Annotated in this window: 202 protein-coding genes, 3 tRNA genes, 3 pseudogenes and 2 riboswitches (1 of these 210 cut by a window edge); of the genes and pseudogenes, 91 read left to right on the plus strand and 117 right to left on the minus strand. The window is 60.5% G+C overall.

Annotated elements, in window-relative coordinates:
• Positions 1 to 116: 116 nt before the first annotated feature.
• The 4 genes and pseudogenes from ABF859_RS04910 to sucB all read right to left on the minus strand — a co-directional run bounded on the left by ABF859_RS04910 (position 117) and on the right by sucB (position 3,610).
• On the minus strand, positions 117 to 623 hold the full coding sequence (locus ABF859_RS04910) for a hypothetical protein (RefSeq protein WP_415526900.1): 507 nt from the start codon (positions 621 to 623) through the stop codon (positions 117 to 119).
• Between the two features lie 240 nt (positions 624 to 863).
• A pseudogene (locus tag ABF859_RS04915) lies at positions 864 to 1,328 on the minus strand (histidine-type phosphatase); the annotation flags it as partial.
• A gap of 48 nt (positions 1,329 to 1,376) precedes the next feature.
• Entirely contained in the window at positions 1,377 to 2,387 is a 1,011-nt protein-coding gene (locus ABF859_RS04920) for a L,D-transpeptidase (protein ID WP_415526679.1), read from the minus strand.
• Between the two features lie 116 nt (positions 2,388 to 2,503).
• Positions 2,504 to 3,610, minus strand: coding sequence for a dihydrolipoyllysine-residue succinyltransferase (gene sucB, locus ABF859_RS04925; RefSeq protein WP_415526680.1), 1,107 nt, complete (start codon positions 3,608 to 3,610; stop codon positions 2,504 to 2,506).
• A gap of 167 nt (positions 3,611 to 3,777) precedes the next feature.
• On the opposite strand from sucB, the gene ABF859_RS04930 reads away from it, so the two are divergent.
• From ABF859_RS04930 to rho, 3 genes are all read left to right on the plus strand, one after another.
• A complete protein-coding gene (locus ABF859_RS04930; protein ID WP_415526681.1) occupies positions 3,778 to 4,425 on the plus strand; it encodes a gluconate 2-dehydrogenase subunit 3 family protein in 648 nt (215 codons plus the stop codon).
• 14 nt (positions 4,426 to 4,439) lie between these two features.
• On the plus strand, positions 4,440 to 5,969 hold the full coding sequence (locus ABF859_RS04935; protein ID WP_415526682.1) for a GMC family oxidoreductase: 1,530 nt from the start codon (positions 4,440 to 4,442) through the stop codon (positions 5,967 to 5,969).
• Positions 5,970 to 6,255: 286 nt separating this feature from the next.
• On the plus strand, positions 6,256 to 7,557 hold the full coding sequence (gene rho, locus ABF859_RS04940) for a transcription termination factor Rho (protein WP_415526683.1): 1,302 nt from the start codon (positions 6,256 to 6,258) through the stop codon (positions 7,555 to 7,557).
• Positions 7,558 to 7,651: 94 nt separating this feature from the next.
• On the opposite strand, the gene ABF859_RS04945 is transcribed toward rho, so the two are convergent.
• Positions 7,652 to 8,098: a methylated-DNA--[protein]-cysteine S-methyltransferase gene (locus ABF859_RS04945; RefSeq protein WP_415526884.1), complete on the minus strand. Its 447-nt coding sequence runs from the start codon at positions 8,096 to 8,098 to the stop codon at positions 7,652 to 7,654.
• Positions 8,099 to 8,561: 463 nt separating this feature from the next.
• Between ABF859_RS04945 and ABF859_RS04950 the strand changes: the two genes are divergently transcribed.
• The 8 genes from ABF859_RS04950 (at position 8,562) to ABF859_RS04985 (ending at position 18,038) form a co-directional block, all read left to right on the plus strand.
• Entirely contained in the window at positions 8,562 to 10,835 is a 2,274-nt protein-coding gene (locus tag ABF859_RS04950) for a PQQ-dependent dehydrogenase, methanol/ethanol family (protein ID WP_415526684.1), read from the plus strand.
• Between the two features lie 29 nt (positions 10,836 to 10,864).
• Positions 10,865 to 12,301, plus strand: coding sequence for a c-type cytochrome (locus tag ABF859_RS04955; RefSeq protein ID WP_415526685.1), 1,437 nt, complete (start codon positions 10,865 to 10,867; stop codon positions 12,299 to 12,301).
• 116 nt (positions 12,302 to 12,417) lie between these two features.
• Positions 12,418 to 13,731: a tRNA uridine-5-carboxymethylaminomethyl(34) synthesis GTPase MnmE gene (gene mnmE, locus ABF859_RS04960; RefSeq protein ID WP_415526686.1), complete on the plus strand. Its 1,314-nt coding sequence runs from the start codon at positions 12,418 to 12,420 to the stop codon at positions 13,729 to 13,731.
• Positions 13,732 to 13,734: 3 nt separating this feature from the next.
• Positions 13,735 to 15,591: a tRNA uridine-5-carboxymethylaminomethyl(34) synthesis enzyme MnmG gene (gene mnmG / locus ABF859_RS04965; protein WP_415526687.1), complete on the plus strand. Its 1,857-nt coding sequence runs from the start codon at positions 13,735 to 13,737 to the stop codon at positions 15,589 to 15,591.
• Positions 15,588 to 16,169 carry a 16S rRNA (guanine(527)-N(7))-methyltransferase RsmG gene (gene rsmG, locus ABF859_RS04970; RefSeq protein WP_415526688.1) on the plus strand — a complete coding sequence of 194 codons (582 nt, stop codon included), beginning with the start codon at positions 15,588 to 15,590 and terminating at the stop codon, positions 16,167 to 16,169. Before mnmG ends, rsmG begins: the two co-directional genes overlap by 4 nt.
• Positions 16,159 to 16,962, plus strand: a complete 804-nt coding sequence (locus ABF859_RS04975) for a ParA family protein (protein ID WP_415526689.1) — start codon at positions 16,159 to 16,161, stop codon at positions 16,960 to 16,962. The genes rsmG and ABF859_RS04975 overlap by 11 nt, the downstream gene beginning before the upstream one ends.
• A gap of 6 nt (positions 16,963 to 16,968) precedes the next feature.
• Positions 16,969 to 17,844, plus strand: a complete 876-nt coding sequence (locus tag ABF859_RS04980; protein WP_415526690.1) for a ParB/RepB/Spo0J family partition protein — start codon at positions 16,969 to 16,971, stop codon at positions 17,842 to 17,844.
• Positions 17,845 to 17,962: 118 nt separating this feature from the next.
• Positions 17,963 to 18,038 (plus strand) — tRNA-Lys (locus ABF859_RS04985).
• 696 nt (positions 18,039 to 18,734) lie between these two features.
• Here the strand turns inward: ABF859_RS04985 and ABF859_RS04990 are convergent.
• The 10 genes from ABF859_RS04990 to ABF859_RS05035 form a co-directional block, all read right to left on the minus strand.
• Positions 18,735 to 19,283, minus strand: a complete 549-nt coding sequence (locus ABF859_RS04990) for a recombinase family protein (RefSeq protein ID WP_048842843.1) — start codon at positions 19,281 to 19,283, stop codon at positions 18,735 to 18,737.
• 185 nt (positions 19,284 to 19,468) lie between these two features.
• Positions 19,469 to 21,382 carry a DUF927 domain-containing protein gene (locus ABF859_RS04995; protein ID WP_415526691.1) on the minus strand — a complete coding sequence of 638 codons (1,914 nt, stop codon included), beginning with the start codon at positions 21,380 to 21,382 and terminating at the stop codon, positions 19,469 to 19,471.
• Positions 21,333 to 22,406 (minus strand): toprim domain-containing protein, encoded by a 1,074-nt coding sequence (locus ABF859_RS05000; RefSeq protein WP_415526692.1) that lies wholly within the window; start codon positions 22,404 to 22,406, stop codon positions 21,333 to 21,335. Before ABF859_RS05000 ends, ABF859_RS04995 begins: the two co-directional genes overlap by 50 nt.
• Positions 22,403 to 22,966 (minus strand): hypothetical protein, encoded by a 564-nt coding sequence (locus tag ABF859_RS05005; protein ID WP_415526693.1) that lies wholly within the window; start codon positions 22,964 to 22,966, stop codon positions 22,403 to 22,405. Before ABF859_RS05005 ends, ABF859_RS05000 begins: the two co-directional genes overlap by 4 nt.
• Positions 22,963 to 23,727 carry a phage antirepressor gene (locus ABF859_RS05010; RefSeq protein ID WP_415526694.1) on the minus strand — a complete coding sequence of 255 codons (765 nt, stop codon included), beginning with the start codon at positions 23,725 to 23,727 and terminating at the stop codon, positions 22,963 to 22,965. The genes ABF859_RS05005 and ABF859_RS05010 overlap by 4 nt, the downstream gene beginning before the upstream one ends.
• Positions 23,724 to 24,290, minus strand: a complete 567-nt coding sequence (locus ABF859_RS05015; protein ID WP_415526695.1) for a hypothetical protein — start codon at positions 24,288 to 24,290, stop codon at positions 23,724 to 23,726. The genes ABF859_RS05010 and ABF859_RS05015 overlap by 4 nt, the downstream gene beginning before the upstream one ends.
• A gap of 391 nt (positions 24,291 to 24,681) precedes the next feature.
• A complete protein-coding gene (locus ABF859_RS05020) occupies positions 24,682 to 25,743 on the minus strand; it encodes a hypothetical protein (RefSeq protein ID WP_415526696.1) in 1,062 nt (353 codons plus the stop codon).
• Complete coding sequence (locus tag ABF859_RS05025; protein WP_415526885.1) at positions 25,740 to 26,591, minus strand: hypothetical protein; 852 nt, start codon at positions 26,589 to 26,591, stop codon at positions 25,740 to 25,742. Before ABF859_RS05025 ends, ABF859_RS05020 begins: the two co-directional genes overlap by 4 nt.
• Positions 26,591 to 27,007, minus strand: coding sequence for a hypothetical protein (locus ABF859_RS05030; protein ID WP_415526697.1), 417 nt, complete (start codon positions 27,005 to 27,007; stop codon positions 26,591 to 26,593). The genes ABF859_RS05025 and ABF859_RS05030 overlap by 1 nt, the downstream gene beginning before the upstream one ends.
• Positions 27,004 to 27,231 carry a hypothetical protein gene (locus ABF859_RS05035; RefSeq protein ID WP_415526698.1) on the minus strand — a complete coding sequence of 76 codons (228 nt, stop codon included), beginning with the start codon at positions 27,229 to 27,231 and terminating at the stop codon, positions 27,004 to 27,006. The genes ABF859_RS05030 and ABF859_RS05035 overlap by 4 nt, the downstream gene beginning before the upstream one ends.
• A gap of 139 nt (positions 27,232 to 27,370) precedes the next feature.
• On the opposite strand from ABF859_RS05035, the gene ABF859_RS05040 reads away from it, so the two are divergent.
• The 3 genes from ABF859_RS05040 to ABF859_RS05050 all read left to right on the plus strand — a co-directional run bounded on the left by ABF859_RS05040 (position 27,371) and on the right by ABF859_RS05050 (position 30,026).
• Entirely contained in the window at positions 27,371 to 27,616 is a 246-nt protein-coding gene (locus ABF859_RS05040) for a helix-turn-helix domain-containing protein (protein WP_415526699.1), read from the plus strand.
• Positions 27,613 to 28,644 carry a virulence RhuM family protein gene (locus ABF859_RS05045; RefSeq protein ID WP_015072884.1) on the plus strand — a complete coding sequence of 344 codons (1,032 nt, stop codon included), beginning with the start codon at positions 27,613 to 27,615 and terminating at the stop codon, positions 28,642 to 28,644. Before ABF859_RS05040 ends, ABF859_RS05045 begins: the two co-directional genes overlap by 4 nt.
• Positions 28,645 to 28,706: 62 nt before the next feature.
• Positions 28,707 to 30,026 carry a restriction endonuclease gene (locus tag ABF859_RS05050; protein ID WP_415526700.1) on the plus strand — a complete coding sequence of 440 codons (1,320 nt, stop codon included), beginning with the start codon at positions 28,707 to 28,709 and terminating at the stop codon, positions 30,024 to 30,026.
• 45 nt (positions 30,027 to 30,071) lie between these two features.
• On the opposite strand, the gene ABF859_RS05055 is transcribed toward ABF859_RS05050, so the two are convergent.
• The 5 genes from ABF859_RS05055 to ABF859_RS05075 form a co-directional block, all read right to left on the minus strand.
• Positions 30,072 to 30,491 carry a DUF5615 family PIN-like protein gene (locus tag ABF859_RS05055; protein WP_061510184.1) on the minus strand — a complete coding sequence of 140 codons (420 nt, stop codon included), beginning with the start codon at positions 30,489 to 30,491 and terminating at the stop codon, positions 30,072 to 30,074.
• Positions 30,488 to 31,171, minus strand: a complete 684-nt coding sequence (locus ABF859_RS05060; protein WP_415526701.1) for a MerR family transcriptional regulator — start codon at positions 31,169 to 31,171, stop codon at positions 30,488 to 30,490. The genes ABF859_RS05055 and ABF859_RS05060 overlap by 4 nt, the downstream gene beginning before the upstream one ends.
• Positions 31,172 to 31,308: 137 nt before the next feature.
• The gene (locus ABF859_RS05065) at positions 31,309 to 32,625 is read right to left on the minus strand and encodes a tyrosine-type recombinase/integrase (RefSeq protein ID WP_415526702.1); all 1,317 of its coding nucleotides are present in this window, start codon (positions 32,623 to 32,625) and stop codon (positions 31,309 to 31,311) included.
• Positions 32,626 to 33,123: 498 nt separating this feature from the next.
• On the minus strand, positions 33,124 to 33,810 hold the full coding sequence (locus ABF859_RS05070) for a histidine phosphatase family protein (protein ID WP_415526703.1): 687 nt from the start codon (positions 33,808 to 33,810) through the stop codon (positions 33,124 to 33,126).
• Positions 33,807 to 35,855 carry a hypothetical protein gene (locus ABF859_RS05075; RefSeq protein ID WP_415526704.1) on the minus strand — a complete coding sequence of 683 codons (2,049 nt, stop codon included), beginning with the start codon at positions 35,853 to 35,855 and terminating at the stop codon, positions 33,807 to 33,809. The genes ABF859_RS05070 and ABF859_RS05075 overlap by 4 nt, the downstream gene beginning before the upstream one ends.
• 197 nt (positions 35,856 to 36,052) lie before the next feature.
• On the opposite strand from ABF859_RS05075, the gene rfbB reads away from it, so the two are divergent.
• The 5 genes from rfbB to ABF859_RS05100 all read left to right on the plus strand — a co-directional run bounded on the left by rfbB (position 36,053) and on the right by ABF859_RS05100 (position 40,610).
• Positions 36,053 to 37,108 carry a dTDP-glucose 4,6-dehydratase gene (rfbB, locus tag ABF859_RS05080; protein ID WP_415526705.1) on the plus strand — a complete coding sequence of 352 codons (1,056 nt, stop codon included), beginning with the start codon at positions 36,053 to 36,055 and terminating at the stop codon, positions 37,106 to 37,108.
• A 20-nt stretch (positions 37,109 to 37,128) separates the two neighbouring features.
• Positions 37,129 to 37,995, plus strand: a complete 867-nt coding sequence (gene rfbA / locus ABF859_RS05085) for a glucose-1-phosphate thymidylyltransferase RfbA (RefSeq protein WP_415526886.1) — start codon at positions 37,129 to 37,131, stop codon at positions 37,993 to 37,995.
• Positions 37,996 to 38,082: 87 nt separating this feature from the next.
• Entirely contained in the window at positions 38,083 to 38,646 is a 564-nt protein-coding gene (rfbC, locus tag ABF859_RS05090) for a dTDP-4-dehydrorhamnose 3,5-epimerase (protein ID WP_194259402.1), read from the plus strand.
• A 2-nt stretch (positions 38,647 to 38,648) separates the two neighbouring features.
• Positions 38,649 to 39,560, plus strand: a complete 912-nt coding sequence (gene rfbD, locus ABF859_RS05095; protein WP_415526706.1) for a dTDP-4-dehydrorhamnose reductase — start codon at positions 38,649 to 38,651, stop codon at positions 39,558 to 39,560.
• A gap of 111 nt (positions 39,561 to 39,671) precedes the next feature.
• Positions 39,672 to 40,610, plus strand: coding sequence for a glycosyltransferase (locus ABF859_RS05100; RefSeq protein ID WP_415526707.1), 939 nt, complete (start codon positions 39,672 to 39,674; stop codon positions 40,608 to 40,610).
• On the opposite strand, the gene ABF859_RS05105 is transcribed toward ABF859_RS05100, so the two are convergent.
• Together ABF859_RS05105 and ABF859_RS05110 are read right to left on the minus strand one after the other, a co-directional pair.
• Complete coding sequence (locus tag ABF859_RS05105) at positions 40,602 to 41,042, minus strand: HIT family protein (protein WP_415526708.1); 441 nt, start codon at positions 41,040 to 41,042, stop codon at positions 40,602 to 40,604. The genes ABF859_RS05100 and ABF859_RS05105 overlap by 9 nt on opposite strands.
• A 35-nt stretch (positions 41,043 to 41,077) precedes the next feature.
• Positions 41,078 to 42,562 carry a sugar porter family MFS transporter gene (locus tag ABF859_RS05110; RefSeq protein WP_415526709.1) on the minus strand — a complete coding sequence of 495 codons (1,485 nt, stop codon included), beginning with the start codon at positions 42,560 to 42,562 and terminating at the stop codon, positions 41,078 to 41,080.
• 120 nt (positions 42,563 to 42,682) lie between these two features.
• Between ABF859_RS05110 and ABF859_RS05115 the strand changes: the two genes are divergently transcribed.
• Positions 42,683 to 42,811 carry a hypothetical protein gene (locus ABF859_RS05115; protein ID WP_415526710.1) on the plus strand — a complete coding sequence of 43 codons (129 nt, stop codon included), beginning with the start codon at positions 42,683 to 42,685 and terminating at the stop codon, positions 42,809 to 42,811.
• Here the strand turns inward: ABF859_RS05115 and ABF859_RS05120 are convergent.
• From ABF859_RS05120 to ABF859_RS05135, 4 genes are all read right to left on the minus strand, one after another.
• On the minus strand, positions 42,798 to 43,604 hold the full coding sequence (locus tag ABF859_RS05120) for a metal ABC transporter permease (RefSeq protein WP_415526711.1): 807 nt from the start codon (positions 43,602 to 43,604) through the stop codon (positions 42,798 to 42,800). The genes ABF859_RS05115 and ABF859_RS05120 overlap by 14 nt on opposite strands.
• Complete coding sequence (locus tag ABF859_RS05125; protein ID WP_415526712.1) at positions 43,591 to 44,280, minus strand: ATP-binding cassette domain-containing protein; 690 nt, start codon at positions 44,278 to 44,280, stop codon at positions 43,591 to 43,593. Before ABF859_RS05125 ends, ABF859_RS05120 begins: the two co-directional genes overlap by 14 nt.
• A complete protein-coding gene (locus ABF859_RS05130; RefSeq protein ID WP_415526713.1) occupies positions 44,267 to 45,139 on the minus strand; it encodes a metal ABC transporter solute-binding protein, Zn/Mn family in 873 nt (290 codons plus the stop codon). Before ABF859_RS05130 ends, ABF859_RS05125 begins: the two co-directional genes overlap by 14 nt.
• An 87-nt stretch (positions 45,140 to 45,226) precedes the next feature.
• Positions 45,227 to 45,634 carry a lytic transglycosylase domain-containing protein gene (locus ABF859_RS05135; protein ID WP_415526714.1) on the minus strand — a complete coding sequence of 136 codons (408 nt, stop codon included), beginning with the start codon at positions 45,632 to 45,634 and terminating at the stop codon, positions 45,227 to 45,229.
• Positions 45,635 to 45,714: 80 nt separating this feature from the next.
• Here ABF859_RS05135 and ABF859_RS05140 point away from each other — a divergent pair, with 80 nt between their 5' ends.
• Complete coding sequence (locus tag ABF859_RS05140) at positions 45,715 to 46,218, plus strand: aminoacyl-tRNA deacylase (protein WP_415526887.1); 504 nt, start codon at positions 45,715 to 45,717, stop codon at positions 46,216 to 46,218.
• On the opposite strand, the gene galE is transcribed toward ABF859_RS05140, so the two are convergent.
• The 5 genes from galE to ABF859_RS05165 form a co-directional block, all read right to left on the minus strand.
• Positions 46,215 to 47,204: a UDP-glucose 4-epimerase GalE gene (galE, locus tag ABF859_RS05145; RefSeq protein ID WP_415526715.1), complete on the minus strand. Its 990-nt coding sequence runs from the start codon at positions 47,202 to 47,204 to the stop codon at positions 46,215 to 46,217. The genes ABF859_RS05140 and galE overlap by 4 nt on opposite strands.
• Before the next feature lie 78 nt (positions 47,205 to 47,282).
• Entirely contained in the window at positions 47,283 to 47,720 is a 438-nt protein-coding gene (locus tag ABF859_RS05150) for a DUF2501 domain-containing protein (protein WP_415526716.1), read from the minus strand.
• A 108-nt stretch (positions 47,721 to 47,828) separates the two neighbouring features.
• Positions 47,829 to 48,983, minus strand: coding sequence for an AGE family epimerase/isomerase (locus ABF859_RS05155; RefSeq protein WP_415526717.1), 1,155 nt, complete (start codon positions 48,981 to 48,983; stop codon positions 47,829 to 47,831).
• A gap of 99 nt (positions 48,984 to 49,082) precedes the next feature.
• A tRNA-Ala gene (locus ABF859_RS05160) sits at positions 49,083 to 49,158 on the minus strand.
• 105 nt (positions 49,159 to 49,263) lie between these two features.
• Positions 49,264 to 49,875 carry a Maf family protein gene (locus ABF859_RS05165; RefSeq protein ID WP_415526718.1) on the minus strand — a complete coding sequence of 204 codons (612 nt, stop codon included), beginning with the start codon at positions 49,873 to 49,875 and terminating at the stop codon, positions 49,264 to 49,266.
• A 353-nt stretch (positions 49,876 to 50,228) separates the two neighbouring features.
• Between ABF859_RS05165 and hemE the strand changes: the two genes are divergently transcribed.
• Genes hemE through hemJ form a run of 3 tightly spaced genes read left to right on the plus strand, consistent with a single transcriptional unit; the run spans position 50,229 to position 52,446 of the window.
• The gene (gene hemE, locus ABF859_RS05170) at positions 50,229 to 51,290 is read left to right on the plus strand and encodes a uroporphyrinogen decarboxylase (protein ID WP_415526719.1); all 1,062 of its coding nucleotides are present in this window, start codon (positions 50,229 to 50,231) and stop codon (positions 51,288 to 51,290) included.
• An 8-nt stretch (positions 51,291 to 51,298) separates the two neighbouring features.
• On the plus strand, positions 51,299 to 52,003 hold the full coding sequence (locus ABF859_RS05175) for an HAD family hydrolase (protein ID WP_415526720.1): 705 nt from the start codon (positions 51,299 to 51,301) through the stop codon (positions 52,001 to 52,003).
• Positions 52,000 to 52,446, plus strand: coding sequence for a protoporphyrinogen oxidase HemJ (gene hemJ / locus ABF859_RS05180; protein ID WP_415526721.1), 447 nt, complete (start codon positions 52,000 to 52,002; stop codon positions 52,444 to 52,446). The genes ABF859_RS05175 and hemJ overlap by 4 nt, the downstream gene beginning before the upstream one ends.
• A 101-nt stretch (positions 52,447 to 52,547) precedes the next feature.
• Here the strand turns inward: hemJ and ABF859_RS05185 are convergent, their stop codons facing one another.
• Together ABF859_RS05185 and ABF859_RS05190 are read right to left on the minus strand one after the other, a co-directional pair.
• Entirely contained in the window at positions 52,548 to 53,519 is a 972-nt protein-coding gene (locus tag ABF859_RS05185; RefSeq protein ID WP_415526722.1) for an SDR family oxidoreductase, read from the minus strand.
• Between the two features lie 23 nt (positions 53,520 to 53,542).
• Entirely contained in the window at positions 53,543 to 54,142 is a 600-nt protein-coding gene (locus ABF859_RS05190) for a DedA family protein (protein ID WP_415526888.1), read from the minus strand.
• 150 nt (positions 54,143 to 54,292) lie between these two features.
• Between ABF859_RS05190 and ABF859_RS05195 the strand changes: the two genes are divergently transcribed.
• Positions 54,293 to 56,215 (plus strand): S9 family peptidase, encoded by a 1,923-nt coding sequence (locus ABF859_RS05195; RefSeq protein ID WP_415526723.1) that lies wholly within the window; start codon positions 54,293 to 54,295, stop codon positions 56,213 to 56,215.
• 58 nt (positions 56,216 to 56,273) lie between these two features.
• Here ABF859_RS05195 and ABF859_RS05200 read toward each other — a convergent pair whose 3' ends face one another.
• Positions 56,274 to 56,621: a hypothetical protein gene (locus tag ABF859_RS05200; RefSeq protein ID WP_415526724.1), complete on the minus strand. Its 348-nt coding sequence runs from the start codon at positions 56,619 to 56,621 to the stop codon at positions 56,274 to 56,276.
• A gap of 394 nt (positions 56,622 to 57,015) precedes the next feature.
• Between ABF859_RS05200 and ABF859_RS05205 the strand changes: the two genes are divergently transcribed.
• On the plus strand, positions 57,016 to 57,981 hold the full coding sequence (locus tag ABF859_RS05205) for a DMT family transporter (protein WP_415526725.1): 966 nt from the start codon (positions 57,016 to 57,018) through the stop codon (positions 57,979 to 57,981).
• Between the two features lie 89 nt (positions 57,982 to 58,070).
• On the opposite strand, the gene ABF859_RS05210 is transcribed toward ABF859_RS05205, so the two are convergent.
• The gene (locus ABF859_RS05210; protein WP_415526726.1) at positions 58,071 to 58,265 is read right to left on the minus strand and encodes a hypothetical protein; all 195 of its coding nucleotides are present in this window, start codon (positions 58,263 to 58,265) and stop codon (positions 58,071 to 58,073) included.
• A gap of 387 nt (positions 58,266 to 58,652) precedes the next feature.
• On the opposite strand from ABF859_RS05210, the gene rfaD reads away from it, so the two are divergent.
• The 4 genes from rfaD (at position 58,653) to ABF859_RS05230 (ending at position 63,092) form a co-directional block, all read left to right on the plus strand.
• The gene (gene rfaD / locus ABF859_RS05215; RefSeq protein WP_415526727.1) at positions 58,653 to 59,636 is read left to right on the plus strand and encodes an ADP-glyceromanno-heptose 6-epimerase; all 984 of its coding nucleotides are present in this window, start codon (positions 58,653 to 58,655) and stop codon (positions 59,634 to 59,636) included.
• A gap of 54 nt (positions 59,637 to 59,690) precedes the next feature.
• Positions 59,691 to 60,911: a glycosyltransferase family 9 protein gene (locus ABF859_RS05220; protein WP_415526728.1), complete on the plus strand. Its 1,221-nt coding sequence runs from the start codon at positions 59,691 to 59,693 to the stop codon at positions 60,909 to 60,911.
• Positions 60,912 to 61,178: 267 nt separating this feature from the next.
• Positions 61,179 to 62,123, plus strand: a complete 945-nt coding sequence (locus ABF859_RS05225; RefSeq protein WP_415526729.1) for an FkbM family methyltransferase — start codon at positions 61,179 to 61,181, stop codon at positions 62,121 to 62,123.
• A gap of 15 nt (positions 62,124 to 62,138) precedes the next feature.
• The gene (locus ABF859_RS05230) at positions 62,139 to 63,092 is read left to right on the plus strand and encodes a WcbI family polysaccharide biosynthesis putative acetyltransferase (protein ID WP_415526730.1); all 954 of its coding nucleotides are present in this window, start codon (positions 62,139 to 62,141) and stop codon (positions 63,090 to 63,092) included.
• A gap of 111 nt (positions 63,093 to 63,203) precedes the next feature.
• Here the strand turns inward: ABF859_RS05230 and ABF859_RS05235 are convergent, their stop codons facing one another.
• Genes ABF859_RS05235 through ABF859_RS05245 form a run of 3 tightly spaced genes read right to left on the minus strand, consistent with a single transcriptional unit; the run spans position 63,204 to position 66,412 of the window.
• Positions 63,204 to 64,352 carry an AGE family epimerase/isomerase gene (locus ABF859_RS05235; protein ID WP_415526731.1) on the minus strand — a complete coding sequence of 383 codons (1,149 nt, stop codon included), beginning with the start codon at positions 64,350 to 64,352 and terminating at the stop codon, positions 63,204 to 63,206.
• Positions 64,353 to 64,370: 18 nt separating this feature from the next.
• Positions 64,371 to 65,831, minus strand: coding sequence for a D-glycero-beta-D-manno-heptose-7-phosphate kinase (rfaE1, locus tag ABF859_RS05240; RefSeq protein WP_415526732.1), 1,461 nt, complete (start codon positions 65,829 to 65,831; stop codon positions 64,371 to 64,373).
• Positions 65,828 to 66,412 carry a D-glycero-alpha-D-manno-heptose-1,7-bisphosphate 7-phosphatase gene (locus ABF859_RS05245; protein WP_415526733.1) on the minus strand — a complete coding sequence of 195 codons (585 nt, stop codon included), beginning with the start codon at positions 66,410 to 66,412 and terminating at the stop codon, positions 65,828 to 65,830. Before ABF859_RS05245 ends, rfaE1 (ABF859_RS05240) begins: the two co-directional genes overlap by 4 nt.
• A 300-nt stretch (positions 66,413 to 66,712) precedes the next feature.
• Between ABF859_RS05245 and ABF859_RS05250 the strand changes: the two are divergent.
• Positions 66,713 to 67,264 (plus strand): annotated as a pseudogene (locus ABF859_RS05250) (hypothetical protein); the annotation flags it as partial.
• A 99-nt stretch (positions 67,265 to 67,363) separates the two neighbouring features.
• Here ABF859_RS05250 and ABF859_RS05255 read toward each other — a convergent pair.
• The gene (locus ABF859_RS05255; RefSeq protein WP_415526734.1) at positions 67,364 to 68,539 is read right to left on the minus strand and encodes a hypothetical protein; all 1,176 of its coding nucleotides are present in this window, start codon (positions 68,537 to 68,539) and stop codon (positions 67,364 to 67,366) included.
• Positions 68,540 to 68,855: 316 nt separating this feature from the next.
• On the minus strand, positions 68,856 to 70,154 hold the full coding sequence (locus ABF859_RS05260) for an MATE family efflux transporter (protein WP_415526889.1): 1,299 nt from the start codon (positions 70,152 to 70,154) through the stop codon (positions 68,856 to 68,858).
• A 253-nt stretch (positions 70,155 to 70,407) separates the two neighbouring features.
• Between ABF859_RS05260 and flgE the strand changes: the two genes are divergently transcribed.
• The 5 genes from flgE (at position 70,408) to rfaE1 (ABF859_RS05285) (ending at position 77,859) form a co-directional block, all read left to right on the plus strand.
• A complete protein-coding gene (gene flgE / locus ABF859_RS05265) occupies positions 70,408 to 71,718 on the plus strand; it encodes a flagellar hook protein FlgE (RefSeq protein WP_415526735.1) in 1,311 nt (436 codons plus the stop codon).
• A 25-nt stretch (positions 71,719 to 71,743) separates the two neighbouring features.
• Positions 71,744 to 73,273, plus strand: coding sequence for a flagellar hook-associated protein FlgK (gene flgK / locus ABF859_RS05270; protein WP_415526736.1), 1,530 nt, complete (start codon positions 71,744 to 71,746; stop codon positions 73,271 to 73,273).
• 2 nt (positions 73,274 to 73,275) lie between these two features.
• The gene (locus tag ABF859_RS05275; protein WP_415526737.1) at positions 73,276 to 74,337 is read left to right on the plus strand and encodes a flagellin; all 1,062 of its coding nucleotides are present in this window, start codon (positions 73,276 to 73,278) and stop codon (positions 74,335 to 74,337) included.
• 78 nt (positions 74,338 to 74,415) lie between these two features.
• A complete protein-coding gene (htpG, locus tag ABF859_RS05280) occupies positions 74,416 to 76,287 on the plus strand; it encodes a molecular chaperone HtpG (protein WP_415526738.1) in 1,872 nt (623 codons plus the stop codon).
• Between the two features lie 132 nt (positions 76,288 to 76,419).
• The gene (gene rfaE1, locus ABF859_RS05285) at positions 76,420 to 77,859 is read left to right on the plus strand and encodes a D-glycero-beta-D-manno-heptose-7-phosphate kinase (protein WP_415526739.1); all 1,440 of its coding nucleotides are present in this window, start codon (positions 76,420 to 76,422) and stop codon (positions 77,857 to 77,859) included.
• On the opposite strand, the gene ABF859_RS05290 is transcribed toward rfaE1 (ABF859_RS05285), so the two are convergent.
• The 6 genes from ABF859_RS05290 to ABF859_RS05315 all read right to left on the minus strand — a co-directional run bounded on the left by ABF859_RS05290 (position 77,845) and on the right by ABF859_RS05315 (position 87,908).
• Entirely contained in the window at positions 77,845 to 78,714 is an 870-nt protein-coding gene (locus ABF859_RS05290; RefSeq protein WP_415526740.1) for a helix-turn-helix domain-containing protein, read from the minus strand. The two genes, rfaE1 (ABF859_RS05285) and ABF859_RS05290, sit on opposite strands and share 15 nt — an antisense overlap.
• A 211-nt stretch (positions 78,715 to 78,925) precedes the next feature.
• Positions 78,926 to 82,336, minus strand: coding sequence for an AAA family ATPase (locus ABF859_RS05295; RefSeq protein ID WP_415526741.1), 3,411 nt, complete (start codon positions 82,334 to 82,336; stop codon positions 78,926 to 78,928).
• A complete protein-coding gene (locus ABF859_RS05300) occupies positions 82,336 to 83,586 on the minus strand; it encodes a metallophosphoesterase family protein (protein WP_415526742.1) in 1,251 nt (416 codons plus the stop codon). The genes ABF859_RS05295 and ABF859_RS05300 overlap by 1 nt, the downstream gene beginning before the upstream one ends.
• A 48-nt stretch (positions 83,587 to 83,634) precedes the next feature.
• Complete coding sequence (locus ABF859_RS05305) at positions 83,635 to 84,138, minus strand: DUF892 family protein (protein ID WP_415526743.1); 504 nt, start codon at positions 84,136 to 84,138, stop codon at positions 83,635 to 83,637.
• 155 nt (positions 84,139 to 84,293) lie between these two features.
• Positions 84,294 to 86,792 (minus strand): TonB-dependent receptor, encoded by a 2,499-nt coding sequence (locus ABF859_RS05310; protein WP_415526744.1) that lies wholly within the window; start codon positions 86,790 to 86,792, stop codon positions 84,294 to 84,296.
• A gap of 225 nt (positions 86,793 to 87,017) precedes the next feature.
• Entirely contained in the window at positions 87,018 to 87,908 is an 891-nt protein-coding gene (locus tag ABF859_RS05315) for a hypothetical protein (RefSeq protein WP_415526745.1), read from the minus strand.
• Between the two features lie 36 nt (positions 87,909 to 87,944).
• Positions 87,945 to 88,152, plus strand: a riboswitch (cobalamin riboswitch).
• Between the two features lie 106 nt (positions 88,153 to 88,258).
• On the opposite strand from ABF859_RS05315, the gene ABF859_RS05320 reads away from it, so the two are divergent.
• The 4 genes from ABF859_RS05320 to ABF859_RS05335 are packed head-to-tail and all read left to right on the plus strand — an operon-like array spanning position 88,259 to position 92,894.
• On the plus strand, positions 88,259 to 90,268 hold the full coding sequence (locus tag ABF859_RS05320) for a TonB-dependent receptor domain-containing protein (RefSeq protein ID WP_415526746.1): 2,010 nt from the start codon (positions 88,259 to 88,261) through the stop codon (positions 90,266 to 90,268).
• A 28-nt stretch (positions 90,269 to 90,296) separates the two neighbouring features.
• Positions 90,297 to 91,130: an ABC transporter substrate-binding protein gene (locus tag ABF859_RS05325; RefSeq protein ID WP_415526747.1), complete on the plus strand. Its 834-nt coding sequence runs from the start codon at positions 90,297 to 90,299 to the stop codon at positions 91,128 to 91,130.
• Entirely contained in the window at positions 91,127 to 92,113 is a 987-nt protein-coding gene (locus tag ABF859_RS05330) for a FecCD family ABC transporter permease (RefSeq protein WP_415526748.1), read from the plus strand. The genes ABF859_RS05325 and ABF859_RS05330 overlap by 4 nt, the downstream gene beginning before the upstream one ends.
• A gap of 10 nt (positions 92,114 to 92,123) precedes the next feature.
• Positions 92,124 to 92,894 (plus strand): ABC transporter ATP-binding protein, encoded by a 771-nt coding sequence (locus tag ABF859_RS05335; RefSeq protein ID WP_415526749.1) that lies wholly within the window; start codon positions 92,124 to 92,126, stop codon positions 92,892 to 92,894.
• On the opposite strand, the gene ABF859_RS05340 is transcribed toward ABF859_RS05335, so the two are convergent.
• Positions 92,819 to 93,841 (minus strand): bile acid:sodium symporter family protein, encoded by a 1,023-nt coding sequence (locus tag ABF859_RS05340; RefSeq protein WP_415526750.1) that lies wholly within the window; start codon positions 93,839 to 93,841, stop codon positions 92,819 to 92,821. The genes ABF859_RS05335 and ABF859_RS05340 overlap by 76 nt on opposite strands.
• A gap of 88 nt (positions 93,842 to 93,929) precedes the next feature.
• Between ABF859_RS05340 and ABF859_RS05345 the strand changes: the two genes are divergently transcribed.
• Positions 93,930 to 95,858 carry a glycoside hydrolase family 32 protein gene (locus ABF859_RS05345; RefSeq protein WP_415526751.1) on the plus strand — a complete coding sequence of 643 codons (1,929 nt, stop codon included), beginning with the start codon at positions 93,930 to 93,932 and terminating at the stop codon, positions 95,856 to 95,858.
• A 57-nt stretch (positions 95,859 to 95,915) separates the two neighbouring features.
• Here ABF859_RS05345 and ABF859_RS05350 read toward each other — a convergent pair whose 3' ends face one another.
• The 5 genes from ABF859_RS05350 to ABF859_RS05370 form a co-directional block, all read right to left on the minus strand.
• Positions 95,916 to 96,926, minus strand: coding sequence for a DUF6624 domain-containing protein (locus tag ABF859_RS05350; protein WP_415526752.1), 1,011 nt, complete (start codon positions 96,924 to 96,926; stop codon positions 95,916 to 95,918).
• Between the two features lie 72 nt (positions 96,927 to 96,998).
• Complete coding sequence (locus tag ABF859_RS05355; protein ID WP_415526753.1) at positions 96,999 to 97,628, minus strand: DUF1269 domain-containing protein; 630 nt, start codon at positions 97,626 to 97,628, stop codon at positions 96,999 to 97,001.
• 116 nt (positions 97,629 to 97,744) lie between these two features.
• Entirely contained in the window at positions 97,745 to 98,206 is a 462-nt protein-coding gene (locus ABF859_RS05360) for a hypothetical protein (protein ID WP_415526890.1), read from the minus strand.
• Between the two features lie 126 nt (positions 98,207 to 98,332).
• Entirely contained in the window at positions 98,333 to 98,629 is a 297-nt protein-coding gene (locus ABF859_RS05365; protein WP_415526891.1) for an energy transducer TonB, read from the minus strand.
• Positions 98,550 to 98,861, minus strand: coding sequence for a hypothetical protein (locus tag ABF859_RS05370; protein ID WP_415526754.1), 312 nt, complete (start codon positions 98,859 to 98,861; stop codon positions 98,550 to 98,552). The genes ABF859_RS05365 and ABF859_RS05370 overlap by 80 nt, the downstream gene beginning before the upstream one ends.
• Positions 98,862 to 99,167: 306 nt before the next feature.
• Between ABF859_RS05370 and ABF859_RS05375 the strand changes: the two genes are divergently transcribed.
• The 9 genes and pseudogenes from ABF859_RS05375 to ABF859_RS05415 all read left to right on the plus strand — a co-directional run.
• Positions 99,168 to 101,324: a phage/plasmid primase, P4 family gene (locus ABF859_RS05375; protein ID WP_415526755.1), complete on the plus strand. Its 2,157-nt coding sequence runs from the start codon at positions 99,168 to 99,170 to the stop codon at positions 101,322 to 101,324.
• A 2-nt stretch (positions 101,325 to 101,326) separates the two neighbouring features.
• Positions 101,327 to 101,662: a hypothetical protein gene (locus tag ABF859_RS05380; protein ID WP_415526756.1), complete on the plus strand. Its 336-nt coding sequence runs from the start codon at positions 101,327 to 101,329 to the stop codon at positions 101,660 to 101,662.
• Positions 101,663 to 102,157: 495 nt separating this feature from the next.
• Entirely contained in the window at positions 102,158 to 102,595 is a 438-nt protein-coding gene (locus ABF859_RS05385; protein ID WP_415526757.1) for a hypothetical protein, read from the plus strand.
• Positions 102,596 to 102,673: 78 nt separating this feature from the next.
• Positions 102,674 to 103,207 (plus strand): hypothetical protein, encoded by a 534-nt coding sequence (locus ABF859_RS05390; RefSeq protein WP_415526758.1) that lies wholly within the window; start codon positions 102,674 to 102,676, stop codon positions 103,205 to 103,207.
• A gap of 1 nt (position 103,208) precedes the next feature.
• Complete coding sequence (locus tag ABF859_RS05395; protein WP_415526759.1) at positions 103,209 to 104,453, plus strand: phage major capsid protein; 1,245 nt, start codon at positions 103,209 to 103,211, stop codon at positions 104,451 to 104,453.
• A 3-nt stretch (positions 104,454 to 104,456) separates the two neighbouring features.
• A complete protein-coding gene (locus ABF859_RS05400) occupies positions 104,457 to 104,999 on the plus strand; it encodes an HK97 family phage prohead protease (protein ID WP_415526760.1) in 543 nt (180 codons plus the stop codon).
• 59 nt (positions 105,000 to 105,058) lie between these two features.
• The gene (locus tag ABF859_RS05405; protein ID WP_415526892.1) at positions 105,059 to 106,327 is read left to right on the plus strand and encodes a phage portal protein; all 1,269 of its coding nucleotides are present in this window, start codon (positions 105,059 to 105,061) and stop codon (positions 106,325 to 106,327) included.
• Positions 106,324 to 106,596 carry a helix-turn-helix transcriptional regulator gene (locus ABF859_RS05410; RefSeq protein ID WP_415526761.1) on the plus strand — a complete coding sequence of 91 codons (273 nt, stop codon included), beginning with the start codon at positions 106,324 to 106,326 and terminating at the stop codon, positions 106,594 to 106,596. Before ABF859_RS05405 ends, ABF859_RS05410 begins: the two co-directional genes overlap by 4 nt.
• Before the next feature lie 446 nt (positions 106,597 to 107,042).
• Positions 107,043 to 107,582: pseudogene (locus ABF859_RS05415) on the plus strand (tyrosine-type recombinase/integrase); the annotation flags it as partial.
• A 139-nt stretch (positions 107,583 to 107,721) separates the two neighbouring features.
• On the opposite strand, the gene ABF859_RS05420 reads toward ABF859_RS05415, so the two are convergent.
• The 9 genes from ABF859_RS05420 to hisG all read right to left on the minus strand — a co-directional run bounded on the left by ABF859_RS05420 (position 107,722) and on the right by hisG (position 114,101).
• A tRNA-Phe gene (locus ABF859_RS05420) sits at positions 107,722 to 107,797 on the minus strand.
• Positions 107,798 to 107,857: 60 nt separating this feature from the next.
• Positions 107,858 to 108,037, minus strand: coding sequence for a DNA gyrase inhibitor YacG (locus ABF859_RS05425; protein ID WP_225198185.1), 180 nt, complete (start codon positions 108,035 to 108,037; stop codon positions 107,858 to 107,860).
• Positions 108,034 to 109,077 carry a ribonuclease E/G gene (locus ABF859_RS05430; protein WP_415526762.1) on the minus strand — a complete coding sequence of 348 codons (1,044 nt, stop codon included), beginning with the start codon at positions 109,075 to 109,077 and terminating at the stop codon, positions 108,034 to 108,036. Before ABF859_RS05430 ends, ABF859_RS05425 begins: the two co-directional genes overlap by 4 nt.
• Complete coding sequence (locus ABF859_RS05435) at positions 109,074 to 109,730, minus strand: Maf family protein (protein WP_415526763.1); 657 nt, start codon at positions 109,728 to 109,730, stop codon at positions 109,074 to 109,076. Before ABF859_RS05435 ends, ABF859_RS05430 begins: the two co-directional genes overlap by 4 nt.
• Before the next feature lie 13 nt (positions 109,731 to 109,743).
• On the minus strand, positions 109,744 to 109,962 hold the full coding sequence (infA, locus tag ABF859_RS05440) for a translation initiation factor IF-1 (RefSeq protein WP_007282896.1): 219 nt from the start codon (positions 109,960 to 109,962) through the stop codon (positions 109,744 to 109,746).
• Between the two features lie 196 nt (positions 109,963 to 110,158).
• Entirely contained in the window at positions 110,159 to 111,445 is a 1,287-nt protein-coding gene (locus tag ABF859_RS05445; RefSeq protein ID WP_415526764.1) for a DEAD/DEAH box helicase, read from the minus strand.
• A 127-nt stretch (positions 111,446 to 111,572) separates the two neighbouring features.
• Positions 111,573 to 112,013: a hypothetical protein gene (locus ABF859_RS05450; RefSeq protein ID WP_415526765.1), complete on the minus strand. Its 441-nt coding sequence runs from the start codon at positions 112,011 to 112,013 to the stop codon at positions 111,573 to 111,575.
• 70 nt (positions 112,014 to 112,083) lie between these two features.
• A complete protein-coding gene (gene hisD, locus ABF859_RS05455) occupies positions 112,084 to 113,376 on the minus strand; it encodes a histidinol dehydrogenase (protein ID WP_415526766.1) in 1,293 nt (430 codons plus the stop codon).
• Positions 113,376 to 114,101: an ATP phosphoribosyltransferase gene (gene hisG / locus ABF859_RS05460; protein WP_415526767.1), complete on the minus strand. Its 726-nt coding sequence runs from the start codon at positions 114,099 to 114,101 to the stop codon at positions 113,376 to 113,378. Before hisG ends, hisD begins: the two co-directional genes overlap by 1 nt.
• A 160-nt stretch (positions 114,102 to 114,261) precedes the next feature.
• On the opposite strand from hisG, the gene ABF859_RS05465 reads away from it, so the two are divergent.
• Positions 114,262 to 114,669 (plus strand): GntR family transcriptional regulator, encoded by a 408-nt coding sequence (locus ABF859_RS05465; protein ID WP_415526768.1) that lies wholly within the window; start codon positions 114,262 to 114,264, stop codon positions 114,667 to 114,669.
• Positions 114,670 to 114,703: 34 nt separating this feature from the next.
• Entirely contained in the window at positions 114,704 to 115,648 is a 945-nt protein-coding gene (locus tag ABF859_RS05470) for a slipin family protein (protein ID WP_415526769.1), read from the plus strand.
• Here the strand turns inward: ABF859_RS05470 and gmk are convergent.
• Positions 115,638 to 116,264 (minus strand): guanylate kinase, encoded by a 627-nt coding sequence (gene gmk / locus ABF859_RS05475; RefSeq protein WP_415526770.1) that lies wholly within the window; start codon positions 116,262 to 116,264, stop codon positions 115,638 to 115,640. The two genes, ABF859_RS05470 and gmk, sit on opposite strands and share 11 nt — an antisense overlap.
• Positions 116,265 to 116,470: 206 nt before the next feature.
• On the minus strand, positions 116,471 to 117,730 hold the full coding sequence (locus tag ABF859_RS05480) for an AI-2E family transporter (protein WP_415526771.1): 1,260 nt from the start codon (positions 117,728 to 117,730) through the stop codon (positions 116,471 to 116,473).
• A gap of 185 nt (positions 117,731 to 117,915) precedes the next feature.
• Between ABF859_RS05480 and pqqA the strand changes: the two genes are divergently transcribed.
• From pqqA to pqqE, 5 genes are all read left to right on the plus strand, one after another.
• Positions 117,916 to 117,996 (plus strand): pyrroloquinoline quinone precursor peptide PqqA, encoded by an 81-nt coding sequence (pqqA, locus tag ABF859_RS05485; RefSeq protein WP_415526893.1) that lies wholly within the window; start codon positions 117,916 to 117,918, stop codon positions 117,994 to 117,996.
• 116 nt (positions 117,997 to 118,112) lie between these two features.
• A complete protein-coding gene (pqqB, locus tag ABF859_RS05490; RefSeq protein ID WP_415526772.1) occupies positions 118,113 to 119,027 on the plus strand; it encodes a pyrroloquinoline quinone biosynthesis protein PqqB in 915 nt (304 codons plus the stop codon).
• On the plus strand, positions 119,024 to 119,743 hold the full coding sequence (gene pqqC, locus ABF859_RS05495; protein ID WP_415526773.1) for a pyrroloquinoline-quinone synthase PqqC: 720 nt from the start codon (positions 119,024 to 119,026) through the stop codon (positions 119,741 to 119,743). Before pqqB ends, pqqC begins: the two co-directional genes overlap by 4 nt.
• Complete coding sequence (gene pqqD, locus ABF859_RS05500; RefSeq protein WP_415526774.1) at positions 119,740 to 120,030, plus strand: pyrroloquinoline quinone biosynthesis peptide chaperone PqqD; 291 nt, start codon at positions 119,740 to 119,742, stop codon at positions 120,028 to 120,030. Before pqqC ends, pqqD begins: the two co-directional genes overlap by 4 nt.
• The gene (gene pqqE, locus ABF859_RS05505) at positions 120,027 to 121,097 is read left to right on the plus strand and encodes a pyrroloquinoline quinone biosynthesis protein PqqE (protein ID WP_415526775.1); all 1,071 of its coding nucleotides are present in this window, start codon (positions 120,027 to 120,029) and stop codon (positions 121,095 to 121,097) included. Before pqqD ends, pqqE begins: the two co-directional genes overlap by 4 nt.
• Positions 121,098 to 121,109: 12 nt before the next feature.
• Here pqqE and ABF859_RS05510 read toward each other — a convergent pair whose 3' ends face one another.
• From ABF859_RS05510 to ABF859_RS05535, 6 genes are all read right to left on the minus strand, one after another.
• Entirely contained in the window at positions 121,110 to 123,230 is a 2,121-nt protein-coding gene (locus tag ABF859_RS05510) for a hypothetical protein (RefSeq protein WP_415526776.1), read from the minus strand.
• Positions 123,231 to 123,495: 265 nt separating this feature from the next.
• Positions 123,496 to 123,975 (minus strand): 6,7-dimethyl-8-ribityllumazine synthase, encoded by a 480-nt coding sequence (gene ribH, locus ABF859_RS05515; protein ID WP_415526777.1) that lies wholly within the window; start codon positions 123,973 to 123,975, stop codon positions 123,496 to 123,498.
• A complete protein-coding gene (gene ribB / locus ABF859_RS05520; protein ID WP_415526778.1) occupies positions 123,972 to 125,225 on the minus strand; it encodes a 3,4-dihydroxy-2-butanone-4-phosphate synthase in 1,254 nt (417 codons plus the stop codon). Before ribB ends, ribH begins: the two co-directional genes overlap by 4 nt.
• A complete protein-coding gene (locus ABF859_RS05525) occupies positions 125,222 to 125,860 on the minus strand; it encodes a riboflavin synthase (RefSeq protein WP_415526779.1) in 639 nt (212 codons plus the stop codon). Before ABF859_RS05525 ends, ribB begins: the two co-directional genes overlap by 4 nt.
• On the minus strand, positions 125,842 to 126,891 hold the full coding sequence (gene ribD / locus ABF859_RS05530) for a bifunctional diaminohydroxyphosphoribosylaminopyrimidine deaminase/5-amino-6-(5-phosphoribosylamino)uracil reductase RibD (RefSeq protein WP_415526780.1): 1,050 nt from the start codon (positions 126,889 to 126,891) through the stop codon (positions 125,842 to 125,844). The genes ABF859_RS05525 and ribD overlap by 19 nt, the downstream gene beginning before the upstream one ends.
• 117 nt (positions 126,892 to 127,008) lie before the next feature.
• Positions 127,009 to 127,166: riboswitch (FMN riboswitch) on the minus strand.
• A 169-nt stretch (positions 127,167 to 127,335) separates the two neighbouring features.
• On the minus strand, positions 127,336 to 127,527 hold the full coding sequence (locus tag ABF859_RS05535; protein ID WP_415526781.1) for an entericidin A/B family lipoprotein: 192 nt from the start codon (positions 127,525 to 127,527) through the stop codon (positions 127,336 to 127,338).
• 200 nt (positions 127,528 to 127,727) lie between these two features.
• On the opposite strand from ABF859_RS05535, the gene ABF859_RS05540 reads away from it, so the two are divergent.
• The gene (locus ABF859_RS05540) at positions 127,728 to 129,167 is read left to right on the plus strand and encodes a cryptochrome/photolyase family protein (RefSeq protein WP_415526782.1); all 1,440 of its coding nucleotides are present in this window, start codon (positions 127,728 to 127,730) and stop codon (positions 129,165 to 129,167) included.
• 48 nt (positions 129,168 to 129,215) lie between these two features.
• Here the strand turns inward: ABF859_RS05540 and ABF859_RS05545 are convergent, their stop codons facing one another.
• Complete coding sequence (locus tag ABF859_RS05545; RefSeq protein ID WP_415526783.1) at positions 129,216 to 129,671, minus strand: hypothetical protein; 456 nt, start codon at positions 129,669 to 129,671, stop codon at positions 129,216 to 129,218.
• Positions 129,672 to 129,744: 73 nt separating this feature from the next.
• Complete coding sequence (locus ABF859_RS05550; protein WP_415526894.1) at positions 129,745 to 130,341, minus strand: Crp/Fnr family transcriptional regulator; 597 nt, start codon at positions 130,339 to 130,341, stop codon at positions 129,745 to 129,747.
• 271 nt (positions 130,342 to 130,612) lie between these two features.
• On the opposite strand from ABF859_RS05550, the gene ABF859_RS05555 reads away from it, so the two are divergent.
• The 4 genes from ABF859_RS05555 (at position 130,613) to ABF859_RS05570 (ending at position 137,478) form a co-directional block, all read left to right on the plus strand.
• A complete protein-coding gene (locus ABF859_RS05555; protein ID WP_415526784.1) occupies positions 130,613 to 131,419 on the plus strand; it encodes an OmpW/AlkL family protein in 807 nt (268 codons plus the stop codon).
• A gap of 276 nt (positions 131,420 to 131,695) precedes the next feature.
• Positions 131,696 to 132,832 (plus strand): efflux RND transporter periplasmic adaptor subunit, encoded by a 1,137-nt coding sequence (locus ABF859_RS05560; protein ID WP_415526785.1) that lies wholly within the window; start codon positions 131,696 to 131,698, stop codon positions 132,830 to 132,832.
• A gap of 18 nt (positions 132,833 to 132,850) precedes the next feature.
• A complete protein-coding gene (locus tag ABF859_RS05565; protein WP_415526786.1) occupies positions 132,851 to 135,961 on the plus strand; it encodes an efflux RND transporter permease subunit in 3,111 nt (1,036 codons plus the stop codon).
• Positions 135,958 to 137,478: an efflux transporter outer membrane subunit gene (locus tag ABF859_RS05570; RefSeq protein ID WP_415526787.1), complete on the plus strand. Its 1,521-nt coding sequence runs from the start codon at positions 135,958 to 135,960 to the stop codon at positions 137,476 to 137,478. Before ABF859_RS05565 ends, ABF859_RS05570 begins: the two co-directional genes overlap by 4 nt.
• Positions 137,479 to 137,607: 129 nt before the next feature.
• On the opposite strand, the gene ABF859_RS05575 is transcribed toward ABF859_RS05570, so the two are convergent.
• The 8 genes from ABF859_RS05575 to ABF859_RS05610 form a co-directional block, all read right to left on the minus strand.
• Positions 137,608 to 139,548, minus strand: coding sequence for a M61 family metallopeptidase (locus tag ABF859_RS05575; RefSeq protein ID WP_415526788.1), 1,941 nt, complete (start codon positions 139,546 to 139,548; stop codon positions 137,608 to 137,610).
• 120 nt (positions 139,549 to 139,668) lie between these two features.
• Positions 139,669 to 141,090 carry a glycosyltransferase family 2 protein gene (locus ABF859_RS05580; protein WP_415526789.1) on the minus strand — a complete coding sequence of 474 codons (1,422 nt, stop codon included), beginning with the start codon at positions 141,088 to 141,090 and terminating at the stop codon, positions 139,669 to 139,671.
• A gap of 59 nt (positions 141,091 to 141,149) precedes the next feature.
• The gene (locus ABF859_RS05585) at positions 141,150 to 143,042 is read right to left on the minus strand and encodes a glycosyltransferase family 2 protein (protein WP_415526790.1); all 1,893 of its coding nucleotides are present in this window, start codon (positions 143,040 to 143,042) and stop codon (positions 141,150 to 141,152) included.
• A 35-nt stretch (positions 143,043 to 143,077) separates the two neighbouring features.
• Positions 143,078 to 143,695, minus strand: a complete 618-nt coding sequence (locus ABF859_RS05590) for a histidine phosphatase family protein (protein WP_415526791.1) — start codon at positions 143,693 to 143,695, stop codon at positions 143,078 to 143,080.
• 52 nt (positions 143,696 to 143,747) lie between these two features.
• Complete coding sequence (locus tag ABF859_RS05595) at positions 143,748 to 144,680, minus strand: ribose-phosphate pyrophosphokinase (protein ID WP_062510885.1); 933 nt, start codon at positions 144,678 to 144,680, stop codon at positions 143,748 to 143,750.
• A gap of 150 nt (positions 144,681 to 144,830) precedes the next feature.
• Positions 144,831 to 145,721: a hypothetical protein gene (locus ABF859_RS05600; RefSeq protein ID WP_415526792.1), complete on the minus strand. Its 891-nt coding sequence runs from the start codon at positions 145,719 to 145,721 to the stop codon at positions 144,831 to 144,833.
• 100 nt (positions 145,722 to 145,821) lie between these two features.
• Positions 145,822 to 146,757, minus strand: a complete 936-nt coding sequence (locus ABF859_RS05605) for a hypothetical protein (RefSeq protein WP_415526793.1) — start codon at positions 146,755 to 146,757, stop codon at positions 145,822 to 145,824.
• 77 nt (positions 146,758 to 146,834) lie between these two features.
• Entirely contained in the window at positions 146,835 to 147,953 is a 1,119-nt protein-coding gene (locus ABF859_RS05610) for a TonB family protein (RefSeq protein ID WP_415526794.1), read from the minus strand.
• A gap of 237 nt (positions 147,954 to 148,190) precedes the next feature.
• Here ABF859_RS05610 and ABF859_RS05615 point away from each other — a divergent pair, with 237 nt between their 5' ends.
• Entirely contained in the window at positions 148,191 to 148,838 is a 648-nt protein-coding gene (locus ABF859_RS05615) for a DNA-3-methyladenine glycosylase family protein (RefSeq protein ID WP_415526795.1), read from the plus strand.
• A gap of 15 nt (positions 148,839 to 148,853) precedes the next feature.
• Here the strand turns inward: ABF859_RS05615 and ABF859_RS05620 are convergent, their stop codons facing one another.
• From ABF859_RS05620 to ABF859_RS05630, 3 genes are all read right to left on the minus strand, one after another.
• On the minus strand, positions 148,854 to 151,229 hold the full coding sequence (locus tag ABF859_RS05620; RefSeq protein WP_415526796.1) for a putative bifunctional diguanylate cyclase/phosphodiesterase: 2,376 nt from the start codon (positions 151,227 to 151,229) through the stop codon (positions 148,854 to 148,856).
• 197 nt (positions 151,230 to 151,426) lie between these two features.
• Complete coding sequence (locus ABF859_RS05625) at positions 151,427 to 152,110, minus strand: hypothetical protein (protein WP_415526797.1); 684 nt, start codon at positions 152,108 to 152,110, stop codon at positions 151,427 to 151,429.
• A gap of 267 nt (positions 152,111 to 152,377) precedes the next feature.
• A complete protein-coding gene (locus ABF859_RS05630) occupies positions 152,378 to 153,145 on the minus strand; it encodes an alpha/beta fold hydrolase (protein ID WP_415526798.1) in 768 nt (255 codons plus the stop codon).
• A gap of 167 nt (positions 153,146 to 153,312) precedes the next feature.
• Between ABF859_RS05630 and ABF859_RS05635 the strand changes: the two genes are divergently transcribed.
• The 6 genes from ABF859_RS05635 (at position 153,313) to flgA (ending at position 159,504) form a co-directional block, all read left to right on the plus strand.
• Entirely contained in the window at positions 153,313 to 155,091 is a 1,779-nt protein-coding gene (locus tag ABF859_RS05635) for a chloride channel protein (RefSeq protein WP_415526895.1), read from the plus strand.
• Between the two features lie 96 nt (positions 155,092 to 155,187).
• A complete protein-coding gene (locus ABF859_RS05640) occupies positions 155,188 to 155,655 on the plus strand; it encodes a RidA family protein (protein WP_415526799.1) in 468 nt (155 codons plus the stop codon).
• 23 nt (positions 155,656 to 155,678) lie between these two features.
• Positions 155,679 to 156,860 carry a GNAT family N-acetyltransferase gene (locus ABF859_RS05645; RefSeq protein WP_415526800.1) on the plus strand — a complete coding sequence of 394 codons (1,182 nt, stop codon included), beginning with the start codon at positions 155,679 to 155,681 and terminating at the stop codon, positions 156,858 to 156,860.
• Positions 156,861 to 156,942: 82 nt separating this feature from the next.
• Positions 156,943 to 157,683 (plus strand): flagellar basal-body rod protein FlgF, encoded by a 741-nt coding sequence (gene flgF / locus ABF859_RS05650; RefSeq protein WP_415526801.1) that lies wholly within the window; start codon positions 156,943 to 156,945, stop codon positions 157,681 to 157,683.
• A 34-nt stretch (positions 157,684 to 157,717) separates the two neighbouring features.
• Entirely contained in the window at positions 157,718 to 158,509 is a 792-nt protein-coding gene (flgG, locus tag ABF859_RS05655; protein ID WP_415526802.1) for a flagellar basal-body rod protein FlgG, read from the plus strand.
• Between the two features lie 2 nt (positions 158,510 to 158,511).
• Entirely contained in the window at positions 158,512 to 159,504 is a 993-nt protein-coding gene (flgA, locus tag ABF859_RS05660; protein ID WP_415526803.1) for a flagellar basal body P-ring formation chaperone FlgA, read from the plus strand.
• Between the two features lie 38 nt (positions 159,505 to 159,542).
• Here flgA and ABF859_RS05665 read toward each other — a convergent pair whose 3' ends face one another.
• The 4 genes from ABF859_RS05665 to ABF859_RS05680 all read right to left on the minus strand — a co-directional run bounded on the left by ABF859_RS05665 (position 159,543) and on the right by ABF859_RS05680 (position 166,964).
• Positions 159,543 to 161,468, minus strand: a complete 1,926-nt coding sequence (locus ABF859_RS05665; protein WP_415526804.1) for an alpha/beta hydrolase family protein — start codon at positions 161,466 to 161,468, stop codon at positions 159,543 to 159,545.
• A gap of 20 nt (positions 161,469 to 161,488) precedes the next feature.
• Positions 161,489 to 164,794, minus strand: coding sequence for an efflux RND transporter permease subunit (locus ABF859_RS05670; protein WP_415526805.1), 3,306 nt, complete (start codon positions 164,792 to 164,794; stop codon positions 161,489 to 161,491).
• Positions 164,795 to 164,874: 80 nt separating this feature from the next.
• The gene (locus ABF859_RS05675) at positions 164,875 to 165,678 is read right to left on the minus strand and encodes an SDR family NAD(P)-dependent oxidoreductase (RefSeq protein WP_415526806.1); all 804 of its coding nucleotides are present in this window, start codon (positions 165,676 to 165,678) and stop codon (positions 164,875 to 164,877) included.
• Positions 165,679 to 165,749: 71 nt separating this feature from the next.
• A complete protein-coding gene (locus ABF859_RS05680) occupies positions 165,750 to 166,964 on the minus strand; it encodes a lipase family protein (protein ID WP_415526807.1) in 1,215 nt (404 codons plus the stop codon).
• A 192-nt stretch (positions 166,965 to 167,156) separates the two neighbouring features.
• On the opposite strand from ABF859_RS05680, the gene ABF859_RS05685 reads away from it, so the two are divergent.
• The 3 genes from ABF859_RS05685 to ABF859_RS05695 are packed head-to-tail and all read left to right on the plus strand — an operon-like array spanning position 167,157 to position 169,647.
• Positions 167,157 to 167,408 (plus strand): DUF3297 family protein, encoded by a 252-nt coding sequence (locus tag ABF859_RS05685; RefSeq protein ID WP_211560740.1) that lies wholly within the window; start codon positions 167,157 to 167,159, stop codon positions 167,406 to 167,408.
• The gene (locus tag ABF859_RS05690) at positions 167,405 to 168,373 is read left to right on the plus strand and encodes a nucleoside hydrolase (protein ID WP_415526808.1); all 969 of its coding nucleotides are present in this window, start codon (positions 167,405 to 167,407) and stop codon (positions 168,371 to 168,373) included. The genes ABF859_RS05685 and ABF859_RS05690 overlap by 4 nt, the downstream gene beginning before the upstream one ends.
• Before the next feature lie 38 nt (positions 168,374 to 168,411).
• A complete protein-coding gene (locus tag ABF859_RS05695; protein WP_415526809.1) occupies positions 168,412 to 169,647 on the plus strand; it encodes an FAD/NAD(P)-binding oxidoreductase in 1,236 nt (411 codons plus the stop codon).
• Positions 169,648 to 169,781: 134 nt separating this feature from the next.
• On the opposite strand, the gene ABF859_RS05700 is transcribed toward ABF859_RS05695, so the two are convergent.
• The 4 genes from ABF859_RS05700 to ABF859_RS05715 form a co-directional block, all read right to left on the minus strand.
• Positions 169,782 to 172,982 (minus strand): TonB-dependent receptor domain-containing protein, encoded by a 3,201-nt coding sequence (locus ABF859_RS05700; RefSeq protein WP_415526810.1) that lies wholly within the window; start codon positions 172,980 to 172,982, stop codon positions 169,782 to 169,784.
• 743 nt (positions 172,983 to 173,725) lie between these two features.
• Positions 173,726 to 174,241, minus strand: coding sequence for a cupin domain-containing protein (locus ABF859_RS05705; protein ID WP_415526811.1), 516 nt, complete (start codon positions 174,239 to 174,241; stop codon positions 173,726 to 173,728).
• Positions 174,238 to 174,801, minus strand: a complete 564-nt coding sequence (locus tag ABF859_RS05710; protein WP_415526812.1) for a VOC family protein — start codon at positions 174,799 to 174,801, stop codon at positions 174,238 to 174,240. The genes ABF859_RS05705 and ABF859_RS05710 overlap by 4 nt, the downstream gene beginning before the upstream one ends.
• Before the next feature lie 92 nt (positions 174,802 to 174,893).
• A complete protein-coding gene (locus tag ABF859_RS05715; protein ID WP_415526813.1) occupies positions 174,894 to 177,482 on the minus strand; it encodes an MMPL family transporter in 2,589 nt (862 codons plus the stop codon).
• Between the two features lie 80 nt (positions 177,483 to 177,562).
• Between ABF859_RS05715 and ABF859_RS05720 the strand changes: the two genes are divergently transcribed.
• Positions 177,563 to 178,150 (plus strand): IMPACT family protein, encoded by a 588-nt coding sequence (locus ABF859_RS05720; protein WP_415526814.1) that lies wholly within the window; start codon positions 177,563 to 177,565, stop codon positions 178,148 to 178,150.
• Positions 178,151 to 178,249: 99 nt separating this feature from the next.
• Positions 178,250 to 179,926, plus strand: a complete 1,677-nt coding sequence (locus ABF859_RS05725) for an alginate export family protein (protein ID WP_415526815.1) — start codon at positions 178,250 to 178,252, stop codon at positions 179,924 to 179,926.
• A gap of 7 nt (positions 179,927 to 179,933) precedes the next feature.
• On the opposite strand, the gene ABF859_RS05730 is transcribed toward ABF859_RS05725, so the two are convergent.
• The 10 genes from ABF859_RS05730 to pspA form a co-directional block, all read right to left on the minus strand.
• Positions 179,934 to 181,895, minus strand: a complete 1,962-nt coding sequence (locus ABF859_RS05730) for a glycosyltransferase family 4 protein (protein ID WP_415526816.1) — start codon at positions 181,893 to 181,895, stop codon at positions 179,934 to 179,936.
• A gap of 20 nt (positions 181,896 to 181,915) precedes the next feature.
• Positions 181,916 to 183,514, minus strand: a complete 1,599-nt coding sequence (locus tag ABF859_RS05735; protein WP_415526817.1) for a Hint domain-containing protein — start codon at positions 183,512 to 183,514, stop codon at positions 181,916 to 181,918.
• A 200-nt stretch (positions 183,515 to 183,714) separates the two neighbouring features.
• Positions 183,715 to 185,118: a DNA repair protein RadA gene (gene radA, locus ABF859_RS05740; RefSeq protein ID WP_415526818.1), complete on the minus strand. Its 1,404-nt coding sequence runs from the start codon at positions 185,116 to 185,118 to the stop codon at positions 183,715 to 183,717.
• Positions 185,119 to 185,287: 169 nt separating this feature from the next.
• A complete protein-coding gene (locus ABF859_RS05745; protein ID WP_415526819.1) occupies positions 185,288 to 185,494 on the minus strand; it encodes a hypothetical protein in 207 nt (68 codons plus the stop codon).
• Positions 185,491 to 186,291, minus strand: coding sequence for an ABC transporter ATP-binding protein (locus tag ABF859_RS05750; RefSeq protein WP_415526820.1), 801 nt, complete (start codon positions 186,289 to 186,291; stop codon positions 185,491 to 185,493). Before ABF859_RS05750 ends, ABF859_RS05745 begins: the two co-directional genes overlap by 4 nt.
• Positions 186,288 to 187,073 carry an MlaE family ABC transporter permease gene (locus ABF859_RS05755; RefSeq protein WP_011252502.1) on the minus strand — a complete coding sequence of 262 codons (786 nt, stop codon included), beginning with the start codon at positions 187,071 to 187,073 and terminating at the stop codon, positions 186,288 to 186,290. Before ABF859_RS05755 ends, ABF859_RS05750 begins: the two co-directional genes overlap by 4 nt.
• A gap of 71 nt (positions 187,074 to 187,144) precedes the next feature.
• Positions 187,145 to 188,533, minus strand: a complete 1,389-nt coding sequence (locus tag ABF859_RS05760) for a GIN domain-containing protein (protein ID WP_415526821.1) — start codon at positions 188,531 to 188,533, stop codon at positions 187,145 to 187,147.
• A 3-nt stretch (positions 188,534 to 188,536) separates the two neighbouring features.
• Complete coding sequence (locus ABF859_RS05765) at positions 188,537 to 189,844, minus strand: hypothetical protein (protein WP_415526822.1); 1,308 nt, start codon at positions 189,842 to 189,844, stop codon at positions 188,537 to 188,539.
• Positions 189,841 to 190,077: an envelope stress response membrane protein PspB gene (pspB, locus tag ABF859_RS05770; RefSeq protein ID WP_041111464.1), complete on the minus strand. Its 237-nt coding sequence runs from the start codon at positions 190,075 to 190,077 to the stop codon at positions 189,841 to 189,843. Before pspB ends, ABF859_RS05765 begins: the two co-directional genes overlap by 4 nt.
• Before the next feature lie 27 nt (positions 190,078 to 190,104).
• Complete coding sequence (gene pspA, locus ABF859_RS05775; protein WP_415526823.1) at positions 190,105 to 190,788, minus strand: phage shock protein PspA; 684 nt, start codon at positions 190,786 to 190,788, stop codon at positions 190,105 to 190,107.
• Positions 190,789 to 190,902: 114 nt separating this feature from the next.
• On the opposite strand from pspA, the gene pspF reads away from it, so the two are divergent.
• The 5 genes from pspF to ABF859_RS05800 all read left to right on the plus strand — a co-directional run bounded on the left by pspF (position 190,903) and on the right by ABF859_RS05800 (position 197,420).
• A complete protein-coding gene (gene pspF, locus ABF859_RS05780; protein ID WP_415526824.1) occupies positions 190,903 to 191,955 on the plus strand; it encodes a phage shock protein operon transcriptional activator in 1,053 nt (350 codons plus the stop codon).
• A 403-nt stretch (positions 191,956 to 192,358) separates the two neighbouring features.
• Entirely contained in the window at positions 192,359 to 193,039 is a 681-nt protein-coding gene (locus ABF859_RS05785) for a phosphoadenylyl-sulfate reductase (RefSeq protein WP_415526825.1), read from the plus strand.
• A gap of 89 nt (positions 193,040 to 193,128) precedes the next feature.
• Positions 193,129 to 193,923 carry a sulfate adenylyltransferase subunit CysD gene (gene cysD / locus ABF859_RS05790; RefSeq protein ID WP_415526896.1) on the plus strand — a complete coding sequence of 265 codons (795 nt, stop codon included), beginning with the start codon at positions 193,129 to 193,131 and terminating at the stop codon, positions 193,921 to 193,923.
• Between the two features lie 2 nt (positions 193,924 to 193,925).
• The gene (gene cysC / locus ABF859_RS05795) at positions 193,926 to 195,806 is read left to right on the plus strand and encodes an adenylyl-sulfate kinase (RefSeq protein WP_415526826.1); all 1,881 of its coding nucleotides are present in this window, start codon (positions 193,926 to 193,928) and stop codon (positions 195,804 to 195,806) included.
• Between the two features lie 207 nt (positions 195,807 to 196,013).
• Complete coding sequence (locus ABF859_RS05800) at positions 196,014 to 197,420, plus strand: sugar porter family MFS transporter (RefSeq protein ID WP_415526827.1); 1,407 nt, start codon at positions 196,014 to 196,016, stop codon at positions 197,418 to 197,420.
• A 21-nt stretch (positions 197,421 to 197,441) separates the two neighbouring features.
• On the opposite strand, the gene ABF859_RS05805 is transcribed toward ABF859_RS05800, so the two are convergent.
• From ABF859_RS05805 to ABF859_RS05820, 4 genes are all read right to left on the minus strand, one after another.
• Positions 197,442 to 198,767, minus strand: a complete 1,326-nt coding sequence (locus tag ABF859_RS05805; protein WP_415526897.1) for a UDP-glucose dehydrogenase family protein — start codon at positions 198,765 to 198,767, stop codon at positions 197,442 to 197,444.
• 64 nt (positions 198,768 to 198,831) lie between these two features.
• Complete coding sequence (locus ABF859_RS05810; protein WP_415526828.1) at positions 198,832 to 200,799, minus strand: AsmA-like C-terminal region-containing protein; 1,968 nt, start codon at positions 200,797 to 200,799, stop codon at positions 198,832 to 198,834.
• 113 nt (positions 200,800 to 200,912) lie between these two features.
• A complete protein-coding gene (locus ABF859_RS05815) occupies positions 200,913 to 201,452 on the minus strand; it encodes a GlcG/HbpS family heme-binding protein (RefSeq protein WP_415526829.1) in 540 nt (179 codons plus the stop codon).
• A gap of 139 nt (positions 201,453 to 201,591) precedes the next feature.
• Complete coding sequence (locus tag ABF859_RS05820) at positions 201,592 to 203,283, minus strand: porin (protein ID WP_415526830.1); 1,692 nt, start codon at positions 203,281 to 203,283, stop codon at positions 201,592 to 201,594.
• Positions 203,284 to 203,613: 330 nt separating this feature from the next.
• On the opposite strand from ABF859_RS05820, the gene pstS reads away from it, so the two are divergent.
• Positions 203,614 to 204,645, plus strand: coding sequence for a phosphate ABC transporter substrate-binding protein PstS (gene pstS / locus ABF859_RS05825; protein ID WP_415526831.1), 1,032 nt, complete (start codon positions 203,614 to 203,616; stop codon positions 204,643 to 204,645).
• Between the two features lie 146 nt (positions 204,646 to 204,791).
• A complete protein-coding gene (locus ABF859_RS05830; protein ID WP_415526832.1) occupies positions 204,792 to 206,039 on the plus strand; it encodes a multidrug effflux MFS transporter in 1,248 nt (415 codons plus the stop codon).
• 81 nt (positions 206,040 to 206,120) lie between these two features.
• Here ABF859_RS05830 and ABF859_RS05835 read toward each other — a convergent pair whose 3' ends face one another.
• Entirely contained in the window at positions 206,121 to 206,258 is a 138-nt protein-coding gene (locus ABF859_RS05835; protein ID WP_153429664.1) for a hypothetical protein, read from the minus strand.
• Positions 206,259 to 206,541: 283 nt separating this feature from the next.
• A complete protein-coding gene (locus ABF859_RS05840; protein WP_415526833.1) occupies positions 206,542 to 207,039 on the minus strand; it encodes a DUF2721 domain-containing protein in 498 nt (165 codons plus the stop codon).
• Positions 207,040 to 207,161: 122 nt separating this feature from the next.
• On the opposite strand from ABF859_RS05840, the gene ABF859_RS05845 reads away from it, so the two are divergent.
• Both ABF859_RS05845 and ABF859_RS05850 read left to right on the plus strand, forming a co-directional pair.
• Positions 207,162 to 208,019 (plus strand): creatininase family protein, encoded by an 858-nt coding sequence (locus tag ABF859_RS05845; RefSeq protein WP_415526834.1) that lies wholly within the window; start codon positions 207,162 to 207,164, stop codon positions 208,017 to 208,019.
• Entirely contained in the window at positions 208,016 to 209,236 is a 1,221-nt protein-coding gene (locus ABF859_RS05850; RefSeq protein ID WP_415526835.1) for a hypothetical protein, read from the plus strand. The genes ABF859_RS05845 and ABF859_RS05850 overlap by 4 nt, the downstream gene beginning before the upstream one ends.
• A 69-nt stretch (positions 209,237 to 209,305) precedes the next feature.
• On the opposite strand, the gene ABF859_RS05855 is transcribed toward ABF859_RS05850, so the two are convergent.
• The 5 genes from ABF859_RS05855 to ABF859_RS05875 form a co-directional block, all read right to left on the minus strand.
• Positions 209,306 to 209,857, minus strand: coding sequence for a hypothetical protein (locus ABF859_RS05855; RefSeq protein WP_415526836.1), 552 nt, complete (start codon positions 209,855 to 209,857; stop codon positions 209,306 to 209,308).
• 77 nt (positions 209,858 to 209,934) lie between these two features.
• Positions 209,935 to 210,168 carry a hypothetical protein gene (locus tag ABF859_RS05860; protein ID WP_415526837.1) on the minus strand — a complete coding sequence of 78 codons (234 nt, stop codon included), beginning with the start codon at positions 210,166 to 210,168 and terminating at the stop codon, positions 209,935 to 209,937.
• Positions 210,169 to 210,182: 14 nt separating this feature from the next.
• Positions 210,183 to 210,497 (minus strand): hypothetical protein, encoded by a 315-nt coding sequence (locus ABF859_RS05865; protein WP_415526838.1) that lies wholly within the window; start codon positions 210,495 to 210,497, stop codon positions 210,183 to 210,185.
• Between the two features lie 224 nt (positions 210,498 to 210,721).
• On the minus strand, positions 210,722 to 213,202 hold the full coding sequence (locus ABF859_RS05870; protein ID WP_415526839.1) for a mechanosensitive ion channel family protein: 2,481 nt from the start codon (positions 213,200 to 213,202) through the stop codon (positions 210,722 to 210,724).
• Positions 213,203 to 213,339: 137 nt separating this feature from the next.
• Entirely contained in the window at positions 213,340 to 213,729 is a 390-nt protein-coding gene (locus ABF859_RS05875; protein ID WP_415526840.1) for a winged helix-turn-helix transcriptional regulator, read from the minus strand.
• Positions 213,730 to 213,838: 109 nt separating this feature from the next.
• On the opposite strand from ABF859_RS05875, the gene ABF859_RS05880 reads away from it, so the two are divergent.
• Entirely contained in the window at positions 213,839 to 214,927 is a 1,089-nt protein-coding gene (locus tag ABF859_RS05880; protein WP_415526841.1) for an SDR family oxidoreductase, read from the plus strand.
• Between the two features lie 126 nt (positions 214,928 to 215,053).
• Positions 215,054 to 217,150 carry a protein-disulfide reductase DsbD family protein gene (locus tag ABF859_RS05885; RefSeq protein ID WP_415526842.1) on the plus strand — a complete coding sequence of 699 codons (2,097 nt, stop codon included), beginning with the start codon at positions 215,054 to 215,056 and terminating at the stop codon, positions 217,148 to 217,150.
• A 74-nt stretch (positions 217,151 to 217,224) separates the two neighbouring features.
• Here the strand turns inward: ABF859_RS05885 and ABF859_RS05890 are convergent, their stop codons facing one another.
• From ABF859_RS05890 to ABF859_RS05900, 3 genes are all read right to left on the minus strand, one after another.
• Positions 217,225 to 217,755, minus strand: coding sequence for a cupin domain-containing protein (locus ABF859_RS05890; protein WP_415526843.1), 531 nt, complete (start codon positions 217,753 to 217,755; stop codon positions 217,225 to 217,227).
• Between the two features lie 107 nt (positions 217,756 to 217,862).
• On the minus strand, positions 217,863 to 220,190 hold the full coding sequence (locus tag ABF859_RS05895) for a TonB-dependent receptor (protein WP_415526844.1): 2,328 nt from the start codon (positions 220,188 to 220,190) through the stop codon (positions 217,863 to 217,865).
• A 179-nt stretch (positions 220,191 to 220,369) separates the two neighbouring features.
• Positions 220,370 to 221,293 carry a LysR family transcriptional regulator gene (locus ABF859_RS05900; protein ID WP_415526845.1) on the minus strand — a complete coding sequence of 308 codons (924 nt, stop codon included), beginning with the start codon at positions 221,291 to 221,293 and terminating at the stop codon, positions 220,370 to 220,372.
• Positions 221,294 to 221,467: 174 nt separating this feature from the next.
• Between ABF859_RS05900 and ABF859_RS05905 the strand changes: the two genes are divergently transcribed.
• The 5 genes from ABF859_RS05905 to ABF859_RS05925 are packed head-to-tail and all read left to right on the plus strand — an operon-like array spanning position 221,468 to position 226,090.
• Positions 221,468 to 222,913 (plus strand): SidA/IucD/PvdA family monooxygenase, encoded by a 1,446-nt coding sequence (locus ABF859_RS05905; protein WP_415526846.1) that lies wholly within the window; start codon positions 221,468 to 221,470, stop codon positions 222,911 to 222,913.
• Between the two features lie 14 nt (positions 222,914 to 222,927).
• The gene (gene puuE, locus ABF859_RS05910) at positions 222,928 to 223,827 is read left to right on the plus strand and encodes an allantoinase PuuE (protein ID WP_415526847.1); all 900 of its coding nucleotides are present in this window, start codon (positions 222,928 to 222,930) and stop codon (positions 223,825 to 223,827) included.
• Positions 223,824 to 224,348, plus strand: a complete 525-nt coding sequence (gene uraD, locus ABF859_RS05915) for a 2-oxo-4-hydroxy-4-carboxy-5-ureidoimidazoline decarboxylase (RefSeq protein ID WP_415526848.1) — start codon at positions 223,824 to 223,826, stop codon at positions 224,346 to 224,348. The genes puuE and uraD overlap by 4 nt, the downstream gene beginning before the upstream one ends.
• Positions 224,345 to 224,677 carry a hydroxyisourate hydrolase gene (gene uraH / locus ABF859_RS05920; protein WP_086649290.1) on the plus strand — a complete coding sequence of 111 codons (333 nt, stop codon included), beginning with the start codon at positions 224,345 to 224,347 and terminating at the stop codon, positions 224,675 to 224,677. The genes uraD and uraH overlap by 4 nt, the downstream gene beginning before the upstream one ends.
• 9 nt (positions 224,678 to 224,686) lie before the next feature.
• A complete protein-coding gene (locus ABF859_RS05925; protein ID WP_415526849.1) occupies positions 224,687 to 226,090 on the plus strand; it encodes a nucleobase:cation symporter-2 family protein in 1,404 nt (467 codons plus the stop codon).
• A gap of 118 nt (positions 226,091 to 226,208) precedes the next feature.
• Here the strand turns inward: ABF859_RS05925 and ABF859_RS05930 are convergent, their stop codons facing one another.
• Positions 226,209 to 227,186: a DUF3034 family protein gene (locus ABF859_RS05930; protein WP_415526850.1), complete on the minus strand. Its 978-nt coding sequence runs from the start codon at positions 227,184 to 227,186 to the stop codon at positions 226,209 to 226,211.
• Between the two features lie 177 nt (positions 227,187 to 227,363).
• Complete coding sequence (gene guaD / locus ABF859_RS05935; protein WP_415526851.1) at positions 227,364 to 228,680, minus strand: guanine deaminase; 1,317 nt, start codon at positions 228,678 to 228,680, stop codon at positions 227,364 to 227,366.
• A gap of 237 nt (positions 228,681 to 228,917) precedes the next feature.
• Here guaD and ABF859_RS05940 point away from each other — a divergent pair, with 237 nt between their 5' ends.
• On the plus strand, positions 228,918 to 230,270 hold the full coding sequence (locus ABF859_RS05940) for an autotransporter strand-loop-strand O-heptosyltransferase (RefSeq protein WP_415526898.1): 1,353 nt from the start codon (positions 228,918 to 228,920) through the stop codon (positions 230,268 to 230,270).
• On the opposite strand, the gene ABF859_RS05945 is transcribed toward ABF859_RS05940, so the two are convergent.
• Positions 230,206 to 230,686 carry the 3' end of a hypothetical protein gene (locus ABF859_RS05945; protein ID WP_415526852.1) on the minus strand. 797 nt of this gene lie beyond the right edge of the window, so 481 of the gene's 1,278 nt are visible here — the last part of the coding sequence; its start codon lies off the right edge, out of view; the stop codon is at positions 230,206 to 230,208. The genes ABF859_RS05940 and ABF859_RS05945 overlap by 65 nt on opposite strands.

Below are 230,686 nucleotides of genomic sequence, written 5' to 3' on the forward strand. Positions count from 1 at the left end.
CAAGAATGGCGGCAAGGTTCCGGCTGACTGGACGCACTGATCCGCGCCCCGTCCGTACGGACAATATAAAAAAGCCCGGCTGGAAACAGCCGGGCTTTTTTTATGAAATGCTGACCTCAGGGAAGGATCGCATTACGAGGCTCCAGCGTCTGCATCGAACGCTCCACATCAGAAGCCTGCCCTGTCCGCAGTTCCTCCAGCGACTGATGAAAAATCCGGACTTTAACCTCTACATGCCGGTCCGGATAACGCCACCGCTCGAACGCCAGAACCGTATCTGGCGCCGTACTGTCCGGCTGATCGGGGAACGTCCATGACAGCCCGAAAATCACTGCCATGGCGTCCAGATTCGTATCATGCCCCGCCAGCACCAGCAGGCGCGTGGATGCCGTAACACCGGGAATATCCACGACCGGCCGATCCGCCAGAAACGCGCGAATACTCTGCGCCATCACACCATTACGGGCCTGCGCCACCACCGGCAGACGCCGCAGCATCCGGCCTTCCGCCTCATGAACCGGCATGACAGCCCGCAGCAATCCCGGAACATCGGCTTTTGCTTCTCCGAAAACCTCCGTCGGAAATCCCTCGGAATAAAGCAGCAGCAGACCCTCAGCCGCCATCCCTCCCGTTGCCATTCCCCCGGAAAGATGAGGCGTACCATTTTTCCAATATATTTTCGTATCATTGTTAAAATGTATCGGTTGATTTCCGTATTGATTGTACCCACCTGGAGCCATCAGCTTCTGCAAAGCCTGCAATCCACGCGTAACATCCGCAGCACGGGACACAGGAAGTGCCGACGCAAACGCCTGCTCCGTTTCCGGTTTTGACAGTACCGTACGACCGGACGAAAGAGCGTCGAACACGGGATCCGATCCCTGCGCCTGCCACTGCGCCGCAACATAGCAGTCCGGGACAAGATCCCGCGCCCAGATCTGCCCGCTCTGCCGCGTTCTGTGATCTGCCCCATCAGCCCAAACAAGTATGTTAACGGAACATTCCCTTAACGGCTCAAAACGTAATCGAACATAACTTTCCCGAACCTTTTCCACCATTCCGGAAAGAGAATGGATGCCATGAGGCGTCATCTCGCCGGGCCCCACAGACCATACAGGCCAGTCAAACCCGGTTTTTTCGTGCAGAGCCGTAATGGACGCTGTCGGACTCCTGATTCCATGACGGGCCAGCAGCACGACTTTTTCCAGCACCGGACCAGAAGACGGCAGATTTCCCGACGCACATCCCGTCAGGAAAAATACCAGCAGAAAGGCGCAGCCTGTCTTTTTCACGGAACCATCGCCCTCATCCCGTATGTCCAGCAGCACTCCGCCAGGACGGCATCAGGGCAGAAAAACGTCCTTATCGTTCCACCCTCACGGCAAAGGTCTTTTGTCCGCGATCGGATCAATCTTCGGCTCCGTCAGCGGACCTGAATCAATCACGACGACCAGATCCCCCGCAATCTGCGTCGGCTGCCGATCTTTCGGAAGCAGCGCCTGAAAACGCGGATCATAACTCGCGGCCTGTTCGTACAGCGCATCGATCAGCCCGTAATGATCCATGAATTTATTCATGGTCGCCGGAATCCGGATGCACCCTTCCGATGCAGGATGCCCCAGACGCCACTCAAGAAACTGCGGATCCGTCGCATGGATTTCCAGCCGGATCTGCCCGGTTTCATGCCGCGGCAGCCAGCCCTTCATCGCCGTCTGCCACCCCATGTCCCACACGCGCGATCCCTTGGCGCCGATCCCGCGGATGCCGTACTTGTTCTTCGTGCCTTCCGCCCGATACCCCAGACGATCCGCCGTGTTCTGAAAAACCCCGGTCGGTGTGATGTAGTAATATTTACGCCCCGTCGTCCCGGTCGAAACTGGTGTACCCCCAAGGGACTCCCACGGCGCATCCGGCAACGCCAGCACATAATCCAGATGCTGGATATGCTCGTTGCGATCCACAACCATGATGAGCTGGGGCCTGGAAACCGGCATGCCTGCCTGCGTCACCTCGTCCTTCGCAAACGTCAGGAAGGCCTTGCGTCGCTCCGGCGTATAAGTGCTGAACCCCTTGACGTTATGCTTCATCAACATCGCCAGACGGGAGGCCTCCTCCCGCGCCGCTTCATCCGACACGACCGGCAGATCTGGAATATCCAGCGGCGGAGGCACAAGATCAGGCTGCGGCGGCGTATCTGTCGGCGGATTGCTGGCGGGCGGTGGCACGGAAGCGCCCAGCGATGGCGTCGTATCAGGCTGATGCGTCGACAGTTCCGGCCCGGCGCTATCCGGCCGTGCACAGGCCGCCAGCGGGACCATCCCCAGAACCATCGTCGTGGACGCACATAACAGAGCAGCAAACCGCGTCAGTCTGGAAACATCACGCATCTTCAGGACACCATCCTCGGGTTCAGAACAACAGACAGAACGCGAGGCAACAGAGACCTGTCCGGCGTTCGGCGCAGCAGAGACGTCCCTTCAACGCCCCAGCCCCGCAAAAGGCATCACAGATCCAGAAGCAGACGCCGCGGATCTTCAACAAGCTGCTTGATCCGGACGAGGAAACTCACCGCTTCCCGCCCGTCCACAATCCGATGATCGTAGGACAGCGCCACATACATCATCGGCCGGATCACGATCTGCCCGTCCCGCACGACCGGACGATCCTGAATGGCATGCATCCCCAGAATCCCCGATTGCGGCGTGTTCAGGATCGGTGTGGACAGCAGCGATCCGAAAATCCCGCCATTCGTGATGGAGAACGTCCCGTGCGACAGTTCCTCCAGCTTCAGCCCACCTGTCCGCGCCCGCTTGCCATAATCGGCGATGCGACGCTCCAGCTCGGCAAAGCTCATCTGGTCGGCATCATGCAGCACCGGCACAACCAGTCCGCGCTCCGTCCCGACCGCAATGCCCAGATTGACGAAATCGCGGTAGACAATCTCGTCCCCTTCGATCTGCGCATTGATCGCCGGATAATCCTTCAGCGCCCCAACCACAGCACGCGCGAAGAAGGACATGAAGCCCAGCCGGGCCCCGTCATGCTTCTTCTCGAACTCTTCCTTGTATTCCGCCCGCAGCGCCTTGGCAGCGGACATATCGATCTCGTTGAACGTCGTGAGAATGGCGGCTGTATTCTGCGCCGCCTTCAGATTCCGCGCGATCGTCTGACGCAGACGGCTCATCGGCACGCGCCGCTCACGCGCTTCATGCGACGACAGCTTGGGCGCCGGAGCAGCAGCCACAGGCTTCGGCGCTTCCGGTGCAGGCGGTGTGACACGCGCAGGCTTTGCCACGGGTTCCGGAACCGGAGGAGCAGCCGGGGCGGCAGGAGCCTCGACCACCGGAGCAGGCTCGGGCGCAGCCGGCGCCTCGGCCGTCTCGTCAACAGCGCCCAGCAGCCCGCCGATCTCGACTTCCGTCCCCACTGCCACGCAGTCTTCCAGACGCCCGGCGGACGGCGCCGTTACCTCGACGCTGACCTTGTCCGTCTCCAGTTCCACGATAGCTTCGTCATGCTGCACATAATCGCCGGACTGTTTGAGCCACCGCGCGACAGTCGCAGTCGTCAGGCTTTCTCCAAGCGCCGGAACCCTGATCTCGACCGTCATGCTGTTTCCTCATCTTGCATCCCGCCACAAAGCGGGGAAATGTCTGTGTCGTGCCCGGCACCATATCCGGAAAAGGTTCAGGATGCAGGATACCGCATCTTCATCACCAGCGGGAGACGGAACCATCCCCATCGCCGGACTTTGAAACCAAAACACAGGAGGCCGCAATGTCCCCCCCGCCCGACCGTCCTGAAATTCTGGACTCCGACCACCTCTCCGCCCGCACCTGTGACATCCTGACGTCCCGTCTGTCCGTCAGCACCCCGCAGCCCCGGACCCTGTCGCTTCCGGCCTATGCCGTCCTCGATGCGCTCCTGCCCGTCCTGCTCCCCCTCGACGAAATCCTGCCCCCTGGCACCGACATCGACCTGACGGCGCGGATCGACGCATCCCTCTCCGGCCCCCGCGACGGCTGGCGCTTTGCAAACCTTCCCCCCGACGCCGAAGCCTGGGAATCCGCCCTCCTGACACTCGACGATGTTGCAGCCGAACAGCACGGCATCCGCTTCATCCATCTGGCTCCCAACCTGCGCGGCACCCTGCTCGATGCCCTGATGACCGGACAGATCGGCCTCGACCGTGACGGCCGCCTCTCCATTCCCCAGATGGCCCGCTGGGCCGGAGACCTGCGCGGCGAAGTCGTGGACTGCGTCATGAGCGATCCGCGCGTGCAGCAGGCGCTCGGCATTTCTTCCAGCCTGACCGGCGGCGACACCGTCTTTCAGGGCTTCACCGAAGTCGGCCCGGACAGCCGCGAAGATTTCGAGCCCAAAGCCACCGCCCCCCTCGCCCAGATGGCAGACTCCAGGGAATGAACAGCACGACCGTCATGAAGACATTCGCAGAAACAGACATCGTCGATGCCCTCATCATCGGCAGCGGTGCCGGTGGCGCGCCTCTCGCCGCCGAACTCGCCCGCCACGGCAAGACCGTCGTGGTGCTCGAAGCCGGTCCCGCCTTCACCGCGATGGGTCACACCCCCGACGAGATTGCGGCCCGCGAACTGTACTGGCTGCACGAACGCCTCTCCGCCGGCACGAACCCGCAGGCTTTCGGCGGCAACAACAGCGGCACCGGCCTCGGCGGCTCCCTGCTGCATTATGGCGCCTTCATGCCCCGCATGGATGCCCGCGACTTCCACCTGCACACCGAAACCCGCAAGGGCGTGGACTGGCCCTTCGGTCTGGATGAACTGCTGCCCTATATCGAGCGCGTGGAATCCTTCATCGGCGTCTCCGGCCCCGCCCATTACCCGTGGGACCCGGACCGCCGCTACGCCTACCCGCCCCCGCCTGCCAATTCCGCCGCGCTGAAAATGCGCGAAGGCTGTGACGCGCTCGGCCTGCGCCATGCCGACGGCCCCGCCGCTCTCATTACCCGCGAGATCGAACAGCCCCATTTCGGCACCCGTCACGGCTGCGCAAACTGCGGCGCCTGCCATCAGGGCTGCCGCAACGGCGCCAAATCCGGCGCGGACAACACCTGGCTCCCCATGGCCGTCGCCTACGGTGCGGAACTCCGCCCCGGCTGTTTCGCCCACACGATCGAACGCGACAGCTCCGGCCGCGTGACCGGCGTGGTCTATCGCCAGAACGGCGTCGAACACCGCCAGAAATGCGCGACCCTCGTCCTCGCCGCCGGTGCGGTCGAAACCCCACGCCTGCTCCTGACCAACGGCCTCGCCAACAGCTCCGGTCAGGTCGGCCAGAACTACATGACGCATGTCTCCACACAGGTCTGGGGCGAATTCGACGAGGACATCCGCCCCAATCGTGGTTACCCGTCCCTGACCATCACCGAAGACATGATGCGCCCGAAAGACGCGGATTTCGTCGGAGGCTACCTCGTGCAGTCACTGGGCATGATGCCCGCGACCTGGGGCCAGAACCTCGCCCGCAGCACCACGACACGCGGTCCGGCCTTCGCCCGCGCCCTTGCCGGATACAACCGCTCCGCCGGGATGGGCATCAACGGCGAATGCCTACCCCGCCCCGAAAACCGCGTCACCCTTTCGGACGAAAACGACGCCTTCGGCATCCCCAAGCCCCTGATCGAACATTCCTACGGCCCTAACGAATGGGCCATGCACCACCATGCCGCCCGCCTGCTGACGAAGATGTGGGAGGCCGTCGGCGCAAAGGATATCCGCGTCATCGACCGCGCCGCCCACATGATCGGCACCTGTCGCATGGGCACGGATGCGGGCAGCAATGTCGTCAATCCGGAAGGCCGCAGTTTCGATATCGACAATCTGTGGATCTCCGATCACTCGATCTTCCCCAGCGCCGCCGCCGCCAACCCCGCTCTGGCCATCATGGCCCTGTCCCTGCGCACGGCGGAGGCCATGCTGAAGGCCTGATCCCAGAAAACTGACCCCAGATGACATAGATCAAAGTGTTCCGGAGCACGCGCACCAGCCTTGACACCGGTTCGCGCGCTCCGGTAATCGAAGGACGACTTTCCGGTGACGTCCTGTCACCCGGTCTCCCTTTCCATCCGGATGACGCCCGCTTCACTGTCCTGCGAAATCTTTACGGATCCCCGCCTGACACCCGAAGCCCCCGCCCAGTCGCCCTGCCTTCTGTGTGGTCGCGCATCCTCCCCTATCAGGTCTGCCCCTTACGGCACATCAAGGCGCGTCTTTCATGCATCTCGCCGAACTCAAGAAGAAATCTCCGGCCGATCTGCTGGCTTATGCAGAGGAACTGGAGATCGAGAACGTCTCGTCCATGCGCAAGCAGGACATCATGTTCGCCATCCTCAAGACCCTTGCCGAGCGCGATCAGGCGATCTACGGCGAAGGAACGCTGGAAATCCTGCCGGACGGCTTCGGTTTCCTGCGCAGCCCGGAAGCCAACTACCTTCCCGGCCCTGACGACATCTACATCTCCCCCGCCCAGGTCCGCCGCTTCGGCCTGCGTCCGGGTGACACGGTTGAAGGCCAGATCCGCGCCCCGCGCGACGGCGAGCGCTATTTCGCGCTGCTGAAGGTCAACACCATCAACTTCGAGGCTCCGGAAACCGTCCGGACCCGCATCAACTTCGACAACCTCACGCCGCTCTACCCCGAGCGTCGCCTGAAGATGGAAGTCGAACAGTCCGAAGCCGCCGTCACGGACTCTTCCCCGCGCGGCAAGGGCAAGAAAGACCAGCGCGACTACACCCCGCGCGTGATCGATCTCGTGACGCCGATCGGCATGGGCCAGCGCGCCCTGATCGTCGCCCCGCCCCGCACCGGCAAGACCGTGATGCTCCAGAGCATCGCAGCCTCCATCTCCGCCAACCACCCCGAAGTGTTCCTGATCGTCCTGCTGATCGACGAACGCCCGGAAGAAGTGACGGACATGGCCCGCTCGGTCCGTGGCGAAGTCGTCTCCTCCACCTTCGACGAACCGGCAACCCGCCATGTCCAGGTGACGGAAATGGTGCTGGAAAAAGCCAAGCGCCTCGTCGAGCACAAGCGCGACGTGGTCATCCTGCTGGATTCCATCACCCGTCTCGCCCGCGCCTACAACACCGTTGTTCCCTCCTCGGGCAAGGTGCTGACCGGCGGTGTGGACGCCAACGCCCTGCAGCGCCCCAAGCGCTTCTTCGGTGCCGCGCGTAACATCGAGGAAGGCGGTTCGCTGACGATCATCGCAACGGCCCTGATCGACACGGGCTCGCGCATGGACGAAGTCATCTTCGAAGAATTCAAGGGCACCGGCAACGCCGAGCTCATCCTGGACCGCAAGCTGGCCGACAAGCGCACCTTCCCTGCCATCGACATCACCAAGTCGGGTACGCGTAAGGAAGAACTGCTGGTCGATCGCGCCGAGCTGTCCAAGATGTGGGTCCTGCGTCGCATCCTGGCCCCGATGGGCACGATGGACGCCATGGACTTCCTGCTGGACAAGCTCAAATACAGCAAGTCCAACCACGACTTCTTCGAGGCCATGAACAACTGATCCACCATCAGCACGGCCGACATGAAAAAGGGGAGCTCCGGCTCCCCTTTTTTGTGGTCCAGTAAAGCGGGATGAAAGGCCGAACCCTGCGCGCCTAGCGCGATCCTTCAAGATGCAGCAGCGCATGCTTGTCCGCCACACCCCCAAGCCCTGAATAACCCCCCAGCCCCGAACGCCCGACAACACGATGGCAGGGGATCAGAATAGGGATCGGATTCGCCCCGACCGCGCCCCCGACCGAACGCGCAGACCCGCCAACCTCGGCCGCGATATCGGCGTAGGTCCGCGTCTTTCCGTAGGGAATCCGGCGCAGCGCGTCCCAGACCTTCTGACGGTAGGGAGTCCCGTACGGACGATAAGGCAGGGTGTCGAAATCGACCGATTCCCCGTCAAAATAGCGCTCCAGAAGGTCACGGGCCTTCAGAAGGAGTGGAGTCTCCTCCTGATCGCGCCCCCAACCCCAGTCCAGAGCGACGATCTGGCCCTCATCTTCACTGATGGTAAGGGCCCCGAAAGGTGAGTGGCAGGATAGCTGTGGCATGAACGACACGGTGCCCGAGCCGCCCGGAACCGTCAATCCGGTCTCCTCCCGAGAAAGATGAGGCTTTTAAGCCATGCACCACAAGCATATCGAGACATTGCAACATGCAGAATAAACATACAGGACCGCTAATGTAGGGTTTTTAGCAATATTCTGTAATGTGTTGGAAAACTGCCATTTTTTGTATCCAAAAAGCGACAGGACCTTTTCCGGAACGCCTGTGTAATTATTCGGTGAGCCACCTCATGACCCAATTCAGCACTACCTGTCGCAGCGCCTCACGGAAACGTCAGAAGCCGTGTTTGTCTTAAGCAATAAAATAGGGTCAGTAAGTTCTCATGCTGCCGGTGTCCGGTACTGAAGGTTGGATTGAGAAGGTGAAGAGGCCCTTTGCCCATATCAAGACTTCTGAGGTCCAGAATATCACAGCGGAAACAGTCTTTACAAAAAGGACAGTTGGATCATGACTTCTGGTCTACTGACGCCGATCAAGGTTACGAAAAAGCGCCTTCTCAGCTGCGCCGCCGCCCTGGCGATTTCTGCAGCTGTACCTGTCGCTTTTGCGCAGGAAGATACCGGCACAGCAATTACAAGCTCCGATCATGGTGGCCACGCCGGGGACTGGCTGTCCTACGGCCGGTCCTATTCCGAGCAGCGCTACAGCCCGCTCGACCAGATCAACACGGACAATGTCGGCAAGCTCAAGCTCGCCTGGCACTATGATCTGGATACGAACCGCGGCCAGGAAGGCACTCCCCTGATCGTCAATGGCGTCATGTACGCTACGACCAACTGGAGCAAGATGAAGGCGCTGGATGCAGCGACCGGCAAGCTCCTCTGGGCCTACGATCCCAAGGTTCCGGGCAACATCGCCGACCGCGGCTGCTGTGACTCCGTGAACCGTGGTGCCGCCTACTGGAACGGCAAGGTCTATTTCGGCACGTTCGACGGTCGCCTGATCGCGCTGGACGCCAAGACCGGCAAGCTGGTCTGGAGCGTCTACACGATCCCCAAGGAAGCCCAGCTCGGCCACCAGCGTTCCTACACGCTTGATGGTGCCCCCCGTATCGCCAAGGGCAAGGTCCTGATCGGCAACGGCGGCGCAGAGTTCGGCGCACGCGGCTTCGTCTCCGCCTTCGACGCCGAAACCGGCAAGCTCGACTGGCGCTTCTTTACCGTTCCAAACCCCGACAACAAGCCCGACGGCGCAGCCTCCGATGACATCCTGATGTCCAAGGCCTACCCGACTTGGGGCAAGAACGGCGCCTGGAAGCAGCAGGGCGGCGGCGGAACCGTGTGGGATTCGCTCGTCTATGACCCGGTGACGGACCTCGTCTACCTGGCCGTCGGCAACGGCTCCCCGTGGAACTACAAGTTCCGCTCCGAGGGCAAGGGTGACAACCTCTTCCTGGGCAGCATCGTCGCGATCAATCCTGACACCGGCAAATATGTCTGGCACTTCCAGGAAACGCCGATGGACGAGTGGGACTACACCTCCGTCCAGCAGATCATGACGCTCGACATGCCGGTCAACGGCGAGATGCGCCATGTGATCGTTCATGCTCCGAAGAACGGCTTCTTCTACATCATCGATGCGAAGACGGGTAAGTTCATCACCGGCAAGCCCTACACCTACGAGAACTGGGCCACCGGCCTGGATCCGGTCACGGGTCGCCCGAACTACGTGCCTGACGCTCTGTGGACGCTGACGGGCAAGCCCTGGCTCGGCATCCCGGGTGAGCTTGGCGGCCATAACTTCGCAGCCATGGCCTACAGCCCCAAGACGAAGCTGGTCTACATCCCGGCACAGCAGATCCCGCTCCTGTACGACGGCCAGAAAGGCGGCTTCAAGGCGTATCATGACGCCTGGAACCTCGGCCTCGACATGAACAAGATCGGCCTCTTCGACGATACCGATCCGGCACATGTCGCCGCCAAGAAGGACTTCCTGAAGGTCCTGAAGGGCTGGACGCTGGCCTGGGATCCGGTGAAAATGGCCCCTGCCTTCACGATCAACCACAAGGGTCCGTGGAACGGCGGTATCCTGGCCACGGCCGGTAACGTGATCTTCCAGGGTCTGGCGAACGGCGAATTCCATGCCTACGACGCCACGAACGGCAACGATCTCTATTCCTTCCCCGCACAGAGCGCGATCATCGCTCCGCCGGTGACCTATACGGCCAACGGCAAGCAGTACGTCGCGGTTGAAGTAGGCTGGGGCGGCATCTACCCGTTCCTGTACGGCGGCGTTGCCCGCACCTCCGGCTGGACGGTCAACCACTCCCGTGTGATCGCCTTCTCGCTTGACGGCAAGGACAGCCTGCCGCCCAAGAACGAGCTCGGCTTCACCCCGGTCAAGCCGGTTCCGACCTATGACGAGGCCCGTCAGAAGAACGGATACTTCCTGTATCAGACGTTCTGCTCGGCCTGCCATGGTGACAACGGCATCTCCGGTGGCGTTCTGCCTGACCTTCGCTGGTCCGGTGCCCCACGCGGCAAGGAAAGCTTCTACAAGCTTGTCGGTCGCGGTGCCCTGACGGCTTACGGCATGGATCGTTTCGACACGTCCATGACGCCTGACCAGATCGAAGACATCCGCAACTTCATCGTGAAGCGTGCCAACGAGTCCTACGAGGACGAAGTCAAGGCGCGTCAGAACTCCACAGGCGTTCCGAACGATCAGTTCCTCAATGTCCCGCAGTCCACGGCCGATGTTCCGACCGCGGATCACCCCTGAGATAGCGGTACGCATAAGGAGCACGTGACATGCTGAACGCATTAACTCGGGACAGGCTGGTATCTGAGATGAAACAGGGATGGAAACTCGCGGCCGCTATTGGCCTCATGGCGGTGTCTTTCGGCGCCGCCCATGCCCAGGACGCCGATGAAGCGCTGATCAAGCGCGGTGAATATGTCGCCCGCCTGTCGGACTGCATCGCCTGCCATACGGCCCTGCACGGACAGCCCTATGCGGGCGGTCTGGAGATCAAGAGCCCGATCGGCACGATCTATTCGACCAACATCACGCCGGACCCGGAACACGGTATCGGCAACTACACCCTGGAGGACTTCACGAAAGCCCTCCGCAAGGGCATCCGCAAGGATGGTGCAACGGTCTATCCGGCCATGCCCTATCCTGAATTCGCCCGTCTGTCTGACGAAGACATCCGCGCGATGTATGCCTTCTTCATGCATGGTGTGAAGCCGGTTGCGCAGCAGAACAAGGCACCCGACATCAGCTGGCCGCTGTCCATGCGCTGGCCGCTGGGCCTGTGGCGCGCCATGTTCGTCCCGAGCATGACGCCGGGCGTGGACAAGAGCATCAGTGACCCCGAAGTCGCCCGCGGCGAATATCTCGTCAACGGTCCCGGCCATTGCGGCGAATGTCATACGCCCCGTGGCTTCGGGATGCAGGTCAAGGCTTACGGTACGGCTGGCGGCAACGCCTACCTGTCCGGTGGTGCCCCGATCGACAACTGGATCGCACCGAGCCTGCGCAGCAACAGCGACACGGGTCTGGGCCGCTGGTCCGAAGATGACCTCGTGACCTTCCTCAAGAGCGGCCGTATCGACCACTCCGCCGTCTTCGGTGGCATGGCCGACGTGGTGGCCTACAGCACGCAGCACTGGTCCGACGACGATCTGCGCGCCACGGCCAAGTACCTCAAGAGCATGCCGGCCGTGCCGGAAGGCAAGAACCTCGGTCAGGATGACGGTCAGACGACCGCTCTGCTGAACAAGGGCGGCCAGGGCAATGCCGGTGCGGAAGTCTATCTACACAACTGCGCCATCTGCCACATGAACGATGGTACGGGCGTCAACCGCATGTTCCCGCCGCTGGCAGGCAACCCGGTCGTCCTGACGGATGATCCGACGTCGCTCGCCAATGTCGTGACCTTCGGTGGCATCCTGCCCCCGACCAACACCGCACCGTCCGCTGTTGCGATGCCGGGCTTCAAGGATCATCTGTCCGACCAGCAGATGGCCGATGTCGTGAACTTCATGCGCAAGGGCTGGGGCAACAACGCTCCGGGAACCGTGTCCGCTTCCGATATCCAGAAGCTGCGCACGACGGGTGCACCGGTCTCCACCTCCGGCTGGAACACCTCCAGCAAGGGCTGGATGGCCTATATGCCGCAGCCTTACGGCGAAGGCTGGACCTTCTCCCCGCAGACCCACAGCGGCGTGGACGAAGCACAGTAAGCTTCTCACTCCCTGTCAGTCTGACAGAAAGGGCGGATCGGAAACGATCCGCCCTTTTTTCATGTCCACCTACAGACCATTTCCCCCATGAGGCCACCTGCACTACATAGAAAGCCATGACGCGCTCATCCCTCCCGGACGCCCCTGAAAACGCCCCTCAGGTCATTTTCGCACTGGCCACCGGTCCGTCCCGTGCGGCCATCGCGATCATGCGCGCCAGCGGCCCGGGCAGCGATACGATCCTCAGGGCGCTTTGCAACGGGCACCTCCCAAAGCCCCGCCGCGTCAGCCTGCGCACCCTGCGTCATGGCGGAGAGGTACTCGATCACGCTGTCACCCTCTGGCTCCCCGGCCCTAATTCTTATACCGGCGAAGACGGCTTCGAACTGCATCTCCACGCAGGCCCCGCCATCATCGCCCGCGTCGCCGACGCCCTGACCGATCTGCGCGCGCGCCCAGCCGAACCGGGTGAGTTCACCCGTCGCGCCGTCCAGAAAGGCCGACTGGACCTGCTCCAGGCCGAAGCCATCGCCGACCTCGTGGACGCTGAGACGGAAAGCCAGCGCAAACAGGCGCTGCGTCAGGCTGATGGCGCCCTGAGCCGCCTGTATGACGACTGGGCACAGCGCCTTCGCCTCGTCCTCGCCCATCAGGAAGCCCTGATCGACTTCCCGGACGAAGACCTGCCACAGGACGTGGAAGACGGCCTGATCGAGGAACTCTCGAAGCTCCAGACCGAGATGTCCGCCCATCTTCAAGACAATCGCGGCGAACTCATGCGCCAAGGCCTGACCGTCGTGATCGCTGGCGCTCCAAACGTCGGAAAATCCAGCCTTCTCAATGCGTTATCTGGAACTGACGCCGCTATTGTTACTCATCGCGCGGGCACCACGCGCGACGCCATCGCGCTCGACTGGGTTCTGGACGGCGTGCGCCTGCGCCTGATCGACACGGCTGGCCTGCGTGAAACCGAAGACGAGATCGAAGCCGAAGGCATCCGCCGCGCACTGTTTCACGTGAAACAGGCCGACGTCGTGCTGCACCTGATCGGCCCCGATGAAAGCCTCGAATCCCTTTCCGGGCAGGAAATTCCCATTCGGACGAAAATCGACATCGCGCCCGCCCCGTCCGGCATGTTAGGGATCAGCACGCAGTCCGGCGAAGGCCTCTCTGCATTGCGTCAGATTCTGTCCGAACGGGTGGCAGAACTCATGGCCGGTTCAGCCGCGCCGCCGCTGACCCGCGCCAGACACCGCGCCGGAATCCAGGAGGCCGCAACCCATCTGGACCGCGCACGGACCGCGACATGGCCGGAACTTCGGGGCGAAGAACTCCGCCTGTCCATGCTGGCTCTGGGGCGTCTGACGGGACGTGTTGATGTTGAATCCCTGCTCGATGCAATTTTCGGGCAGTTCTGTATCGGGAAGTAGGTTTTGAGCGATTTCGATGTCATCGTGATCGGCGGCGGTCATGCCGGATGTGAAGCCGCGGCGGCATCCGCCCGCTTTGGCGCGCGCACCCTGCTGCTCACCCATCGGCTTGAAACGATCGGTGCCATGTCCTGCAACCCGGCCATTGGCGGGATCGGCAAAGGCCATCTCGTGCGCGAAATCGACGCGCTCGATGGCCTGATGGGCAAGGCCGCAGACCGCGCCGGCATCCATTTCAAACTGCTCAACCGCTCCAAGGGACCAGCCGTTCACGGCCCCCGCGCCCAGGCCGACCGTTCGCTCTACCGCGCCGCCATTCAGGATCTGCTTGCCGCCACGCCGAACCTGACGATCCTTGAAGGCGCTGCCGGAGACCTGATCGAGGAAAACGGCCGCATCACTGGCGTCATCTGCGAAGACGGCCGAGCGTTCCGCTGCGGTGCCGTCGTGCTGACCACCGGAACCTTCCTGCGCGGTGTCATCCATGTCGGTCACACCCAGACGGAAGCCGGACGCATTGGCGAGGCTCCGGCAAAGCGTCTGGGCGAACGGCTCTATGCGCTCGGCCTCCAGATGGGCCGCCTCAAGACCGGCACGCCGCCGCGTCTGGCCAAAGACAGCATCGACTGGGAAAACCTCCCGGCCGATCCCGGCGATGCCGAACCCGAGGCTTTCAGCCCCATGACGACGGCCATCACCAACCCGCAGGTCGTCTGCCGCATCACCCAGACCACCGCCGAAACCCACAGGATCATCACCGAGAACCTGCACCGTTCGGCCATGTATGGCGGCGCCATCGCCGGTCGTGGCCCGCGCTACTGCCCGTCCATCGAGGACAAGGTCGTCCGCTTCGCCGAGCGCACATCGCATCAGGTCTTTCTGGAACCCGAAGCCCTGCCGGGAAATCCGGGTGGCGATCTGGTCTATCCCAACGGCATCAGCACCAGCCTGCCCGCTGACGTGCAGGCCGCCATGATCGCCACCATGCCCGGTCTGGAAAACGCCCGCATCGTCACGGCAGGCTATGCCGTCGAATATGATTACGTAGACCCGCGTGAGCTTCTGCCCTCTCTGCAACTCCGCCGCCTGCCGGGCCTGTATCTCGCCGGACAGATCAACGGCACGACCGGCTACGAAGAAGCCGGCGCACAGGGTCTGCTCGCCGGTCTGAACGCTGCCCGCGCCACGGCAGGCAATGAACCGCTCACGCTGGACCGAAGCGACGCCTATCTCGGCGTCATGATCGACGACCTGACCCTGCACGGCATCAGCGAACCCTATCGCATGTTCACCTCGCGCGCCGAATATCGCCTCACCCTGCGCGCCGATAATGCCGATCTGCGCCTAACACCCAAAGGCATCGCCGCAGGCTGCGTCCTGTCCGAACGCGAAGCGGCCTTCACCACCCAGAAAGCCGAACTCGACGCTGCCATGGCCCGCGCAGCCGAGACGACTTTCCTGCCGCAGGCCCTACGCGACCTCGGTTTCGAAGTTTCTCTGGATGGCCGCAGACGCACGGTGCTCGACGTTCTGGCCAGCAATGGCGACCACACAATTCTGAACGCGCTGGCCCCGTGGTTCGCCGAACTCCCCCTGCGTGTGCGCCGCCATGTCGAGACCGAAGCCCGCTATGGCGGCTATCTTCACAGGCAGGATCGTGAAATTCGACAGCTCGCATCGGAAAGTGCCATCGCCCTTCCGGCCGATCTGGATTACACTGCCATCGGCGGCCTGAGCAGCGAAATGCGCGAGCGCTTTTCCCAGTCCCGCCCGACCAGTTTCGCCGCAGCACAGCGCGTGCGCGGGGTTACACCTGCCGCGCTGGTCGCCCTGCTGGCCCATGTAAGGACCCTGTCATGACCACCGTTTCACGTGAAACACATGAGAGGCTGGAGCGCTTTGCCGACCTGCTCGTGCAGTGGAACGCAAAGATCAATCTAGTAAGCCCACGTGACATCGCCCAGCTCTGGCCCCGTCATATCGAAGACAGCCTCCAGCTCGCGGAACTGATCTCCGAAGGCGCGACCATTACCGATCTGGGTTCGGGCGGCGGTTTCCCGGGCATTATTCTGGCCATCGCCACGGGAAATCCCGTTACCCTGATCGAATCAGACCAGCGCAAATGCGCCTTCCTGCGGGAAGCCGGACGCATCTGCGAGGCCAAGGTCACGGTCATTGCCAAGCGTATCGAAGCCGCCAGCCCCCCTCCGGCCGACATCATCACGGCCCGGGCGCTGGCTCCTCTTAACAAGCTCCTCGAATGGGCGCGGCCACTGCTGAAGGAGGACGGGTTCTGCCTGTTCCTGAAGGGTCAGAAAGCGCAGGCCGAGTTGACCGAGGCAAGCGCCGACTGGCACATGAGCCACACAATTATTCCCAGCCGCACCGACCCCGGCGGAGCCATCATCAAGGTCAGTGATTTCAAGCGTGTCGTCTAAAACCGAATCCCCCACCACCCGGATCATTGCCGTCACCAACCAGAAGGGAGGCGTCGGCAAGACCACCACCACCATCAATCTGGCAGCGGGTCTGGCCCGTCAGGGACAGCGCGTCCTGCTCGTGGATCTGGACCCGCAGGGCAACGCCTCCACCGGCCTGGGCATCGACTACGACCAGCGCAACACCGGCACCTATGCCGCGCTGATGGTTGAAGCCGAGCCCCACGCCCTGCCCCAGCCGACCGGTTTCGACAATCTTTCGATCATCACCGCTAACAACGAACTGGCCGGTGCAGAACTCGAAATGATCGGTGACGAGCGCCGCGAATACCGCCTGCGGGACGCCCTGCGCGCGCTGGAAGGCGATTACGACACCATCCTGATCGACTGCCCCCCGAGCCTCGGTCTGCTGACGCTCAACGCGCTGGTCGCCTCCGACAGCGTGATCGTACCGCTGCAATGCGAGTTCTTTGCGCTCGAAGGCATCAGCCAGCTCGTCCGCACCATCGACCGCGTGCGCCGCGCTTTCAATGCCGACCTGCATCTCGAAGGCATCGTCCTGACGATGTACGACCGCCGCAACAACCTGTCCGAACTCGTGGCGCAGGACGCGCGCGGCTTCTTTGGCGATCAGGTGTTCGAGACGCTCATCCCGCGCAATATCCGCATTTCCGAAGCCCAGAGCCACGGCAGCCCCGTGCTGGACTATGACGCCCGCTCCACGGGTGCCATCGCCTATCTGGCGCTGGCGGACGAACTGATCAAACGCAACAAGAACAAGGCAAAGGCGTAACCGGCGATGGCCAAAAAGGATAGTTCTCCGCGGCTTGGTCGCGGCCTCGCGGCTCTTCTGGGCGATCAGGCCCCGCAACTCGCCCGCGCCACGCGTGCGAACGCCCAGCCGCAACAGCTTTCCTCCCTGCCGGTGGATGTTCTGGCCCCGAGCCCCTTCCAGCCGCGACAGGACATGAACCCCGAGCGCCTGTCCGAACTGGCCGATTCCATCCGCTCACGCGGCGTCCTGCAACCCCTGCTCGTCCGTCCTGATCCGGAAAAGCCGGGCCATTACCAGATCATCGCCGGCGAACGCCGCTGGCGCGCTTCACAGCTCGCAGGCCTGCACAGCGTCCCCGTCCATATCCGCGAACTGGACGACACGGACGCCATGGCCGCCGCCCTGGTCGAGAACCTCCAGCGCGCGGACCTCAACCCGATCGAAGAAGCCGAGGGCCTGCACCGTCTGGTCACGGACTACACCCTGACGCAGGAAGAACTAGCGGGTGCCGTGGGCAAGTCCCGCCCCCACATCACCAACACCATGCGCCTGCTCAACCTGCCTCCGGAAGTCCGCGCGTATGTCCGCAACGGCGAACTCACGGCCGGTCATGCCCGCGCTCTGCTGACGCACCCCGATCCGGTTGCGGCTGCCAAGCTCGTCATCGCCCGCGGCCTGAACGTCCGCCAGACCGAAGCCCTGGCCAGCGGCAAGGATATCCCGACACCCGCCAAAAAGGCCCGCGATGCGGAAATCCTGCAGATCGAAAACGACCTCTCCTCCCGCCTCGGGCTGAAAGTCCATATTTCCTATAACGGCAAAAAAGGCGGCTCCCTGAAGATCGACTATACGTCTCTGGAGCAGTTCGAGAGCGTCATGCGTCTTCTCAACCGAACATAAGCCACTGAAATAGAAGGTTTTTCGTCTTTTTGAGCGCAAACTTGAAGAAAAGATGAAAAACCCCTTGCAGCCTCCGGCAGAATCCCGCTATAAGCCGCTCCACCGGTAGACGGGCCATGGGCACATAGCTCAGTTGGTAGAGCAGCTGACTCTTAATCAGCGGGTCCAAGGTTCGAGCCCTTGTGTGCCCACCATGCCCGTCTCCGGTATTTCCCTTGAAAATCTGCGGTTTCTAGACTGTCCCAGCAGCCTACAAGGCTCTTGCTGGATTGTGGCTTTGCGGACCTCTGCGGATCTCCCGGACTCAATCCGGACTCATCTGAAAAACATTGGCTGTTCGCTGTTCCGTTCGCTTCGGATCCATCCCGACTCCAAACAGCAACAACAACAACACCAACCCATTTTCAGATTTGCTCAAAAAGTGCCTCTTACCGGGGTGCGAACTACCCCCGGACGGCAAACCCTCCAGGAGGGACCCAAACATTTTCCGGATTGCCGCCTGATCCTGCTGGCCCTGCCCTTCCCTTTTTTCAGACCCATGCACTAAACGCATGCCTCTAAGGTCTCTGCTTCTGCCTTTCTTACCCTTGCCCTAAAAACGGTGTTAAAGGTGTTAGGGTGTTATTCGACTGATAAGTATCTGTTTTATAAAAGTTTTCCAATAACACCTTTCGTAGTTCAGGCGTAACACCTTCTAAAAGGTGTTATTGGCTCTTATGGCTATTCCGCAGAAAACTAGGGTTTTTCTTTAACACCTCCCAAACACGCCCATTCGCATATGCCAGCCTCAAAAGGTAGCGATATGCGCTCAATGCATAGAGAGGCAAAAAACGCGGGAAGGAAACTTCCTGCGCTGCCCGCGCAGACCAGACACCCGGACCGCAGCAGGCTCAGAGATCAGCAGATAGAATGCGGTAGACACTGGCCCTACCAATGCCGAGACGCTTGGCTATCTCAGCAGGCCCGATTCCCTCATCTCTCAGCTTCCTCACCACGTCAGCATCAATCGAGGACTTGCGGCCGGTATAGACGCCACGTTCTTTAGCGGCCTTGATCCCTTCCAGCTGACGCTCACGCCGCAGGTTCGTCTCAAACTCCGCGAACACACCCAGCATGTCCAGGAACGCCTTGCCCGCTGCTGTGGTCGTATCCACTGGCTGCTCCGTGCAACGCAAAGCCGTGCCCTTGTCTTTGAGCGTGTGCATGATGGTTTGCAGATCCGCGATGGATCGAGCGAGGCGATCAATGCGCGTCACCACCAGCACGTCACCTGCTTGTAAGAAGGCGAGCAGGGTTTGCAGCTCTCGACGCCCGGCGGTCGAAGTCCCTGACACCTTCTCGGAACGAATGACCTGACACCCAGCCGCTTTGAGAGCCTGCTCCTGAATTGTGAGATCCTGATCGGTGGTGCTGACGCGGGCGTAACCGTAGATAGTCATATGGCGATTCCAAGTGTCTCGTTTGGGTCTAGACGTTTCTCATAGAATGTCTCATATAGAAAAATCAACCCAAATGAGACAAGGAAATCCGCCAATCCCGTGTCTCACAAAGCCGTCTCGTATCGGTATGCTCAAAAGAGACACCCTGAACTCATGCGTCCAGCGCATGGCGAAAGGAGATCGCCTCAGCGATCCCCCTCTTCCGTTCCCAAAATAGAAGCCTTCACCTCATACGCCCGGATATTGCGATGGCCTGGCGGAGAAATGACAGTTGAGTTCTTGTTCTTGCCAGGCATGAGATAGCCCGTCTCAATCAGCGTCTGTGTGGCATTGCGTCGGTTCAACCCTGATAGAGCTTCAGACATTCCCTCCGCTGTCAGGAAGTAACGCCATTCATGCTTCCCTTCCTCACCTTTCATCCAGCGCTTCCAGCCTGCCCGGTTCTGCGTCCGAAACCTTTCCCCCGGCGGCTGGCTTTCTTCGGACTGCGCTGCATCCCCTTGGACGGGATCAACCCAACGTTCAAACCGGGCTTCACCATTCTTGGCAATGAAGTCTCGCACCTGGGCGACAGCCTGTTCATCCTCACGCCGTCCAACCGTTCCACGCTCTGCCAGCCATGCAGCAAAACAGATCTCCGCCATCACGCCGGGCGTGTCATTGTCCCAGCCTGTCAGACCGTATTCCGTCGCAAGTTCTCCGCCTGCTGCTACCATCGCAAAGCGAGCAGCCACACTGCGCACTTGTCCCGATGCCTCAGGATAGGACTGCAACCACTGAGCCGTCAGATCCGCCATACGACCGCGCAACCGATCCTGTATGGCGTCACTCCCTTTCATCCGCAGCTCATCCGTAAGCTTCGCCAAGAAGGCTCGTAGCGGCGCGCCATAATATTCCTTTGTGACAATGCGCAGGTGACGGGCGAAAGCGTCTGGCGTGTCATGGTCATGCACGTCTTCAAACAATCCACGGCCATGCCCGGCGTCTGCTGGCAGATCGGCAAACCGCACCTCTTGCCCGGCCTTTGTCGCCTTTCCGGCTTCCTTGTTCAGGTCAGCCAGACCGAGTTCTCCAGTACTCAAGAATAAAATGCGAAACCGCGCCACGGTCCGCGCTCCACCCGTCCGAGAAGCACGCGCCTTACCCTGCCCGTTACTCAGCAGATAGGCGATCTCACCAGCCTCACGCGGGTCCAGCTGCCCGATCTCATCCAGTGGCAGCAACACATCACAGGACGCCAAGGCCGTGCTTTCGATACCGTTGGACGTAGAACGCCAGGAGCGAATGTAACCTCCTGCCCCGCTCTGAGGCGTGCCACCACATACAGAGGCCGCCACGCGTAAGGCCGTAGACTTGCCCAAACGACTGGAGCCCTTGAACGAGATCCCGCCGCCTTCCTCACCCAACAGTCCCAGAAGCGGCGCAGCAAAGGCACACGACGCCGCGAAGATTAGCCGGCTGTTCTTCATGCACAGCGCACCAATCTGGAGTTTCCAATCTTCTACGCTGCCTGAAACCCCAAACAGAGACGCTTCACGATCCAACGTCTGCAACACCACACGTTCCGAAGTTTCACCAAGCGTTTCGTCAGGAAGGACAAACACATCCCCACCCCCGAAGCGGTGCCAGCCGATCTTCGTCACACTTCTCGCCCGTTGCGAACTCTGCAAACTCGCCAGCCACTCCAGGAACGCGGCCTTGGCTTTAGCGCCCGCGCCCAGCGTTAGGCCGCCGTCTGCCAACCGGGTCCGGATCTCATTGCCATCTCCCGCGAACAGGGCACGGGCAAAAGATTCCTCATGCCGATGACCATCACGATCATGCCAAGCCAGGAGAAGCCCCCAGTTCTGTCCGGCTTCGTCGCGTGATTCTCCCAGAACCTCGACAGGTCCGCAGATGAAATACGGAGCGCCATCCCCGGCCCGGCGCCAGATCCCATCATCCCGATAAAGAAACCGCCGGTCTTCAGTGACCTCCTGCTGTTTTGCGTCGTTTCGTCCCGTTGCTGGAAGTTGGAACACCTTGGCGTTCTCAATTCCCTTACGAATATCAGACCGGCCGCTCTGGCTTCCCGTCTTTACCTTTTCCCCGGAGGACATCGTTCCAGTCTCCATGTACGATTTCAGGCATGGCGAGCCGAACAGTGCGGCCCTGCGATGCGAATTTCTTGAGAGCGGCTTCCAGTGCGCGACGGGCTTTTTCATTCCCGTGGTCATTGTCACCCGCGATGGTGATATTTTTGAGATTATCTGGCAGGGAAACGCTCACCATGTTGCTGAGCGACACCGCCGACAACACCCGGAACTCAGGGCAGGCCACAGCCACGGACAGCGCCGTCTCGATGCCTTCCGCGATGACCGTCACATCATCGTCCGGAGCCATGCCCAGCGCCTTGCCCGAGGCTCCACGCCACAAGCGCACGCATCCGCCCGCGAACGATCCCAGCACCTTCTTGGCGTTTTGAAGATCAGCCTTGGCCCATTGGCCGCCGGGCATCTGACCCAGCCACGTCCGATGAACGGCCACCAGCTTTCCGGATGGGCCACAGATGGCCGCAATCATGGCTGGAAGCGGTCTCTGCACTTCCCCACACCAGACAGACGGATTGAAACGTAGCGCACCAGGAGCACGCCCAAGCTCACGCAGAACAATCCCGCGCCCGGCGAGATAAGCCTCTACTGGCGTTCCTGCGATACCAGGTGCCGTGTCATGCCATAGCCGACGCGCAGAAGCCCGCTTGCGCTGGGCCTCCTGATCCAGTTCCCCATTTCGCTTATCTGGAACAGGCTGCCTCCGTTCAGGCGCGCGGAAAGTCGGTGCAGAGCCATCACCCAGTCCCAGCCAGCTGATAGCCCATTTCATCGCTTCCCGCCGATCTCCCGCGAACATGACACCCGCTACCAGATCCAACGCATCCCCGCGCTCGCCTGAACTGAAGTCAGCCCAGACACCTGCCCGGGAACCATTCAGATGGACGGCAAGGCTCTGTCCCTTTTCGCCAGCTAGAGAGCCACACCGCCATTCCGCGCCATCCTTCCGGCCGTTCGGCAGCAGCTCCCGCGCCAGAACACCGATGCGCTCCGCAAGCATCCGTGAGAGCGTGCCCGCGTCATGCTGCCTCATGCGGGTTCAGGCTCCAGAACGGGCCAAGCCATAAGAACAGGGCAGCGGCCTTGCAGCGTGCCAGAGAGCCGTTCGCAGACATCCCTCAGATCGGGCACATCATTGACGAAGCCCCCTTCATGCTCACGCAAAACATCCAGACGGGCTTTGGCGTGCCGAATGAGATCAGATGCCGCCCTGATCGCCGGATCTGCGTAGGTAAAGCGCCGCCGTTCCAGCTCCACCAGGAGCCATTCCGTCCCCCAGAGCAATGGCAATGTCAGATCATGAACCTGCCTGCTACAGTCGCCGTCTGGCCCTGTCTTTACCCAAGCGAAAGGCCACCAGCCCGAAGCCCGCACATTGGCTTCCCATTGCGCCTCAGCCAACGCGTCCTGACCATCGCCGGGCGGAACGAACAGATCATCACCTTTACGCGCCACCAGATCAGCAGCCCGGCGAAAGATCGCCCTGTCTTCCACAGACCATACAGGCAGATCCTCGCATTCCGCCGGAAAGAGCAGCCCCAGAATTGCCAGCTCTGCAATTCCAATACGGAAACCTGCAAAACCATCAGTCATACCACTTCCCCCAGAGCAGGGAGGATCTGGGCAATACGGGCCAGCCCTTTGAGAGTCACCACCACCTGAGGGCGGCTCACCAAATGCCCCTCCGGGTGCGTCTGCTCAAAATGCTTGTAAGAGAGATAGCCAGCCCGTTCCTTGTCCGCATAACCAATCCAGCGGCTCTTGTTTCCAGCCCGATAGATCCAGCGCATCTCGTGAAGACGAGCCATGAACCGACGCGGCGGCCACCCACATTCCTTGGCCGCTTCCGTGAGGGTTAGCAGTCCGTCCATCCCGGCGATGCGATCATAGGCTAAGGCTTTCGGAGCCAGCGCCACCAGTTCGGCATCCTTCCGCTGGAGAGCTTCCTGAGCTGCCAGAACAGCACGCGCCATCAGCGTCTCAGACGTGTCTCCAGCAGAAGATGCGACATACGCACCGGTGCGGCGGATTGACGGAATGACCTCACCTGTCACCCACTTCTTGAACCGCTTTGCAGCAGGCTTCCGACTTGTGAGGACCAAAGACCAGAGACCGGATTCATTGATGAGGACAACGGACTGAGCCCGACCGTCAGCAAAGACACCGCCGTCCCGGATACCCTCGCCAATGTTTAGGGTATCCTTCTCGTCATCATCCAGACGCCGACCCGCTACAGACGGATTGCTATGACCGAGGAGTCCGCACACATCCGTCAGCACCCACCAGGCAACACCTTCACGGTTCAGCACCCGGACATTCTGGCCTTCGAACTGAAGAGGCATCATCTCGGTCATACCGCGCCCTCCCGCCGGGCCGCAGGTAGAGCCACGATGTCACCTTCCGGACCGACGATGGCAGTTCCAGCAATCAACCGTTCGGCTGCCTGATCCCGCTTTTTTGCCAGAATGAGAATGTCCTGCCAGCCGAGAGCATCCAGCCAGTTCCTCGCCTCGACCGTGCGAACATCCCGGTCTAGTCCAATGCGGAACCACACCAGGGCGGCCTTCAAAGACTGGAACTGATCAGGCGCGTCTTCCGGAATGTCTGGATGGACCAGGGCAAGAAAGGCATCATCAGCCACCAGGACCTTCCGCAGTTCTGCCCACGCTGCCAGAAGGCCAATCACAGCATCCTGAGACGGCACAGGACGGAACTCATCACGGCCATGCAGACGCAGGGTCTCGCTCATGTCACGACGCCAGGGACTGTTCTGCACGTAGTCGTCACAGCCATGGAAGAACGTCAGGATACGCGTAAGCAGATTCGGCTTGCTGGCTTCCAGAGACGGCCAAAGCAGATCACCGGCCCGGCGCGATGCAGGCGCACTCCGTGAAACCGTATGAGAGGCTGTCAACATGGTGCGGCCTCCCGCTGGGCTCGCACCGTTGCCTCTGACGTTGAGCGCATTGAACGGCTGGAGATCCAGCGCTGGAGTTCAGCGACACTGTAACCAATACGCCGTTCGGTGAGTTGCACGAATACCGGGCCAGTACCATCAAGCCGCTTTTTTTGTAGTGTCCGCGTCCCAAGACCTACCATTGTCGCAGCCTGTTTTTCAGACACGACAAGAGGTGTGTGAGGCACAACTTTCTTTTCAGCAGAATGCATGAATCCTATCCCTATCTTCGTGTCCGGATCAGGAGATGCCTTCACATGCACCGCACCGCCGGAAACGTCAGGGCAAAGAACAAGAAACCAAAATTGGAGGGGAACAGGTGACAAATAGGAGGGATAAAGATCGCCTCCTATTATTTCTTACTGTCACCCCTGCCACGGAGCTTCACACCCCGATTTTCCGCAAGTTTTCTTATTTCCGGCATGAGGACCGTCTTGAAATAATTGCGAGTCAGTTTTTTCCGCTTTGTCGCAAGAAATGCGAACCGACTATTATGGTCCATTGGGGCTTCGTTATTTTTCAAGAGTCGCTCTTCTTCGTCGACAGCCGCCATAATCAGATCTTCATCTGAACATCTTCTGGTCGACTCTTCCCTAGGAACCGCTTCTAGATTTTCTGAAACAAGGTGGCTGATTTCCTGTCTGTTCACAGCGGTAGACAAGGACTGAGAAGGCTTGCTTCCAGAGTTTATATCTCTTGCACAGACTTCTATGTCGACAGCACACCATGTCTGTCTACTGTTACTCCCAAAGACCTTTAAGCCTTCAAGAAACAGGCCATTTTCATCAACATCGTCAGGCCACGGCATACCGATACGACGCCGGGCCCACATGCGGTGGTGGCACTCCCTGATGTCACCATAATCGCTCTGCGTATCGACAAAGCCCGTCTGAATATTAGGTTGAACCAACACTTCTCGGACTTTTTTATCGACTTGATCCCACTTTGCCCCGAGACCCCAATCATAATTCAACGCTTTAGATAATTGCTCGTTTGGCCATTCCGCCCCTGGAGGAAGAGGCTGGCCCTCAACGATACCCCTAACTTTAAGTATTCTACGGCAAGCATCGTCTCGGTTCGCCTGAAAACCACCAAAGCGCTGCACCATGCGGGCGATGATGACGAACGCTTCTAACTCTTCAGCCGCCCAGAGCGGAATTAATTCATGCAGAAACACGCGCTCACCACGAGCAAAGCGCTCTGCTGCATCTAACTGATGACCCATAGCCGCCCCACGCCAGCCGTCCCCACGCATGAACTGGAGCGGCGCGGCGAGCCAGACGTGGGGTTCCGGCGTTCGGCGGCCAGACCTAGCCGCGCCATCCGTCACCATGCGCCCGGCGCCAAAAGGAAACAAGCCGTGAACATACCCAGCGCGGACCAGCCCAGACGAGGCTAAAGACAGCCCGGTCATGCCATCACCTCAGAGCCTTGCCAGAGTGTCTTGAAAAGCCCGTGCTCAGCTTCTGGCAGGCTCAGCGCCGCAGGGTCCAGAACGTCCGTCAGGTCCTGCCCACAGGCTGCCATAAGGACGGGCAATGCTGAGGACAGACACCGCATGATCCGCGTGACATTCTCGGACCGATACAAGGGGGCACTTCCCCCCACCGGCTCCAGATCCACTGCCTGGAGCGTTTCCAGTGCCGCGAACACCTGAACCGTAGCGTCCACCAGGGAGGCAGACGGCAGAAGCGGCATCAGATCATGCAACAGCAGTTCGACACTTTCGGCCGCCTGCGCATCAAGGGCAGACCAGCGCCGTTTCCGTATCTCCTGCCCGTCTTCCAAAGCTTCAAGGTAATCAGTCCTTTGATCCTTAAGCTTCTGAGCCCGGCGCATACGAACAGCAGCCTCATAGGGCGAAACCGGCCCCACAGGCGCGGATACAACTGGCTCCGCCGGGCGAACCTGCATGACCTGTGCCTGATCACGTATGATGGCCGCAGCGACCTGCCCAAACCAGTCTGGAGCCTCACGGATCATCTGCTCATAATCAAGCACCGGCCGTCCTAATGCCTTTAGAGCTTCCATCTGGGCTTTCTGGCCTTCCGGCGTTGTCGCACGCTGCACCAGAAGATCATCCAGCAGCTCACGTGCCCGATCAGAAACAGCCTGAGCCTCAGGACTGGCTGGAGCCGTCTCCATAAGCGCATCCTTAGCCCGCACAGTCTGCACGAACTCACCGCACAGACGGATCAGAACAGCATCCGGCGACACATCAGCCGCGTTCTCTCCGCCCGCATTAACCTTGAACGTCTGCATCACAGGAGCCCTCCCTGCATGTCTTCCAGCAGGGAGCGCATCATGGCCTCCCGCATGTTACGCGGAACCACCGCATCCCCCAGAACTAACCGCGTGGCTCTACTTTTGGCCTTAAGACCATCCAGACTGGCTGCCTTCGTCTCACAGACCGCAGCAATCAACGTCTGACGCCGGGCCAGCAGTCCCCCCAGGCGAGACGCAGGAAGACTGTGTGCCTGGTCAAGCTGACGTTGCCGCTCTCTTTCCGTGGCAGCCAGATCCGCGCAAAGGCCGACCAGGTGTGAATCCACAGGAGGCGGACAGAACGAAAGAGAGTCCGCCGTAATGGCGTCTGTCCCTGTCATGGCTGCCAGCCCGGCGAGACGGCCCAGACCCGCTACAGTCGCCATTCTGGCCTTGGACTGATCGTTCATCATGAATGCCCCCTTTCCGCTTTCGCAGACGCCAGCAGGAGGGAGGAATGGGTATGGTGATGACCAGCCCGCGCCGGGCCATGCAGGTGCTCCGGCTGAGCAAGTGTCACGACAGACAGCAGGAACAGACCTGCCCCCAGAACAGCAGGTGCGGCCTCAGAAACAAGGTGCGCAGAAGCAATCACTGCCCGGCGCAAGCCGGACGTGGTAAAGGCATGAATAGCCATTGCCGAGGTCCCTCTCGGTATGTGGTTAGGCTGGGCGAGGTGTTGGTAGCACCTCATCCAGCCGTAAAACGGTTTGTTCCTTGCAGAACGATACGGAGAGTGTCACTCTCTCACATCAGAAGCAAGCGGAAATGATATTGTGGATACCATTTCAGCGGCACAGGTGAGAGCAGCAAGAGGATTGCTCAACTGGAGCCGCGATGAATTAGTGACTGTCAGCGGCGTTCCAAAAAGCACTCTTGTCCGCTTTGAAGATGGCGCAACAACCCCGCGTGCCAGCACGATCACAGCCATCCGCAAAGCCCTGGAAGCCGCAGGCGTAGAGTTCATCCCCCAAAACGGAGGCGGCCCCGGCGTGCGCCTGAAAGAGGAGACGCCCCGATGAGCAACGGCGAGATCATTCTCTACAACACCGAAGACGGTACGACCTCAATCCAACTCAAAGCCATAAACGGAACAGTCTGGCTCAGCCAGAAGGAGTTAGCTGAGTTATTCGCCCGCGACGTCACCACAATCAATCAGCATATCCGGGCGATATACGAAGAGGGCGAATGCGTACGTGAGGCAACTATTGGGAAATTCCCAATAGTTCAAATGGAAGGAAATCGTGAGGTTTCTCGCGAAATCGAGGTGTATAATCTCGATATCATTCTTGCCGTTGGGATGCGCGTTCGCTCGCAACGTGGAACCCAGTTCCGCCGGTGGGCCAACAGCGTCCTCTCAGAGTATCTCGTCAAAGGCTTTGCCATGGATGACGAGCGCCTGAAGGACCCCAAACATGACTATTTCGATGAGCTGCTCCAGCGCATCCGGGATATCAGGGCCTCAGAAGCGCGTTTCTATCACAAGGTTCGCGACATTCTGAGCCTGAGCCCCGATTATGACGCGGACAGCCCAGTATCTCGAAATTTCTACGCCACCATCCAGAACAAAATGCTCTACGCAATAACCAGCCATACAGCGGCTGAACTGATCATTGAACGATCTGACCCAAATGCACCGAACATGGGTCTGACATCATGGTCCAGTAGGCGAGTGTGCAAGGCAGATGTAACCACTGCCAAAAACTACTTGGGCAATCAGGAAATCCAAGAACTCAACCAGATCGTCACGATGTTTCTTGAGACGGCAGAATTTCGAGCCAAGCGACGTAGCACGATTGCCCTTCAGGAGTGGACGGGCATCCTTGATAACTTTCTGAGCGGTAACGAGCTTCCAGTTCTTCGTGGAGTAGGACGGCGCTCCAAAAAGCAGGCCGATGACATTGCCCACCAACGATACGAAGCCTTTGATTCGAGCCGCAAACTTGCAGACCGCCAAAAGATGGAAAGCGAGCCAGACATAGACGTGAGCGTCGCTCTAGAAGACATCGAGAAAACTGTGCGGCTTACTCGAAAGAGAAGGCAGGACTGAGCGCACTGCATCAGAACCCAGAACATTGAGCAAAACAGTCATTGAGAACGTCAGGAGAAACAATGCGCGGCCTTAACACCAAAACACTTCTCATGACTCTCACGCTGTTTGCTCCCATCACAGCCTTCGCAGATGGGGTGTTTCATCCCGCTGGGCAGTCCTATGCCTGCGTAAACCCACGAGCCACGCGCGCCCTCGCCAACCATGCAGATCCGCGCCAGAACGATCCGGGCTGGGTTCACTTCGTTATTACTGATGGCCGATGCTTCCAGGTTGAGCCCAGCGAGAAATGGGAACAAATCAGCCAGGAAAACGGACTACTCCTCTTGCGCCGCGATCCGCCACGCGCAGGGATGCCCCCACTGTTCTTCCTTCCAGAGCAGGTATCCGCTGGCCTGCCCATACCTCCCCAGTCTTCCGCAGAAGCCCCACCGGGCGGACCAGTGCAACTTGCCCCCGCAAGCCCTGACCAAGAGGTCTCACAGCCTTCTAGCGAGACCACGGATATTTTGCCTAAAGGCTGGCAGAAACCACGGCACGACACAGAGGCTACGACCAACGAGGCACCAGAAGACAATACGCCAGGTGAGCCCACGCCTTCTGTCACATCCACTGCTGTTCCCAGTTCTGCAAACACCAAAGATTCAGGTTCGGGCGGACTACTGATATGCGCCCTGATAGCAGCAGGCCTGATCGGATATTTTGTACTTCGGGCACGCCGCCGGGCCGCACGTAAACGCCGGGCTTGGGAAATCATCGACAAGGAAATTCGCGACCAAGGAACGGCTTTGCAGGTTCGCCGCCTTCAGCTGGTGACAACAGACGCCTATGGCACAATTCATCTGACCAAATGGGCCAAGGAAATCGGCTATTTCTGCAACACCCGGGTTTTACCTCTTCTCCAGGTAGAAGGCTTGGCCGATCAATGGCCGCTGCTGAAAGACCAGGCACAAGCACGCATTGAAGAAATCGCCCAACGTATGCCGCCCGGCGCTGTTCTCAATCAGAAGCCACTGAGCGATCCACGTGTCTTCGACCCTCAGATGAACCCCTTCGATTATGAGCGGCATTGTGCGCTGCTTCTGGAGCAAGCCGGATGGAACGCCCGCGTCACCCAGGCAAGTGGCGACCAGGGCGCGGATATCATTGCTACCAAAGGCGGCCGGAAGATCGTGGTTCAATGCAAACTCTATAGCCAGCCGGTCGGAAACAAAGCCGTACAGGAGATCTACACCGCCAAGCAGCACCAGCAGGCAGATGAGGCTATCGTGGCCTCAAACGCCGGTTACACAATCCCGGCCCGACAGCTCGCAGCCACAACAGGCGTACATCTACTGCATCATCAGGAGCTAGCTTCGTTTTGTGAAAGATTGGCGGCTTAGATGTCACGCTGGCTCAACCTGTAAGGATTTCTTACAAGTTGCCTTTCATGGCTTCCAGCGTGCGAGCTTTCCAACTCCCCGGCTTTTCCAGGGCAGCTCCAGAAATGTACCTGGCAGCGCATCTTCCGAACATGTCACAATTTGACGCCACCATTGCAGGAGCATGGCACCACGGCGAAAGATATCACGCTCCTGATTCCAGCCTCTGGCACAGACCACCACGATCAAGCCTGTCTCCTGAATAGCGGCTGCCTCATGCCTACGGCGTTTCATTGCTGCATCGGCTGTAATCAGAATATTCCGACCTTCTGCACCATTCGTGAGTAGCCGGAATAGATCGGTATCTTTTGTCCCGCGAAGGCCCAGCGAGACGACAGAGGCAATGTCATAGGGCTCAGCTTTGGCTATTTCTGCGAGCATCCGTGCCAATGGTGGCGGATGGTTCTCGTCGAAAACGAACCTCAAGCCGCAAGCCGCTGATTGATCTTGAACTCAAATTCAGCAGCCTGCGTCACAGCCTCTTCCGGAACCTCCCACCAGGACGCGACTTTCCGTGCATCCCCTTTCTCAGCTCTCAAAGCTTGTGCAAGTGCCTGTGTCGGAACACCTGAGCAATCGATAGGCCGCCCGAATTGGCGGTGAGCATCCACAACAATTCGATTCAGGTCAGCATAGGGTTGCCATGTCTCTGCGAGGCCATCTGTGTCACTGAAGCTTAAAGAACGCCGGAAGCTTGTTTCCAGCACATCCAGCATAGCTCCATTCCCATCTGTCAGATCGATAAGGCTCTTTTCCGGAGCCTCTTCAGCCGCCTGGAAGAACACAGCCTTGCCGTCCGTATGGAATTGCCCGGAGGCAAAGGGATGATCCGTTCCAAACATGCGCCGGGCGTTCTCCACCATGCGCCGAATAGCTTGAAGTGACACGCCAGATGCCCGCAGTTCCTGGACGAAACGTATCTCCACGAGATTAAGGAAAGTCAGTCCCTCATGCCCATCTTCTGGTTGCAGTTCAGGGCTTAGGACAGCATCAGCACCATGCCCAAACAGCCAGGCACGAATACGCGGCGCAGGAACACGCGCCAGCAATGCCGCTTCCGAGACGGTATAGACGCCTTTCCCGATGATGTTCTGTTTATCCGGCATGTGCACCCTCCACGATGGAGGCCATAAAACCCCGCAAAGCCACGCCTGCGACACGGCAGAACTCGGCTATCTCTCGCCTATAGATCATGCTGCCTATTAGTTTTGCAAGTGACCCGTATCGCCGGGCGTCATATGCCTCAGGACCGCCGCAACGCAATCACCCGGCTTCCAGCCGTATTGAGTTCTGAACCCTCAGCCACCTGAAAGACATGAGCGGCCCAGTTATCCAGGGCAATCTCCCGTTCCTTCAGGAACTCATGCCGCTGATAGACGGCCGCCACTCCCTTAATCGTCCCCTGAACATGGTTCAGCACCCGATCAGCCACATGAGGCCCAACCCCTAGGCGGGCCATAACCGTCACGCCCGTTCGTCGCAGATCATGCAATCGCCAGCCCGGCGCGGGCATGGCGCAGACTTCTTTTCCCGGCGATTTTTCAGCGCTCTCAACCTCAATCAGTCTCTCCAGCCGTTCTTTGGCTCCTGAGAAGTCGGAGATTGGCGTCCTGCCTGTATTCGTGAACACGTAAGGGGAGATGGCCCCTGTCTTCGGATCTGTCTGCCTATGCAGCGCAGCCAGGACATGCCGTGCAGGTTCCGACAAATGGACGATATGCACTCTGCTGTTCTTTGTCCGCTCAGCAGGAATGGTCCAGGTGGTCAGATCCGGTGAAATCTCCTCCCAGCGCATTTCTGCAACCTCTGCCCGCCGTTGTAGGGTGAGCAACAGCAATCGAAAGAACGGCCCGAAGGGATAGGCCATCTGTCCAGCCGCCCGCCATATCTCACCGATTTCCTCATCTGTCAGAACGCGGTCCCTTGAGACTTCACGCCCTTCGACGATCAGCCGGGCGAAAGGGTTATCCTCGACCAGCTGACGCTTCACAGCCCAGGCATACATGGCGCGGGCATAGGCTTGCAGGCGCCGGGCCGTGGTGGGGTGCCGTTCTGCAATCTCATCAAGCCGGGCCTGTAACTCAGAGACTGTTAAGGATTGCGCCGGGCGGTTCAGGAACAGCTGGAAGTTATACCGGATGCGTTGCGGGCCCTCCCGCCTATAGGTCTCGCTATGCTCCCTGAGTGCCATGGCAGCCCAGCGGTCAATCAGCACGTCCAACGTCAGGGCATCTATCGCTGCTTGTGCGGCCTGCTCCTGTAGGGAGGCTTGATAGGACACCACTTCCGCCCGGCGCTCACCCACGGGATCTCCGCCAGCAAGAACACGCCCACGAGCCTCCTCAGCCATCTTCCGAGCCTGGGCAATGGTCAGAGCACCATACTCTCCCAACTTGAGGCGGCGGACCTTTCCTGCGTAGCGATACTGAAACAAGAACAGCTTTGTCCCAGTGTCAGTGACACGAACGAGAAAGCCTTTGGTCTCCGTATCCGAAAACACAGCGTCCCGTTTCCCCGGCGGGCAGGTGAGAGCGTCTATTTCCCGCTTCGAAAACCTCATGCCCAGCCCTCAATAACACCTTTAACACCTACGAAATCGAAAGGTGTTAGTGAGAAAACCGGATAAAAACACAGTAAAATCAATATATTATATATGTGAGTAACACCTATAACACCTATAACACCGTAATTGTGTAGCTCCCTGAATTTCATTTTGCCCAATTCCCCTCTCTGAACCCGCTGACGAGTTTTTCCGGACTCAATCCGGACTCATTTGAAATAGCAATAGGGGCGTTTCGGTGCGTCTCTTTGCACAAACCGTCTCAGACGCCCTTTTATAAGGCGTTGTTATTGCGCGGTTTTGCGCTTTACTGCGTCTTAACTGTATTTCGCCGGGCGTAACTCTTAATCAGCGGGTCCAAGGTTCGAGCCCTTGTGTGCCCACCATGCCCGTCTCCGGTTGTTTCCCAAAAATTTTATACTGACCGACCAAAGCCCGTTATACGGGTCTTTTCGTGTTTCCGGGCAGCCCCTGAAATCCAGAGACTGCCTTGGGCTTTCAGCCCCGGAAATCAGGCAGTTCGTTGACCGTCACGACACGCCACAGGCAGTCGATGCGTTCCAGAATGGTGATGGACAGGTTCTGGATCGAAAAGCGCAACGCCGTATCGGGATGAACGCCCAAAGCATGCGCCAGAGCCGCACGGATGGCGCCTCCATGGCTGACGACAACCATGTCCCGGCCTTCATGCGCATTCGCCAGATCCTCAAGCCCGTGCCCCACGCGCGCGCAGACATCCAGCATGCTCTCCCCGCCCGGCGGAAGCTCACAGGCGGAAATGGACCAGAACGGATTAGGCGGCAGCCGAAGCAGGGACATGAACTCACCATGCGGCGTGCCATGCCAGTCTCCGATGGACTGTTCGATGAAATGATCGTCTATCGTCACATTCTGCGGAAACGCCCCCGCTCTGCGGATCTCGGCAGCGGTGTCGCGTGCCCGCTGGAGCGGTGAACTGTACCACAGCGCATCCGACGGCAGACGCCGCGCCAGCGTAGCATAGCCGCCCTGCTGGCTCGCCATCGCCTCGCGGCACAGCGGCACGTCGAGCGCGCCATACATCGTCTTGCGAGCGCTGGCTTCCACGACCGCATGACGGATCAGCCAGAACCGGGTCACACCCTTCGGCAGTTCCGGCGTATCGAGAAAATGCCCGTGCGGGACCGCTTTGTCTGTCTGGGTCATGACAACGGGGCGTAACGGGGGACAGGGTTCGCGTCCAGCAGAACATCCCAGTGCTTCAGGATCAGTTCCAGTTTTCCAAGCACGCGGCGCGCATCCATGCATTCACGCTGCAACCGACGCTCCTCGTCCAGCCCTTCATGCGACGGCTCACCCGAAACCAGTCGCGCGCCCGCACACAGACGTAGCGCTCCGGCCGGTCCATCAACCAGCGGATGAGGCACCGGCACCGGCTGCCCCAGCACACAGAGTAGACTGCCCTCGCCTTCCGTCACCCAGGGCGACAGATCCGCATTCAGCCAGCGATGCAGGCGCCGCGCGTCTTCCAGCGCCAGCGGGTGACCTGGAGCATGGGGATCCTCAACCAGAAAGGACAGGATGGTCGGCACTGCATCCCAGCGCCCGTCATCGAAAGGCGTACCCATCGGCAGCATGGTCAGCGCCGGACGGGCCTTAACCATGGCCACGGCTTCCGTCATGAACCGGGTCAGACGGCTGCGAATGACAGGATCGGGCAGCGCAAACAGCGCATCCATTTCCGCCAGAGCCGCATACCACCGCAGCGCCAGACCGATATTGTGACCATCATTGAGCGCCGAGGCATCCGCCCCTTCGGGCCATTCGTCCCGGTTGCCATAGGCACGAAGCCCCCTCGGGAGCGACAGGAACGGCAGGCGACTGCGGATTTCAGGAGGAAGAAGAATGGCCCCGCAGAAAGGCGGCCCGGTAAAGAACTTGGAGCCGGTGATCATGACGATGATCCCCCGTTCCACCCATTCCGCCACACGCGACGGGCTCAGCCGCGCCTGACAGACATCAACAACAATGCTGAGCTGATCACCCAGCTCCGTACACAATTCCCAGACCAGCTCCATGTCCGGTGCTGCCAGCCCGGTCTTGGACTGATCCAGCCGGTGCAGCAGCACATGCCGCCCTTCGGCCACTTCCCGACGCACCAGAGCCGTACATTGCGCATTGATCTCGGCCACCGGCCGCGCCGTCCCGTCAGCCCCACGGATATCCACACCGATCAGCCGCGTCTGTGGCGAAAACCCTTCGATCACCTCGCCTTTGCCCACCAGCGTGGAACAGGCACTGTCGGTCGCGAAATGCCGCCCGCACGCCGCAAGCGGCACCCCGCTGCCCGTTTCATCCGGAGCGAGAAGAATGGACGTGACCGGCCGCTCCGTCCCGGCTGCCACAAGCGCCAGAACTGCCAGTTCGCAGTCCGTGCCCGAAGCTGACAGCAGCACGGCATCTTCCGGAAGACCAAAATGCGCCCCGATCGCCTCGCGGGCCCGGCGCACGACACCTTCCTGCACCAGATCGGGATCCTGCTTGGCCAGCAGCGCGCTCATCATGCCGCGCCGGGCCGCTTCCGCCCCCCCAAAACCCCGTTCGGACAGCGAGGAGGCCGTCGATGACCCAAAAGTGATCGCCCACGGCCGTGGACGATGAGAGCTGGAATAACGGTTCAGCCCGGTATGCGGATCAACCGCAAGCCGGGAGTCCCCCCCGCTGCTCATCAACGTCTCAGCAGGGGCCAGAACGGGCCAGAGGCGCGCCAGAACCCCCTGAAGCCGCTCGGCTTCATGCTGTGTGAAAGGCGGCAGATCAGGCAGGAAAGCCCCCAGCGTCTGCCAGCTCTGCAACAGGGCCGAGGCTGAAGGGACATCGTCACTAAAGACGGCAAGCCATGCCGGAAGCGGCGCGACATCGCCCGTATCGAGCGCATGGAACAGCGCCGCCACGCGCGCTGCGGCAAAACTGGCCAGATACGGATTGGCGCCCGGTTCCAGCAGCCGCATCAGTTCGATGGCATGTCGCAGGAAAGTCGGCGCAAGACGCGGCGCTTCAAGACAGGGTCCACCCAGAGTAAGCGTGGCCGTCTTCAGGCAGAAAGGCTGTCCCGGCTCCAGCTTTCCCTCGACTCTGAACGGAAGAGGCAGTGACACATCCAGAACAGGGACCAGCCCATCCGCAATTACCCGAAGATCGGGCCGCTCCAGAACATCCGTCAGGGAGCGTGTCAAAGTATCAGCCAGCATGTCCTGCTTCTCCTGCCTCCGCACGACTGTGGGATTAGCCCATCAGTCCGGACAGCGCGAGAGGCGAAAGCATCCCCGAGGTCACCTGCCCGGTGTCGCCAGACATGTACTGGCGTTATTTGCGCTGTTTCAACAACGCTGTAAGATAAAATTGCTCTGCCGGGGCCCAGACCCGGATATTAACCAATGAGGTTCAAATGCGGATTTTGCTGACAGGCGGCTGTGGTTTCATAGGATCGGCCGTTGTGCGCCATCTGATCCGGAACACTGAACATTCGGTTCTAAACGTTGACTGCATGACCTATGCAGCCTCGGAAGACACGGTCAGCGAAGTCGCAGGCGACCCGCGGTATTCCCATGCCCGCGCAAACATCGTGAACGGCGTGGAAATGCAGCGCCTGTTCGAGGAATACCGCCCGGACGCCGTCATGCATCTGGCCGCCGAAAGTCACGTGGACCGCTCGATCGATGGCCCCGGTGTCTTCATCCAGACGAACGTCGTCGGCACGTATTCCCTGCTCGAAGCCGCCAGGAAATACTGGAACACGCTGGGAGACGCCGAAAAGAAGGCCTTCCGCTTCCATCACATCTCCACGGATGAGGTCTTCGGCCATCTGGAGCCGAACGACCCGCCGTTCACAGAAACCACACCCTACGATCCCCGCAGCCCGTATTCGGCCTCCAAGGCCTCGTCCGACCATCTGGTCCGCGCATGGTTCCACACCTACGGCCTGCCGACCTTCGTAACCAACACCACCAACAATTACGGCATCTGGCACTTCCCCGAGAAGCTGATCCCGCTGGTGACCATCAACGCCATCGAAGGCCGCGAACTTCCAGTTTACGGCAAGGGCGAGAACGTCCGCGACTGGCTGTTTGTCGAAGACCATGCCGAGGCACTGGTCAAAGCCGTAGAAACTGGCAAGCCGGGCGAAACCTACGCCATCGGCGCCCGTCAGCCCCGCACCAATCTTGAAGTGGTCAAGAAGATCTGCGCCGTTCTCGACGAGCTCCAGCCCGACCCGGCCGGCCCGCGCGAGCGCCTGATCCGCTTCGTGACCGACCGCCCCGGCCATGATTTCCGCTACGAGATCGATCCGTCCCACGCCGAGAAGGAACTCGACTGGAAGGCAGAGCACGATTTCGAGAGCGGCATCCGCAAGACCGTGCAGTGGTATCTCGACAACCGCGCCTGGTGGGAAGGAATCCGCTCCAAGCGCTATACAGGCCAGAGACTGGGAGCCAGCAAGTGAGCACCATCGAAACCAAGCCCATGAAGGGCATCATCCTCGCCGGCGGTTCGGGCACACGCCTGTATCCGATGACGCTCGCAGCCTCCAAGCAACTGCTGCCGGTCTATGACAAGCCGATGATCTATTATCCCCTTTCCACGCTGATGCTGGCGGGAATCCGGGACATCATGATCATCACGACCCCGCATGACATGCCCCAGTTCCAGCGTCTGCTGGGCGACGGATCGCAGTTTGGCGTCAATTTCGAATACCGCATCCAGCCCTCTCCCGACGGGCTGGCACAGGCCTTCCTGATCGCCGAAGACTGGATCCAGGGTGCCCCCTGTGCCCTGGCGCTGGGCGACAACCTGATCTTCTCCGAACATCTGGGCGTCCTGCTCCGCGCGGCGTCCAACCGTCCGCAGGGGGCCACGGTCTTCGCCTATCAGGTCCGCGATCCCGAACGCTATGGCGTGGTCTCCTTCGACGAGAGCGGCCGGGCCCTGAAGGTCGAGGAAAAGCCGACCCATCCGGAATCCCACTGGGCCATCACGGGCCTGTATTTCTACGACAACCGCGTCGTGGACTTCGCCAAGAAGGTGAAGCCCAGCCCCCGTGGCGAGCTGGAAATCACCGACCTCAACCGCATGTATCTCGAAGAGGGCACCCTTCAGGTGGACCGTCTGGGCCGTGGCTGCGCCTGGCTTGATGCCGGTATGCCCGACAGCCTGATGCAGGCGGGAACCTTCGTCCAGACCATCCAGTCCCGTCAGGGCATGCTGGTTGGCTCCCCGGCTGAAGTCGCATTCCGCAACAAGTTCATCACCGCCGACCAGCTTCGCGAACACGCGAAGAAAATGGGCAAGACCGAACTCGGTCGCCTGCTTCTGGAGCTGGCTGACAGCTGATTCCTTCATACGGCTCCGGTTTTCTGCATCTTTTTGCAGCCGGAGCCGTTTTTTCATGACCAATTTTCGCAGCAGGGATTTCAGAGCATGAAGGTCGAACGTCTTTCCATTCCAGAGGTCATTCTCGTCACGCCTCCCCGTTTTGGTGACAATCGCGGCTTCTTCTCCGAAACCTACAATGTGGAGCGCATGGGCGAAGCGGGTATCGACCTGCCTTTCGTTCAGGACAACCAGAGCCTGTCGCGCCAGAAAGGCGTCGTCCGCGGCCTGCACTGCCAGCTTGCTCCCTACGAACAGGGCAAGCTCGTCCGCGTCACCCGTGGCGCCATCTGGGACGTGGCCGTCGATGCCCGCACCGGCTCACCAACCTACGGCAAATGGTGCGCCGCCGAACTCTCCGCAGAAAACTGGTCCCAGCTCTGGATTCCGCCCGGCTTCCTGCACGGCTTCGTAACGCTCGAAGAGAACACCGAAGTGCAGTACAAATGCACCTCGCTCTACAGCAAGGTCTCCGAGCGCGCGGTCATCTGGAACTGCCCCGAACTGAAGATCGACTGGCCCGTTTCCGAAGCTGACGCCGTTCTGTCCGACAAGGATCTGGTCGCACCGCATTTCTCGGAAGCCAAGGGCTGGTTCCAGTACGAAAAGTGAGCATGACGATGTCCAGCACCATCGGGTCCGGCACAGGTCCCATTCTCGTCACGGGCGGCAACGGCCAGCTTGCGACGTCCCTCCAGAACCTCGGCAACGAACGCATCATCCGCGTCGGACGTCCGGAGTTCGATTTCGATCGCCCGGAAACCATCACCGCCACGGTCGAAAAGTACAAGCCTTCGGTGGTCGTAAACGCGGCCGCCTGGACGGCCGTCGATCTGGCCGAGACGGAAAAGGACGGTGCCGAACGCGCCAACTGCTCCGGCCCCGCAGCACTGGCAGCCGCCTGCGCGAAGGCGGACATCCCCTTCATCCATGTCTCGACGGACTACGTCTTCTCCGGTGACAAGGGCACGCCCTATACCGAAGAGGACGCCACTTCCCCCGAGACTGTCTATGGCAGCACCAAGGCCGAAGGCGAACAGGCGGTCCTGACCGCCAACATCAAGAGCATCATCCTGCGTACGTCCTGGGTCTATTCGGCTCACGGCAAGAACTTCGTGCGGACGATGATCAACGCGGGCGCAAAAAACCCCGTGCTCAAGGTCGTGGGAGACCAGTCAGGCAACCCGACCAGTTCGGACGATCTGGCCGAAGCCATTCTCGCCATCATCGCCCTGATCGAGCGCGATGGGTGGAAGCCGGAATATCGCGGCATTTTCCATGCCAGCGGAACCGGTGAAACCACATGGCACGGCCTGGCCGTCGCCGCGCTGGAAGAGGCCGCAAAGCATGGTCAGACCATGCCGCAGGTCAACGCCATCCGCACCGAAGACTGGCCCACCCCCGCCAAGCGCCCACAGGACTCGCGGATGGACAATTCAAAGCTGCATCGCGTTTTCGGCGTAAAGATGCCAGACTGGCGTCACAGCGTGACGCGTATCGTCCACAAGCTGTTTTCTGAAGCCTGACCGGCAGTTGCCCTCTCCCGACGGGAGGGCAACCGGCTGTCCCCCTCTCTACCGTTGCGTCCGAATGATCCCCTTTTCCTTTCTTTCGGCCTCATGCCCAGGTGCCGGAACATGACACAGAAAAGGGCCGACTCTTCCCGTCAGGTCGCCATTCTCCTGTCGTTATACAATGGCGAAACCTATCTGGACGCGCAGCTTGGCAGCATTCTGGCCCAGACCCATCCAGACTGGACACTCTACTGGCGTGACGACGCTTCAGACGATGGCTCGCGGGAAAGAATGCTCATGTTCGCGGCTGGCCCCGGACAGGACCGCTGCGTCGAGATCACGACCCGTCACGAACGGCTGGGTGTGGCCGGATCCTATGCCCATCTGCTCGACGCCATTCCGCCCACACCCTACGTCGCCTTTGCCGATCAGGATGACATCTGGGAGCCACAAAAACTGGAATGGGCCATTGATGCCGTCAGCCGGCGCCCCGCCGAAAAGCCCACCCTGTATTGCGCCCGACAGTATCTGACAGATGCAGATCTCGTCATCTTCCAGGAATCCGCTGCCCTGCGCCGCAGACCCGATTTCCCGGCCTCCCTGACGCAGAATATCGCGACAGGCCATACCGTTCTGCTGAACGCCGCAACACACCGGCTGATGCGGAACAACCCGCCGCCGCCCTCGGTCCTGCATGACTGGTGGGCCTATCTCCTGACGGCCGCAGCCGGAGGCGATGTCATTTTCGACAACCGCTGCGTCAGCTACTACCGCCAGCACGCCCACAACACTGTCGGCGCAACCGGCTCCTTCCTCAGACGCGGCTGGGCCGCCTGGCGCCGCGGCCCCAAAGTCTTCATGACGATTTTCCGCTCCAACGTAACGCATCTCCTGAGCCAGCCGGAAAACCTGTCTCCCCCGGCCCAGCGCCTGCTGACGGACATCGCAGCAGCCCGGACATTTCCCGGCCGCCTTGGCACGCTTTTCAGATACCGGAACCTCAGACGCCAGCGGTTTTCCGAAACCACGGTTTTCCGGCTCTGGTATCTGTTCTCACGCTAGCTTCAGATAACGCCGCATGGCTTCCATGAACGGCCCGTCCTGTTCCACACTGAACGGGCGCGCCGCATCATAATCATAGACCGTCGCCGCCGGGCGTGTGGCTTTTTCCGGATCTTCGGAGGCATAACGTGGCACGATATGGGTATGCAGGGACGGCGCCAGATTGCACCAGGTCTCGTAATTGATCCGCACGGCATCGGTGACAGCCAGCAACGCATCCCCGACCGCCGCCATATCCGCCAGATACTGCGCCCGGGCTTCCCCCTGAAGATCATTGATCGTTGGCACGACCGGATCGGCGAGAAGCTGACAGTATCCCGGCAAAGGCTGCGTGTGACCAATCACCAGCCAGCCCGATTTCATCCGCCCAATAACAGAAGGGTTGCTGCCACATCGTGCGGCAGCAACCCTCTGAGCGATAACATCCGTCATGGTCGGTTCCCCTTCTGCGTGAAGGGGAAAGCGTATCATGCAGCGGCTTCAACGTCCTCGTCTTCGCTCTGCACGATCCGCGTATTCCCACGCGTGGGGCGGAAGCGCTTTTCGACCAGCGCCTCTTCAATGTCTTCCAGAGACGCACCCGCTGTTTCCGGCACGAAGAAGAACACGAAGATTACGGATGCGAGGTTCACAAACGCATAGAACCACATCGTCCAGCTCAGCCCGATGGCCTCGGCCATGCTCAGCGCGGTGCTGGTCACCAGCAGATCGGCCCCCCACAGCGTCGCGGCATGAAGGGACGTCGCCTGTCCGCGCATCGACAGCGGGAACATTTCCGCCCCCAGCAGCCAGCCGCAGACCTGGATCCCCCCGGAATTGAACATCATGAACAGCAGCAGGAAGGCGACGATCATGTAGGCGCCCACGCTGCCCGGAGCCGGATGGCTCAGGAACATCACGCCAAGCCCGACGAGCGACAGAGCAGCCCCCGGCCCCATGATGAGCATCAGGCGACGGCGACCGATCCGGTCCACGAACATGCAGCCCAGAAACGTCATGATGCAGTAGATCACGGCCACACCCAGCGATGCCAGAAGCGCAGAGGACGTGCCGAAACCGGCATCATTCAGGAAGGTGGGCGTATAATAGATCATCATCTCCAGACCGCCGCACTGCGTAAAGAACGCAACGCCAAGAGCGGCCACGAGTGCCGGGCGCACCCAGGGCTGGAACAGACCACGCCAGCCACGGTTCTTCGGGTCGATCCCTTCCGCATTCTCACGGATGGTCTGGACTTCCCGACGGATGGCCCTCTTGGTCGTGCGGATCCGGCCAAGCTGGATGATGGCACTCTTCATGCCTTCATTCTCAGCCGCCCAGCGCGGGCTCTTGGGCATGAAAAACATCGAAACGAACACGATGGCGGCCGGTATGGCTGCAACACCGACCATCGGACGCCAGCCCCAGTTCACACGCTCGGTAAAGCCGATGATGTTGGCGATCAGGATGCCCAGACCAATGGCGACATTGAACATCGTCACCAGCGTGCCACGGCGCTCCTGCGGAGCCAGTTCGGAAATATACATCGGCACGACCTGCGTCGAACCGCCCACGGCCAGACCCAGCACGAAACGCGCCGCAATCAGGCTCCAGACATCCGGCGCCAGAGAGCAGGCCGTCGCCCCCACCACGAACAGACCACTCACCATGCAGGTGGTATTCCGCCGTCCGTATTTCTCCGACAGACCGCCAGCGACAAAAGCGCCGAAGATCGCCCCCAGCAGAATGGCAGACGCCACGCTTTCCTTCATGGTGGCATTCAGACGGAAATCATCCCCGATCAGCGGCAGCGTTCCGGAGATGATGCCCGTATCATATCCATACAGACCACCGCAGATCGCAGCGACAACTGCCGCGAGGATCAGCATCAGCTTTGCGTTGGGAGAAACTTCGATGGACGCGGGGTCAATATGATCCCGTCCAGTTCGGACTGTTTTCGTATCGTTTTCCATAAAAACATAACATATCACAAAACGGATGGTTTTTCAGGCCGGGGAGAAAACAGCCGGAAAACACGCCAAAAACATGATCATGATTGACTATCGTGTCCCGAAACCGTCAGGATACGCCCCATGCAGACACCCGATACCACCCGCGACGTTCCCATCATCAGTCTGAGAGCGCTGATCATCATGCATGTGATGCTCGTCGCATTCATCCTGTTCATTCATTTCAGGGTGTCTGGTCTTACGGACTTCTGAACCGGCGCCACAGATCAGCCAGGGCATAGGACAGGGCCGCCCCGAGCCCGATCCAGAACGGGACAGGCGCGTCCGTCACCCAGGACAGCATCAGTCCACCCCATGACAGAGCGAGCGCCAGCCCGACCGAAACGGCAATGCCGGCCAGCGGTCCCAGACCGAGCTTCAGCGCCGTCGCGGCCGGCCCGATCATCAGGCTGAATGCCAGAAGCGCCCCGGCCACTTCCGCACAAGCGGCGCAGGCCAGCGCTGCCACCGCCATGAACACCACCGACACCAGACGCGCCGGAACACCCCGCGCCCGCGCCACTTCCGGCGCCAGACTGGCAAACAGCAGCCGACGCCCCAGAAACGCCAGCAGCCCCAGACACAGCACGGCCACGGCGCACAATGCCTCCAGCGTCGGCACATCAATCCCCAGAACATCGCCGAACAGCAGCGTAGTCGCCAGACTGGAACCCCGGTTGCTCATATGCAGGAACCAGGCCCCAAGCCCCAGACTGGCTGCCAGAACAAGCCCGATCGTGCTGTCCCGCTGGGCCGGAATCCCGCGTTCTCCCTCGCGCTCGGCCCCGATGACAAACCCGGCCATCAGACTGAACACCACCATCCCGGACAGCGGCGGAAAGCCGAGCCACACCGCCCCGGCCGCACCGCTGAACCCGATATGTGAGAGCGCATGGGCCGCGAACGCCTGACGCCGCAGCATCAGGAACCAGCCGACCGTCCCCGCCAGAACCGACACGACCGCCGCGCCCGCAAAGGCATGGCGCATGAAATCAAACTCGAACATGCAGCCCCCCATCCGCAAGCTGCACAACCCGCGTCACGGCCCCGGACAGCGCCTCCGTCTCATGAGACGTCAGGACAATCCCGATCCCCAGACGCTCCGTCAGATCCGTCAGCAGACGCACCGTCTGCTCCTGTCCCGCCTGATCGAGTGCTGCCAGAGGCTCATCCAGCAGCAGCAGATCCGGATTCCCTGCCAGAGCCTGCGCCAGACCGACCCGCTGACGCTCGCCGCCAGACAGCAGTCCCAGCGGACGATGCGCAAACGCCGAAGCGCCCGTCAGCGCCAGAAGCCGGTCCGCCTCCTCCCGCCGAGGCCGCAGACGCAACGGCAGTCCCCAGCGCACGCCGTCCACCGCCGCCCGCACATGACTGACTGCCGGAAGCAACAGGGCCGCATCCGTCACGCTCTGCGGCATGTAACCGATATGCTGCCGCGCCTGTGCCGGCGGCAGACCATGCGTCAGGATCTCACCACTCTGAAGCGGCACCAGTCCCAGCATCGCCCGCAGCAGTGTGGACTTCCCGGCGCCGTTGCGCCCGGACAGAAGCGTCATCCCCGAAAGCGGCACCGTCAGGGACGCATCCCGCAACACACAGGTCGATCCCGCCGTGAGCGTCACATCCCGCAGGACCAGACCCCGTTCCGGATGGCAGCAGACGCGCTTACTTTCCACCATCACCCAGCGCCTGCCCGACCGCCTGAAGAATCCCATGAACCCAGCCCTGCCAGGACTGACCGGGAGGCAGCGTCTCGCCGATCGCCACAACCGGCAGACCCACCGCCCGCGCCCGATCCACCAGCCGGTCGATCTGCGGCGAATGAATGGCCGGATTGGTAATCAGCATCCGCACTTTCCGCCCGTCGATCAACGTATCGACCTGCGCCACATCCCTCGGCGACGGCTCGGCATGATTCATGATCGCCAGCGCAAAGCTCTCATCCACGACATCCAGCCCCGCATCCCGAAGCAGCATCTCCCCCACCGGCTCCACCGCCGCCACAGGCACGGCATCATGACGCGCCTTCATCGCGGCCAGACGGGCCTGCACGCCATCCAGTTCCTTCAGGAACGCTTTCAGCCGCGCTTCCACGGCCGGAGCCGAAATCCCCGGCTGATGCGTCAGCATGTCCGCAAAGACATGCGCGACTTTCCCGACAGCGGCAGGATCGAGAAAAAGATGCGGATTATCGCCGGGCTGCCATCCGGCAATAGACGCCACCACGATCCTGCCGGGCGCAGATGCCGCGAACGGCAGCGCCCAGTCATCATAGGTCGCGCCATTCACCACAGCGATCGTGGCCCCCGCCATGGCCCGCGCCATCGAAGGCGACGGCGTCAGGTCATGCGGATCAATCCCCGGCGTCGCCAGAAGGGCCTGCGTCTGCACCTCCGCCCCCCCGATCTGCGCCGCCACATCGCACCAGGCCGCTTCCGCACACACCACGCGCACCGGGGTTCGGGAAGGTTCGGCGTGAACGACAGCAGGAACACCCAGAATCAGGGCAGCCAGCAGAAAAGCCGGAAAACAGCGCATCAGTTTCCTCGGGAAGGGGTCAAGGCTCAGACGTTATAAAGTAACACAACCGGCCTGACCATCCTTGCCTCACCAGACTTCCCGGCCTTATCCCTGACGCAGGTAAAGCGCCGCAGCAGCAGCCACCACCCTGCGCTGGTAATCCAGATTCAGCGGCAGGGTGCGGGAATGATAATCCCCGATCGCCTTCATCAGATTGCCATGTTCGTCATCCAGCGCCCTGCGCAGGATCATGGCCGCCGCCGCGATATTGAAACACGGATCAAGCGCCAGGCGCGCCGCAACCTGCGGCGCCGGCTGATGGATCATCGACGCGATCGGCAGGATCCAGCGCGAATTGATCTGCATGAGCCCGATATCGACAGACCCGTCCGTATTGGTGCTGACATGCCCCATCGTCCCGCCCTCGACCCTCTGGATCGCAGGCAGGATGCGCGGCGGAAGCCGGTAATGCAGGGCCGAAGCCAGCATGCAGGCCAGCAGACTAACAGCCATGGTTACGGACGAAACGCTGTTGAATCATGGTCCTGACCCTAGCATCGGACGCCTGCGCCTGCCATCCTGAACCCTTCAAGATGACCGCACAGGACAGGAGGACAAGCGTGCAGGACACATCCGCGACCCTGACACTGGACGCTCTCGGCATCCCCTATGAACGCCACGTCTATGACTACGATCCCTCGGCCGGAAAACTTGGCGTAGCGGCTGCGGCCGCGTTGGGCCTGTCACCGGATCACGTTCTGAAAACCCTGATGGTGCAGATCGACGGCCGTCCCGCCTGCGTGGTGCTCCCCGCGGACCGCGAACTGGATTTTACCCGCGTGGCGCAGGCTTTCGGCGGCCGCAAAGCCAAGATGCTCTCCCGCCCCGACGCCGAACAGCGCACCGGCTACCGCATCGGCGGCGTCAGCCCCTTCGGCCAGCGCAGCACCGTCCCCACCGCCTTCGAACAGTGCGGCATGGATGGCCCACCCGTCGTCATCAATGGCGGCAGCCAGGGCCTCCTGATCGAACTCTCGCCACAGGACGCCCTGACCGCCACGAACGGCCTCGTGGCCGATCTGGTCAAACCCCTTTAAGCCACGCCATAGCCACCCGGATGGTCCACGCGCCAGCGCAGGGCCGTCTCGACGATATCATCAAGCTGGCTGAACCGTGGGTCCCATCCTGTTTCCCGGCGGATCTCCGAAGAATCCGCCACCAGAACAGCCGGATCGCCCCCACGGCGCGGTGCCCATTCCCAGGGCACGGTCCTTCCGCTCACGCGTTCGACACTCTGGACAACCTCCAGATTGCTGAAGCCCAGCCCGTTGCCCAGATTATACGTCACCGACCGCTCATCGAGCTGGCTCATGGCGCGGATATGCGCATCCGCCAGATCACTCACATGGATATAGTCGCGCACACAGGTGCCATCGCGCGTCGGATAATCGTTCCCGAACAGCTTCAGCCCGGGACGGCGCCCGAGAGCCGCATCGATCGTCAGCGGAATCAGATGCGTCTCCGGCCGGTGATCTTCTCCCAGACGCCCCTGCGCATCCGCACCCGCCGCATTGAAATACCGCAGGCACGCGCTCTTCATACCGCAGATCCGGTCCGCCCAGACCAGCGCACGCTCGATCAGATATTTGCTCTCGCCATAAGGCGATCCCGGATCAACCGGTGCATCCGCCGAAATCAGCGGCGGCCGATCATCGCCGCCAAACAGCGCCGCCGTCGAGGAGAACACGAACCGCTTCACGCCATGACGCGTGCAGGCCTCGATCAGGTTCAGGGCCGTGATGTAGTTCCGGCGCAGATAAAGGAAAGGCTGGCTCATGCTCTCACCGACAAGGGACAGCGCCGCAAAGTGCAGAACCGCATCCCACTGCCTGGACGCCACCGCCCGGTCCGTCGCCTCCGCATCCGCCAGATCGACATGCAGGAACTGCGCGCCCTGAGGCACAGCCGCACGATGACCCGTGCTCAGATTGTCCAGAACAACGACGTCATGCCCGGCATCCACCAGAGCCTGCGCCAGATGGCTGCCGACAAAACCGGCACCACCCGTAACAAGATACTTCACTGACCCTATGGTCCTTCCACAGAAACACTCCGGCCGTCCGCGTCCTGAAACACGAACGACCAAAACACAGGCGTCAGATCAGAGAAGGTTCTGCGCGCGATTGAGGATCATGCTGCACACCTTCTGCTTCACCTGCCCCTTCAGGCTCGACAGGGAAAACGGATTGGTGCCACCCGTCAGAAGCTGGCCCTGCTGCCCGGCCTTGTAATCCCTGGAAGACGTCACATCCTGCTTGCCCGTCAGGCTGCTCAGGGCCGACGTCGCACTGCTGCCGCTCAGATAGTTGTTCTGCACACAGTAGCTCAGAACACCCGCAACATTGCCCGTGCTCGCGGAAGACACATTCGGCAGCATGCTGCTCATCATGCCGGTCCCACCGGTCATGCCACTCATGCCCGACATGCCGCTCATGGCATTTCCCGCACCACCAACACCCGGAATGGACTGCGCATGAGCCGAGGACACAACGAGGCCAGCAACTGCAAGAACTGCAAATACACCGTTTGAGTAACGCACCGTATTTCTCCTTCAGAGAACGTTCAGGGCAGCACCTGTCAGAAGTTGGAAACCGTCGCTGCCAAGGTTACGCTAACATAGCTGGACAGCAGGTCCACCCTTGCCGCTTCAGTAGAACTCCCGCGCCGCGCCATAGATATGGTAAAGTGAACTGGCTGGCACATCTGAAACGCTCGCCTTTCCGGACGCATCAAACCGGTCAATCCACAGGGGCCGCGCACTATCGGGAATGAACGTCCCGAAGAAATGATCCGTCAGCCCCCGAAGCAGGTCCGGCCTCTCGCCGCGACAGACCAGCAGACGGCACAGTTCCGTCTGCGGCCAGATCCGCGTCGCATTTTCCAGAACCCGGCCATCATCCAGAATGGCATCCCTCACGACGCAGCCCCTGAGTCCGTGACGCATGCCGAACGCGAACAGACTTTCCGCAGCCTGAGCAATGGCCTGCGCTTCCCTCGCCCCGGGATTCAGACGCAGAAACTCCCCCAGCAGCCAGGACCACTCGAAAAGATGCCCCGGCTCCACGCGATTGCCCCCCGAAGCCACGGTCGGCCGCCAGTCCGTGGTGAAGTCTTCCAGCAACGCCCCGGATCCAGACTGAACCAGCTTCTCCAGCGCCAGTCGCACCAGGGAAGCCGCCTCGTCCAGATAGAAGCTGTCCCCTGACACCTCGAACAGCACCAGAAACGCCTCAAGCAGATGCATGTGCGGGTTCTGATGCCGGACCGGTCCCGCCAGCGGAACCTCGTCCAGAAAGCCGCCATGCTCCGCCCGGAAGATCTGGTGAAGCTCCAGCACCGTCTGCCGCGCAACCGACAGAAAATCCGGATTACCGCTCAGGCGATACGCCCAGCCATAGGCATAGAGAATGAAGGCATGGGCATAGAGATCGCGCTTCGTCCCGACGGGGGCGCCATCCGGGGCCACGGAGAAAATCCACCCCGCCTGTCCGTCCCGATGCCGGTAAAGCCGCTCGACTTCCTCCAGACAGACAAGCGCCTGCGCCGAGGCATCATGCAGCCCGTCAAGCGCCGCCCGGCAGAACGTCGAAATCTGCCGGGCCTGCACCATCAGCCGCGACGCCTCCAGAACCAGAGGCGCGCGGGAAAACGTCATCCGCTCATGATAAAGCCGGCGCCCACGGTCAAACCCGGCATCGCTCCAGTAAGGCAGCACCGTACGCGTCAGCCAGCCGGTCCAGAGCGCCTTCTGGTCAGCATCCATGATCGTGGGTAAGGCGGCGTGTCGCGTTCGGGTCTGCATCCTGACTGCCGTATGAGAGGTGAACGCCCGCGTCAACACACGCGGACCTGCCACAGCAGAACCGGAACGGAATTTCGATTTTTCAGGGAAAAGGGAAACTGGTGGAGCCAATCGGGATCGAACCGACGACCTCCTGAATGCCATTCAGGCGCTCTCCCAACTGAGCTATGGCCCCACATGTTTCATCTGCGGCCCCTCTGGGACGGAGCCGGATGAGGGCGGTATATCGTCATGATTTCGCCCTGACAAGCCTGAAAAACAGATTCCCGGACCAGATTTTTCAGGCCGGAAGAACCTTCAGCACCCGCAGTTCCTCCAGCAGCGGCAACAATGGCAGTCCCATCACGGCATCCTGCGCGCCTTCGACAGCCGAAAAAAGCTGTATCCCGAGGCCCTCAAGCCGATACGCCCCCACACAGGACAGGATCGCCGACCCTTCCCGCTCCAGATAGGCCTTCAGAAAGTCGTCAGAGAAATCCCGCATGGTCAGGCGCGGCGATGCCAGATGCTCCCAGATTTTCTCGCCCCCCTTATAGAGAACGACCGCCGTGCGCAGAACATGCGTCCGCCCCCGCAGACGACGCAGATGCTCCGCTGCCTCGGCGAGAGAGGCTGGCTTGGCAAATGCCTCCCCCTCCAGATCGAGGATCTGGTCCGCCGCAATGGTCAGTTCCCCGAAATCATCATCCCCCGTGGCCAGATTGGCCTTCGCATCCGCAAGCGCGATCGCCGTTTCCGAAAGCGTATGCCCCTGCGCCTCACAGGAGCGCCGCACCGCGTCCTCATCGAGATCGACCGGTCTGGCCTGCACTGTAAGGCCCGCATTTTCGAGAAGCATGCGCCGGGCCGAAGACCCGCTGGCAAGAATCAGGGAAGTACTGAAAGACATCATGACGTACGACTCCGTACTATCGACTGTTGGAACGGGGGCGAGTACTGCGGAACACCCTGTGAAGGCATTGCGTCAGTACTGGGGTACATGGGGATAGTACCTGCCCTCCCGAAAGGAGTACCGAGTACCGTGGATTGTACGGTACACCAGCCGGAACTGGGGGTTGTACACAGCCTCTCTGTGGGCAATTCGGGATTGAATCAACGACTCCCTTGCAGACTGCGGCTTCCAGAGTTGTACACAGTGTGAACAAGACGGGGTACATTTTCAGAAAGCCGGGTACCCCGGTATCCACAGGGTTCATCTTAACCTCCAGCATTTCTTTCTTTTTTCTTTTATGATTAGTGGGCGGCATGATTTCGGAAAACGCACCTTCCTCACCCTCGTCGAAACCGCTTCTGCGGGCCCTCCGTGGTGAAGCCGTCTGGCCCCCTCCGGTCTGGCTCATGCGTCAGGCAGGCCGCTATCTCCCTGAATTCCGCGCCATGCGTGACCGGGCCGACTTCCTGACCCGGTGCATGACCCCGGACATGGCGACCGAACTGACGATCCAGCCGATCCGCCGCTACGGCATGGACGGTGCCATCCTGTTTTCCGACATCCTGATCCTGCCCTGGGCCATGGGTCAGTCCCTTGAATTCATTGACGGACGCGGTCCCGTGCTCGGCGCCATCCGCTCCGAAGCCGATCTTGCCAGACTGGACCCCAAACGCGTACAGGAGGCCGTCGCTCCGGTGCGGGAGACCTTGTCCCGCCTTACAAAAGAGCTTCCCGACGTCACCACGCTTCTGGGCTTCGCAGGCAGCCCGTTCACGGTGTCCTGCTACATGGTCGAGGGCGGTGGATCGCGGGATTTCGCCGAAACCCGCCGCATGATGCAGACCAATCCGGCCCTGTTCGATCGCCTGATCGACACCCTGACCTCGAGTACCGCCGAAATGCTCTGCGGCCAGATCGAAGCGGGTGCGGAAGCGGTGATGCTGTTCGATTCCTGGGCCGGAATCCTTCCGCCTTCCGCCTTCCGCCGCTACGTCATCGAACCGACACGCCAGATCGTCGAGTACATCCGCGCCCGTCACCCCAAAACCCCGATCATCGGTTTCCCGCGCCTTGGCGGCATCATGGTCCGCGAATATGCGCAGAAAACCGGCGTCAACACGCTTGCCCTCGATACCGTGGCCGATCCGGCCCAGATTTCCGAACTGGTCTCCGAAGTCACGCCGGGCCTGACGCTTCAGGGCAACATGGATCCGATGATCCTGTTCTCCGGTGGCGAGACAATGCTCCGCGAAGCCCAGGCCATCCGGGACGCAATGCGCGGAAAACCGCATGTTTTCAACCTCGGACACGGCGTCATGCAGCACACGCCCCCCGAGAACGTGGCAGCCCTCGTCGAGGCGGTACGCGCAGTATGACGGGCGGTATGACAACCGCTCTCGATCCGGCCGGCCATCTGAAACTGGTCATTTTCGACTGTGACGGTGTCCTCGTGGACAGCGAAGGCCCGTCCTGCCGGGCAACGGCTGAATTTGCCCGCTCCAAGGGGCTGTCCATTTCCGACGACGAGGCGCATAAGCGTTTCGCGGGCATGGCCCTGCCGCAGGTTGTGACGGAACTCGAGCATGAACTCGGGCATTCCCTCCCGGCAGAAACGGCATTCACACTGCGCGAAAATCTCGTACAGATGATGAAGAAAAGCGCAGAACCCGTAGGCGGAGCGCTCAAAATGCTGGCAGACATGCGGGCTTTGGGAATGCCGGTTCGTGTTGGCTCAAATTCTTCCGTCCGGGAGATGGACGCCAAGTTCGAGCGTACCGGAATGTCGCAGTATTTCCCCGAAAATCGCATCCATTCCGCCAATGATATGGGCTGCCCCAAACCCGCGCCGGACGTCTATCTGTACGCCGCAAAGGTCGAGGGTGTCCTGCCGGAAAACTGTGTCGTGATCGAGGATAGTAATACTGGCGCGGAAGCGGCCTGGAAGGCTGGCATGGCCTGTGTGCTTCTTCGCCCGGCGGAGGAGCCTGCCCCGCCATTCTGGCCCGTCGAAGGATCCGTCCGCATCACGCATCTGGACGAGCTGGTACCCCTGCTGTGCCGGACACTGGAAAGCCAGAAACACGCATGACCGACTTTCTCGCGACGTATCAGAGCTGGATCCTGTCCCTGCATATCATGGCGTTCATCGCCTGGATGGCCGGGACGTTCTATCTGCCGCGCCTGTATGTCTATCACTGCCAGGTGGTACCGGGTTCGGCCGAGAGCGAGCGGTTCAAGGTCATGGAGCGCAAGCTCCTGCGCCAGATCATGACCCCGGCTATGATCGTGACCTTCCTCGCCGGCGGTGCGCTGGCCTCCATTCCGGGCCTGATCGACTGGAACGCCGGCTGGTGGTGGATGAAGCTGATCTGCGTCCTCGGTCTCGCTGGCTTCCACGGCGCCTGCGGGGCCTGGCGTCGCGCCTTCGCCGAAGACCGCAACCAGCACCCGGAAAAGTTCTACCGGATCGCCAATGAGGTCCCCACGATCCTGATGATGATCATCGTCATCATGATCATCGTCCGCCCCTGATAAAGATCCCGGATAAAAGTTTTTGGGTGTCGCCTTTTTTCAAAAAGGTGACGTTCTTTGAAGCTTTTTGAAAAAAGCTTCACCAAAAACTTTTATCTTCTTCAGAGCAGTCCGTATTTCACGCCCGTCATCTGCTCGGAGACGGTCCACAAACGCGATGCCAGCTCCGGATCATGGGCCAGCGCTGGCATACTCGCTACCCCCGGCACACCATGCCGCTCTCCCGGACCCTGCGGACCGTAATAGCCACCGTCCCGCGCCTCCGGACTGGCCAGGGCATAAAGCAGCGGCCAGGCGCCTTCCTCGACTGTCTGGCCCATCGCATGAAAGACTGGTCCGGCAAAACTTCGCGCAACGGTGCGCATGAACCGCGCCGCTCTGTTAGGCGACTGATCCAGACGGCCGTTATTCGCCACGATATTACTCGCCGCCCAGCCCGGATGCGCGGCGCGCGAATGAATGGGCCACGGTGCCTTGGCCGCCCGGCGGTTCAGTTCCAGCGCAAACAGCAGGTCACACAATTTGCTCTGCCGGTAACGGGCCATCAGATTGTAGGAATGCCGGGCATTCAGATCCCCGAACGGAATCTGCCCCTTCAGTGCCGCCAGTGAGGCTACCGTCATGATCGTCGCATTCCCGGCCGCCAGTAACGGCAGCAGCCGTCCCGTCAGCGCAAAATGCCCGAGATAATTGGTCCCGAACTGAAGCTCGAACCCGTCCTTCGTCGTCAGCCGCGTCGCAGGTCCCATGACCCCGGCGTTGTTCGCCAGAAGATGGATCGGCTCGCCCCGGCTGCGCATGGCAGACGCAAACGCCTCGATCCCCGCCAGTGACGCCAGATCCAGCAGCTCGAACCGGGCTTTCACGAACGGCACACGCTCATGAAGTCGTGCCAGGGCCGCCTGTCCCTTGTCATGACTGCGCCCGCTCAGAAGGATGCGGGCGCCCTGTTTTGCCAGCCCGCAGGCAACCTCGAACCCCAGCCCTCCCGTCGATCCGGTAATGAGCGCCGTCTTCCCGTCCAGACGTTCAAGAGAGTCCGTGGACCATTCGGGAGCGGAGGGCTTTGTCATGAGGTCTGTCCTTCCAGTCTGTGTCAGCTCGGTTGCTTGTCCACGCGCGCAGCATCGCGCAGTTCGTCTGCCTGGGCCTCCTTGAGGGCTTCATCCGTCAGGCGCTTCTCGTTCTTCTTGAGAAAAACCAGCCCCCCGATCAGACAACTCACCCCCACAATGGCCATGATGACACCGACCGGCCCCGAGATCTTCTCGATCTGTTTGCCCAGTTCATAGGTCACGAAGGCATAACCCCCCGCCCAGCAGATGCCGCCCATCGCATTGAAGAACAGGAACGAATGCCAGGGCATCCGGTTCGCTCCGGCCAGCAGCGCCACGAACACCCGAAGCACCGCGATGAAACGCCCGAGGAACACGACGATCCCGCCATGCTTGCGGAACAGATACCGCCCCAGCATCAGCCGCTCTTCCGTCATGCCGACCTTGTGGCCGTGCTTTTTCAGAATGCCGTAACCGAAGTGATGGCCGAGCAGATACCCGATATTGTCGCCCATGATGGCGCCAAGCACGGCTGCCAGCGCGATCCAGCGGATTTCCAGATGGTGGGTGCTTCCCGCATAGAGCGAAGCCGCGATGATGACGCTTTCCGCTGGCAGGGGAAGACCCATGCTCTCGAACATGACGATGACGCCGACGACGCCATAGCCGTAATGCACCAGCATATGGTCGAGAAAATGACTGAGATGAAACAGTGTCCTGGTCCCGTTCAAGCTGTGGCGGAAAGGAATGCCACCGGTTACGATACTACGGCATCGGAGACAGGATGAAAAATGACGACATCGCCTTCCCCCCCGGTTTCTCCCGTAGCGCCCCCGTCCGCATCCGGAAACTGGCCCTCCTGGGTCACGCCTGAACTCGTGGCCGGACACACCCTGTCCTTCTCCGAACTGCGCACGGCAGGGAACTGGATCATCTGGCTCGAAAGCCGCCCGGATGAACAGGGACGTGCCGTCATCACTGCCCGCGATCCCGAAGGTCACATCCGCGACCTGATCACGCCCGGATATTCGGTCGGCACGCGCGTGCATGAATATGGCGGCGGCGCATGGGATGTCCGCCTGAAGGATGGTGCGCCACAGGTCATCTTCAGTGACCGCAAACTCGGCGGTCTCTGGTTCAGCGACGGCACCAGCGCCACGCAATGGACGCAGGCAGGCGAAAAGCCCGAACACCGTTACGCCGACCTGACCTTCGATCCTGCCTCCGATGGCGTGTTTTGCGTGCGGGAAACTCATGGCGAAGGCGTGCCCGTCGCAGCCCTCGTTCATGTGCAGGCCGACGGACGCGCAACCGTGCTGGCCGAAGGCGCCGATTTCTACGCCGCCCCCCGCCCTTCACCCGACGGACGCTTCCTGGCCTGGTTCAGTTGGAATGACCCTGCCATGCCCTGGACTGTCACAACCCTCTGCGTTGCACCTTTCGATCGCACAACCGGCACGCTCGGCCCTATCACCGACCTGACCGGACCCGAACCGTGCAGCATCATCGAACCCTGCTGGTCCCCCGACGGCACGCTTTACGCCACGTCTGACGCCCCGGGCCGCTGGACCCCAATCCGCTTTTCCCATGACGACACCGGCTGGCATCCACACAGTCTGAACGGTGCCAACGCCGAAATCGGTCTGCCGCACTGGGTCTTCGGTCAGCGCAGCATGGCTCCCCTGTCCGGAAACAGACTGCTGACCCTTGGCATCCGTCACGGCCTCAATCATGTTCTGCTGGAAGACAATGGAAACTGGGCGGACGTCGCGTTAGGCACCCCCGTCAACGTCCCGCAGCCGCTCGAAGACGGGCGTTTTGCCTGGATCGACGCCCCGACCGACGCCCCAGCCGCCATCGCTGTCGGCCGCCCCGGCGAGCCCTGTGACCGCTTCCGCACCAGCGTCACGCTGCCGCCCGGCGTGACGAAAGCTGATATCGCCACCCCCACACCCCTGACCTTTTCGACTGTCGGCGGCGCAGAAGCCCACGCCCTGTTCTACGCTCCCGCCAGCAGCACCAGCGCGCTTCGGGATGGCGAAAAACCCCCGCTCGTCGTCATGGCTCATGGCGGTCCGACCGGCCGCGCCAATCCGTCCTTCGCCTTCAAGGTGCAGTGGTGGACCTCGCGCGGTTTCGCCGTCCTCGACGTCAATTATCGCGGTTCAACCGGCTTCGGCCGCGCCTATCGCGAAGCACTGGACGGACAGTGGGGTGTCGCGGATATCGAAGACTGCCTCGCCGGCGTGCAGGCCGTGCTCGACCGTGGCCTCGCCGACCCCGCCCGCTGCGTTATCCGCGGCAGCAGCGCCGGCGGCCTGACCATCCTCGGCGCCCTGGCCCAGTCGGGCCTCTTCGCTGCCGGCACATCCCTCTACGGCGTCACCGACCTGCGCGCTCTGGCTGAAGAAACCCACAAATTTGAAGCCCGCTATCTGGACGGCCTGATCGGCCCCTATCCCGAAGACGAGGCCGTGTATTTGAAACGTTCTCCCATCACGCAGGCCGAAGGAATTACCGTTCCCGTCCTGTTCCTACATGGCGGCGCAGATAGGGTCGTTCCCCTCTCACAGGCGGAATCCATGCGCACAAAACTCGAACATTCCGCCCTGCACGTCTATCCGGAGGAAGCCCACGGCTTCCGCGCCCGCGAGACCATAGAAGACGCCCTGCAACGGGAACTCGCCTTCTATCAGCAGGTCTTTGGTCAGTAATTTTCAGGCTGGGGAGGCATGCAGGGATTTGCCTCCCTGCATGGAGCGCCCCGGAAAATCAGTCGTCCGAAAGCCCGAACTGGCTGGGATAGGGCATCGCATTCCGGCTGAGCTTCTTCTTTTTCCACTCCGCCAGCGCCCTGTCATATTCGACATGGCGCAGGGCGAACTGCAACGCTTCCACATGCCGTTCATTGGCCGAGTCCATAATGTTCCGGCGCCATCCCGCCGCGATCAGCCAGTATTCCCCAGCCAGCCGCCAGTCTCCGGCCTCATGATGCTCCAGCGCCAGCCGCTCAAGCCCATGATATTTGTTCTTCGGATTGGCGAGCGCTTCGGGCGTGAGAATGAAATCATCCCCTTTCCAGAGGAACGTCGATTTCATGTAGGGAAACTGCCGGGTCATGACACCCGGATCCCCGAAATGCTCCTTGATGAGCATCGGAACCAGCCTGTCGTAAGACCTACGCCATTCGCACTGCACAGACCGTTCCCCTGAAAATCACATTGAAGAGTCCCGCTTCTATAACGAACCGGCCTTCCAGAGTCGATTTTTCCGGCTGAACAAAATCACTCCATAGGCCGCCCCATCTCCCTATAGATAACTCATGCAATGTTATGTATAAATAATTATATGTTATTATTTAATATATACAGCGGTTAAAGAAGAAAATATTCGATGTTCCGGAAACGGGTTTGAATTTCCATAATACTTCTTCTAAGAAGCCTCACCGAAATTACTGGTGCCCTGTCTCAGGTCCGCACATTTTCTCTTTTTCTCTTCAGAATCCCAGAGTCTCATGGACACCAAAACCCTCTTCTCCGGAATGGCCCTGGCCTTCGGAGCCTATTCCGCGTTCGCCATCAGCGACGCCTTCTCCAAACTTCTGGACGGAAGTCTCGATCCCTTCGAGGTCGCGTTTTTTGGCGGGGTGTTCGGGTTTCTCATCCTTCCCTTCATCCGCAAACCGACTGAATCCTATCTCGACATCGTACGCCCCAAGCTTCGCGGAATGTGGCTGCTGCGGGCTGTCTGCGTCTTCGTTGCCACGGCTGCCAGCGTCAAAGCCTTCATGCTGCTCTCGATGCCCGAGGCGCTGTCGATCACCTTCCTGATGCCGCTGTTTGTCACGATCCTGTCCGTCGTGCTGCTCAAGGAGAAAGTGACGTTCTGGGCCTGGCTGGCGGTCGCGCTTGGCTTTGCGGGCGTCCTGATCGTTCTGCGCCCGGGAGTGCGCCCCCTTAATCTGGGCCATCTGTGTGCCCTCATGGCCGCCTGCGCGAATGCGGGCAGCGTGATCGCCTATCGCATTGCCAGCAAGGAAACCGTCCGCCTGTCGCTCTTCGGATCGAGCCTGATGGGCGCGCTGGTCGGCAACGGTCTGCTGATGATCGCCCATGCCACATGGCCGTCCAACACAAAGATCTGGTTCTACCTGTTCGGATACGGCTTCCTGACCGCTCTCGGACAGCTCTGCATGATGCTCGCCACCGCCAGGGCCCCGGCCAACCGCGTCGCTCTGCCGCAATACAGCCAGATGGCCTGGGGCGTTGCGCTGAGCTACTTCCTCTTCAAGCAGCCGCTCGATCGCTGGACCTTCGTCGGCATCGCGGTCCTGACAGCCTCGGGTATGCTGAACTGGATCCGCCAGCGCATCCGCTACGAGAAAATGGCGATGAAAGAGCGTCTCGAACGCCTCAAGGCGCGCAAAATCGCCAAGGGCAATATCAAAGCCGCAAAGAGGAGCGCGCTCTCCGCGCGATAGAGCCTCTTCCCGCCGCTGTGGATCCGGGTCAGGTTCTGGCTTCAGAGACGCGGCGGTGGTCCTGACTGCCCCTCGGTATCCTGGTCCAGTCAGACCTCTTCGCTGCCGGAGCCTCCCTCTACGGCGTCACCGATCTGCGCGCTTGGGCCTACGAAATCCACAAGTCCGAAGTCGGCTATCTGGACGGCCTGATCGGCCCTTACCCAGAAGACGAGGCGGTGTATCTGAAACGCTCTTCCATCATGCAGGCCGAAGGAATTATCGTTCCCTTCCTGTTCCTGCATGGCGGCGCTCCCCCTCTCACAGGCGGAGTCCATGCGCACAAAACTCGATTATTCTGCCCTGCACATCTATTCCCAAGAAGCTCACGGGTCTGCTTCCGCGAAATCATAGAAGACGGCATGCAAAGGGCACTCCTCTTCTACCAACAGATTGTTGGTCAGTAATTCCCGGCCATTCTCCGGACGGAGCAGGAATAGAGAGGCTTGCACTGTTCTGGTGTGTCGGAAGCTGGATTGCCTGACAGGATTCCCTGTTTGGGATACGCAGATCGATAGAGAGAAGTGTTCAAACGCGGGGAGTGTCAGAGGTAGCCGGTTTGGTCTATATCTACTCCCAATAGCCCATGAAATCACATGAGTGGCAATGACTAACAGGGCGGAGAAGATAGAGTGATTGTTGTTACCGGAGGGGCCGGATTTATTGGATCCAATATCGTTGCTTCCCTCAACGAAGCCGGCCGCAATGACGTGGTTGTCTGCGATACCCTGGGCTCCGATGGAAAATGGCAGACGCTCGCGCGCCGCGTAGTTCAGGACGTCGTTCCGCCCGATGAACTGATGTCCTGGCTACAGGGACGTACCGACATCGAAGCCATCATTCACATGGGCGCCAACTCCTCCACCCTTGCCCAGGATGGGGATGAAGTCATGAAAAGCAATTTCCGGTTTTCCCTGGCGTTGCTTGACTGGTGCACTGAGCATCAGGTCAAACTGATCTATGCTTCCTCTGCCGCTACTTATGGTGATGGCAGTGAGGGTTTTGAAGATGACATCTCCCTCTCTTATCTCCGTAAACTCCGGCCTCTTAATCTTTATGGCTGGAGCAAGCATCTTTTCGATCAGGTCGTCGCTACCCGTCTTGAGAACGGTGAAAGATTGCCTCCGCTCTGTATTGGATTGAAGTTCTTCAATGTCTTTGGACCCAATGAGCAGTTCAAAGGCGGTATGATGAGTCTGGTATCCAAATATTTCCCTCTCATCCGCAATGGAGAAACCATCGACCTGTTCAAAAGCTACAAGCCTGAGTACAGGGACGGAGAGCAGCTTCGTGACTTCGTCTATGTGCTGGATATAACCCGGACGATTGAATGGCTTCTGGAACACGCCCAGGGTGTGGCTCTTTACAATCTTGGGAGCGGTGAGGCGCGGAGCTTCCTGGATCTTATGTACGCAATTTTTGATGCTTTGGGGCAGGAGAAGCGCATTCGTTTTGTTGAAATGCCCGAAGCGATGCGTGCGCGTTACCAGTATTATACGAAAGCCGATCAGAAGCGTCTGCGTGCAGCGGGCTGTCCCGTGCCCTCCACGCCGCTGGAAACTGCGGTCCGTCACTGTGTCGAGACGTATCTCAATTCTGAAGATCCTTATCGTTAACCAGTTCTGTCCGGTTTTTTTTTGCTTTAGGATTCAGAGTAGGATTGTCTCGCTGTGCACTCAGATGACATGTCGCCCTCTCATGACTGGCAGTACGGCAATAACCGTCGTTCTACACTCGGCATTGCTGAACGCTGGTCTGATCTCGCCGCGTATCGGGCATTCGACAAAAAAGTGCCGCTTGAGCGTATCCTGCTTGTCAAGGCAGACGCCATCGGCGACTTCATTCTCTCGCTCGATGCCATGCTTGCCCTGCGGCAGGCATTTCCTGAAGCGCATCTGACACTGGGTTGCGGGCCATGGAATGTAGAAATTGCGCGGGCACTGGATTTCTTTGACGAGATCCATGTTGTGAATTTCTTTGAATCCCGGGCAGACAAACCCAGACCCCCTTTTAGCGTCAAACTTCTCAACGGGCTGGAAAAGAAGTTTTTCGATCTTGTTGTCGATGTGCGTATCGATGTCGACACACGGGTCATGTTTCCCCATCTTCAGGCCACTTATAAATGTGGTTTTGACGCAGGGTCCCCTGAACTGAACCAGATGATGACCATGTGGCTTCCACATGGCATGCCTCCGGGAACGGATATGAATCTGGGGATGCATCAGACACTTCTGATGAAAAGACTGGCCGACAGCGTTATTGGACTGTTTCGGACATCTCCGGATATCGGCCGTCTTCTGCGCGAGCGGATTGCGCAGCCCGCCAGGGTCGATCTGGAATTTGCCAAAGGGCGCATCCTTGTCGCCATGAATACCTCTTCCGGGCGTCTGGCAAAAAACTGGCCCCTCAGTCGTTACCAGGCTTTGATCGCATGGCTCTGCAACACGATGAACGTGGCAGTCTTCCTGCTGGGAGGACCAGATCAGAAGGAAGAATCACACTATCTTCTGGAGGCCTGTCGGACTCCTTTCCTTGCATCATTTGTCGGGCAAACGACCCTGAGGGAATCCATGGATCTGCTGACCCGGGCCGATCTGTATATCGGGAACGATACAGGACTGACCCACATGGCAGCCAGAATGGGCGTATCATCCGTCAGTATTTTCTCCGGCATTGATCCTACCGCCATGTGGGCACCTGTCGGGCCAGACGTCACCGTCCTGAGAGCTCCGACGGCCTGCTCAGCCTGCCATATTTTACAACTAAAAGACTGTCACCATGGTCATAGCTGTATTCTCGACATCACCCAGGAAGATGTGCGAGCGGCTGTTCGAAACAAGATCATCGCAGCCCATAGACGCCGTATCACTGCCGGCGTGACAGGGACGTAAGGACTACCCATGCTCCATATGGCAAAAAATCTTCGTAATTTCCCGCGGGATGTTTTCAGCGTTCTCAGGGTGATTCTGGACAGACTGGATGCAGTCACGATGAGACTGGATACTGTTGCCGACAGAGTCGATCTGCTCGAAAAGAAGAAGCCCGTCGTCTTTCCGTCTTCCCTCATCCGTGAAATGACATCGGGCATGTCTTCCATGAATGAATTCTGTGATGAGACAACCCGGTTTCTGATCGAACAGCATCGTGACATCACGGCTTTGCTGAATACGCAGAAAAAGCTTCTGGAACAGGCCTGCACTACGGAATCTCTGGCAAGAAGCATTGTGCCTGCAATGGAGCAGGGGATGCCAGCCATTGTTGAGGAACATGTCGACAGACTGGCCCGTCTTTCCGAAAATCAGGACAAAAAGCTTGCGGATCTGGAAAGCCTGATCAGGGCTCAGGAAACGGTCTTTCCAAGTTGGAAGGCAACACCTGAAGGATCGGAGGAAATCCGCCATATCCTGAGCTTTCTTGCACCAAGAAAAGCGAAAGGTGTTGAAAAATGCCGACTGGGGCGGGAGTATGATGGCGGGTATGTCATGCTCGACAGCTTTCCTCCGGAAACCGTGGCCCTCTCTCTGGGCATCAATGATGATGTTTCCTGGGATCTCGCTGTGGCGGAACGTGGCTGTGATGTATTCCAGTATGACCACACCATCGACGCGTTACCGGAGTCCCACGAACGTTTCCATTTTCACTCCCAGCGCATTACGGCCTGGAAGGAAGAAGGACGTATGCTTCGAGATGCGGTTTTGGATGAAGCCCTTTCCCCGAATGCTCCGATTATTCTGAAAATGGATATCGAAGGGGATGAATGGTCAGTCTTTGATACGACCTCCACGGACATTCTTGAACGGTTTACCCAGATCGTCGTGGAATTCCATCATTTCGAACGCCTTGCAGAGCCGGAGTTCCGAGCCAGAGCCGAAAGGGTTTTCCGAAAACTGGCAGAGAAATTTTTCGTTTTTCATGTTCACGGAAATAACTGCGGTAATCTCACGAATGTGCAGAACATTGTTTTGCCGGAATCTCTTGAGGTCAGCTTTGCCCGAAAGGATCTATATCCTTCCGAGCCGACTGATGAGCTTTTCCCCCAGACTCTCGACATGCCTAATCAGAAAGGGCGTGCAGACTTCTATCTTGGTTGTTTCAGGTTCTGACGGGAATATTTGTTTATGACATGTCGTATAGGGTTTCTGGGTAACTGTCAGGTCCAGTCCTACAGTGTTCTAACGCCACTCATGGTCTCCGGAGCGGAAGTGGTGGCTCTGGATTATTCCCGCCCGGAAACCCGTGAAGAAGCTGTCCGGGAGAGATTTGTCGAGCAGTTGGAAGACTGCGACTATATTTTTACGCAGACGGCTTCCTTTTCAATCACGAATGAAACAGCTCTGCGGGAGCGTTTTGGTTCAAAAGTCAAAACGATTGCAAATTTCTATTTCAGGGGGCTGTTTCCTGACAGTTGCATGATAGGCAGCTTCGGAAAGCGTCTGGACAAGCCGACGTCTATCAACAGCGTTATTATTCTGGATGCCTTCCTGCGAGAGGAAAGCGAAGAAAATGCCGCCCGCTGTTTCAACAGGGAAAATTACATCCGGCTTGGTCTCCTGCAGGCATGGGAAAACAGCATGGCGGAAATGTACCGCCGCGAAAGCAACAATCACGTCGATATTCCCGGTGCAACTCTCATGGAGCAGGCCTGTTTGCGTTATCCGGCATTTATCACGATGAACCACCCTTCTCTCTCCATGATGTCGGAATATCTGGAGAAAATTTTTCTGTATTCTGGGGTGATCTACAGAAGTATCAACCCAGTTCTTTTCGAAGATCCACTAGAAGAGCATGACACGACATCAGTGGATAATCTGGTCGCTGAACTCCGCAACCTGCCCTATCGCGGGTCCGGATACTGGCGCATCAACTCCCTAGGTCGCAGATTCATAGATCGTGCTGAACTGATCTCGCAGTTTTACGAGACATACAGAAACACGCCGCGTGAAAATCTCGTCGTTCACTCACCTACTGATCTGGTCCAGTATTATTCCAGTGAAAGTAATCTTCGCTTCCTGGTCGACCCGCAAGCCCCCGTTATCCAACCACCCATGAGAGTCAGCATGCGGCGACTTTAAGGCGTTTTAATTTTTCCCGGTTCTGAAACAAGGCAGGACCGGGAACAGGAAAGCGTATATTTAAAAATAAGGACGAATTATTTTCGAGAATTTTAAGTAAGATCGAATTTATCAAATAAACTCTCGCCCAGCATTATAAATATGATAAAGAGAACTGGCTGGCATATATTCTACTAATGGTGTGCCATTAGGATTCAGGCGATCTATCCACCCGCCGTTCAGCGTGTGGGGTGCATATTGGGACAGAAATTTGTCTCCAAGATGTGATGCCTCTACCAGCGCCACATTTTCATTTTTCGCCCGCTGGCAAAGCAGGCGAATGAGTTCGGTCTGAGGCCAGATTCTGGTTGAATGTTCAAACACATTCCCTTCCTCGGTCATGGCGTCAAAGACCAGACCTGTGGACTGGTCACGTCCCTTTGCCAATCCGACCTGATACAGATGTTCTGCTGCTTCTTTAAAGCGCATGGTTTCCGATCCAGTGAGAGAAGCAAGTCGGAGATACTCACCTAAAAGCCAAGACCATTCAAAAAGATGGCCAGGCTCGACACGATTGCAGCCGGTTTTTTCTGCAGGTTTCCAGTCTGCGGCGAAAAACTCAAGCAATAGTCCGGAACGGGGTTCAATAAGGTGTCTGAGCGCCAGATTTGCCAGTTCGCCCGCTTCATTCAAATAGAACTCGTCCTGCGTAGCTTCGAAAAGAGCAAGATATGCTTCCAGAAGATGCATGTGCGGATTCTGGCGACGAAGACTGTCTATGGGTGGAACTGCATCGAGAAAGCCACCATTTGGTGCCTTAAAAATGGCCCGGATATCGCTGGCGGTTTTCCGGGCCAGCCGTAGGGGACCTCCCGCCCTGATAGACCAGGCGTAAGCATAGAGAACGAACGCATGTGCATAGAGATCACGTCTGCAATCTGCAGGTTTATCATCAGGGCCGATCGAAAAGACCCAGCCAGGTTCGCCGTCATTCTGATGATAAAGGCGTTCCATGGCATCAAGACACGCTTCTGCTCTGGAGGTGGCATCATAAAGACCATCAAGCGATGCACGGTAGTATGTCGCGACCTGACGTGCCTGTACCATTAGGCGGAGCGCTCCCATGCGTACCGGCGTTCCATCCCATAAGAGACGTTCATGGAACAGGTTCCGCCGCGTATCAAAGCCATTGGTCGCCCATAACGGAAGCGCTTTTGAAGCTAGCCAGGTTCGCCAGGCAAGAGACGAAGCGGCAACATTCATATGAGTATTTTTATGCATGGTAATCTGTAAATTTCTTCAGGATTTTACTGTTGTGGAGTTTGGGCTTGGGGATGTCATCTTCCGTACGATCGATGTTGTGGATCGTCCGGAGACCAGATCGACAAGAACGACCAGTCCGCCATAGGATTTTACAAATTCGCCGCCTACAACTTCATCTTCCTGATAGTCCGCACCTTTTACGATAACGTCCGGTCGTAAAGCCTTGATCGTCTCGAGAGGCGTATCTTCGTCAAAAATTACTACAAGATCGACATAACGGAGTGCGCCGATGACCGTAGCGCGCGCCTGTTCATCCTGAAGAGGGCGTGTAGGCCCTTTGAGACGAGCTACCGAGGCATCGCTATTAATGGCGACCACGAGTTTATCACCCTGCTGGGCGGCCGATCGGAGAAGAGAAATATGTCCAGGGTGAAGCAGGTCAAAGCACCCATTGGTGAATACGACCCGGGCTCCATGATGGTGCCACTCCTCAATAATGAGTTTAGCGTGATCAAGATCGGTAAGGGCACCACTTTCCTGCATACCCGCAAGCAGCACAGCACTAAGCTCCGCGCGCGATACGGTTGCAGTTCCCAGCTTGGAGACGACGATTGATGCAGCGTTCGTGGCGATGACGACAGCGGTTTCAAGATCTTGCCCCGCAGAAATCATGCTGGCGATTGTGGCGACTACCGTATCTCCCGCACCAGAGACATCATAGACTTCTGACTTACGAACCTGAGAATGAATAATTTCACCGTTATTCCGAAAGAGCGTCATACCTTCTTCCGAACGGGTTACGAGCACATCACCACCAAATTGTCTGGCTATACAGTGAGCAGCGCGCTCAATTTCACTATTACTCTGGGTTGGAAGGTTCGTCGCGGCCGCAAGTTCACTGCGGTTGGGTGTAACCAGAGAAGCACCCCGATAAACTGAAAAATCGCGACGTTTCGGATCGACGATGATGGGAATATCCTGCTTGTTCGCTGCTTCAATCGCAACACGAATGACGTCGTCCCCAAGAACGCCTTTCGCATAGTCGGAACACACCACAACATCTGCTTGGGCCGTTGCCTTAACAATGTTTTCCATAAGACGTTTACGGGTGTTTTCTGATGGATTTTTGATGTGCTCTTCATCAATCCGGACAATCTGTTGGCGCCCGCTCAGAACACGCGTTTTCGTAATCGTAGTCCATTCATGATCTTCGACAAGGCCCGAGATATCAATGTTCGGATGTAGCTGGAGAGCATTTTTCAACATTGTCCCAGAAACATCTGGACCGATCAGTCCAATCAAAACCACATCGCATCCAAGCGCTGCGGCATTCATGGCAACATTGGCTGCCCCCCCCGGCACTGCTGTATGTTGTGCCCGGAGCAATACGGGAACAGGGGCTTCTGGTGATATACGGTCCACAGACCCATGTACGTAACAGTCAAGTACAAGGTCTCCAATGATGACTATGCGACCAAAATTAAAGTCCTGAATCATGACTGTCTTCCATGAGGCAAAGAAACAAGAAGCGGAGAAAGAAAAGAGGAAAGATTTCCTCCCGAAAAAAGGTGACCCGCAATACCTGCTGCTTCGGCCGCCTGAAGGTCCGTTATTTTATCACCGACCAGAAATGAGTACTGAGGGTCTATTCGAAAATCAGCCATAGCACGCTTAATCATTCCAGGATGTGGTTTGCGATCCGGATGATCACTTCGATAGGCTTCTATGGAAGCATCTGGATGATAGGGACAAACATAAAAACGATCTATTATCCCACCATAGCAGGCAAGACGTCTGGCTAGAGCATAGTTAAATAAATCTACGTCTTTTTCGTTAAAAAACCCCCGGGCAACACCAGATTGATTTGTAACAACGATAGTAAGATACCCATTCCTTTTAGCCATGGCGACAGCTTCTGCAGCACCATCGACGAGAATTATTTCATCGGGTAGGTGTGGGTATCCAGTATCTAAATTGAGTACCCCGTCTCTATCAAAAAAAACGGCAGCCTGACCCGAATTTTTATTCCGGGCAATGGGGTGTATTTTTTTCTCATTAGAAAACAAGTCAACATTCATCCAATTTTACCGTTTTTCTTTTTTTGCTCCCGGAGCATTTCTAATTCTACCATAAATTGTCTTGTCTTCTAATTCGATGATGAAGCTTTCCTGTTTTGAAGTCTAGAGCTTGTTCGGAGGTTAGTCCTAGGTTTTGATAAGGTGGATTGAGGATGAATTGCTCTGGATCTGAAGTCCAGATTTTGCAGACCTATTCGTCAGGTGTAAGGGTACTCAGGGTCTTGAGCCTTCGCCTGAAGTTGCAGGCAGCCATGCTGTCATTGAGGTGTGTCCTCAGTTTCTTATGGCTGCCGTCCTGGCGATGCCACGCTGGTGACGGCTCCAAAGCAGCGCAATACCAACAATGAAAAAGCAGATCTTGGGCGAGCCGTATTCCTCAGGTCTGGCAGGATAAGGCCGCAAAACTGTCACACAAAGATCAGCATTCCCGGTGGTCCCTGAAGTTCAGCAAAGCAAAACGACAGATGCGGCGGCAAGCGATGGCGTCAGGCTCCATGAGGGATGACGCCATCGCAGCAATACCGCGTCCAATGTCTGGGCTGACATTGCCTATCGCTCAAAAGTCAATGAAGCCGTCATGGATAGGGACGGCTCTATCTCAAAGACCCATCGCAAAAAGCCGCATCTCAAACCCACGCCCAGGCATATCCAAGATCACATGCTGTAAAGTCCGTCATTCGATCCCGTGTCGAGCATGGTTTCGCCGATCAGAAATTATAGATGAGGCTGTTCATCCGCACTGTCGGTATCACGCGGGCTACCATGAGGATCAGCGCCGCCGTGGAGCAACCCAGAGCCGGAACCGCTCATTCTGCTCCCAACTCAGAGCGAAACTTGCCCCATTGTCCGTGACGCCCAAAATCAGACATCAAGGACTTCAATCCTTCCGACTTATTACCTGGTAAATGTCAGCAGATGATTCACTCGTCATTTGAACAGAAGGACCGCTCTTCAAAGTGATTTCGGATGGTAGCCTTGGAACTGACCACATTTAAGGAAATGCTCTGTTTCGTTTTTGTAGCGCCCTTCGCTGATGTCAAGTGCTGCCTGTTGATAGTTTCGGCTATAATAACCTCTGTCGACGCGAACTGGAGCACGACCTTCTTCAAACCATTTATCTAGATATGTATTTACCATCCCCCGGATGCCGTAGCGGGTGAATTCTTCATGAGTATCAGGATACATTGCTATGAAATCTTCTATATTGAAAGCTTGAAGATAACAATCGATATCACTTGTCCGGTGTTTTACAGCTTCTCGCAAAGTATCATGTGACATATAGCGCCAAGAATTTCTAATGGGGTCGATATAGGAGCGATATTCATTGATATGAAGTGCTTCATAAACAGGGAAAAGATAGAATTCATATCTTGGATCATCAAGAGGTAGAAGCATACCGTAATAGTGCTGGGCAGGGTTAAGCAATCCTGCAACCGGGAAATAGATCTTGGTTGCTGAAGACAACCATGAAGCCATCCAAGAAAAAGTACTAATACATGGAATTATATGTTTTGATTTTCTTATAAAATCAAAATCCCGGGCAATTCCTCTAGATGGAATATATGTTGCATCAGGAAATGCAGACCGTAATTCATCCATGTAAGGAGATTCGTCAAGTTGTCCGTAAAATATGCATTTCTTTTGTGTTTTGTGCGCGATAAATTTGTAGAATTCTATGGGGAGCATACCATAAAGATCACATATTCCCTGAAGTATGTCTCCACCTCTTATATTGATTACAAGCTCATCTTCACCTCCGCCCTCGCAACTGTCCAGAGGGGGGGAAATAACATCATAATCAACTTCATCTCTACGTGGGAAATTATTTATATTTTGATATATACTCTCTAGACTTAAAAAGCATGCGTCAGAGTTCAATATAAATTTCTTAAGTCCTTCAAAGGGAAGCAATCCATATCTTCTGCCACTACTATGATAGCGATCATGAAATCCGCCTGGATGAGTGTCTAAACTGAAGTCAGGAAGATCTATATTGAAAAGTGGAATTTTAACATTACTTATTTTCCCAAAACCTAACATTCTCTGCATCTTGAGTGCAGTTAAATACATTGGCATGACATTTCCTGGGTTCCCATCAAACCAAACTCTTATATTAAAATCTTTCATTTGTTCCTCGTTTTGATTTCGGATTTTAGGTTAATATTAAAAAGAATATTTTAAGTTACACATTAACTAAAACATAAAATTTCTATCCATGCCAGAAAAATTCATATAGTTACATCGTTGTTACTGCTCTCTTAGATTGAAATATTATTCTGCTATATTCTCTTATTTTTTTTGTCTTAATTGAAGGTGCGGTATAGAAACAGATTTTTTGATACTTGTGAATGGATTGTCTTTCTGAGTGACTTGTCGATAATCTTGAAGCATTTTCCCGGATTGCGAGTTTTGTCGCTATTCATTCATCCGTGAGGGCTCACTCTCAATCTTTCACAATCGTCGGCTCCAGCTTCCGGATCACCCGGAACGCCGTCACCACTGCCAGACTGCCAAACAGCACCACGCCCAGCGACTGCCCGGCCAGAATCCCGAGAGGTCCGTAAGCCGACCCGAACCAGACGAACGGAATGGTCCCCAGTGTCGCCCGGCCCCAGTTGAACCCCGTGGAATAAAACGGGTGCCCCAGATTGTTGAACGCCGTATTGGCCACGAACAGCAATCCGACGAACATGTAGCTCAGCACCAGCCAGCAGCAGAACAGCCGCACGATCTCCACGCCCACGCCCTGAAGTTCGAAAAGCTGAATAATATAAGTGTGTGCAGCCGCGAGAATCAGCCAGGTCACCCCCACACACAGCGCCGTCAGCTTGAGCGCCGCTAACAATGCTTCCTGCACGCGGTGAATCTGCCGCGCACCAAGGTTCTGGGCCATGATCGGCCCTACCGATCCGGTCAGTGCAAAAACCAGCGAAAACGCTACCGGCACGATCCGGTCAATCGTCGCCTGTCCCGAAACGGCATTGAGCCCGAAACGCGCCATCGCATGCGTCACGAACAGCGCCCCCGTCGGCGTTGCCAGATTGGTCGCAATCGCCGGAACCGCAATTCCGCCAATCAGTCGCGTTGACGGACCGAACGCCGACCGCTCCGGCCATTCCAGCATGGCGTGGCCCCGAAGGTTCAGGAATCCGCTCGCCGTGATGGCCAGCCGCGCCAGAACCGTGCTGATCGCCGCTCCCTCAAGCCCCAGATGCAGCCCGAAAATCATCACCGGGTCCAGACACGCCGAAACGACTGCCCCTGTCAGCGTCACCCGCATCGAGCGTTTTGCATCCCCGACCGCCCGCAGAAGCGATGACAGCGCCATCCCCAGACAGACCAGCGGCAGCGCTGGCGATACGATATGCAGGAACGTGGCCGCATGCTGCTGCGCCTCGCCATGCGCGCCCAGTAGCCCCAGCAGAGGTGTCGCAAATGTCGCCGTCAGCAGCCCAAGAACAGCGGCAATCGCCACCATGACCACCAGAAATGCCGAGGCCATCCGCCGCGCTTCGGCATGCTGCCGCGCCCCGATTAGCCGCCCCGTGCAGGCCCCGAGTCCGATTGTCATGCCGATCGAAACCGAGACCTGCACGTAACTGACTGCCGTCGCAAACGCGATCGCCGCCGTCAGCGTCCTGTCATGCAGATGGGAAATATAGCCGTAATTGAGCAGATCGACGGCGAACACGGCCATCAGTCCGATGGCCCCCGTTCCGGCCATGGTCATGACATGGCGCATGATGCTGCCATGCACGAATCTTGCGGGTCTGACCGGAGAATCGTCGGGGATACGGGGCTTTTTCGGGTCGTCGTCTGGCTGGGGCATGCTCACGCATATTGCCTGTTCCACACCCGGAGAACCAGAGGTCGAAAGCGTTTTTCGCGCTCGAATCCCAGAGAATCCAGGGGCTGAATCCGGCTTTCATACAGGGTGGACCGTTCTTTTTTCCCTCGTAAGGACTTCCTTAACATCCGCTGTGGAATCTTTGCCGATGATGCTCGGGCATACGACCCGCAGCCTGTTCCATGTCCGGGAGTATGCCATGTCCTCGATCATCAACGCGGTTCATACCGCTGTCAGTGGCCTGAATTCGCAGTCCCACGCCTTCACCGACCTGTCTAACAACATCGCCAACAGCCAGACTACCGGCTACAAGGCCAGCACCACCAGTTTCGAGGACTACGTCACCAACAACGAACTGACCAATAACGGTCAGGCCCTGAGTGACAGTGTGGTCGCCACCACCCGGCAGCACAACGACAATCAGGGCATGGTTACGACTTCTACCAACAGCACGGCCCTCGCCATTTCCGGCAACGGTTTCTTCAATGTCGTGCAGGCCACCGGCCAGAGCAACAACAGCACTCCTATTCTGGGCTCGCAGCAATATTACACCCGCAATGGCGACTTCTCGCAGGACAAGAACGGCTATCTGGTCAACACGTCCGGCTATTACCTGGAGGGATACAACGTCAATTCCTCCACGGGCACACTGGGCACGTCTCTCAGTCCCATTCAGGTTCCCTCTACAGTCGCATTCCAGCCGACCGAGAGCACGAAGCTGACCATGACCGGTCAGGTTGGCAGCAGCGCAACCTCCACGGGGGGAAGCGCCACCACTTCTGCCACGGCTTATGACAGCAAGGGCAATGCCCAGACTGTCTCGCTGGACTGGACGCAGGTTGACGCCACGACCTGGACCGTCAGCAATCCCAATAACCCGACCAACACTGCGACCGTGAAGTTCGACGCCTCTAGCGGCGCCATTGCGTCCGTCAACGGACAAAGCCAGTCTACGGGTTCGGCTGCCAGCTTCGAATATGAGGGCTCGCCGCAGAACATGACCGTCAGCCTAGGCACCATCGGCTATACGAACGGTGTCAGCATTACGACGGACGGCTCCACGCCCAGCGGCGTCACGACAGTCTCCGACAGCGTGACCAGCGGCACGTTCTCCGGCATCTCCATGCAGACGGACGGTTCGGTCATGGCCACGTTCGATAACGGTTATTCCCAGCTTGTTGCCAAGATCCCGCTGACGACCTTCGCGGACCCGAACGGCCTGTCTCCCCAGAACGGGCAGGCCTATACCGCCACGTCACAGTCCGGCAGCCCGCAGGTCAACGCCGTCAACACCAATGGGGCCGGCACCCTGACCACGGGCTCCATTGAGGAATCCACCTCCGATCTGACTGGCGATCTCAGCAAGCTGATCGTGGCGCAGCAGGCCTATGGCGCTAACACGAAAGTCGTCTCCACGGCCGACCAGCTTCTTCAGACAACCCTGGCGATGATCCAGTAAGCCGGACTGAAGGGACACCTGCCCCATGGGACTGAACAGCGCACTCTCGATTGCAACATCCGGTCTGAACGTTGTTCAGAACGCCATGGCCGTTGCGTCCAACAACGTCTCCAATGCAGGGACAAGCGGCTACATCAAGGAAAACGCCAACGTTCAGTCGAGCGTGGCTGCAAACATGGGCACCGGCGTCCGCACCGCCGCCACGACGCTGGCCACGAACGAGCAGGTCCAGAAAGCACTTTACGCCCAGAACGCGGACGTGGCGGCCTACACGGCCACCAGTAATTCCCTGTCCAACATCACGGCGCTTCAGGGGTCTACCAGCGCCACCTCCGGCAGCAGCGGGACCCTTTCCGACGAACTGGGCAACCTTCAGTCCGCCCTGACCTCCCTGACCTCCACGCCGGACAGCGCCTCCGCCCAGGGCACGGTCGTCTCCGCCGCCGCCACCTTCGCCCAGTCCGTCAACACGCTCGCTTCGGCTTACCAGACCCAGCGTCAGACGGCCCAGAATGCGGTCGTCTCTTCGGTTTCGGACATCAACACCGATCTCACCACGATCGGCGCCCTGTCCACGAAGATCATGAACCTCAAGAGCACCGGTCAGGATACGGCCGCGCTGGAAAACCAGCGCTACACGGCCCTGTCGTCCCTGTCTTCGGAGCTCTCCGTTTCCTGGTCCGAGTCCGCAAACGGCGACATGACCATCTCCACGGCCGATGGCATCACCCTGCCCACACGGGATAGCAGCAGCACCCAGGGCGCGACCGTGTCGTCCACCTGGCCGCTTGCGACCTCATCTGCCCAGATTTCGGTCAGCACGACCTATCCCGGCACCTCTTCCGGCAATACCATTCCCGCCATCACCCTGAACGGCCGTGATGTCACCACACATCTGACCGGCGGGACGCTGGGCGCCAACATCACCCTGCGGGACACAACACTGCCCACAATGCAGGCGCAGTTGGACTCCCTGACATCGACGGTCGCCAACCGCTTGAACGATCAGGGCATGCCTCTTTTCACGTCCGGTGCGGATGGCGGGGTTCCAGGCGCCTCCCAGACAGATCTCACGCCGACCGGAAGCGTCGGCTTCTCGCAGGAAATGAGCGTTTCCAGCGTCTATTCCGATGATCCGTCCAAACTTCTTGACGACAGCACTTCCGGCACCCAGACCGTCCTCAATGTGCTGAACTACGGCTTCGGAACCACAGCCAATTCTTCCGGCACCGCCCAGACAGCGGCTCCGAGCACCAATCTCGGCATGACCGGAAACCTGTCGACAGGATACAGGGGAAATCAGGGGATCATCTCCCTTGCGACCTCCCTGACCGCAAATCAGGCGGCCACAGCCAGCAATGCAAGCAGCGGCCTTGCCCTGTCCCAGACGACGCAGGCCAGCCTGACGTCCAATCTTTCCGGAACCTCCACGGTCTCCGTGGATACGGAAATGGCCAATATCGTCACCCTGCAGAACGCCTATGCGGCGAACGCCAAAGTCGTTTCGACCGTCCAGACAATGTTCAGCGCTCTGCTGAACGCAATCGGATCCTGATCATGACTGGAACCATCTCCAGCTTCGGCTTCGGAGGCATCTCCAGCCAGCTCCTTCTCGGTGTCCAGAATCTGTCACAGGCGAAGGACGCGCTCCAGCTTCAGGCCACGACTGGCGTTCTGGCCAGCAGCTACGCCGATCTGGGATCTTCGCGGACCCAGGCGCTCGCTCTTCAGCCAGCCATCACGCAGATTGCTTCCTGGAAAGGCAATGTGACGAATGCGCAGAACAGCCTGACCACGACGCAGACCGCCCTGTCGCAGATTTCCACAATCGCCCAGAACCTGACGAGTTCCCTCTCCACGCTCGGAAGCACGCTGTCCTATTCAACCGTCTCGACGGCCGCGACGGCCGCTCAGTCGGCCCTGACCTCGCTGGGCAATCTGCTGAACACGAAACAGGGCGACAGCTACGTCTTCGCCGGGCAACAGAATACGACGGCTCCCGTCAGCACGGATCTGGGCACATCGGATCTCGCCACCCAGATCGGACAGGCCGTCAGCCAGCTCGCTTCAACCAGTGCGGCCGATGTCCTCGGCACGACGCAGGATCTGGTCAACAATACCACGGCCGGCCAACCGTTTTCCGCATCGGTCTCCACCTCGCCCGATCAGGCTTACCAGCAGAAAACGCAGGTTGTCGTCGGGCAGTCCGAAACGGTGTCCATTGGGATGGTTGCCACACAGGGCGCGACATCCACCTCCACAGCTTCGCCGATCCGCGACCTGATGCGAAACCTTATGGTTGTCGCCTCGCTGGGATCTGCTTCAACCAGCACAAGCGACTACGCTAACCTGATCTCGGGGCTTCAGGGATCCATGGACACGGTCACGAGCGGCCTTGGGGACATGAGCGGCCTGCTCGGTGTGCAGCAGAACAGCCTGACCACCCAGACCTCCATGCTGACCCAGATGTCCGCTGCCCTGACCACCCAGCTCGGACAGGTGAAAGACGCCGATCTGGCCAAGGTGTCTACCCAGGTGACAGACACCAACAACCAGCTTCAGGCCTCCTATTCCCTCATCGCTGACATGAAGAGCATGACGCTCGCATCTTACCTCTGATCCTGCGTCTGATCCCGGTTGAAAATCCGTTTGTGACAACGCATATCCAAGTCACTTTCCTTCAAGGAGATTGATGAGATGAGCGAAACAAACACCCAGAAGACCGCCGAAAAGCATGAGTTTAGTGCCGAAGTCGGCCGTCTGCTGGACCTGGTGGTCCATGCCCTTTATTCTGATCGTGAGATCTTCCTGCGCGAGCTCGTCGCCAACGCCGCTGACGCCACGGACAAGCGCCGTTTCGAGGGCCTGACAGACAGCGCTCTGGCGCTTCCGGAAAATGCGTCCATCCGTATCCATCCGGACAAGGCCCAGAAAGAGCTGACCATCTCCGATGACGGCGTGGGTATGACCCACGACGAACTGTCCCAGAACCTTGGCACGATCGCCCGCTCGGGAACACGTGCCTTCGGTGAGAAGCTGAACGCCGCCAAGCCGGAAGACCGCCCCAGCCTGATCGGCCAGTTTGGCGTCGGCTTCTACGCGGCGTTCATGGTTGCGGACCGTGTGGACGTCACCTCCCGCAAGGCTGGCTCCGATGAAGCCTGGACCTGGTCGTCCGACGGCAAGGGCTCCTTCACACTGGCTCCTGCAAGCCGTGCCACCCCCGGCACCGACATCGTCCTGCACATGAAGGATGATGCGGACGAGTTCCTCGACAGTTGGCGTCTGCGCTCCATCATCCGCAAATGGGCGGATCACATCTCCTGGCCCATCACCCTGCGCGAAACCAAGGAAGATGGCACCACTGAAGACCAGGCTGCCAACGAAGGCACGGCCCTGTGGAGCAAGCCGAAATCCGAGATCACGCCTGAGCAGTATGCCGAGTTCTACCGGCACATCTCCCACGCTTTCGACGAGCCCTATGCGACGCTGCACTGGCGTGCGGAAGGTGTGACCGAATTCACGGCCCTGCTGTTTCTCCCCAGTGCCCGTCCGTTCGACTTCATGGAACAGTCCCGCGAAAGCCGGATTCATCTCCATGTCCGCCGGATGTTCATCACCGACGAAGCCGAACTGGTCCCGAACTGGATGCGTTTCGTGCAGGGTGTCGTCGATACCGAAGACCTTCCGCTCAACGTTTCGCGTGAAATGCTTCAGGCCACCCCGGTTCTGGCCCGCATTCGCAAGGCCGTGACCAAGCGCGTTCTGACCGAGATCGGCAAGCGCGCGAAGGAAGCCGACAGTGGCTTCAACACGTTCTGGGAAAACTTCGGAGCCGTCATCAAGGAAGGCCTGTGGGAAGACGCCGAACACCGCACGGAAATCGCCGGTTTCGCGCGCTTCCATTCCACCCACGGCGACGAACTGGTCACGCTGGACGAGTACGTCTCGCGCATGAAGGACGGTCAGGACGCCATCTATTACCTGACCGGTGACAATCTCGACGCGCTGAAATCCTCGGCCCAGCTTGAAGGCTTCCGCGCTCGCGGCCTCGAAGTCCTGCTGCTGTCCGATCCGGTGGACGGCTTCTGGCCAGAGCGTCTGTCCTCCTATCAGGAAAAGCCCCTTCGTTCCGTCACCCATTCCCATGGCGATCTGGAAAAGTTCGAATCCACGGATGCCGATACGACCGAGGCCGCCGATGTCGAAAAGCTGGTCCCGGCTCTCAAGGATGCGCTGGGCGAGCAGGTCAAGGACGTTCGCAGCACGGTGCGTCTGACGGGAAGTGCCGTCGTCATCACCTCTGACGGGGGCCCGGACCTGACGATGCAGCGCCTGATGCGCCGTTCGGGCCAGTCCATGCCCGCCATGCCGCCCATTCTCGAGATCAACCCGAAGCACCCGCTCATCAAGGCCCTGGCCGAGCGTGTTGCAAAGGGGGAAAGCGTCAAGGACTATGCCAGCGTCCTGCTGGATCTGGCCCGCGTTCAGGAAGGTGAGCCCCTGCCCGACCCGACCGGCTTCGGCCGTTCGCTCGCAACGCTGCTGGCTGGTCCCGCCGCGGAGTGAACCCGGATCTGAACGGACCCTGACGTTCGTTCCTGTCCATCGAAAGGCGAGGGAGGCATCCCTCGCCTTTTCTTTTTGCGCCGCTCCTGTGAGATATGGAACGCTGTGCATGACTGAAGGAGAAGCAGACCCGTGATCGACGATTTCCGCTTTGGCCGCATTACGGTAATCGGCGACCTGCTTCTGGACCAGTATGTTTCAGGCGGCGTCAGCCGGATTTCACCAGAGGCTCCGGTCCCTGTCGTCCTGCATGACGGCCTGCGCTGCGTGCCGGGAGGAGCGGCAAACGTGGCAGTCAACGCCGCCGCGCTGGGAACACACGTCCATCTGATCGGCCTCGTGGGCGAGGATGACTCCGCTGCGCGGCTGAGGGAAACCCTGAAGCTCTGGCCCACCATCCAGACGGATGGCCTCGTGGCATCCTCCGACTGGACCACCATCACCAAGACCCGCGTCGTCAGCGGCCGTCAGCAGATCGTTCGCATCGACGTCGAAAAACTGATCCCTCTTTCCGCAGCAATCCAGCAGCGTCTCATGGAAGAGGCCCTCCGCGCGATTGCCGTTTCCGACGTGCTCGTCTGCTCCGATTACGCTAAGGGCGTCCTGACGGATGAAGTCCTTCAGACCGTTATCGCGGCCGGTCGGGAAAAGGGCATCCCCGTCATCGTCGATCCCAAAAGGCGGACACTGGAAGCCTATGCGGGCGCAACACTCGTGACGCCCAACCGCATCGAGGCGGAACAGGCCAGTGGTCTGCCGGCCCGCACGGATGCCGAAGTCCTGAAAGTCGCGCACATCCTGTCAGACCAGTTCGGCGGCGATGTCCTCGTCACCCGTTCGGAAGACGGCATGACGCTCTGGCAGCGCGATGCGAAACCGCTGCACGTGGCCAGCCGCAAATCCGAGGTTTTCGATGTATCCGGCGCCGGAGATACGGTCGTCGCCACGGTCGCAGCCGTGCTTTCCGCCGGGCAGACGCTCGAAACGGCGGTCGTGATCGCAACCGCTGCTGCCGCCCTGTCCGTCAGCAAGTTCGGCACGGCCACGGTCTCGCGCGAGGAACTCTCGCGCGAACTGCTTCAGGAAATGCCCGAGACAGGCGCTCTCGTCCCGGTCGAACAGGCGGCCCGGATCGTGGAGAGCTGGCACCGCCACGGCGCGAAAGTCGTCTTCACCAACGGATGTTTCGATCTGGTCCATCCGGGCCATGTCAGCCTGCTTCAGGCTGCCGCCCGCGAAGGAGACCGGCTCGTCGTGGCACTCAACACGGACAGGTCCGTCAGCCGCCTTAAGGGCCCCACGCGCCCTGTCCAGAAGGAGGAAGCCCGGGCCCGCGTGATCGGCGCCCTGCGCTCGGTTGATCTCGTCGTGCTGTTCGATGACGACACGCCCCTCGAGGTCATCCGTACCCTGAAGCCGGATATTCTCGTCAAGGGCGCGGACTATACGGAAGACCAGGTGGTCGGCGCCGACGTGGTCAAAAGCTATGGCGGCAAGGTCGTGCTGGTGGACCTCGTGGAAGGGCAGTCCACGACCCGCCTCGTCAGGGGCATGCAGTCAGCCCCGACCTGATCCCCCCAGCCGGACGGCACCACGCGAAAAGCGCTGCCGGACTTCCCGTGGAGAGGCCCCGAATTTCTGCCGGAAGCGCCGGGAGAAATGCGCGGCATTGCGGAAGCCGTGGTTCAGCGCAATCTGCGCGATCGGCAGCGCATCATGGGCCGGGTTCGTCAGATCGGCATGAATCCGTTCCAGCCGGCGGTTGAGGATCCAGCCCGCGACAGCACCCTCTTCCCCGTCGAAAAGCTGGTAAAGCGCCCGGGTTGAAATCCCCGATGCCTCCGCAATGCTCTGCGGCGTCAGATCATGTTCGTGCAGGCGCGTTTCGATGTAATGGCGGATGTGCTTCTGCCGATGCCGCCGCCGCCCCGCCACACTGACCTCCAGATCCAGACAGTCCAGGATCGTGGTGATCAGCAGGTCCGTGACATGCTGCAAAAGGCGCTGGCGGGTCTGGGGAATCGTACCCTCCAGAACCCCGGCTTCCAGCATGGACGCGGCCGACAGCAGAAAAGCGCCCGGTCCCCGGTCCATATTGAAAGCCAGAGGCGGCAGCCCCGACAGCATGGGAAGATGTCGCAGCAGGATGTTGCGGGTGACGCTGAGCAGAAAGACATCCGCCGTGGGTTCAACCGCGGGAGGCAGCGTCAGTGCCTGAAACTGGCGCTGGTCCAGATACAGCCGACCCGTCGATTGCCGGGACAGTACCAGAACCGTCCGATCCTGCTCCAGAATATCCGCAATGGCCGGTGACAGGGCCGTGCTGAGACGTACGACGACCGGATTCATCCCGCGCGGAGAAGCCGCAAGTGTAGCCAGCGGAATGATACGCTGTGCATTCAGGGCACCAAGAGGTCTGTCAGTCACGACCGGGCTCTGGGAAGAGAAGTGGGAATGCCGTTAAACACCATTTTCAGTAGTAAAACCAAGCGGGACAACCATGACAGGATGGCTATATGAAAAATTCATATGAATGAAAATAGTCATATTGTATTTCATACTGTTTCTTCGCGTGGCATCATTAAGGGGCGCGAAAATTGTCTAAGCCCTTACAGTAAATAATTTTTTAAAAATGGAATTATAGTTCTATCAGGCAGGAAATTTCTTTTGATTGATTTAATATATACCCGTGATGGGTAAAAAATAAGACCTGCGTTTTCTCGGAAATCTCCGCCAAAATCTCCAGACCAGCCGCCGTCCGCTCTTCATCGAACGTCACGAACAGATCGTCCGCAAGGAATGGCAGACGGATTCCCCGATCCAGAGCCTGCTCGACGGACGCCAGACGCAGCGCCAGATAAAGCTGGTCCCGCGTGCCTTCGCTCATGGCATGAACCGGCACAAGCGCCGTGTTCCCGGGCCCTCTTCCGGCCAGAACCAGCCCGTCCGAGCCGTCCTCTTCCGTCGCAAGCCCCTCATACCGTCCCAGCGTGAGGCGTGAAAACAGCACCCCGGCCCGCGACAGCAGCGGCCCGTGTGCTTTCTGTCGCCCCTGCTCCACCAGTCGCGACAGCATCAGATGCTGGAGCCGGAGCGAGACATAGCGGCTGGCCCGCTCGGCGATTTCCGCCTCCGTCTCCTGGATTTCCTCTGCGGTTTCATGCACGCCCCGCGCGTTTTCCAGTTCCGCCAGAACTGCGCGCGCCCTGAACAGACGCTCATCCACTTCCGACCTGCGTGCGCTCAGCGCCGCCGTTTCAGCCTCGATCGCCTCGAAATCCTGCTCAAGCTGCGCCGGATCCGTCCCGCGCGCTTCCTCCAGAAGCTCTTCGAGCGATCGCCCATTGCCAGCCTGCAAAATCTGATCGCGCAATTCATCGCGTTTTTCACAAAGCCCCGCACGCTCCCGTGCCCGTGACAGCGCGTGTCGCAGATCATCATCCTTCCCAAGCCCCAGCAGGGACCGCACGGGCGCCAGTTCCGCCACCAATGCCGACATTTCCAGTTCCGCCTGCGCGATCTCGGCCGCCAGAGCCGCTTGGTGCTGCAAAATCGACTGTCGCTCCTGCTCGCGTGCCAGTTCCTGCGTCAGGAACCGCTCCAGGTCCGCCGCATGGCCCTGCCCGTAACGCTGAAGGAACGCTTCCAGCTCCCTGTGGTAAGCCGCAATATCGCGCGCATCGGAGGCCTGATCCTTCTGCTCGTTTTCAAGCCGCTGCCGGATCGTGCGCGCCTCCCGCACATCCTGCAGATCAACCCGCTCCGCCCGGCCCGGATAACCGCAGCCCTGACATGCGACCGCCCAGTCCTCTTCCCACTGCGCCCGGCTGAGATCCAGTGCAGACAGCGCCGCCCTGTCGCGCGCCAGATCCTTTTCCAGCCGCCCCCGATCCGCCAGCCGGTCCGCCTGCCGCCGGGCGTCGGCCTCGTCGCGTTCCAGCAGGGACGCGGCCTGCCGGATCTGAACCGCCAGCCGGTCCGACGGACAGTCTTTCACGAAAACCCGCAACCGCCGGTTCATGTCATCCCGGCTACCCGTCGCCGCCTGCGCCTGCATCCGCAGGGCCTGCAAAGCCTCTTCGGCCGCCAGAGCCGCCTGACGCCGCCCGATCCAGACCTGAAGCGGGGCAGGTGGCAGCACCGGCGCTCCGAACCGCTCCAGCAACGCCGCCCATGCGTTGCTGCGCCGATCCAGTTCCGCTTCGGCATGACCGGTCCTGCGCCGGGCCTCCTCCACCCGGAGCGCGAGATCCTCGCCCTGACGCGACAGCGCCGCCAGTTGCGCCGACTGCTCGGCATGGGCATGACGCCGATCCGCCAGACTGTCCGCATTCTGGACCAGAACCCCAAACGCCTCCCGCATCGCACAAGGCGGACAGGTTTCAGCGCGGAAATGCCCCTCCATGTCCTGCCACAGCCGGTCGCGCTCCTGCCGTGCCGCGGAAAGCTGCTCATACGATACAGCCTGTCCGTCCTCTTCCAGCCGCCGACGCCGCTGCGCCAGATGCGCGATCTCCGTTTCGGCCGCCTGTTCCTCGTCCCGTGCCGCCCGACGCTGCTCTTCAAGCGCCGCCCACAGACGCGCCTCTTCCTCAATGGCCGCCATGTCCGGCACAGCGAGCCCCGCCAGTTCGGTCCGCCGGTCATCGCCTTCCGCACTCCAGGGGCGCAGCGCGCCATAAGCCGTCGCTGTCAGATCCTCCTGCCGCGCGATCTGATCCGCCAGACCGTCGATCCTGTCATCAAGCGCTCCAAGACTTCTCGCCTCATCCAGTTCCAGCCGGAACAGACGCAGACGGTCCATCCCAGACGGCCCTTCCGTTTCCAGGGCGGCTTCGGGATGAAGGGTTTGCAGAGCCTGTTCCGTCTCCTGGATCCGGGCCCGGAGATCCTGTTCCTGCGTCTGCAGCAGGGCCCGCGCCTGAAGCCGCTGCTCCAGATCGTCCAGTTCCGCCATTTCGGGCAGAACACCCGGCTCGCATCCATGCCGGGTCCAGAACTGCTCAAGCCAGATTCCGTCCCGCATCAGCCGCGCCTGACGTTCTTCCGCTGCGGCTTCCAGACGCGCAACCAGAACGCCCCGGTTCAACAGCGCCCTGATCCCGGCCTCATCAGCCAGAACGGAATGCCGCTCTCCGAGGCTCTCGACCTGTTCCGATACCGTTTCAAGTTTCTGACGCGAGACTGAAACGCCATGCTCGTCCCGGCGCAGCGTCTCAAGGATTTTCTCGATCCGCACACAGTCCTGAATCGTGAGGTTACAGTCCGGAAATGACGCGATTTCCATTTCGGTTTCAACAAGTTTCTGAAACGGAACGGACGTCATTTTCAGGCGTGCGTTGGTTCTGCGGCGCGCGCCAAGAGTTTTTTCCTCTTTTTCGCAAACGGCTTTTTCTGTTAAGGAAACGGAAAGTTCCTTATTCGCAATGGAGAGCTGTCGTGCCGTAGTCGTGTCATTGCGCAGGGTTTTCTGAAGGTCTGCGAGTCTCAGCCGTGCCTGCTGCAACGCCGACCGCGCCCGACCGGATTTCCATTCCGAATTGACATCATCCTGAAGAGACGCGGCCAGCTTCCCTACGCCTTCCAGCCCCAGACCGGCCGCGAGGATCTGAAGCCCCGCATCGTCCTTCAGCCGGCGCATTTCCTCGCCACCCTCCCTCAGCCGCGCATGATCCAGCGCCCAGGCCGCCTCGAACCCCTTCGCGTCCAGGCCCCCCAGCCAGGTCCGCAATGGCAGATCGTCCAGAGCGGTTTTATCATCCGCCGCATAAAGCGTCTGGTTACGTCCCCGACGCCGAACGCCTTCAAAAATTGCCCCGTCCTGCTCCAGACACGCCCCGACCCGAAGCAGGGAGGCCGCCGTCATCCAGTCCCCGGCGATATGATGCGGAAACCCGAACAGGAAATCCCGGATGGCGCAGAGCGTCGTCGATTTTCCAGCCTCGTTGGGGCCGTAAATGACATGCAGATCCCGCGCACCTTTCGGAAAGGTCAGCGTGACATCCTGAAATCCACCATAACGCAGAAGGTCGAGACGCTCGAAACGCATTATTCCGTCTCCCCCACCAGCCGCGCCCGCAACGCCGCCCGCGCCTGATCGAGTGCAAACCGCCCCTCCGGCATGAGACTTTCCCGCTCCACGCAGGAGGGCAGGGCGGAGAAAAATCCTTCAAAGGCTTCGGGCAGGGACGCCAGAAAATCCTCGTCCTGCATCAGTTCCTCAAGCGCCAGATCCAGCTCGCGCGTCTCCGTCACCCCGGGCCGGTGTGGTGGTGCGGACGTTTCATTCCGGATTTTTTCCAGCGCGATCCCCACCATTCCTTGGGCTCCCCCCTGCGCCAGCGACACCGCAATGCCCCGCAGATCCTCTTTCCAGGTCTGGGACGCGCACAGCCGGTCATGCAAAACGCTCTGTCCACTCAGCACGATCCGCGCAATGACCGTTCGCCCTCCCGCATCGGAAAGAGCCTGTTCCATCTCCCGTCGCGCCGCCCCGAGAACAGCATCCATGCCCTGCATCCCGCTGATATCCAGCTCCAGCCGACACCAGCGTACGACATCGCATTCCACGAATTCGACAGATCGGACAATCCCGTCCTCAACCGTCACCAGTGCGCATCCGCACGGTCCCGTCTCCCGCGCATGGCGTCCCTGAAGCACACCCGGAAACACGATCCACGGATGTTCGCAGACAATTTCGCGCGCATGGACATGCCCCAGCGCCCAGTAATCATACCCCCTGGCCGACAGCGTTTCGACGGAGCAGGGCGCATAGGTCTCATGCGCGCCATATCCCGAAAGCGACGTATGCAGCACTCCGATATTGAAACACCCCGCCACGGGCGCCGGATAATTCCGCGTCATGTCCTGCGTGACATGCCGGTCCCGGAAACTCTGCCCATGCAGCGCCACGCCCAGTTCGGGCCAGTGAAACGTCTGCGGTGCATCATAGGAAAAATGGTCGATCCCGTCGGGCAGGGGCAGTTCCCGCGCAATGACCGACTGGGCATCATGATTGCCCGAAAGTGTCACGACCCGGATCCCCGCCTGAACCAGTCGGCTCAGCGCCCGGACCATATAAAGCCCCGTCCCCACATCCTGCCAGGACCCGTCATAAAGATCTCCGGCCAGCACGACGAAATCGACTTTTTCGGTGAGTGCCGTCTCGACAAGCCGGTCCAGCGCGCGCCGCGTGGAGCCGCGGATTTCCGCCTCGGGAAGTCCTTCGTAACGGCTCAGCCCCCTCAGGGGGCTGTCGAGGTGAATGTCAGCAGCGTGGAGGAAGCGGAATGAAGACATGCGGGAAGTTTACGCCCTCCCGGATGTCTTGCAAGCGGTGCGCTGTTCTCAGGCCGCAGCCAGGTACTGGGATACGATCTCCGGCATCAGCCCTTCGAGCGCCTCCGCCGAGGCCGCCTCCTCGTCCTTCAGACACTCCAGCGCTGCCGCATCCTGCGTAAAGCCAAGCTGCTGCGCCAGCACGATCAGGACCTGAAGGGACGTGATCTGATGCGCGCGATACCCGCTCGCTGCCAGCACGTTCTTCAGAACGTCATGCTCCTCGCCCCCATGCAGCAGCCCCGAGACGGTACTGAGAATGGACGAAACCGTCTCATGTGGAACCGGGGCAGGATGCCCATGCCGGGACAGAAGGATCGTGATCTCCCGCGCATGGCTCCGGCTCATCGCCAGATCCTGCTCCATCCGGCGGCACAGCCCCGGATACTGCTCACACCCCGGCAACTCGGAAAGCGCCGTCTCGATGGCCTTGGAGTCAATGGACAGGTGATCCCGCAGGGCATCCAGATAGATGTCCAGAGCTGATCTGACTGCCGTTTTCGTTCTGCCCACCGTGGATCCTTTTCATCTTTGGCGTGGTCTTAAATGGCCATATTGCCGGGTGGAGTGCAAGTGCGCAGAGCCTTCCCGGCCGGGCGTTCCCGGTCATGAAAAACCCCATGCCGGAGACCGGCATGGGGCATTCAGTTCCAGCGGATTCCGAAGGATCAGAAACCGGCGCTGATGGAACCCGTCGCGGCGAACGGAGCCGCGATGGCATAGGTTGGTGCCGTGCCGCGGACCGTGGTGCCGAAGATGCCGCGTGTTGCTACGGCATTGGTCTGCAGGCCGAGCGGGAAGCCGAGATAGTGCTTGTCCGTGATGTTGGTCAGGTTGAACTTGATGTTCGGTGCCTGCAGGAAACCGACATTCTTGAAGCGGTATCCGACCGAGATGTTCATCTTGACGTAACCGGGGATGTGTTCGTCGTTCATGAAGGTGGAATACTGCTTGGCGACATATTTCAGGCTGTAGGCGCCGAACAGGTTGCCGTCATCATAGTCGAGGTTGAAGCCGACCTGATATTTCGGGGTTTCAGGCGCGAACTTTCCGCTGGTCGGCAGATAGTCGATATATTTGCCGCTACCGCCGCGCAGGTTGCTGGTCGTCCGTGCATCGACATATTCGAACGAAGCGTAAGGACGGATATGATAGAAGATCGGCCGCGTTCCGATTTCCGCATCGATACCGTTCGTGCTCTGGCCACCGGCATTGATGTTGCCCGTTGCGTAGTTGCTGCACGTCTCGTTCAGACATTCACTCTGCGAGAAGAAGCGGTTGGTGAAGTTGTAGTGGAAATACGTGACCGAGGCCATGACCGTCGGACCCGTATAACGCCAGCCTGCTTCCTCGGAAATGGAGATTTCCGGTTGCTGGTTGGCATTGCCCTGCGTGGAATATCCGCCCGGCTTGTAATAGGCACCAGCGTCGAACAGGGAGTAGTTCGTCGGCATGCGGAAGTTGGTCGAACCGGAGATGAAGACCTGCATTTCCGGATTGATCTGGTAACGGATCGAGGCCGTTGGCAGGGGCTCGTAATACGTCTTGTTGATGTACGGTCCCGTTGAGGTGTCGGGCAGCATGTTCTGCGCATCGCGGGTGACGATGGCGTATTTCAGGCCGCCTTCGATGGTCAGCTTGTTGTGCAGCAGGGAGAGGCTGTCACCGATGAACATCGTGTGGACGCGTGTCTGCGTCAGGTTGGCGCGGTACTGATAGGTCGTGCCGTCGTTGAACACATAGTTCGGCCCACCGCCCCAGATGTCCCAGGGCGTGCCATCAGAACCGATGCCCGTGGCGGGCGCGCTCTGGATCTGCTTGGAATATTCGAACCAGTAACCAACCATGAGGCGGTTGACGCCGGTGGTCAGGGTCAGCTTGGTTACGGCGCCCGGACGATACGTCGTCGTGATGGACGGTTCATAAAGCAGCGTTCCCTTGGCGACGGTCTTGCCATCCAGCGTGCCGTTCATGGACGTGGCACCCCAGCTTGTGGGGGCGGCATAAGCCCCGCCGCCACTGCCGCTGCCGTACCAGAAATACGGGGTTTCGGTCAGCACCAGGTGATCCGTCAGCTTGAATGTGGACGGAGCACTGGCATAGATGTTGGTGAACGGGTTCTGGTGGAACTTGTAGTAATCGGCGTCGTTCGCTGTGGTCTTGCCGGTCGGGTCCTTGTAGACGCCGTTATAGACCGTGTTGGAAACCGTAGTCCCCGCTGCATTCTTGTAGGATGCGACGTACTTGTCCTTGACGCCAAGTCCGTAGGCGTCCCACGACGCCATGTTCACGGAGCGGTTCAGGTAGTTGTACAGACGGTTGCCGACGATCGCGAGAGAGACGCGGTTGCCGTCACCCCAGTCGTTCACGAACTTGGCTTCGGCATGCAGCTTGCGGTTCGTCGCCATGGAGTGGACGGCGTCTTCGGTCGCGTAGGAGCCGGAGAAGTAGGCGCGCAGGTTGGTCTGGCCGATCTTGCCGGTGTCGAGGCGCAGGAAGCCGCGGGTGTAAGCGTACGACCCGTAGGAAACGTCGAACGCGCCGCCCTTCTTCATCTTCGGATCGATCATGTACATGTCGACCACGCCGCCTGTGGCGCTCAGATGCGGGCTGTCGAGATCGGCGGAACCCTGTGCGAGAGCAACCTTGCGCAGGTTCTCGGAATCCACGATTTCTTGGGAATAGGTCTGGAAGGAGCCGACGTCGTTGATCGGGAAGCCTTCAAGCGTGAAGCCCATCTGCGTCTGGTCGAGACCGCGGGCGCTCATGTGGCTGCCCGTCAGACCTGCCGGATCGGAAGATGAAACGTTTGCGCCCGGAAGCAGTGCTATGAGCTGCATCGGGTCCTGACCGGGGGCCTGCTTTTCGATGTAGTCGCGGGAAATGGCGGAAACGGACTTTGCCGCATCCTGTTTCTGCATCAGACCACCGCCGACATCGCGGCGTGTTACACCATCGAAATAGGAGCGGTGACCGCTGACGGAGACATGTTCTTCATGTTCGTCTGTTGGAGCCGTATTGCCCATCATGGACGGGGCGGCGGCAGCAGCGACTTTCGTGGGACCCTTCTTGGTGGAAGGGGCCGTGCTGTCTGCGGGTGCGGCAAAAGCCGACACCGTACCAAATGCAAACAGGGCCGAAGTCGAAAGCAGGCGAGCAAGGCGCATCGTATTTTCGGTCTTTCTCGGTCAGGTGAACTTTCAGCCGAGAAAAAGCATGAGTGAAGGCCCTATTTCAATCAGATGTGGAGTGATACATTATGACATGAAGAGGGTATGGCAATTTAGTCACATTTCTCTGCCGTAACGGCCCTCAAGGGCAGGAAATCCATCAGTCATTATGACATTTGCAAGACATTCCGCATTTTTATGGAGGCGGATCCTGTCAGGATTTCAGTCTGCCGGACGCAATGCTTCGTCCACACTGTAGATCCGTCGAATCCTTTCTGCCTGCGCAACTGTCGGGACAATATCGTGACTGTTGCCGTTGAGATGGGGAATGATCTTTCCCCGCAGGGCCGGAATCAGGTCAGGCAGGGCCGAGATCCTGTCCATTGGAAAAAGCTGATCGACCGCAAGCCGGCCGTTACGATCGCAGACATAAAGGGCCTGGGGGCGGAACACATGGTCCATGTCATAGACTGACGAACGGGATTCCACATGGGCGATTGCATCGTCCAGCGTATGGAGCGAGCGGTAAAGTGCATTGACGGACGGATGGATCCGGACCCGCGACGTGCCGCCGCGACGGGCAAAGGCCCAGGCGGAGACAAAACGCTTCACGGGATCGCGCCAGATCGCAAAGCTGGGGAGGGTGCGGCACAGCGCGGGTGCGACATGATGATAATAGCGCCATGTCTCATGCATCATGATCCCGCCATACAGCAGGTCACAGATCGACGTGCCGCCGTTCTTGGGAACATGGATGAACATCACCCCGGCCTCCCGGATCCGCGCGAGGCGCTGGAGGCGCTTGCGGCCCAGCGGCAGGCGCAGGCGCAGATCGGCGGCCCGGGCATGGACGTCGTTGTACTGCCGGACCCGGAAGGCGGTACACAGCAGGCGCTGGGGAAGACCGGGTTCCTCTGCTGTTGTGCCAGTGTGTCCTGCCGGAAGGGGACAGTCCGGGTGAAGCGTCCGGGCAGCAGAAGGGGCCGTCATGATCGTGTCCTGATCCTGTGTCTGGTGGCAGGAACACTGACGGTGGGGCATGGGCGAGGCAAAGGCCGGATTGTAACGGAATGAAAGCCATGTTGCAGGGCTGTACTGTGTCAAATCGGTCACGAATGGTCTTTTGTATTTGACTTGCCCTGCCGGGGGCGCTTCATGACACCTGACGGTGCCCGATCTTCCGGGTGAAAAGGGAACGCAGTGCGAAACTGCGGCTGCCCCCGCAACTGTAAGTGCCGGCTGTTGCCCCTCAACGGGAAAACGGACCGTCTTCAGGAGATGACCCACTGGTCCGACCGGGAAGGGGCCTGAAGCCGGAGCACGAGCCAGGAGACCTGCCGTCAGCATGAGTTGTCCGAAGGACGGTCCGGGCGGGGTGCCTCGGAACGCCGGGTCAGGCCCTGTCTCTGCGGGTCTGCCTCCTTCTTGAGGGCGACGCAGAACGACGAGACACTACCCGCATCATGCCCCGTATTTCCTGCCTTCTTTTCGCGACGAGCATGCTTGTCGCCGTGCCTGCGCTGGCGTCCGCCCCGGCTCAGGCACCGGTACCGCCGCAGAAGCCCAGGGCGCCGACGGTCCTTCCTCCCAAGGCATCCGTTCCTGCTCCCGCCCGTACTTCGACAACGGCTCCGGCCGCCGTGACATCCTCCTTCCCCGAGACGGTCACGGTCACGGCCAATCGGATTCCGCAGGATCTCAGCAAGGTTGGTTCGCAGGTTACGGTTGTGACCCAGCGTGACATTGAACTTCTCCAGCGTCGCGATCTCGCCGACCTTCTGGCGCGTGAACCGGGCCTGAACATGGTGCGTACGGGCGGCCCCGGCGGGACGGGTTCGATCTTCATGCGCGGCGTCAACTCGAATGAAGTGAAGGTGCGTCTGGACGGGATGGACATCAATGATCCGTCTACTCCGGCCGGGGCATTTGATACGGCACAGTTTCTCACCGATGGTCTGGCCCGCGTGGAAATCCTGCGTGGTCCGCAGAGCGGTCTGTATGGTGCGGATGCGATGGGCGGCGTCATCGACATGACAACCAAGCAGGGGCAGGGACCGCTGCATGGTTTTGTCCGTCTTGAAGGTGGCAGCTACTCCACCAAGAACCAGACGGCGGGGTTCTCCGGGTCACTACATCGTTTCCACTACATGGTCGAAGTCTCGCACAACCATGTCGGCGACTATCAGGCCGTGCCGAAAGCCATCCGGGCGCAGGTTCACGACCATGACGTTGCATCCAACCGCAACGACAACCGCACGGCCAATGTGCGTCTCGGTTATGACGTGACGGACAATTTTGATCTCGGCTTTACGGCCCATCTGACGCAGGCGGATTACGAATACGTCGCCGACGATTACAGCTCCTATCCGGCGCTGCCGTCAGCCCAGCAGAACGAGAGCGACCTCAAACAGGCCATCCTGCGCGGCACGGCGCACCTGAAGTCCTTCAAGGGTGTCTTCGAGCAGACGCTGGGCGTCGGCTACGTTACCTATCGCCGCCACGACATTACGGCCGGCGATCCGGAAATCGCCTCCAACCGCGGTGACCGTCTGAAAGTGGACTGGCAGGGCCTGACCCATCTTGGCCATAACGGCTCCTTCCTCGTTGGCTATGACTATATCCGCGAGCGTATTCTGACCCCGGTCTCCGCCCAGACCACGACGCATGCCGCGTGGGGACAGCTTGAGGGTCACTGGCACGACATTCTCTTCGGCTCGGCCAATATCCGCTACGACAACAATTCCCGTTACGGCAATTACGTGACCTGGCGTGTCGCCCCGGCCGTGAAGATCCCCGGTACCGGTCTGACGCTGAAGGCCAGTGGCGGCTCGGGCTTCCACGGCCCGTCGCTGAACCAGCTTTTCGTCAGCTATCCGGCCTATTACTTTCTGGCCAATCCGAACCTGCGGGCCGAGCGCCTTCTGGGCTTCGATGCTGGATTTGAAGAGCGCCTTCTGGATGGCAAGCTGACCTTTGGGGCCGACTATTACGGCAACCATGTCCGGAACCTCATCAACACGGCGCTGTCGGGCTACAACTACACCTATGTCAACGTCGCACGCGCCCAGACGCATGGTGTTGAGGCCTTTGTCGATTACCGCATCATCAAAAGTGTGGATCTGCGCGGCACCTATACCTGGACGGATGCGTCGGATCGCAGCACGGGGGCGGCCCTCGTGCGTCGGCCCCGTCACAAGGCCACGGCCAGCGTCATCTGGACGCCAACCAAACGCCTGAGCATCACGCCGAGCCTGCTCTATGTCAGCGGCTGGCACGATCTCGACCGCTATACGTCGATGAGCACGATCGGTCATGATTACGTCACGGTGAACATCGCCGCGGAATACAAGCTGGCGAAGTTCCTCACCCTTTTTGCGCGTGGCGACAATCTGGGGAACCGGTATTATGAAAACCCGGTTGGCTATCTCCAGCCGGGCCGATCCTTCTATGGCGGTGTGACGTTTGGCCTTTAAGGCGTTCCTTCATGTCCTTTCAGGCCCGATGGCAGCCCTGCTGCTATCGGGCCTGATGGCGGGCTGCTTTGCGGGATCGGCCTGTGCCGGTCCGGTGCGTACCCGCATCGTTTCCCTGAACCTGTGTACGGACGAACTTCTGCTCGAACTGGCAGACCCGTCCCATATCCTCGGCCTCAGCCCGCTGGCCACGGACTGCGCGGAATCCGTCCGCTGCGAGATCGCAGGGACATATCCCGTCCAGCGTCCTGATGGCGAAAACCTTGTCGCCACCCATCCGGACGTCGTTCTGGACGGCACATGGCACCGCCCGACCGTCCCGCTCGTGACCGACGCCCTGCACGTCCCGTTTGTCCAGCTTCCGTCCATCGCATCCCTGGCGGATATCCCGACCCAGATCCGTACCGTCGCTCATGCCATTGGCGAGGACACGCGCGGCGATGACATGATCCGCGTGTTTGATAAGCGTCTGGAAAGCCTCCGTCCTGCCCATCCGGAAAAGATCCTGACGGCCACGGTCATCGGTGCGAACCTTGCGGGAGAAGAGGGGGGCCTGATTTCCGATCTGCTGAAGCGCGCCGGCTTCCGCCTCTCGGCTTCCGAACGTCCCGACGGCACCATCGCGCTGGAAACGCTGATCGCCCATCCGCCGGATATTCTGGTGACCGGCATGATTTCCGAAGGCGCCTCTCTGGCAGAAGAGGCGGTGCATCATCCCGCCCTGCGGGACCGCTTCACGGGTGCGCATCTTCTGGCGCTTCCCGGACGGCTGACCATGTGCGGCACGCCCGACACCCTCGATGCGCTGATCGCCCTGATCGCCGCGCATGATCGCCTGACCGGCACGGAGCTTCCGCCATGAGCCGCTATGTTCTGACCGTCGCCGTACTGGGTGCGCTGGTTCTGGCCCTTGCTATCCTGTCACTGGCCGCAGGCCCGGCGGGGATCGGCGTCGTGCAGGGCCTGTCTGACATGCTGCATGGCCGTGAGACAATCGCCGCGACCATCATCGGCCAGATCCGCCTGCCGCGCATGATCCTCGCTTTGCTGATCGGCGGAACGCTCGGCCTGTCTGGCGCGGCGCTTCAGGGACTGGTCCGCAATCCGCTTGCCGATCCGGGCGTGCTGGGGATTTCAGGCTGTGGTGCGCTTGGGGCCGTTCTGGTTTTTTACACCGGCGTCTCGGCAGTCTGGGCGCCCGCCCTTCCGCTGGCGGCCCTGTCCGGCGCCGGGCTCGCCACGCTTCTGCTTCTGGCTCTGACCCGAGGCGGCACGCTTGTTCTGGTGCTTGCCGGTGCGGCCCTGAGCTCCATGAGTGCAGCACTTCTGGCCCTGACGCTTAATCTGGTGCCGAGCCCGTATGCGTCTTACGAAATCATGCACTGGCTCATGGGCTCCCTGTCCCGCGCCAGCCTGCATGACGTGCTGATCGCCACCCCCGGTCTTCTGATCGGTTCGGCCCTGCTGTTCAGTACCGGGCGGTCTCTTGACGCCCTGACCCTTGGCGAAGACGTTGCCCAGACGATGGGCTTCCCCCTGCGCGCGGTGCAGTGGCGCGTTGTGCTCGGAACAGCGCTCGCGGTCGGAAGTGGTGTGGCGGTCGCGGGCGGCATCGGGTTCGTCGGTCTCGTTATGCCGCATCTGCTGCGCCCGCTCGCCGGAGCGCGCCCGTCCCGTCTTCTGCTGCCGTCCGCGCTGGGGGGGGCGGCGCTTCTGCTGGCAGCGGATCTGTTCGTGCGCCTACCTGTTAGCGGTGCGGAACTGCAACTCGGCGTCGTGACGTCCCTGATCGGAACGCCGGTCTTCTTCTGGCAGGTCTGGCGCCTGCGTGGCCGACCGGTATGAGGAGCGCGTCATGATCCTCCAGACAGACACGATCAGCCTGACCCTTCAGGGTAACAGGCTCCTGAACGATATCGCGCTCGACGTCCGTCCCGGTGAAGTCCTCGGCCTGATTGGCCCCAATGGTGCGGGCAAGAGCACACTACTGCGCATCATGGCCGGACTGCTGCGTCCCGAGACTGGCCGCGTCCTGCTGGATGGGCAGGATCTGTTCACCATGCCGCCCGAACAGCGCGGGCGGCATCTGGCTTATCTCCCGCAGGAAGCGCCCGCTGCCATCGGCATGAGCGTGCGGGATGTCGCAATGCTCGGGCGCCTGCCCCATCGTCGCACGGCCTCGGCGGAACAGAATGAAACAGCCGTGCAGCAGGCTCTTGATGCGGTCGGGATGAGCGCGTTCGCTGACCGCTCGTCGGCCCGTCTCTCAGGCGGCGAACGCGCCCGCGTCCTGCTTGCCCGTGCGCTGGCGGTTCAGGCCCCGATCCTGTTGGCGGATGAACCTGTCGCGGCTCTTGATCCCGCGCAGGCCCTGACGGTCATGGACCTGTTCGGCCAATGCGCCGCGCAGGGCCAAGCCGTTTCCGTCGTTCTGCACGATCTGGCGCTCGCCACCCGTTTCTGCACACGCATCGCCGTGCTGTCGAAAGGACGCATCGTCAGTCTTGGCACGCCTGCCGAAGTTCTGACGGACGCCCTGTTTGCCGAGGTTTACGGCGTGGCCGTGCGACGCTGCGGCGAAGTCGCCGTGCCCTGGTCGCTGGTGTCGAGCGCCCGACGCCCATAACGCCGGGCCAGCAGCGTGCAGGTGAAGAGCTGGATCTGGTGGTAGATCATCAGCGGCAGCACGATGATGCCGACCGACGCCGCCGGGAAAATGACGCTCGCCATCGGCACGCCTGACGCCAGCGACTTCTTCGAGCCGCAGAACTGGAGCGCGATCTTGTTCTCCGTCGTCTGCCCCAGCCCGTCGCCCATCAGATGCGACAGCACCAGAACCAGCGCCAGCATGAAACTGTCGAGCAGCGCCACTTCCAGCAGATGCGCACCCGAAACCCGGTGCCAGATTCCCTCCACCACGGCCGAACTGAACGCCGTATAGACGACCACGATGATGGACCCGCGATCGGTGAACGAGATCAGGATCTTGTGTTTCCGGACGATCGGCCCGACCCATTTCTGAAGGATCTGTCCCAGCGCGAATGGCAGCAGCAGTTCCTTGCCTACATCCAGTACGGATTCCAGCGGCGAATGTCCCGCCCCCACATGTCCGAGCACCAGCCCGGTCAGAAGCGGCGTAAGCGCAATGCCCGCAATGTTGGAAACGGTCGCCGCACAGATCGCCGCCGGGACATTGCCCTTCGCAATGGACGTCAGCGCAATCGAGGACTGCACGGTCGAGGGCAGGCAGCACAGGAACAGGATGCCCGACCACAGTTCCTCACCGAACAGCGCATCGGGGAAGATGGTCCGGAACAGCAGATGCAGCCCGATCCCCAGCAGTGGAAACAGCGCGAACGTGCAGAGCAGCACGCTCCCCTGAAGCTTCCAGTCCTTCACGCTTTCCACGATGGCGTGGCGTTCGAGCTTGGCGCCCTGGAAGAAGAACATGAACGTGATGAGGACCGTCACCACGTGCTGGAGGATGTGCTCCATCTGCCCCCGGCAGGGCAGGAAGGACGCCAGAACGATTGCGCAGATCAGGGAGAGGAGAAAGGGGTCGAGACGCTTCATGCCGCACTATGTCCGCATTCGGACCGGACATGCAATGTCATGCCGGGCCAGTCTTCTGAAAACGGGCATCTCATGTATCCTGTCCTCCATGACAGACCATAATGACCTGCCTGCGCCGGGCCGCCGCCGCGCCCTGACATCCCTTCTTGCCGCAGGAACCGTCGCCGGAACCCTGCGACTGACCGGCAGGGCTGGCGCGACCGATGAACCGCCGAAAGACACGCTCACGTCCCACGGCCATCAGCCGAGCAATGCGCATATCGAACCCGCCGATCAGCCCGGCGCAAATAACAAGCCTGTCATCCGCACCCAGAGCGACTACTTCTACCGCCCCTCCATTCATTTCTCGCCGCCTACCGGCTTCATGAATGACCCCAACGGCCTGATCTTCGACGGCCAGACCTACCATCTCTATTACCAGTATGACCCGAGCGCTCCCTATGCGGGCCGGGTCCACTGGGGCCATGCCACCAGCACGGATCTCTACACATGGCAGGATCAGCCCATTGCCATCGACCAGACGGCAGCGGGCGAGGCCTATACCGGCTGCGTCGTGCTGGACCGTAACAACGTCTCGGGCCTTTTCCCGCCCCGCAAGCCGGATGTCCCCGCCGCTGCTCCGGCGACCACAACGGCTACGCAGGCCGCCGTGCAGGCGCTCGCCCCGGAACTGCGGAAAACCACATCTGACACGCCCTACGCGCCCGACCGGATGCCCGCGCTTGGCCCGAATGAGTCCGCCCCGTTTGGCACGGTCTATGCGCCTCCGAGCGGTGCCGAAACCCATGCCGCCCCAGCCGCACTGCCACCCATGCCCGGTGGGCTGGTTGCGATCTATACCCGTGCCACACCGCAGAGCCAGACGCAGTACATCGCCTGGAGCCCCGATGGCGGCCAGCATTACATCGACTATGCCCACAACCCGATCCTGAATATCGGCGTCAATTCCTTCCGCGACCCCAAGGTCTTCTGGCACGAGGCCAGCGGCAAATGGATCATGGTCGTGGTCAGCGCGCGTGCTCACAAAGTGCTGTTCTACGGCTCCATCGACCTGCTGCACTGGATGCATCTCAGCAGCTTCGGTCCCGCCGGTCTGTTCGGCGTGGACTATGAATGTCCGAACCTGATCGAACTCGACATCGAGGGCGATGAGAAAGGCAGGCGATGGGTCCTGTTCGTCTCCGTCAATCCGGGTGGCCCGCTGGGCGGCAGCGTCACGCAGTATTTCGTGGGCGATTTCGACGGCGAACGTTTTACGCCCGACAACACCGTGATCGGCCTGACGGACTTCGCCAAGGACAGCTACGCCATGCAGGTCTATGACAGCATGCCGGACAACAAGGCGGTCTATTTCTCTTGGTTCGGCAACTGGCAGTACTGCGAGGAAGTCCCTAACCGGAGCTGGCGCGGTCTCATGACGCTGCCGCGCCGCATGTCCCTGCGCCGCGATGAAATGAACTGGCTGCGTCTGGTTCAGCGCCCTTATGGGCTCGAAGCCTTCCGGGGTGAGAAGATCCCGTTCAAAGTCGAGCGCATCGCCGCTCAGAGTGGCGTGCAGGTTGCCCTCCCCACCGGCACCGCCATCGAACTGCTCCTGACCGTCACCGTTGACGAACGCAGCAACCCGCAGCCGGACGGCGAACAGGGACGCGCGGGCCGCTTCGTCATCGTGTTTTCGAATGGACAGGGAGAGTCCCTCTCCATCGGTTTCGATGCTTTCTCAAGCCAGCTCTGGCTCGATCGCGGCGACCTGCACGGCTTCTCCCAGCCGTTCTTCACGGAGCGTTTCTCCACGCCCCTGATCGCCAACAGCCGCCGCTTCTCGCTGCGTCTGGTGCTGGATGCCTGCGCGCTGGAACTCTTCGCCAATGACGGCCTCTCTGTCGCCACGACCCTGGTCTTCCCCGCCAATCCGCTGACGACGCTGGGCCTTCAGGCGACCAATACCGGTGCGACAATCGAGGAACTGGCGCTCTATCCGCTGCGCAAGACCATGGACCGTCCGACGGCGGTCTGACGCAGGGCTCTCCCCAGCCCGAATGCATAGAGAAGGGGGCTTGCTCCCTTCACCCCTTTAGCAATGGGGTGGCAGATAGGTGAGGTAGGTGGCTTCCGAGAACAGCCCCATTTCTGCGCGCCGTTTGTCCAGCGTCTTCGGATCGTCGCCGCCCGCATCGAGCGAATAGGGTGCATAGTGATGGTTCTGGCACGAAAGCTGGGAGCCATAATGCTGCTTGCCTGCCGTCGCCAGCATGACCCGGTCTGTCAGCAATGCATAATCCGGCCTGGCGAATTTTCCAGCGCGCGCATAGGGCGCAAGCTGACGCAGCGCTTTGGCCTGAAAGGCCGGATCCTCATCGGCATGCTGCACTATCAGCCAGACCATTTTTGCGGTTCTTGGGCCTGCCTTTATCACGGCTGACCATCCCTTCATTTCCAGCAGATGGCGCGCCCAGTGACTGTTGTCCCAGTCCACATCTTCAAAGCTGTATACACTACGGTTTTTCAACATTCTGAGTGTATCGGCATCAACTCCTGACAGAGTGTCCAATGTTTCCATTCCCAGTGGCCCTCGCCAGGCCTGATCGGGAATGATGCGTGCTGTGGCCTCTTCTTCGAGCGTGTTCTCTTCTGCCCCGTGAATGGCATTGACTGAAGCCGTGATCCCGGCCTCGTAAGTCTGGAAATAGGGAAGGCTGCGGGACAATGCTGTCCGGAATGCTTCCCAATTCGCAAAACCTTCCGGCGCAGAGGTGACGTCCAGGATCTGCGAGCACAGCCGGTCCTGATAACCGCGATCTTTCGGAACGGACGCGATAATCCCGAGCTTTTTCAGCTCCGCATCCTGCACGAGTGCTGCATCATGCGTGCAGGCCTTGCCATAAGCCTTAATGGCCTTCCAGTCCGTTACCTGCTGTGCGGTCGCGCCCGGAAAGGCACCCCGGACAAACCCGTAACCGCCAGGCTCGAAACTGCCGTCATGAATAAACGGCGCCAGAACGGGCGGCGGCGCAGGAGCCGCGGATGCTGCTGAAAAGCTCCCCAGACCGGCCAGCAGGAAAAGCATACGAAAACGGGCCATCATGACGACATCCTGTAAGGAAATGTTTCGTCACGATGGCCCGTGTCAGGAGCTCAGATCAAGAGCGGAACGGTCTCAGCCGCCCGTGATCTTGTTTTTGAGATTATGAAGGCTGGTCGAGACCTGCTTCTGCCAGTCGGCCATCCGCTCGTGCCATTCGGTCGAATGCTGTTGTACCAGAACACGGCTGGCTTCTGCGGCTGCCGCGGCCTGCGCCTTCTGCTGGACCAGAACCTCGCGCTCCACGGCTTCGATCGGCCGACGCAATACCAGCGATGCACCCAGCGACGCCGCCAGATCGTCCACGACCTGCGGCACATATTCCTGAACCGTCGCGATCACGGCCGTCGTCCCCACGGGAATGACGGAGGCGATCTGCGCCAGAAGGCTGCTGCGGATGGCCGCGTCCTCCACCGAGAGGCTCGACCCTACAAGCGCGCCCATCGACGCCCCGAGCAGCACGCCCAGCGGCCCGAGCAGAAGCCCGACGAGAGACCCCAGAAGCGTTCCGTTCAGAACCTGCTCGCCGGAAGACCCATTGGCCCAGTTGTCATGAATGGTGATGTTGCCGTCCGTGGTACGCTCAACGACAGCCTCGTTGATGACAACCAGCTTCTGGTCCGCCGCCCGTTCACGCAGTTCGGAAAAGGCCTGGAATGCCTTGCTCTGCTCGGTGAAGGAGAGAACAAGAATATTGGTATCCATTGTCTGTCACGCTCCGCTCCCCCGCGGAAAATGGGTGGAAGAGGCGGGGCACGCGGGGGAATGTCCGGCCTGTGACCGCAGCCTCTGTAAAAGGCTGCGGTCAGGAGGACACCAGATTACTTGCTCAGCGTAAAGGTCAGACCCTGCGCCCCGGCAGCCAGACGCGCACCCTGCGTCGCTGTTTCGATCTTGATGCGCACACCGTTGCTGTTGGACAGGACAGCGCCCCCCAGACCCTTGTTCAGCGTCGCCTCGCCAGCGAGGGCGCCATAGCTGCCGTCGAAATCATGCAGGTGGTTCAGGTTGTAGACGGTGCCTTCGGCCTTCAGGGACGAGTAACCGACAGCGGCGATGTTCCCGCCGGTTACCTTGAAGTGGTAGGTGCGGTGGCCATAGGTCAGTGTGCCGTCACCCCAGGTGTAGCCGATGCCGACATCTGCCGAACGGGCAGTGAGCGTGACGTGTCCGACCGGGGTGCCGAGCGTATCTTCAGCGCGTACGGCAGGAGTTGCGACAAGGCCGGTACCGAAAAGGACGGCTACAAGGGCGACGCCACGGCGGCTGATATTGAAAGACATCATGAAACCTTCTGTCTGTTTTCGTAGTCAGTTCCTGCGGGTGGAAACCCATGTGGCACTAACGCTTGAGAAAACAACGCTCCGACCCCGGTTGGGATGCATCCGAAGGGATAATTCGTGCTCCTGCTATGGTTCAGCGGTCTGGGGAATAAGGAACTTGAAGTGCATCCTGTAGTGTGAACTGACGGGATGCCCGTTTCTTATCGCGGGGAAATAGGACGCCTGAACCACATAGTCGAGTGCGGTCTGATTCAGTTCTGTGTAATGCCCTTCCTGGACCATACAGTCATGGGAACGGCCCTGTGCATCGATCGTACAGGCTGGTCTTCGATATGTCGGTCGATCATGTTCTGAGGATAACGGGGCGTACCGGAAACGGCGCGGTTGAGTCGGGCGGCGTGGGTGTTGTCCTGATGGTCCGATAAGCCGAAAATCTGCCTGAGCCGATGTTCAGATGGGCGATCTGCGGCACCAGAACAGTAACCTGAAACAGACAGATGCAGAGCAGGGGCAGGGAAAACCAGACTGGCGGCTGGCGACGGCGCCCGTTGGGATCAGGCTCAGGGCAGGGCTGGAGTTCAGGCTGGGGTACCTGTTCGGATTCCATCTGGAATAGAATGTCAAGGCCGTGATGCCGGGGAAAGGGATCGTCCATTTTTCGGTTCCCGATGTTTCCGGGTACGAGAGATGAGGCTTGTTTCCGACAGCAATGGTCTGCTCGGCCTCATCATGGAATATCCGGCCGTCAGAACGCCAGAGGGAATCGCTTTATGACAGGGGCAGCCATTCGCGTGAAGCGCTGAACCAGAAGATAATTTTTAGGAGAAAGATGGTGCCCAAGGGCGGCGTCGATAAAGGCCCAAAAATCAAATAGTTATGCGATAGTGGGCGATCTTTCTTCCTGCCCTTCTATTGAAAGTTCTCTTCTGTTTGTCTCACCTTTTTTGAACGGAAGGCGGAGATGAACAGCGTTCAAAGCTCGCCTTTTCAAGCGAACGCCAGAGATGTTGCGCTGGCTCTTTTAGGTGGTCCGAATCGGAAGCTCTCCAAACCTCAGGAGTTGCGCTTTGGTTCGCGGGGTAGCCTTGCTGTCGATGTGCAGAAAGGCGTTTGGCAGGACCATGAAAGCGGGACTGGCGGCGGCATGATCGAACTGGTCATGCGGCAAAAGTCCCTGGACAAGTCAGCAGCGGCAAAGTGGCTGCGAGACAGTGGGTTCTTGCCGGAACGGGCCCAGCAGCCTCGCTCGAAGCCTCGTGTGGTCGAAAATTACGACTATGTGTCGGCGGATGGAGAAGTGCTGTTTCGTGTCGTCCGGCTTGAGCCAAAGGACTTCAGACAGCAGACCCCTGACGGTCGAGGCGGCTGGAAATGGGGCGCTAAGGGTGCAAAGCGCGTTCTCTATCGTCTGCCGCGTGTCTTGCAGGCCGTGGAAGCGGGAGAAACTGTCTGGATCGTTGAAGGCGAAAAGAGCGTGCATGCTCTGGAAGCTATCGGCCTGACGGCAACCTGTTCGCCTGGTGGCGCTGGAAAATGGAATGATGATTACGGCATGGCCTTGAAGGGTGCGAGCGTGGTCGTCATTCCGGATAATGATGATCCCGGCCGGAAGCATACAGACGAGGTTTGCAAGGCCCTGTCAGGGCTGGCTGGGCGTCTGCGCGTGCTTACGCTGCCTGACTTGCCGATCAAAGGCGATGTTGTGGACTGGCTGCGGAAAGGCGGCACGGCTCAGGAATTGCAAAGGCTGGCAGATAGAGGCGAGCAAAAGGCCCCTGCTGCTCAGGTGGATATTTCTGCATTCCCACCGACAGAAGATGGCATCGCATTGGCATTTGAGGCCCGGTTTGCGGACCAGCTGCGCTACGATCACAATGTCGGGGCATGGTTTGAATGGGCTGGCTCTCACTGGAAGCGTGAAGAAACGCGGCTGGCCTATCACTGGTGCCGAACGATTGCCCGTGAGCTGGTGTCATCAAATTCGGATGGAAAGACTGCGGCGATCATGGCGCGTGCAAGTGCGGCAAGAGGTGTCGAGGCTTTTGCTCAGACTGCACGCGCCTTTGCGGTTACTTCCGCGATATGGGACACCGATCCGCTCTTGCTTGGCACGCCTGACGGAACCGTTGACCTTCGCACTACGCAATCGAGAGCAGCACGTCAGGAAGATTATATCACACGGCATGTTGCTGTGCGACCAGCAGAACAGCCAAATTGCCCGATCTGGGACCGCTTTCTGTTCGAGGCAACAGGGGGCGATCATGAGATGATCCGCTTTCTGCGTGCCTGGTGCGGTTACTGCCTGACGGGCGATACTCGGGAACACGCGCTGTTGTTCATTTATGGTCCAGGTGGAAACGGCAAGTCGGTGTTTATCAATACCGTTGCGGGCATCCTCGGTGATTATGCAAGCAATGCTGCAATGGAGACGTTCGTTGCTTCTGGCGTGGATCGTCACCCTACCGATCTAGCGATGTTGCGTGGTGCGCGTCTGGTGACGGCATCTGAAACCGAAGAAGGCCGCCCATGGGCCGAAGCACGGATCAAACAGCTTACGGGCGGCGATACGATCACGGCGCGGTTCATGCGTCAGGACTTCTTTCAGTACCGGCCTACCTTCAAGCTGATGATCGTCGGGAATCATAAACCGATCCTGCACACGGTCGATGAAGCCATGCGACGGCGGTTCAACATTCTCGGGTTTGAGCGCAAGCCAGACACGCCTGATCCGCGCCTTGAGGCAAAGTTGCGTGATGAATGGCCCGCAATTCTGCGCTGGATGATTGAGGGCGCGTATGACTGGCAGATGAATGGTCTGGTCCGTCCGCGTGCTGTCGTGGAGGCTACGGCGGAATACTTCTCTGAGCAGGACGTGCTTGGCCAGTGGCTCGATACGGCCTGTCATGTATCGCCAGAACGTGAGGATACGACGCAGGCATTGTTTGCAAGTTGGTCTGCATTCGCCAAGCGTTCGGGTGAAGAGATCGGGTCTGCAAAGCGGTTTAGTTCCGCCTTGCAGAAGCGTGGTTTCGTTTTTTGTCGCAATCCAAAAGGTTCACGTGGGCAGCGTGGTTTCCGTGGTTTGGAAGTCAAGCCGATGTCATGGGCGGATCAATAACCATGACACGGCGGGTGCTTATGAAAGTCGATGCGACACAAGAACGAAATGGGAAAACGGCAGAAAACAGCCATTTTTCACTTATTCCTGTGTCACGTGTGTCAGATGTGTCAGATAAAACCTATTATCGCCCTACACGCGTGCGCGCATATAAGGGTTATAGGGAAAATCCGACACATCTGACACATGTGACACAAGGCGATGAATTAGACGCGATTGCAGAGGCCGTTTGTCGGCTTCTACCTGACCATCGAGACCCGGAAGCCTTTCACCTGGCGAAAGCGGATGCAGTCTGGCGCATCCGTCGCCTGGCGCGCAGAATTCGGGCCGGGCACTGAAAACGGGGGGGAGGGTGAGTAATGGCCGAGGGGCGGGCACCGGAACCGCGTCAGGCTCACGCGTAGATTTTTTCTTGATGTTTGAAAACAATCAAAGAATTCAAAAGAGTAATCAGGAAACACAACCGAAGGTCGTAAGAAAATGACTGCGTTTCGGGAATGCTTCGCCGCTTCGGTGAGTGAGGGGCCAACGGCGTTTCTTTTCCAGATTACTTCGATTTAGAGGGTGCCGCTGCTCTTTTCTCCGTTGACAGCGTGTCTCTGGATCGGCAGATTCGTTCATGGAGCCTGATAACTCCTGATAAGCCATAGCGGCCGCTGCACGAGAGCAGTAATCCGCACAAAGAATTCGCTCCGGGGGCGGTAAGGGTATGTCCAGAGGGCAACCTTAAAGCCTTACCGGCCTGACTATGGCCAGGTTTATCACCCCCCGGAGTTTGTGCGGTGTGATAACCGTTCAGGCTCTGGCAATTTATGCCATGGGAGCCGCATATCATGCGCTCAGTAAATCGTCGTGACATTTTCCCGGCCCTCGGGACCGTCCTGCTTGGCGGCATCGCCACCGCATCCCTCGCAAAGCCTGAAAGCCTGTCCGCCGCACCTGCGAAGCCGGAAGGTCATAAATCGGACGCGCATTTGATTGCGCTGTGCGAGCAGTTCATTGCTTTGCAAGACAAGATCGATGCTGCTCATGCTCCCGTCTATACGTACGAGGAAGAGCAACGGGCAGAGCCGATCTTCACGGCGCTCTACAAGCGCGAAAACACGCTGTTCCAGCAGATCATCAAAACGCCAGCCGTGAGCATTGCCGGTGTGCGTGCCAAGACGAAAGCCATGGCGTCCTGGGAACGCGAAGGGATTGCTGATGATCCCGACGAGTTCTGGAACGTGCGAGCTTATAACTCGATTTTGCGCGATCTTCTGGCCGTCTGACGATTGTCCCACCATAAAAGTTGATATGAGTGTAGTGTTAACACTACACTCATATCGAGTTGATTAATGGAGGTGGCAATGAAGCCGCATGAAAACCCTATGGAGCTTCTCTACTCGGCTGCGCATGTCTGCGCCGCCGCAGGAATCTCCTATGATACTTTGAAGAATTGGACGGCGAAGTCTCCCGCCATCATCGTGATGGATCATCCTTTTGAAGAACGTCCAGGCCGTGGCGGGGTAGTGCGATACAGCTTCCGGCGCGCGCTTCACATTGCGCTAACAGCAGAATTGGGGCGCTTGGGACTTCCCCTCAAGCGGGCAGCAGCAATCGCCTTGAATTTCACGGATATGGGGGATGTAGATCCTACAGTCGGTCCAAAACGTGAAGTAGGGGAGCTTTACATAAAAGGTTCGACGTTCCTGCTACATTTTGCAGGTACTGAAGTGGGTGTGGTTGTGAACACACTCAATGTTTCCACGCTTCAGGCAGCGGCGAATTTGTGCGGGCTGACTTGGGGGCATGCTTTCGTCGTGCTGCCTGTTGATCCTATTTTTGCTCGCGTTTCTCGGACATTGGCCGCGCATGTTTCGCCTGGTGCGTGGAGTCTCTGAAATGACGGTACGCACAGAACGCACTCTCTCTTCCGTGTTAGCGGATATGGAAGCAATTAAGGGGCAGAGCGGCCCGGAGATCGACAAGCGTTGGTCTGACCTGGAAACGGAAGCCAATTCGCTCAAGGCTCGTGAAACCCGCCAACGCGCCCTGGACGATCTAGCGCGTTCGGCTCCGGGGGTTTCGCTGTCTGGCGATGCTCATTACCAGCGCGCGCGCAACAGCTTCACTCTGGTCGATGCAGTTCGTGCCCAGGTACGCGGGATCACGGATGATGATCGGACCGGGCGGGCGCGTGAAATGTCTGCCGAGATCGAGCGTCGTACAGGCCAGAAGCCACAGGCGGGCGGCATTCTGGTGGACCTCACGCCTAATCTGGAAACCCGCGCAACGCTGACGACTGGCGCTCAGGGGACCGCTGGTGAAGCTGCGAGCCTGATCCCGACACAACAGCGCCCGGACCAGTTCGTCAGCCTTCTGCGAGCGCGCCTGATTACGCAACAGCTTGGCGCGGTCGTGCTGGATGGCCTTTCGGGCAATATCGGAATTCCTCGCCAGACGGCTGCGGCGCAGGCGGCATGGGTTGGGGAAAACCAGCCTCTTCCTGCGGGAAATCCGGCCTATGACGGCATTGTCATGAGTCCGAAGACATGTGGATCAATCGCTGAAATCAGCCGAAATACGCTGATGCTTTCCAGCCCCGCCGCTCAGGAACTGGTCCAATCTGATCTGTTGGCAGTCATGGCGCAGGCGCTGGATGCCGCTGCCTTGGCAGGTGACGGCACCAACTTTACGCCCAAAGGTGTCATTCCGCAGGCCGCACATAATGCCGATTACACGGCAGGAAGTTTGTCCTGGCCGGAAATTCTTGCCCGCCTGACAGATCTAGAAACGGCCAGTGCGGTGCCGAATGGGTGGGCGATTGGTGCAGGTGTTCGCGCATCCCTAATGGCAACTCCGAAGGCCGCGTCGGTGGGTGCCGGGTTCATCATGGATGATGGAACGCTGGCGGGCCTGCCCGCACAATGGAGCACCAATGTTCCGGCCGGTTCTCTTGTCCTGGGTGATTGGACGAACCTGCTGATCGGCATGTGGGGTGTCGTAGAAATCCTGGTCAATCCATATGCGTCTGAAGCCTTCCAGCGCGGCAACGTGCAGATCCGGGTGATCCAGAGCGCCGATGTGGCGGTTCGCCGTCCGCAGGCATTTTCGGTTCTTACCCCTAAAGCTGCGGCTGGGGGCTGATCCATGACGCGCGGGACAATGGAAATGCGCTTTTCGGCAGGTGTGACGCCTGCCGGGAATGGCCTTACTCTCCGGGGCCTGGCGGTGCCTTATGACAAGCCCGCGCAGATCGGCAATTTCTCCGAACGATTTACAGCCCATGCGCTCCGGTCGGCCTGCGATGGTCAGGACATTCTGGCGTTGCAGGATCATGATGCTGCCAAGCTGCTAGGGCGCACGCGCTCTGGCACCTTGCAACTCGAAGACCGGGCCGATGGGCTGCACTTTGCGCTTGATCTGCCAGATACCGAACGTGGCCGGGATGTGTATGCCATGGCCAAGCGTGGCGATCTTGGCGGCGTAAGCATTGGCTTTTCTGATGCCGTGGACGAATGGCACGGACGAGAAACCCGAATCATTCATGGGGCGCGGCTGCACGAGATTTCCATCATCTCTTCGCATCCTGCTTATGCCGAAACTTTCGTGGAACCGCGTAGTCGTCCGCTTGGTGAGATTTACCAGGCAGAGCGATACCGGAACCGCGTTTTGACGATGTTGAGGCTGTAATGGGCTTTTTCACGAATTCAACGCCTCGCAGTCGTGTGCGGAAAGAACCTGTCTTGTCGATGGAAAGCCGGATTTCAGGCCGGTATTCTGACGGCTGGGGTGCTGTGAGCGCAGGTTTAGGTGCGACGCAGACGGCGCATGGCCCGGTGCCTGCATGGCTCTCTGAAAGCCTGTCCGCTGTTACTGCTTGTCTCGAAATCACAACAGCGTCGATTGCAAGCCTGCCAGCTTCTATCGTCGCAGATGTGGAAGACGGGCGACAGGCAGCTCAGGATACATTGCCAGCCGTCAAACTGATTTCACGCCCGAACATGAGGCAAAGCTGGCCGTCATTCTGCATGCAAGTCGTCGCTGATTTGCAGATGCAGGGCAATTCCGTTTCGTGGATCAAGAAAGATGCACGCGGGGCTGTCGTCAGCCTCACACCTATTCCCTGGACGTGGCTTAGTCCGCAAGTCGTTGGCATCGGCGTGCATTCTCGGCTTGTGTTCGATCTTGTGACCTCAACTCCTGAAACTCAGCTTCTGGGTTTGCCCCCGCGTCTGCTCGATACGGAAGTGCTTCACATTAAGGCCCGGTCGGATAATGGCCTCATCGGTCGAAGCGTGCTGGCGCGGGCGGCTGGTGTCGTGCGCGAAAGCCTCGAAATGTCCAAGGTGGCGGAAAAGACCTGGCGAAACGGTATGCGGCCTTCAGGTTATCTATCGTCGCCTTCCTACCTGACTGAAGAACAGCGGAAGCTGGCTAAGGCATCTCTACTGGATTACTCCGGCGCATTGAACGCGGGCAAGGTTCCGCTTCTTGAAGGCGGGTGGTCGTTTAAGCAGGCCAGTCTAAACAGCGCAGATGCGGAATTTCTTTCAAGCCGCCAATTTGGCGTTGCTGAAATCTGCCGTCTGTTTCGGGTTCCAGAACCTCTGATTCAGTTAGGGGACCGGCTTCCTGCGGATCTGTCACCTTATCTGGCGGCTTTCGCTCAGCTCACGCTGGCGCCGATCGTGTCTGCGATTGAGGCTGAATTTGACCAGGCGGTCCTGCCTGCCGGGTATCATCTGCTGATTGATATGGGTGGCCTACTGCGTGGCAATTATAGCGCGGTGGCAGCGGCTAACTGCGCTCAAGTGCAGAGCGGCATCATGACAGCCAATGAGGCACGCAACGCGGTTGGCCTGTCTTCGCATGCTGATGGCGATGCGTTGCGAACCGGTAGCGCTCCGAACTGGCCAGCCGATGCGCCCGGTATGCCGTCTCTTGGGCCGAAACCCGGCCATACTGGTGACGGCCTTCCGGCTCCTGGCACGCATCAAAATGAAGGGGCAAGCGCGTGAAATACGATCATCTCCCGCCCGGTTTGGTGCCTATTTTTCTCCGGCGATCCGCGGCGGCGGCGTTCTGGGGGGTGAGTGAATCAACCTTTGATCGGATGGTCGAGGAAGGTCATGCGCCGCGCCCGGCTCGCTTCGGCAAGATTGTCTTGTGGTTCCGGCCGGCGCTTGTGGCTTCTGCTGCGCGTTTAAGCGGCGTGAAGATGGAAGCCGATAGCGCTGCAGGCCCGTCTGAGGGCTGTAATGAGTGGGATGCGGTGCTGAAATTATGAAGGTCGTCCGACATTACAAATATCTCTCAGAAGATATGGATCGACATGGAAATGTGCGGTTGTATCTGCGGCGTCCTGGTCATCGAAAGATCAGGTTACGTCAGATGCTTGGCACGCCAGAATTTGATGAAGAATACCGGCGAGCCATGGCAGGCGAGATTCAGCCTATACCTTCACGACGGGAAACTGTGATTCCTGGAAGCCTTCGGGATCTGTGCGTCCAATACTATCAGTCGGCGGTGTTCGGTCGGCTCGACGTAAGAACTCAGTATGTCCGTCGAGGCATTCTGGACAATTTGTGCGAGCGATGTGGCACCTTCTTAATCAGCACTCTTCAGCCAAAGCATGTCGCGGCTTTGCGAGATTCCAAAGCAGGTCGGCCGGAAGCCGGAAACGGTATTCTCAAAGCATTGCGGGCGTTGTTTGGATATGGCGTGCAGTGCGGAATGCTGGACAAGAATCCGGCGCGAGAAGTGTCTTACATTCCAAGCACCGGAACAGGCTTTCATAGCTGGACAGCGGCGGAAATTGAGAGGTTCGAAGCTTTTTATCCTATCGGCTCTCCTGCGCGTCTGGCCTTTGCTGTTTTGTTCTATACGGGGCAGCGCCGTAGCGATGCGGTGCGCCTTGGCATGAAAGATGTGCGCGACGGCTCGCTGACTTTTACGCAAGTGAAAAATGGCAAGCGCAAGCCGGTGCTTTTGACCCTACCGGTCATTCCTGAACTCTGGCGGATTATTGAGGCGACGCCAGGTGCAATCTCTGGGGCGACCTTCATTCAAGGAGTGGGCGGTAAGTCTTACACGCCGGAAAGTTTTGGCAACAAATTCCGGGATTGGTGCAATGCGGCGGGACTGCCGCAATGCTCATCGCATGGATTGAGGAAGGCAGCGGCCGTTCGTCTGGCCGAGATGGGCTGCACTGCGCATGAGATTGCTGCGGTGACGGGCCATAGGTCTCTGAAAGAGGTTCAGCGCTACACGCATGCAGCCGATCAAAAGCGTCTAGCCGAGCGTGCATTTGCCCGAGTCGTAGAAGGCGGAATGTCCCACTCAACAGGCAAAAATAGCCAGTGGGGCAAAAGTGCCACTCAAGGTATTGATTTCAAAGGAAATGGAAATGATGTGGTGCCCAAGGGCGGAATCGAACCACCGACACTGCGATTTTCAGTCGCATGCTCTACCAACTGAGCTACTTGGGCACCGAGCTTCAGGGCGGACCCTGTTGCGGAGATGGGGTTTAGCTTATGATTGCGGCGGGATCAACCCTCCCTGTCGCGATATTCGTCCTGTTCTTCATCATTGTCCTGACGGAAGGATGGAACCCGATAGGTCCCGCTGAACCAGCGGCCCAGATCGACATCGGCACAGTGACGGGAGCAGAAAGGCCGGAACTGCGGATCGGTGGGACGATGGCAGATCGGACAGGTGGCGTTGCTCATGACAGGCTCCAGCTTGCGGGTGGGGCATTGGGATCAAGGACAAGATCGATCGGCCGGGCGCGGCGGGATATGAAATCCGCCAAGGCTTCGGGATCGTTTTCCAGCGCCGTGACAAGGCTGATCGAGGCGGTCAGCGTCTGGCCAGGGCGGTTTTCGCGCAGGATCGTCCTGAGGATGGACAGCGCCTGTCCATGTGGGGAGGACAGGAGTTCGTGCAAGGGTGGACGGCGGAGCGGGCGCGTCAGTTCCAGCAGGCCGGACGGTGTAGCGCCGAGGACGTCCGGTTTCAGGGGATCGCCAGCCAGAGCCTCACGCAGGAAGGGGACCAGAGCCGGGCGTTTGCGCGTCTTGACCCCGGCCGGGTCGACCAGAATCGTGCCAGAGAGGTTCCGCAGGCGGATCTGCCGTGCCAGTGCTGTGAAGGCGGCGACGTTGCCCTTGAAGTCGGGTGCTCCCGCGCTGTCGAGGTCGATGGCGACGAGAGCGGGTGTCGGAAAGATGCTAGCGGTCAGGAGGCCCAGATCGGCCTCGGGGCTGCCGAGGCTGTCGAAATCCGCTTCCAACGCTCCGTCAAACGCCTGCTGGCAGCGCTGAAGGCGTGGACGCAGCCGGCCCGGTAGTTTTGCCGCAATGCCCGGGTCATCCACGAAAATCGAAGTGGCCGGATAGCGGTGCGCCAGTTCGTCGAGCGGGGTTGGTCCGCGTTCGAGCAGTTTGGGACCGGATGGCGTTTCAGTGGGCATGTCCGCCCGACGCAGGCGCAGGCCTTTGCCATTCTGGGCGGCGCGGCTGACACGCGCTGCGGTCAGGGCCCCTTCGATCAGGGCTTCGCGGGTGGAAAGAAAGCCGCTCTGGCCGTCTTCGAGCAGGACGAACGCGCCACCCAGAGCGGGGGCGACCTTCTGGACGCGGACAACGTGCCAGTCTTCCAGACCATCCGGGCAGCCGGGACGCCAGATCGCGGCATCCAGCAATGTGTCATGGTCCGTGACAGCAATCCGCACTTCGCCCGGAGAACAGGCTGCGCGGATTTCGGTCATGCGATCCAGCCACCCGTAGGTTTTTTAACCGGCTGGCCGCGCAGGAGCTGCGCGGTTTCAAACAGCGGCAGCCCCACGACGGCGGAGTAGCTGCCGCCGATCTGGCGGATATGGGCGGCAGCAGCGCCCTGAATGGCATAACCGCCCGCCTTGCCCTGCCAGTCCCCCTGCGCGATCAGGGCGTCGATCTGCGCGTCCGTCAGGCGATGGAAGATGACGGAGGTTTCCACCAGCCGTTCGCAGGGTGTGCCTTGCGGCCAGCCTGCGCTCGGGCGCAGGACCACGGCTGTCAGCACCTTGTGGCGGCGTCCGGAGAGCAGTTTCAGACAGGTGCGGGCTGTCTTTTCATCTTCGGCTTTCGGGAGCACGCGTCGGCCAACGGAAACCACCGTATCTGCGCCTAGGACGAGCGCTGCATCCGTGCGCTGCGCGGCCACATGCTCCGCCTTCTGGCGGGCGAGGCGCTGCGCGAGCGGGCGCGGCAGTTCGCCGGGGCGCGGTTCTTCGTCGATATCGGCGCTGACGACGGCGTCGGGCACAATGCCGATCTGTTCCAGCAGGCTCAGGCGGCGCGGGGAGGCGGAGGCTAGAACGAGCTTCGGACGGTCCAAAAGGCCGGATGACCCTTCTGCGGAAGACGGGGAGGAGGTCATGCGGCGGACGGTCTTACTTGAAGCGGAACGTGATCCGGCCCTTGGACAGGTCGTACGGCGTCATTTCGACGTTCACGCGGTCGCCGGCCAGAACGCGGATGCGGTTCTTACGCATCTTGCCGCTCGTATGGGCCAGGATGGTATGCTCGTTGTCGAGCGTGACGCGGAACATGGCGTTGGGGAGCAGTTCCATGACGGTGCCGGTAAACTCGATCAGGTCTTCTTTTGACATGTGAATCCTTGCTTCAGGGACAGGGTAATGATCTGCGCGCGGCAGTGGCTCCGGTGCGGAGCCTGAAAATCCAGTTCCGCTATGTGCGGACTGTCAGCCCAAAGGTCAAGCATGACCGGTCCCTGTCCGAGGATTCTTGCGGTTTTTTGGCGCTCCGACGTCGTGCCGCCCTCTCAGACAGCACGACAGGGTCTGTTCAGGACGCTTTGGCAGCCGCCGCGGCGCGAGCAGCCATCTTTTCCTCTTCGGTCCAGACGCGGCGCTCGCGTGTTTTCTGCGGCTTGACCTGCTTGACCGGACCGCCGCCGAGCACGGGCGGGCGCATGGTGGAGTTCCGGGCCTCTTCCGAGTGCCATTCATGACTGTCATGAACGTCCAGCGTCCGGCCGATCTCACGCTCTACGGCATGCAGCCAGGCGCGCTGCTCGGCATCGCACAGCGTGATGGCGAAACCGCTGCGGCCCGCGCGGCCTGTGCGGCCGATCCGGTGCACATAGCTTTCCGGCAGGCTCGGCAGATCGTGGTTAATGACATGCGTGACAGTATCGACGTCAATGCCGCGCGCTGCGATATCGGTCGCCACCAGAACCTGCACGTCGCCTTCACGGAACGCGTTCAGCGCCCGCTCGCGCTGACCCTGCGACCGGTTGCCGTGCAGGGCCTCGGCCGTGATGCCTGACTCCGTCAGGAAGGTGCAGACGTCGTTGGCGATGTTCTTCTGCAACGTGAAGACAACGGCCTGACCGATACCCGGTGTCCGGAGCTGCGCGAGAAGAGCCGCTTTCTTGTCGGATGCATTGAGGAACATGACCGACTGCGCGATCCGGTCCACGGTGCTCGACGGTGGTGCGATCTCGACCTTTGCCGGGTCGCGCAGGAGGCTCTCGACGAGGGCTGCGATGGACTTCGGCATCGTTGCGGAAAACAGTACCGTGTGCCGGTCTGCGGGGAGCGTTGCGACAATGCGTTCGATCGGCTTGGCAAAGCCCATGTCCAGCATCTGGTCGGCTTCATCCAGCACCAGCGCCTCAAGCTGCGACAGATCGCACAGGCCCTGCTCGATCAGGTCCAGCAGGCGTCCCGGTGCGGCGACGATGATGTCCACGCCGTCTTCAAGCGCCTTGACCTGATGAACCTGACTCACGCCGCCGAAAATCGTGGTGACGCGCACCGGCTGGTGACGGCTGAAGCTCTCGAACCCGTCCGCAATCTGGGAGACCAGTTCGCGCGTGGGGGCCAGAACCAGAACGCGCGCGCCGTTCCTGGGCGCAGGGCGCGGCGTTTCGGCAAGCCGGTGCAGCAGGGGCAGCGCGAAAGAGGCCGTCTTGCCGGTGCCGGTCTGAGCCAGCCCGAGCAGATCGCGGCCTTCAAGAAGCAGCGGGATGGACTGGGCCTGAATGGGCGTGGGTTTGACGTAACCCGCATCGTTCAAAGCGCGGAGAAGCGTAGGCGCAAGGGCGAGATCGGCAAAAGTCGGGGACATGATGAAGCGGCGCCTCCGGCGCTGAGTAAAGCTGCGCCTGATGGGGCTTCGCGGATTCAGAAAACGGGCTTGTACGAATGATGCCTCCCGCCGTCAACGCAACGAAAGAGCTTCGGGACCCGGTCTGTCAGGAGAGTTTGGAAATATCGCGCATGGCGACGACCAGCGACATGTGTGATGCCAGAAGTCGCTGCGGCAGTGTGGGCAGATAGATCCGGATGGCCTCAAGGCGCTTTGATTCCGGGAGGGCCGCGAAGGGTGGCCGTGATCCCGGGCCGTCACTGCCCGCATCGTAGCTTTTCGCGATTGCAGCAAGGAGGGAGGCGGGAACCGAAGCCAGAAGGGCTCTCTGCGCGGGATTCAGAAGCCGGTCCCGCAGGGGGCCGGAGAGGGTGCGTTCTTCCGCTATTTTCGGAGGCTCGTAAGGCTTGAGCTGGCTCAGCGGGAATTCGACTTCCACGCCATTGGCCTGCTCCACATAGCCGGTGGCGCCGTCGATATCGACCAGCTTCCCGTCATGCGTTCCCTTCAGGTCCGAAACACGATCACCGATCGATAACTGGGCCATGACTGATCTCCTCACGTTCATCCCCGCAGAGCCTGCAGGGGCTCACGGGTCAAGCAGGCCTGCTCCGGACTCAGTGTTTCTCCAGCCGGACCGACAGGCTGAGCGCATGGGCGTCCAGTCCCTCGGCCGTGGCCAGCGCCACGCCAGCCGGGCCGATCCGGCGCAGACCGGCTTCGTCGGCTTCGATGGTCGTGGTACGTTTGATGAAGTCGAAGACCGACAGGCCAGACGCGAAGCGCGCCGTACGGCTGGTCGGCAGGACGTGGTTCGGGCCACCAACGTAATCGCCCACAGCTTCGGGGCAGTAGCGACCCATGAAGATCGCGCCTGCATGGCGGATCAGGGACGAGAACTCGCGCGGGGCGTCGAGCATGACTTCCAGATGCTCGGGTGCCAGCGCATTGACGATCTCGGCGGCTTCTTCAAGCGAGCGTACCACAATGATCGCGCCATGATCGTCCCAGCTTTTCGAAGCAATAGCGGTGCGGGGGAGCGTTTCAAGTTCCGTCCGGACCGCCTCGGCCGCGCGGTCGGCAAAGGCGGCATCCGTCGTGATGAGGATGGCCTGGGCCTGCTCGTCATGTTCGGCCTGAGCGAGAAGATCGAGCGCAACAAGGCGCGGATCGTTCTGCCCGTCGGCCACGACCACGACTTCGGACGGTCCGGCGATGCTGTCGATGCCGACATGGCCGAAGACCTGCCGCTTGGCTTCCGCAACAAACGCATTGCCCGGCCCGACGATGCGGTCCACCGGCGCGATGAGGTCCGTTCCGAACGCCATGGCGCCCACGGCCTGCGCGCCACCGATCCGATAGATCTCCGTAACGCCGCAAAGCTGTGCGGCTGCCAGAACCAGCGGGTTCAGCACACCGTCCGGGGAAGGCACGCACATGGCGAGCCGCTTCACACCCGCCACGCGGGCGGGCAGGGCGTTCATCAGCACGGAAGACGGATAGGCCGCCTTGCCGCCCGGAACATACAGCCCCACCGCATCCAGCGGCGTCCAGCGCATGCCGAGGCGGATGCCGTCTTCATCCGTGAAGTCCAGATCCTTGGGCATCTGGGCGGCATGGAACGTCTCGATCCGGCGGGCGGCGGTGCGCAGGGCGTCCATCAGGTCAGCAGGGACGCGCGCGGCTTCGGATGCGATTTCTTCCGCACTGATCCGCAGCTTTTCAGCAGGCAGTGTCAGGCGATCAAAGCGGGCAGTGTAATCGCAGAGGGCTTCATCGCCCCGGCTGCGCACATCGGCGAGGATGGTACGGACCGGCTCGGCCACGCTGCGCTCTTCGCTGCCCCGGGCGGCAAGCAGTGTTGCGAAGTCTTCGGAGAACCCGGCTGCGGAGGTGTCGAGGCGTTTCATCAGGCGGCTTCCTCCGTGTTCAGGGCGGCGCGGAAACGCTCGATCAGGGCACTGATTTCCTCAGGACGGGTCTTGAGCGCGACGCGGTTGACGATCAGGCGGCTCGTGACATGGGCGATGGTCTCGGTTTCCATCAGGCCATTGGCGCGCAGCGTGGAGCCGGTATCGACCAGATCGACGATAACGCTCGCCAGATCCAGCGTCGGCGCCAGTTCCATCGCACCGTTCAGATGCACGATCTCGGCGTTGATCGCGCGGGAGGCGAAATGACGGCGGGCAATGGTCGGGTATTTCGTGGCGACACGCAGACGGGACTGACCGGTCGCGGGGTCTTCGGTCATGGTCTTCGGGCGGGCGACGGCAATGCGGCAGCCGCCGATGCCGAGATCGAGCGGGGCATAGATGTCCGGATAGTCGAACTCCATCAGCACATCCGCGCCGCAGACGCCGATATCGGCCCCGCCATAGGCCACGAAGGTTGCCACATCGAAAGAGCGCACCCGCACGACATCCAGATTCGGATCGGATGTGCCAAAGCGCAGGCGGCGGCTGCTTTCCGTCAGGCAATCCGGATCGGGTTCGATGCCGGTGCGGCTGAGCACGGGGGCCAGCGCCTTGAGGATGCGTCCTTTCGGCAGGGCCAGAATCAGCGGTGAATCACTGCGGACAGCAAGGTCCGCTCCGGTCTGGAGGCCGTTTCCGGTCCCGTTCTGGGGCGCTGTCATGAAGTGTCTTTCCCTTGCCGTCCGCAGCCACTGAGAGAACGGCAGGCCATATCACGAAGCCGGAGTCTTCCCAAGTTCCCCAAAGGAATTTCCAGCCTCGGTGTGGGCCGGACGCGAATTTTCTTGACGTCCGGAAGCATCCTCACTCAATCTTATATGCATGTCTGCCAACATAGAAACATTTCTGTTTCCCACGCCTTTGTCGGATACGAGCGGTCTGCCGCTGCGGGTCCAGCTTCGGGAACGCGTGTTGGCGGCCATTGGCTCGGGCCTTCTTGGTCCGGGAGACCGTTTGCCAACCATGCGTGCCCTGGCCGTTCATCTGCGGGTGGACCTCAACACCGTGCAGCGGGCCTATGCCGAGCTGGAACGTCTGGGCGCCATCCAGACCTTCCGGGCGCGGGGCAGTTTCGTCAGCGACCGGCCGCCCCCCCCGGATGAAGAGCGCCGGGCGGCGGATATCCGGGATCTTGCCGCCTCCACGATCGCCCGGTGTCAGGCGCTGGGTCTGGAGCCCGAAGCGGTTCTTCAGGCCATGCGTGATCTCCTTTGTCTGTCCAACCCCTGATGCCGAAAGACGGCGTTTCAAAAGGCTGATGTCCATGCCGGAATTTCCTGTTTTCCCGTCCCTTGCGCCGCTGCGGTCCGCAGGAAACCGGTCGCGCCTGCCGGTCAATACAGTCGCGGCATCCATCGCGGGTGCGATCCTGCTCGTCGGTGCCGGTCTGACGGCCCTCACGAAAGCGCCGGGCTGGGTGATCGGTGGTCTGGTTCTGGGGCTGCTGGTGATGATGTCGCTGCGGATGTGCAATTCCTGGCAGCGCGTTCTGGTCCTGCGGGCCGGGAAAATTCAGGGCCTGCGTGGCCCGGGCCTGTTCCTGATCGTGCCATTTCTCGATCAGATAGATGCCGTGGTGGACCAGCGCATCCGCACGGTGCCGGTTCATACGCGACAGACCCTGACGCGCGATACGACGCCGGTGGATGTGGATGCTGTCGTGTTCTGGATGGTGCATGATCCGCTGCGGGCGATCACGGAGCTCGACAACTATGAAGGTTCGGTCTCGATGGTCGCGCTGACGACCCTGCGCGAGGTGGTGAGCAGTTCGGATCTGGCCACACTGCTGGAAGACCGGCGGCGCATTGACGGGGAATTGCGGGACCTCATCGAGATCAAGACCCGCGAATGGGGTGTCACGGTTCAGGCCGTCGAGATCCGCGACGTGCAGCTTCCCGACAGTCTTCAGGATGCCATGAGCCGTCAGGCTCAGGCCGAGCGCGAGCGTGCGGCTCGCGTCACGCTGGCTTCGGCAGAGCGGGAAGTGGCGCATGAACTGGCGCTGGCGGCGAAGACCTACGAGGCCTCACCGATCGCGCTCCAGATCCTTCAGATCAACCGCATCTTCGAGATGAACAAGAACCGCGGCACCACCATTCTGATGCCGACCACCATGGCGGATTCGATGACCACCGCCACCGCTTTCGCCGCCGCGATGCAGACGGTCCAGCCGGAGGCGGGTGCCCCCGCCGGCGAGGTCAGCGACTGAAGCTGGCGACCATATCCAGCAGATTGCGCTGACGCCGTGTTGAGAGCCGAGCGGCTGTCAGGACGGAGCGCGCCTGCGAGATGGCGGTATCGAGTTCCGAGTTGATGATCGTGTGATCGAACTCGGACCAGTGGGAAATCTCGTCCAGCGCGGCCTTCATGCGCTTGGCGATTTCTGCAGGATCGTCCGACGCCCGCTTGTTCAGGCGGCGTTCCAGCTCTTCCAGAGACGGCGGCAGGACGAACAGGCTTACGACATCGTCCGGCAGGGCCGCGCGCAGCAGACGATGGCCCTGCCAGTCGATGTCGAACACCATGTCATAGCCGGCATCCAGCGCCTCTTCGACCGGCGCACGCGGCGTCCCATAACCCCGTCCGAAGACCTCAGCCCATTCCAGAAGCTCGCCATCTGCGGCCATGCGGCGGAACTCCGCGATATCCCGGAAATGGTAATGCACCCCCTCGACTTCCCCCGGGCGCGGACCGCGCGTCGTGACCGAGACAGAATGGCGCAGTGTGGGCTCCGAAGCGCGCAGGGCGTTGGCAATGGTGGACTTGCCCGCGCCAGACGGGGCCGAGATTACCAGACAGACGCCACGGCGGGGCAGTTGGGTCATGGGGTCTCCTTGGAATAATGAACCGGACAGGAATGTTCTGCCGAAGCGTCTAGCGTGAATGGGGCGGTTCTGGCCAGATATTCAGGGCTTGTTCAGGGCGCTGCCCTGAAACCCGCAAAGGGACGCGGTCCCTTTGAACCCATGAATTTACAAACGGGATCAAAGGGGCGAGCCCCTTTGTGGGGCGCGGGGCAATGCCCCGATCCTCACGGTTCGGACTGAAGCTGCGCAACAATGGCACTGCTGATCGTCCTGCGTGTCGGGCCGCCCAGCACATGGCCGAGCGGCGCCAGAACTTCGATATGGTCACAGACGATCTTGAAAACCGCGAGCATTGGCACAGACAGGAAGGCGCCCGAGATGCCCCACATCCAGTCCCAGAACAGCAGCGAGCCCATGACGAAAACAGGATTGAGCGTGAAGCGGCGGGCCAGCAGCATGGGCGTGATGGTCTCGCCTTCCAGCACATGGATCAGCAGGTAGATCGACGGCGGCAGGAGCGCGTAAAGCAGGGAGGGGAAACTGAAGAGCCCGACCACGAAATAGACGACCACACCCGTCAGCGGCCCGATGATGGGAATGTAGTTCAGCAGGAAAGCTAGCACGCCCCACAGAAGCGGGTTGGGCATGCCGGTCGCCCAGCACTGGATCATGTTCACCAGCCCCACACCCAGATTCATCATCGTGATCGTCACGAGGTAGAGCGAGACGTTCTGCTCGATCTGCGTCGCCATCTCCACGAGGCGCCGCTTCTTGGCGTAAGTCGGCATGATCTCGACGCAGCGGCGCAGGAGCGTATCGCCTTCCGTCATGAGGAAGAACAGCATCAGCAGCATCGAGAAGAAGCCGCCTGCCAGTTCTCGCGTGCCGGCCAGAACGGAAGAGCCCAGACGGGAGAGGGCGCTTTCCCCGCTGATCGTCCCTGCCACGCCCCGGGTGGCGTGTGTGCTGCCTGAATGGCCGCTGAACACGGCGGACAGGCGCATGTAATCATGCTGGACGACGTCGATCGGGCCGCTGAGGACGGCCAGCTTGCTCTGCAGGGCGGGGAGGGTCTGGGGCGCGCGAGAGATCCAGCCAGCAGCCGGAACGGAAATGGTCGTGGCGATCCCGCCCACGATTCCGAACATCATGACGATCAGCATGAGGGCGGCCAGATGCCGGGGCAGGCGCAGGCGTTGGGTCAGGAATCGCATGGGCGCGATCATGAGCAGGTTCAGCACGAGCGCGAAGACGAAAGGCAGCAGGATCGGCGCCGTGAAATACAGCGAATAGAATACGGCCAGGACCGTCAGGATCAGGACGCACATGTCCCGGATGTTCAGATGTTCGCGCAGCAGGTTCCGGTCGAGGGTCGGGTCCGGAAAATCGCCGTCGGGAGCCAGTCTTTCGCCAGTTTTTCCGGAAGAAGATGCGCCAGGGGAACAGGCAGGGTCGGCGGAAGACGCATTGGGACGGCCGGACATGTTTTCTGCCTGCAGCGAAAGACGGAGCGCACGGACCGAACGATCCGCAAGAGGACACAGTTGCGTGTTCTGCCCAAAAAACCCCTTGAACTCCAGTGGCATCGGGTCACTAAATCATGAGCATTGCCGGTGGATGCATGTGTCGTCCGTGTTTCTGCCGGTCATCGTAGACAAGGAGAAAACTCATGGCCTGGAATGCACCGAAAGTTACCGAGATCCCGCTGGGCGCAGAAATCAACTCGTATGTCTGCGGCGAGAAGAAATAAGCCTTATCCTCCGGGACCCATCCTGTGAGGAAAAAATGGCACGGCCGCTCCCTTGTGGGGCGGCCGTTTTCGTTCATGGGCGCCTCATTGCGCCCCAGTCAGACGGTTTATGAAAAATGATTGATGTCATCGTGCTTGGCGCGGCGGCAGGGGGCGGTTTTCCGCAGTGGAATTCCGCGGCACCCGGCTGTGTGGCCGCCCGCACGCGACAGGGCGCAAAAGCCCGGACCCAGGCCTCCATCGCCGTCAGTGCTGACGGAAAGCGCTGGTTCATTCTCAATGCCTCTCCCGATCTTCGGCAACAGATCATCAACACGCCGGCCCTGCATCATCAGGGCAGCCTGCGGGGTACGCCCATTCAGGGCGTTGTGCTGACCTGCGGCGAAATTGATGCCGTGACCGGGCTTCTGACGCTGCGTGAGCGTGAGCCCTTCACGCTGATGGGAAGCGAATCGACTCTCCAGCAGCTTGCGGACAATCCCATCTTCGGCGCGCTCGATCCCGAAATCGTCCCGCGTGTTCCGCTTGTTCTCGACGAAGCCACGTCCCTGATGAACAAGGACGGCATCCCGTCCGGCCTTCTGCTCACGGCTTTCGCTGTTCCGGGAAAGGCGCCCCTCTACGCGGAAGCTGCGGGCTCACGCCCCGATGAAACGCTCGGCCTGTCCATCACGGATGGAAAGAAGACACTGCTCTTCATTCCCGGCTGCGCGCAGATTACCCCGGACATCGTGGAGCGGGTGGCCGCGGCCGATCTCGTGTTCTTCGATGGGACGCTGTGGCGGGATGATGAAATGATCCGTGCCGGGCTGAGCCCGAAGAGCGGACAGCGGATGGGGCATGTCTCGGTCAATGATGCAGGTGGCCCGGTGGAGTGCTTCACACCCTGTACAAAACCTCGCAAGGTATTGATTCATATCAACAACTCCAATCCGATTCTGTTCGAAGACAGCCCCGAACGCAAAGACGTCGAACGCGCCGGATGGACGGTTGCGGAAGACGGTATGACTTTCAGACTGGACACCCCATGACGCTCCTTACGCCTGACCAGCTTGAAGCAAGGCTTCGCCAGATCGGTGCCGAGCGGTATCACAACCGGCATCCGTTTCACCGCAAACTGCATGACGGCAGGCTCGACAAGGCGCAGGTCCAGGCCTGGGCGCTGAACCGCTATTATTATCAGGCCCGCATCCCGGCCAAGGACGCGACCCTGCTTGCGCGCCTTCCTACGGCCGAACTACGTCGCGAATGGCGCCGCCGGATCGAGGATCATGACGGCACGGAACCCGGAACGGGCGGTGTCGCGCGCTGGCTGATGCTGACGGATGGTCTGGGGCTCGACCGCGACTATGTGGAAAGCCTTGATGGCCTGCTTCCGGCGACGCGCTTCTCGGTCGATGCTTATGTGAACTTCGTGCGGGACCAATCGATTCTGGCGGCTATTGCGTCGTCACTGACGGAACTGTTCTCGCCCACGATCATCAGCGAGCGCGTCTCCGGGATGCTGCGTCACTACGATTTCGTGTCGGAAAAGACGCTGGCCTATTTCACGCCCCGTCTGACCCAGGCCCCGCGGGATTCGGATTTCGCGCTCGCTTATGTCCGCGAAAACGCCCGCACGCCCGAGCAGCAGAAAGAGGTTCTCGGTGCGTTGGAGTTCAAGTGCTCCGTCCTGTGGACGATGCTGGATGCGCTCGACTACGCCTATGTCGAAGGGCACATTCCGCCGGGCGCCTTTGTTCCATGACGGAGGCACCCCATATCGTGACGGAGGAGACGGTCCTCTCCTTCGCCCGCGGCCACCGGCTCCAGCATGATCGCGTGCGGGACCTGTGGATCATACAGGCACCTGAAAAAGCATTTGTGATTGAAGGCGCCGCGCCGCATATTCTGCGGCTGCTGGACGGGGAACGCAGCGTCGGCGGGATCATCCAGCAGCTTGAAGAACAGTTTTCCGCCCCGCGTGAGGTCATTGTGAAGGATGTCCTCGCGCTTCTTTCTGAACTGACAGAAAAGAACGTCCTGCACACATGACACTTCCTTCGCCGCCGATGAGCCTTCTGGCTGAACTGACGCATCGATGCCCGCTTGCCTGCCCCTACTGCTCCAATCCGCTGGAACTCGAACGCAAAACGGCAGAACTCGACACGGCCAGCTGGAGTTCCGTGCTGGAGCAGGCTGCGGAACTGGGCGTTCTGCAGGTCCATTTCTCCGGCGGCGAACCCATGGTCCGGCCTGACCTGGTCGAACTCGTTTCCGTCGCCCGGCGTCTCAACCTGTATTCCAATCTGATTACATCCGGTGTCCTGCTGGACGAAGCAAAGCTGGAGGCCCTGGACAGGGCGGGGCTGGATCATATCCAGCTTTCCTTCCAGGATGTGACGGAAGCAGGGGCCGAGCGTATTGGTGGCCTCAAGGGCGCTCAGGACCGCAAGATCGCGGCGGCGCGCCTTATCCGGGCTTCCGGTATTCCGATGACGCTCAATTTTGTCATACACAGGGAAAATGTTGCCCGGGTCCCGGAGATGTTCGCACTCGCGCGCGATCTGGGAGCGGGGCGGGTCGAGATCGCGCATACCCAGTATTATGGCTGGGGTCTGAAAAACCGCGATGCGCTTCTGCCAAGCAGAGACCAACTGGAAGAGTCCACACGCGCCGTGGAAGCGGAGCGCGCGAAAGGGGGGCTCTCCATTGATTATGTCACGCCCGACTATCACGCAGACCGGCCCAAGCCCTGCATGGGCGGGTGGGGCCAGCGTTTCGTGAATGTCACACCATCTGGCCGCGTGTTGCCCTGCCATGCGGCCGAGATCATTCCGGATGTTTCATTTCCGAATGTGAAGGACGTAACCCTGTCCGAAATCTGGAACGGCTCGTCCCTGTTCAATATGTTCCGCGGGACAGACTGGATGCCTGAACCCTGCCGGTCCTGCGAACGCAAGGAAAGGGACTGGGGCGGATGCCGCTGTCAGGCGTTTGCCCTGACAGGGAATGCGGCAAATACCGATCCGGTCTGCAGCCTGTCGCCGTTTCACAACATTGTGGAACAGGCCGCGACCGGAGTACCGGAAAAGCCGGAACTTCTGTACCGGCGTTTCTGATCTGCGAACGGGTCAGTTTGAGAGGCTGTTGTTCTGACTGTCGGTCCATTTCGCGGCAGATGCATGCCAGTAGACCTCAACGCCCGTGATGCTGTTCAGCTTGCAGTCCGAACACCACAGGTGATTGCCGTCGGTTTCATTGGCGGTGGGCAGGGACGCCAGCGTGTAGGATGCCTGACGGATCGCGCCGCCGCCGCTCGTGTCCGTCGTCGTGTTCCAGTTGCCATGGCCGTCAGCGTGTAGCCCCGACAGGTTTCCGACGCTGCCAAAATTATTACTGCTGGTACCTCCGGAACTTTGCAGATCGCCTGAAGCAGCAAGGTTCACTGCCGCACCCATATTGGCACAGACCGCCATCGTGTAGCTGCTCGGGGCGCACCAGCCCGCCTGCAGATTGTTACTCAGAGTCGCTGCCTTGATGAAGAATGTATGGCCGTTTTCAAGGTAGCTGTCGGCAGTCACATCCAGACCGTTGGAGACGACGACAGACCCGTCGCCATTAACCCGGAAGCCACAGTGGGACGCATAACCACAGATGGACAGGCTGCCGTAATTGCCTGCGACATTCCATTCCAGATCCGCCTGTTTTGAGCCGCCTGGATCGCCCATAACCTTGGGGTCGCCATCCACCGTGGTTCCCATGTGTACAACGCTCTGCTCCCAGCCTGTGGAGGCCGAAGGGTTTCCAAGATCATTCCACAGAACAACGCGCATCTTGTTGGCGGAACTGACCCACTGGTCCCATTCCTGATAGATCTGGGTCGTATTTGTGGAAGAGAGAGACTGGTTTTTCGTGGACGGAATGGAGACATTGTCGCCATCGATCAGCCAGTTTCCACTTCCTCCGTCAAACTGAAGGTGATGATTGATGTTTCCGCCCAGCATGATCTGACGGCTGTCAGTTGTCAGGGCAGCGGGCTGGTTTCCCGCGTTCATGCTGATGCCCTGCCAGTCAATGGAATTGTCCGGGGCAGTCCCGTTGATGACGTTCAGATCCACTTCAAGAGGCGTGATCTGATGCACCAGAGACGTGTTCGTGGCTGAAGGCGTGAGGGCCAGCGCATCGATATTGAAAAACCAGTTATTGCCAAAAGCGCTTCCCGCCGCACCGCCACCCAGAAAGACCGTAGGTGTCGAACGCGCGCTCCATACGGTGTCGAGTGTGGCGGTCTGCGGCACCTGGCCGCTGGCACCTGTTCCCAGCCCTGGAACATCCCATGCATAGACACTGATTGATGTGGCGCCTGCCGCAGGCTGGACACTGACGAACCCCGCATAGAGGTTTTTCCTGGGGAGTTGTCCCGCAGTGCTGGTGGACGTCAGCGCCGGATTGGGGCTGTTTGTCGTAATGTACATGTTGGGATGGATCTGTGCGGCCTGCGCGGCCGTCAGCGGTGTCGCCAACTGCACTGATGTCGCCGTATAGCCTGTTGCCGTGAGGATAAGGCGTGCCGGCATGTTGTTGACGAGGATGCAGTTCGCGACAGTGTCATACCCGCCAACGCCAACCACGGCACTTGCCCCTGCGCGGGGGTCCCTCTCGGAAATCGGATACTGCGAATTATAGACAGATCCCGTCATGGCCACGCCGACGCCACATCCGGTCGAATACGGGCCGTAAGGATCCGTCTGCACCAGAAGGGAACGGGGAATATAGGTGTTGTTGTCTTCGCCGGTCACCACCTGACCACCGAAAAGCGCACTTTCGTAGCCCTGGGCATAAGCATCAACGGAGGGAGCATTTTTCTGCCATGTGCCCAGCCAGTCGGCTCCTGATGTGAGGGGACTTGTGACATCTCCCAGACCGTCGAGTGCAGCAACACCATTGGCTACACTGACAGCAGATTTCTGGAGATAGTTTTCAAGGGTGTTGTCGGTCAGGGTGGTGGCGCACGGGACGGGATGGTTGTTTGCATCCAGCCCACAGGCCTGGACCGAGACCGTTGTGGCATGCCACTGTCCCTTCAGATCCTGATAGGCTCCTACGACCGGCTTTCCTGTCGCATCAAGATCTGAAGTAATATTGACGGTATGATACTGATTGTCGGTAGCGCGATAGGTTTGCGGGATCACATCCGATGCCAGAGCCGGACTGGACAGCAGTGCGCAAAAGAAAATAAATTTCTTCAACATTAAATTCCTCAATTTTCAGGAAGGCAATGTAATCGACCTTGGCCCGGAAACATCGGGAAGGGATATTTAGCGTATTTTATGATTATTCTGTGAAGGGAAATAAGACCCTTCTACATTGGCAAAATATAGCAAAAACTGCGTTCAATTGCAAGTCTGTTAGAGTTTCTGAGAATTACAGGAGCGTCAGAAACCGCTTTCTGTTGGATGATGGTCGTCCTTGATGGTTGCGGAAGATATTCCGCAACCATCAAGGACCTCCGCCTTATCAGGGGCGGGCGGGCACGTTTCGCAGGAAGGCCACGCTTTCCACGCAGGCGGCCGCCGCTTCACGGCCCTTGTTCTCGGCGTCCTTGCGGGAGCGGTCCACGGCCTGCTGTTCGGTGTAGGTCGTGAGGATTCCGAAGGCGATCGGCACTTCGGTCTCAAGCTGGGCCTGCATGATGCCGATGGTCGCGCCCAGCGAGATGAACTCGAAATGCGCGGTGTCGCCCTTGATGACGCAGCCGAGGCAGATCACGCCTTCATACTTGCCGGACTTCGCCAGACGCTGGGCCAGAAGCGGCAGCTCGAAAGCGCCCGGCGCGTCATAAACGTCCACATCCGTGATGCCGCGCTCTTCCAGCCATTCGAGTGAGCCGTTCTTCAGGCCGCCGGTGATGTTCGTGTTGAAGCGGCTGACCACGATGGCCATTTTCGGCGCAGGCGAGAGACGCAGGTCGGGGGCTACGGGGATGTGCTTGCTCATGCAGGCTGTTCCTGAAGGAAATGGCCCATCCGCGTGCGTTTGGTCGCAAGATAGGCGCGGTTGAAAGGATTGGCCTCGATTTCCAGCCGCTCGCTGGATTTTACGTCAAAGCCGAAGCGGACGAGGTTGGATTCCTTGTCCGGATTGTTCGTCAGAAGGCGGAGCGAACTCACGCCCAGATGCCGCAGCAGGTCGGCCGCCGCATCCCATTCGCGGGCATCGGCGGGCAGGCCGAGCGCCTCGTTGGCCTCAACCGTGTCCATGCCATGGTCCTGAAGCTCATAGGCGCGGATCTTGTTGGCCAGTCCGATCCCGCGTCCTTCATGCCCCCGCAGATAGACCAGAACGCCGGATTCTGATGCCGAAATCCGCTCCAGCGCCTCGCGGAGCTGCGCGCCGCAGTCGCAGCGCAGGGAGCCAAGCGCATCGCCCGTCACACATTCCGAATGCAGCCGGATCAGCGGTACGCCCCTGGATGGATCGCCCTTCACCAGCGCGACATGCTCCACGCCATCGACGGCGCGGAAGGCATGGATCCGAAGATCGTGGCCGCCGAAGATGCTGGGCAGGGCGGATTCGGCCACCATTTCACCAGCGGCCGGGACGGGAGTGCAGATCAGGTCATGGCCTGCGACAGGCCCACGCCCATGCTCGCGGCACCAGTCCTGAAGGTCCGCGATGCTGACCACGGGCATGTTGTGCTTCGCTGCATATTTCCGCAGTTCCGGCAGGCGCATCATGCTGCCATCATCGGCCATGATTTCGCAGATCACGCCAGCGGGCTCCAGCCCGGCCAGACGCGCAATGTCGATGGAGCCTTCTGTATGCCCGTTGCGCCCCAGAACGCCCTCCGGATGGGCACGAAGCGGGAAGATATGACCCGGCGAGACGACATCGTCCGGTGTGGCGGCCGGATTGGCTGCAACGACGATCGTGCGGGCGCGGTCTGCGGCGGAAATGCCGGTCGTCACACCCGTGGCCGCTTCGATCGAGACCGTGAAGGCCGTGCCGCGCGGGTCGCGGTTGCGCGCCACCATGGGCGGCAGGCCGAGGCGATCCGCCTGTTCGGCTTCCAGCGGCAGGCAGACCAGCCCGCGCGCCTCGCGGACCATGAAGTTGATGGCTTCCGGCGTGGCGAGCTGCGCCGCCATGACCAGATCGCCTTCGTTCTCACGGTTCTCGTCATCGACCATGACGACCATGCCGCCGGCGCGGATGGCCTCGATAGCTGCTTTCAGGGACGGCTTCATGAGGCCACCTTTCCAAGGCTGGGGGAGAACCGCAGCAGGTTCTCGACATATTTGGACAGCACATCGACTTCCACATCCATCCGGTCTCCGACCGACAGCGTGGAGAGGTTGGTGTGGTCCCAGGTGTGCGGGATGATCGTCAGGCCGACTTCAAAACCGGCCTGATTGCCGCGGGTGATGTCATCATGCAGCTCATTCACCGTCAGGCTGATGCCATCGAAGGTGATGGAGCCCTTTTCCACGACATACTGGCGCAGGGTCTGGGGGACAAACACGCGCAGGGCATAGGAATCGCCCGCCTTTTCGACGCTGGCGAGTGTCGCCACGCCATCCACATGGCCCTGCACGATATGGCCTGAAAGGCGCGTGCTGGCGGCGACGGCGCGCTCCAGATTGACGCGTGATCCAGCCTTGAGCTGGTCCAGCGGGGTACGGGACAGGGTTTCGCCGCTGAGGTGGAACGTCGCCACGCCTGCCGCATCGAAGGTCTCGACTGTCAGACACACACCGTTGACTGCCACGCTCTCGCCGAGTTCCAGATCCGGAAAGCCGGTTTCCACGGTCAGGTCCATCGCTTTGTCACGGACAGAAGCGGAGCGGACGGTTCCCAGACGCTCTATGATTCCAGAGAACATGCGTTTTCCCTCAGCAGTCGCAGCGGGCTCTCGTCCCGCGATTTCAGGTCGATACGGTCAGCGCCCGCAATGTTGTGGCCCGGGGTCTTGTGAAGGGTGAGCCAGTCATCCCACAGCCCGGCTTCAGCCACGGATGCCAGCAGGGCCGGACCGGCCTCGATCATCGCCCAGTTCACCCCCCGCTCCGCCAGCATGGCGGGAACGGAGAGCAGATCGGAACTGGTGAGAACCTCGAACCCGGCTTCCGTCATCTCGGCAGCCCAATCCGCCGGAAGGCGGCCGTGGCGGTCGCAGACGACGAGCAGGCGCGGCTTGCGGTCCTCATGGTCCGGAATATGCCGGACCGTGAAGCGCGGCCGGTCCGCCAGCACCGTGCCAATCCCGGTGATGATCGCGTCCGTCGCCCGGCGCAGGCGATGCGCGAGGGTGAGCGAGGCCGGAGATGTGAAGGTTTTCTGCCTCGGCGGCGGCACCATAGAGCCGTGTTCGTCCAGCGCCTGTTTGACGCTGATCCACGGGCGGTGGCGCACCACGCGGCTTGCGAAAGGCGCCAGAAGGGCCCGGCAGTCCCGCGCCAGATCCGCCATGTCCGGCCGATCAGCCAGCATAACCACACGCTTTGCACCGGGCATCTCGCGCAGCCGCGCAGCACCACCGGCAGCCTGCGGGTTCGGATCGGCTGCGCCAATCCAGATTTCACGGACCGGGCTGTTACGTAGGGCCTCGCTGCATGGCGGGGTACGTCCGGTATGATTGCACGGCTCCAGCGTCACGAGGGCCACGCGGGCCTGATCCAGCACGCCTGCTGCCCGGGCCTGTGCCAGAGCCATGGCTTCGGCATGAGGCTGGCCGACGCGCGGATGGACGCCGACCGTCAGGATACGGCCATCCGCATCCAGCAGCGCACAGCCGACAGACGGGTTGGGGGCTGTGGCGCCGAAGGTTTCAACAGCCTGAGCGATGGCCGCATGAAAGCCATCGCGGATCGCGCTGAGCGCTACTGTGTCGGAAAGGGTCGTCTGGTCAGCCAAGTTGCGTCTTCTGGTCCCGTTACAGTCGGGACGCCCGCAAGGCGCACGCCGCCCTCAACCGATACGGAAAACAGGCCGGGCAAATGGCACCCTGACCCGTCCGTCATCGGACAAGTGCTGCGTTCTCTTCCATCCGGACTCTAACCGTCGGCTCCGGAGTCTCACCGGATCTGCTTGTCCCTTCCGGACCGAAATCCGGAAGGCGCTCGCGGGCTGAAGCGGAGAAATCCGCCAATACCGCCGGTGGGGAATTTCACCCCGCCCTGAGAACGTCTTTGTTCAATTCAAACTATGGGACCGTCGGGATGCAGATGACAAGCAAAAATCCACATGCGCCGTTCACCTGAGCGGGAGCCCCTGCGGATAGCAGGGATTTCACGCGCAAAAAAAACCGCCGGTCGAGGGACCGGCGGCTCTGAAAATCCTGGCGAAATGCCGTAGAACTCAGTTCGGAGAGGCCGTCGTGTTGCGCTGGATTGCGCCCTGTGTGGCGTTGGCACCGCGGGAGACGTTATGCCCAACGGAACTGACGTCCTGACCGGCGCCCCGTACGGTGTTGCAGGCGGACAGCGTGACGGCCGTGCCCGAGAGGAGCGCCAGAGACAGGGCAATACGTGCAATGGACTTGGTAGACATAGGTAAAAATCCTCTAAAGAGCGTTTTGCCTTGTAAACGACACCTGACGACAATGGTTCACGGCAGGAAGAGAAAATTTTCCTTCAGGTAATGATCTGTCTGACGAAGAAGATGACCTAAGACAGTTCAGATGAGGCTCATTCTGAACGAATGGCGCTATCAGGCGCTTTATGAAGCGTTTTCCCCTGCTGTGAGGATCCATGTCCAGCTCCCACAACCGCCCTGCCATCGTCTGGTTTCGAGACGATCTGCGCATGGCAGACCATCCTGCCCTGCATGAGGCTGCTGCCTCCGGTCGGCCTCTGATCTGTCTTTATGTTCTTGATGACGTCACACCGGCGCTTCATCCGCTCGGAGCGGCCGTCCGCTGGTGGCTTCACGGTGCTCTGGCGGAATTGCGGGGGCAGCTTGAAAAACGTGGCGGTGCCTTGCTGACGCTTTCGGGCTCGGCTGAAAAGCTGCTTCCACAACTTGCGGAACAGATGGATGCGGCTTCAGTCCACTGGCATCATCGCCTGCATGAGCGTGAGAGGGCGCAGGACGACCGGATCCGGCAGGCGCTGGAGCAGCAGGGCGTTGAGGTGCGGACGCACTGGGGCACGGTTCTGCTCGATCCTGATACCGTGCGAACGAAACAGGGCGGATTTTACAAGGTCTGCGGCTCCTTCTGGAAAGCTCTCCAGACCCAGGCTGTCCCGGAGCCGCTCGAGGTTCCTCGGAGGCTGTCGTTTCATGCCGTTCCGAAATCCGTCCTGTCGGGCGCGCGCCTGAACGAGAAAGATCTCTGTCCTCATGCGCCGGACTGGGCGGAAGGTTTCCGCAGGACGTGGGAACCGGGCGAGGCTGAAGGGCAGGAGCATCTGCAGGATTTTCTCAGGGACTCCGTCACGGATTATCCGAGGGGCAGGGACCGGGTGGCTGAAGAGGGGACTTCACGCCTGTCGCCCTATCTGGCGTCCGGAGCGCTTTCGCCGCGTCAGGTCTGGGCAGCCCTGCAGAAGCATGGTGCGCATACGGAGGGGCCGCGGATTTTCCTGTCTGAACTCGGATGGCGAGAGTTTGCCCGCTACACGCTGTATCACCTGCCTGATCTGCCGTTTAAAAATCTCAGTGCGAAGTTTTCCGCAATGCAGTGGCGGAACAGTGCTGCGGATCTGAAGGCCTGGCAGCGCGGGCAGACAGGGGTGCCGATCGTGGATGCCGGGATGCGTCAGCTCTGGCAGACTGGCTGGATGCATAACAGGGCCCGCATGATCGTGGGATCTTTCCTGACGAAGCATCTGCTGATCGACTGGAAAGAGGGGGAGGCCTGGTTTCGCGATACGCTGGTGGATGCGGATTTTGCGAATAATGCCATGAACTGGCAGTGGGTGGCCGGTACGGGCATCGAAGCCACGCCGTTCTTCAGGATATTCAATCCCACGCGACAGGCCGAGAAGTTCGATCCGGACGGCGATTACATCCGCCAGTGGGTGCCCGAACTGCGCGGTCTTTCAGGCAAGGCCCTGTTCGAACCCTGGGCGGCAAAGGATGAGGATCTGAGGAAAGGGGGCGTTGTGCTGGGCAGAACGTATCCGCGCCCGATCGTCGATCTGAAAGAAGGCCGGGATCGCGCTCTTCAGGCTTTCAGGGCCCTTTGAGGCGCTGAGGGTCCGGCCTCTCGAAAGTGAGAGGCCGGAAAAAGCGGATCAGAGACCGCCGTTCAGGAAGTTGCTGACGTCACCGCGGGTCTTGTTGCCAAGAGTGTTGAGGCGGTTGCGCTGTTCCTGCGGGGCATTCTTCAGCTTCTGCAGACGCTGCGTCTGCTGATCGCGCAGGCTGGTCAGCTTGGACTGCTCGTTGGTGATCTGCTTCTGCAGGCGGGCCTTCTCGTTGGCCGGGGCGTTCGTATACTTGTCCTTGAGGTCCTGAATCTTCTTCTCGCGGGCGGCCTGCGCTTCCTGGGACTGCTTCTGGTAGTTCTGGACCCGGCTGTTCAGGCAGTCTTCCCGCTGGGCCAGACGTCCGATGACATCGTTCTGGCCACTCTGCTGGCAGTTGCTTGCAGTCGTGCTGTCAGCCGCATGCGCCTGCGGTGCCAGGGAAACGGCCCCGGCAATCAGTCCTGCAGCAAGCATCGAGCGGGAAAAAAGGGTGAAGTTCATAAAATCTCCTGTAAACGGATCAGTAAAACAGAGCACGCCCTGATGGCGGGAATGTGGCCGTTGCGGGAAAGGGCTATTCCATGCCTTCGGCGATCGTCGATATCCGTTCTGGCATCAGTAACGTGATATGGGTAATGCTTCTGATACTGATAAGTTTCTCTTTCTTGAATGCGCTGAGGATCCGGCTGACTGTTTCAATAGTGAGGCCGAGGTAATCGGCAATGTCGGTCCTTGGCATGGGCAGATCAAGTTCGATCGGATGGGACATATCCGGATTTTCCAGATATTTGCAGCGCTCGATCAGGAATGTAGCCACGCGCTCGCGGGCGGTCTTGCGCCCCAGAAGCGTCATGCGGGCCTGCATCAGGGCCAGTTCGCGGGAGGCTTCTTCGCGAAGGCGGTGTTCAAGGGAAGGGAAGCGTTCGGTCAGGCGCTGCATGCCAGCATGGGGGAAGCGGCAGAGCGTGGCACTCCCGAGGGCCTCGGCGCCGAAGGCATAGCTGGTGGAGGCGGCAAGCCCCAGAAAATCCCCGCCTTCCGCAAAGCCGGTAATCTGACGCCGGCCATCCGGAAGAAGGGTGAAGAGCTTGACCCTGCCACCGGTCACGACAAAGAAGTCATGAGCCGGCGCGCCCTCTTCGATGAAGGAGCGGCCGTCAGCGACGGTCATGCGCGAAGACTCGTTGGCGAGAATGGCCAGATCGCAGTCGTCAATGCTGTTGCAGATACTCAGACGCCGCCCCACGCAATGGGCGCATCGGTCATGGACATCCTCTGAACTGTGTGACGCTGACATGATGAACCCCGTTTTCCTTGCGCTGGCCTTGGCCTGAAGACTTTCAGCCACACTACCACATAATTTACCAGACTTGATTCAGGTCAAGGTGATGGGTGGGGAGGAGTGCTTTGTGAGGCTCAACGAATGTTGATGGAACCTTCAAATGAAATTTACCGCTTTCGCGCTGTCTGCCGCACTTGGTGCTGTTGCAACTCCGGCGTTTGCCCAGACGGCTCCGGTCCAGCCCGCTCCCGCCGCACCTCAGGTCATGGTCAGCGCTCCCATGACGGCTGCTCCGGTGCCTTCCGTAAACATCCACGCCCCCGCTTCAGGTCATTGCGGCCTGTTCGAGACCTGCGCTCACACGCGTATCGGACTCGGCAAGGGTGACTTCCTGGTCCGCGTGTCCGCTCTCGGCGTCCTGCCGGAAGATCGTGACAGCAGCCTGTCGCTGAACGGCGCCCATTTGGGTGGCCGCGTCAAGACGACGCGTCAGGTCATGCCCGAGCTGACGTTCGAGTATTTCTTCACGGACAACCTCTCGATTGACCTGATCGCAGCCAGCACCCGTCATGAAATTGCCGCCGAAGGCGTTCCGGGTCTGGGCAAGGTCGATGTCGGCAGTGCCTGGGTCCTGCCGCCGACGGTCACGTTCGCCTGGCACTTCCGTCCGCACAAGCGCTTCAACCCGTATGTGGGTGTCGGCGCGACGCTGGCGTGGTTCCACAACGTGTCGCCGGCCGGTGGCCCGCTTACCCAGAAGCTCAATGTCGGTGTGACCGGTGGTCCGTCCTTCAATGTCGGCTTCGACTATCAGGTTGTCGGCAACTGGTTCTTCAACTTCGACGTGAAGCAGATGTTCATGCGTGTCCATGCCTGGGCCCAGAACAATGCCGAAACCACGAAGATCACGGCGCATGATTCCCTCGACCCGACCGTCGTCGGTGCTGGTATCGCCTATCGTTTCTGATCTCCCGATCAGGAACCGGATATCAGGAAAGCGGTCCTTCTCCGGAAGGGCCGCTTTTTTCATTTTTGTGGCAATCAGATAAAACTTTGGCAATGCAGGCATTCGGGAAGTGCAAAAGTCTTTTCGTTTCCGTATGTGACCTCTGGTGTCTTGCCGGAGGCATGGTAAGACCGTCTGCCATGAAATGGTCCGGGCCGGTGGCTGACACATTACTTTCCGGACGTTTCAGAAGAGCAGGGCATCTGTCCTGACAGAGTTGCGGGGTTTTCAATCAGCATGCGCGTTACACGCGTCGGCGCGCTGGCCATCGGCCTGCTATGCCTGGCCATTCTTCTCGTCTTTGTCCTGCGGCTGCGGACCCCGCATCCCCCCATTGCAACGGCTGAACCCCCGATGGTGACCCAGTTGCATGGCCGTTTTGTTGTCCGTGAGGGCAGTCCGCTCGAGAAGCGCCTGATCGTGCAGGCAGTTGAAAGTCTTTCGCGGGGACATGGGCTCCTGCTGCCCGCACAGGTCATGACGGAACCCGATCGTCAGGTGAATGTCTATGCGCCCGTAACGGGACGGATCACCGGCGTTTCGGTTCATCTGGGTCAGCGGGTCCGGCGGGGGCAGGTGCTGGCCACGATTGCGGCGGGGGATCTGGATCAGGCCTGGGCCGACGATACCCGCGCCCGCGCAGCCCTTGATTTCGCACGCCGGGCCTACACCCGGGCGCAGGGCGTGCAGGCGATCGGCGGCAATGCCGTCAAGGACCTCGAGTCTGCCCGCAATGATCTTGCGCAGGCACAGGCGGAAGCCGAGCGCACGCAGCGCAGGCTTCAGGTTCTGGGCGCCCGGCCGGGTTATTCGGCGCAGGGACAGGCGCCGCTCGTGTCCCCGGTAGATGGTGTGGTGTCCATGACGACTATGGCGCCGGGTGAGAACATCACCGATCCGACTGCCATCCAGATGACGGTCCTGGACCTGTCCGAAGTCTGGATTGCCGCGGCCATTCCGCAGGACAGTCTGGCGCAGATCAGCGACGGCAATGTGCTCTCGGTCAGTTTTGACGAGTTTCCGGGACGGACCTGCTCCGGCCGTGTCGTCAGCTTCGATCCCGCGCTGCATGCCGATACGCGCCGGGTGAACGCCTATATTGCCTGCCCGAACGCCGATGGCCTTCTGCGTCCCGGCATGTTCGTGGATGCGACGCTGAACGTCCCGCAGGGAAATGACGTCATCATCCCCAAGACCGCCCTCCTGATGAACAACGATCAGGTCTCCGTGTTTGTCGAGACGGCGCCGCGGACATTCCAGCGGCGCGATATCACCATCAGCTATGACGAAGGCGACGATGTCCGCGTGCTCAAAGGCCTTTCCGCAGGTGAGCGTGTCGTGACGAGCGGCGCCATTCTCCTGAACGATGACTGATCCGGTGGCCCTGAGCTGATGATCGAACGTTTCATCTCCTGGTGCTTCAACCACCGGAACATCGTTTTCTTCTCCGCCCTGATTCTGGCGTTGCTGGGCGGGTTCTCCTGGAAGATCCTTCCGGTCGAGGCGTATCCCGACCTGGGCGCCGTCAGCGTCCTGATCACGACGCAGCAGGAGGGACTGGCCGCCGAGGAAATGGAGCAGCAGGTCACGATTCCGCTCGAGCGGACGCTGGCCAGCATTCCCGGCGTGACGGACAGCCGCTCCACCAGTACGTTCGGCCTGTCGCTCATCACGCTGATCTTCCGCGAAGGCACGAATGTCTATGCGGCACGGCAGCTCGTCGAGACACAGCTTGCCAATAATCCGCTGAGCAACGGCGCCATGCCGTCGCTGGGGCCGATTTCCGGTCCGAGCGGCGAGATCTATCGCTACACGCTGGAATCCGACGACAGGAACCTGATGGAACTGTCCGACATCCAGCGCTGGACCGTCATCCCGGCGCTCCAGCATGTGCCGGGCGTTGTCAGCGTGGACAATTTCGGCGGCCTGACCCGGGAATACCAGCTCGTCCTCGATCCCGCCTCCCTGATTCGCTACCATATCGGCCTTGAGGACGTGCTGAACGCCATCCGCAACAGCAATGTCAATTCCGGGGGCGGCCGCGTCAGCCGGGGGGAACAGTCCTACATCATCCGCGGGATCGGCATGATCCACACGCTGGATGACATGGGGAACATCGTCGTCGCCAGCCATGGCGGCGTGCCGGTCTTCGTGAAGGATCTGGGCCAGGTCCAGTTCGGCCATCAGGTCCGGCAGGGCATTCTCGGCAAGGACAAGAATCCGGATACCATTGAAGGCGTGGTGACGATGCTGAGCGGGGAAAACCCCTCGATCGTGCTGGATGGTCTGCACAGTACGGTGGCGAAGCTCCAGCAGCAGCTTGCCCCGAGCCATGTCCGCATCGTGCCGTACATGGACCGTGACCATCTCGTTCTGTCCACGACCCACAAGGTCACGGAGACGATGATCGAGGGCATCCTCCTCGTCGGCGTGATCCTGACCCTGTTCCTTGGCAGTCCCCGCAGCGCCATCGTCACGGCCGTGACCATCCCGCTCGCGCTGTCGGTCGTGTTCGTGCTGATGCACAGCTTCGGCATGTCGGCGAACCTGTTCTCGCTTGGCGCCATCGATTTCGGTGTGATCGTGGACGGCGCCATCGTCATCACCGAGACGATCCTCCGCATCCGCGAGGAACGTCCGACCGAGGCTCTCAGTCCCGGCGAGGTGCTGCCCGTCGCCCAGCGCGCAGGCCGGGCGATCTTCTCGTCCACGCTCGTCATCATCGTGGCTTATAGCCCGCTCTTCGCCTTCGAGGGCAGTGAGGGCAAACTGTTCCGTCCGATGGCCTATACCGTCAGCTTTGCGCTTCTGGGCGCGCTGCTCTGCGCTCTGACGCTCATTCCGTCCCTGACCTATCTGGCCCTGCACAAACCCAGGCACATCTGGCACAACCGGCCGCTGGAATGGCTGCATGCTCGCTATACGCACTGGCTCGGCCATTTCATTGACCGCCCGCTGATTGCCTACGGTGCCGGTGTCGCGGCGATGGTTGCCGTCGTGATCCTGGGGGCGACGATCGGCCGTGAGTTCCTGCCTGATCTCGATGAAGGCTCGCTCTGGCTTCAGATCCAGATGCCGACCGGCATTTCTCTGGAAAAGGGCGAGTCCATCGCCAACGAACTGCGTCATGCGGTCCGGGAGTTTCCCGAAGCCTCCTATGCCATAACGCAGCTCGGACGGTCGGATGACGGAACCGATCCGTGGACGCCGTCGCATATCGAAATGCCGGTCGGGCTGAAGCCGTATGACCAGTGGCCATCCGGCGAGACGAAGGCACAGTTCGTCGAGCGTCTGCGCGTGCGGCTGTCGCGTATTCCGGGCATTGATTTCGGTATCAGCCAGCCGATCGAAGACCAGATGAGTGACCTCGTGGGGGGCGCTCACAGTCCGCTCGTCCTGCGTGTCTACGGCAACGACTTTCAGGAACTGCGCCGTATCGGCCAGCAGATCGTGGATATTCTCCGTCAGGTTCCGGGCACGGCAGAGGCATCCATCTTCCAGGAGCCGCGTATCCCGCAGATCGACGTGATTGCGGACCGTCTGGCCGCGGCCCGGTATGGTGTCAGCATTACCGATATTTCCGACGTTGTCTCGAACGCCATCGGCGATGCCCCGATCACGACCGTCTACAAGGACGACCGTTTCTATAATGCGACCCTGCGTATCCGTCGGCAGGATGCACAGGACCTTCAGGCACTGTCCCAGTTTCCGATGCTGGATGCCGACGGTGCCCATATCCCCTTGTCCCAGGTCGCGCAGGTCGGGCTGCGGATGGGGGAGAGCAACATTTCCCATGAAATGAGCCATCGCCAGATCACCATCCGGGTGGACAACGGCAAACGGCCTCTCTCGCAGTATCTGGCGGATGCGCAGGGTCGCATCGACCAGCAGTTGCATTACGACAGGGAAAAATACACGCTCGAATGGGCTGGCTCCTTCCAGCAGGAAGAGCGGGCGCAGAAGCGGCTGATGGTTGCGCTGGCTGTGATGTTTGCCGTCATGCTGGTCCTGCTCTTTGCCGAGTTCCGCAAGATCCGTCAGGCCCTGCTGATCCTCAGCGTTGTGCCGCTGGCGACGCTGGGCGGCCTGATCGCGCTGCATGTCCGGGGAGAGACGCTCAACATTGCGACCGCCGTGGGCTTCATCGCGCTGTTCGGTGTGGCGGTGCAGAACGGCATCATCATGATTGCGAGCATCAACCGTCATCGCGTGGAAGGGCTGGGCGTGCGTGATGCGACCATCGCCGGAGCTGCCGAGCGGTTCCGCCCGGTCCTCATGACCGCCACGGTGGCGACGGCAGGCATGTTCCCCGCAGCCCTTGCAACAGGCGTGGGCACCGACGTGCAGCGCGGTCTGGCGACAGTTGTGGTCGGCGGTCTGGGCATCGCCACACTGCTGACGCTGTTCGCGCTGCCGGTCTATTTCAGCGAGCTTGAAATGTGGGTTGAACGCCGAAATGCGAAGAAGCGTCCGACACCTGTCGCAGACGGAGCCGGATCATGATGCGGCTTTCCATGACGGGGCGTCGTGCTGCGCTTCTGCTGTGTCTGACAGCCCTTTCGGCCTGCGCGGTCGGGCCTGATTTCCATCGTCCGGACCTGCCAAAGAACGCGGCCTATCAGGGCCAGCCCCTGACCGCCACGGCAGGGCATGGCGGTCAGGGCGCGACCGTTCCGCAGCAGTTCAGAGCGGGTCTGGATATTCCCGGGCAGTGGTGGAGGGCGTTCGGCAACCCGTCCCTGAATGCGCTCGTCGATCAGGCGCTGGCAAACAACCAGTCTCTGCGCGCCATGCAGCAGGGACTGAAATCCGCCTGGGAGCAGCGCCGGATCGAAGGCGCGGGGCTGTATCCGACGCTTTCCGCCTCCTTCAATCCGACCCGAAACAAGACATCGCGCGTCTACTCGCCGATCCCGAACGCCAATACATGGCTCTATAATGTCCATACCGCGCAGCTCACCGTCGGTTATGTGCCGGATCTGTGGGGCGGGACGCGCCGGGCGATCGAGGCGGCGGCCGCGCAGGCGGAACTCCAGAAGTTCCAGCTTGAGGCGACCGCGCTGACCATGATTTCCGATCTCGTGAACGCGACGATCGAGGAAGCCACGATCCGCGCCGAGATCGACGCCACGAACGAACTGATCCGCAGCCAGCGCGCCGTGCTGAAAACTGTGACGGCCGAGCAGGGGATCGGCAATGCGTCGCGGCAGGATATGGCCCAGCAGATGGCGTCCGTTGCCCAGCTTGAGGCGACCCTGCCGGGTCTGAACCTGCAACTGGCCCAGACGCGGGACCAGATGGCCGTTCTGGTTGGTGTGACACCCAATTCGCCGCTGCCGGAGTTCCGGCTGGAACAGTTCACCCTGCCGAAGACGCTCCCGGTCTCGCTGCCTTCGAATCTACTGAACCAGCGCCCGGACATCCGGGCTGCGCAGGCGCAGATCCAGTCTGCCAGCGCGCAGATCGGTGTGGCCATCGCCAACCGCCTGCCGAACGTGCAGCTCAGCGCCACGCCGGCGCAGGCCGTCGGGGTGATGAGTGATTTCTTCAAGCCGGGTTTCGGCAACTGGACGATCGCTGCGACCGTCATGCAGCCGATCTTCCAGGGTGGTTCGCTGCTGCATGCCGAGCGTCAGGCGCGCGACAACCTGTTACAGGCCAACGAGACCTATAAAGCCACGGTCCTGTCCGCGATTCAGGATGTGGCGGACAGTCTGCATGCCGTAACCTTCGATGCCGATACCCTGACGGCCAATGAGGATACGCTCAGGGCAACGTCCCAGAGCCTGAAGATCGCTCAGGGACAGCTCCGTCTTGGCGATGTCAGCGAACTTGTCCTGCTTCAGGCCCAGCAGACCAATGCGCAGGCCCGTCTGGCCTATGTGCAGGCCGAAGGCGCGCGTTTCTCCGACAGCGTGGGGCTGTTCCAGTCGCTTGGTGGTGGCTGGTGGAACCGCAATGACATGGGCATGACGCCGGCGGCGCAGAAGGCGCTGGGTAAGTCGCTTCTGCCTTGGTGAGAGTGTTCAGGGCTCTGCCCTGAAACCCGCCAAAGGCCGGGGGCCTTTGGAAACCGTTTTGTTGGAATCGGGATCAAAGGGACTGAGTCCCTTTGTGGGGTCCGGGGCAGCGCCCCTGATAACGCGCCCTTACGGACGTGGTGCGTAAATCGCGCTCAGACGATCCGGCGTGCCGTCGATACGCTCCAGATGCGGGTAACGCAGACCATCATGATAGGGGATGGAGATCGTGGTGACATGATCGCCGGACTTCACGATCAGACGGATATCCTGCTTCGGATCCTTCTGCGCGTCCGTGACGGCATGGAGCAGACGCTGTGGCGTGAAGCTCATGTCGTTGACGGCCACGATCGTCATGCCCGGAACGACGCCTGCCTTGAAGGCCGGGCTCATCCAGTGCTCACGCCCCACACGTCCGGCACCGTTCACGACCAGGCCGAGCGAGAAGGACAGGTCCGTCACGTGGCGTGCGGCTTCGTTGGCCTTGACGAAGGAGGTCGGCTTGGACGTGTAAACCAGCCTGTATCCGCCGTTGGTCAGACCGTTCAGCGGAGCATGGGGCTGGATCGTGTCCAGACGCTCATGCAGGAACTTCGCCCAGTCATAGGGCTGCACGCTGTTGAGCGTCGCGACCACATCGTCGAACTGGTAGGGGCTGACGACGAAGCTGCCGCTGTTCGTACCAAAGAAAGCTTTGGCGAAATCATCCAGCGATTTGTGGTCGTTGGACAGCTTGCGGATCAGCGCATCGGCATCCAGCCAGACGAGCTGGCCTTCGACGTAATAGTCTTCCGAACGCTGCCAGTCGCGCCATGACAGCGGGGCACGCTGGGCGATGACCGGATCATTCGTCGTGTCTTCCAGCGGGCGCCACTGACGGCCCGTCTGGTTGTCATAGGAGGCCGCCATATAGGCCAGGGCCTCGAAACCCTGATCTTTCGTCACAAGGCCGGAGCGTGCAGCCAGGACATTGCCCCAGTACTGCGTCTGCCCTTCATAGACCCACAGCATGGATCCGCGCTGCGGCACGTTGAAGTTCGGGGCCCACAGATCCGCCGGACGGCGATACTTGCCGTTCCAGGAATGGGTGTATTCATGGGCCAGCAGGTCACGCTCGGGGAACGTCTTGTCCCATTCCGTGAAATAGCCGGGAGCCGCGCTGTTCTCGCTGGACTGATGATGCTCGAGGCCGATGCCGCCGAGCTCTTCCGTCAGGGCCAGCAGGAAGTCGTAGTGGTCGTAGTGATGCGAGCCGAACAGGGACGTGGCCTGACGCACGAGGTTCTGATGGGCTGCGATCTGCGGCGGCGTGGCGTCCAGCGAGTCCGGCTCATCAGCCACGACATCCAGTGAGACCGGAACATGGTCCGGGCCGGTCAGGTCGAACTTGCGGAAATAGCGCCCGGCATAGATCGGCGAGTCCACGAGCGTATTGAAGGTCGTGGCGTTGAAATGCGTCTCGTCACCATAGGTGGCGGCGCGGAGGGCCGAGCCGATCTGCCAGCCATGGGGCACGCGCACGGAGGGCTGAACCGTGATGCCGCGGGTGAAGTATCCGGCCGGATAAAGCGAAACCTGATCCCACTGCACGTTGACGATCGACGGCGTCATGACCATCCGGCCCTGACCCGGTGCAATCGGTGTCAGAAGCTGGAAATGAAGGTCCAGGCTCGGTGTGCTGGCGGAGACCGGGATGTGGAAGGCGGCGACATTGACCGTATCGCGCTTCCAGTCCAGCGTGCGGCCATTGCTCTGCACATGCAGGCTGGCAAGCTGTTCGATCACGCCCGTCGGCGAATGGTCGCCCGGGATCCACATCGGATACAGAAGGACCATCTCGCCCTTCTGCTGTGCCTCTTTCGGGACAGGGACCGTCTCATGGATGGACATGATGTGATGGACCGTATCCGTCGCATCCACCGAAACCGTCAGGTTGCCGGGAAAGAGCCTGTCCTGAGGCTCCGGAATGGGAGCCGGCAAGGGAAGCGGCATGGGCTGGGACTGGGCAAGCGCAGGAGAGACCAGACCACTGAACGCGGTCAGGGCCGCCAGAAGGCGCAGTGAAGGCATGATGATATTCCACATACAGAATAATAAAGGCTTTCAGCCCTAACGGTCCTGATGATTCTTCACAAGAGCGGGGTCTGAAGGTCGGATATTAAGGGCCAGTTCTTGAAGAAAATCAGACTTCTAAGAGATGTTGTCACCAAAAAACTGAATCTGATCGAAGTGGAGGTAAGTTTCTTCTCCCAGCACCGTAATTTTGAGAAAACGCGCCTGAATACCAGTCTGGTCAACCCAGATGTAAGGATGTCCGTCCGCCCCTCCATAAATGACGTCGTCATTTTTGCGCATGATCGGAAACCACTCATGATCATCAACCGATCCATGAACGACAAAGTTCGCGACTCTCTCCGGAACACCATCCAGGCGGTTGAAGAGGCGCATTTCATGGACAAGAAAAATGGCTTCCAGATCGACTTTCCACCATGGGTCCCTTTCGAGGGCAGTATGGTTCTGCGATTTCCCGCAGATATTACCTGATAATACACGGCAGGCGTCCTCCTCGACACTTCCCGCATGCACTGTGGAAATCTGGGTAGCCTTCTTGTTTTGCGAAACGTTTTTCCAGCGATAGCGGGGAAAGATACTGTAATTCCAGGCTGCTTCAGTCTGGGAGATCCAATAATCATGAAGATAAAGGTCCGAGACCTGATTGGTCATTTCATGATAGGCCATACGCTGTTCATGAGAATATGTACCCCATACCGTTTCACTCCCATAATCTCCATGGGTTCCACGTTGAACGCGTAAGTCAAAATCTGCATCTGACTTCATTGTAAAATGCGCAATATAAGCTACCGAAAGCATCCTCTGCCTTCTGTTATCAGAATTCAGCATTTTCCAAGGTGTATCGGGGAAGTTTTCATAGTACTTTCTAACGTCCTCCCCCAAAACATTGACCATATTGAGGTTTGGGTCGAGACTATTATATTCATGCATAATGGGAGAACTGGAGATTTGATAAATTTCTTGGTAAGGTACCTTTGAGCTTTTAATAAGGACTTTTGTGTAGGGCGTTACACCGTTTTCGCGTTTGGTATAGTTGATGAGGACGCTGCCATCTGGCCTGTTTTGATGTCCATTATTACCATAACAACACCAGTTAAAATGGATACCATCTATTTCTTCAGGGAATTCTTTCATGAGCTTCGGAAGGAAATTACTATCCTTGATGCAAAGAAACTCATCGATATCTAGAAACATCATCCATTTAGTTTCTGTCGAAAAATTTCTGAGAAAGTGAAAATACATCTGATATTGTTGCCCGGGAATTGGGTAATGTCGAAAAGTTACAAACGGATCGGTTCCTGAAATATACGGGCGAAGACGATCATAAATGGTATTGGGGCAATCATCGTTTGAATAAAGGTAGATATGATCGAAACCGATTGAACGATGGTATTCAATCCACTCGCAAATATATTTTTCTTCCCACCGTGCGCAAGCAATGAGTGAGTAATTATATTTTGCTTTGGGGCGTATTCCATGATTTTTGGCACATTCAAGGGGTTCATGTGCATAAGTGGAAATTGTGTCTCTATATTCCATTTTTATCTCCGGAAACTTGGAAAATTATTTAATTGTATACCTCAATGATTTTGATTTAATTATTTCTGTTCTCGGTTTCTTTTCCAGGATAAGCATAAATTTTCCCATTTCTGCTTTGTGTCCTGATCAATACGATCGTCCACTAAGATACTTTGGAGGCTCTCTTCAACAAAAATTGCGGATGCTGCGCTGTATCGAAAAATAATTTCCTGCATGGCTTCTGCAACGCCCGGGATACTGGTCAGGCGATGAATCTCGGTACGCGTGGCTTCTGCCAATCGGGAAACTTCAGAAGTTCCTTCAATTTCAAAAGTTTGGGTAAAGAGACTGAAAATGGCAGGATTGTTATATCGGAAATGCTTGTTTTTCAGGACGCCTTTACCATCGTTTTCTCCACGAGAGAATTTCCAGATATATTCTTCAAATGAGCGCAAATGATAGTGGCAGACATGCGCCCATTCCGTTGGCGTTTGACTGAAATTAAGGTCGTCACTCAAGGTACTGCTTTGGGAATAAATATTCCCATCTACAGTTGCATATAATCTGTCAGAATATGAGCATTCTGGATGATGTGCATATGAGTAGTTAAAGAGGCTAGTCTTGAAAATAGATTTTACAAGTGGATGCTTTTCCCCCTCGATAAAGCGTTCTGCTGATAAACCGTTTTTCCATGTCAGGTGGTTATTGGGATAATAAACTCTCCAGTTCAGGGAGAAGCAGTCGACGCCTTGTTCGTCCCGGACGGAAATAATTGGAGCTATACTGTTATCGATATCTTCAGACGGAAGAATAGCTTCGTCGATATCAACAACAGCACACCAACGGAAATCAAGAATATCAGGGAGTGTGGTCAAAGCATGGTTGTAGGCTTTGAACTGCATGTTTATACCCGGAATATGATTTCCAGTATTATTGATCCAGGTTATCTCTCCATTTTCGGATAGAATTTTCAGGAGGGCATCAGACCCATCCGTATTGTCATTTGTATAAATAAAGAAATCTTTTATTCCAATAACACGATGATGTGCGATCCACTCGAGGAGGTAAATTCCCTCGTCCCGTGCTGTTGCCAAAAGAGCGATATCTTTTCTGCTTTCAATCGACTCTCGGATTATGCCCAGAAGTATGGCTCCCCAGTAAATCCCGTTTCCTCGATCTCTGATATGGCCATATCCTAGGAAATCATATTCTCCCGACACTGTTCTGGACGAAGACCTGTTTCTGCGGGCATTCCAGTGAGCGAGTTCCAAAATTGACCTGTGTATCCAGTCCTTATGAGGAATATTGTTGATTATTTCAATAATGCTGAAATAATTTTTGTCGGGGATATTTAGGAAAGCATTGGTGAAAATCTTTGAAAAAGATTTTCTTTGAAATACATTGAGGGATTTTGAAAATAAATTAAGAATTTCAGCCCGAATATTTTTATGAGCTCTGCTTATCTCATATATTGATTTCTCGATATCATTTTTTTTTGAAAAAACGGCATCGACTTGATTGAATATTTTGAGAGATTTTTCGCCTACTTCGACCTGAGCGGGAACCAAAGAAAAAAATTCCCATTCCTGACTCTGGTCTCGATTGAAGGCAACATTTCCGAAGGGATCTGCGGAAAAGAATTTTTTCCCTTCGAGCGAAAAAAGAGACAGTCTGTTATGGCTATGAAAACCAGTGCCAAAAATAAAAAACCGGTCTTTGAAATTTGTATCTTCTTTCGGGTGAAGATTTTCAACGTCCTCACCAATATTAATGGGAGCAACAAAGAAAAACCCGGGGTTTTCGAGAGATTTTTTGACGATAACGTCGATATACGATGCTTGCTTTTCGTGTGAATGTTTTAAAATACGTTCTTGGGAGCAGAAAAATAGGCTGGTTCCATGAAAAGTTTTTAGATGGAAGAATTCCATTCCATTATGCTCCCTTATAATATTTCCCATAAGATCATTATCCACTTCAATATTCAAGAGGATCACTTGATTGAAGCGGACTAAACCTTGTCAGCATGTGTTGCTGCCAGAGTTAGCATATTCATCTTCCACCCCGTTTCGGCAGGTTTCAGGGTTACCGGAACAGCATTGGGAAGACGGATATCGACAGGAAGATTCATCGCAGATCGCAAACCTCTGAACAGGGCACCATGTGCAACGATCAGGGGAACATCGGGATCTGTCAGAGCCTGATTGACAGCAGAGCTGGCTCTTTCTGTTAGTGCCCTGAAGCTTTCTGCCGCTTCGGGAATGAAACCGTCCTCAATCCATGGTTTATACCAGTCGCCCATGGGGGTTCCTTCCTGAACCCCAAAGCAGACTTCTTGTAGATTATTGTCCACATGCAGAGGCATGCGAAGCCCACAGGAATCCAGAATTATTCTTTGGACGGTTTTTGCGGTGTCGAGCGCGCGGGTCAGGGGAGAGGAGATGATGCGCTCAAAAGGTTTCTGGCCGTTCCTGAAAAGCGCAGCAAGTGTTTCGCCAGCTTGTATTGCCTGTTGCTTGCCCGTTTCATTGAGTTGAATGTCTGTCCGACCCTGGGCCAGCCCTTGGCGGTTCCAGTTGGTTTCACCATGCCGAAGATACCAGTAAGGCTTGAGGATGATCTGCGACATGGACAAGTCCGTTCAGGAGGGCCAGACCGTGAAACGGGCCACCCGTGAAAAATCAGTCAAACAGGGAAGAGACTGAGCTTTCATCGGCGACGGCGCTCATGGCCCGGGCGAGCAGGTTGGCTGTGGTGATCTGACGGATATTCGGGGTCTCGAGGAGGGCTTCGGTCGCCGGAATACTGTCAGTCAGTGTCAGCATGTTCAGGGGACTGTCTTTCACGCGCTGGCAGGCATTGCCAGTCAGAACGCCGTGAGTGACATAGGCCTCGACGCCTTCTGCGCCACGGGCCATGAGGGCGTTGGCTGCGTTGCACAGCGATCCGCCACTGTCGATGATGTCGTCCACCAGCACGCAATAGCGGCCCGCCACGTCACCGATGACGTTCATGACTTCCGACACACCGGCGCGTTCGCGGCGCTTGTCGATGATCGCGAGGTCCACGTTCAGGCGCTGCGCGAGCTGACGGGCACGGACCACGCCACCGACATCCGGCGAGACGATGATGAGTTCACGGTCCGGCAGGCGGGTCTTGAGGTCGCGCACGAAGAGCGGCGCGGCATAAAGGTTGTCGGTTGGGATGTCGAAGAAACCCTGGATCTGCATGGCATGCAGATCCATCGTCAGGATGCGGTTCGCACCGGCTTCGGTCAGCAGGTTTGCCACCAGCTTGGCGCTGATCGGGGTACGTGGGCCGGATTTGCGGTCCTGCCGGGCATAGCCGAAATACGGCATGACGGCCGTGACGCGGCGTGCAGACCCGCGGCGCAGCGCATCCAGCATGACCAGCAGTTCCATGAGATGGTCGTTCGTCGGCATGCAGGTGCTCTGCACGACAAAGACATCCTCACCGCGGACGTTTTCCTGGATCTCGACAAACACCTCGCCATCGGCAAAGCGTTTCACCACGGTTTTGCACAGGGGCATCCGCAGTTCATGGGCGACCGCACGGGCCAGCGGCAGGTTACTGTTGCAGGCTACGATCTTCATGAAAAACGGCCTCGTCCGGTGTCCGACAGGGAAGTTGCTGGCCTTCTAACAGCGCAACGTCCCCCTGTCATCCGTCCTGTCTCATTCTTTGTGCGGACCAGTCGGTCAGTGTCTGCATGACGTGTCGACCGGACGCACGGTGTAACCGTCTTAGAACTGCCAGGCGAGCCCGGCATGCAGTTTCAGTCCGTTGGACAGGCCGCTGGAGACATCCGAGGAGGAATAGGTCGATTCCCAGCCCATGCCAGATCTCGAATTCCGGTCACGACCGTAGGAAATATAGGAATAATCGCCACCTGCCGTCAGGTGAAGCCGCCGGGTCATGCGGTAATCCAGGCCCAGTCCCCCTTCCCAGAGCGGGCGGGGCTGGTGGTTGTATGAAAGGCCGGCATTGAGGACTTCGGCCCATCCGAAGCGTCCCCGAAGGACGAGACGGGACGTCAGGGCGTAGTCGGCCTTCAGGCCCGCACCCGCGAAATAGCGCCCGTATCCATATCCGAAATCGCCATCACTGCCGCTCGTGATGTAGCCGCCCTGAATGAACGGCGTCAGGAGAAAGGTGTCGGAGAGCAGAAGGAAACCCTTGCCGATCTCTCCGCGATTGTCCGTGCCATTGGAGCTGTCGTTTCCACCGGCTGAAAATCCGTACGGAGCGCGAATACTGGAGTAACTGCGAAACTGTGACTTGTAGTTTCGCTGTCCGTCTTCAAGCGAGAAATGCAGGGCGCCGTACAGGTTATCGATCCCGAAGGCATTGAACATGACGGAGGCGTCAGCCTGAAAGCCGGGTGTCCAGCCGATGGTACGGTAGCGCGACGCCTCTGCGTATTGCTCGGTATAAGCGTAGCGCCCGGAACCACCACTGTCCGTCCCGTGGGAGCTGTGATCAGTCACGCTGTTGCGGAACGTGCCTGTCATCGAAAGGCCGATTTCACGGTTCACGGCGATCACGGGGGCCGGGTCTGCAAAAGCGGAGACAGTGGGGACAAGACCTGCGCAGAGGGCCAGACTGGACAGCAGCGGACGGAACGAAAGACGCATCAGAGACTCCGGATGGAAAAGGCCGGAATCCAGTAACAAATAAAGTTACCGAAAGATACATTGAGTTACATAATGAGGCCTCTCGTGTGTCCCTGATTTATCAGGCCGCTTTTCCGGAAGCTGCCTTGGCATCAGGCAGGGGTTTGTGCTCACGGCCTGAATAATTGGTGATGATGGTCCGTACCCCCTGCGCCGCCTCTTCCGCAGCCATGTCGGCGGTGTCGCCCCACGCGCCATCCAGTGAATGAGGCGCGATGTCATGCAACTGGGTGGCCGCCCCCGCTTCCTTGCCGTCGGGGCTGAGGACATGCCAGACGATCTCGATATGATCCACGGGATGGCCGGTATTGCCCGCAGCGCCGGTTTTGAGGGCGACTGTTCCGCGGACAATGAAATCCGCTCCTTTTTCGGTGGTTGTCACCGTGTTGGTCTTGTCGGCAAGAGACGCATAAAAAGCGCGGGCGAGCGCGACATTTCCGTCCCCGGGTGCACCGGTGACGCCCTTGAAGCAGATCTGCGCAGGCCGGTTCATCAGGCTGTGCGGGTCCTGCTGCATCATATTGGCCTGAATGCCCGTCAGGAGGTTGGCCAGTTGGGGCGCCTCCTGAACGGCGGCTCCCTGAAGCGCCAGCCTGTCACCCGCGCTCCATCCCGCCATGTCCACTGCGGGGCCATCCGTTTCCGCCCGGACTTTCCCTTCCGGAGTCATGATGACGTAATGGGGCACCACCGTGCCGTTACGGGTAGCCGCGCTCATTTTCAGCCACCAGTCCCCCTTTTTGCGGGGCTGGGCGATGGCGGGAACGGACTGGCCAACCATCGCCTGTGCCATGTCATGTGCCCAGAGCGCTGCGGCGTCGTCCGACAGCAGGGAATCCGCAGGGGTGGGCACGGCGAGCCGGGCGGGCGGAAGATTGGCCGCCGTCAGGTATCTGGCCTGCTGCCCGGGATCGGCGAAAGGCCGCGAGAGACTGAAGCATCCTCCCAGAACAAGGGGGAAGCAAAGAGGCAGCAGGGGTGAACAGAGGCGGCGCATCGGCGTTCCGGTAACAGGACAGTGACCCGATGGACTTTATGGGATTGCGGCTCCGATGTCGAAGCCACCCCCTGCGTTTACCTGCGGATCAGGATGTAATTGATCGTCACGTCGATATCGAAATGGTCACCCTTCATGTCCGGCGGAACCGGTGGCAGATGCGCGCCCTGGAACATGCCGGTCGTCGCAGCATCCAGCGAATAAGACCCGGACTGGCTCATCAGCCGGACCGATTTCACATGACCCGAACGGTCCAGCACCACATGCACCGAAGACGGACCATCCTCGCCTGCGCGGGCGGCTTCTTCGGGGTAATACATGTGGGAGCGGATCCAGCGGTCGATCTCCCCGCCGTAATCCTCGCTGACGCCCTTGACGCTGGTGCGCGTCTGATAGGGTGCGTTGATGGCGCCGTTCAGGCTGAGCGGCCCGAGGGACATGTCGATTGGGCCACCTGAGCCGGATGCGCGGCCACGATGACGCCGATAGGGCGAGGGCTGCTCGCCGAACGACAGATCCATCGGATGCGCGAACGGGTTGTTCCGGTCGGATCGGACGGAACGCTGGGACCGGTGGGCATGGGGCGACGTCTGGTGGCTGCGCTGGCTGGGTGCCGCGCCCGGCGTGACGGGCGCAGGCGTGGGCGCGGTCTTGGGCAGTTCGGCCGAAGGCTCTTCCGGAACGTCCGGCGCGGACGGCGTCTCGGGCGTCGGAACGGCCGGTGTCGGGGTGGACTGCTCCTTCTCCGGCTGCTGCTGGTTTTCCTGTGTCTCCTGCGGGCTCTGGGCCGAAGGGGGAGGCGGCGCGCCCCCTTCCTCGTGCGCACGGGGCCCACGCATGCTGCTTTTCGACGGCGGCGTATCGAAGACCATCTCGACCTGCGGCTGTTCCTGCCCGGCAGGCGAGCCGTGCATGCCGTGATGCTGCATCAGGAGAAAGGCCAGGATCGCCGCATGAAGCCCGGCCGAGAAAATGAACGGAACCGTGGGACCGTTCTCGACAATGGTCTGCGGCCGCATCATCGGCGTCAGGACCGGGCGGACCTGAACTGACGGCGGAACATAGTCTCTCAGGCGTTCGCGGGTGCCCACAGGGGCATGCTGCGGGCGTGCGGGAACGGTCCGCGCCGAGGGGGCGAAGAGCTGGGGCTCGCGTTTCTGCGGCTTTCCTGACGTGGCAGCGGCCGTTCCGCTCATATGCGGGACAGTCCGTCTGGAAAAGACCTGGCAGAAAACAGCCGGTCGGCAAAGAGAAGGTGGCGTCGCATCATCGCCAGACCTTTTGCACCAGGGCGGTCGGGGTTGTCATCCGGCAGGCTGGTTATCCGGGGCTGGGGGTGGGCGTCTGTGTTGGCATATCATGGCAGTAATGAGCGACCCACGAAAGCCACAAAGAGTCACCCTAACCTTAACTTCCCGAAAGGCCCGTCCCTGATGGCTGATTCTGCCACACTCCTCGGCTCAGATCCCGACCTTGCCGCGGTCATCGCCCGTATCGGCCCGTGTACTCTGCGCGGGGATGATGGGCAGGAACCCTATGACGCCCTTCTGCGGGCCATCGCCGGGCAGCAGCTTCACGGCGCGGCCGCGCGCAGGATTTTCGGTCGTCTCTGTCTCCTGGGCGCGCGGGAAAGCACGGAGGGGCCACCGCCGGCCCCTGAGCGGCTTCTGGCGCTCTCCGAAGAAAGTCTGCGCGCCTGCGGTCTTTCTGGGAACAAGCTTCTGGCCATGCGCGGTGTTGCACAGGCGCGTCTGGACGGCACTGTGCCTACCCGGTCCGAAGCCGCAGCCATGACGGATGAAGACCTGATCGCGCGGCTGCTTCCCCTGAGGGGCATCGGGCGCTGGACTGTCGAGATGCTGCTGATGTTCACGCTCAACCGCCCGGATGTGATGCCGGTTGATGATTTTGGTGTCCGGGAAGGCTGGCGCCGGATCAAAGGGCTGGAGTTGCCGCCCAGACCAAAGGCTCTGAAAGAGGCGACAGTATGTTTCTCGCCCTGTCGTTCGACGCTTGCCTGGTATTGCTGGCGCGTGGCGGAAGAGGGGAAGAAAACGGCCCCCAATCCGTTGACCGCCTGATTCCCGGTTCCTGTCTCAGGACGATGCCAGCATGACCGGGGGTGTGGTCATGAACTGGCGGGTATGCTCAGGAGAAAGAGGCCGTGACAGCAGATATCCCTGGACCTCCGTGCAGCCCAGACGCTTGAGATAAGAGAGCTGTTCCTCGCTTTCCACGCCTTCCGCCGTAACGGCCACACCCAGATCAATGGACAGGTCGACCACGGCGCGGACAATCGATGCGGCCCGGGATTCCCGCAGCATGTCGCGCACGAAAAGTCCGTCCAGCTTGATTTTCGAGAACGGGAAGAACCGAAGATACCCCAGAGACGAGAATCCCTTGCCGAAATCATCGAGAGCAATGGAAATCCCGGCATCCTGAAGGCGGCTCAGCAGTGTGAAAGTCGCGGCATCCGGCTCCATGAAGATGTTTTCCGTCATTTCGATCTGCAGGCAGCGGGCCGGAAAGCCGGTCTTTTCAAGGATGCGGAACGTATCTTTCAGGAAGGCGGGAGCCTCAAGCTGCCCGACCGAAACATTGATCGAGAGGACCAGCCCCGGCTGCCATTCGCGGGCAAACAGGCACGCCCGCTCCATGACATAGACGCCCAGCCGGTGGATCAGTCCCGCCTCTTCCGCCAACTGGATGATCCGCTCGGGAGGGACGCGGCCATATTCGGGGTGGGACCACCGGATCAGCGCCTCGAATCCACAGAGTTTCTGGCTCTGGGTATTGAAGAAGGGCTGGTAGACAATCCCCAGCTCCCCCTCTTCGAGCGCCTCGGGAAGCGCGCGGATCAGGTCCCGGTTCCGCTTGGCGACGGTGCGCAGTTCGGGATTGTAGAAACGATGGGTGTGGCCGCCGAGGCTCTTGGCCTCGTACAGCGCCAGATCGCTGGCCTCCAGCAGGCTTCCCACGCGCTCCGCTCCACCGACGGACAGAACGATTCCCACGCTGAGGCCGATCGCGCACCGCACCCCTTCGCCAATCCGGATGGGAACATTCGTCAGTGCATTGATCAGCCCCGTGGCGGTGGTGGACGCCTGCGCAGGCGTCGTCTGACGTTCCAGCAGCATGAACTCGTCACCACCGAACCGGTAGAGACGGTGACGTTCGCTCAGGGTCCGGCTCAGGACAACCGTGACTTTCCGGAGCATCTCGTCACCGGCGGAATGGCCGTACCGGTCGTTGATCTGCTTGAAGCCGTCCAGATCGAGATTGAGCAGCGCGAAGGCTTCGCCCGTGCGTTCAGCCTCGATGAGATAGGTTTCCATGTCATCGAGGAACGCGCCGCGGTTCGGCAGTCCGGTCAGCAGATCGTGCCTTGCCCGGAAAGAGGCGCTTTCCTGCGCCCAGTGCGTCTGGGTCACGTCCGTTCCGACGCCACGATATCCGATGAAGGTCCGGTCCTGAAAGACGGGGCGACCACTCAGCGACCAGAAGCGCTGCTGGCCGTGCAGGCTTCCTGACACCACGATGTCACGGAAGAAGATCCGGTTATCGAGACACTGCCGCAGGCGTCCGAGCCCGGTCCGTTCGTCTCCGTCGAAAGCCGAGGGGCCAGCCAGCTCGGACAGGATGTCAAAAAAGATCCGGTTTTCCAGCCATTCCCGGCTGTTGCCGAAGGCGGAGGCCAGGCTGGCCGAAACGTTGTGCAGGGTGCCCGATGCACAGGTTTCCCACAGCCAGTCTCCCGTGTCGTCATCAGCATTGCGCAGCAGAAGCTGCACGATGCTGTTGCGCTGCTCCAGGGAATACCGGCTGACCAGAAACGCCGTGAACAGGGCCCGGACCGCCATGGTCAGGGACAGGACAAAGAACAGATAGATCGCCAGTTCGCTGGCGATATAAAAATAGAATGATCCATGGTCGATCTGCCAGGCCTGAAAAAGCGCATCGCAGCAGGAAATGATCAGCATGGAAGCAATGATTTCCCCCATGCCGGGCAGGGGCATCAGCGTGATGGTCGTTGCCGTCAGGCCAACCATGATGCCGGCGACCAGAACCCGGTCATTGGCATCTCCATACGGGAATACGAAGGGCGGAAGCGTAATCCAGCAGAGTGCAAACGCGAAATTGAGGCCTCTGAGGATCCACGATTGCGGGGTATCGACCAGTTTTTCAGGCGGAATGGCATAGAAGCAGATGTTGTAGACCAGAAGCAGGAACAGGACGGCCCCGCACAGGATCATCCCGTAGGTCGGATAATTCCGCATCAGGCAGAGACCGGCGATGGGGCCGCAACTTATCTGCGGAACGAAATGGAAGAAGTTCAGGCCGCGCAGGACCCGGCAGCGTGACAGACGGATTTCTTCTTCTGCTCCCGCCGGAATCTCTGTCCGAAAGGGGAAAAGCCGTGCAAGCCGCATCTGTTTCAGCGGGGTCAGCAGGGCCGTCATTGTGTCGCGCATGACCAGAAGGCGACAACAGGATCCGACGAGACAGGCAGGAGCATCATGAACCTTCCCAATAGAGGAGGAGGGTGCCACGATGACAGGGATTTATGAAGTTTTTCTTTGCAGCACGCGAATCTGTTGCGGGCAACATCCCCGCGCGTCGGTTATGGCACACCGGGCACGGAGATAGCCGATAAGAGCCTAAGGCTTCATTAATGCGCCATTTCGGGAGTGGTGGCGTAAATCTCGAAGCTCGCTTTTTCAAACATTTCAATGCATTCGCGCATATTGGCCGTCAGCGCCGCGCGGGTGATGTCCGGATCGTTGGACGGGTAGTAGGCGCGCGCCAGATCTTCATCGATTTCCAGATGGGACGGGCCGTCATGCTCATGTTCGTCATGGGCGAGACCCCAGGTCCAGTGCTTCTTGGCGAACAGGCTGGTGAACTTCGGAGCGTGACACAGATAGGCGGCCAGTTCCTCGGCGATGTATTCCACGGCTGCCAGCCAGGAGAAGAAGATCACAGGATCTTCGCTGTCGGCATTGGCGATCAGCTTCTGCACGCTCGGAAGCGTATCGTAGTGGGTTCCGAACAGGTCGAGGCCGAATTCCTTTGCGCCATCAGCCCACAGGATCGCGTGCGAACCTTCCTCTTCCTTCATTTCCCGGACAGCTTCACGGGCTTCCGAAAAGAAGGTCTTGATCCGCGTCTGTCCAAAGCGCTGGACGAGCGGTTTGATGGGCAGATGCCCGACGCGTACGTCAATAGCGCGTTCAAATGCCTGAATAAAAGGCCACCAGCCGATCATCATCGCCCGAATAGTTTCTTTGTCGCCATGGGCTGCGCCCCGGGCCAGGGCGGAAGAATAGATCTTCTCTCGTGTAAAGACACGCATTTCGGCACGATTTACCAAAGGCTCGGAGAACAGTAGAGCGTACATCCGCGTAATCCTGATTAAGTTTATTACATGCGCCGTTCCGGCATTGATGTTGTAGTCGTTAATTTTTCAGAAAAGTAATTTTTTTACTTTAATTTTAATTGAGTTTTATTAAAATAGTAAAAAATTAATATATTAGATTTTAGTAATGTTGCTTAATCGTAATGATATGGCTCCCGCAAAACTGCCATCCTCTATTCTGGTTTGATTATGTAACGTTCTGCCTCAGGCTGGAGTGCGCAGAAAATCCATCATTTCCCTGAGAAACGGTCGGGGTTGTTCAGCGTGAAGCCAGTGTCCGGCGCCCGGCAGGGACCGGATCAGCGCATGGGGGAAAAGAGCCCGAATCTGATCGTGATGCTCGGGTCTGACATAGGGTGACGCCCCGCCACGAAGGAAAAGGACGGGCCCTTCGTAGGGGACAATCTGCAGATTGGGCCAGTTTTCGATCTCTTGGATGTCACGCGCGAGGTTATCGAAACCGATGCTCCATCCCGGAGACTCGCCCAGCCTGACGTTCTGCAGCAGGAGTTCGGCTACGGGCCTGCTGCCGGCGACGGGCTCCAGAAGATCCAGCCCCTCCCGACGCTCCAGCGTCGCCGGAAACGTGATGGCCGCCAGCCGGGCAATCATCTCGCCATGTCCATGGCCCGTCCGGGCGGGCGCGATATCCGCAACCAGCAGTTTCGTGACGCGTTCGGGGGCGGCAAGGGCCAGCATCATACCGACCTTCCCGCCCATGGAATGGCCGACGACGGCAAAGCGCTCGATTCCCAGATCATCCAGGGTTTCCAGGACATCCTGCGCCATGAGGGCATAGCTGACAGGGCCGTGGGGGCTGTGTCCATGGTTGCGCAGATCCAGCGCAAGCGTCCGGAAATCCGCAGCCGCGCCACGCTGGAGAAACCCCAGGTTCCGCGCCCGTCCGAACAGCCCGTGCAGGAAGACAACCGTCTCAGGGCCTTCGCCGCGTTCGATGACATGCAGTTTCATCAGTGATCCTCCCGTGACAGCTGTTGATCGGCGACGCGCTTGCCGTCAAACAGGATCACACCTGCCGCCCGGGAGATCACTTGTCCACCAGTCCCGCCCGTCCTCCTGGTTCTCCTGATGGCCGCCCCGGTCGTTTTCAGGACAGTTCCCATGGTCTCCGTCAGCGGATGACCCGCTTTCAGGCGCGCCTGTTTCCCCATGCCCCGTCGAATCTGCGGACCCTGGTGCGTGGAAACGAGATCTGGCTGAGCGTTCTGGCGGGATGTGTCGGGGTTCTGTCGGGTCTGTGCGTCGTCGTCATGACCCATCTGACGTTTTTCATGCACCGGCTGCTTTTCGGGGTTCCGGGCATCTCCGGAGGCCATCTTTCCGGTCTGAGCGCGCTGCCGCCCCTGCGGACGGTTGCCGTACTGACCGGGGGCGGACTGGTGATCGGACTTTTCGGAGTCATGATCGCGAAAATCATGCCCCGCAGCCCCGTGGACCCCATCGAGGCCAATGCGCTGCATGGCGGCCGCATGTCCGTGCGGGACAGTCTGGTCATCGTCTGCCAGACGGTCCTGTCCAATGGTGTGGGCGGCTCCATCGGGCTTGAGGCCGGATTTACCCAGATCGCCGCGGCTTTCGGTTCCCGGATCGGCCGGTCTTTCCGCGTGCGCCGCGAGGATCTGCGCGTGCTGGTGGGGGCGGGAGCCGGGGCCGCGATCGGCGCCGCGTTCGATGCACCGGTAGCCGGGGCGTTCTATGCGTTCGAACTGGTGATCGGGTCTTATTCACTGGGCAGCCTGTCTCCTGTGGCCGTCGCTGCGCTGGCGGGTGTGGGTGTGACGCGCTCGCTGGGGAGTGTTCCGCCGGGCATCGTCATTCCGTCTCCGGGAACCCTGTCCTGGGAAGGAACGGCCGGGGCCGTCATCATCAGTGTCCTGACGGCCCTGACGGCGATCGGCCTGATGTTCTGCGTCACCCAGACGGAGGCACTTTTCCGACGTATGCCCGGACCGGTCTGGCTGCGGCCTGCGGTTGGCGGTCTGATCGTGGGGGGGCTGGCGACGCTGCACCCGTCCGTCCTGTCCGCAGGTCATGAAGCCATGCGCGCCGTCTTTGCCGGAAACGTCACCGCGCAAATGGCCGTTGTCCTGCTGCTCCTGAAGGCTTTGGCGTCCTGCCTGTGTATCGGGTCCGGGTTTCGCGGAGGCCTGTTCTTCGCCTCGCTCTATCTTGGCTCACTCGCGGGGACGATCTACGGCACATTGCTGGAGCCGCTGGGTGTTGCACCGGATTCCGTCACGGCCTGTGCACTGGTCGGCATGAGTGCCATGGCGGTGGCCGTCATCGGCTCTCCCATGACCATGGTCTGCCTGATGCTGGAACTGACCGGCAGCGTTTCCATGAGTGGTGCTACGCTGGTGGCCGCGGTTCTGTCCCTGCTCACCGTGCGTCGCCTGTTCGGCTACAGTTTCGCAACATGGCGCTTCCATCTTCGGGGCGAGTCGATCCGCTCCGCCGTTGATATCGGCTGGATGAGGTCGCTGAATGTCCGGCGCATGATGCGCGGGCAGGTCCGCACCCTTCCGGCGGACACGCCTCTCAACCGCGCGCAGATCCTGTTCCCGCTCGGCTCGGCCCAGCGGATCGTTCTTCTCGACAGCGACGGGCATTATGATGGCATCGTCCATCTGGCGGACCTGCATGCCGTGCCCGCCGCGCAGATGCCGGTCGGGACGCTGGCCCTGTTCCGCAACGCCATGCTCACCCCGCTCATGAACATCCGTGAGGCGATCGAACTGTTCGAAAAGGCCGAGGCCGATGCCTTGGTCGTGGTCGAGGACCAGCAGTCCCGTCAGGTGATCGGAACCCTGACCGAACAGCACGCCCTGCGCCGCTATGCCGAGGAACTTGAACGTAGCCGCCGGAGCCTTGCAGGTGAGGAGAGTCTCCCCACCTGACGCCATTCCCGGCTTGGCCCTTGGCAGGACGCCGTTCCCGTTTCAACATACGACCCCATCAGATGCCCACACGGGCGCCCCAACCGGAGACCTGCCATGACTGCGACCCCCGAATCCCGCCTTGCCGACCTCGACATCACCCTGCCGGTCGCAGCCGCTCCAGTTGCGAATTACGTCACGACCGTCCGCACCGGAAACCAGCTCATCGTGTCCGGCCAGCTCCCGCTGGTGGATGGCAAACTGCTCATCACCGGCAAGCTCGGGGACGAGGTTTCGGTCCATGCTGGTGTGGCCTGTGCCCGCGCCTGCCTGATCAATGTGCTGGCCCAGGCCAAAGCGGCACTGGACGGTGATCTTTCCCGCATCACGCGCGTTGTCCGTCTGGGCGGCTTCATCGCCTGCACGCCCGAGTTCACCGATCAGGCCACCGTCATGAACGGCGCGTCCGATCTGGCTGTCGAGGTTTTTGGTGATGCCGGCCGCCATGCCCGCTCCACCATCGGTGTGCCGAGTCTGCCCGTGAACGCCCCGGTCGAGGTCGAGGCCCTGTTCGAAATCGCCTGAACACTCCGGATGGGAGAGACTGCGTGGGAGAAACGGATACCGTCCCTTCGCCTGACTGGAGCCTGAGCCTTCATGCCTCGATCCACGAGATCGGGGCCGAGGCCTGGGACACCTGCGCGGGAGGGGACAATCCGTTCGTCTCTTTCGGCTTCCTGTCCGCCCTTGAAGACAGCGGTTCCGTTGCGGACCGCTCGGGCTGGCTCGTGCGTCATGCCGCACTGCGCGCGCCGGACGGAACAATCGCAGCCCTCGCCCCGCTTTACGGAAAATCCCATTCCTGGGGCGAGTATGTGTTCGACCAGAGCTGGGCCCGGGCCTATGAGGCTGCCGGCGGTCGCTACTATCCGAAATTCGTCTGCGCCGTTCCGTTCTCGCCGGTTCCCGGGCCAAGGCTGCTGCTGCGTCCTGACCTTCCAGATCCGAAAGGCGTGGCGGAGGCACTGGCGTCCGCGCTCATTCAGGCCACGGCCCAGCTCGGTCTGTCCTCCCTGCACGCCAATTTCTGCGATGCTGCTTCGATGGAGGCCTTTACCGAAGCGGGTTATCTGCCGCGTACGGGCATTCAGTATCACTGGCAGAACAACGGTTACGCCACGTTCGATGATTTTCTGGTCGCCCTGTCGTCCCGCAAGCGCAAATCCATCCGCAAGGAACGCAGTGCCGCACAGTCCTGTGGTCTGACCTTCAGCACACTGCGTGGAGACCAGATCACTCCGGAAGACTGGAAGGCGTTCTACTGGTTCTACCAGTCCACGATCGACCGGAAATGGGGGAGCGCCTATCTGACGGAGCGCTTCTTTCCCATGCTGTCCGAACGTCTCGGGGATCGTGTGGTCCTGATGATGGCCCATCATGAGGGTAAAGCCGTTGCGGGTGCTTTGAACCTCATGGGGACGGACGCGCTGTTCGGCCGGAACTGGGGCTGTGAGGGCGACTGGCCCTTCCTTCATTTCGAGCTGTGCTACTACCGTGCGATCGATTTCGCCATCGAGCATGGCCTGTCCCGCGTCGAAGCAGGTGCTCAGGGTGAACACAAGATCCAGCGCGGCTATCTCCCGACCTTCACCCATTCCGCTCACGCCATTCTCGATCCGGGTCTGCGGCAGGCTGTGGCCGCCTTTGTGGAAGAGGAACGGACTGCCATGCAGGCGGAGGCGGCGGAACTGATGACTCTTTCACCATATCGTCACGGCGAGTCGGGATAACCCTGTTCGTTTAACGATTGGGAAAGCTTTCTGCCGTTAGGCTGTGCTCCGAAATCGGGATTGACCGGAGCCTGTAAAGCCCATGGAGAACAGTACCTATATCGCGCTTTCGCGCATGGATGCCCAGCAGCGTGCCATGTCCGTGGTCGCGGCCAATATGTCGAATGCTTCGACCGTGGGCTACAAACGCGAAAATGTCCTTTTCAGTGATTTCCTCTCCCACCAGCACGGCTCGAAGCAGGCCGAAGGCGCGGATACGGAATCCTATACGCAGGACCGTGCGACGTACCGGGACTTCCAGCAGGGTGACATGCAGGCGACCGGCAATCCCCTTGATCTTGCTCTGGGGGGCGAAGGTTATTTTCAGGTCCGCACCGCCAATGGCGTCCGCCTGACACGGGCAGGACGTTTCGAGGAACAGCAGGACGGCGCCATTGTCGATGAAAACGGAAATGCCCTGCTGGACCGTGACGGCCAGCCGATCGAACTGCCCCAGACCGACCACCGCATCACCATTTCCGCAGACGGCGTAATTTCGACCGAAACCGGCGAGCAGGGCCAGATCGGAATCGTGACGGCGCAGGACGACAACAAGCTCCAGGCGGAGGGCAGCAGGCTTCTGCGCACGGAGCAGCCGACCACCGCCGTCGAGCGCCCCAATATCGTGCAGGGCATGGTGGAGGGCAGCAACGTCCAGATGATGACCGAAGTCACCAAGATGATGGAAATCCAGCGGAATTTCGAATTCATGGCGCAGTTCGTCGATGCGGAAGCGTCGCGCCAGAAGAACGCCATCGACAAGATTGTTCAGGTCTCGGCCTGATTACTGACCCTCACGGGACTAAGGATAACTCTCCATGCGCGCACTCGACATCGCCGGAACGGGCATGCAGGCCCAGCAGACCAACGTCGAAACCATTTCCAACAACATCGCGAACATGAGCACGACGGGCTACAAACGCTCCCGCGCCGAGTTTCAGGACCTGATCTACCAGAATATCCGCCGCGTGGGTGCCAGTTCGTCCGATACGGGCACGACCATTCCCGCCGGTGCGCAGGTTGGCCTGGGTGTGAAGACAGCCGCCATTTACCGCATCAACGATCAGGGCAGCCTTGAACAGACCAGCAATTCCCTGGATCTGGCCGTGCAGGGACGGGGCTACTTTCAGGTCCAGCTTCCGTCCGGGCAGCTCGCCTATACCCGCGACGGCACGTTTTCGATGGACAATAACGGCTCGCTCGTGACGGCGGACGGCTATCTCATCAGCCCGACGATCACGATCCCCAACAATGCGCAGAGCATCTCCGTCGATCAGTCCGGTCAGGTCAGCGTGCAGATCGCCGGACAGAACAACACGACGCTTGTCGGACAGCTTCAGCTCGGCATCTTCACCAACGAGAATGGTCTGGCCGCAATGGGACAGAACCTGTTCACCCAGACGACGGCATCCGGCGACGCCATGATGGGCAACCCCGAAGCCGTAGGTTACGGCAGCATCATGCAGGGCTATGTCGAGAACTCGAACGTCAATGTCGTGACGGAAATCACCGACCTCATCACGGCCCAGCGCGCCTATGAGATGAACAGCAAGGTCATTACCGCCTCTGACGACATGATGAAGACCGTCACCAATCTGGGCGGGAACTGAGCATGAACCGTATCCTGCTGACAGGTGGCATGCTGCTGCTGGCAGGGTGCGGTGTTCTGTCATCCGCTTCGGCCGCGACACTGCGGACAAACGTCAATGTCGATCATCCGCGCGTGCGCCTGTCCGATCTGTTCGCCGATCTGGGAAAGGGACAGGATACCGATATCGGCGACGCTCCGGCCCTGGGCGCAAGTTATGTGGTGGGTGGCCCGCAACTGACAGCGATCGCAGCACAGTTCGGCGTGGATTGGCCCGACGCCTCACCACTGGTGTCCACGACCGTGACGCATACGGCGCGCATGATCACGGTGGATGATGTTCTTCCTGTCGTCCGGGAAGGGCTGGAACTGCCGTCGGAGGCGCGGGTGGAAGTGGCCCTGACAGGGTTCAAGCCTGTGCCGGTTCCGGTTGCGGATCAGGGTGCTCCGACCATCCTGCATATCGATCGTCCCCCGCATGGCAGCGAACATTTTACCGCACGGCTTGAAGTCCCCTCTGCCAAAGGTGGACAGGGAACGGCTTTCAATGTGAGCGGAACGGCGACCATGGAAGTACGTGCGGTAACCCTGCGTCATGCCATGCGAACGGGACAGCCTATTCTTCCGGAAGACGTCACCATGACGTTTGTGCGGGTCGGCCTGATTCCGGATGACGCCCTTCAGGCACCTGAGGATGCTGTCGGTCTGGAAGCGCGCGGCGTGCTCGCGGCAGGTCAGGTTCTCAGTGTGTCCGAACTGGCCCACCCCCAGCTTGTGCATCGCGGATCACCGGTGGTGGCGACGTTCTCCGGTCCGAGCCTTCATCTGACTGTTTCAGGCACTGTGCTGGAAACGGGCGGGAAGGGCGACACCGTGCATGTTTACAATGCCAGCAGCCACATGGTCCTGACGGGACGTGTGGTGGACCGGACGGAAGTGGAAGTCATCCCCGGCATCATGCCTCTCTCTGCCGATAACCGGACCCACCAGCAGACAACGGCACTTCCCACGCTCTGACGTTGCGGAACATGGGAGCCCGGTTCGGCCAGCCGACCTTATTTCATGAGGTAATGGTCGAACCAGTGGATGGTGCGCTGTACGGCATCGTCCCAGGCCTGTGGATTTCTCATGCCGTGGCCCTGTCCCGGATAGATGACGAGTGAACTCGGCACATGCAGCGTCTGGAGCGCATGGAAGAACTCCTGACTCTGGGGCATGGGGCACTCTTCATCCGCGGACCCGACAAAAATGAACGTCGGAGTGTGGACCTGCCGGATATAGAGAATGGGCGAGGAATGGGCGTAGATGTCCGGATCGTCGTAAACGGATTTTCCGAAAAAGGGCAGCATCCAGCTATCGATGCTGTTTTCGCCATAATAGGACAGCCAGTTCGCAATTCCCGCTCCGGCCACAGCCGCACGAAAGCGGTCGGTCTGGGTGACGCTCCACATCGTCATGTAGCCGCCATAGGAAAATCCGGTCAGCCCGAGACGACGGTCATCGACCGGAGCCGTCTTTTCGACGGCATCAATCCCACGGAGGATATCGCGCAGATCCCCGTGCCCGAAATCCCGGCGGTTCGCGGCGGTGAACGTCTCGCCCTGTCCGAAACTGCCCCGCGGATTGGGCATGAACACGTCATACCCCGCATCCAGCAGCGCCATTTCCATGCGCCCGTGATCATGCAGATAGCGCGGGCCTGACGCACTGGATGGACCGCCATGAACATACACGATCATCGGCACCTTGCCGTTCTGCTCCATGCCGGCTTTGCGCGTCAGCGGTTCCAGCAGCCACCCCTGCACGGCATAACCATCGCTTTTCCAGGTCAGGCTGCGGGCCCTGAGATGTGGCGGTTGCGTGGCATTGTCCCGGTTCACGGGTTTCCACAGCGCGATGGGGCCCGCGGCGATTTCAGGAGCTTTTTCAAAACTCTGCCGGACAATGGCGGTATGCCCTCCCGCGCAGGCCAGGCTGGGTTCGGACCGGCCATCCGAGATCAGTGTCGGGTCTTCCCAGAGCGATCTCAGGCCACCCTGCAGGGACCAGATCGCGCTCCGGTCTCCCTTGAGCCCTGCGGCGATCAGCCCCGGACCGCAGTTCCAGGACAGGTCGGTCACGGTAGCTTTCAGCCCCGGCGTCAGATTGACCGGCCGGGCACCGCGCTTCGTCAGGTCCAGACTGTAGGCATCCCCGCCAATCGCTCCGTAATCGCTCATCAGGCCGCCAATGAAGGACACCTGCTTTCCATCCGGGGAGATGCGGGGAAGGTTAAGCTGCTGTTGCTGGGGCGGCGTGTACAGAACGGTATCAGAGCCCTTTGCAAAGGCATGGAGCTTTGCAATCCACCAGTGATCGTCACCGTTGCCCGGAGCGGCCGTGGCGACAAAGCCCTGTCCATCCGGACGCCAGTCATATTCGTAGACGTACAGATCCGCGGGAGACTGCCAGTTCAGTCGGCCGTTCTCGATCGTGGCAATCCGCTGTTCGTCCACCTGTGTATTGATTTCTCCGGACGGCGGGGCTCCTGCTTCGAGAGCGCCGGGCTGACGATGGGCGTTCTCGATCGCCAGAACGCCAAGCTGGCCGTCCGGCCCGTAGGACAGGGACTGAAGCGTGCCTGTAAAGGTCAGGACCTGCACGGCATGATGGCCGTCCCGGTCAGCCTGCCAGACCGAGAGCGTCTTTGCGGACGGATCTTTCAGGACATAGGCCATCGCCTGCCCGTCCCGCCTCCAGGTAAAGGAACCGGCCACGCAGCCATGACACAGCGGGAGGGAACTGCGGGCGCCCGAGGGAAGCGCATACAATACGGGCTGGGACGTGACGGTCTGTCCCGGCTGTCCGGCGGGATGCTCCAGCGAGAGGAGCCGTGTTCCGTCGGGAGAGAGGGCAAGATGTGTGTAAAGCTGGACGGGAGCGGCAAGTGCCGTCATCGGGAACAGGCCAGCCAGCAGGGCAAGGCGACGGGAAAAGGTCATGAGGCGTTTATCGTCCGGGTTCAGATCTGTCTGGCGGAGGGAGCAGCGTTGTTGTGGCGGCGCAGAAGGCCCAGCAGCCGGTGGCACAGACGTTTCGTTCCTGCTCCGATGGCATCCATCCAAAGATAGACGATTGGCGTGGTGTAAAGGGTCAGAAGCTGGCTGACGATCATGCCGCCGAGAATGGAAACACCCAGTGGACGGCGCATTTCCGCCCCGTAACCATTGCTGATGATGAGCGGCACCGCGCCCAGAGCAGCGGCAAGGGAAGTCATCAGGATGGGGCGGAAGCGGGTGATGGACGCCTTGAAGATGGCATCCTTCGGAGAAAGCTTCTCGACACGTTCGGCATGGATGGCAAAGTCGATGACCAGGATGGCGTTCTTCTTGACGATGCCCGTCAGCAGGATGATGCCGATCATGGCAATGATGCTGAAGGACTCTCCCGCAATCCACAGTCCAAGAACCGCGCCGATACCGGCGGAGGGGAGGGTAGAGAGGATCGTGATGGGATGGATCAGGCTCTCGTAGAGAATACCCAGCACGATATACATCACGGCGATTGCGGCGAGGAATGCCAGTCCGCCGTTGATCATGAGCTTGCGGGTATCGCCGGCCGTTCCCGTAAAGTCGCCCAGAACACCGTCCGGCGCATGCGTTGCCTGCATGGTCTGCTTGATCAGCTCGACCGCGTCATTGTAGCTCACGCCCGTCGCCAGATCGAACGAGATATTGGCGGAATAGTAGTTGCCGCGATGGGTGATATCGAGCGGCTGCGGCTTCCACAGGAGGGAGGCGACATTGATCAGCGGGATCATGGTCTCGGTCGAGGATGAGACGGCGGCACCGCTCGATGTGTTGCCGGAAATCTGGTTGGCCAGCGAGTTCTGGATGGAGGCTGTGGCGAGGGACGTGAAGCTGTTCGCCGAAGTACTGGCGGCGCTGCGGGCGCGGATCAGGTTGGAGGCCACACCACCCGCCGCCGTACCCGCGGAGGTGGAAATCCAGACCTGCCTCAGTGTTTCGGGATCCATGCGGTACTGCGGGGCCAGCACCATGACCACGCGGTGCTCGGTGGTGGGCAGATGGATCGTGGACGCAATGGCCTGGCCGTATGAATCATACAGCACGTTCTGGATGAGCTGCGGCGTTACGCCATAACGGGCTTCCGTATCGCGATCGACGGTGATGTAGGCCGCGACGGACTGCCCTTCGGTGGTGGAGGAGACATTGACCAGCTTACCCGATGCCCGCAGGGCACCCAGAAGGGTGGGGACATAGCCGAACAGGTCGGAGACATTGTCGCCGCGCAGGACATAACGGTAGGCGCCGGTATTCTTGGAGCTGTTGCCCCCCTGACTGCTGCCGCCGACGCTCCAGAACGAGACATCCGCGCCCGGTTCGTCCGGCAGGCGCTTGCGGATCCGGTCCAGAATGACCTCGGCCGAGGCGCGCTGGTCCTTTTCCTTCAGATGGAGGTAGAGCTCGCCGCTGTTCTTGTCGTCGCTGAAAATGGTGGTGGATGTGACATCCGGGTCCGTCTGGGCCACGGCCCCCACTTCCCGCAGGCGCCTGTCGATTTCCTGGAACGACATCGTGGCGTCACCCTTGATGCGCCCGGCCAGCAGCGACATGTCCTGCGACGGAATGAACTCCTTGGGCATCAGCACGACGGAACCCACCAGCACCACGAAGCTGAGCGGAAGGGTCAGCCCCATCAGGACGGGATGACGCAGGCACCAGTGCATGGAGCGGCCATACTGCTTCAGCGTCCAGTCCAGCGAGGTTTCCGTAATGAAGGCGATGTGGCCGAACACGCCTTTTCGGGGATGGTCGCCATGGTCGATTTCCAGCAGGCGTGCGCACATCATCGGCGTCAGCGTCAGGGAGAGCCACATCGAGATGACGATGGCGGAGATCATCGTCATGCAGAACTCGAACATGATCGAGCCCGCGCCCCCGGGCAGGAACAGCAGCGGGATGAACACCGCAACCAGCGAGGCGCTGATGGACAGGACCGTGAAGCCGATTTCCGAAGCGCCGATCAGACTGGCCTCGTAGCGGTCTTTTCCCTCCTCCATGTGTCGCGCGATGTTTTCCAGCACGACGATGGCATCATCGACGACGAAACCGACCGCGATGGTCAGCGACATGAGCGACAGGACGTCGAGCGTGAAGTTGAACGCCGCCATGGCCGCCAGCGTGCCGGACAGGGCGATGGGGACCGTCACGGCCGGAATGAGCGTCGTGATCATCTTGCGGAAGAACAGCAGGATCACGAGCACGACCAGCACGACGGACAGGATGAGTGTCAGTCGCGCATCCGCCAGGGACGCCCGGATGGAGCGGGATGTGTCGAGACCCACGACGAGATTGACGTCCGCCGGCAGCGCATCGCGCAGATGGGTCAGGTTGGCGTTGATGCCATCCACGATGGCCACGGTATTGGCATGCGGCTGGGCGGTCACGACAAGGGTGACGGCGCGGTGTCCGTTAATGTAGCTGGTCTGGTAGACGTCCTGAACGCTGTCGGTGATGGTGGCGATGTCGCTCAGCCGGACGGGGTAGAAATTGTTGCGATACCCGACGATCAGGTCGCGGTACTGGGCCGCATTGATGGCCTGATCATTGGTGGACAGCATCATGCGCTGCCCGTGGCTGTCGATGAAGCCCTTGGGCGTGAAGGCATTGGCCGAAGCCAGGGCGGTTCGTACGTCCTCCAGGCCGATGCCCCATTTGTAGAGAGGTCCGGGATTGAGTTCGACGCGCACGGCGGGGTTGGCCGACCCCACGACTTCCACACGCCCTACGCCTTTGACCTCCGCCAGAAGCGGTTTGATGCGGATATTGGCGATATCATAGAGTTCGGCCTGGGTTTTCTGGTCGCCGGTCAGGCTCATCAGATAGACCGGAAAGCCGCCTCCATCCATCTTGAAGGCCTGTGGATCGGCGTCCATCGTCCCGGTCGGCAGGTCGGCTCTCGCTGCGCGCAAAGCCGCCTGTGTGTCCCGCAGGGCGCCATCGATGTTCCGTGATGACGAGAACTCGAGGAAGATGCGGGCCTGTCCGGCGCCGGTGTCGGATTCGATACTTTCCAGATCGGCGATGGACCCCAGCCTGCGTTCCAGCGGGGTGGTCACGGATGTCGCCATCTGCTGCGGGTCCGCGCCCGGCTGGGAGGCCACGACCATGATGGCGGTCGTGGTCATGTCCGGCATCGTCGCGACAGGCAGGAGCGGATAGCAGATGAACCCCGCCATGAAGATGGCAATGGACATCAGTGTCGTCGCGACCGGGCGGTCTATGAACAGGCGGCAGAAATTCATGTGGCCAGTTTATCCACAAAACCGCGCTTCGGGTCATTACTGATAGGACACAAAATGTCAGATGTCCGCCATGTAGAGAGTCAGAAATCCGGCATTCCCGCCGGCTGCGCGGAAGGCTGTGTCACATAATACCGTTCTGCCAGACGCGGCGGCAGCAGGTCCATCAGGCGCGATCCCATGACCAGCCAGGCCGGAAAGATCACCCGCCGGCTCTGACGCAGCGTACCACGCAGGATCCGGCGTACGGCCTCCTCCGTGGAGACGAGCCCCAGCATGGGGAAACGGTTCTGCTTCACCATGGGGGTATCGACGAACCCGCAGCACACGCTGGTCAGGCTGATGCCGAAACGCTCCAGACGGGCGGCATTGGCCACGACGAACCGGTCCAGTGCGGCCTTGGACGCAGAATAAGACGGTGTTCCCGCGTAGCACACAAACCCCGCGATGGAGGCCATGACACAGATCCGGCCCCGCAGGTTCTCGCCGTTCCGTATCTGCCTGCGCATGGCTGCCACGACGGGAAAGAACGTGTTGAGCGTTCCAGTCAGATTGGTGTCCAGCATTTCCCACACACGCTCTTCGCGCTCCAGCACCAGACCGTCGTCGGCCTCGGGAGGCAGGCCGCCCGTGATACCTGCGCAGAGGAACGCCATGTCCAGCCGGCCCCCTGCCGCCCCCGCGACCCAGTCTGCCATTCCCTGACGGTTGCGGGTGTCCAGAACGACCGGGACGGAACGGGCGCCCTGTTCGTCACATCGCCGGGCTGTTTCCATCAGGCCCTCTGTCGCGTGGTCGCAGAGTTGCAGGGAAACGCCCGGACGGGCCAGCTTCAGGGCAAGACCGCGTCCGATGCCGGATGCGGCCCCTGTAATCAGGATATTCATGGGGCAGAGTCTAACAGAGTGTTTCCGGGATGCGACCCCTGGTGGGGCGAAAACATCTCCTTCCGCTGGTTTCAGTCCGGAGAGTTACAGTCCGACCGGGGTTTTGTGCCCTGAAGAAGTTGCCCTGCGAAACTGTGGGCTTCCGATGTCATGGCGGCCAGCGTTCCGTTGTGGCTGGCATCATGGATGCGATGTGTCACGGGGGTTCCGGCGGCGCAGAGGCGGGCAACGAGACGCTTCTGCTGGCTGGTGGACGTATGCAGATCCTGTGCGCCGGATTCGATGAGCACGGGCGAGGGCAGGGAGAAGCCGGGATATTTTGCCCAGTCGAACACAGGCGCCAGCACCCGGTCGGCATCAGGAGCGAGCAGGGTCGCGGGCGTCAGGCCGGAGCGTTTGGCGATCGGAAAAAAATCCGATGCACACATGGATCCTGCCTCATGCAGAAGACGCTGTCCCCGTGGCGTGAAGGCCTCGTTGATGTCGGTTGACGGCTCGGCTTCAACCAGTGACTGTCCCAGCGTCAGCAGTTCCGGCACGGCAGGCGAGAAGCTGTGCGGACTGGCGGGATGCAGAAGCTCGTGCGCCGTCTGCTCGTCGAGATAGGGCGGAGCGGCGGCGATCGTCCCCAGAATCCGCAGATGCGGCGCATAGGTCGAGGCCATTGCGGCAGCGGCCAGAACGGCCTGCCCGCCCTGCGCATGGCCGTTCAGCACCACGGTTTCGGACAGGTCCGGCAGGCGTTCCCGGGCCGCCCGGACGGCATCGAGAACGCTCATTCCTTCCGAACGCGCATTCAGCAGGAGCGGCGCGCCGGGCTCTCCCATGCCGGGATAGTCGGTCGCCACGATCGCAAAACCCTGACGCAGCCAGCCGTCATAGAAATGCGCCTGTACGGTGCCGATCCCCATAACCGAAGGGGCACAGGTCAGGTGCAGCCCGCTTTCCCCGTGCGCCCAGGCCAGAACGGGCCAGCCACCCGCAGGTGCGCGACCGCGTGGAACCAGCACCTGCGCGGAAACACGGACGAGCTGCTGCGGATTGCGCGCATCCGTGCTGCGATAGGTCAGGCGATAGACCGAGGCCGGTTCATGGGACGGCACGGAATCCAGGCGGATGGCCTGCCCCGCCGAGACAGGGGCGCTGACGGACCAGTTGTCGCCATCGTCCTCCGAGGCGCAGCCGGACAGGGAGATGCCTGCCGTCAGCAGCATCAGAAGGAACGCCAGGGCACTCAGCCCCGGGAGGCTGCGCTCCGGTTTGCGGCGAAAAGAACGGTACGGCATGAGAGGTCTGTCTCCGACGGGAAGCGTCTCTCATAGCAGTGCTCAACGTGCTGTGGGAGCGCCCCCACGCTGTCGTGCTCTGCATCGGGTAGGGACCTGCACTTGGAGAGCCGCCCATCCGGCGCTACAGAGGAAACCTCTGACGAGCCGCTCCGACAGGACCGGATCTGATACAACGAGGATAGCCCTGCCATGACCGACACCATTCCCGATCGTCTCTCCGCCAGCCCGGACAGCCCGTATTACAACGAAGAGCTGCTCTCGCGCGGTATCGGTGTCCGTTTCAAGGGTGAAGAGCGCACCACCGTCGAAGAATACTGCATCAGCGAGGGCTGGGTGCGTCTGGCTGTTGGCAAGTCCATGGACCGTCGTGGCCGCCCCATGACGATCAAGGTCACAGGACCGGTTGAAGTCTGGATCAAGGATTCCGAAGAAGAAGCATGATGACACAGGCCGGCTCCACACCGATCGCATCCCGCCGCATCGTTATCGACACCGATCCGGGTCAGGATGATGCGGTTGCCATCCTGCTGGCGCTGGCCTCGCCGGAACTGACGGTCGAGGCCATTACGACCGTCGCCGGCAACGTTCCCGTCGCCCTGACGACGCGGAATGCCTGCGCGCTGCTCGAACTGGCCGGCCGCACGGACATTCCCGTTTTCGCTGGCGCGGCCCGGCCGCTGCATCGCGCGCCCATCAGTGCCGAGCATGTTCACGGCGAAACCGGAATGGGGGGCGCCGATCTTCCCGAGCCGATCCTGCGTCCGCAGGGGATTGATGCCGCGACCTGGCTGGTGGATCTCCTGCGCCGTGAGCCGGAAGGGAGCATCACGCTCGTCTGTCTCGGCCCGATGACGAACCTCGCTCTTGCCCTGACCCATGCGCCGGATATCGCTTCGCGCATCAGTCGCGTGGTGGCCATGGGGGGCGCCCAGCGTGAAGGCGGCAACATCACGCCGACCGCCGAGTTCAATTTCTTCGTGGACCCGCACGCCGCCCGGATCGTCATGCGCTCCGGCGTACCCATCACGCTCCTGCCGCTGGATGTGACGCATCGCGCCATTGCCACTCCGGCCCGTCTGGCGCCGATCGCTGCGGTCGGCTCGCCGGTGACGGACATGGTGGTGCGGATGCTGGGGGCGGAAGACCGGTTTGAAAAGCAGAAATATGGCTGGCAGGGCGGTGCCCTGCACGATCCGCTCACCATCGGCTGGTTCCTGTGGCCGGAGCTGTTCTCGGGGCGGGACTGCAATGTGGAAATCGAGGTCGACGCGCCGCTGTGCATCGGTCAGAGTGTCGTGGACCTGTGGAAAGTAACCGATCGCGTTCCGAACGCGTTATGGATCAACGACGTTGATTCAGATGCCTTCTATTCCCTTCTGACGGAAAGACTCGCCCTTCTGGACTAGACTCTTTCCGTCACACAATGACGTTGGAGTAACCGAACATGGCAGACCCGACCCAGCAGGATCGCTTCTCAGTCGTCATCGTCGGCGGTGGTGCCGCCGGCATCACCATAGCAGCACAGCTCAGGCGCGAGCGCGCCAACCTGTCGATCGCCATTATCGAACCTTCTACGACCCATGCCTATCAGCCTGGCTGGACTCTCGTCGGGGCTGGCGTGATGACACTGCCCGAAACGCTGCGACAGGAAGGCGGCCTCATCCCGCGCAATGTCACCTGGCTGCGGGACAGCGTCGAAAGCTTTCAGCCCGAGGCCAATACCGTGACACTGAAAAGCGGCCGTGTCGTCGAATATCGCCGTCTGGTCGTCTGCCCCGGCCTTCAGCTGGACTGGGACAAGATCGAAGGTCTGCCCGAGACGCTCGGCCGCAATGGCGTGACGTCCAACTATTCGCGCGAGACGGCCGCCTATACGTGGGAATGCATCCGGCATCTCGATGGTGGCAAGGCCCTGTTCACACAGCCGCCCATGCCCATCAAATGCGCTGGCGCGCCGCAGAAGATCGTCTATCTGGCCTGCGATCACTGGCGCCGTGAAGGCTCGCTGCATCGCACGGAGGTCGATTTTTCGCTGGCCGGGAATGCGCTGTTCGGTGTGTCCTATTTCGTGCCCTCGCTCCAGCGCCAGATCGACTATTATGGCGTGAACCTTCACATGAAGGAAAACCTGATCAAGGTGGACGGCGAAAAGCGCGAGGCCACGTTCCAGATCGTCGGAACGGACCAGACCGTCGTGCGCCAGTTCGACATGCTGCATGTCGTGCCGCCGCAGAGCGCTCCGGATTTCGTCAAGAAAAGCCCGCTCGCCAACGACGCCGGCTGGCTGGACGTCGATCCGACCGTCCTGCGTCACAAGACCTACGACAACATCTTCGGCGCTGGGGATGTTCTAGGCACCAGCAACGCCAAAACGGCTGCTGCGGCCCGCGAACAGGCCCCGGTTGTTGTGGAAAATCTGCTCGCCTCGCTCGATGGTCGCCCGCAGATGGGTAGCTATGACGGTTACGGCGCCTGCCCGCTGACGGTGTCCTATGGCAAGGTCGTGCTGGCTGAGTTCCTGTATGGCGGCAAGGTCGCGCCGAGCTTTCCGTATGACCAGCGCAAGCCCAGCCGCTTCGCCTGGTTCCTCAAGACGGAAGTCTTCCCCCGTCTGTACTGGTACGGAATGCTCAAGGGCTACAATATCAAGGTCAAGCATACCCCCAAAGAGACGGGCTGAACCTTTCCCTCATGTGAAACCGGAAACGGGGCGGATGAAAATCCGCCCCGTTTTTTTGTGCTTTTTTATTGGACTACAGACAAAAAAAGAGGGGCCGAAGCCCCTCTTTTCCAGTGTTCCGTCTGATCGAAGGATCAGAAATGAACGCCGAGGTTCATCTGGAACGAACGGCCGATGATCGCATCGTAGTAGCGATTCAGGCTGACGGTACCGGGATACTTTGGCAGCGCATTGGTGATGTTGTTCACCATGAAGCTGGCGCTGAAGTTCCTGGTGATGTCATAGCCGACCGTCAGGTTGAACATGGCAAAGGACGGACGGTTGTTGGCAAAGTACTGGGTCGCAGGAACCTGAACGGCGTACTTCGTCGGACCATACCAGAGCGTCTGCCACTGAACCGAGAGCGGGCCACGGATATAGTTGGCATTCAGCGTGAAGTTGTCGTTCGGAGCGCTCGTCGTTCCAGACAGCAGATAGGTGTTGTTCAGATAGGACTGCTGGCTCTTCAGGTAGTGCACGTAGGTACCAGTCAGGCCAATAGAACCGGCGGACGACGGGAGGCCAACACGGGTAAGCGGCGTATTGTACTCGAGATGAGCCTGAAGTGCCTGTGTCTCATAGCTGGCGATGTTGTAATAGCCGACCTGATAGTCATCGAGCTGATGGTTAGACCCGCGGTGGAATGCCTGGCAGTAAGGATTGCTGGGTCCATAGGACGATGAATCATAGCACGCGTCCATGACATCTTCAGCACCCAGATAGGTGATTGCATTGTTGATCTTCACGTCTACGAAAGAGCCCGTAAAGTCAAAGCCACGGATGAAGCGAGGCCGAATTTCCAGCGATCCGGTGTAGCTCGTTGAAACTTCGTTCTGGAGCTTGTTATTTCCGCCCGCAGTTCCGGTGATGCTGCCACTTTCAAAATTGGAGACAAAAGAGCTCGGAATACCAGCTTTTGCACAGTTCGCAGCACGTAGAGCGGGGTTGGGACCGGAATTAAGCCCTGTTGCGCAAGGATCAGTTCCACTTTCATAGTCCGTGCTCTGCGGCGCGAACAGTTCGGTCACGGACGGGTTACGGACCGAACGGGCATAGTTTCCGCTTAAACCGAAGTCCTGCGTCGGCCACCATGCGCCACCGAACATGTACGTCCAGTAACCACCGGTCATGCTGTTGTTGATGTAACGGCCGTTCGCGGTGGCAGACAGGCTGTAGGCGCCCGGAACATGCATGCTCGGCGAAATCAGCGGAACATCAAGTTCGCCGAAGGCTTCATGCGTGTGATACGCACCACCCGTCGGCGGGAGCGACGTCGAGTTGCCGTACTGCAGGTATGAACCATCTTCCTGTTCCCAGCCGCGGGAGAACGCACCGGGGTTGAAACGATAGCCTTCGCGGCGATGCTCGTAACCGATATCCCACTTCACGTCGCCAGCGGGAAGACGCATGACCGTGCTGGAGATTTCGCCCTGGATGTCGCGCTGTGCGTTGGTGTTCTTCTGATGGGCGTCAGCCGTAATGTAATTCACCGCCGCAGGCGTGGACTGGCCCGTACCAAACGGATTGAAGGCTGCGCAGGTGGAACTACGGGTCTTGACGGGTGCACTGGTGTAACCGGGCGCACAGACAATGTTGCCGCTGGCATCTGTCGTTGCGTCAAGCGCATTGATCAGGTTCTGCGCGACGATAGACGGCTGCCATGTATCATTCATGTAGCGGCTGTATTCGCCCTGGACTTTCCAGTTGAAATGACGGCCCACGGCATCAAAGTCACCATTCAGGCCGCCCTGGAAGCGGAACATCTGCATCGTCGTCTGGAACATGCCGCCGTCGAGGTCCTGATTCAGGCGCGACATGTAGAAAGTGTCGGTGGGCAGTCCATTGGCGGCAAGCGCATTCTTGATGGTCGTGCGTTCAGCCGCCGTCAGGAACGGGTTGTTGGTGCTGAGGGTATAGGCACCGTTGACTGCGCCATCGTTATGATAGTTCTCCATCGTCAATGGTTCATTAAACCATGGCGTGGTCCAGGTGCCCTGGCCGACTTCACTGGCTGCTGTGCCCCGAGCATACCAGCCCTGCCACGTCGCATGGATGTGATCGGTAATGTCGTAATGGCCGAGCAGCGTCAGGTTGAGTTTATTGGTCGGCGTATAAAGCTGACCATAATCCTGAAGTGCAGTTGCATTGCCGCCAACAACATTAAACGGCTTCCGGGATGACGTTGTGCTGTCCCACGTCAGTGGAACAAGTGACTGTCCATTTCCGCTGAACATCAATGGATTCCCGGCAGCATTTGTAATGCCGCTGTAGATTTTTCCATTATATACGGGAACATCATCACCGTTTAACTGGGGGACACCCGTGACGGTAGCGAGAACATTTCTCGCGTTCTTTGCAAAATTATACAGATAGGGCGAGCTTGTTCCGGCAGGCCCTTGTACATAGGTAGTCGCATTGCGGCCGGTCAGATTAATCCGGTCGTTGTCAAGCATGCCGCCCTGATTGCGGTACTCGACGTCAAAGACCATTCCGCCCTTGCCGTGATCGAAGTCATGACCGACCTTGAAGGTGATCTTTTCGCCGGGCGCGTCAAGCTTCTGGCTCCAGTTGCCCTGAGCATTGAAGTCTACGCCGGTGAAGTGATCATCAAGCTGGTAGTTGACCACACCTGCAACGGCGTCCGCACCATAAGCAGCGCCCGCGCCACCAATCTTGGTGTCCACACCCTTCAGAAGAGAGGTCGGAATGGCGCTGATGTCCACCTGCGAGCCCGAACCGGCGCCGTACAGGGATGCTGTTGAGCCCCCCACCATGCGCATGCCATCGATAAGTGTGAGGGTGCGGTTACTGCCGAGGTTGAGCAGGGAGGTGAAGGACTGACCGGCGCCGAAGCTGCCCTGGCTACCGATCGGCGTGTTATCGCCGACGCCGAAAGCCGGGTTTTCACGCATCAGCGCGATGCCGATATCGGTATAGCCGCGCTTCTTGATCTGGTCCGCGCTGAGTGAAGTACCGGCCATGACGTTTGTCAGACGGGTCTGTGACAGACGCGTACCCGTGACCGTCACCGTCTCGGAGACCTTGAGGTTTTCAGCCTCGGAGGATGCCTCGGCATCGTTCACGACCCGCTTGTTCGTGGAAGCAGCGGGAGCAGCGGCCGTTGCCGTGACAGGCACTGCGGTATTTGCCGTCTGGGACGCCGTGGCCGTGGTGGACTTCGTAGCGGCCTTCTTCTTGGCAGATGCCTTGTGGGCCGTATGTTTTGCATGTGTTGCCGTAGCGCTCTGGGCATGAGCGGCCACACTTGGCAGGACGCTGTAAGAAATGCCCGCCATCAGGAACATCCTGACAACTGTGCGGGGCGCGGGAGTGCGTCTTTTCAAAGAATGTTGCACAGAGGTGGTCATCGCGGCCGTTGTCCCTTCTCGATAAGGTCGCAAGGAAAATTTGTATCTCTGGCGACATTTTCATCGGAAATCGAAACGGTGCGCAACGCTTTTGCTACAAGAATGCAACATGCATGTCACATGTCATGAAAGGCGTTGCGCTTATGTCACATTACCGCCCTTCAGGAGAATTGTGACAAGACAATTCAAGCAATATAAAATAAATATAGAATATAAAAAATACACATACGCATAATTATTGTTTAATAATTAATGGAAAATACACATATTACATGGTCTATATTTTGATTGAATCAAAGTAATTTTGTTATTGTGGTAAACAAATAATTTGTATTTGATTTTTAAATATTCTGCATCAATTCAGGTGTGCGTCTGTATTTCAGTTTCATCTTGCATCGGATGCTCCGGTTGTCAGTGGTGATACCGGTACCGTAACTTAGTCACGGTTTGTTATGGTGACTCTACTGGATCTTTGTCTGGCACGCGGAGGCTGAAATTCTAGGAAAATCATTCCAGAACCCCCGTTTTGCGAATTATTCACGAAATATTGGCGGTATTAGCTGATTCTGGGTCTTTCGATCGTTCTCGTAACAAGTCTCCCGGAATACTGAAAACCAGAGGGTTGATCCGGATTCGGCTTGTTCCGATCAGGCATCAGGTGCCTTTGACGCTTAATGAAAACGGCAGGGCTGATCCACAGTGGGCTGTTCATCAGTCTGGATGACCATCAGGGTGACGGGACCATCGCCGACATTGCCCGCGAAGTGCCCGATATGCCCCTTTGCGTCCCTGCGGCTCATCTGGTCTTCACCAAGGGACACATCACCGGGGCCCATGACGGCCTTTTTCCCGTCCATGGCCGTAACGTACCAGGACCCTTTCAGCGGGATGATCCACTGTACTTTCGGGTCAGGGTGCCAGCTTCCATCCCAGTGCGCTGGCTGTACGGTGGAGATGATCTGCGCCTTTCCCTCAGGAAGATGGTCCTGCCATTGCGGTCCGGCAGGTTTGGACATGGTCTTCAGGATGTAGTTATGAAACGGGCAGCGGGTCATGTGGCTGATGCCGTCATGGTCTGTCCAGTTGTGCCAGTACCAGGCCGTTGGGGGTGTCGAATCGGCGGCGCCCGCCGTACCGAAAGTACTTGCAGCCAGAAGGACTGCGGCGAGAGGCAGGAAACGGGTCATGTGTCGGATCCTTTACCCGAGGTGGCACGCAGGGGTGGCTGGTAGCGGTCCATGGGGGCGATATCGTTGAAGCGTTCCTGATGGGGAGTGCAGACCAGTTCCACGATCATGCCCCAGGGCGTGCGGCCATAGCAGAACATGTTGCCCGGTGCTGCTTCGAGCGAAGGCTGGCCCTGAGGTTCGGTCAGGAGTGTGCCGCCCGCTTCCCTGAAGCGGTGGCAGGCCGCGTGAATGTCATCGACATAGACCGCGAAATGCTGGAGGCCCCAGTCGCAGGGACGTGCGGCCTCACGCTGGTCCGGGCCATTCATTTCGAACAGTTCGATTCCAGGGCCATGTCCCAGTGCCATCATGCACATCTCGACGACGATGGTGCCGCTGGGCAGGCCAAGGATCTTTTCCGTCTGCGGGCCGCGCTGGGGCTCCGTACGGGTGACGTTACGGTAGAGAGCAACGGCGCCAAACGCTTCTTCGAGAAAACGGATGGCAGCGTTGATGTCCGGGACGGTGACGCCGACATGGTCGATGCCACGCGGCAGACCTGAATGTTCTGTGCTCAAGGGAAGATCCTCCGTTGCAGAAGATCTCAACCCCTGAGGAAACGCACGGTTGCCAGAATGCCTGTCACATTACTGCAAACCGTGTCTGGCGGTCAGGCCTCGTCGATGGAACGCTTGGGCAGGAGGGCCGGGACGAAGACCATCGTGCAGAGCAGCGTGCAGCCAAGTGACATCAGCAGCAGGCGCCCCATGCTCGCCGTACCCGGATGGCCGGAACGGGCGAGCGAGCCAAAGGCCGTGGCGGTCGTCAGGGCCGAGAACAGGACCGCACGCGCCGTGGGCGATGTCAGCGGTCCCTTTACGCCTTCGCGCCAGTTCATGACGAAATAGATGTTGAACGACACACCCACACCCAGCAGCAGCGGCAGTGCGATGATGTTGGCGTAGTTCAGCGTCTCCGGAACCGTGACGACCAGAATGACCGTGAGCAGCGCGGACATCAGCAGCGGTGCCATGACGAGGGCCGCATCCAGCAGGCGGCGCAGGACGACCAGCAGGATGATGGCGATCATGATGAGCGCGCAGATGGCCGCCACCGTGAAGGCATGAACGATCGTGTTGGCGCTTTCCGTGATCTCCATGGCCGGTCCGGCAACGTCCGGATTGACCGAGCGAAGTTCCCGCACGAAGCGGTGCAGGACCGGCGTTTCGGACATCTGGCCCTTGGGATGGATCGTCAGGCGGGCGCGGCCATCGGGCAGGACATAATCACGGCGGATATCCTGCGGGATATTGTCTATCGTGACCGGCGTGGGCTGGAGCGCCGTCCGCAGCATCGTCAGTTCGTCTGGCAGGAAGCGGGTCAGGGACGTGCTGGCCTGAAGCAGCGTGTTGTCCGGAGCCGTGGAGAGCGTGTGCAGCGCCTGACGGATCTTTTCCAGCGGCGCGGGCAACTGGTCCTTCACGGCATCAAGTTTCTGCGCGGCCGTGACGGCGGCGGCGCGGATGGCGGCGGCGTCCGGTGCGGGGGCAGGATTGGCGACCGTGATGGTCGGCAGCAGGATGGAGGCCGTGTCCTCGATCATGGCCAGCTTGGTCTTCTGGTCATCCGGGACCAGCGCACCCAGCCAGAGCACGTCATGCACGCTCGGCAGTTTCGAGAAAGCCGCAGCCTGTCGGGCGGCTTCCGTCAGATTCGGCGTCAGGACCTGTGCGCTATAGGGCGTGGTGAGCGGGTTGGCTTCCAGAAGATGGAGCGCGCGCATGCCCTCGGTGTTGGGGTCCTTGGTATGCAGCGGATCAGCATCGAACTTCAGCAGCGGCATGAGGGCCAGCCCCACGATTCCCAGAAGCGCGAAAACGCCGACGACCTTGTGGCGCTTGTGTCGCAGGAATGCATCGGCGGGCGCCATGAAGGCAAAGCCGGGTGTGCCGCTGCCGAGCTTGGCATGGAAGACGGACAGCAGCGCCGGCAGCAGCGTCATGGTGCAGAAGAAGGCGATCAGCATGCCGAAGCCCGCGATCAGCCCGAGCTGCGCCACGCCGATGAAGCTCGTGGGATAGAAGGCCAGAAAGCCTGCCGCCGTCGCCAGTGCCGCCACCAGGATCTGCGCACCGCTTTCCTGCCCCGTCAGCACGATGGCGTCATGCAGGGACGGGTACGAGCCGTCCGCGTTGCGCTGTCCCCGCAGACGGACCGTGTACTGGATGGCGAAATCGACAGCGATGCCGACGAACAGGATCGCAAAGGCTACCGAGATCAGGTTCAGTTCGCCCACCGCCAGAGCCGCAAAACCGGTCGTCAGGAGCAGGCCGCTGATGAGGGTCAGCAGGATGGGAAGGATCACACGCGGAGAGTGGACGGCCAGAACCAGCCATAGCGCCACGAGAACGAGCGAGATGACGAGGCCCAGCACCATGCCGTGGGCAACGGTCGAGAACTCTTCGTCCGACAGCTTCACTTCACCGGTGATGATGCCGGAGGCCTGTTTCGTCCTGACGAATTCGAGGTTGTTGATCGCCTGACGCATGGCGGTCGTCGCCCCCTCGCCGGGCTGGAAGGAGCTGTAGTCGAGCTTCGGCTGGGTGACGACGAACTCGTACTGCGAACCCAGTTCCGCCAGTTTCCCGATCAGCAGGTTCTGCCAGGACATGTCCTGCGGATGGCCGTTCGCCGCCGCTGTCAGGGAATTCGCAAAACCGTCCAGCGCGCCGTTGAATCCGCTTGGAATACCCTGTCCGGCCTTGATGCCCTCACCGATCAGGCCGAGCGCACCGAACAGGCCCCGGGCGGACGGATCAGCCGCCAGTGTGCCCAGAAAGGGCTGCGCGGAGACGATCGAGTCCAGCAGGGGCTCCAGATCCTTCGTGTCGAGGAACAGGAAGCCGTGACTGTTATAGAAGGCATTGTCGCCGGGAAGGCTGACCGTCTTGAAATGGGTATGATCCTGCGAGAGCGTCGTGGCGAGCTGCCGCGCTGCCATTCGCCCCTGTTCAGGGATGCGGCTGTCGAGGATGGCGACGAGCTGGTTGCTGTCCTGCGGGAAGAGGCGCGTGAGCTCCATGCTCCGCTTTTTCCAGGGCAGGCTGTTGGCAAACATCTTGCTCGTGTCAGTGGTCACACTGATGCGTGTGACACTGAGGGCGACGCAGCCGGCACAGAGCAGGGCGAACAGGGCCAGAACAAGGGGCGCACGACGCGCGCAGACGGCATTCAGCCGACCGGTCAGATCCGAAAACATGGGGCCTACCCTTAACAGAACGGGCAGCGTTTCCCTACCCCATCCTGACATTTCAGCGATCCTGAGGCAGAAGGAAAGCCATGACATGGACTCTTGCCGGCCCCGCCTCATACGAAAGTGTGATTCGGAACAGTGTTTTCCGTGCTTCCGCGGCTCCCGTGGAAGACGAAGCCGCTGCCATGGCCTTCTTCCGGGAGGTCGCCGTTCAGGACGCAACCCATAACTGCTGGGCGTTCAGGACGGGCCAGCGTTTCCGCTCCAGCGATGACGGGGAGCCCGGCGGCACGGCGGGGCGACCGATTCTGTCCGCGATCGAGGGGCAGGATTTTGACAACGTCATGATCGTCGTCACCCGCTGGTATGGGGGCGTGCAACTCGGCGCCGGGGGACTGGTGCGGGCCTATGGCGGCGCGGCGTCCGCCTGTCTGCGCGAAGCGGAGCGGATCGAACGGATCGAAACCGTGCCTCTGCGGTTTCACTGTCCGTTTTCCAGCTATGCGATGGTGGAATCGAAAATCGAAGGCTGGCGCGCGACCCGGACCGAATGTGAGTTCGACGGAGAAGGAGCGTGGATGACGCTGGCCGTGCCGGTGGAAGAGGCCGATGCCATCACGGGCTGGCTGCGGGATCTGACGCGGGGGCAGATGGAGATCACCCGGCTAAATTAAGCACAAAATGAAATAGTATATATTATTTAAAACTATGACGATTGATGTTTTCGTATCTCTGCATAATGTTCTGCGAACCCCCTCTGGAGTTTTCAGGGCATGTTGCGTCAGCGTTCATACAGGAACCGGTCTTTTCTTGCCCTGATGGCGCTGGAAATCTGTGCACCCGGCCTGTCTGCGGCGGCGGACACGTCCCTCCCGGAAAAGCCGACCGTACAGACGGAAGAATGGATTCACGTTTCCACCAAGGAACGCCCTCCCATCCAGAACTATCCCCATGCCGGTGTCGTGGGACAGCCGCGACGCGTTCTGGCCAGCCAGAACCATGCGCCGCAGGGACGGCAGGGCCCCTGGGGGGCGTTCAGTTACGGCAACGGCGAATCAGCCGGCTTTGGCCCGGTCGGCCGTTACGGTGTGGCCCCCTGGGCGGAAGACTGGAGCTTCCTGCGTGACAGAAGCCGCCGGGACGATCCGTTCGATCCGCTCAAGTTCATTGCCCTGAACGATGCAAAGACGATCTGGCTGTCCTTTTCCGGTGAGACGCGCCTGCGCAACTGGTACGAGGAGACACCCTTTCTGGGAAAGAAGGGTGGCAGCAATTCAGGTCGCTTCGGCGTGAGGAACCTGTATGGGGCGGACCTGCATCTGGGTGAGCATGTCCGGCTGTTCGGCCAGCTCATCAACGCCGATGCCGGAGGCTGGAAGGGCTTTGGCTACAACAGCACCTACCGCAAGCGGCTGGATCTTCAGCAGGCCTTCATCGAGTTCAAGGGCAAGCTGGCCGGTGCGCAGACCGGTTTCATGTTCGGGCGCCAGCAGTTCCTCGATGCGCCCTCCTATGTCCTGTACAACCGTGAGACGCCCAACGTGCCCCTGTCGTGGAATGGCGGGCGCATCTATGCGATCTGGCCCAACATTCGTGTGGATGCGTTCGATTTCGTCCAGACCAAGACTGATGCGCGCCTGATGTTCCACGATACGGAAGATTACGGCACGCGCCTGTATGGCGGAGACATCACCGCCCTCGTGCCGCAGTTTTCCATTGGCGGGGAGACGGTCCACTCGTTTCTGGACATCTTCTATTACGGATACCGCTATGGGGGCAGCCTGTCGGTCGTGCCGCTGGCGTCCGGGGCCATGAAAGGGACATCCTCACGGGGAAACGTGGGGTTCCGTTGGTATGGCACGGCCGCATCCTTCGAATATTCGTTCGGTGGTCTCTATCAGGACGGGACGTTCCAGAAGTCCGGCAGCGAGCATAAGACTGCCGTACAGGCCTATTCCGTCAACACGATCATGGGATACCGCCATACGCCGTCCCCGCTGCATCCCTTCATCGGCGTGCAGGCGGATCTGTACTCCGGCGGAGCAAACGGAACGGACGGCCCGGTCCGGACTTACATGGCCCCTTTCAATCCGCAGACGAACTATCTGGACACCACGACCTATATCCAGCCGTCCAACCTCGTCAGCCTCTCGCCGGTTCTCAGCGTCACGCCCTGGAAAGGTTTTGCGAGTATCCAGTTCAAGGTGCCGTTCATGTGGCGGGAAAACGCCGATGGCGCGATCTGGAGCTCGTCCGGGCCGTACACGTTTTCGAAAATCTATCATGGCGGCTATATCGGCGTGGTGCCGCAGGCGTCCCTCAAGCTCCAGCTCAACCGGCATCTGACCTGGCAGATCTATGGGGCGCGCTTCATGGCCTCGAACGGGCTTCGGGCGGCTGGCGGCAAAAGCGGGAGCTATGCCCAGTCCAACGTCGTGTTCAGGTTCTGAGTCTGTTTCAGTTCAGGAGCGCGGAGGACGTATCGCTCATGCCCTGAGGGGCCGGAGGAAGGAGCGGGGAGAGGGCGTTGCGAACAGCTTCTTCCGAAAAGCGGCTTTTCAGAAGTTTCCGTCCCGCCGCAACCTGTTTTCGGGCTGTGGCGGGGTCCAGAAAGGCGACGATCCGCTCCGCGAATTCGGAGGGTGTATCGGCGATGGCGTCCCGCCATGTCCGGTTGGCAGGATCGACCAGTCCTTCGGCGGCAATCGAGGTCATGACGATGGGCAGGCCGACTGCCCAGGCTTCGAGCACCTTGCCCTTGATCCCGGCCCCGAAGCGGAGCGGCGCAACACATAGGGACGTGTCGGCAAGCGCTTCAGCCAGATCCGGAACGGCCCCCACGATCTCCACATCATCCGCCGCCAGGCTATGCACGGCATGGGGCATGGCGCTTCCGATCAGGCGACATCGGATGCCCGGAACGGCCTCGTGCAGAAGCGGCATGATCGCCAGCACAAGCCATTTTGCTGCATCGAGATTGGGCTCATGCGCGAAATGCCCCACGAAGGCGATGACGGGAGCCTCCGGCTGCCGCCGTCTGCGGGAAGAGACCGGCACGGCCCAGGGTACGACATGGACATTGGCCGTGGGCACAATGCGTGAAAGGCGCCTGGCTTCGACGGGGGAATGTGTCAGCACGAAATCCGCCAGCCAGGCACACATGTTTTCCCGGACCTCGAGACGGCTGGCGAACCGTTCGAGTTCAGGGCGTGATTCAACGGCGGCCTGACGGTGAAGGCGCAGGGACGTCAGATCGGCCACGCTCCAGATCATCGTGGCGGTGGGCGCAAAGGCCCGTGTCAGGGCGGAATAGCTTTCCGCATTGTTGAGACGGTGCAGATAGACCACTTCCAGCCCGGCTCCCAACTGCCGGAGCGCCTCTTCAGGGCAGGGAAAGACAGGCGGCATCAGACAGTCGATCCCCTGCCGCTCCAGTCGCACGCGGTCTTCCTCGCCGGGAGGGAAGCGGGATGCCATGAAACAGCATTGATAGCCGAGGCTGCGTGCCGCATGGATGTGTGACAGGAACGCGACCGAACCGGCGTCACGGCCGGGATCAGGGGCGCGATCGTCAATAAACAGGGCGACGGGCCGTGACGGGGCAGTTCCGACGGGAGCCTTGCTGTCCTCAAGCCGGAGGCGCTGCGCGCGCCGGGCCTGCGCACGCTCATGAAGACCCGTCAGATCAGCGCCTTCCCGTGCCCTGAGCCGGTCCGCTTCACTTACCAGAAACGCCAGAGCTTCCGCCCGTGTGGCAGCGGCGTCCAGTCCTCGCAGAATACTGGCAATATGGTCCTTCAGCTCCCCGGACAGTTCGGCCGTCCCGGAAATCGTGCGCGGCGTGCCGAAGCGCTCCTCTCCGTGCCGGAGTTCGATCACATGATCCGTCAGGGGATCGATTGCGGAAGAAAAGGCATGATGAAAGCCATGCCGTCCCGTGCCGAAGCCTGCATCGCGCAGATCGGCGCGGAAACGGTTGGCTGCAATACGCCCGGCCGGTTGACCATCTACCCAGACCGTCAGCCAGACTGTCCGGTCGGGATTGGCCTGATCCTGGACCCATCCTGCAATGTGATAGCGGTCCGCGATGTCGATCGCCCCTACGAGGGAGGCGGGAAGGGGAGGGATCCGGACCGGAGAACCGGTCAGGGGGCGGTCATCGCGGGCATCGGTGAGTTCGATCAGTGCCCCTTCATGCGGCAGGGGAACCAGCCAGACTTTCTGAAAGGCGCAGCAGCCTTGGCGTGCCGCGCCCTGAAGATCGGCCCTGAAACTGTCGGCCTCAATTTCGTCCACCAGTTCCCCGTCAACGCGCACCTGAATCCGCACAGGTGTCTCTGGTGTGGCCAGATCTACAGCCCATCCGGCAAATCGTTCGCGGTCACAGACATCGACATAGCCGACAAGAGAGACGGTCAAGGTGGAGAGGTTCCTCAGGTTCAGGCGGCGGTGTTGGTCCGGGCCTCATCCTGATGATCCAGGGCACGGATGCGGAGACGGTGATGGATGGCTGCAAGTTCAGCCCCGCCTTCGAGGCGGCGCGCGCAATATTGCGGCGGCGGGGCGGTCAGGTCGGGATAGAGAATTTGGTACTCATCGGCATTGTGGAACATCCCACGCGAGCCGTCATCGAGAAAACTTTCCGACGGGGCGCCTTCTGCCACCAGAAGGTCATGACTTTCAAGCTCGACATGTACGTAGCGGATCGTCTGCGGCCGTTCGATCTGGAGAATGGAGATACCATTTACGAGATGAAGAGCAGGGATCAGGAAGCCGTCGATGAACATGGCATGCAGCGGGGAAATCATCAGATCCCGCCGCGGCAGCCCTTCCGCCAAAGCGCCGGCCCGGATCAGGATCGGCAGGATATCGCGGTTTCCGTAGGCAAACAGGGGATCATAGGCCCGCCGCCCGATCCAGTGGACCGGCCGCACTGCGCCATGCGCGGTCAGGATGGCATCACCGATTTCCAGATCTTCCACCCGCCGCTCCCCGTCCGGCGTCGCAATCAGGGTTCCGGGGCAGTAACAGGGCGTTCCGAAACCCATTTCGAGGTAATTTCCGGCTGCGGCCTGGGTAAAATAGAGCGGTGATGTAAAATCACCCCGAACCGCGATGTCCTTGACCATCGTCGTTCCGGAGAAGACTTCCAGCGTCCCGGTCGCGCCCCCCTCATCGGGCACGACGACCGCACTGATTGCCGCTCCCCTGGTGCCGACATCGGTGAAAATGAAGGCCGCGGATGTCTGAACCGTAATGGGGTTTTGCAGGGAAACACCGGAATCGATCTCCAGAACCCCGCCGCTGCTGACCGAGATGTCGGACAGGACGGCGCCACTATGGGCGATCACCATGCCGCCATTTGTTACCGTGGCATTCCGGACCGTACCATCGACCACAAGCAGCCCATCGGACTGAATGGATACGTTTTCGCTCGTTCCTTCCACGTCCTGTTCTGCCTGGAAGTGGAGTGTCTTGTAATACCAGGGGTCTCCTGCACTCCCGAGCAGGAAAAGTGCGGATGAGCCCTGAATAACCGTATCAGTGGCGGAGGCTCCTGCGGCAATTGTGGAGATAGCGTTACTTTTGACGTGAACGCCGCTAACATATCCGCCGCTTTCGACAGTCTGATATGCTTCCAGTTCTTCGTCATAGTATCGGCCAACGCCAACATAGGCATTTACGGCCGCTCCCTGGATCGTCGTATCAAAGGCGCTGCCACCATTCTGAACGATCTGGCTGGCAGGAGCCTCTTTCGTCGAGACCGAGTTCTCCTGATTATAGATCTCGGACAGGATCTGGGTGTGATCCGCGACGCCACCGGATTGCACGATCTGGGTGCCTGTCGTGGGAGGGACATACGGGCCGTACTGAACATCCACATACCCGTGCACAACCGTATCGACCGCCGAGCCGAGCACATATTCCGTCACGCCATTGATGGTCAGCCCCGAAACTGTGGCGCCCGCAACAACGGTAATGGAGCCGTCTGTTCCGGTTTCAGTTCCGGACGAGGTCTGGGAGGACGTTGATGACATGGGGCATTCCTTGCTCGGGAAGGACAATACTCATGTCGCGTCGGGTGCGACCGGATGTCCGGAATTCAAGACTGTGGCTGCGTCAACCATAAACAGTCCCCTCCGGAAGATGTTGCAAATAAATCGTTAAAAATTACTTGTTTAGATTTGTGAAACCTTATGTTGATCCAGATTTTTTATTTTGAAACCGCTTTGATTCTTTACGATTCCGCTGTCTCGGTGAACAGCCCGACCAGATCCGTCAGATGCCCGATCTCACGCAGTTTCAGTCCGGCTGGCGGTTTGACCCGTGCTGATGCGGCCGAAACGCGCCGGGGCAGGATTGCTTCCCCAAATCCCAGCTTGGCGACTTCCTTCAGACGCAGATCGGCCTGACTGACCTGCCGGATTTCACCCGAAAGACCCACCTCGCCGAAATAGGCGGCGTTGGGCGATGTCGGCGTGCCCGTCGCTGCGGAGACAAGTGCCGCCGCCACAGCCATATCAGCCGCAGGTTCGTTGACTCGCAGCCCACCAGCGATGTTCAGATAGACGTCCATATTGGCGAGCTTGAGGCCGCAGCGGGAGTCCAGAACAGCCAGCAGCATGTTCAGTCGCGACGTATCCCAGCCCACGACAGCCCGGCGCGGCGCACCATCCCCGGCCTTGGGAGACAGTAGCGCCTGAATTTCCAGCAGGACCGGGCGTGTGCCCTCCAGCCCGGCAAAAACGGCTGATCCCGCGATATTGCCGCGCCGCTCTGCCAGGAACAGTGCCGACGGATTGGGCACTTCGGTCAGCCCAATATCGGTCATGGCAAAGACGCCGATTTCGTCCGTCGCACCAAAACGGTTCTTCGCTGCCCGCAGGATGCGGAACTGATGGCCGCGATCGCCTTCGAAGTACATGACGGCATCGACCATGTGTTCCAGCACGCGCGGCCCGGCGAGGGACCCTTCCTTCGTGACATGCCCGATCAGGATCAGCGCGAAGCCGAGCGTCTTGGCCAGCCGGATCAGCTCAAACGCACTCGCCCGCACCTGCGAGACGGACCCCGGCGAGCTTTCCACGCTTTCCAGCCACATCGTCTGGATGGAGTCGATGACCACGACCGTATGCGCCCGGTCCTGCTCAAGCGAGCCTACGATTTCGCCGACATTGATCGAGGCCGCCAGATCCAGCGAGTCCAGCATTTTGGGGTCGCGGTCCAGACCCAGCCGCTGGGCGCGGATGCGGATCTGGTCCACCGATTCTTCGCCCGACACATACAGGACGCGATGCCCCGACCGCGCCAGTGCGCAGGTCGTCTGGAGCATGAGCGTGGACTTGCCGATCCCCGGATCACCGCCGACCAGTACGACGGAGGCCGGGACGAGCCCGCCCCCCAGAACGCGGTCCAGTTCGGCAATGCTTGTCGTGATGCGCGGGGGCGGCCGCGTTTCGCCATCCAGCCGGACGGTCTGAAGACGACCGGCGCTTAGCTTTCCGGTCTTGCGGGCCGTCGGCTCGGCCGTTTCCTCAACCAGCGTGTTCCATTCGCCGCAGGCTTCGCACTTGCCGTTCCATTTCGGATAGGTGGTGCCACAGTTCTGGCAGACGTAACGGGTAGTCGGCTTTTTGGCCAAGGCTGGTCTCTTCGGTTTGAGGGGGAACAAACCCAGTATATAGGAAGTGCCTGACCGCTAATCCAGCCGGGGCTTTGCCCCGGACCCCACCAAAGGTCGCGACCTTTGGAAACCATATCAGGGTGCAGGGATCAAGATCCCTGCCGGGCCCGGGCAGAGCCCGGATACCTTACTCCCGCGTCCGCAGGATCAACCGTGCCAGAAGCCGGGAGACCACGATAATCAGCAGGAATCCGAGAAGCTGGATCACCATGTTCGGATGGGTCGGCTGATGGCGGAACATGATGAACAGCAGCGGCAGGGCGATCAGATAGCTCAGCCCGATGCGCTTCCAGATCACGGGATTGGTCTTGGGAAAGCGGGGGAGGAGACTCACTTGCGCAGCTCCATGGTGATGGGGCCTTCGCGCCGGCCATGGGTGAACTGATCGACCATGGCGTTGCCTGAATGCATCAGGTCGGACGCTTCGCCCTGCCAGATCAGCCGGCCATGATAGAGCATGGCCGCGCGGTTTCCGATCCGTTGGGCCGAGGCCATGTCGTGGGTGATGGCAATGGCGGTGGAGCCGAGCTTCTGCACGCAGTCCACGATCAGCCCGTCGATGACCGCGCCCATGATCGGGTCCAGCCCGGTCGTGGGTTCATCGAAGAACATGATGTTGGGATTGCCCGCAATGGCCCGCGCCAGACCAACACGCTTCTGCATGCCGCCTGAAAGTTCGGAGGGGCTCAGATCGCCGACGGACGGGTCCAGCCCGACCTGTTTGAGCAGGTCTCCCGCCATCTGGAGCGCCTGCGTGCGGGACGGAGTGGCACCGTTGCGGTCGGAATGCTTGGCGCGGATGCCGAAGGCCACGTTCTCGCCCACGCTCATGCTGTCGAACAGGGCAGCGTTCTGGAACAGCATGCCGATCTGCCGGCGCAGGGCGTCCTGCCGGGAGCGGGGGGCCGTCAGGAGGTTTTCCCCGTCGATCTCGATGGTGCCTGCGTCAGGTTCAATCAGGCCGAGGATGCAGCGCAGCAGGACGGACTTGCCGGAGCCGGAACCGCCAATGATGACCATGGACGTGCCGGCTTCGACATCGAGGTCCACACCATCGAGCACGATCTTGGAGCCGAAAGCCTTGTGCAGGCCCCGGATGCGGATCTTCGGGGTGCTTGGGGGAGTGCTCATTGTGAGAAGAACAGGTCCGTCAGGAGGTAATCGAACAGCAGCAGCAGGATGGACGCGCCGACGACGGCGGCCGTCGTGGCCGAGCCCACACCTTCTGCACCGCCCCGGCTGTTATAGCCGTTGTAGCAGCCCAGCAGTGCGATCAGGAATCCGAACACCGCCGCCTTCACGAGGCCCACAACCACGTCCATCGTCTTGAGCGAGTCCAGCGTGGCCGTGATGTAGGTCGAGGGCGAGAAGCCGAGCTTGGCGACCGAAACCGTGAAACCACCCATCACGCCCAGAATATCGGCGACCAGCACGAGACAGGGCAGCGCGAGCGTTCCAGCCAGAAGGCGTGGCGTCACGAGATATTTCATCGGGTTGGTGGAGAGCGTGGTGAGCGCGTCGATCTGGTCTGTCACGCGCATGGTGCCGATCTGGGCCGACATGGCCGCGCCAACACGTCCGGCGACCATCAGCCCGGCCAGAACCGGACCGAGTTCGCGGGTCACGGCCAGGACGACGATCCCGGCAATGGCGCTCTGCACATGATACTGCCCGAAGCCCACATAGGACTGGAGCGCGATGACGGCGCCGGAGAACAGGGCGGTCAGGGCCACGACGGGCAGGGAGAAGAACCCGGTCTCGATCAGGCTTGAGAAGAAGATGCGCCAGTAGAAGGGCGGTCGCACCAGATGCGACAGAGCCTCCAGCGCGAACAGGGCGAGAGCACCTGCCTGCTTGATAAGGCCGAGAGCGGCACGGCCAAGGGCCGCTATGGGGTCAAGAACGGCATTCACCCTTCAGCCCCTACCCTGCCAGCATCCGGACGTCAAAGTTTCCGTCTCCCTGACCCCCTGATCCGCAGGATTCAGGCGCGGCGTCCGTCAGTCCGCTCAAGGTCCCGGAACTGCCGTTCCAGACTGAAATCGGGCGAGGTGACGAACTGCTCCATCCGGCCAAGCCTGCGCTCCATCCGGACCAGACGGTCCTGTAACCGTGCCAGCGGGTGGCCCGGCGGAACGGAGCGGGAAAAATCCTCGGCCGGTTCCGGCTGCTGGCGGCGGAAGCCGAGCACGGCATCCCGGACCACGGCGGTCGCGCTGGCGGCTGGAGTATCCCGCCATGCGGCACGGTGCCGGGACCAGCTTCGCACCCCCTCGGCATATCCCGCAGCCGCCTTGTCCAGCGTGCTCCGGAACGGCAGGATGCCCGTCCGGCGATAGCGTCGGAAGAGACGCACAGCCCAGACGATCAGGGCAATTTTCAGCAGAAGGCCGATCAGTCCGTGGCCGCCGGAGTGATGGCTGACATGCGCCGGTGTTTCTGACGCATCATCCGAGTTGCCTGGTCGGACGTGGAGGCGGCCGAGGATTTTCTGGGTTGTATCGGACAGGATGGCGGAGCTGTCGGGTATGCTGACGGTCGTGATCCGTGCGCCGGATGTTTCGCCAACGGAGATCGTACCGGAGCCGAGCGGGCGTTTCTTCAGGATCTCGCTGACTTTCTGCAGCGTGATGTCACCGCTGCCCAGCAGCGTTATATCCGCATCTCGTGCGTCTGCATTCAGCACGATGTCGGCCGAACCATAATTCCGTACCGTCAGGACATCCGTGCTGCCCTGGCTGATTCGGATGTCGCCTGACGACATGGTCGTGAGGCTGGCGCTGGTGGTTGCGAGGGTGTCGATATGGAGGTCGCCGCTGGCGAAGTTCTGTGCAGTCAGCCGGCCTGTCACACGACGGACCGAGACCGTTCCCGAGCCTTCCATGTTCAGGGTCAGGCCACTGGCCTGATCGATGTCCAGATCGCCCCGCCCCGTGAGGGCTGTCAGTTCACCATTGACGCCGCTGACGCGGTACGTTGTCAGGCTGTTCCGGGAAGACAGGATATTGATACCGGTCTGCGCGGGTACCATGACGACGGCACTGTCCTGCGTTGCGCAGTCCCGTGCGGATGTCGTGAATGTCATCCGGTCCCCGTGTTTCTGCAGGCTGCCGCTTCCGGAAACGATATGGGCATCCCCTCCGCCCACGATGGAAAGACGGTCAAGACACGTGGCCGGGATCAGAAGGGTTCCGGAACCGGCGGAAGGGGATCCATCCGAAGGGGGTGGCGGTGGAGCAGGCGGTGCCGGAGGCGTTGGGGGCACCACGACCGGTTCCGCCGAAGCCCCTCCGGTTGCTATCCCCGGAAGCGTGGCCATCCCACATCCCACAAGTGCGATCAGGGCAAGACGCGCGTGCAGGCGAGGGCGCATGCCTTATTCTCCCTGTGAGCTGTTTCCGGTAGCCGGAGGCACAACCGGAGCTGGATTTCCCGGCGTTGCGGGCGTGGGCGTGGTTTCCAGTTGCGGCGTGGCACGGGTGTTCGCAGCTGACTTGTCCCCCTGTGCTGTGGGGGCGACAGGAATCGCCTGAGGCGTACTCTGCTGTCCGGAGGGGATCGTTCCGGAGGATGTGTTTCCGGCCGTGGGAAGCGTTGCCTGAGGGGCTGCAGAAGGAGGCGCGTTCTCCACGGGCAGAGGCGGAGAAGCCGTCGCTCCAGACGGCTGGGTCGAGGTCTGCTGATGACCCGCCTGCACATTTTCCGAAGGTGTGGTGACACCGGACGCCAGAGGTACAGACGGACTTTCCGGAGCGGCGGGTGCGGGAACAGGAGTCGGGGTCGGAACGACCGGAGCCGGGACAGCCGGGGTCGCGCCGGGCGCAGGAGTCTGAACTGGGGTGACAGGCAGCGGAGCGGGCGTCACGGGAGCTGTCACGGCTGCGGGAGGCGGTGGCGTCGGACGGTAGATCACCCCGTTCTGCGCTCCCACGCGCACGGAACCTTTGCCCGACCGCACCATCGGCCCTGAAACCGCTTCGATATTGACGTCCCCCGTTCCATTGGCCGCGACCGTGGCAACCGTGGCATGCCCCAGAATGGTGGCGCTGGCCTGATCGGCCGTGATCAGGGTCAGCGCATCAATGCTGCCGCCCGAAAGCGTCATGCCCGCATTCTGCCTCAACTGCGCTGAAAGCGCCGCAAGCTGGGCGGTATCCGCCGTCAATGTCGAGGTTCCGGAAGCCACGATCTGCGCCGCCCGTTCCAGGGCCTTGATGTGGACGGTGGAGGCGCCCTGCATGTCCAGGTCGAGGGACTGGGTGTTTTCGATGTCCATGGTTGTGGAATCGAGGCTGGCGTCCAGGGAGGCGAGCTTTCCGGTGATGATGAAATGCGTGTCGTGGCTGTCGTGGATGGTCAGGCCGGTGCTGGGGGAGATGCTGATCGTCAGCTTTCCGTTGGGCGCGCAGGTCTTGGTTGCGATGGAGATGCGGCTCTGCGCCTCTTCCTTGCCGGTGTGCATCGCGACCTGGGCCAGGCTGCTCGAATCAAGGGTGGCCCCGTCCTTCATGTTGGGATCGACCACGACCCTGACCTGTCCGGTGCAGGGGACGGACAGATCCAGATCCTCTCCGGACAGGGTCATGCGCGCGGCGTGGGCTGCGGGCGCCAGCAGGACGGTGCCCGCCAGCAGGGCCAGAAGCGCCGGGCGGGGGCCGGAAAAGAAGACGGGGCGGCGTGTCATCGTGCGTTCCTTGCTCTCCAGCCCGGGATATCCTCGTCGAGGATGCGTTCGAGCTGGTCGATCCTTTCTTCCAGACGCGTAGCATGGGCTTCGGCCTGTGTCAGGGCGACCTGAAGCATGGGATCGGGCCGGCTGGTCGACTTATCTTTTGCGATGGATTTTATCGCGCCAACGACGAGGGCGACCATTGGCAGGCCAAAGATAAGCAGAATGGCGAGTGTGTCGTTATTCATTCCGGAGTTCCAGTGGCGGATGAATGATCAGCCTGCATTTTTCTTTTCGGCAACACGGCGCTTGAGGGTCTCGAACTCGTTTTCTACGACGGCATCGGTTTCGAGGGCCGCAAGTTCCTCCTGAAGCGACGGCCGGCCGGTGCGGCGTCCCAGATCATACGCCTCCGCCTTGCCTTCGAGTTCATCAAGAGCGCGTTCCACCTGATCGAAACGGTTCAGGGTGTCGTCGATGCGGGTGTCGTACAGCTTCTCGCGGGTCTTGAGGCGTCCCTGTGCGGTGCGGGCGCGGATGGAGAGCGCCTTTTCGCGGGATTTGGCGTCGGCGATCTTGGCCTGAAGCTTGGAGATGTCGTCGTTCTGCTGGTCCAGCCCGTCGGAGATCTGGGCGATCTGCTGTTCCAGTGCCTCGCGGGACTGCTCCACACTGTGGCGGGCGGCGAGGGCGGCCTTGGCGAGATCGTCACGGTCGCGCTCGATGGCGAGACCGGCCTTGCGGTGCCACTCGTCTTCCTCATGCATCATGGTGCGGACGCGACGTTCGAGCTGCTTGCGTTCGGCGATCGTGCGGACGGCCTGACTGCGGACCTCGACCAGCGTGTCTTCCATTTCCTGGATGACCAGGCGGATCATTTTCTGCGGGTCCTCGGCGGTGGCGAGAATCGCATTGAGATTGGAGTTCACGATATCGGCGAGGCGAGAGAAAATACCCATGATGCTTTCCTTTCTGTTGGAGAGACTTAGGACAGAATGCCTGCCCTTGTCAGCGATGCTGTTTTGAGGGTGTTATGAACTGAAGACCGGAACAGGGGCGTGAGAGACCATAAAATGGCGAGAAGCACCGATATGGACGAGGTGCCGACCCCGATCGGGCGGGCTCCGGCATTTCTGGAGATGCTGGATCAGGTCTCCCGTCTGGCCCCCCTGAAGCGACCTGTTCTCGTGATCGGAGAGCGTGGGACAGGCAAGGAACTGGTGGCTGCGCGTCTGGCTCTGCTGTCGGACCGCTGGGACCGGCCGCTGGTGAAGCTCAACTGCGCGGCCCTGCCCGAGGCGCTGCTGGACAGCGAACTTTTCGGCCATGAGGCCGGTGCGTTCACGGGCGCTCAGAAGCGGCGTCTGTCCCGCTTCGAGCGGGCGGACGGGGGCACGATGTTTCTCGACGAGATCGGCACCGCGTCGCAGGCCGTGCAGGAAAAGCTGCTGCGCGTGATCGAGTACGGTAGTTTCGAGCGCGTGGGGGGCAGCGAGACCATCCGTGTGGATGTGCGGCTGATCGGGGCGACCAATGCCGATCTGCCCGCCATGGCGCGGGAAGGGCGCTTCCGGGCGGATCTGCTGGACCGGCTGGCGTTCGATGTCGTGAATATTCCGCCGCTGCGGGCGCGTCCGGAGGATATTTCGCTTCTGGCCGAGCATTTTGCCACCCGCATGAGTGCGGAACTGGGGCGGAAGGTTTTCGCGGGCTTTACGGACCGGGCGCTGGGACGTCTTCAGGCCCATGACTGGCCCGGCAATGTGCGCGAACTGCGCAATGTGGTCGAGCGCAGCGTCTATCGGATGGACCGTCCCGAAAAGGCGCTGGACGAGATCGTGCTGGACCCGTTCGTGGCTCCGGACTGGTCGGGCGTGGCTTCTGCGGCCGTGAACCCGTCCCCGGCCGGGAGCGAGGCCGGATCGCTGACGTTTCCGCGCGATTTCGGCGCCGATGTCAGGACGCACGAGCGCAGCCTGCTGGAAGCGGCGCTGCGTGAGGCGCAGTTCAGCCAGAGGCGTGCCGCCGAACTGCTTGGCCTGACCTACTACCAGTTCCGCCATCATCTGCGGCTGCATGGGCTGGCGGACAAGGAGTCCAGAAAGGCGCTGGGCGCGAAAGGGTGAAAGCAGATCCATGAAATCTGATGATGCATGAACCGTGCCAGATCAGGCCGGGAAGGATTTTGCCATCGTGGGTTTCAGTTTGAAAAGGCTTTGCAATGGCATTTCAGGCCATTTTGTGTGTTTACGCGCCAATGTCCGCAGTATTTCTGACAGAGTGATTCCGACCGGTTCTGTTTTCACAAACTCCGCGTCAGGCCTCTGTCCGGATTGGGCATTGTTCCATTCTTTATAGGATGGGGGATGTGCGCCGGGGGTTTTGCTGAGGGATGAAAGGAAAGCGGTTTAACAACGAGATGGAAAAGTTATATCAAACAAAATAGTTTATTTTTACGCATGATGCGCCTATGTCTCGGGCGTGCCGCAGGGGCGGCATGACTGATCTGGACACGGTTAGGTGTAGCGAATGCCTCTCTCACAGACGGAATTGGACCATCTTCGGCAGATCCCGGAAGAGCGGGTGCTGACGGAGACCCTGGATCGGATGCGGGGACGGGTGGCCGTCATTTCCTCGTTCGGGGCGGAGTCGGCCGTTCTGCTCGATCTGGTGGCGCAGGTTGACCCTTCTGTTCCGGTCTTCTTTCTGGATACGAAGCGGCACTTCCCCGAAACGCTGGAATATCGCGACCGGCTGACGCGCAGGCTGGGCCTGTCCGATGTGCGGACCCTGTCGCCTACACCGCAGGCGTTGCATGACCGTGATCCGCAGGACCAGCTTGCGGCGTTCGATCCGGATGCGTGCTGTGCGCTGCGCAAGGTCGAGCCGCTGGAACTTGTCCTGCCGGATTTCGATATCTGGATTACGGGGCGCAAGCGCAGCCAGTCCGTGACACGGACAGCCCTGCCGCTGGTCGATCCGCAGCCTGATGGCAGCGTGAAGCTCAACCCGCTGGCGGGCTGGGGACCGGGGCAGATCGAAGCGCAGATGCAGCGGCGGGATCTGCCGCGGCATCCACTGGTTGCAAAAGGTTACACCTCGATCGGTTGTGCTCCGTGCACAAGGGCGGTCAAGGATGGTGAAGATGGACGGGCGGGCCGATGGGCCGGTCTGTCCAAGACGGAATGCGGCATTCACAGGCCGGCATGACTACGGAGCGGATAATGACGCAGACACCGATCCTGTCCCGGGATCAGTCCACCCCAGGGGCTGCTGCCTCTTTGGCACAGCCGCGTATCATGGATGATCTGGACCAGCTTGAGGCCCAGAGCATTTTCATCCTGCGCGAGGCCTATCGCAAGCTGAAGCCCCTGTCCCTGCTGTGGTCGCTGGGCAAGGACAGCAACGTGATGGTGTGGCTGGCGCGCAAGGCGTTCATGGGGCGTGTGCCGTTCCCGGTCATGCATGTCGATACCGAGAAGAAATTCCCGGAAATGTATGCGTTCCGGGACGAATATACGAAGAAATGGGACCTCGACCTGCTGCTGGGCTACTGCCCGCCGGTTGAGGAAATCGACCCGTCGCTTCCGCCTGCCGCCCGTTCCGCCGCGCGCAAGACGGCCGGTCTGGCTGCGATGATCGACAAGCACAAGTTCCGGGGCGTTATTGCCGGTATCCGTCGTGACGAGCAGGCGACCCGTGCGAAGGAGCGCGTGTTCAGCCCGCGTGGTGCCGGGCATCGCTGGGACGTGCGCAACCAGCCGCCGGAGTTCTGGGACCAGTATGCGACGCCGTATGAAGACGGCATGCATATCCGCGTTCACCCGCTGCTGTCATGGCGCGAGATCGACATCTGGCGCTATATCGAGCGCGAGGGCATTCCGCTGGTGGACCTGTATTTCGCAAAGGACGGCAAGCGTTACCGCTCGCTGGGCGATCAGGACATCACCAACCCCATCGAGAGCAATGCCTCGACCGTGGCGGAAGTGATTGCCGAACTGGAGACCAGCCGGACGTCCGAGCGCGCGGGCCGTGCGATGGATCATGAGTCCGAGGACGTGTTCGAGCGTCTGCGTGTAGCGGGATATCTGTGAAAATGGGTGACAACATCGTGACCGAGAGCTTTTCGGAAACCCATCGCGCCGCAGCGACTCCCATCGTCATCGTCGGGCATGTCGATCATGGCAAGTCCTCGCTGATCGGGCGTCTGCTGTATGACACCGACAGTCTTCAGGACGGCAAGCTGGCGCAGATCGTCGAGAGCAGCCGCAAGCGTGGTCTGACGGTGGAGTGGAGCTTCCTGCTCGATTCCCTTCAGATCGAGCGCGATCAGGGCGTGACGGTCGATTCCACACGGATTCCGTTCCGTCTGGGGTCGCGTGAATTCGTGATCGTCGATGCGCCGGGTCATCGCCAGTTCCTGCGCAATATGATCACGGGTGCCGCCGATGCGGAAGCCGCCGTGCTGGTCGTTGATGCCAAGGAAGGCGCGCAGGAGCAGACGCGGCGTCATGCCATGCTGCTGCGGCTGATCGGCATCCGCCATGTGATCGTGCTGCTCAATAAGTCCGATCTGCTGGGCTTTGACGAGGCGAAAATCGTCAAGGTCGAGTCCGATGTGCGCCAGCTTCTGGGGCGTCTGGAAATTGAGGTCGAGGCCGTTGTGCCGGCTTCCGCCCGTGACGGTGACAACATCGCCAGCCGTTCCGAGCGTTCGCTCTGGTACAAGGGGCCGACGCTGGTTGAGGCGCTGGCCAATGTGCCCCCGCCGGCCTCGCGTGCGGCGCTGCCGTTCCGGATGCCGGTGCAGGATGTCTATCGCTTCGATGGTGTCCGTTATGTGGCGGGCCGGATCGAGCGTGGGACCGTTCGTGCGGGAGATCGTCTGAGCATCGGCGCGCAGGGTCAGGTTGCAACCGTGGCGGAAGTCTGCCGGTGGCATGCGCCGGAACTTCCGGTTGCGGGTGCGGGCGAGTCCATTGCCCTGCGTCTGGAGCCGGATCTGGTGCCGGATCGTGGTGATCTGCTGTTCCCGGCGGATGACAAGGCTGCGGCCCCGGAGCGTTCGGCCCGGATCCGCACGCGCCTGTTCTGGCTGCGGGGTGAGCCCCTGCGTGTGGGTGAGAGCTTCACGTTGCGTCTGGCCACGGCCGAGCATGACGTGACGGTGGCTTCCATTGACGCCGTGGTCGATCTCGAAGATCTGACGCTGCGTGAGGGTGACACCGTGCCGCCGGACGGGTTTGCGGAAATCACGCTGGCGGCGTCTCATGCCGTGCTGTTCGATCCGTTCTCGCCCGGTTTTGGCGACGGCCGTGGCGTTCTGGTCGATCGTTACCAGCGCATCGTTGGCGGTGCGCCGCTGATCGGTCCGGCCGAGCTTGCGGATGGCGAACATGCCATTCATCCGACGGCCAGCCGTGTCTCCGCCGCCCGTCAGGTTCAGACGCGCGGTCATAAGAGTGGCGTGTTCTGGCTGACGGGGCTTCCGGGTTCGGGCAAGAGCACGGTTGCGCGCGCGGCCGAGCTGGCTCTGTCCGAGCAGGCCATCAATTCGACCGTTCTGGATGGGGACACCCTGCGTGCCGGACTGTGCAGCGATCTTGGTTTTTCGGCGGAAGACCGTCGGGAAAACATTCGCCGGGCCGCCCATGTGGCGAAGATCCTGGCCGAAAGCGGGCAGGTCGTGATCGTGGCGCTGGTGTCGCCGCTTGAGGCGGATCGTGCGCTGGCGCGGCAGATCGTGGGTGAGAACTTCCACGAGGTCTTCGTCGATACGCCGCTGGAAACCTGTGAAAAGCGGGACCCCAAGGGGCTTTATGCGGCGGCGCGTGCGGGAAAGATCCCCGACTTCACGGGGATTTCAGCGCCTTATGAAGCGCCGGTGTCTCCGGAGCTGCGTCTGGCGGCGGACCGTCCGGAGCAGGACGCCATCAGTACCCTGACGGCGTTTATCCTGCGGATCGTCCAGCCGTAAACACTCCCGTTTTCCGGGCATCTGTCTGACCCCCTTTCCGCAAGGAGAGGGGGTTTTTTCATGACAGGGGGCCATGAACACGGAAAAGTTCACGGATAAAACGAAAACCGTCACTTTTTTGATGTTACTTTCCTGGTGTGGAGCGTTAAAGCCGACGAACTGTCTTTTCAAACAACGGCCTGCGGCCTGGCGGCAGAAGGTTTCACGATGCAAAACAGCAATGTGTCCAGAAGACTGAGCGGAAATGCTCTGACGAATTTCATCGCGACCATCTCGGCGACGGGAGGTCTGCTGTTCGGTTACGATACGGGCATCATTTCCTCCGCCCTGCTTCAGCTTCGTGACCAGTTTCATCTGGATACGCTGGGCGCGGAAATCGTGACGTCGGCCATTATTCTGGGTGCGCTGCTCGGATGTCTGGGGGCGGGTGGCATTTCCGACCGGATCGGGCGTCGGCGGACGGTGATGATCGCCGCGGCGCTGTTCCTGCTGGGAACCGTGGTCGTTTCCTCGGCGCAGAGCGTGGCCGTTCTGATCCTTGCCCGGCTGATCCTTGGACTGGCTATTGGTGCGGCGTCGCAGATCGTGCCGATCTATATTGCGGAGATTTCACCGCCCGAGCGCCGTGGGCGCCTTGTCGTGGGGTTTCAGCTGGCGGTGGTGTCCGGCATCACGATTTCTTTCATCACCGGGTATTTCCTGCGGGAGTCAAGCTGGCGGCTGATGTTTGGTATCGGGATGCTGCCGGCGCTCATCCTGTTCTTTGGCATGGCGTTCCTGCCCAACAGTCCACGCTGGCTGGCCCTGAATGGTCAGACGGAAGAAGCCCGCAAGGTTCTGCGGCGCGTGCGGATGTCCGATGAGGCCGCTGACCGCGAGCTTGCTGAAATCGTTGAAAACCATGATGTGCAGGCGCCCTGGTCGGAACTGGCGAAACCGTGGGTGCGGCCTGCGCTGACGGCCTCCGTGGGGATCGCGCTCCTGTGCCAGTTCACGGGTATCAATGCCGTCATGTATTACGCGCCGACGATTTTCGCGGATGCGGGTTTCGGGCAGGATTCTGCTCTGCTGACGTCCGTGGCCGTTGGATTTGGCATGGTCTTTGCGACGGTGTTCGGAGGGTGGGCCGTCGATACCTGGGGGCGGCGGACGCTGCTTCTGCGTCTGTTGCCGGGGGCTGTGGTGGCGCTGGCCGTGCTTGGAACGGCGTTTGCGATGCATCTGACGGGCGGTGTCGGGGCATGGATCACGGTGGGTGCGGTGATGGCGTACACCATTTTCAATACGGGCAGTCTGTCGGTCGCGATCTGGCTGGTGGGGGCGGAGGTCTATCCGCTGTCATGCCGTGGCAAGGGGATGAGTCTTGTCGCCGGAAGTCACTGGGGGGCGGATCTGATCATTTCCCTCACCACGCTGTCGCTGGTGCAGATGCTGGGTGCGGGCTGGACGTTCTGGCTGTTTGCCGCCGTCAATGCCTTCGCTTTCTGGTTCGTGCTGCGCTACGTGCCCGAGACCAAGGGGCAGTCGCTTGAGGAACTGGAGCGGCGTCTGCGGAACGGAACGTTCGCGCCCGTGGATCGTGCGGCGGCCCGGGCTGAAGCCCGGGCCCGGTAAGGCGCTCTGCCGGGGTCTCTTTCAGGGGCGACCGATCGAGCGGTAATCGAACCCGGCCTCGCGCATGAGGTCGGGGCTCCAGATGTTGCGCAGGTCCGCGATGGCGTTGCCGCGCATGGCGTCGCGCAGGCGGATGGGGTCGAGCGCGCGGAACATGTTCCATTCCGTCAGGACGATCACGATATCCGCATTCTGCGCCGCTGCCAGGGCGTCGTCGCAGTAGCATACGTCTTCCGGCAGGAGGGAGCGGGCAGCGTCCATGCCTTCGGGATCGAACACCTGAAGGGTGGCGCCGGCCTCATGCAGACGGGCGAGGATGGGCAGGGAGGCGGCCTCGCGCATGTCGTCTGTGTCGGGCTTGAAGGTCAGGCCCAGAACACCGACCGTCTTTCCGTCCAGTGTGCCACCAGCCTGTGCGATGATGCGTTCGGCCATGCCGGTCTTGCGGGTTTCGTTGATCGCGACCGTGGCTTCCACCAGCCTTGAGGGGGCTCCGGCATCCTGGGCGATGGCCGTCAGGGCGCGGGTGTCCTTGGGGAAGCAGGAGCCGCCATAGCCCGGACCGGGGCTGAGGAAACGGTTGCCGATCCGCTGGTCGAGGCCCATGCCGCGGGCCACGTCGTGGATGTTGCCGCCGATTTTTTCGCACAGATCGGCCATCTCGTTGATGAAGGTGACTTTCATCGCGAGGAAGGCATTGGCCGCGTATTTGGTCAGTTCTGCCGTTTCGAGATCCGTCAGGACGATCGGGGCCTGAATGGCCATGAGGGGCCGATAGAGCTGTTCGATGAGGGCCTGCGCCCGTGCGCCGCCATCCGGTCCGGAACGGTCGATCCCGACGATGACGCGGTCGGGCCGCATGAAGTCGTCGATCGCGTTGCCTTCGCGCAGGAACTCGGGGTTGGAAGCGACGTCGAAATGCAGTTCCGGCCGTGTCTGGCGCAGGATCCGGGCCACTTCGCTTCCGGTCCCGACAGGGACGGTGGATTTGGTGACGACCAGAAGATCCGTTCTCGCGGCTTGGGCAATTTCTTCGGCTGCGGCATAGACGTAAGTCAGGTCGGCATGACCGTCGCCGCGTCGCGTGGGAGTTCCGACGGCGATGAAAACGGCATCGGCGTTGCTCATGGCGGCACCGAGATCGTCTCCGAAGGTCAGGCGCCCGGCTTCGACATTGCTGGCGACGAGGGTATCCAGTCCGGGTTCGTAGATGGGAATGCGGCCGGCATTGAGGGCAGCGAGCTTTTTGGGATCCCGCTCCACGATGGCGACATCGGCTCCGAACTCGGCGAAGCAGGCGCCCGAGACCAGACCGACATATCCGCCACCGACCATTGCAATACGCATCACTGGACCCTCTTTCTACGGTTCGATGTGCATAGCCGGGGGCAGGATGGGGTGCAAATCCGTGTCAGCGGGTGGGGCGGGCGCAGGCGTTCGAGGCTGCGAACCCCTGCAGGGCCGGGGGAAGGTTCGTGATCTCGTTGGAATCCGCGAGCATGGTCCGGCCTTCCTTGGACCACTTGGCCAGGGAAAGGATCGGGGCGTCGAAACGGCCACTGACGCGGACCGGAACGTCCAGGGCGAAGAAGCTGGTGGAGAAGGGGCGGCTGGCAAAGACGAGATCGAGCCATCTGCGGTTGAGGTCGAAATTCGCCTTGGCCGCGATCGTGCCTGCGCCGGTCCGCAGACGGAGCGGCACGACGACACCGATGCCCTGATGCATCTGCAGGACGCCGAGCAGACAGGTGATGGGGGTGACGCCCTTGGCGTGACGGAACAGCAGGCGCAGGTCCATCGAGGCGGCCTCGACGATTTCACGGGCGATTTCGCCTTTTTCCATGCTGACGGCGGCGGTGAGATCGGCGCGGTTCATGGCCTCGTTGAGGGTATGGACCCTGTTTGCGCTGGCGATGATGCGCAGGCTCAGGCTGCCCTGGACGGGGACGGGGGCGAGCCCCGCGACGCGGCGGAGACGGTCGATATCGCCGTGGGTCAGGGCGACTTCGGCCGCGATACGGGAGGATTTTCCGTCGGCTTCGATATGGCCGCTGGCGCTCAGTGAGGCGCCGACATAACCGAGGCGCAGGACGGGGACGTCGATACGGCTGGGGATCTGGGCGGCCTGGATCTTCAGGTTCGTGAAATCGAGTTTGTTGTAGATGAGCTGCTGCGCGGCGAGGTCGAAATGGACCAGCGGGTCGGGATCGGGCGGCGTCAGGAGCAGCAGGTCGGCGTGGAGGGTGGACGGGCTCTTTTTGCTGCCTTTTGAACCGGAGGGCGCGAGGATGGGCATCAGGCCGTTGATGTCGAGGCGGCCGAAACCGATTTTGGCCGTTACGTCATCGGGTTTGCCATGGCTGCCTTCGATGAGGGTGAAATCACCGTCTTCCATCGTGCTGGTCTGGATGGTGCCGTTGGCCTTGCGGAAATGCCAGTCATTGCCGGAATGGCTGAAATCGCCGGACAGGGTCATTTTGACGGGGGCATGATCGCCCTTGATGCCGGCGACGCTGAACAGCGTGTCCGAGGTCGGGGTGGTGACGGTGGTGTGGCCTTCCACGCCGTCGAAATTCGTCGGGTCCGTCAGGGTCCCGGTGAAGTCCGAGGTCATGTCACCGGACGTGACATGCGCCTTGGTGCCATAGGGGCGCTGTGGGGTTTTGCGGAGTTCGCGGATGGGCTCCATTTCGGCGGAAATGTTTACGGGGGTGCCGTTATAGGCGCCCGTGAGCGTCATGGTGAACGGACTGGTGTCGCTGGTGGAGGCGAGTTCGACCTTTTCAAGCGTGGCCTTGTAGGAGGCGCCATTGGCCGAGCGGTAGGTGACGTCGCTGTCGAGGATCGTGACGTTGCGCAGGCCCGGGGCATTCCTCAGATCGGGCGGTGCGTCCGCTTTGGCCTGCTGCTCGGGCGTGAGCGGGGGGCGTGGGTCGTTCTGGTGGGGGCCGAAGCGCCAGTTGGGCAGGTGCGCGGGAGTGCGTTCGAACAGGCCCGAGAACTTCGAAATGACGATATTGCGGGTTTCGGGCGGCCCCCAGATCAGGGAGGTGAGGCGGACCTGCGCGCCGAGATGGCCGAGCGTCATCATCTGCGGGCGGGTGCCGCTGGCGATATTGGCGACGGAGACATCGTCGGCCTCGATGGTCAGCCAGGTCCCGGGATGGACGTGCAGGACGCCGATATGGACGGTGCGGCCGAGCTTCTTTTCCAGTCGCGGGGTGGCGAAGGCGGCGAGGTCCCGGTGGTCGATCCAGATCCATCCCGCGCCGAACAGGGCGAGGAGAAGAACGGTGAGGGACAGGATGGAAACCAGAAACCAGCGCAGCAAGAGGCAGTCTTTCGGGAAGTCTTCAGTGAGGCGGGACAATACCGGCATGATTCATAAAAGGAAACTCTACCGGAAAGACTGGAAGCTCGTGAAAGGATCGACAGAAAGAGCTCTGTTCTCGAAACTCATGTAACTTCCGAATTTCAGCAAGAGAGACTGCGTTACTGGAAGGTGGACCTGAACTTCTCGACAGCATGCAGGGCGCAGGCTTCGTCCTTGTCGCCGCCGGGGGCGCCGGATACGCCGAGTCCACCGAGGATGGCATGGTCTGTGGTGCGGCGCAGGGTCACGCCGCCGGGGACGAACAGGACTTCGGGGATTGTGTTCAGGGCGCCATTCGCCGGGCCGGTGACGCCTGCGGCGATCAGTTCGCTGGTCGTGTTCTTGTTGAAGGCCAGACCGTAGGAATAGGCCGTGTAAGCCTTGCGGTAGGATACGGAAAGCGATTGCAGGGGGACCGTATCGCCCTTGATGACGGCCTGTTCATGGCCTGTCGTGTCCACGACGGTGGCGGTGACGGAATAGCCCTGCGCGGCGCAGATGCGGACGGCTTCTGAGGCCAGGGCGGCGGCCGTGGACCAGTCGAGTTTCTGGCTGGTGATGATGTGGGACTGCGCAGATGTCTGGGCGCGGGTGGTGGGACACAGGAGGGCCGCGGTGAGGACTGCTGTGGACAGGAGGGGTTTTGCGTTTGGGAGCATCAGCCGGTTCTCTCGTTGTGGAACGGGAAGGATGCGGTCTGCGGGGCGTGGGTCGCAATCGGGAATGTGGGCGTGCACGCAATGGTGTTGGGGAAAGCGGGAGACCTCTCCCGGAGGGGGCCGGGAGAGGAGGGTGTTTTCAGAAGGCGGCCTGAATCCGGGCGGCGATCGCGTTGCCGGTGCGACCGGCCGTGTTGGTGGCTTGCTCGCTGCGGGAGACAATGAAGCGGCTGTAGTCCAGCATCAGGCGGAAGTGACGGTTCGGGTACCAGTTCAGGCCGCCGGTCCAGACGGTCTGCTGGCCGCCGCGGATGACGTTCTTGGCGTTTGTTTCGTTAAGGCCGCTGTTGAGGTCGATGACGCTGTAATGGCCGACGACTTCAAGCGCGCCCCACTGGTTGAGGGCCGGGTTGAATTCTTCGGACGCCGTTACGCCCGGAGCGCCGAATGCGCCTTGCTTGATGTTGTACAGGCGCGGATTGCCCAGCAGGGTGTAGGCTGCGGAGCCGTACCAGCCCTGGAAACTGGCGGATTTCAGGCCCGGTGCGGAGCGCTGGACCCCGACGTGGTAATATTCGCCCTTCACGATCAGGCGGCGCCAGCGCAGGCCGAGTTCCGGACCGGCGGCCCAGACCTGTGATGCGTTGCTGATGCCACCGGTGGCGGCCAGGTTGGCTTCGCCGATGTCAAACTCGGGACGCTGCCCGAAGGACGTCGAACGGGTGCAGTGGTTGGGGTCGGTGCCCGTGTTGCAGGCGACCTTGAAGGCGGAAATCGCCGAGGCACCCACATGCAGGTCCACGTCCCTGGTGACGACCGGACGGCCGGCAATGCGGAGGGTGGCGCCGGTCTGGCTGTCCACTGTGTTGGCATTGCCGCCCCCGTAATAGGTGGAGCCCATGTCGGACGCGTTGCGATGGCCCCATGCCTGACCTGTGAAGTAGCCGGCAACCCACCAGCGCTTCTCGTAATGCAGGCCACCAACGCTGAAGCGGGCGTCGCCTGCGGCGATGTTGCGCACCATGTCAGTGATGCTGGGGCGTTCGAGCGTGAAGAAGTCGTTGGAGCTTTCGGAATCTTCTTCGGTCACGCGCGGCTGGAAGTAGCCGACGGTCAGGACCGTGTTATGCAGGCCGGTATAGTTCAGGTTGCCTTCATAGAGGCCGACATAACCGTCATTATGGTTGGCGCCGAAGTCGGGCGTGACGGCTGCGACCCAGTTCTTGTAGCGGAACATGAACGGAATACGCAGGCGGCGCTGGTTGGACGTGAAGCCGTTGAAGGCGCCGCGTGTTTCGCCGGCGCGGGGTCCGGAATTGAAGAAGCCGCCGAAGTCTTCATGATAGGCGAGACCGATCGACAGGGCATAGGCGCCATCGGAGGACTGGATCGTCGGGCGGCCGCCCGGGAAGCCGACCTTGATGCCGCCGATGCTGACTTCCTCGTCCTGTGCGGTGGCGCGCTGGAAGTCGGCCCAGGAGGAGACGTCCGCGCGGTCCGACGGGGGCCGGCCGTCATCGGTGCCGGGTTTTGCCGGACGGATGCTGATCAGGGGCTGTACGGCCGGGCGGGGCTGTCCGATATAGCGGCTGCGCTGGGCATAGGGGTTGTTCTCGGCGTCTTCCCGCTGGCGCGCCAGCACGGCGCGGGCGCGTCTGACTTCCTCGGCATGTTCTTTCTTCATGCTGGCGAGCTGGGCCTGCATGGCCTGGATCTGCCGTTCCATGATCTGCATCTGGTCGGCGGCCCGGGCGTGGCCACAAAGGGGAAGAAGTGAAACCAGCGTTGTGGTGGCCAGGAGAGCGGTGGTTCGGCGGAAAGAGAAAACCATTGCGGCGGTGCGTCCTTCTGGGAGGGCGTTTGGTCCGCAGTTCAGGTATCTGATTCGCTTTGTGAAATAATGGGAAGGTTTCGTGACGCGCGCGTGACAGTTCCATGACACTTCGCGCTCAAAGCCGCAGTAAACTCCGGGTCTGGGCTTGTGTGTGTCAGTTTTGTTGCGGAAGTGGCGGGCGGGAGCGGTCTGTGTGAGACGCGGTGTGACATTCCGGCACCCTCCGATGTCCGAACCCTGTCATGAAACTATCATGCACGTCCTACTGTTTCCGTCCGGGCGGCGGCGTTACTAAGGGGCAGGTTTCACGCCCCATAAGGGATTCCCATGATCAAGAGCAGAGCTCCGTTATCCGGTCTTCTCGTCGCTACGGTTCTTGGCGCCGCTGCTGCCATGATGCCGCTCGTGTCGTCGGCGCAGGCTGCGGACATCACAGGCGCAGGCTCCAGTTTCGCGGCACCGATCTATGGTGCGTGGGGCACGGGGGCCCGGAGCCAGGCTGGCATTGCCGTGAATTACCAGAGCGTGGGGTCCAGCGCCGGGCAGGATCAGGTCATTGCCCGGACGGTCGATTTCGGCGCGTCCGACAAGCCGATGAGCGGTGAGCGTCTGGCGAAGGAAAAGCTGTACCAGTTTCCGACCGTCATGAGCGGTATCGTTGTTGTGGCGAATGTACCGGGGGTTGCTCCGGGGCAGCTCCGTCTCGACGGCCCGACGCTGGCGGCCCTGTATGATGGCGAGATCACGACCTGGGACGACGACCGCATCAAGGCCCTGAATCCGGGTCTGACCCTGCCGGATACGGATGTCGCGCCGGTCCATCGTGCTGACGGGTCGGGCACGAGCTTCGTGTTCACGTCCTATCTGTCGCAGGTTTCTCCGGGCTGGAAGCAGAAGCTGGGTGCGGGTACGTCCATCGCCTGGCCGGGTGGCGCGGGTGCGCGTGGCAATGACGGCATTGCCGCGATGGTGCGCCAGACCGAAGGCGGCATCGGCTATGTCGAGTATTCCTATGCCGCGCAGAATCACCTGAACATCGCGCAGATGAAGAACCATAGCGGTGCGTTCATCGCGCCGACGCTGGCGAGTTTTGCCGAAGCGGCCAAGGCTGCTGACTGGGCGCATGCCGATCACTATGCCGTGAACCTGCTGGATACGGAGGGTGCGGGTTCGTGGCCGATCGTGACGGCGACGTTCGTTCTGGTACCTGTCGATGCCGCTGGCAAGGAGTCCGGCAAGGCCGTTCGCGACTTCTTTGCATGGGGTTTCCAGCATGGGGACGCGGATAATACCCGTCTCGATTATGTCGGTCTGCCGCAGGGCGTAAAGACGGATATCCTGGCCAACTGGCCCAGATAGGGTCGACTTTTCTGTCCGGAATGGGGTCGCGGACCTGAATTGAGGGCTGGTCAGTCCGGATAAAAAGGCGTTGAGTATGCAAACGGGCTTCTCCTGCTGGGGAAGCCCGTTTTCGGTTTTCTGCTCTGTCCAGTCATGGTGCCTGCGTGTCCGCTTCGTCACTTTCCGAACAGACGTCTCCGCCGGGGATGAATGCCCTGACCCGTGTGCTGATCGGTGTGATCTTCATTCTGGGGCCTGTCTCGACAGACATGTATCTGCCAGCGTTTCCGGCTCTGGAGCATGATCTGGGACATGGAGCCGGGTCGGCACAGCTGACGCTGACGGCCTGGCTGGCGGGTCTGGCCATCGGGCAGTTTACCCTCGGGCCGCTCTGTGACCGCTATGGACGCAAGCTGCCGCTGCTGTGCGGGCTGGTGGTCTATGCGGTGGCGTCCGTCGGGCTGGCGCTGACGAACAGCTTTCACATGTTCTGTGTGCTGCGTTTCGTGGCAGCATTGGGCGGCGCGATCAGTTCCGTGGCGCCGCGTGCGATGGTGCGGGATGTGGCGACCGGGGCGGCGGGTGTGAAGCTCATGTCGCAACTGATGCTGATTTTCGGTCTGGGGCCTCTGCTGGCGCCCTCGATCGGGAGTTTCCTGCTGGATCTGGGGAACTGGCGGCTGATCTTCTGGGCCAATGTCGTCTTCGGCGTGGTGATGTTCTTCGGGACGCTGTTTCTGCTGCCGGAGACGCTGCCGATGGAGCGGCGTTTTGCGCTTCCGGTCAGTGGCATGGCGGCGCGTTACCGGGATCTGCTGCGCGAGCCGCTGTTCTGTTCGGCGGTCATGGTCGTGAGCTTCGGGACGTTCACGATGTTTGCCTATCTCTCCAACGCGCCGGCCCTCTTTGAGGGAATCCTGCATTTTTCGCCGCATCTGTTCGCCATTTTCTTCGGGCTGAACGGTATCGGCTTCATCTTCGGGTCGCAGGTCAATGCGCGGCTGGCCAGCCGGTTCCTGTTCACTCGGGTGATGGAAATCGGGATGCTGGCGGTGCTGGTATTCTGTATTCTGGCCGTGGTGGTGTGTCTGAGCGGATTTGCTGGGCCGAAAGACCCGTGGATCCTGTGCGCGCTGATCTGGTGCACAACGTTTTCGCTGGGCTTCATCGGACCGAATGCCGGTATTCTGGCGCTGACGCATCATGGGCATCAGGCGGGGGCTGCTTCGGCGCTGATGGGAACGATGAACTGGACGATCGCCGGTCTGGCGGGCGTCATGATGTCGTTTCTGCCAACCCACTGGGTTGGATCGACGTCAGTGGGGATGCTGGTGGGGATCAGCGGATGCTGGCTGTGCGACCTGTGGCGTCGGCGGCTGGATCCGGAATCCTATCTCTCCGCAGGGCACTGAGCGCATCGGGCGTTCGGACGCGGGAGAGCAAAGAGCGGGACGCCCGGCACGGTGGCCGGGCTTGTCCCGAGATAACTGTGATCAGCTCTCGGAAACGCGGTCGGAAGCAACCGTGGCGATCATCAGGGCGCCGATCATCGGAACGAAGGCAACCATCGAGAACTGTGCGAGCAGGCTGGTGGGAAGGCCGATCAGGTGGATCAGGGTCATGGACGTCATTTGGAAAATCTCCGTGTGGTTCTGTTTGCCGTCTTGCGGCGTGCAGCGGGAGAAACTCCAGAATCGGGGTCCAAAGCAACAAATACAGATGCAGGGTCAGCCCTGCATTCCGTGCATAAATGCATTTTAAACTTTTGCCCTCTTTGCGAAGAGGGTGTTTTTGTTTCCACCGGGCGATTATTTCGCTTTTGTTAAAGTAAAGCGGGATGTGTTTCCCTGTGGGGGTTTCTTTCGGGAAACAGTACCGTTCCGGGTGGTTTTTGAAATAAAATTGCGCGGAGGCTTATTCCGCGTCGAGGCTCGTGTCCGTATCGCGGCGCAGGCCGTGCCAGCTCAGGAGGGTGTCGGCGAGGAAGAACATGAGCGATCCGACCGTGCAGGCGAGAGCTATGCCGAAAAGTGCAAGCAGCCATGCTGACGTTGAGGCGTCCCGGATCGAGCCGACGAAAAGCGCCATGGCCGCGCCGCAGGTCGATGCGCCGCCGATGGCGTTGAGGAGAATCGCGGCATCCAGGACGAAGACACGGCGGTGAAGGCGGATCTGCTGGCTTTTGAGGCGCTCGGGGGTGTTGAGCGGGTCGGGCGCGGTGTCATCCGTGGCGGGGGCGCTGAGTTTCTTGCGGACGTCTTCGAGATGGTCGGCGACGCGGGCCAGGCGTGTGTTGAACACGTTGATGAGGGTGCCGATGCCGGACAGCATGAAAACGGGCGTGAGCGCGACCTGAATCAGGTGGGCGGCGCTGTCGACGGGATCGGGGTCGTAGGAAATCGGGAAAGCCATGATGTCTTATACTGCATGATCCATTTCCGGAAAGACCGGGGTTTTGGGAAGGGGGGCTCTGGAAAAGGCGGGGGAAGATGGAGTAGGGAGGGGCAGCCATTTCCAGAGGTGCTCCGGCCCTGATGCTGAACCTGTTTCGCCTGTCCCGTCGTTCTGTCCTGTTCTGTGCGGGGATGGGTCTGTCTGTCGGTATCGCCCATGCCCAGACGGTGGCGGAAGAGGGCCTCCATTGCACCGGGCTGGCGCTTCAGGCGGAGTTCGCGTGCCGGAGCTGGACCGAGGTGGCGCGGGATGTGAAGGCGGGGACTGAGACTGTCATTATTCCCGTGGGCGGGACCGAGCAGAGCGGACCTTATATTGCGGTCGGCAAGCATAACGTGCGGGCGCAGGTTCTGGCGGATGCCATTGCGGTTCAGGCCGGGCATACGCTGGTGGCGCCTGTCGTAGCGTATGTGCCGGAGGGATCGACGAGCCCGCGTACGTCTCACATGAAGTTTCCGGGTACGATTTCCGTGCCGCCCGCTGTGTTCCAGGGGCTGCTCAAAGGGGCTGCGGAGAGTTTTCGCGTCCAGGGCTTCCGGCGGATCGTGCTGCTGGGCGATCATGGCGGATACCAGTCTTTCATGGCGCAGGTGGCGCAGGAGCTGAACCGGGCCTGGAAGGGTCAGGCAGCCGTGCTTTATCTGCGTGATTATTATGAAGTCGTTCCTCACCAGTATGCCGAGGCCCTGCGGGCGCAGGGGCATGCGGCGGAGGTGGGGCTTCATGCGGAGTTGAGCGATACGTCGCTGATGCTGGCGGTTGATCCGTCACTTGTGCGTCAGGATGCGTTGCGCGCGGCTCCGAAACCGGGTGCGGCCGAGGGCGTCTATGGTGGCGATCCGCGGCAGGCATCGGCCGGGCTCGGCCGGATCGGCACGGACATGCAGATCCGGACCGCGGTTGCGGCAATCCAGTCTTTCCAAAGGAGCCATCCATGACATTCAAGACTCCTCTTCTGGTGGCGATGACGCTGCTGGGAGCTGCCGCGGCCCATGCGCAGGAATACTCCCCGAGCGCGCCGATGGTGCCGGTGCCGGCCGATGCGTCCGTGCCTGTTGCGGCCCCGGTTGCGCCGTCCGGTATCCAGACGATCCCGGGCATGCCGCCGGTCATTGATCCGAAGAACATCTACAGCGAGACGACGCCGTCCCACATCTCGCCTGCGATCGCGCATGATCCGGCCCGCGTCTATGTGCCGAACCTGCGCGGGGACAGTGTTTCCGTCATTGATCCGGTGTCCTTTCAGGTCGTGGACACGTTCCGGGTCGGACATTCGCCGCAGCATGTGGTGCCGTCCTGGGATCTGCGGATGCTGTGGGTGACGAATAACAGCGAGGGCCGTCCGGACGGGTCGCTCACGCCGATCAATCCGGCAACGGCCAAGCCGGGTCCGTCCATTGCCGTAGATGATCCGTACAACATGTATTTCACGCCGGACGGGAAATACGCGATTACGGTGGCCGAAGCGCACAAGCGTCTGGACTTCCGCGATCCGCATACGATGGAGCTGAAGGGCTCCGTTGAGACGCCGGAATGCAAGGGCGTCAATCACGCCGATTTCTCCATCGACGGCAGATACGCGATCTTCACCTGCGAGTTCGGCGGTTATGTCGCCAAGGTCGATACGGTGAACCTGAAGATGATCGGGATGCTGAAGCTGTCCAGGGGCGGCATGCCGCAGGACATCCTGACGGCGCCGGATGGTCACAAGTTCTATGTGGCGGACATGATGGCGGATGGCGTGTTCGTTGTGGATGGGGATTCCTTTACGGAGACCGGCTTCATTCCCACGGGCATCGGCACGCATGGCCTGTATCCGAGCCGGGATGGCAAGCTGATGTATGTCGCCAATCGTGGCTCACATCGTATCCATGGTCCGAAGCATGGTCCGGGTGGCGTGTCGATCATCGATTTCGCGACGGACAAGGTCATCAAGACCTGGATGATCCCCGGAGGCGGCAGCCCGGACATGGGCAATGTCAGCGCGGACGGCAAGTTGCTCTGGCTGTCGGGTCGGTTCGATGATGTGGTCTATGCGATCGACACCGATACGGGTGCGATGCGCAAGATCCCGGTGGGTGCTGAGCCGCATGGCCTGACGGTCTGGCCGCAGCCGGGACGCTACAGCGTCGGGCATACGGGGATTCTGCGGTAAGGTCTGCGGGATTGATGGATCAGGAAAGGGAGGCAGGCGTTCTGTCTCCCTTTTTTATTGGGTGCGGCTTTACAGGTAGTTGGGACGGCAGACGTCAAGCGCCTGTATGGCGATCTCGCCGAACTCCTGATCGCAGGGAGTGATGGAGGCGTGAAAGACTTTTCCCTCGTTTTCGTTCGTATACCAGGCTGAATGACTAGCCCCTCGTCCCTTTGAAGCGGCAAACCGCACCTGATCTGTCTGTTCGCACTCCCACTGGATAAAGACTAGGGCGGATTTGGTTTGCGCATCGCGCCAGTCCTTGAAGCCGTATCTTTCCCGAACCCGGCCCCAGAATTCCATGTAGAGCGGGCCGGATTTCTTGCTTTCCGCAGCCATCTTGTCTCGCGGAAGCGGATCTTCGTTCCATTCCATGACAAAATCACGGCTTGTCTCGAGGGCTCTCCGGAGATTTTCTCCGATCCATTCCGGTGTGGCGTCCTTGCGGTCAATGAAGGTTGACCATCCGGTGACCGAGAAGAAACTTCCTCCCCGTCTGTCCATCGAAATCACTGCAATATACTTCCGGGTCCGGATTAGCTCCGCCCGCGCCTCCCGTACATCCAGTTTCGGATCGGCCATGCTCATCCTCCTGAAGTCGGTGATTTTCCGGACTCAGAAACAGAGCTGTCTGAACAGCCGCTCCGGCCCGGCGTGCTTTACGGTCTGTTGGCGCTGGAGGATTTTCTGGAAAAAAAGCGATCGATTGCGGGGCCGATGAAGTAGCCGATGATTCCGGTGATCAGGACGGAGGGCCAGGCCCAGACGGCGTAGTCCCTGAAGAAATCCTGATTTTCCAGGTAGGTCATGACGGCGATGTCGATCAGGACGAGAGTCCACAATGTCGTGGACAGGAAGGGCTGGAGCCATGCGTGGCGGGCGGGACGGGTCATGGGGCCTCTCCTTGTTACGAGATCGAGACGTGGAAGACGAAGATCATCCCGCAGATGAAGGCCCCGAGCAGGGGAAGCCAGCAGGTGTGCAGGTGGTTGTGGTCGTCCATGTAGGAATAGGCCAGCGCGAGCGCCACATAGACATGCGCGAACACGAGGCCGAGGACCATGCCGATGAAGCGCTTTTTCAGGACCCGCTCTTCCTGACGATTCTTCTCGGCCAGAGCGGTGGGGTCGGGGCGGGCCATTGGCGGGGCGCCGGGGTCGGCCGCAGGCGTGGTCTGCTGATCGGGGGCGGATGCGTCTGATGAGACCAGGACAAGAGACATCGCGGGATTCCTTGGCATGATCCTCGCCGATTGGCGGGCGATGCGGGGCCGCGGGAAGGTCGGGCCGGGAAATCGTCTGCGTGGAACCGGGAGGGGGGTTCTCGATGTTGTGGGTACAGGATGAGCTTTCCGGTTCAGTAATGCAAGACTTTATTTAATTGATTAACAATTATGGGCAGCAGGGTGTCTGATGGACCGGCCCCGCAGCGGGGCCGGTCGGAAAATCAGGCTGGTGTATGGCCGTCAGGCTTGCCGTTGTCCTGTGCTGCGTCCTGAACCGGCGGCTTCGGAGTGGCCGGGGCATCATTGGCGGGAGCGGGCAGGGCGACGTCCGCGGTGATGCGCATGGCGTTGCCGGGTGGCGTCGTGAAGTAGGACGTGCCCGTGTAGAACTTGACGTTTGCCGCAGCGAGCTGATTGGTGATGCGGCGGTAGAACTCGCGCTTGACCTTCCATTTCATCATGGGAGTCGTGCGGAAGCTGCCGAGGAGGGTGGCGCCGCCGCTGTCGCTGTTGTCCACGCCCAGATCGTTATAGTCCGACAGGATCATGGGGCCGAAAACCGGATCGTCCCGCATTTCCTTGAGCGTCTTGGCCATGATGGCCGTGACGCGGGGCAGGTCTTCGGAGAGGTCGAGCTGCTGCTTGACGATGACCTGATTGTAGCCGCGGGCGGTGTTGGCGATCGAGGAAACGGACGAGAACGGGATGATGTGAAGGTCGCCGTTGATGTCGCGGACCTTTACGGTGCGGATCGAGAGGTTTTCCACCGTTCCCGAGACGCCGCCGGTCGTGACCCAGTCACCGACCTGGATGGCGTCTTCCACGAGCATGAAGAAGCCCGTGATGAAGTCCTTGACCAGGCTCTGCGAACCGAAGGCGATGGCGGCACCCATGATGCCCGCGCCGGTGAGCAGCGGGGTGACGTTGATGCCGATCTGCGAGAGCGTCGTGACGGCGACGATGATGATGATGATGGCCAGCAGGACGGTGCGGATGATGGGCAGGACCGTGCGCAGGCGGGTGGCGCGGGAAAGCTGGTCCGACTTTTCGAAACGGGTGAGCTGCTGGCTGAGGAAGGCGTTGATGATTTCCCAGAGCGTGACGGCCACGGTGAGGGCGACCAGCATCGTCAGGACGGCGTCCATCAGGTGACGGCCGACGGCGTTGTGCAGGAAGAAGCCGAAGGTGGGCAGGCCCCAGGCTTCGGTCATGGCGATCAGGGTCAGGAACAGGAGAGCACCGGTCAGGATCCTGCGGGCGAAGGGGTAGTAGCGGTCGGCGCGTTTCTGCAGGTCGGGGAAGCGGTCGGTCAGGACGGGATTGATGCGGAAGAAGCGGTCCTGCAGTCCATAGGCCATGACCGCCACCAGCCGGGAGGCGACCAGGATGCCGATGGTGATGCCGGTGGTGTCGAGGATCCAGCGGTAGCCGCCGGGCAGGTGCGCGGCCCAGACGACCCAGAGGGACACGTCGAGGAACATGGCCGGGACCCACCACAGGCGGGTGACGGCGACGATGAAGGTCCACATCGCGGTGTCGGGGACGGCGCGGGGCTGCAGGGCCCGGCTGACGAGGTGGCGGATGCGCCAGATGAAGATGGCGATCAGGATGTGTTCGATCAGGACCACGCCCCGGATCATCGCGTCCGTGCCGCGCGGGGACAGGTTGAACTGGCTGCCCAGTGTGGAGAGGCAGAAAATGATGGCGGGGGCTGCGACGAGTACGTTCCACCAGCGGGTGAGCAGGAAGGCCGTCGCGTCCGTTGCGGGCAGCAGGCGGATGGTGGGGGAACGCGGGGCAAAGCCGGTCTCGACGAAAAGATACAGGCAGCGGGCCGCGGCGTAGCAGTTGGCGAGCGTCATGATGACGTTGTCGGTCTTGGCGCTCCAGGGGAACACCAGCACGGCGAGATAGGCTACGGCCAGAAAGGCGAGAACCGGGACGGCCTTGAGGGCGAAATGTCCCAGGGCGTAGGGGACGCGGGAGAGGAAACGCAGGGTTTCGACCTGTCGCCGCTGGTCGGCGGCACGGGTCTGGCTGGAGCCGTCGACGATGGGTTCCGCAGGCGCGGTGGCATCAGGTGCGGTCGCGTTGCGCTGTTCCCGGTTTTCGGCGTTCTGCGTGAGCTGGAGGAGCGGTTTGCGCAGGCTGAGGGCGACGATCCGTTCCAGCGCGATTCCGCAGAGCATGGCGACGAGACCGCCTGCGAAGGCATGGAGGATCGTGGTGCGCGTATCGGTCGAGGCGAGGGTCGTGCGTGCCCAGTGACCGACGAGGGCGAGATCACTGAACAGGCCCAGGAAGTTGTGCAGGTATCCCAGCGTCTGAAGGCGGATGCTGCTCAGGCCCGTATGGATGTCGGGCGGGACTTCGGCGACGGGCTTGGCGGCGGCTTTGGCTGGTGCCGCTTTGGCCGGTGCGGCTGCGGGGGCTGTGGCGGGCGTTTCGACCTGGAGGCCGCGGGCCATCAGGGAGAGGGTGTGGGTGAAGGAGTCCCGCTCCTTGGGGTTGTTCAGGACGTTGAGGAGCTGCTGGGCTTCCTGCTTGTTGAGCGGAGCGTCCGTCGTGGTGCTGTCAGCGGCCAGGGCGGGGGCCAGTGACGTCAGGACGCTGAGGACCAGGAAGAGAAGGATACCGGAGAGGGACCGTCCGGTCCGTGGCGGGAAGGGTGAAGACGGGTCGGGACGGGGTATCGGCGGCATCGGTCTGGGCTGTCCTTCAGAGTACGCGTTCTGGGCGGGTTTCGTGGTCCGCACCTCGTTGACCGCCCGGGGCGGTTTGTTGCCCTGAACATGGCACAGGCGGACGGCCCTGTCCTACCCTCTTGATGGGCTCTCTTTCATTCAGGCGGGGTGGGGACGTGCGGTGTGATCTGGTCGAGCGCGTCGGCGTTGCGGATCGCCCAGTGATAGAGAAGCTCGACGGGTTCCACGAAGGTCTGCCCGAGTTCCGTCAGGCTGTAATCGACATGGGGTGGCATGATCTGCCGGACGTTGCGGCGGACGAGGCCCTGCGATTCAAGTTCGCGCAGGGTCTGGGTCATCATTTTTTTCGAAAGGCCGGGGATGCTGCGCTGGAGTTTTCCGGGGCGTGCCGTACCACCCAGAAGATGGAGGGTGTGCAGGATCATGGTGGTCCATTTCCCGCTGAAAAGCCTCAGGATCCGGCGGGGCGCGCAGTCTTCGGCGAAGGGTGCCTGACGGTAGTGATCGGGCAGCGGCGGGGTCATGGGGTGGGCACCTTCTGGTCACCGGGGCACGAAAAGGTGCCGTCTGGTGGAAATGGCAATGTCGTATCAGATGTGGAGCAGACCCGGTTTTCTGCAAAGGAAAAATCCCATGACTTCTTCTGTTGCTGTGGCACCGGCCCGGACCGCTCTGGTGGTCGGGGCGACGGGTATTGTCGGTCAGAACCTTGCGGCGCGTCTCGTGGCCGAGGGCTGGACGGTGCATGGTCTGGCGCGCAGGCCGCGCCATGACATGGCGGGCGTGCTGCCGGTGGAGGCCGATCTGCTGGATCTGCCGTCGCTGTCGGAGGCGCTGAAGGATCTGCGTCCGAGCCATGTGTTCTTCTGCTCCTGGCTGCGTCAGGCGACCGAGGAAGAGAACTGTCGCGTCAATGCGGCGATGGGGCGCAATCTGTTCGCCTCCCTGCCTGAGCCGGGGCTTCTGGTTCATGCGGCGCTGACGACGGGCATGAAGCATTATCTTGGACCGTTCGAGGCCTATGCGTTGGGAGAGCCGCCGGTGACGCCGTTCCGCGAAGAGGTGCCCCGGCTGGATCTGCCGAATTTCTATTACGATCAGGAAGACGCGCTTTATGAAGCCGCTGCCCAACACGGGTTTTCGTGGAGTGTGCATCGTCCGCATACGGTGATCGGCTATGCGGTTGGCAATGCGATGAACATGGGCAGCACGCTGGCGGTCTATGCGACGATCTGCCGGGAGACCGGGCGGCCCTTCGTGTTTCCCGGATCGCCGGTGCAGTGGAATGGTCTGACGGATCTGACCGATGCGCGGCAACTGGCACGGCAGCTTTTCTGGGCTTCCACGTCTGCGGCGGGCCGGAACGAGGCGTTCAATATCGTGAATGGCGATCTGGTGCGCTGGAAATGGCTCTGGCCGCGTCTGGCGGAGTGGTTCGGGATCGAGGCTGCACCGTATCCGGGGCACGCAACGTCGCTTGAGGAAACCCTTTCGGGGGATGCGGAACTCTGGGAGCGGATTGTCGCGAAATACGGTCTGACGGAGAGCCAGATCGGGCGGTTGGCCTCGGCCTGGCATACGGATGCGGATCTCGGACGGCCGGTGGAATGCGTGACGGATATGAGCAAGAGCCGCCTCGCCGGGTTTGCAGATTATCAGTACACGCCGGATTCTTTTACCGATCTGTTCGTCCGTCTGCGGGCGGAGCGGCTGATTCCGTGAAGGGCGGGTTACGGGGCTTTTACGGTTTCACGACCGCAAAGGTCCTGCTTTCCGTGACGGAGAGTGATATGCAGGCGCTTCTGTCCTGATTGTTGAAATGAGCCTGCCTTGAATCGAGTGTTCAGCTTGTCTGCCCTGCTACTGGTGGGGTCTGTTGGTCTGGGATCTGTTTCCGCACTGGCGGCGGAGAGCGCGCCGGTCACGTCCGCGAACGATACCGCGACGCTTGTCACGGATCGCGATGCGGTCGGGCCGGACCAGCATCTGCGGGTTGGTCTGCGGCTTCAGCTCAAGCCGGGCTGGCATACCTACTGGATCAATCCGGGGGATGCCGGGGATACGCCGACGCTGGATGTGACCGCTGATGGCGGGGCGACAGGCAAAGGTGGCCCCATCCACTGGCCGGTGCCAGTACGGATCAGTGAGGGCGGCCTCATGTCCTATGCCTATGTGAATGAGGTGACGCTGCCGGAGGATCTGGTTCTCAAGGGTTCCGGCGGGACGACGCTGCATGCGCATGGGGAGTGGCTTGTCTGTGCGCAGGTCTGCATTCCAGAGAGCGGTGATTTCACACTGACGCTGCCGGCTTCGGCGGGTGATGTGTCGGAAGGCGGAGCGCAGGCTGCGCTGTTCCACAAGGCGGATGCGGCCATGCCGGTGGCGTCGCCGTTTGCGGCCAGCGTGTCGGGCGATGGCGTGCTGACGCTTTCGGGCAAGGGACTGTCTGCGGCGTCCGTGTCTCAGGCGTGGTTCCTGCCGCAGGACGGGGGCGTGATCGATCAGGTGGCGGAGCAGCCGCTGCATGTGTCGGACGGGCAACTGACGCTTGGGCTCAAGTTCCTGAAATCGGCGCATCGGGACAGGCCGCTGGCGGGTGTTGTCGTGCTCAAGGATGCGGCGGGGCAGGAAAGCCCGTTGCAGGTTGAGGCGCGCCCGGTTGGGGGAGCGTCTGCTGCGGCTCCTGTGCAGGCGGATGCGGCCCCGGCTTCTGATGTGCCAACCGGCGCGGGGTGGCTGCGGGTTCTGCTCTTTGCTTTTGTGGGCGGGCTGATCCTGAACCTGATGCCCTGCGTGTTTCCTGTTCTGGCGATGAAGGCGCTATCTCTGGCGAAAATGGGGGGTGCCGGACGGGGGGCGCAGCTTCAGAGCGCGCTGTTCTACACGCTTGGCGTGACGGGGGCATTTGCGGCTCTGGGCATTGTCATGATCGGGCTGCGTCTGGCCGGGTCTGCGGCGGGGTGGGGCTTTCAGTTCCAGTCGCCGGGATTTGTGGTCGGGGTATGCTGGCTGCTGTTCCTCATGGGGCTGAACCTGCTGGGTGTGTTTGAAGTCAGCGCCGGGCGTCTGGGTCAGGTGCAGACCGGGGGCGGCCGGAGCGGTGACATGATGACGGGGTTGCTGGCGGTCATCGTGGCGACGCCCTGCACCGCGCCGTTCATGGGGGTCGCCATTGCAGGGGCGCTGGGTGGACCGCCGGTGATGGGGGTGCTGGTGTTTCTGGCGATGGGGCTGGGACTGGCGTTCCCGTATATTCTGGTGGCCGGGGTTCCGGGTGTGGCGTCGCGGATGCCGAAGCCGGGGGCCTGGATGGGGATTCTCAAGCAGGTTCTGGCGTTTCCGCTGTTTGCGACCTGTGTATGGCTGCTGTGGGTGGCGGCGATCCAGCGGGGTGTGATGTTCGTGGCGCTGACAGCCGGGGGTATTGTGCTGCTAGGGTTTGCGGGCTGGATCTATGGTGTCGGGCAGCGTCGGTCCATGTTGGAAGGCGGCCGTGGGACGGTGGCGTTTTGCCGTGTTGTGGCTGTGCTGTGTGTTGTGGTCTGTGGCGCGGCGCTGGCGCAGGGATTGCGGGCCGCACCGGCTCCCGTGGCGGCCGGGGTATCGGATGCGGGTGTTGAGCCGTTTACCGAAGCGCGGCTGGCGGAGCTTCGGGCGCAGGGAAAGCCGGTGTTCATCGACATGACGGCGTCCTGGTGCATCACCTGCATGGTCAATGAGCGTGTGGCGCTAGATGTGCCGTCCGTTCAGGCGGCTTTCCGGGACCGGAAAATCGTGTTCCTCAAGGGGGACTGGACGAACCGCAATGCGGCGATCGGCGCGTTCCTCAAGGCGCATGGGCGCGATGGTGTGCCGTTCTATATCTATTATGCGCCGCATCAGGATGGCATCGTGCTGCCGCAGATCCTGACGCCGGGCATCGTGCTTTCGACGATCGGGAAATAGGCACGCGGTTTTGCCGATCTCTGAAAAACCCTGTTCCCGGTCCGGGAGCAGGGTTTTTTCATATCTGGGGGTGTTTAGCGGCCCGTGTTGCGGGGATCGTCCTGCGGGTTGACGTAGGTCATACTGAACGGTCCCGTGCCCGAGACCTGAAGGACCGCGCCCTGACTTCCGGCCTTGATGGCGTGGGGGACATTGACCGGCAGGTGCACAAAGCCGCCCGGGCCGAGAGGGCGCTGCTGCGTTGTGGCGAGGCTCTGTCCCACGTAATGCTGGATGGTGCCGCTGATGACGGTGAGCATCTCGTCCAGATTATGGGTGTGGGGCGGAATGAAAGATCCCGCAGGCATCATGACGCGCAGGGTGAAGGGGCCCGGTTTGCTGGTGTCGCCGGTCAGGACGGCCAGTTTCGTTCCATGCGGAAACATCGGAGGCGCGGGCTGCCATTTCACGGCATCGGAGCCGTGGATGATCGTCACACCGGACTGGTTCTGCATGGGTTCGGTCGGGGCCGGTGCGCTATGGGCCAAAGAGGGCACAGCCAGTGTGGTGCAGAGCAGCAGGGCTGACCTGACGAAATGCTTTTTGAAAATGTTGCCGGGGGGCATGGGGATCTCCTCCGTCCCGTAAGGATTCGTGCGTGCCGTATTACGGCAACGCACGGGAGGAGAACCGGTTTGGAACAGGGAGCCGGATTGGTTCGTGTTCCGGACGATCAGAAGGCGGTGGAGACCGTTCCGGTCATGGTGAAGCGCGGGGCGACCATGAAGGAGTTTCCGTAGCCGGTATAGGACGCCATGTTGCCGCTGTAGACGGTGCTCGGGTCCTTGGCGCTGTAGACCGCGCCCATGGCACCGGTGCGGACGACGGAGCCGGTCAGGTTGGTGAAGTTCAGGCGGAAGGTCGGGGACTTCGCGAACATGAACGGCTTGAAGTGATAGCCGAGCGAGAGTGTGTTGGTGACATAGCCGGGGATGCGCTGGTCGCCGGCGATGCTGACCGACTGCGGGCCGGTGTAGTGGACGGCGCCGTTCGCGAAGAAGCCCTTGTAGGTGTAGGTCAGGCCGAAATTCGCGATGACATGCGGGGCCATGACGGCCTGCGTGCCCTTGGAGTGCAGCATCGTGTTCAGATACGGATCGAAGACGTTGCTGTCCTGAGAGGCGTGCAGGTATTCGACGGAAGCGTAGGGGCTGAAACCGTGGATGGGGCGCGCTGCGACCATCACGTCAAACCCGCGCATCTGCTGGTTGCCGATATTGAACGGCTTGTAGCTGTTCATGCCGACATACTGGTCCACGATGCGGTTCGTGACGTTGTAGTTGAAGAACGCGACATCCGCGATGATGTGATCGTCGTGGTAGCGGTAGCCGAGTTCTTCCTTGATGGAATACTGGTTCTTGGGGATCGCGACGCTGGTGTACAGCCAGCCGAGATCGACCGCACTGGGCTGACGGTAATCGCCTTCCACGTTCAGGTAGACCTGATGGTGGTTGTTGATGCGATAGCCGATCGAAAGCTGCGGCAGGGGCGCTGTGCGGTTGCCTTCCTGACGGCCGTAATAGTCCTTGTTCCAGATGTTCGTCATGACGAACTTGAAGCCGGCATCCACGGTCAGGTGATCGTTGAAGTATTTGGCCGTGTCATGCACGAACAGCGAGTGGATTTCGTAACCTGCTGTCTGCTTGTCGCCGGCGGAGATCTGGTACGCGGCCCAGTTGGGGCTCGGGGCGTTGCCATCCGGCATCTGGTAGCTGCTGGGATAGGACTGGATCGTCTGGGTGTTTTCGTACCAGTAACCGACCGAGAACGTGTTGTGACGGTCGATCTCCCAGTTGAGTTTCGCGACCGTACCGACGGAGCGGTATTCGTTCTGCAGGAAGTAGTTCGTCAGGCCGCGCGTGGCGCCGGTCTCGTCGGTCGTGGTGCCGCCGGGAGACGCATCCCAGCCCTGTCCGAAGCTGAAATACGGGTGGATGTCGAGGGACAGGCGCGAGGGCAGGACGATATGGACCGGAGCTGAGATGAAGATCTGGTTCCAGTGATCGTTGTTGTTGCCCCAGTAATTGTTGCTCGTCTTGTCGTTCGTGCGGCCGTAGCCCTGTCCGGTATGCTTGTAGCGGAAGAACTGGTCGGAGGTCGGGTAGTTGTCGATGATGAAGTCGGCCGAGTTCCAGGACAGGAAGAACTTGGCGTTGGAGCCATTCCGCCAGTCTTTCTGAAGGCCGAAATCGATGTGCTTGCGCTGGTTGACGCCAGCGCCCATCCACGAGCGGTCATGGGTGTTGGAGAAGGAGAAATAGCCGCGCACGCCGCTATGGCCGATCTCGCCGGATTCAAGCCGGATGAACTCGCGCGAAAGGTTGTTGGTGCCGTAGGAGAAGTCGATCAGGCCGCCGCGCTTCTGGGCGGGGGTGCGGGTTTCCTCGGCCATGACGCCAGCGGCGGCGGACATGACGGGAAGGTCGGTTGCGGAGGAGCCGGGGGTGACGCTGACGCTTTCGAGGTTCTCGGAATCGACGTTTTCGCTGAGATACTTGGCCGCGGCGGCAGGCGCGCCGTCCACGACCAGGCCCATGTCGAGATCGGTCAGGCCGCGGGACTGGATCTGTCCGCCTTCCATGCCTGACGAATCCGGGGTGGTGACGTTGAGGCTCGGCAGGTTCTGGACAAGGTCAAGCGCGGTGCTGGTCGGGGCGCGCATGTCGATGAACTGTTTGCTGACGGTCTGGACGGCGTGAGGTGCCGTTTCGACACGCATCATGCCGCCGCCGCCATTGAGGGCGCGGCGCGAGGACGTGACGGAGACCGTTTCGGCAGCGGAGGCATCAAGTGCATGCGGGCGCGGCGTGGCTGTCGCGTGGGCCGGGGGTGTGGCTGGACGCACCGGGCCGCGGCCTGAAGCATGATGGCGCGGAGCGGGATGTTTCGTTGCCTGTGCGGCGCGGGCGCTCGTGCCGAAAGCGGCGAGGACGCTGCCGGCAAGGCAGGTGACTGCAAGGAGCTGGCGTCGGTAGCCTGGTGACCAACGGTTGTCTTTCATGCTGCCGGGCTCCTGTCCTGTCGAAACGAAAGGTTCACTTTGGAAACGGTATTTATTCGAAACGTGGATGTAAAACAGAGGGCCTATCTGCACCAAAGATAAAATGCAGGGCAGGCCATTGCCGTTTTTAGGGTGGTGCAAAAATGTGACAGTCTGTGTCTCCCATTGGCCGCGGGCGGTCAGGGGGCGGATTGCGACTGTGTGATGGGGGAGAGGAACTCCTTTTCAAGCTCCGAAATCACCAGTCGTGCGGCGCCGGAGAGCTGTCGGGAGTGATCCACGCACAGGGCCAGTGTCAGAGGCGGCAGGTCATGGTTGGAAATCGGAATGAAGGCCAGTTCGCCGCGCGTGACCTCTTCCATGACGTCCAGGGCGCTGAGGATTCCGAGGCCGACACCTTCGCGAACCAGGGACTTGATCATTTCGATATTGTCGGATGTGGCGGCGGCCTGGATGTCGAGATTGCTGTCGATTTCGAGGATTTCGATCTGGCGTTGCAGGGCGAGTGGGGCTTCGGGCATGATCATGGGGTAGTTCATGGCCATGCTGAAGCGGGCGCTTTTGCGTTCCGCGACGGGATGGTTCGGCAGGCAGACGAATCCGAGCGGGAAATCCTTGTGGGCGCGGACCAGAAGGCCGCGCGCGTGGGTCGGATTGAGCAGCAGGGCGACATCGACCGCACCGTCGATCAGGGTGCTCTGGATACGGCTGTTGTCGAGGACATGGGTGCAGATCGTGATGCCCGGATGGGTCGTGCGCATGGCGCGGAGCAGGCGGGGCAGGAAACCGCGGGTCAGGGCGTCGGGGACGGCGATGTCCACCTGTCCCCGGCGCAGGCCGCGCATGTCCTCGATCTGGACGCACATATTGGTCAGGTCCCGCGACCACTGTTTGCCGTGGGCATAGAGCAGCTCACCCGTGGCGGTCAGGCGCAGGCCGGTGGGGAGGCGTTCGAAGAGGGCGGTGCCGAGGGACTCTTCGCCCTGGAGGATCTGCCGGTCGATGGCGGAAGCGGCGATCCGCAGGTGTTCGGAAGCCCGGCGGATCGACCCGTGCTGGGCGACGGCGAGGAAGTAGCGCAGGAAGCGTGAGAAGACAGGCATGGAATAACTGCTCTCTTTTTGCGAACGGAAGATGCGTTTTTATGGAGTATACGACCTCAAGGCTGTGTGAAACTATCCCGACCGACAGGAGACCTGTCGTTTTTGATACGGAAAGACGGTCTGGCAGTGTCTGGATGCTGCTTTGCCCGTACCGGTTCTTTGGGATTTGACCACATGATGTCCACCGTTTCTCACGTCGATGCCCTCGCTGCGCTTTCGGAGCGTGTGCGGGAGGATCTGGCGAAAATCCGTTATGCGACGGGTAACTGGAGCCTGACGCAGGACCGGGATGGGGAAGCGGTTCTGGATGTGGCGATCATCGGTGCGGGGCAGGGGGGCATTACGTCGTGCTTCGGACTGCGCCGGCAGGGTGTGACCAATGTGGAAGTCTTTGAAAAGGCGTCCAAAGGCGGCGAAGGTCCGTGGGTGACGTTTGCGCGGATGATCACGCTGCGCACGCCCAAGCACGTCACCGGGCCGGACCTCGGGATTCCGAATCTCACGCCGCAGTCCTGGGTCGAGGCGCGTTATGGAGCGAAGGCCTGGGAGGATCTGGACAAGATCTCCCGCCATGACTGGCAGGCCTATCTGGACTGGGTGCGGGAGACGCTCGACATTCCGGTCGTGAACGATCAGGAACTGGTGCATGTCGGCTGGGACAACGGGCTGCTGCGGCTGACGTTCCGCAATGCGGCCGGTCAGGAAACGGTACGTCTGGCGCGGCGTATGGTGCTGGCGACGGGCATTGAGGGCGGCGGGACATGGCATGTGCCGTCCTTTATTTCCGATACGCTGCCGAAATCCGTTTATGCACACACGCATGAAGACATTGATTTCGAGGCTCTGCAGGGCAAGCGGATCGGTGTTCTGGGCGCGGGTGCGTCTGCGTTCGACAACGCCGCGACGGCTCTGGAAAAAGGTGCGGGGCGGGTGGATCTGTGCCTGCGCCGGACGAAGATTCCGGCGGTCAATCCGTATCGCTGGATGGAAAATGCGGGCTTTCTGGCGCATTTCTCGGAACTGCCGGACCTGACACGCTGGCGTTTCATGCGGCAGATTTACAGCCTGAACCAGCCACCGCCGCAGGACACGTTCTGGCGCTGCCGCCGTCATGAGAATTTTGCTTTCCATCCCGGAACGCCCTGGACGGCGACGCGGATGGACGGGGATGAAATCGTGGTGACGACGCCGCAGGGCGAGATGCGCTTTGATTTTCTGATCATTGGGACGGGGTTCTCGATTGACCTGTCGCAGCGGCCGGAAACGCGGGATTTTGCGTCTTCGGTCATGCTGTGGCGCGATCATTTCACGCCGCCGGCCGGGGAAGAGAGCGAGCTTCTGGGCAGCCATCCCTATCTGGGTGCGCGGTTCCAGTTCCTGCCGAAGGATGCGGCCGATCCGAAGGCGCCGATGCTGGCGGCGATCTATAATTTCACGTTCGGAGCCATGCCGAGCATGGGGCTTTCGGGCGCGTCCATCAGCGGGATGCGTTTTGGCGTGGAGAAGCTGGCGCGGGGCATTGCGCGCGATCTGTTCGTGGAGGACGGCGAGAAACATCTGGCGAGCCTTTTGGCATATGACACGGAAGAACTCGTCAGCCTCGATCCGCCGGTGCTTTGAGAAGGAAGACGCCCATGACGCAGGACAGCTATCCGCGGGACATGATCGGCTACGGCCGCACGCCGCCTGATCCGAAATGGCCGAATGGCGCGCGCATCGCCGTGCAGTTCGTCATCAATTACGAGGAAGGGGCGGAAAACTCGGTTCTGCATGGTGATGCGGGATCCGAAGCGTTCCTGTCCGAAATGGTGGGCACGAAATCCATCATCGGGGCGCGCTGTGCGCAGATGGAGAGCCTGTACGAATATGGCAGCCGGGCCGGGTTCTGGCGGCTGCGGCGTCTGTTCGATGACGCCGGGATGCCCGTGACGGTGTTTGGCGTGGCGAAGGCGCTGGCCCGCAATCCGGATGCCGTGGCGGCCATGAAGGAGAGCGGCTGGGAGATTGCGTCCCATGGTCTGCGCTGGATCGATTATCAGGATTTCCCCGAAGATGTGGAGCGGGCGCATATCCGCGAGGCGATTGCGCTGCATACCGAGGTGACGGGGGAGCGGCCGCTCGGCTGGTATCAGGGGCGCACGAGTCCGAACACGGCGCGTCTGGTCGCGGAGGAAGGCGGGTTTGTCTACGACGCGGATTCCTATGCGGATGACCTGCCGTATTATGACCGGACCAATGGCCGGGCGCAGTTGATTGTGCCCTATACGCTCGATGCGAATGACATGAAGTTCGCAGCGCTGAACGGGTTTACGGAAGGTGAGCAGTTTTTCATCTACCTGCGTGATGCGTTTGACATGCTGTATCGCGAGGGCGGACGGATGATGTCGGTCGGGCTGCATTGCCGTCTGGCGGGCAAGCCGGCGCGGGCGATGGGACTGCTGAAGTTTCTGGAGCATATCCGCAAGCATGAGGGTGTCTGGGTGGCGACGCGGCTGGATATCGCGCGGCACTGGCAGTCTGTGCATCCGGCATGAAGATTTCGGACGTCAATGCTCTGTCGGCCGAGGCGTTTGTTGCGCAGTTCGGTGGGCTTTATGAACATTCGCCCTGGGTGGCGGAAGGGGCGCTGAAGGCCCGGCCTTTTGAGAATGTGGATGCGATGCTGTCCGCATTTGCGCAGACTGTGCGGTCTGCGGGAGTGGAGGCGCAGCTTGCGCTGGTGCGGGCGCATCCGGAGCTTGGACACCGGGCCGGGATTGATCCGGATCTGACGGAACATTCCGCGTCGGAACAGGCTTCGGCGGGGCTGGATCGTCTGACGCCAGCGGAATACGAGCGGTTCCGGGGGCTGAACGACGCGTATCGTGCGCGGTTTTCCATGCCGTTCGTGATCTGTGTGCGCAAAGTGGCCGTACCCGGGAAGGCCGCGAAAACCGTCATTATGGATGAAATGGAGCGCCGTCTGGCTGGCACTCCCGAACAGGAACTGACCGAGGCGCTGACGCAGATCGATGCGATTGCGGCACTTCGTCTGAAGGATCTGGTTGCGTCATGAGTTCTTTGTCCACGCATGTTCTCGATACGGTGTCCGGTAAACCTGCCGCGGGTGTGAGCCTGCGTCTGTTGCAGGGGGATCGGGTGCTGTTCGAGGGGCAGACTAATGCAGACGGGCGTTGCCCGGAACTGCGGGATGTTGCGGTTTCGAAAGGGACGTACTGTCTGGAGTTCCGGATCGGCGATTACTTCCGAAAGGGCGGCCAGGTCCTGTCCGATCCGCCGTTTCTGGATGTGGTGCCGATCGTGTTCGGGCTGGCGGCGGAGGCACATGCGCATGTGCCGCTTCTGGCGGCGCCGTTCGGATATTCCACCTATCGCGGAAGCTGAGGGCTTTTCATGACTGCCGAGAACGCCGCGATGACCGGCCTGCATCCCGTTGACGAGAAACTGCCGGTCTGGCGGCTTGGGGCCTACGGGTTGCAGCATGTGCTGGCGTTCTATTCGGCGGCGGTCATTGTCCCGATCCTCGTGGCCGGTGCGCTGCATCTGCCGCGTGAAACGCTGATCCATCTGATCGATGCGGATCTGTTCACCTGCGGGATTGCGTCGCTGCTTCAGGCGGTGGGGTTCGGGCCGGTCGGGGTTCGGCTGCCGCTGTTGCAGGGCGTGACGTTTACCGCCGTGGGGCCGATGATTGCCATCGGGTCTGCCGTGGGGGGCGGGACGCCGGGGCTTTTGTCCATTTACGGGTCCGTCATCGTGGCGGGGTTCGTGACGTTGCTGATGGCGCGGCATTTCGCGGGGCTGGTGCGGTTTTTCCCGCCGGTTGTGACGGGGTCCATCATTCTCATTATCGGTCTGGCGCTGCTGCCGGTCGCGGCGAATGACATTGTGTCGGGCGCCAGTCCGTCCGTCATGCAGGATCATGTTCCGCTGCGGAGCATCTGGTACGGGTTGGGGACGCTGGCGTCCATTCTGGTGATCCAGCGGCTGTTTCGCGGGTTTATTGCTACGATTGCAGTTCTGATCGGGCTGGTTCTGGGAACATTGGTGGCCTGGGTGCTGGGTGATGCGAATTTCGGGGATGTGTCGTCCGCGCCGCTCCTGTCCATCACGCATCCGTTCTATTTCGGGATGCCGACGTTTCATCCGGTTTCGATCCTGTCGATGGTGATCGTCATGACGATTTCCATGATCGAGACGATCGGGAACGTCTATGCGACGGGTGAAATCGTCGACAAGCCGATCACGTCCGAGGACATCGCCCGCACGCTTCGCGCCGATGGGATCGCGACCATGCTCGGTGGCGTACTCAACTCGTTTCCCTATACGTGCTTTGCCGAAAATGTCGGGCTGGTGCGGATGACGGCGGTGAAGAGCCGCTGGGTCGTGGCGGCGGCGGCGGTCATCATGATGCTGCTCGGCTGCCTGCCGCGTCTGGGTGCGCTGGTGGCTGCGGTGCCGGTGCCGGTTCTGGGCGGTGCGGCGCTGGCGATGTTCGCGACCGTGGCCGTGGTGGGGGTGCAGACCCTGTCGCGGGTGGATTTCAACCGGCAGAGCAATGTGATCATCGTGGGCACCAGCATCGGGCTGAGCATGCTGGCGACGGCCCAGCCGCATATCTCTGATACGTTTCCGATGTGGGCGAAGATCGTGTTTGGCAGCGGAATTACGCTGGGGTCTCTGTCAGCGATTTTGCTGCATCTGATTTTCAACGTGAAGCGGACGATTCATGAGGCGACGCATGCGACGGATGTTCCACGTGAGGCGCTGATCGACGAGCGGATTCGGGAAGGATGAGGCTCAGGGCTCCGCCCTGAAACCCGCCAAAGGCCGGGGGCCTCTGGACACCGGTTTATAAGGCGGGGTGCAGGGATCGAGATCCCTGCCGGGTCCGGGCAGAGCCCGGATTGTCACGTCAGAATCCCGTCTGGGCGGAAAAATAAAAGCCTGTCTGATCCTTGTAGGTCGCGATCGTACCCAGGGACACGTAGGCCAAAGTGACGTTCAGGTGCTTGTTGATGAAATAGCTGGTGTAGACGTCGAACCAGTTGCTTTCGTCGGTGAAACGCTGGTTGCGGGGCTTGGTGCGGTATTCGACGCCGACGATCAGCCCTGGAATGAAGGACGGCAGATAGCCCAGCGAGCCTTCGAACTGTGCGTGATAGTCGTTGTCACGGTCTCCCCCGAAACCGATGATGCCCCACTGGTTGCCCTTGGTGAAGCGGACGGTGGTGTCGATCAGGATGCCCACTTTCGGGAACAGCTTGGTGACGGCGAGATAGGCGTCTGCGCCGTCGGTGTGTTTCGAGCCGACCATGTGAATGACGCGGCCGTCACTGTCATGCTTGTACATGCCGCCGATGGCGACCTGCGGGATCAGGGTGTTGTCGGCGACATGGCCGAAAAGGCGGACCTTCGCGCCTGCGACGTCGAGGTCGAACTGGTAGCCATTTCCGATGCCGAGCTTGGCGCCTGTGGCGCGGGTCTGGAAGAAGTTGTGGGTGTAGGAAAGCTCGAGGCGGTCGAAGAAGCCCATCGAGGCGCCGACATTCTGGTCCCAGTAATTGGTGAGGTTCACGTAGCTGTAGTGAAAGGCCATGCCTGCGCTTTTGTCGCTGCCATAGCCGCTGATGGTGGCCCAGCTTGCGAGGCCGCCGCCGCTGGAGCCTTCGAGCGAGGACATGCCGCCGGTGCCGATTGCGCGTTGTCCGTCAAAGAGGGTGCGGAACAGGGACCTGCTGTTGCCGTCATTGCCCAGAGTGACCTGCGGGGCATTGGCAGTGTCGTCTGCGGCATGTGCTTTGTGAGTGGGGATGAGGGGACTGAGGGACAGGACCGCGGTCAGGGACATCAGGGAGCGGAAAGCCTGCGCGGAGGATGGAGAGCGGTGCATGGGTCCTGCTTTTAGGTCGCGAGCCCGAGGGTGAGCCAGGAGTATTCTCGCAGATTAAATACTGACAGCAGTATAACTGTAGAAATACTGATGAAGAATTAAGGAAAACCCGCGATTTTAAAACATTCAGTGTCAAAAGATGACATATACGCTTGTGGGGTGGGTCCTTCCGTAGCGTCAGGCCGCGTTGCGCTGGTGGCGTCTCTGGCCTGCGACATAGGTGGCGGCGATGCTGCGGTCGTCACCGAGCATGGTCAGGGCGAAGAGGCGGTCGGCGAGGCTTTCGGCAGTTTGGCTGCGGATCCGTCCGAGAGGCGTGGCGGCAGGGTCGAAGACGCACAGATCGGCGTAGAGGCCGGGGCGGATGCTGCCGATCCGGTCTTCTAGCCCGAGGGACTGCGCGCCGCCCGCCGTGGCGAGCCAGAGGCCCTGTGCCGGGTGGAGTTTCGTCTGGAGGCCCTGGGCGACCTTGTAGGCGTCGGAGAGGACCTGAAGCAGGGACAGGGAAGGCCCGGCGCCGATGTCACTGCCGATGCCCACTTTCACGCGGCGTTTGGGATCAAGGGCCTTGAAGAGCGGGAAGGAGCCGCTGCCGAGGAACTGGTTCGAGCCGGGGCAGTGCGCGATGGAGCAGCCGGTGTCGTGACAGCGCTGGAAATCGGCGTCTTCGGCGTGGACGGCATGGGCGAGGATCGCGCGCGGACGCAGCAGACCGGCCTTGTCGTACACGTCCAGATAGGAAGCACGGTCGGGGAAGAGTTCGCGGACCCAGGCGATTTCCGAACGGTTTTCGAGCAGATGGGTCTGCATGAACAGGTCGGGCTTCGTGGCGAGCAGGGCGCCTGCGAGATCGAGCTGTTCGGGGGTGCTGGTGGGGGCGAAGCGCGGGGTGACGGCATAAAGCTGCCGTCCGCGGTTGTGCCAGCGGGCGATGAGTTCGGCGGACTGGTCATAGCCGCTCTGGGCCGTGTCGCGCAGGTTTTCGGGGGCATTGCGGTCCATCAGGACCTTGCCAGCGATCATGCAGGTGTTGAGGCGTTCGGATTCTTCGAAGAATGCGTCCACGGACTGGGGGTGGACGGTGCAGTACACGGCGGCCGTCGTGGTGCCGACGCGCAGGAGTTCGGTCAGGAACTGACGGGCAATGGTGCGGGCATAGGTGATGTCGGCGTAGCGGGCTTCGGCGGGGAAGACGTAGTTTTCCAGCCATTCCAGAAGCTGCTCGCCATAGGACGCGATGACCGGAAGCTGCGGGTAATGGACGTGCGTGTCGATCATGCCGGCGGAAATCAGCATGTCGGGATAATGGTCCACGGCGGTTCCGGCGGGGATGCGGTGTCTGAGGGTGTCCCAGGGGCCGGCGGCGGTGATGAGGCCGTTTTCGGTCAGGATCAGGCCATCGGGCTCATGATGGAGGGCGTCCATGGGATCGATGGTGAAGGGATCGGCATGGAAGGTCAGGTAGGGGCCGCGGATGGCGCTGGTCTGGGTCATGGGAGCATCTTATCGCAGGCGTTGGGGCGCGTGGAGCGGGTTTGTTGCGTTGGCGGCGGATTGGCAGTCGGGGCAGGGGTGTCTTACAACACGGACAGGAAGAACCGGCTGCTGGCATGTTCTTCAGCATGAGTTCCGGAGTATCCGCCGATGATGTCGAGTGATCCTGTTCTGCCACCCGTTGCGCTGGATGTTCCGGAAGGGCTCGCTGTTCCCGTGGAGGGTAGAGCGAGTGGCATGGCGGCAGTGCCGGTTCCGGAGACGGCGGATGTGACGGATTCGGGTACGGGCAGCAATGACGGTTCGGCGTCTTCGGCATCGGGGAGTATCGAGGGGCCTTATCATGCTCCGCCGCGTGTGCCGGTGATCGAAGGGACGCACGGTGTGCGGTTCGATTTCAATGACGGCGCGCGTGTCATGGTGCCGTCCCTGGAGCGGGAGGGCATGCCGCCCGGAGCGCAATGGCATGTGCGGCTTTCGGATCATGTGACCGGGAATGTGCTGTTCGATGCGCGTCTGAAGGGCGGCATGGTGGCGTCCACCAAGAAGTTCTTCGTGCCGTTTACGGTGGATGTCTGGCTGGAACGGCCGGGCGAGGCGCCGGAGCAGGTGGTCCATCATGATCTGGCGCTGTCGGGGCGGCCGGTTCTGGTGCAGCTTCCGGTGGGGACGCTGGGCGATACGCTGGCCTGGCTGCCGGCGGTGCGGCGTCTGGCGCAGGAGAGCGGGGCGCAGGTGACGTGTTCGGTCTCCGAGGCGATCCTGCCACTCGTGATGGGGGCCAATCCGGAACTGACGCTGGTGGGGCATGACCGCATGAAAGCGGATGCCGGTTTCACGGCCCGGTTCTATGCGAGTTACAATATCGGGTTATTTTTCACCGATAAGGAGCATACGCGCCAGCCGACGGATTTCCGGCATGTGGGGCTGCACCGGACGGCGGCCTATATCCTGGGCGTGGATCCGTGGAACGATACGCCGCCGGGCATTACCATTGCTGATGGCGAGACACCGCCCGTTGCGGAGCCGTATGTGGTCATTGCCACGCAGGCCAGTACGCAGTGCAAGTACTGGAACAATCCCGGTGGCTGGCATGAGGTGATCGCGTTTCTGAAAAAGGCGGGTTATCGCGTCATCTGCATTGACCAGAAGCCGTATCATGGCACGGGGTATGTCTATAACCATATCCCGCACGGGGCGGAGGACCAGACCGGCAGCCGCCCGCTGGCGGAGCGGGCGCGATGGCTGAAACATGCGAGCTTCTTCATTGGCCTGTCGAGCGGGCTGGCCTGGCTGGCGCATGCGGCGGGCACGCCGGTGGTGATGATTTCGGGTTTTACCCATCCGGACAACGAGTTCGCTACGCCGTATCGGGTCATCAACTGGCATACCTGCAATTCATGCTGGAACGATCCGGCGTTCCAGTTCGATCACAAGGACTTCTTCTGGTGCCCGCGGCACAAGGGGACGGACCGGCAGTTCGAGTGCTCGCGGCTGATTACGGGGACGCAGGTCATTCACACCATCAGGCGGCTGATGACGGATCGGGGACTTGCAGGCGCGGAACAGGGCGCGCCCGTATCCGTATGAGCAGGGCTTCGATCAGGGCGCAGACATAGACCACCAGACTGAGCTCCATCACAAGCAGGATGCGGTGGCTGGAGGCGTAAATCGTGGGTGACAGGCCGGTCAGGAAGGTTACGGCGAACCCGCCCAGCAGGAAGGACAGGACTGTGATGGAATCTTTCAGGGACAGGGCGCACCACAGGATCGAGACGATCATGCATAACGTCAGGAAAAACGCGACATAGGTGTTCAGATACACCCAGTTCAGATCATAGATGAACCGGTCGCAGCGCAGGGCTGAGAGCATTTTCTCAAGGCGGGGGCCGAGGGGCAGCATGAGCAGGATGTTGAGCAGCATCACGCCTGTGGCCGCCACATCCTGAACGCCCCTGTTCCGTTTGACGAAAGCCAGAAAGCAGACGGACAGGACAAGGGCTGCG

Source organism: Gluconobacter sp., assembly GCF_047722525.1.
GTDB lineage: Bacteria > Pseudomonadota > Alphaproteobacteria > Acetobacterales > Acetobacteraceae > Gluconobacter.

Coding starts and splice junctions, on each gene's coding strand:
- ABF859_RS04910 (WP_415526900.1), bottom strand. CDS start 623: ATGGCGGCTGAGGGTCTGCTGCTGCTTTATTCCGAGGGATTTCCGACG.
- ABF859_RS04920 (WP_415526679.1), bottom strand. CDS start 2,387: ATGCGTGATGTTTCCAGACTGACGCGGTTTGCTGCTCTGTTATGTGCG.
- sucB (WP_415526680.1), bottom strand. CDS start 3,610: ATGACGGTCGAGATCAGGGTTCCGGCGCTTGGAGAAAGCCTGACGACT.
- ABF859_RS04930 (WP_415526681.1), top strand. CDS start 3,778: ATGTCCCCCCCGCCCGACCGTCCTGAAATTCTGGACTCCGACCACCTC.
- ABF859_RS04935 (WP_415526682.1), top strand. CDS start 4,440: ATGAAGACATTCGCAGAAACAGACATCGTCGATGCCCTCATCATCGGC.
- rho (WP_415526683.1), top strand. CDS start 6,256: ATGCATCTCGCCGAACTCAAGAAGAAATCTCCGGCCGATCTGCTGGCT.
- ABF859_RS04945 (WP_415526884.1), bottom strand. CDS start 8,098: ATGCCACAGCTATCCTGCCACTCACCTTTCGGGGCCCTTACCATCAGT.
- ABF859_RS04950 (WP_415526684.1), top strand. CDS start 8,562: ATGACTTCTGGTCTACTGACGCCGATCAAGGTTACGAAAAAGCGCCTT.
- ABF859_RS04955 (WP_415526685.1), top strand. CDS start 10,865: ATGCTGAACGCATTAACTCGGGACAGGCTGGTATCTGAGATGAAACAG.
- mnmE (WP_415526686.1), top strand. CDS start 12,418: ATGACGCGCTCATCCCTCCCGGACGCCCCTGAAAACGCCCCTCAGGTC.
- rsmG (WP_415526688.1), top strand. CDS start 15,588: ATGACCACCGTTTCACGTGAAACACATGAGAGGCTGGAGCGCTTTGCC.
- ABF859_RS04980 (WP_415526690.1), top strand. CDS start 16,969: ATGGCCAAAAAGGATAGTTCTCCGCGGCTTGGTCGCGGCCTCGCGGCT.
- ABF859_RS04990 (WP_048842843.1), bottom strand. CDS start 19,283: ATGACTATCTACGGTTACGCCCGCGTCAGCACCACCGATCAGGATCTC.
- ABF859_RS04995 (WP_415526691.1), bottom strand. CDS start 21,382: ATGTCCTCCGGGGAAAAGGTAAAGACGGGAAGCCAGAGCGGCCGGTCT.
- ABF859_RS05000 (WP_415526692.1), bottom strand. CDS start 22,406: ATGAGGCAGCATGACGCGGGCACGCTCTCACGGATGCTTGCGGAGCGC.
- ABF859_RS05005 (WP_415526693.1), bottom strand. CDS start 22,966: ATGACTGATGGTTTTGCAGGTTTCCGTATTGGAATTGCAGAGCTGGCA.
- ABF859_RS05010 (WP_415526694.1), bottom strand. CDS start 23,727: ATGACCGAGATGATGCCTCTTCAGTTCGAAGGCCAGAATGTCCGGGTG.
- ABF859_RS05015 (WP_415526695.1), bottom strand. CDS start 24,290: ATGTTGACAGCCTCTCATACGGTTTCACGGAGTGCGCCTGCATCGCGC.
- ABF859_RS05020 (WP_415526696.1), bottom strand. CDS start 25,743: ATGACCGGGCTGTCTTTAGCCTCGTCTGGGCTGGTCCGCGCTGGGTAT.
- ABF859_RS05025 (WP_415526885.1), bottom strand. CDS start 26,591: ATGCAGACGTTCAAGGTTAATGCGGGCGGAGAGAACGCGGCTGATGTG.
- ABF859_RS05030 (WP_415526697.1), bottom strand. CDS start 27,007: ATGATGAACGATCAGTCCAAGGCCAGAATGGCGACTGTAGCGGGTCTG.
- ABF859_RS05035 (WP_415526698.1), bottom strand. CDS start 27,231: ATGGCTATTCATGCCTTTACCACGTCCGGCTTGCGCCGGGCAGTGATT.
- ABF859_RS05045 (WP_015072884.1), top strand. CDS start 27,613: ATGAGCAACGGCGAGATCATTCTCTACAACACCGAAGACGGTACGACC.
- ABF859_RS05050 (WP_415526700.1), top strand. CDS start 28,707: ATGCGCGGCCTTAACACCAAAACACTTCTCATGACTCTCACGCTGTTT.
- ABF859_RS05060 (WP_415526701.1), bottom strand. CDS start 31,171: ATGCCGGATAAACAGAACATCATCGGGAAAGGCGTCTATACCGTCTCG.
- ABF859_RS05065 (WP_415526702.1), bottom strand. CDS start 32,625: ATGAGGTTTTCGAAGCGGGAAATAGACGCTCTCACCTGCCCGCCGGGG.
- ABF859_RS05070 (WP_415526703.1), bottom strand. CDS start 33,810: ATGACCCAGACAGACAAAGCGGTCCCGCACGGGCATTTTCTCGATACG.
- ABF859_RS05075 (WP_415526704.1), bottom strand. CDS start 35,855: ATGCTGGCTGATACTTTGACACGCTCCCTGACGGATGTTCTGGAGCGG.
- rfbB (WP_415526705.1), top strand. CDS start 36,053: ATGCGGATTTTGCTGACAGGCGGCTGTGGTTTCATAGGATCGGCCGTT.
- rfbA (WP_415526886.1), top strand. CDS start 37,129: ATGAAGGGCATCATCCTCGCCGGCGGTTCGGGCACACGCCTGTATCCG.
- rfbC (WP_194259402.1), top strand. CDS start 38,083: ATGAAGGTCGAACGTCTTTCCATTCCAGAGGTCATTCTCGTCACGCCT.
- rfbD (WP_415526706.1), top strand. CDS start 38,649: ATGACGATGTCCAGCACCATCGGGTCCGGCACAGGTCCCATTCTCGTC.
- ABF859_RS05100 (WP_415526707.1), top strand. CDS start 39,672: ATGACACAGAAAAGGGCCGACTCTTCCCGTCAGGTCGCCATTCTCCTG.
- ABF859_RS05105 (WP_415526708.1), bottom strand. CDS start 41,042: ATGACGGATGTTATCGCTCAGAGGGTTGCTGCCGCACGATGTGGCAGC.
- ABF859_RS05110 (WP_415526709.1), bottom strand. CDS start 42,562: ATGGAAAACGATACGAAAACAGTCCGAACTGGACGGGATCATATTGAC.
- ABF859_RS05115 (WP_415526710.1), top strand. CDS start 42,683: ATGCAGACACCCGATACCACCCGCGACGTTCCCATCATCAGTCTGAGA.
- ABF859_RS05120 (WP_415526711.1), bottom strand. CDS start 43,604: ATGTTCGAGTTTGATTTCATGCGCCATGCCTTTGCGGGCGCGGCGGTC.
- ABF859_RS05125 (WP_415526712.1), bottom strand. CDS start 44,280: ATGGTGGAAAGTAAGCGCGTCTGCTGCCATCCGGAACGGGGTCTGGTC.
- ABF859_RS05130 (WP_415526713.1), bottom strand. CDS start 45,139: ATGCGCTGTTTTCCGGCTTTTCTGCTGGCTGCCCTGATTCTGGGTGTT.
- ABF859_RS05135 (WP_415526714.1), bottom strand. CDS start 45,634: ATGGCTGTTAGTCTGCTGGCCTGCATGCTGGCTTCGGCCCTGCATTAC.
- ABF859_RS05140 (WP_415526887.1), top strand. CDS start 45,715: ATGACCGCACAGGACAGGAGGACAAGCGTGCAGGACACATCCGCGACC.
- ABF859_RS05155 (WP_415526717.1), bottom strand. CDS start 48,983: ATGCAGACCCGAACGCGACACGCCGCCTTACCCACGATCATGGATGCT.
- ABF859_RS05165 (WP_415526718.1), bottom strand. CDS start 49,875: ATGATGTCTTTCAGTACTTCCCTGATTCTTGCCAGCGGGTCTTCGGCC.
- hemE (WP_415526719.1), top strand. CDS start 50,229: ATGATTTCGGAAAACGCACCTTCCTCACCCTCGTCGAAACCGCTTCTG.
- ABF859_RS05175 (WP_415526720.1), top strand. CDS start 51,299: ATGACAACCGCTCTCGATCCGGCCGGCCATCTGAAACTGGTCATTTTC.
- hemJ (WP_415526721.1), top strand. CDS start 52,000: ATGACCGACTTTCTCGCGACGTATCAGAGCTGGATCCTGTCCCTGCAT.
- ABF859_RS05185 (WP_415526722.1), bottom strand. CDS start 53,519: ATGACAAAGCCCTCCGCTCCCGAATGGTCCACGGACTCTCTTGAACGT.
- ABF859_RS05190 (WP_415526888.1), bottom strand. CDS start 54,142: ATGTTCGAGAGCATGGGTCTTCCCCTGCCAGCGGAAAGCGTCATCATC.
- ABF859_RS05195 (WP_415526723.1), top strand. CDS start 54,293: ATGACGACATCGCCTTCCCCCCCGGTTTCTCCCGTAGCGCCCCCGTCC.
- ABF859_RS05200 (WP_415526724.1), bottom strand. CDS start 56,621: ATGACCCGGCAGTTTCCCTACATGAAATCGACGTTCCTCTGGAAAGGG.
- ABF859_RS05205 (WP_415526725.1), top strand. CDS start 57,016: ATGGACACCAAAACCCTCTTCTCCGGAATGGCCCTGGCCTTCGGAGCC.
- ABF859_RS05210 (WP_415526726.1), bottom strand. CDS start 58,265: ATGCAGGAACAGGAAGGGAACGATAATTCCTTCGGCCTGCATGATGGA.
- ABF859_RS05230 (WP_415526730.1), top strand. CDS start 62,139: ATGACATGTCGTATAGGGTTTCTGGGTAACTGTCAGGTCCAGTCCTAC.
- ABF859_RS05235 (WP_415526731.1), bottom strand. CDS start 64,352: ATGCATAAAAATACTCATATGAATGTTGCCGCTTCGTCTCTTGCCTGG.
- rfaE1 (WP_415526732.1), bottom strand. CDS start 65,831: ATGATTCAGGACTTTAATTTTGGTCGCATAGTCATCATTGGAGACCTT.
- ABF859_RS05245 (WP_415526733.1), bottom strand. CDS start 66,412: ATGAATGTTGACTTGTTTTCTAATGAGAAAAAAATACACCCCATTGCC.
- ABF859_RS05255 (WP_415526734.1), bottom strand. CDS start 68,539: ATGAAAGATTTTAATATAAGAGTTTGGTTTGATGGGAACCCAGGAAAT.
- ABF859_RS05260 (WP_415526889.1), bottom strand. CDS start 70,154: ATGCGCCATGTCATGACCATGGCCGGAACGGGGGCCATCGGACTGATG.
- flgE (WP_415526735.1), top strand. CDS start 70,408: ATGATGCTCGGGCATACGACCCGCAGCCTGTTCCATGTCCGGGAGTAT.
- flgK (WP_415526736.1), top strand. CDS start 71,744: ATGGGACTGAACAGCGCACTCTCGATTGCAACATCCGGTCTGAACGTT.
- ABF859_RS05275 (WP_415526737.1), top strand. CDS start 73,276: ATGACTGGAACCATCTCCAGCTTCGGCTTCGGAGGCATCTCCAGCCAG.
- htpG (WP_415526738.1), top strand. CDS start 74,416: ATGAGCGAAACAAACACCCAGAAGACCGCCGAAAAGCATGAGTTTAGT.
- ABF859_RS05295 (WP_415526741.1), bottom strand. CDS start 82,336: ATGCGTTTCGAGCGTCTCGACCTTCTGCGTTATGGTGGATTTCAGGAT.
- ABF859_RS05300 (WP_415526742.1), bottom strand. CDS start 83,586: ATGTCTTCATTCCGCTTCCTCCACGCTGCTGACATTCACCTCGACAGC.
- ABF859_RS05310 (WP_415526744.1), bottom strand. CDS start 86,792: ATGCGCCTTGCTCGCCTGCTTTCGACTTCGGCCCTGTTTGCATTTGGT.
- ABF859_RS05320 (WP_415526746.1), top strand. CDS start 88,259: ATGCCCCGTATTTCCTGCCTTCTTTTCGCGACGAGCATGCTTGTCGCC.
- ABF859_RS05325 (WP_415526747.1), top strand. CDS start 90,297: ATGGCAGCCCTGCTGCTATCGGGCCTGATGGCGGGCTGCTTTGCGGGA.
- ABF859_RS05330 (WP_415526748.1), top strand. CDS start 91,127: ATGAGCCGCTATGTTCTGACCGTCGCCGTACTGGGTGCGCTGGTTCTG.
- ABF859_RS05335 (WP_415526749.1), top strand. CDS start 92,124: ATGATCCTCCAGACAGACACGATCAGCCTGACCCTTCAGGGTAACAGG.
- ABF859_RS05340 (WP_415526750.1), bottom strand. CDS start 93,841: ATGAAGCGTCTCGACCCCTTTCTCCTCTCCCTGATCTGCGCAATCGTT.
- ABF859_RS05345 (WP_415526751.1), top strand. CDS start 93,930: ATGACAGACCATAATGACCTGCCTGCGCCGGGCCGCCGCCGCGCCCTG.
- ABF859_RS05350 (WP_415526752.1), bottom strand. CDS start 96,926: ATGATGGCCCGTTTTCGTATGCTTTTCCTGCTGGCCGGTCTGGGGAGC.
- ABF859_RS05355 (WP_415526753.1), bottom strand. CDS start 97,628: ATGGATACCAATATTCTTGTTCTCTCCTTCACCGAGCAGAGCAAGGCA.
- ABF859_RS05360 (WP_415526890.1), bottom strand. CDS start 98,206: ATGTCTTTCAATATCAGCCGCCGTGGCGTCGCCCTTGTAGCCGTCCTT.
- ABF859_RS05370 (WP_415526754.1), bottom strand. CDS start 98,861: ATGGACGATCCCTTTCCCCGGCATCACGGCCTTGACATTCTATTCCAG.
- ABF859_RS05375 (WP_415526755.1), top strand. CDS start 99,168: ATGAACAGCGTTCAAAGCTCGCCTTTTCAAGCGAACGCCAGAGATGTT.
- ABF859_RS05380 (WP_415526756.1), top strand. CDS start 101,327: ATGACACGGCGGGTGCTTATGAAAGTCGATGCGACACAAGAACGAAAT.
- ABF859_RS05385 (WP_415526757.1), top strand. CDS start 102,158: ATGCGCTCAGTAAATCGTCGTGACATTTTCCCGGCCCTCGGGACCGTC.
- ABF859_RS05390 (WP_415526758.1), top strand. CDS start 102,674: ATGAAGCCGCATGAAAACCCTATGGAGCTTCTCTACTCGGCTGCGCAT.
- ABF859_RS05395 (WP_415526759.1), top strand. CDS start 103,209: ATGACGGTACGCACAGAACGCACTCTCTCTTCCGTGTTAGCGGATATG.
- ABF859_RS05400 (WP_415526760.1), top strand. CDS start 104,457: ATGACGCGCGGGACAATGGAAATGCGCTTTTCGGCAGGTGTGACGCCT.
- ABF859_RS05405 (WP_415526892.1), top strand. CDS start 105,059: ATGGAAAGCCGGATTTCAGGCCGGTATTCTGACGGCTGGGGTGCTGTG.
- ABF859_RS05425 (WP_225198185.1), bottom strand. CDS start 108,037: ATGAGCAACGCCACCTGTCCGATCTGCCATCGTCCCACCGATCCGCAG.
- ABF859_RS05430 (WP_415526762.1), bottom strand. CDS start 109,077: ATGACCGAAATCCGCGCAGCCTGTTCTCCGGGCGAAGTGCGGATTGCT.
- ABF859_RS05435 (WP_415526763.1), bottom strand. CDS start 109,730: ATGACCTCCTCCCCGTCTTCCGCAGAAGGGTCATCCGGCCTTTTGGAC.
- infA (WP_007282896.1), bottom strand. CDS start 109,962: ATGTCAAAAGAAGACCTGATCGAGTTTACCGGCACCGTCATGGAACTG.
- ABF859_RS05445 (WP_415526764.1), bottom strand. CDS start 111,445: ATGTCCCCGACTTTTGCCGATCTCGCCCTTGCGCCTACGCTTCTCCGC.
- ABF859_RS05450 (WP_415526765.1), bottom strand. CDS start 112,013: ATGGCCCAGTTATCGATCGGTGATCGTGTTTCGGACCTGAAGGGAACG.
- hisD (WP_415526766.1), bottom strand. CDS start 113,376: ATGAAACGCCTCGACACCTCCGCAGCCGGGTTCTCCGAAGACTTCGCA.
- hisG (WP_415526767.1), bottom strand. CDS start 114,101: ATGACAGCGCCCCAGAACGGGACCGGAAACGGCCTCCAGACCGGAGCG.
- ABF859_RS05465 (WP_415526768.1), top strand. CDS start 114,262: ATGTCTGCCAACATAGAAACATTTCTGTTTCCCACGCCTTTGTCGGAT.
- ABF859_RS05470 (WP_415526769.1), top strand. CDS start 114,704: ATGCCGGAATTTCCTGTTTTCCCGTCCCTTGCGCCGCTGCGGTCCGCA.
- gmk (WP_415526770.1), bottom strand. CDS start 116,264: ATGACCCAACTGCCCCGCCGTGGCGTCTGTCTGGTAATCTCGGCCCCG.
- ABF859_RS05480 (WP_415526771.1), bottom strand. CDS start 117,730: ATGTCCGGCCGTCCCAATGCGTCTTCCGCCGACCCTGCCTGTTCCCCT.
- pqqA (WP_415526893.1), top strand. CDS start 117,916: ATGGCCTGGAATGCACCGAAAGTTACCGAGATCCCGCTGGGCGCAGAA.
- pqqB (WP_415526772.1), top strand. CDS start 118,113: ATGATTGATGTCATCGTGCTTGGCGCGGCGGCAGGGGGCGGTTTTCCG.
- pqqC (WP_415526773.1), top strand. CDS start 119,024: ATGACGCTCCTTACGCCTGACCAGCTTGAAGCAAGGCTTCGCCAGATC.
- pqqD (WP_415526774.1), top strand. CDS start 119,740: ATGACGGAGGCACCCCATATCGTGACGGAGGAGACGGTCCTCTCCTTC.
- pqqE (WP_415526775.1), top strand. CDS start 120,027: ATGACACTTCCTTCGCCGCCGATGAGCCTTCTGGCTGAACTGACGCAT.
- ABF859_RS05510 (WP_415526776.1), bottom strand. CDS start 123,230: ATGTTGAAGAAATTTATTTTCTTTTGCGCACTGCTGTCCAGTCCGGCT.
- ribH (WP_415526777.1), bottom strand. CDS start 123,975: ATGAGCAAGCACATCCCCGTAGCCCCCGACCTGCGTCTCTCGCCTGCG.
- ribB (WP_415526778.1), bottom strand. CDS start 125,225: ATGAAGCCGTCCCTGAAAGCAGCTATCGAGGCCATCCGCGCCGGCGGC.
- ABF859_RS05525 (WP_415526779.1), bottom strand. CDS start 125,860: ATGTTCTCTGGAATCATAGAGCGTCTGGGAACCGTCCGCTCCGCTTCT.
- ABF859_RS05535 (WP_415526781.1), bottom strand. CDS start 127,527: ATGTCTACCAAGTCCATTGCACGTATTGCCCTGTCTCTGGCGCTCCTC.
- ABF859_RS05540 (WP_415526782.1), top strand. CDS start 127,728: ATGTCCAGCTCCCACAACCGCCCTGCCATCGTCTGGTTTCGAGACGAT.
- ABF859_RS05545 (WP_415526783.1), bottom strand. CDS start 129,671: ATGAACTTCACCCTTTTTTCCCGCTCGATGCTTGCTGCAGGACTGATT.
- ABF859_RS05550 (WP_415526894.1), bottom strand. CDS start 130,341: ATGACCGTCGCTGACGGCCGCTCCTTCATCGAAGAGGGCGCGCCGGCT.
- ABF859_RS05555 (WP_415526784.1), top strand. CDS start 130,613: ATGAAATTTACCGCTTTCGCGCTGTCTGCCGCACTTGGTGCTGTTGCA.
- ABF859_RS05560 (WP_415526785.1), top strand. CDS start 131,696: ATGCGCGTTACACGCGTCGGCGCGCTGGCCATCGGCCTGCTATGCCTG.
- ABF859_RS05565 (WP_415526786.1), top strand. CDS start 132,851: ATGATCGAACGTTTCATCTCCTGGTGCTTCAACCACCGGAACATCGTT.
- ABF859_RS05570 (WP_415526787.1), top strand. CDS start 135,958: ATGATGCGGCTTTCCATGACGGGGCGTCGTGCTGCGCTTCTGCTGTGT.
- ABF859_RS05575 (WP_415526788.1), bottom strand. CDS start 139,548: ATGCCTTCACTGCGCCTTCTGGCGGCCCTGACCGCGTTCAGTGGTCTG.
- ABF859_RS05580 (WP_415526789.1), bottom strand. CDS start 141,090: ATGGAATATAGAGACACAATTTCCACTTATGCACATGAACCCCTTGAA.
- ABF859_RS05590 (WP_415526791.1), bottom strand. CDS start 143,695: ATGTCGCAGATCATCCTCAAGCCTTACTGGTATCTTCGGCATGGTGAA.
- ABF859_RS05595 (WP_062510885.1), bottom strand. CDS start 144,680: ATGAAGATCGTAGCCTGCAACAGTAACCTGCCGCTGGCCCGTGCGGTC.
- ABF859_RS05600 (WP_415526792.1), bottom strand. CDS start 145,721: ATGCGTCTTTCGTTCCGTCCGCTGCTGTCCAGTCTGGCCCTCTGCGCA.
- ABF859_RS05605 (WP_415526793.1), bottom strand. CDS start 146,757: ATGCGCCGCCTCTGTTCACCCCTGCTGCCTCTTTGCTTCCCCCTTGTT.
- ABF859_RS05610 (WP_415526794.1), bottom strand. CDS start 147,953: ATGAGCGGAACGGCCGCTGCCACGTCAGGAAAGCCGCAGAAACGCGAG.
- ABF859_RS05615 (WP_415526795.1), top strand. CDS start 148,191: ATGGCTGATTCTGCCACACTCCTCGGCTCAGATCCCGACCTTGCCGCG.
- ABF859_RS05620 (WP_415526796.1), bottom strand. CDS start 151,229: ATGCGCGACACAATGACGGCCCTGCTGACCCCGCTGAAACAGATGCGG.
- ABF859_RS05625 (WP_415526797.1), bottom strand. CDS start 152,110: ATGCGTGTCTTTACACGAGAGAAGATCTATTCTTCCGCCCTGGCCCGG.
- ABF859_RS05630 (WP_415526798.1), bottom strand. CDS start 153,145: ATGAAACTGCATGTCATCGAACGCGGCGAAGGCCCTGAGACGGTTGTC.
- ABF859_RS05635 (WP_415526895.1), top strand. CDS start 153,313: ATGACCCGCTTTCAGGCGCGCCTGTTTCCCCATGCCCCGTCGAATCTG.
- ABF859_RS05640 (WP_415526799.1), top strand. CDS start 155,188: ATGACTGCGACCCCCGAATCCCGCCTTGCCGACCTCGACATCACCCTG.
- flgF (WP_415526801.1), top strand. CDS start 156,943: ATGGAGAACAGTACCTATATCGCGCTTTCGCGCATGGATGCCCAGCAG.
- flgG (WP_415526802.1), top strand. CDS start 157,718: ATGCGCGCACTCGACATCGCCGGAACGGGCATGCAGGCCCAGCAGACC.
- flgA (WP_415526803.1), top strand. CDS start 158,512: ATGAACCGTATCCTGCTGACAGGTGGCATGCTGCTGCTGGCAGGGTGC.
- ABF859_RS05665 (WP_415526804.1), bottom strand. CDS start 161,468: ATGACCTTTTCCCGTCGCCTTGCCCTGCTGGCTGGCCTGTTCCCGATG.
- ABF859_RS05670 (WP_415526805.1), bottom strand. CDS start 164,794: ATGAATTTCTGCCGCCTGTTCATAGACCGCCCGGTCGCGACGACACTG.
- ABF859_RS05675 (WP_415526806.1), bottom strand. CDS start 165,678: ATGAATATCCTGATTACAGGGGCCGCATCCGGCATCGGACGCGGTCTT.
- ABF859_RS05680 (WP_415526807.1), bottom strand. CDS start 166,964: ATGCCGTACCGTTCTTTTCGCCGCAAACCGGAGCGCAGCCTCCCGGGG.
- ABF859_RS05685 (WP_211560740.1), top strand. CDS start 167,157: ATGACCGACACCATTCCCGATCGTCTCTCCGCCAGCCCGGACAGCCCG.
- ABF859_RS05690 (WP_415526808.1), top strand. CDS start 167,405: ATGATGACACAGGCCGGCTCCACACCGATCGCATCCCGCCGCATCGTT.
- ABF859_RS05695 (WP_415526809.1), top strand. CDS start 168,412: ATGGCAGACCCGACCCAGCAGGATCGCTTCTCAGTCGTCATCGTCGGC.
- ABF859_RS05700 (WP_415526810.1), bottom strand. CDS start 172,982: ATGGCGGGCATTTCTTACAGCGTCCTGCCAAGTGTGGCCGCTCATGCC.
- ABF859_RS05705 (WP_415526811.1), bottom strand. CDS start 174,241: ATGACCCGTTTCCTGCCTCTCGCCGCAGTCCTTCTGGCTGCAAGTACT.
- ABF859_RS05715 (WP_415526813.1), bottom strand. CDS start 177,482: ATGTTTTCGGATCTGACCGGTCGGCTGAATGCCGTCTGCGCGCGTCGT.
- ABF859_RS05720 (WP_415526814.1), top strand. CDS start 177,563: ATGACATGGACTCTTGCCGGCCCCGCCTCATACGAAAGTGTGATTCGG.
- ABF859_RS05725 (WP_415526815.1), top strand. CDS start 178,250: ATGTTGCGTCAGCGTTCATACAGGAACCGGTCTTTTCTTGCCCTGATG.
- ABF859_RS05735 (WP_415526817.1), bottom strand. CDS start 183,514: ATGTCATCAACGTCCTCCCAGACCTCGTCCGGAACTGAAACCGGAACA.
- ABF859_RS05750 (WP_415526820.1), bottom strand. CDS start 186,291: ATGAGCACTCCCCCAAGCACCCCGAAGATCCGCATCCGGGGCCTGCAC.
- ABF859_RS05760 (WP_415526821.1), bottom strand. CDS start 188,533: ATGCGCCCTCGCCTGCACGCGCGTCTTGCCCTGATCGCACTTGTGGGA.
- ABF859_RS05765 (WP_415526822.1), bottom strand. CDS start 189,844: ATGACACGCCGCCCCGTCTTCTTTTCCGGCCCCCGCCCGGCGCTTCTG.
- pspB (WP_041111464.1), bottom strand. CDS start 190,077: ATGAATAACGACACACTCGCCATTCTGCTTATCTTTGGCCTGCCAATG.
- pspA (WP_415526823.1), bottom strand. CDS start 190,788: ATGGGTATTTTCTCTCGCCTCGCCGATATCGTGAACTCCAATCTCAAT.
- pspF (WP_415526824.1), top strand. CDS start 190,903: ATGGCGAGAAGCACCGATATGGACGAGGTGCCGACCCCGATCGGGCGG.
- ABF859_RS05785 (WP_415526825.1), top strand. CDS start 192,359: ATGCCTCTCTCACAGACGGAATTGGACCATCTTCGGCAGATCCCGGAA.
- cysD (WP_415526896.1), top strand. CDS start 193,129: ATGGATGATCTGGACCAGCTTGAGGCCCAGAGCATTTTCATCCTGCGC.
- cysC (WP_415526826.1), top strand. CDS start 193,926: ATGGGTGACAACATCGTGACCGAGAGCTTTTCGGAAACCCATCGCGCC.
- ABF859_RS05800 (WP_415526827.1), top strand. CDS start 196,014: ATGCAAAACAGCAATGTGTCCAGAAGACTGAGCGGAAATGCTCTGACG.
- ABF859_RS05805 (WP_415526897.1), bottom strand. CDS start 198,767: ATGCGTATTGCAATGGTCGGTGGCGGATATGTCGGTCTGGTCTCGGGC.
- ABF859_RS05810 (WP_415526828.1), bottom strand. CDS start 200,799: ATGCCGGTATTGTCCCGCCTCACTGAAGACTTCCCGAAAGACTGCCTC.
- ABF859_RS05815 (WP_415526829.1), bottom strand. CDS start 201,452: ATGCTCCCAAACGCAAAACCCCTCCTGTCCACAGCAGTCCTCACCGCG.
- ABF859_RS05820 (WP_415526830.1), bottom strand. CDS start 203,283: ATGGTTTTCTCTTTCCGCCGAACCACCGCTCTCCTGGCCACCACAACG.
- pstS (WP_415526831.1), top strand. CDS start 203,614: ATGATCAAGAGCAGAGCTCCGTTATCCGGTCTTCTCGTCGCTACGGTT.
- ABF859_RS05835 (WP_153429664.1), bottom strand. CDS start 206,258: ATGACGTCCATGACCCTGATCCACCTGATCGGCCTTCCCACCAGCCTG.
- ABF859_RS05840 (WP_415526833.1), bottom strand. CDS start 207,039: ATGGCTTTCCCGATTTCCTACGACCCCGATCCCGTCGACAGCGCCGCC.
- ABF859_RS05845 (WP_415526834.1), top strand. CDS start 207,162: ATGCTGAACCTGTTTCGCCTGTCCCGTCGTTCTGTCCTGTTCTGTGCG.
- ABF859_RS05850 (WP_415526835.1), top strand. CDS start 208,016: ATGACATTCAAGACTCCTCTTCTGGTGGCGATGACGCTGCTGGGAGCT.
- ABF859_RS05855 (WP_415526836.1), bottom strand. CDS start 209,857: ATGGCCGATCCGAAACTGGATGTACGGGAGGCGCGGGCGGAGCTAATC.
- ABF859_RS05860 (WP_415526837.1), bottom strand. CDS start 210,168: ATGACCCGTCCCGCCCGCCACGCATGGCTCCAGCCCTTCCTGTCCACG.
- ABF859_RS05865 (WP_415526838.1), bottom strand. CDS start 210,497: ATGTCTCTTGTCCTGGTCTCATCAGACGCATCCGCCCCCGATCAGCAG.
- ABF859_RS05870 (WP_415526839.1), bottom strand. CDS start 213,202: ATGCCGCCGATACCCCGTCCCGACCCGTCTTCACCCTTCCCGCCACGG.
- ABF859_RS05875 (WP_415526840.1), bottom strand. CDS start 213,729: ATGACCCCGCCGCTGCCCGATCACTACCGTCAGGCACCCTTCGCCGAA.
- ABF859_RS05880 (WP_415526841.1), top strand. CDS start 213,839: ATGACTTCTTCTGTTGCTGTGGCACCGGCCCGGACCGCTCTGGTGGTC.
- ABF859_RS05890 (WP_415526843.1), bottom strand. CDS start 217,755: ATGCCCCCCGGCAACATTTTCAAAAAGCATTTCGTCAGGTCAGCCCTG.
- ABF859_RS05895 (WP_415526844.1), bottom strand. CDS start 220,190: ATGAAAGACAACCGTTGGTCACCAGGCTACCGACGCCAGCTCCTTGCA.
- ABF859_RS05900 (WP_415526845.1), bottom strand. CDS start 221,293: ATGCCTGTCTTCTCACGCTTCCTGCGCTACTTCCTCGCCGTCGCCCAG.
- ABF859_RS05905 (WP_415526846.1), top strand. CDS start 221,468: ATGATGTCCACCGTTTCTCACGTCGATGCCCTCGCTGCGCTTTCGGAG.
- puuE (WP_415526847.1), top strand. CDS start 222,928: ATGACGCAGGACAGCTATCCGCGGGACATGATCGGCTACGGCCGCACG.
- uraD (WP_415526848.1), top strand. CDS start 223,824: ATGAAGATTTCGGACGTCAATGCTCTGTCGGCCGAGGCGTTTGTTGCG.
- uraH (WP_086649290.1), top strand. CDS start 224,345: ATGAGTTCTTTGTCCACGCATGTTCTCGATACGGTGTCCGGTAAACCT.
- ABF859_RS05925 (WP_415526849.1), top strand. CDS start 224,687: ATGACTGCCGAGAACGCCGCGATGACCGGCCTGCATCCCGTTGACGAG.
- ABF859_RS05930 (WP_415526850.1), bottom strand. CDS start 227,186: ATGCACCGCTCTCCATCCTCCGCGCAGGCTTTCCGCTCCCTGATGTCC.
- guaD (WP_415526851.1), bottom strand. CDS start 228,680: ATGACCCAGACCAGCGCCATCCGCGGCCCCTACCTGACCTTCCATGCC.
- ABF859_RS05940 (WP_415526898.1), top strand. CDS start 228,918: ATGGCGGCAGTGCCGGTTCCGGAGACGGCGGATGTGACGGATTCGGGT.